This window comes from Streptomyces sp. NPDC042102, from assembly GCF_055582305.1.
This window is the reverse complement of record NZ_JBVJDL010000001.1, coordinates 1,125,314-1,355,999: the sequence shown is the minus strand read 5'-3', so window position 1 is coordinate 1,355,999 and position 230,686 is coordinate 1,125,314. Positions and strand designations below refer to the sequence as shown.

164 protein-coding genes and 4 pseudogenes (2 of these 168 cut by a window edge) are annotated in these 230,686 nt (G+C 73.6%); 87 read left to right on the top strand and 81 right to left on the bottom strand.

Annotation, left to right across the window (positions count from 1 at the left end):
• Positions 1–2,040, top strand: the 3' portion of a protein-coding gene (locus ACZ6KO_RS05485; RefSeq protein ID WP_469300297.1) for a HelD family protein. It extends 288 nt beyond the left edge of the window; the window shows 2,040 of its 2,328 coding nt (coding positions 289–2,328); its start codon lies beyond the left edge, outside the window; the stop codon is at positions 2,038–2,040.
• A 161-nt stretch (positions 2,041–2,201) separates the two neighbouring features.
• The gene (locus tag ACZ6KO_RS05480; RefSeq protein ID WP_469301563.1) at positions 2,202–3,749 is read left to right on the top strand and encodes an alpha/beta hydrolase; all 1,548 of its coding nucleotides are present in this window, start codon (positions 2,202–2,204) and stop codon (positions 3,747–3,749) included.
• 94 nt (positions 3,750–3,843) lie between these two features.
• On the opposite strand, the gene ACZ6KO_RS05475 is transcribed toward ACZ6KO_RS05480, so the two are convergent.
• Together ACZ6KO_RS05475 and ACZ6KO_RS05470 are read right to left on the bottom strand one after the other, a co-directional pair.
• Positions 3,844–4,224, bottom strand: coding sequence for a hypothetical protein (locus ACZ6KO_RS05475; RefSeq protein WP_469300295.1), 381 nt, complete (start codon positions 4,222–4,224; stop codon positions 3,844–3,846).
• A gap of 47 nt (positions 4,225–4,271) precedes the next feature.
• Positions 4,272–5,129: a caspase family protein gene (locus tag ACZ6KO_RS05470; RefSeq protein ID WP_469300291.1), complete on the bottom strand. Its 858-nt coding sequence runs from the start codon at positions 5,127–5,129 to the stop codon at positions 4,272–4,274.
• Positions 5,130–5,274: 145 nt separating this feature from the next.
• On the opposite strand from ACZ6KO_RS05470, the gene ACZ6KO_RS05465 reads away from it, so the two are divergent.
• The 10 genes from ACZ6KO_RS05465 (at position 5,275) to ACZ6KO_RS05420 (ending at position 22,698) form a co-directional block, all read left to right on the top strand.
• Positions 5,275–6,165 carry a DNA/RNA non-specific endonuclease gene (locus ACZ6KO_RS05465; RefSeq protein WP_469300289.1) on the top strand — a complete coding sequence of 297 codons (891 nt, stop codon included), beginning with the start codon at positions 5,275–5,277 and terminating at the stop codon, positions 6,163–6,165.
• Between the two features lie 2 nt (positions 6,166–6,167).
• Positions 6,168–7,136 (top strand): alpha/beta hydrolase family protein, encoded by a 969-nt coding sequence (locus ACZ6KO_RS05460; protein ID WP_469300287.1) that lies wholly within the window; start codon positions 6,168–6,170, stop codon positions 7,134–7,136.
• A 63-nt stretch (positions 7,137–7,199) separates the two neighbouring features.
• Positions 7,200–11,417 carry an AAA family ATPase gene (locus ACZ6KO_RS05455; RefSeq protein WP_469300284.1) on the top strand — a complete coding sequence of 1,406 codons (4,218 nt, stop codon included), beginning with the start codon at positions 7,200–7,202 and terminating at the stop codon, positions 11,415–11,417.
• Positions 11,418–11,423: 6 nt separating this feature from the next.
• Positions 11,424–12,584, top strand: a complete 1,161-nt coding sequence (locus tag ACZ6KO_RS05450; protein WP_469300281.1) for a trypsin-like peptidase domain-containing protein — start codon at positions 11,424–11,426, stop codon at positions 12,582–12,584.
• A gap of 1 nt (position 12,585) precedes the next feature.
• Complete coding sequence (locus ACZ6KO_RS05445) at positions 12,586–13,653, top strand: trypsin-like serine peptidase (protein WP_469300279.1); 1,068 nt, start codon at positions 12,586–12,588, stop codon at positions 13,651–13,653.
• A 437-nt stretch (positions 13,654–14,090) separates the two neighbouring features.
• Positions 14,091–16,112, top strand: coding sequence for an RICIN domain-containing protein (locus ACZ6KO_RS05440; RefSeq protein WP_469300277.1), 2,022 nt, complete (start codon positions 14,091–14,093; stop codon positions 16,110–16,112).
• A gap of 212 nt (positions 16,113–16,324) precedes the next feature.
• On the top strand, positions 16,325–16,927 hold the full coding sequence (locus ACZ6KO_RS05435; RefSeq protein ID WP_469300273.1) for a hypothetical protein: 603 nt from the start codon (positions 16,325–16,327) through the stop codon (positions 16,925–16,927).
• A gap of 156 nt (positions 16,928–17,083) precedes the next feature.
• Positions 17,084–17,449, top strand: coding sequence for a hypothetical protein (locus tag ACZ6KO_RS05430; protein ID WP_469300269.1), 366 nt, complete (start codon positions 17,084–17,086; stop codon positions 17,447–17,449).
• A 142-nt stretch (positions 17,450–17,591) separates the two neighbouring features.
• On the top strand, positions 17,592–21,623 hold the full coding sequence (locus tag ACZ6KO_RS05425) for an nSTAND1 domain-containing NTPase (protein WP_469300266.1): 4,032 nt from the start codon (positions 17,592–17,594) through the stop codon (positions 21,621–21,623).
• A 196-nt stretch (positions 21,624–21,819) separates the two neighbouring features.
• The gene (locus ACZ6KO_RS05420) at positions 21,820–22,698 is read left to right on the top strand and encodes a C40 family peptidase (protein WP_469300263.1); all 879 of its coding nucleotides are present in this window, start codon (positions 21,820–21,822) and stop codon (positions 22,696–22,698) included.
• Positions 22,699–22,728: 30 nt separating this feature from the next.
• On the opposite strand, the gene fusA is transcribed toward ACZ6KO_RS05420, so the two are convergent.
• The 3 genes from fusA to ACZ6KO_RS05405 all read right to left on the bottom strand — a co-directional run bounded on the left by fusA (position 22,729) and on the right by ACZ6KO_RS05405 (position 26,742).
• Complete coding sequence (fusA, locus tag ACZ6KO_RS05415; RefSeq protein WP_469300260.1) at positions 22,729–24,867, bottom strand: elongation factor G; 2,139 nt, start codon at positions 24,865–24,867, stop codon at positions 22,729–22,731.
• Between the two features lie 415 nt (positions 24,868–25,282).
• A complete protein-coding gene (locus ACZ6KO_RS05410; protein ID WP_469300258.1) occupies positions 25,283–26,008 on the bottom strand; it encodes a DUF4360 domain-containing protein in 726 nt (241 codons plus the stop codon).
• Between the two features lie 89 nt (positions 26,009–26,097).
• A complete protein-coding gene (locus ACZ6KO_RS05405; protein WP_469300256.1) occupies positions 26,098–26,742 on the bottom strand; it encodes a DUF4360 domain-containing protein in 645 nt (214 codons plus the stop codon).
• Between the two features lie 329 nt (positions 26,743–27,071).
• On the opposite strand from ACZ6KO_RS05405, the gene ACZ6KO_RS05400 reads away from it, so the two are divergent.
• Positions 27,072–27,422, top strand: a complete 351-nt coding sequence (locus tag ACZ6KO_RS05400) for a hypothetical protein (RefSeq protein WP_469300253.1) — start codon at positions 27,072–27,074, stop codon at positions 27,420–27,422.
• Here ACZ6KO_RS05400 and ACZ6KO_RS05395 read toward each other — a convergent pair.
• The 3 genes from ACZ6KO_RS05395 to ACZ6KO_RS05385 form a co-directional block, all read right to left on the bottom strand.
• Positions 27,412–29,478, bottom strand: coding sequence for a SpoIIE family protein phosphatase (locus ACZ6KO_RS05395; RefSeq protein ID WP_469300250.1), 2,067 nt, complete (start codon positions 29,476–29,478; stop codon positions 27,412–27,414). The two genes, ACZ6KO_RS05400 and ACZ6KO_RS05395, sit on opposite strands and share 11 nt — an antisense overlap.
• Positions 29,479–29,579: 101 nt before the next feature.
• A complete protein-coding gene (locus tag ACZ6KO_RS05390) occupies positions 29,580–30,857 on the bottom strand; it encodes an Nramp family divalent metal transporter (protein ID WP_469300248.1) in 1,278 nt (425 codons plus the stop codon).
• A 615-nt stretch (positions 30,858–31,472) separates the two neighbouring features.
• The gene (locus tag ACZ6KO_RS05385) at positions 31,473–32,564 is read right to left on the bottom strand and encodes an amidase domain-containing protein (RefSeq protein ID WP_469300243.1); all 1,092 of its coding nucleotides are present in this window, start codon (positions 32,562–32,564) and stop codon (positions 31,473–31,475) included.
• A 425-nt stretch (positions 32,565–32,989) separates the two neighbouring features.
• Here ACZ6KO_RS05385 and ACZ6KO_RS05380 point away from each other — a divergent pair, with 425 nt between their 5' ends.
• On the top strand, positions 32,990–34,987 hold the full coding sequence (locus ACZ6KO_RS05380; RefSeq protein ID WP_469300240.1) for a transglycosylase domain-containing protein: 1,998 nt from the start codon (positions 32,990–32,992) through the stop codon (positions 34,985–34,987).
• 22 nt (positions 34,988–35,009) lie between these two features.
• On the opposite strand, the gene ACZ6KO_RS05375 is transcribed toward ACZ6KO_RS05380, so the two are convergent.
• Entirely contained in the window at positions 35,010–36,272 is a 1,263-nt protein-coding gene (locus ACZ6KO_RS05375) for a polysaccharide deacetylase family protein (RefSeq protein WP_469300238.1), read from the bottom strand.
• Positions 36,273–36,583: 311 nt separating this feature from the next.
• Positions 36,584–37,432 (bottom strand): CAP domain-containing protein, encoded by an 849-nt coding sequence (locus tag ACZ6KO_RS05370; protein WP_469300236.1) that lies wholly within the window; start codon positions 37,430–37,432, stop codon positions 36,584–36,586.
• Between the two features lie 586 nt (positions 37,433–38,018).
• Between ACZ6KO_RS05370 and ACZ6KO_RS05365 the strand changes: the two genes are divergently transcribed.
• Entirely contained in the window at positions 38,019–38,792 is a 774-nt protein-coding gene (locus ACZ6KO_RS05365; protein ID WP_469301560.1) for an NPP1 family protein, read from the top strand.
• A gap of 34 nt (positions 38,793–38,826) precedes the next feature.
• On the opposite strand, the gene ACZ6KO_RS05360 is transcribed toward ACZ6KO_RS05365, so the two are convergent.
• Genes ACZ6KO_RS05360 through ACZ6KO_RS05350 form a run of 3 tightly spaced genes read right to left on the bottom strand, consistent with a single transcriptional unit; the run spans position 38,827 to position 45,979 of the window.
• A complete protein-coding gene (locus ACZ6KO_RS05360) occupies positions 38,827–39,780 on the bottom strand; it encodes an ABC transporter ATP-binding protein (protein ID WP_469300234.1) in 954 nt (317 codons plus the stop codon).
• Positions 39,777–42,659, bottom strand: a complete 2,883-nt coding sequence (locus tag ACZ6KO_RS05355; RefSeq protein WP_469300231.1) for a hypothetical protein — start codon at positions 42,657–42,659, stop codon at positions 39,777–39,779. The genes ACZ6KO_RS05360 and ACZ6KO_RS05355 overlap by 4 nt, the downstream gene beginning before the upstream one ends.
• The gene (locus ACZ6KO_RS05350) at positions 42,656–45,979 is read right to left on the bottom strand and encodes an FtsX-like permease family protein (RefSeq protein ID WP_469300228.1); all 3,324 of its coding nucleotides are present in this window, start codon (positions 45,977–45,979) and stop codon (positions 42,656–42,658) included. The genes ACZ6KO_RS05355 and ACZ6KO_RS05350 overlap by 4 nt, the downstream gene beginning before the upstream one ends.
• A 184-nt stretch (positions 45,980–46,163) precedes the next feature.
• On the opposite strand from ACZ6KO_RS05350, the gene ACZ6KO_RS05345 reads away from it, so the two are divergent.
• The 6 genes from ACZ6KO_RS05345 to ACZ6KO_RS05320 all read left to right on the top strand — a co-directional run bounded on the left by ACZ6KO_RS05345 (position 46,164) and on the right by ACZ6KO_RS05320 (position 53,027).
• Complete coding sequence (locus tag ACZ6KO_RS05345) at positions 46,164–46,937, top strand: ABC transporter ATP-binding protein (RefSeq protein WP_469300225.1); 774 nt, start codon at positions 46,164–46,166, stop codon at positions 46,935–46,937.
• A 105-nt stretch (positions 46,938–47,042) separates the two neighbouring features.
• Positions 47,043–48,161, top strand: coding sequence for an amidinotransferase (locus ACZ6KO_RS05340; protein WP_469300221.1), 1,119 nt, complete (start codon positions 47,043–47,045; stop codon positions 48,159–48,161).
• Positions 48,162–48,265: 104 nt separating this feature from the next.
• Positions 48,266–49,942, top strand: coding sequence for an NAD(P)/FAD-dependent oxidoreductase (locus ACZ6KO_RS05335; protein ID WP_469300219.1), 1,677 nt, complete (start codon positions 48,266–48,268; stop codon positions 49,940–49,942).
• Positions 49,939–51,444 carry an ATP-binding protein gene (locus ACZ6KO_RS05330; protein WP_469300217.1) on the top strand — a complete coding sequence of 502 codons (1,506 nt, stop codon included), beginning with the start codon at positions 49,939–49,941 and terminating at the stop codon, positions 51,442–51,444. The genes ACZ6KO_RS05335 and ACZ6KO_RS05330 overlap by 4 nt, the downstream gene beginning before the upstream one ends.
• A 26-nt stretch (positions 51,445–51,470) precedes the next feature.
• A complete protein-coding gene (locus ACZ6KO_RS05325; protein WP_469301558.1) occupies positions 51,471–51,824 on the top strand; it encodes a UBP-type zinc finger domain-containing protein in 354 nt (117 codons plus the stop codon).
• A 108-nt stretch (positions 51,825–51,932) separates the two neighbouring features.
• Positions 51,933–53,027 (top strand): polyprenyl synthetase family protein, encoded by a 1,095-nt coding sequence (locus ACZ6KO_RS05320; RefSeq protein WP_469300212.1) that lies wholly within the window; start codon positions 51,933–51,935, stop codon positions 53,025–53,027.
• A 56-nt stretch (positions 53,028–53,083) separates the two neighbouring features.
• Here the strand turns inward: ACZ6KO_RS05320 and ACZ6KO_RS05315 are convergent, their stop codons facing one another.
• Positions 53,084–53,296 carry a hypothetical protein gene (locus tag ACZ6KO_RS05315; protein WP_401443335.1) on the bottom strand — a complete coding sequence of 71 codons (213 nt, stop codon included), beginning with the start codon at positions 53,294–53,296 and terminating at the stop codon, positions 53,084–53,086.
• Positions 53,297–53,461: 165 nt separating this feature from the next.
• Here ACZ6KO_RS05315 and ACZ6KO_RS05310 point away from each other — a divergent pair, with 165 nt between their 5' ends.
• Positions 53,462–54,913, top strand: coding sequence for an amidase (locus ACZ6KO_RS05310; RefSeq protein WP_469300208.1), 1,452 nt, complete (start codon positions 53,462–53,464; stop codon positions 54,911–54,913).
• A 40-nt stretch (positions 54,914–54,953) separates the two neighbouring features.
• Here ACZ6KO_RS05310 and ACZ6KO_RS05305 read toward each other — a convergent pair whose 3' ends face one another.
• The 3 genes from ACZ6KO_RS05305 to ACZ6KO_RS05295 form a co-directional block, all read right to left on the bottom strand.
• Positions 54,954–55,754, bottom strand: a complete 801-nt coding sequence (locus tag ACZ6KO_RS05305; protein WP_469300206.1) for a VOC family protein — start codon at positions 55,752–55,754, stop codon at positions 54,954–54,956.
• Between the two features lie 144 nt (positions 55,755–55,898).
• Complete coding sequence (locus ACZ6KO_RS05300) at positions 55,899–61,946, bottom strand: coiled-coil domain-containing protein (RefSeq protein ID WP_469300202.1); 6,048 nt, start codon at positions 61,944–61,946, stop codon at positions 55,899–55,901.
• A gap of 173 nt (positions 61,947–62,119) precedes the next feature.
• Positions 62,120–64,372, bottom strand: a complete 2,253-nt coding sequence (locus tag ACZ6KO_RS05295; RefSeq protein ID WP_469300198.1) for a hypothetical protein — start codon at positions 64,370–64,372, stop codon at positions 62,120–62,122.
• 329 nt (positions 64,373–64,701) lie between these two features.
• Here ACZ6KO_RS05295 and ACZ6KO_RS05290 point away from each other — a divergent pair, with 329 nt between their 5' ends.
• The 5 genes from ACZ6KO_RS05290 to ACZ6KO_RS05270 all read left to right on the top strand — a co-directional run bounded on the left by ACZ6KO_RS05290 (position 64,702) and on the right by ACZ6KO_RS05270 (position 69,603).
• Entirely contained in the window at positions 64,702–65,148 is a 447-nt protein-coding gene (locus tag ACZ6KO_RS05290; RefSeq protein WP_469300194.1) for a DUF6153 family protein, read from the top strand.
• Between the two features lie 126 nt (positions 65,149–65,274).
• A complete protein-coding gene (locus tag ACZ6KO_RS05285) occupies positions 65,275–65,916 on the top strand; it encodes a DUF305 domain-containing protein (protein WP_469300192.1) in 642 nt (213 codons plus the stop codon).
• 216 nt (positions 65,917–66,132) lie between these two features.
• On the top strand, positions 66,133–66,561 hold the full coding sequence (locus ACZ6KO_RS05280; RefSeq protein ID WP_469300190.1) for a hypothetical protein: 429 nt from the start codon (positions 66,133–66,135) through the stop codon (positions 66,559–66,561).
• Between the two features lie 616 nt (positions 66,562–67,177).
• Entirely contained in the window at positions 67,178–68,302 is a 1,125-nt protein-coding gene (locus ACZ6KO_RS05275) for a PLP-dependent cysteine synthase family protein (protein WP_469300188.1), read from the top strand.
• Positions 68,299–69,603, top strand: coding sequence for an MFS transporter (locus ACZ6KO_RS05270; protein ID WP_469300186.1), 1,305 nt, complete (start codon positions 68,299–68,301; stop codon positions 69,601–69,603). Before ACZ6KO_RS05275 ends, ACZ6KO_RS05270 begins: the two co-directional genes overlap by 4 nt.
• 103 nt (positions 69,604–69,706) lie before the next feature.
• On the opposite strand, the gene ACZ6KO_RS05265 is transcribed toward ACZ6KO_RS05270, so the two are convergent.
• The 7 genes from ACZ6KO_RS05265 to ACZ6KO_RS05235 all read right to left on the bottom strand — a co-directional run bounded on the left by ACZ6KO_RS05265 (position 69,707) and on the right by ACZ6KO_RS05235 (position 78,322).
• Entirely contained in the window at positions 69,707–71,608 is a 1,902-nt protein-coding gene (locus ACZ6KO_RS05265; RefSeq protein WP_469300183.1) for a hypothetical protein, read from the bottom strand.
• A 109-nt stretch (positions 71,609–71,717) separates the two neighbouring features.
• The gene (locus tag ACZ6KO_RS05260) at positions 71,718–72,299 is read right to left on the bottom strand and encodes a GAF domain-containing protein (protein WP_469300180.1); all 582 of its coding nucleotides are present in this window, start codon (positions 72,297–72,299) and stop codon (positions 71,718–71,720) included.
• Between the two features lie 25 nt (positions 72,300–72,324).
• On the bottom strand, positions 72,325–73,158 hold the full coding sequence (locus ACZ6KO_RS05255; protein ID WP_469300178.1) for a S8 family peptidase: 834 nt from the start codon (positions 73,156–73,158) through the stop codon (positions 72,325–72,327).
• On the bottom strand, positions 73,155–76,298 hold the full coding sequence (locus tag ACZ6KO_RS05250; protein ID WP_469300176.1) for an ATP-binding protein: 3,144 nt from the start codon (positions 76,296–76,298) through the stop codon (positions 73,155–73,157). The genes ACZ6KO_RS05255 and ACZ6KO_RS05250 overlap by 4 nt, the downstream gene beginning before the upstream one ends.
• 40 nt (positions 76,299–76,338) lie before the next feature.
• The gene (locus ACZ6KO_RS05245) at positions 76,339–76,581 is read right to left on the bottom strand and encodes an aroma-sacti cluster domain-containing protein (protein ID WP_469300174.1); all 243 of its coding nucleotides are present in this window, start codon (positions 76,579–76,581) and stop codon (positions 76,339–76,341) included.
• Complete coding sequence (locus ACZ6KO_RS05240; protein ID WP_469300173.1) at positions 76,578–77,240, bottom strand: hypothetical protein; 663 nt, start codon at positions 77,238–77,240, stop codon at positions 76,578–76,580. Before ACZ6KO_RS05240 ends, ACZ6KO_RS05245 begins: the two co-directional genes overlap by 4 nt.
• Positions 77,237–78,322, bottom strand: a complete 1,086-nt coding sequence (locus tag ACZ6KO_RS05235) for a radical SAM protein (protein WP_469300170.1) — start codon at positions 78,320–78,322, stop codon at positions 77,237–77,239. Before ACZ6KO_RS05235 ends, ACZ6KO_RS05240 begins: the two co-directional genes overlap by 4 nt.
• A 543-nt stretch (positions 78,323–78,865) precedes the next feature.
• On the opposite strand from ACZ6KO_RS05235, the gene ACZ6KO_RS05230 reads away from it, so the two are divergent.
• Genes ACZ6KO_RS05230 through ACZ6KO_RS05205 form a run of 6 tightly spaced genes read left to right on the top strand, consistent with a single transcriptional unit; the run spans position 78,866 to position 86,872 of the window.
• Positions 78,866–80,089 (top strand): glycosyltransferase, encoded by a 1,224-nt coding sequence (locus ACZ6KO_RS05230; protein WP_469300166.1) that lies wholly within the window; start codon positions 78,866–78,868, stop codon positions 80,087–80,089.
• The gene (locus ACZ6KO_RS05225; protein ID WP_469300164.1) at positions 80,061–81,023 is read left to right on the top strand and encodes a DUF6895 family protein; all 963 of its coding nucleotides are present in this window, start codon (positions 80,061–80,063) and stop codon (positions 81,021–81,023) included. Before ACZ6KO_RS05230 ends, ACZ6KO_RS05225 begins: the two co-directional genes overlap by 29 nt.
• 14 nt (positions 81,024–81,037) lie before the next feature.
• On the top strand, positions 81,038–82,261 hold the full coding sequence (locus ACZ6KO_RS05220; protein ID WP_469301554.1) for a radical SAM protein: 1,224 nt from the start codon (positions 81,038–81,040) through the stop codon (positions 82,259–82,261).
• Positions 82,262–82,263: 2 nt separating this feature from the next.
• Positions 82,264–83,193, top strand: a complete 930-nt coding sequence (locus ACZ6KO_RS05215) for a DUF6895 family protein (protein ID WP_469300162.1) — start codon at positions 82,264–82,266, stop codon at positions 83,191–83,193.
• Positions 83,190–84,713 carry an MFS transporter gene (locus tag ACZ6KO_RS05210; RefSeq protein WP_469300158.1) on the top strand — a complete coding sequence of 508 codons (1,524 nt, stop codon included), beginning with the start codon at positions 83,190–83,192 and terminating at the stop codon, positions 84,711–84,713. Before ACZ6KO_RS05215 ends, ACZ6KO_RS05210 begins: the two co-directional genes overlap by 4 nt.
• 11 nt (positions 84,714–84,724) lie before the next feature.
• Complete coding sequence (locus ACZ6KO_RS05205) at positions 84,725–86,872, top strand: prolyl oligopeptidase family serine peptidase (RefSeq protein WP_469300154.1); 2,148 nt, start codon at positions 84,725–84,727, stop codon at positions 86,870–86,872.
• A 130-nt stretch (positions 86,873–87,002) separates the two neighbouring features.
• Here the strand turns inward: ACZ6KO_RS05205 and ACZ6KO_RS05200 are convergent, their stop codons facing one another.
• From ACZ6KO_RS05200 to ACZ6KO_RS05185, 4 genes are all read right to left on the bottom strand, one after another.
• The gene (locus ACZ6KO_RS05200) at positions 87,003–88,805 is read right to left on the bottom strand and encodes an AfsR/SARP family transcriptional regulator (protein WP_469300151.1); all 1,803 of its coding nucleotides are present in this window, start codon (positions 88,803–88,805) and stop codon (positions 87,003–87,005) included.
• A gap of 413 nt (positions 88,806–89,218) precedes the next feature.
• Positions 89,219–92,182 carry a helix-turn-helix transcriptional regulator gene (locus ACZ6KO_RS05195; protein ID WP_469300149.1) on the bottom strand — a complete coding sequence of 988 codons (2,964 nt, stop codon included), beginning with the start codon at positions 92,180–92,182 and terminating at the stop codon, positions 89,219–89,221.
• A gap of 119 nt (positions 92,183–92,301) precedes the next feature.
• Positions 92,302–92,502: a hypothetical protein gene (locus tag ACZ6KO_RS05190; RefSeq protein WP_469300147.1), complete on the bottom strand. Its 201-nt coding sequence runs from the start codon at positions 92,500–92,502 to the stop codon at positions 92,302–92,304.
• A gap of 146 nt (positions 92,503–92,648) precedes the next feature.
• On the bottom strand, positions 92,649–95,804 hold the full coding sequence (locus ACZ6KO_RS05185; protein WP_469300145.1) for a type 2 lanthipeptide synthetase LanM family protein: 3,156 nt from the start codon (positions 95,802–95,804) through the stop codon (positions 92,649–92,651).
• A gap of 186 nt (positions 95,805–95,990) precedes the next feature.
• Here ACZ6KO_RS05185 and lanKC point away from each other — a divergent pair, with 186 nt between their 5' ends.
• Both lanKC and ACZ6KO_RS05175 read left to right on the top strand, forming a co-directional pair.
• Positions 95,991–98,621, top strand: coding sequence for a class III lanthionine synthetase LanKC (gene lanKC / locus ACZ6KO_RS05180; RefSeq protein WP_469300143.1), 2,631 nt, complete (start codon positions 95,991–95,993; stop codon positions 98,619–98,621).
• A gap of 361 nt (positions 98,622–98,982) precedes the next feature.
• Complete coding sequence (locus tag ACZ6KO_RS05175) at positions 98,983–100,284, top strand: AI-2E family transporter (RefSeq protein WP_469300141.1); 1,302 nt, start codon at positions 98,983–98,985, stop codon at positions 100,282–100,284.
• Between the two features lie 48 nt (positions 100,285–100,332).
• On the opposite strand, the gene ACZ6KO_RS05170 is transcribed toward ACZ6KO_RS05175, so the two are convergent.
• From ACZ6KO_RS05170 to ACZ6KO_RS05150, 5 genes are all read right to left on the bottom strand, one after another.
• A complete protein-coding gene (locus ACZ6KO_RS05170) occupies positions 100,333–100,656 on the bottom strand; it encodes a plasmid stabilization protein (RefSeq protein WP_469300138.1) in 324 nt (107 codons plus the stop codon).
• Positions 100,657–100,696: 40 nt separating this feature from the next.
• Positions 100,697–101,722 (bottom strand): NAD-dependent epimerase/dehydratase family protein, encoded by a 1,026-nt coding sequence (locus tag ACZ6KO_RS05165; RefSeq protein WP_469300135.1) that lies wholly within the window; start codon positions 101,720–101,722, stop codon positions 100,697–100,699.
• Positions 101,719–102,324 carry a hypothetical protein gene (locus tag ACZ6KO_RS05160; protein WP_469300133.1) on the bottom strand — a complete coding sequence of 202 codons (606 nt, stop codon included), beginning with the start codon at positions 102,322–102,324 and terminating at the stop codon, positions 101,719–101,721. The genes ACZ6KO_RS05165 and ACZ6KO_RS05160 overlap by 4 nt, the downstream gene beginning before the upstream one ends.
• 248 nt (positions 102,325–102,572) lie before the next feature.
• Positions 102,573–103,253 carry an HAD family hydrolase gene (locus ACZ6KO_RS05155; RefSeq protein ID WP_469300131.1) on the bottom strand — a complete coding sequence of 227 codons (681 nt, stop codon included), beginning with the start codon at positions 103,251–103,253 and terminating at the stop codon, positions 102,573–102,575.
• Positions 103,254–103,344: 91 nt separating this feature from the next.
• Positions 103,345–103,827, bottom strand: a complete 483-nt coding sequence (locus tag ACZ6KO_RS05150) for a hemerythrin domain-containing protein (protein WP_469300128.1) — start codon at positions 103,825–103,827, stop codon at positions 103,345–103,347.
• A 221-nt stretch (positions 103,828–104,048) separates the two neighbouring features.
• Here ACZ6KO_RS05150 and ACZ6KO_RS05145 point away from each other — a divergent pair, with 221 nt between their 5' ends.
• On the top strand, positions 104,049–104,204 hold the full coding sequence (locus ACZ6KO_RS05145) for a DUF6131 family protein (RefSeq protein ID WP_469300124.1): 156 nt from the start codon (positions 104,049–104,051) through the stop codon (positions 104,202–104,204).
• Positions 104,205–104,288: 84 nt separating this feature from the next.
• Positions 104,289–104,639, top strand: a pseudogene (locus ACZ6KO_RS05140) (ATP-binding protein); the annotation flags it as partial.
• 169 nt (positions 104,640–104,808) lie between these two features.
• Here ACZ6KO_RS05140 and ACZ6KO_RS05135 read toward each other — a convergent pair.
• Positions 104,809–106,926: a PP2C family protein-serine/threonine phosphatase gene (locus ACZ6KO_RS05135; RefSeq protein ID WP_469300122.1), complete on the bottom strand. Its 2,118-nt coding sequence runs from the start codon at positions 106,924–106,926 to the stop codon at positions 104,809–104,811.
• 495 nt (positions 106,927–107,421) lie between these two features.
• Here ACZ6KO_RS05135 and ACZ6KO_RS05130 point away from each other — a divergent pair, with 495 nt between their 5' ends.
• Both ACZ6KO_RS05130 and ACZ6KO_RS05125 read left to right on the top strand, forming a co-directional pair.
• On the top strand, positions 107,422–107,649 hold the full coding sequence (locus ACZ6KO_RS05130; RefSeq protein ID WP_469300120.1) for a CbtB domain-containing protein: 228 nt from the start codon (positions 107,422–107,424) through the stop codon (positions 107,647–107,649).
• 14 nt (positions 107,650–107,663) lie between these two features.
• Complete coding sequence (locus ACZ6KO_RS05125; RefSeq protein WP_469300118.1) at positions 107,664–108,488, top strand: CbtA family protein; 825 nt, start codon at positions 107,664–107,666, stop codon at positions 108,486–108,488.
• 155 nt (positions 108,489–108,643) lie between these two features.
• On the opposite strand, the gene ACZ6KO_RS05120 is transcribed toward ACZ6KO_RS05125, so the two are convergent.
• From ACZ6KO_RS05120 to ACZ6KO_RS05110, 3 genes are all read right to left on the bottom strand, one after another.
• Entirely contained in the window at positions 108,644–108,961 is a 318-nt protein-coding gene (locus ACZ6KO_RS05120; RefSeq protein WP_469300116.1) for a chorismate mutase family protein, read from the bottom strand.
• Between the two features lie 265 nt (positions 108,962–109,226).
• Complete coding sequence (locus tag ACZ6KO_RS05115) at positions 109,227–111,434, bottom strand: salicylate synthase (RefSeq protein WP_469301551.1); 2,208 nt, start codon at positions 111,432–111,434, stop codon at positions 109,227–109,229.
• An 82-nt stretch (positions 111,435–111,516) separates the two neighbouring features.
• Positions 111,517–115,032 carry a non-ribosomal peptide synthetase gene (locus ACZ6KO_RS05110; RefSeq protein WP_469300111.1) on the bottom strand — a complete coding sequence of 1,172 codons (3,516 nt, stop codon included), beginning with the start codon at positions 115,030–115,032 and terminating at the stop codon, positions 111,517–111,519.
• A 297-nt stretch (positions 115,033–115,329) separates the two neighbouring features.
• On the opposite strand from ACZ6KO_RS05110, the gene ACZ6KO_RS05105 reads away from it, so the two are divergent.
• Positions 115,330–117,000: a (2,3-dihydroxybenzoyl)adenylate synthase gene (locus ACZ6KO_RS05105; protein ID WP_469300109.1), complete on the top strand. Its 1,671-nt coding sequence runs from the start codon at positions 115,330–115,332 to the stop codon at positions 116,998–117,000.
• Positions 117,001–117,059: 59 nt separating this feature from the next.
• On the opposite strand, the gene ACZ6KO_RS05100 is transcribed toward ACZ6KO_RS05105, so the two are convergent.
• From ACZ6KO_RS05100 to ACZ6KO_RS05080, 5 genes are all read right to left on the bottom strand, one after another.
• Positions 117,060–118,121 carry an ABC transporter substrate-binding protein gene (locus ACZ6KO_RS05100; protein WP_469300107.1) on the bottom strand — a complete coding sequence of 354 codons (1,062 nt, stop codon included), beginning with the start codon at positions 118,119–118,121 and terminating at the stop codon, positions 117,060–117,062.
• A gap of 76 nt (positions 118,122–118,197) precedes the next feature.
• On the bottom strand, positions 118,198–119,034 hold the full coding sequence (locus tag ACZ6KO_RS05095; protein ID WP_469300105.1) for an ABC transporter ATP-binding protein: 837 nt from the start codon (positions 119,032–119,034) through the stop codon (positions 118,198–118,200).
• A 1-nt stretch (position 119,035) separates the two neighbouring features.
• The gene (locus ACZ6KO_RS05090; protein WP_469300102.1) at positions 119,036–120,124 is read right to left on the bottom strand and encodes a FecCD family ABC transporter permease; all 1,089 of its coding nucleotides are present in this window, start codon (positions 120,122–120,124) and stop codon (positions 119,036–119,038) included.
• 3 nt (positions 120,125–120,127) lie between these two features.
• Complete coding sequence (locus ACZ6KO_RS05085; protein WP_469300099.1) at positions 120,128–121,105, bottom strand: FecCD family ABC transporter permease; 978 nt, start codon at positions 121,103–121,105, stop codon at positions 120,128–120,130.
• A gap of 154 nt (positions 121,106–121,259) precedes the next feature.
• Positions 121,260–122,627 carry an MFS transporter gene (locus ACZ6KO_RS05080; protein WP_469300097.1) on the bottom strand — a complete coding sequence of 456 codons (1,368 nt, stop codon included), beginning with the start codon at positions 122,625–122,627 and terminating at the stop codon, positions 121,260–121,262.
• Between the two features lie 187 nt (positions 122,628–122,814).
• Between ACZ6KO_RS05080 and ACZ6KO_RS05075 the strand changes: the two genes are divergently transcribed.
• Both ACZ6KO_RS05075 and ACZ6KO_RS05070 read left to right on the top strand, forming a co-directional pair.
• Positions 122,815–130,701, top strand: a complete 7,887-nt coding sequence (locus ACZ6KO_RS05075; RefSeq protein ID WP_469300092.1) for an amino acid adenylation domain-containing protein — start codon at positions 122,815–122,817, stop codon at positions 130,699–130,701.
• Entirely contained in the window at positions 130,698–137,732 is a 7,035-nt protein-coding gene (locus tag ACZ6KO_RS05070) for an amino acid adenylation domain-containing protein (protein ID WP_469300090.1), read from the top strand. The genes ACZ6KO_RS05075 and ACZ6KO_RS05070 overlap by 4 nt, the downstream gene beginning before the upstream one ends.
• A 114-nt stretch (positions 137,733–137,846) precedes the next feature.
• Here the strand turns inward: ACZ6KO_RS05070 and ACZ6KO_RS05065 are convergent, their stop codons facing one another.
• Positions 137,847–139,205 carry a lysine N(6)-hydroxylase/L-ornithine N(5)-oxygenase family protein gene (locus ACZ6KO_RS05065; protein WP_469300088.1) on the bottom strand — a complete coding sequence of 453 codons (1,359 nt, stop codon included), beginning with the start codon at positions 139,203–139,205 and terminating at the stop codon, positions 137,847–137,849.
• 392 nt (positions 139,206–139,597) lie between these two features.
• Here ACZ6KO_RS05065 and ACZ6KO_RS05060 point away from each other — a divergent pair, with 392 nt between their 5' ends.
• Together ACZ6KO_RS05060 and ACZ6KO_RS05055 are read left to right on the top strand one after the other, a co-directional pair.
• Positions 139,598–140,446 (top strand): 2OG-Fe(II) oxygenase, encoded by an 849-nt coding sequence (locus ACZ6KO_RS05060; RefSeq protein ID WP_469300084.1) that lies wholly within the window; start codon positions 139,598–139,600, stop codon positions 140,444–140,446.
• 1,399 nt (positions 140,447–141,845) lie between these two features.
• A complete protein-coding gene (locus ACZ6KO_RS05055) occupies positions 141,846–142,574 on the top strand; it encodes a DUF1775 domain-containing protein (protein WP_469300081.1) in 729 nt (242 codons plus the stop codon).
• Between the two features lie 26 nt (positions 142,575–142,600).
• Here the strand turns inward: ACZ6KO_RS05055 and ACZ6KO_RS05050 are convergent, their stop codons facing one another.
• Positions 142,601–144,535: a copper resistance CopC/CopD family protein gene (locus ACZ6KO_RS05050; protein WP_469300078.1), complete on the bottom strand. Its 1,935-nt coding sequence runs from the start codon at positions 144,533–144,535 to the stop codon at positions 142,601–142,603.
• Positions 144,536–145,224: 689 nt separating this feature from the next.
• Here ACZ6KO_RS05050 and ACZ6KO_RS05045 point away from each other — a divergent pair.
• From ACZ6KO_RS05045 to ACZ6KO_RS05035, 3 genes are all read left to right on the top strand, one after another.
• Positions 145,225–146,784 (top strand): alanine/glycine:cation symporter family protein, encoded by a 1,560-nt coding sequence (locus ACZ6KO_RS05045; RefSeq protein ID WP_469300076.1) that lies wholly within the window; start codon positions 145,225–145,227, stop codon positions 146,782–146,784.
• A 132-nt stretch (positions 146,785–146,916) separates the two neighbouring features.
• Positions 146,917–148,233 (top strand): Na+/H+ antiporter NhaA, encoded by a 1,317-nt coding sequence (gene nhaA, locus ACZ6KO_RS05040; RefSeq protein WP_469300072.1) that lies wholly within the window; start codon positions 146,917–146,919, stop codon positions 148,231–148,233.
• 18 nt (positions 148,234–148,251) lie between these two features.
• On the top strand, positions 148,252–148,515 hold the full coding sequence (locus tag ACZ6KO_RS05035) for a hypothetical protein (RefSeq protein ID WP_469300069.1): 264 nt from the start codon (positions 148,252–148,254) through the stop codon (positions 148,513–148,515).
• Between the two features lie 9 nt (positions 148,516–148,524).
• Here the strand turns inward: ACZ6KO_RS05035 and ACZ6KO_RS05030 are convergent, their stop codons facing one another.
• Positions 148,525–149,268, bottom strand: coding sequence for a PucR family transcriptional regulator (locus tag ACZ6KO_RS05030; RefSeq protein ID WP_469300066.1), 744 nt, complete (start codon positions 149,266–149,268; stop codon positions 148,525–148,527).
• A gap of 284 nt (positions 149,269–149,552) precedes the next feature.
• Here ACZ6KO_RS05030 and ACZ6KO_RS05025 point away from each other — a divergent pair, with 284 nt between their 5' ends.
• Entirely contained in the window at positions 149,553–150,851 is a 1,299-nt protein-coding gene (locus tag ACZ6KO_RS05025) for an ArsB/NhaD family transporter (protein WP_469300064.1), read from the top strand.
• A gap of 51 nt (positions 150,852–150,902) precedes the next feature.
• Here ACZ6KO_RS05025 and ACZ6KO_RS05020 read toward each other — a convergent pair whose 3' ends face one another.
• The gene (locus ACZ6KO_RS05020) at positions 150,903–151,364 is read right to left on the bottom strand and encodes a CBS domain-containing protein (protein WP_469300059.1); all 462 of its coding nucleotides are present in this window, start codon (positions 151,362–151,364) and stop codon (positions 150,903–150,905) included.
• Positions 151,365–151,486: 122 nt separating this feature from the next.
• Between ACZ6KO_RS05020 and ACZ6KO_RS05015 the strand changes: the two are divergent.
• From ACZ6KO_RS05015 to ACZ6KO_RS05005, 3 genes and pseudogenes are all read left to right on the top strand, one after another.
• Positions 151,487–151,763, top strand: a pseudogene (locus tag ACZ6KO_RS05015) (hypothetical protein); the annotation flags it as partial.
• A 352-nt stretch (positions 151,764–152,115) separates the two neighbouring features.
• On the top strand, positions 152,116–152,997 hold the full coding sequence (locus ACZ6KO_RS05010) for a GNAT family N-acetyltransferase (protein ID WP_469300056.1): 882 nt from the start codon (positions 152,116–152,118) through the stop codon (positions 152,995–152,997).
• 136 nt (positions 152,998–153,133) lie between these two features.
• Positions 153,134–153,532: a VOC family protein gene (locus ACZ6KO_RS05005; RefSeq protein WP_469300054.1), complete on the top strand. Its 399-nt coding sequence runs from the start codon at positions 153,134–153,136 to the stop codon at positions 153,530–153,532.
• On the opposite strand, the gene ACZ6KO_RS05000 is transcribed toward ACZ6KO_RS05005, so the two are convergent.
• Positions 153,466–154,089, bottom strand: coding sequence for a helix-turn-helix domain-containing protein (locus tag ACZ6KO_RS05000; RefSeq protein WP_469300052.1), 624 nt, complete (start codon positions 154,087–154,089; stop codon positions 153,466–153,468). The two genes, ACZ6KO_RS05005 and ACZ6KO_RS05000, sit on opposite strands and share 67 nt — an antisense overlap.
• Before the next feature lie 99 nt (positions 154,090–154,188).
• Here ACZ6KO_RS05000 and ACZ6KO_RS04995 point away from each other — a divergent pair, with 99 nt between their 5' ends.
• Positions 154,189–154,833, top strand: coding sequence for a DUF1707 SHOCT-like domain-containing protein (locus ACZ6KO_RS04995; protein ID WP_469300050.1), 645 nt, complete (start codon positions 154,189–154,191; stop codon positions 154,831–154,833).
• Between the two features lie 43 nt (positions 154,834–154,876).
• Entirely contained in the window at positions 154,877–155,650 is a 774-nt protein-coding gene (locus ACZ6KO_RS04990; protein WP_469300047.1) for an alpha/beta fold hydrolase, read from the top strand.
• 254 nt (positions 155,651–155,904) lie between these two features.
• Here the strand turns inward: ACZ6KO_RS04990 and ACZ6KO_RS04985 are convergent, their stop codons facing one another.
• A complete protein-coding gene (locus tag ACZ6KO_RS04985) occupies positions 155,905–156,504 on the bottom strand; it encodes a pyridoxamine 5'-phosphate oxidase family protein (protein ID WP_469300045.1) in 600 nt (199 codons plus the stop codon).
• Positions 156,505–156,539: 35 nt separating this feature from the next.
• Complete coding sequence (locus ACZ6KO_RS04980) at positions 156,540–157,805, bottom strand: globin domain-containing protein (RefSeq protein ID WP_469300043.1); 1,266 nt, start codon at positions 157,803–157,805, stop codon at positions 156,540–156,542.
• A 621-nt stretch (positions 157,806–158,426) separates the two neighbouring features.
• Here ACZ6KO_RS04980 and ACZ6KO_RS04975 point away from each other — a divergent pair.
• The 4 genes from ACZ6KO_RS04975 to ACZ6KO_RS04960 all read left to right on the top strand — a co-directional run bounded on the left by ACZ6KO_RS04975 (position 158,427) and on the right by ACZ6KO_RS04960 (position 164,672).
• Positions 158,427–158,666, top strand: a complete 240-nt coding sequence (locus ACZ6KO_RS04975; protein WP_469300041.1) for a hypothetical protein — start codon at positions 158,427–158,429, stop codon at positions 158,664–158,666.
• 99 nt (positions 158,667–158,765) lie between these two features.
• Positions 158,766–159,572: a hypothetical protein gene (locus ACZ6KO_RS04970; protein WP_469300039.1), complete on the top strand. Its 807-nt coding sequence runs from the start codon at positions 158,766–158,768 to the stop codon at positions 159,570–159,572.
• Positions 159,573–159,700: 128 nt separating this feature from the next.
• Positions 159,701–161,818, top strand: coding sequence for an NHLP family bacteriocin export ABC transporter peptidase/permease/ATPase subunit (locus ACZ6KO_RS04965; RefSeq protein WP_469301547.1), 2,118 nt, complete (start codon positions 159,701–159,703; stop codon positions 161,816–161,818).
• A 1-nt stretch (position 161,819) separates the two neighbouring features.
• Complete coding sequence (locus ACZ6KO_RS04960) at positions 161,820–164,672, top strand: NHLP bacteriocin export ABC transporter permease/ATPase subunit (protein ID WP_469300037.1); 2,853 nt, start codon at positions 161,820–161,822, stop codon at positions 164,670–164,672.
• Positions 164,673–164,719: 47 nt separating this feature from the next.
• Here the strand turns inward: ACZ6KO_RS04960 and ACZ6KO_RS04955 are convergent, their stop codons facing one another.
• Positions 164,720–165,685, bottom strand: coding sequence for a pirin family protein (locus ACZ6KO_RS04955; protein WP_469300035.1), 966 nt, complete (start codon positions 165,683–165,685; stop codon positions 164,720–164,722).
• A 74-nt stretch (positions 165,686–165,759) separates the two neighbouring features.
• Here ACZ6KO_RS04955 and ACZ6KO_RS04950 point away from each other — a divergent pair, with 74 nt between their 5' ends.
• Positions 165,760–166,113: a tetratricopeptide repeat protein gene (locus tag ACZ6KO_RS04950; protein WP_469300032.1), complete on the top strand. Its 354-nt coding sequence runs from the start codon at positions 165,760–165,762 to the stop codon at positions 166,111–166,113.
• A 66-nt stretch (positions 166,114–166,179) separates the two neighbouring features.
• Complete coding sequence (locus ACZ6KO_RS04945; RefSeq protein ID WP_469301544.1) at positions 166,180–167,430, top strand: methyltransferase; 1,251 nt, start codon at positions 166,180–166,182, stop codon at positions 167,428–167,430.
• Here ACZ6KO_RS04945 and ACZ6KO_RS04940 read toward each other — a convergent pair.
• From ACZ6KO_RS04940 to ACZ6KO_RS04930, 3 genes are read right to left on the bottom strand one after another with little or no spacing between them, the layout of a single operon-like run.
• Positions 167,379–169,925, bottom strand: coding sequence for a bifunctional serine/threonine-protein kinase/ABC transporter substrate-binding protein (locus ACZ6KO_RS04940; protein WP_469300030.1), 2,547 nt, complete (start codon positions 169,923–169,925; stop codon positions 167,379–167,381). The genes ACZ6KO_RS04945 and ACZ6KO_RS04940 overlap by 52 nt on opposite strands.
• 3 nt (positions 169,926–169,928) lie before the next feature.
• Positions 169,929–172,208 (bottom strand): bifunctional serine/threonine-protein kinase/ABC transporter substrate-binding protein, encoded by a 2,280-nt coding sequence (locus ACZ6KO_RS04935; RefSeq protein ID WP_469300027.1) that lies wholly within the window; start codon positions 172,206–172,208, stop codon positions 169,929–169,931.
• Positions 172,208–173,053 (bottom strand): hypothetical protein, encoded by an 846-nt coding sequence (locus ACZ6KO_RS04930; RefSeq protein WP_469300025.1) that lies wholly within the window; start codon positions 173,051–173,053, stop codon positions 172,208–172,210. The genes ACZ6KO_RS04935 and ACZ6KO_RS04930 overlap by 1 nt, the downstream gene beginning before the upstream one ends.
• Before the next feature lie 133 nt (positions 173,054–173,186).
• Between ACZ6KO_RS04930 and ACZ6KO_RS04925 the strand changes: the two genes are divergently transcribed.
• From ACZ6KO_RS04925 to ACZ6KO_RS04910, 4 genes are all read left to right on the top strand, one after another.
• Entirely contained in the window at positions 173,187–173,975 is a 789-nt protein-coding gene (locus tag ACZ6KO_RS04925) for a MerR family transcriptional regulator (protein ID WP_469300023.1), read from the top strand.
• 109 nt (positions 173,976–174,084) lie between these two features.
• Positions 174,085–174,717 (top strand): DUF6230 family protein, encoded by a 633-nt coding sequence (locus ACZ6KO_RS04920; RefSeq protein ID WP_469300020.1) that lies wholly within the window; start codon positions 174,085–174,087, stop codon positions 174,715–174,717.
• Positions 174,708–175,211, top strand: a complete 504-nt coding sequence (locus ACZ6KO_RS04915; protein WP_469300017.1) for a DUF6114 domain-containing protein — start codon at positions 174,708–174,710, stop codon at positions 175,209–175,211. Before ACZ6KO_RS04920 ends, ACZ6KO_RS04915 begins: the two co-directional genes overlap by 10 nt.
• The gene (locus ACZ6KO_RS04910; RefSeq protein ID WP_469300015.1) at positions 175,208–175,888 is read left to right on the top strand and encodes a hypothetical protein; all 681 of its coding nucleotides are present in this window, start codon (positions 175,208–175,210) and stop codon (positions 175,886–175,888) included. Before ACZ6KO_RS04915 ends, ACZ6KO_RS04910 begins: the two co-directional genes overlap by 4 nt.
• A 124-nt stretch (positions 175,889–176,012) precedes the next feature.
• Here ACZ6KO_RS04910 and ACZ6KO_RS04905 read toward each other — a convergent pair whose 3' ends face one another.
• Entirely contained in the window at positions 176,013–176,795 is a 783-nt protein-coding gene (locus ACZ6KO_RS04905) for a metallophosphoesterase (RefSeq protein WP_469300013.1), read from the bottom strand.
• A 95-nt stretch (positions 176,796–176,890) separates the two neighbouring features.
• Between ACZ6KO_RS04905 and ACZ6KO_RS04900 the strand changes: the two genes are divergently transcribed.
• The 3 genes from ACZ6KO_RS04900 (at position 176,891) to ACZ6KO_RS04890 (ending at position 179,152) form a co-directional block, all read left to right on the top strand.
• Positions 176,891–177,982, top strand: a complete 1,092-nt coding sequence (locus ACZ6KO_RS04900) for an IS630 family transposase (RefSeq protein WP_469300011.1) — start codon at positions 176,891–176,893, stop codon at positions 177,980–177,982.
• 205 nt (positions 177,983–178,187) lie between these two features.
• Positions 178,188–178,775, top strand: a complete 588-nt coding sequence (locus tag ACZ6KO_RS04895; RefSeq protein WP_469300009.1) for a TetR/AcrR family transcriptional regulator — start codon at positions 178,188–178,190, stop codon at positions 178,773–178,775.
• Positions 178,772–179,152, top strand: a complete 381-nt coding sequence (locus ACZ6KO_RS04890; RefSeq protein WP_469300005.1) for a hypothetical protein — start codon at positions 178,772–178,774, stop codon at positions 179,150–179,152. The genes ACZ6KO_RS04895 and ACZ6KO_RS04890 overlap by 4 nt, the downstream gene beginning before the upstream one ends.
• Positions 179,153–179,189: 37 nt before the next feature.
• Here the strand turns inward: ACZ6KO_RS04890 and ACZ6KO_RS04885 are convergent, their stop codons facing one another.
• From ACZ6KO_RS04885 to ACZ6KO_RS04855, 7 genes are all read right to left on the bottom strand, one after another.
• Positions 179,190–180,881 carry a hypothetical protein gene (locus ACZ6KO_RS04885; RefSeq protein ID WP_469300003.1) on the bottom strand — a complete coding sequence of 564 codons (1,692 nt, stop codon included), beginning with the start codon at positions 180,879–180,881 and terminating at the stop codon, positions 179,190–179,192.
• Positions 180,882–180,977: 96 nt separating this feature from the next.
• The gene (locus ACZ6KO_RS04880) at positions 180,978–181,529 is read right to left on the bottom strand and encodes a hypothetical protein (protein ID WP_469300001.1); all 552 of its coding nucleotides are present in this window, start codon (positions 181,527–181,529) and stop codon (positions 180,978–180,980) included.
• Between the two features lie 187 nt (positions 181,530–181,716).
• Positions 181,717–183,147 (bottom strand): dihydrolipoyl dehydrogenase family protein, encoded by a 1,431-nt coding sequence (locus tag ACZ6KO_RS04875; protein ID WP_469299999.1) that lies wholly within the window; start codon positions 183,145–183,147, stop codon positions 181,717–181,719.
• A 98-nt stretch (positions 183,148–183,245) separates the two neighbouring features.
• Positions 183,246–183,665, bottom strand: a complete 420-nt coding sequence (gene trxA, locus ACZ6KO_RS04870; RefSeq protein WP_469299997.1) for a thioredoxin — start codon at positions 183,663–183,665, stop codon at positions 183,246–183,248.
• 107 nt (positions 183,666–183,772) lie between these two features.
• Positions 183,773–185,212 (bottom strand): aldehyde dehydrogenase family protein, encoded by a 1,440-nt coding sequence (locus ACZ6KO_RS04865; protein ID WP_469299994.1) that lies wholly within the window; start codon positions 185,210–185,212, stop codon positions 183,773–183,775.
• Positions 185,213–185,473: 261 nt separating this feature from the next.
• On the bottom strand, positions 185,474–186,658 hold the full coding sequence (locus tag ACZ6KO_RS04860; protein WP_469299992.1) for a thiolase family protein: 1,185 nt from the start codon (positions 186,656–186,658) through the stop codon (positions 185,474–185,476).
• A gap of 213 nt (positions 186,659–186,871) precedes the next feature.
• Positions 186,872–187,921, bottom strand: a complete 1,050-nt coding sequence (locus tag ACZ6KO_RS04855) for a LacI family DNA-binding transcriptional regulator (protein WP_469299990.1) — start codon at positions 187,919–187,921, stop codon at positions 186,872–186,874.
• 254 nt (positions 187,922–188,175) lie between these two features.
• Here ACZ6KO_RS04855 and ACZ6KO_RS04850 point away from each other — a divergent pair, with 254 nt between their 5' ends.
• The 3 genes from ACZ6KO_RS04850 (at position 188,176) to ACZ6KO_RS04840 (ending at position 191,717) form a co-directional block, all read left to right on the top strand.
• The gene (locus ACZ6KO_RS04850) at positions 188,176–189,435 is read left to right on the top strand and encodes an MFS transporter (protein WP_469299987.1); all 1,260 of its coding nucleotides are present in this window, start codon (positions 188,176–188,178) and stop codon (positions 189,433–189,435) included.
• A 99-nt stretch (positions 189,436–189,534) separates the two neighbouring features.
• Entirely contained in the window at positions 189,535–190,230 is a 696-nt protein-coding gene (locus tag ACZ6KO_RS04845) for an alpha/beta fold hydrolase (RefSeq protein ID WP_469299985.1), read from the top strand.
• A 56-nt stretch (positions 190,231–190,286) separates the two neighbouring features.
• Positions 190,287–191,717 carry an amidase gene (locus tag ACZ6KO_RS04840; protein ID WP_469299983.1) on the top strand — a complete coding sequence of 477 codons (1,431 nt, stop codon included), beginning with the start codon at positions 190,287–190,289 and terminating at the stop codon, positions 191,715–191,717.
• 3 nt (positions 191,718–191,720) lie between these two features.
• Here the strand turns inward: ACZ6KO_RS04840 and ACZ6KO_RS04835 are convergent, their stop codons facing one another.
• The gene (locus ACZ6KO_RS04835; RefSeq protein ID WP_469299980.1) at positions 191,721–193,760 is read right to left on the bottom strand and encodes a hypothetical protein; all 2,040 of its coding nucleotides are present in this window, start codon (positions 193,758–193,760) and stop codon (positions 191,721–191,723) included.
• A 72-nt stretch (positions 193,761–193,832) separates the two neighbouring features.
• On the opposite strand from ACZ6KO_RS04835, the gene ACZ6KO_RS04830 reads away from it, so the two are divergent.
• A complete protein-coding gene (locus ACZ6KO_RS04830; RefSeq protein ID WP_469299977.1) occupies positions 193,833–194,291 on the top strand; it encodes a type II toxin-antitoxin system PemK/MazF family toxin in 459 nt (152 codons plus the stop codon).
• Between the two features lie 100 nt (positions 194,292–194,391).
• On the opposite strand, the gene ACZ6KO_RS04825 is transcribed toward ACZ6KO_RS04830, so the two are convergent.
• A complete protein-coding gene (locus ACZ6KO_RS04825) occupies positions 194,392–195,207 on the bottom strand; it encodes a TIGR02452 family protein (protein ID WP_469299974.1) in 816 nt (271 codons plus the stop codon).
• A gap of 200 nt (positions 195,208–195,407) precedes the next feature.
• Here ACZ6KO_RS04825 and egtA point away from each other — a divergent pair, with 200 nt between their 5' ends.
• Genes egtA through egtD form a run of 4 tightly spaced genes read left to right on the top strand, consistent with a single transcriptional unit; the run spans position 195,408 to position 199,757 of the window.
• Complete coding sequence (gene egtA, locus ACZ6KO_RS04820; RefSeq protein ID WP_469299972.1) at positions 195,408–196,691, top strand: ergothioneine biosynthesis glutamate--cysteine ligase EgtA; 1,284 nt, start codon at positions 195,408–195,410, stop codon at positions 196,689–196,691.
• Entirely contained in the window at positions 196,688–198,007 is a 1,320-nt protein-coding gene (egtB, locus tag ACZ6KO_RS04815; protein WP_469299969.1) for an ergothioneine biosynthesis protein EgtB, read from the top strand. The genes egtA and egtB overlap by 4 nt, the downstream gene beginning before the upstream one ends.
• Positions 198,007–198,768 (top strand): ergothioneine biosynthesis protein EgtC, encoded by a 762-nt coding sequence (egtC, locus tag ACZ6KO_RS04810; RefSeq protein WP_469299967.1) that lies wholly within the window; start codon positions 198,007–198,009, stop codon positions 198,766–198,768. The genes egtB and egtC overlap by 1 nt, the downstream gene beginning before the upstream one ends.
• A complete protein-coding gene (egtD, locus tag ACZ6KO_RS04805) occupies positions 198,765–199,757 on the top strand; it encodes an L-histidine N(alpha)-methyltransferase (RefSeq protein ID WP_469299965.1) in 993 nt (330 codons plus the stop codon). Before egtC ends, egtD begins: the two co-directional genes overlap by 4 nt.
• Positions 199,758–200,038: 281 nt before the next feature.
• Here the strand turns inward: egtD and ACZ6KO_RS04800 are convergent.
• The 3 genes and pseudogenes from ACZ6KO_RS04800 to ACZ6KO_RS04790 form a co-directional block, all read right to left on the bottom strand.
• Positions 200,039–200,566 (bottom strand): annotated as a pseudogene (locus ACZ6KO_RS04800) (lysophospholipid acyltransferase family protein); the annotation flags it as partial.
• Complete coding sequence (locus ACZ6KO_RS04795; RefSeq protein WP_469299963.1) at positions 200,563–201,336, bottom strand: GNAT family N-acetyltransferase; 774 nt, start codon at positions 201,334–201,336, stop codon at positions 200,563–200,565. The gene ACZ6KO_RS04795 and the pseudogene ACZ6KO_RS04800, both read right to left, overlap by 4 nt.
• Before the next feature lie 256 nt (positions 201,337–201,592).
• The gene (locus ACZ6KO_RS04790) at positions 201,593–202,855 is read right to left on the bottom strand and encodes an extracellular solute-binding protein (RefSeq protein ID WP_469299960.1); all 1,263 of its coding nucleotides are present in this window, start codon (positions 202,853–202,855) and stop codon (positions 201,593–201,595) included.
• Between the two features lie 200 nt (positions 202,856–203,055).
• Here ACZ6KO_RS04790 and ACZ6KO_RS04785 point away from each other — a divergent pair, with 200 nt between their 5' ends.
• Positions 203,056–203,271, top strand: coding sequence for a dodecin (locus ACZ6KO_RS04785; RefSeq protein WP_401442917.1), 216 nt, complete (start codon positions 203,056–203,058; stop codon positions 203,269–203,271).
• A gap of 18 nt (positions 203,272–203,289) precedes the next feature.
• Here the strand turns inward: ACZ6KO_RS04785 and ACZ6KO_RS04780 are convergent, their stop codons facing one another.
• Complete coding sequence (locus ACZ6KO_RS04780; RefSeq protein ID WP_469299958.1) at positions 203,290–203,784, bottom strand: phosphatase domain-containing protein; 495 nt, start codon at positions 203,782–203,784, stop codon at positions 203,290–203,292.
• 53 nt (positions 203,785–203,837) lie between these two features.
• Between ACZ6KO_RS04780 and ACZ6KO_RS04775 the strand changes: the two genes are divergently transcribed.
• A complete protein-coding gene (locus tag ACZ6KO_RS04775) occupies positions 203,838–204,866 on the top strand; it encodes an MsnO8 family LLM class oxidoreductase (RefSeq protein ID WP_469299956.1) in 1,029 nt (342 codons plus the stop codon).
• Between the two features lie 40 nt (positions 204,867–204,906).
• Here the strand turns inward: ACZ6KO_RS04775 and ACZ6KO_RS04770 are convergent, their stop codons facing one another.
• Positions 204,907–205,557, bottom strand: coding sequence for an endonuclease (locus ACZ6KO_RS04770; protein ID WP_469299954.1), 651 nt, complete (start codon positions 205,555–205,557; stop codon positions 204,907–204,909).
• Between the two features lie 92 nt (positions 205,558–205,649).
• Here ACZ6KO_RS04770 and ACZ6KO_RS04765 point away from each other — a divergent pair, with 92 nt between their 5' ends.
• Positions 205,650–208,034, top strand: a complete 2,385-nt coding sequence (locus tag ACZ6KO_RS04765; protein ID WP_469299952.1) for an excinuclease ABC subunit UvrA — start codon at positions 205,650–205,652, stop codon at positions 208,032–208,034.
• A 14-nt stretch (positions 208,035–208,048) separates the two neighbouring features.
• Here ACZ6KO_RS04765 and ACZ6KO_RS04760 read toward each other — a convergent pair whose 3' ends face one another.
• From ACZ6KO_RS04760 to ACZ6KO_RS04745, 4 genes are all read right to left on the bottom strand, one after another.
• The gene (locus ACZ6KO_RS04760) at positions 208,049–208,690 is read right to left on the bottom strand and encodes a hypothetical protein (protein ID WP_469299950.1); all 642 of its coding nucleotides are present in this window, start codon (positions 208,688–208,690) and stop codon (positions 208,049–208,051) included.
• A 75-nt stretch (positions 208,691–208,765) separates the two neighbouring features.
• The gene (locus ACZ6KO_RS04755; protein ID WP_469299949.1) at positions 208,766–209,512 is read right to left on the bottom strand and encodes a succinate dehydrogenase/fumarate reductase iron-sulfur subunit; all 747 of its coding nucleotides are present in this window, start codon (positions 209,510–209,512) and stop codon (positions 208,766–208,768) included.
• Positions 209,509–211,458, bottom strand: a complete 1,950-nt coding sequence (locus ACZ6KO_RS04750) for a fumarate reductase/succinate dehydrogenase flavoprotein subunit (RefSeq protein ID WP_469299947.1) — start codon at positions 211,456–211,458, stop codon at positions 209,509–209,511. Before ACZ6KO_RS04750 ends, ACZ6KO_RS04755 begins: the two co-directional genes overlap by 4 nt.
• Before the next feature lie 2 nt (positions 211,459–211,460).
• Positions 211,461–212,165, bottom strand: a complete 705-nt coding sequence (locus ACZ6KO_RS04745) for a succinate dehydrogenase (protein WP_469299945.1) — start codon at positions 212,163–212,165, stop codon at positions 211,461–211,463.
• A 95-nt stretch (positions 212,166–212,260) separates the two neighbouring features.
• Between ACZ6KO_RS04745 and ACZ6KO_RS04740 the strand changes: the two genes are divergently transcribed.
• Positions 212,261–213,139, top strand: coding sequence for a LysR family transcriptional regulator (locus ACZ6KO_RS04740; RefSeq protein WP_401442620.1), 879 nt, complete (start codon positions 212,261–212,263; stop codon positions 213,137–213,139).
• 148 nt (positions 213,140–213,287) lie between these two features.
• On the opposite strand, the gene ACZ6KO_RS04735 is transcribed toward ACZ6KO_RS04740, so the two are convergent.
• Positions 213,288–214,052, bottom strand: coding sequence for an SDR family oxidoreductase (locus ACZ6KO_RS04735; RefSeq protein WP_469299942.1), 765 nt, complete (start codon positions 214,050–214,052; stop codon positions 213,288–213,290).
• Between the two features lie 95 nt (positions 214,053–214,147).
• Here ACZ6KO_RS04735 and ACZ6KO_RS04730 point away from each other — a divergent pair, with 95 nt between their 5' ends.
• Complete coding sequence (locus tag ACZ6KO_RS04730) at positions 214,148–215,095, top strand: AraC family transcriptional regulator (RefSeq protein ID WP_469299940.1); 948 nt, start codon at positions 214,148–214,150, stop codon at positions 215,093–215,095.
• Positions 215,096–215,338: 243 nt separating this feature from the next.
• Positions 215,339–215,738, top strand: a pseudogene (locus ACZ6KO_RS04725) (IS701 family transposase); the annotation flags it as partial.
• On the opposite strand, the gene ACZ6KO_RS04720 reads toward ACZ6KO_RS04725, so the two are convergent.
• Together ACZ6KO_RS04720 and ACZ6KO_RS04715 are read right to left on the bottom strand one after the other, a co-directional pair.
• Positions 215,735–216,490 (bottom strand): ASCH domain-containing protein, encoded by a 756-nt coding sequence (locus ACZ6KO_RS04720; RefSeq protein ID WP_469299938.1) that lies wholly within the window; start codon positions 216,488–216,490, stop codon positions 215,735–215,737. The pseudogene ACZ6KO_RS04725 and the gene ACZ6KO_RS04720 overlap by 4 nt on opposite strands.
• Positions 216,491–216,796: 306 nt before the next feature.
• Positions 216,797–217,894, bottom strand: coding sequence for a DUF2867 domain-containing protein (locus tag ACZ6KO_RS04715; RefSeq protein ID WP_469299936.1), 1,098 nt, complete (start codon positions 217,892–217,894; stop codon positions 216,797–216,799).
• A gap of 104 nt (positions 217,895–217,998) precedes the next feature.
• On the opposite strand from ACZ6KO_RS04715, the gene ACZ6KO_RS04710 reads away from it, so the two are divergent.
• Complete coding sequence (locus ACZ6KO_RS04710) at positions 217,999–218,601, top strand: TetR/AcrR family transcriptional regulator (protein ID WP_469299934.1); 603 nt, start codon at positions 217,999–218,001, stop codon at positions 218,599–218,601.
• Between the two features lie 177 nt (positions 218,602–218,778).
• On the opposite strand, the gene ACZ6KO_RS04705 is transcribed toward ACZ6KO_RS04710, so the two are convergent.
• Positions 218,779–219,429, bottom strand: a complete 651-nt coding sequence (locus ACZ6KO_RS04705; RefSeq protein ID WP_469299932.1) for a TetR/AcrR family transcriptional regulator — start codon at positions 219,427–219,429, stop codon at positions 218,779–218,781.
• A 133-nt stretch (positions 219,430–219,562) separates the two neighbouring features.
• Here ACZ6KO_RS04705 and ACZ6KO_RS04700 point away from each other — a divergent pair, with 133 nt between their 5' ends.
• Entirely contained in the window at positions 219,563–220,645 is a 1,083-nt protein-coding gene (locus ACZ6KO_RS04700; RefSeq protein ID WP_469299930.1) for an FAD-dependent monooxygenase, read from the top strand.
• 69 nt (positions 220,646–220,714) lie between these two features.
• On the opposite strand, the gene ACZ6KO_RS04695 is transcribed toward ACZ6KO_RS04700, so the two are convergent.
• Together ACZ6KO_RS04695 and ACZ6KO_RS04690 are read right to left on the bottom strand one after the other, a co-directional pair.
• Entirely contained in the window at positions 220,715–222,847 is a 2,133-nt protein-coding gene (locus tag ACZ6KO_RS04695; RefSeq protein WP_469301543.1) for a putative bifunctional diguanylate cyclase/phosphodiesterase, read from the bottom strand.
• An 80-nt stretch (positions 222,848–222,927) separates the two neighbouring features.
• Positions 222,928–223,749, bottom strand: a complete 822-nt coding sequence (locus ACZ6KO_RS04690; RefSeq protein ID WP_469299928.1) for an SAM-dependent methyltransferase — start codon at positions 223,747–223,749, stop codon at positions 222,928–222,930.
• A gap of 856 nt (positions 223,750–224,605) precedes the next feature.
• On the opposite strand from ACZ6KO_RS04690, the gene ACZ6KO_RS04685 reads away from it, so the two are divergent.
• From ACZ6KO_RS04685 to ACZ6KO_RS04675, 3 genes are all read left to right on the top strand, one after another.
• On the top strand, positions 224,606–224,731 hold the full coding sequence (locus ACZ6KO_RS04685; protein WP_401442605.1) for a hypothetical protein: 126 nt from the start codon (positions 224,606–224,608) through the stop codon (positions 224,729–224,731).
• A gap of 55 nt (positions 224,732–224,786) precedes the next feature.
• Positions 224,787–225,557, top strand: a complete 771-nt coding sequence (locus ACZ6KO_RS04680) for a bestrophin-like domain (RefSeq protein WP_469299926.1) — start codon at positions 224,787–224,789, stop codon at positions 225,555–225,557.
• A gap of 230 nt (positions 225,558–225,787) precedes the next feature.
• Positions 225,788–226,438, top strand: a complete 651-nt coding sequence (locus ACZ6KO_RS04675) for a hypothetical protein (RefSeq protein WP_469299924.1) — start codon at positions 225,788–225,790, stop codon at positions 226,436–226,438.
• A 161-nt stretch (positions 226,439–226,599) separates the two neighbouring features.
• Here the strand turns inward: ACZ6KO_RS04675 and ACZ6KO_RS04670 are convergent, their stop codons facing one another.
• Positions 226,600–227,124 (bottom strand): hypothetical protein, encoded by a 525-nt coding sequence (locus ACZ6KO_RS04670; protein ID WP_469299922.1) that lies wholly within the window; start codon positions 227,122–227,124, stop codon positions 226,600–226,602.
• A 459-nt stretch (positions 227,125–227,583) separates the two neighbouring features.
• On the opposite strand from ACZ6KO_RS04670, the gene ACZ6KO_RS04665 reads away from it, so the two are divergent.
• Positions 227,584–228,249, top strand: coding sequence for a class F sortase (locus ACZ6KO_RS04665; protein ID WP_469299920.1), 666 nt, complete (start codon positions 227,584–227,586; stop codon positions 228,247–228,249).
• 93 nt (positions 228,250–228,342) lie between these two features.
• Here the strand turns inward: ACZ6KO_RS04665 and ACZ6KO_RS04660 are convergent, their stop codons facing one another.
• Positions 228,343–229,272: a polysaccharide deacetylase family protein gene (locus tag ACZ6KO_RS04660; RefSeq protein WP_469299918.1), complete on the bottom strand. Its 930-nt coding sequence runs from the start codon at positions 229,270–229,272 to the stop codon at positions 228,343–228,345.
• A 123-nt stretch (positions 229,273–229,395) separates the two neighbouring features.
• Here ACZ6KO_RS04660 and ACZ6KO_RS04655 point away from each other — a divergent pair, with 123 nt between their 5' ends.
• The gene (locus ACZ6KO_RS04655; RefSeq protein ID WP_469299916.1) at positions 229,396–229,821 is read left to right on the top strand and encodes a secondary thiamine-phosphate synthase enzyme YjbQ; all 426 of its coding nucleotides are present in this window, start codon (positions 229,396–229,398) and stop codon (positions 229,819–229,821) included.
• 22 nt (positions 229,822–229,843) lie between these two features.
• Here the strand turns inward: ACZ6KO_RS04655 and lysX are convergent, their stop codons facing one another.
• Positions 229,844–230,686, bottom strand: the final stretch of a protein-coding gene (gene lysX / locus ACZ6KO_RS04650; RefSeq protein ID WP_469299914.1) for a bifunctional lysylphosphatidylglycerol synthetase/lysine--tRNA ligase LysX. 2,460 nt of this gene lie beyond the right edge of the window; only the last 843 of its 3,303 coding nucleotides appear in the window; its start codon lies off the right edge, out of view; the stop codon is at positions 229,844–229,846.

The window sequence follows — 230,686 nt, the reverse complement described above, 5'->3', positions numbered from 1 at the left end:
ACTCCCCTGGTCGTCGACTGGCGCGCCGAAGTCGCCCGGCCGTTCTACCTCGCGACCGGTCACCACCCCATGGGACTGCGCCGGCGCCGCCACATCACCACCCGGGGCCGGCAGGTCACCGCCCTGCACGACGAGATCCTCGACCTCACCGACCCCGAGCGCACCGGTCACGAGGGGGCCGACGCGGACGCCGTGCTGCTCGCCGCGCTCGACGCCGCCCGCACCGGCCGGATGCACGACATCGTGGAGACGATCCAGGCCGAGCAGGACCGCATCATCCGCTCCCCGCACCGCGGAGTGCTGGTCGTCGAGGGCGGACCCGGCACCGGCAAGACGGCCGTCGCCCTGCACCGCGCCGCGTACTTGCTGTACGCGCACCGCGAGCAGCTCGCCCGGCGCGGCGTACTGATCGTCGGCCCGGGCCCCGCCTTCCTCCGCTACATCGGCGAGGTGCTCCCCGCCCTCGGTGAGACCGGGGTGCTGCTCGCCAGCCCCGGCGAGCTGTTCCCCGGCGTGCGCGCCACCGGCGCCGACCGGCCCGGCGCGGCCGCCGTCAAGGGCCGGGCCGTCATGGCCGACGTACTCGCGCGGGTCGTCCGCGACCGCCAGACGCTGCCCGAGACCGTCCCGGCGGGCAGCGGCGAGGAGAGCGACGTGGTGCCCGAGGCCGCGCTGGAGATCGACCACGACGACTACGGCATCCTGCTGCTGGACCGGACCATGGCCCACGAGGCCCGGGACCGGGCCCGCTCCACCGGGCTGCCGCACAACCTGGCGCGCCCGTACTTCGCCTTCCGGATCATCGACGCGCTCACCGAACAGCTCGCCGACCGGCTCGGCGCGGACCCCTTCGGCGGGCCCAACCTGCTGGGCCCGGACGACATCGCCCAGCTCGGCAAGGAGATCGCGACCAGCGGCCCGGTGCACGAGGCGATCGACACGCTGTGGCCCTCGCTCACCCCCCAGCGGCTGATCGCCGACTTCCTGGCCGAGCCCACCCATCTGTCCGGGGCGGACGCGGCGCTGATCCGGCGGAGCGGCGGCGACTGGACCCCGGCCGACGTCCCGCTGCTGGACGAGGCCGCCGAGCTGCTCGGCGTGGACGAGACCGCGCAGCGCGCCGCGGCGGAGCGGGAGCGTCTGGAGCGGGTCGCGTACGCGCAGGGCGTGCTGGACCTGTCGGCGGGTTCGGAGAGCTACGAGTTCGAGGACCAGGAGAACGAGTACCTCGCCGCCCACGACATCATCGACGCCGAGCGCATGGCGGAGCGGCACGAGGAGGAGGACCACCGCAGTGCGGCCGAACGCGCCGCAGCCGACCGGACCTGGGCGTTCGGGCACGTCATCGTCGACGAGGCGCAGGAGCTGTCGGCCATGGCATGGCGGCTGTTGATGCGGCGCTGCCCGACCCGGTCGATGACGCTGGTGGGCGATCCGGCCCAGACCGCCGACGAGGCGGGCTGCGGGTCGTGGGCCCGGATGCTCCAGCCGTACGTCGGGGACCGCTGGGAGATGGTGCGGCTCGGTGTCAACTACCGCACGCCCGCCGAGGTCATGGACGTGGCGGCCGCCGTACTGCGGGCCCGGCACCCGGGGTTCGAGCCGCCGGCGTCGGTGCGGTCCACGGGGGTGCGGCCCTGGGTGCGGGCGACCGGCGACCTCACGCGTGCGGTCGGGGCGGCCGTCGAGCAGGGGACGCCGGCCGAGGGGCGGCTCGCGGTGATCGCGCCGCGCGCGCTGCACGAGGCGCTGGCCGCGGTCCTGCCCGGGGTACGGGCGGGGACGGAGCCGGACCTGACCCGGGCCGTCGCCCTGCTGGAGCCGCGGCAGGCCAAGGGTCTGGAGTTCGACACGGTGGTCGTCGTGGAACCGGCGGACTTCCGGTCGAGCGATCTGTACGTCGCCCTGACCCGCGCCACGCAGACGCTGGGCATCGTGCACTCCGGCCGGCTCCCGGAGGGACTGAAGGGGGCGGAGGGGCTGGAGGTACGGGAGGGTCCGGACGGTCCCAGGGCCGCCGCCTCCGATGTGACCGGATAAGGCCCAACCTCCCAACCAGCTCTCATTTCAAGACAGTTGTCTCCTTTCGCCCTCGTTCCTGAGGTGTAGGACACCCCCACCCTGATGATGATTCGCGGAGCCGTTCCGTGTCCCAGGGTGGGGATGTCCTGACATCAGCGAAAGGAACGGCTTTCGTGCGCATGCGTCGATGGGCGCCGATGCTCGCCGCGGGCATCATCGCCACGGTCTTACCCGCTCTGACGCCCGCCCAGGCGTCGGCCGCACCGGCACCGCAAGCCCCGCAGCAGACGCCTCTCTGGCAGCGCTGCGACTCCGAGGAACTCGCCGCGCTGGAGTGCGCGACGCTGAAGGTCCCACTCGACTACAAGAAGCCCAAGGGCCAGCAGATCGACCTGGCGGTCTCCCGGCTGAAGGCGGCCGATCCGGCCAAGCGCCGCGGCGTGATGCTCTTCAACCCCGGCGGCCCGGGCGGCAGCGGCCTGGACCTGCCGGTCCTGATGGACCAGGCCCTGCCGAAGGAGGTGCGCGAACAGTACGACCTCATCGGCTTCGACCCGCGCGGGGTCGGCCGCAGCAGCCCGGTCACCTGCGGTCTGACCGAGGCCGACGCGCGATTCGACCGCCCCTACAAGCCGGAGACGTTCGACGCCGACGTGGCGTGGGCGCGTGGCGTGGCACAGAAGTGCAAGGAGCGGGTCGGCTCCGTGCTGCCGCACATCACCACGCGCAACACGGCCCGGGACATGGACGCCATCCGGGCCGCGCTGGGCGAGCGGAAGATCTCGTACGTGGGCTACTCGTACGGGACGTACCTGGGCGCGGTGTACACGGAGATGTTCCCCCAGCGCACCGACCGCTTCGTGCTGGACAGCGGGGTGGACCCGGAACGCGCCTGGCGGGGCATGATCCAGGTGTGGGCCGAGGGCGCCGAGCCGGCCTTCCAGCGGTTCACGCAGTGGACGGCGGAGCGGGCCGGCGAGTTCCACCTCGGCGACACGCCGGCCGCGGTGTCCCGGACCTTCTGGGACCTCGTGGCACGGGCCGACCGCGACCCGATCGAGGTCGAAGGGCAGAAGTTGACCGGTGACGACATCCGCGGCTGGCGGCCGATCTTCTTCTATCCCCGGGAGGCCGCGCAGTTCGTGGCCGTCCTGAAGGCGGCCGCCGAGGGCCGGCCCGCACCGACGGCTCTGCCGGACGCGTCCCGGTTCACGCGCGCGGGCCTGGCGGCTCCGGCGGAGGACAACAGCACGGCGGTCTTCTGGTCCGTGGTGTGCGGTGACACCGCCGCGTGGCCGCGCGACCCGGAGCAGTACCGCCGCGACGCGGTCCGCGACAAGGCCCGCTATCCGCTGTACGGCGACTTCGCCTCGAACATCAAGCCGTGCGCCTTCTGGGACGCGCCGGCGGAGAAGGTGACGGCCGTCAACAACCGGACGCCGGTGATGACGGTGCAGAACGAGTGGGACTCCCAGACCCCGCTCGTCAGCGGCCAGGGGCTGCACCGCGCGCTGAAGGGCTCGCGGATGGTCCTGGTGGAGGGCGGTGAGGGGCACGGGGTGTACGCCCTCGACCCCACGTCCTGCGCCAACGCCCCGGTCAGCGCGTACCTGGCGACCGGCAGGCTGCCGTACGAGGACATCACCTGTCGTACGGAGCAGGCCCCGCGGCGCGAGGCGGCCCCGAAGCCGGTCCCGTCCTCGCCCATCCCGCCCGGCCGCTTCTGACCCGGGCCCGCTGAAGGGGCGTCCCGCCGGCCCGCGTGGCCGGCGGGACGCCCGCGACCGCCGGGCCCCCGGCGACCGCCGGTCGCGAGCGCGGTCAGTTCGCGATGCGGGAGAGGGCTGCCGCGTTGTCGCGCCGGGCCTGGTCGCGGCTGGCGGGAGGCACGCACACCAGGTCCCGCGGCCCGGCCTCCCGCCAGACGAAGCCCGGCTTGCAGGTCTCGGGCCCGTAGGCGCCGCCGGGCAGCCGGCGCGAGGGGCCGAGCTGGTTCTCGCGGGCCGTCTGGTCCCGGATCCCGGGGGTCACACAGACCAGGTCGCCCTCGTACGCGGCCCGGGGGACGTACCCCTGCACGCAGGTGACGGGGGCGTGCGCGTGGGCCGGAGCGGTCACGGTGGTGAGCAGGCCGCCGGCCAGGGCCAGCGCGAGGGCGGTTGCGGCGCACCGCCGCCCGGATCGGGACGAGTGGGTCGTCATGGATCCTCCTTCGGCGCGGAAGGCGTCCCCGACCCTTCGAGCGTACGTCAGATGGTGAAGGGCTTCTGGCCGAGGAAGTCGGGGCCGGGCGCGCCCGTGGTGTAGAAGTTCGGGCTCTGGTTGGGCGGCATGATGCGCTGGATGCCGCGGTGGAAGTCGCGGTAGCCGCCCTGGAAGCCGGCGTTGTTCCACACCTTGAGCAGTTTCTCGGTGAACAGGCCGTTGACGCTGCCGTCGGAGGCGACCTGGTTGTCCTGGCAGGCGCCGATCAGGACCGCGTCCGGTGCCCGGCCGCCGTTGCCCCTGACCGCCGCGAGCTCGCGCTGGAGCTCCTGGTACACGTCGCGGTGCCGCTCGTAGAGCTCCTGCTGCTTCCACTCCGGCACCATCCGGGACGCGGCCTCGACCTGCCCGGGGTCGCGGGTCTGGAACTGCGACTCCAGCGCCTGCGGGGTCAGCATCTCCCGGACGGACTCGATGGCGGTGCCGCTGTGGCAGCAGTCCAGGAGCGCGACGACCCGCACGCCCTCGGCCAGCTTCTGGAACTCGCGGTACAACTCGTCGTCGAGGAACTGGCGGTCGAAGAAGACCAGGGTCTCGTCCCGCCGGTCGGCCTCGGTGTCGCCGCCCACGGTGTTGGGCACCTGGCCGCCGTGGCCCGAGTAGGTGAAGAACAGGATGTCGCCCTTCTTCAGCCGTCCGGCGGCCTTGCGCAGCTCACCGGTGATGTTCGCCACCGTGCCCTGATCGGTCAGGATCACCGTCTCCTCGAACCCGCTGCCCCGGGCCAGGGCCGCCATGTCGCGGGCGTCGTTCTCGCAGGCCACGAGCTTGCCGTCCCAGCCGTCGTACCGGTCGGGGTCGACTCTGTTGAGGCCGATGTGGAGGGAGAGGCCAGTGGGCACGGGAACTCCTTGGGGCGGGGAGGGAGGGGATGTCGCGGGCATGGGTTCCCGTACCGACCGCCGTCCGAATCAGGAGTGGCCGCTGTTCGGGTGGCGGGGACCCACGGCGCCGTGAAAGATCCCTTCCGCGCGGTACGTCAATGTTATGAACGCAATTGAGACACCATCGGATCCGAAGGCGACCTCCGCGAACCGCCGTGCCGATCTGTCCGACCGTGCGGGCTACGACCCCGACTTCCTGGGCACCACCGTGCCGCTCCCGATGCCCGCCTCCCCCGGCGTCGAGACCGTCGTCCTGCCGTACACGCACTTCACCGTCGTCCTGCGCCCCGACCGGCGGCTGGCCGCCTCCACCGCCGTCTGCATCGACGGCGCGAAGATCCTCGAGGACGTGCCCCGCGACGACAAGTGGGTGTTCGACCCACGGGTGCCCGAGGCGCAGCAGTGCGGCAACGACGTCTACCGCGACAACTCCCTGGACCGCGGCCATCTGGTGCGCCGTCTGGACCCGGTCTGGGGTGCCGCACCCGAGGCGAACCGTGCCAACGTGGACACCTTCCACTTCACCAACGCGGCCCCGCAGGCCGACGTGTTCAACCAGGGCAAGCAGCTGTGGCAGGGGCTGGAGAACTACCTGCTCGACCACGCCGCCGAGTTCGACCGCAGGCTGACCGTGATGACCGGCCCGGTCCTGCAGGACTCCGACCCGCCCTACCGGGGCATGCAGGTGCCGCTGCGGTTCTGGAAGGTCGCCGCCTTCCTCCAGGGCGGATCGCTCGCCTCGACGGCCTACATCCTCGACCAGAGCCCGGACCTCACGCGCGACTACGAGCGCGCGATGGCCGGCGCCCGGCCCGGGGACCCACCGCCGCTCGGGGCCTTCCGCACCTTCCAGGTGCCGGTCGCGGACATCGTCGAACTCACCGGGCTGGACTTCGGTCCGCTGCCCGGCGCCGACCTCATGCCCGTCACCCGCGCGCCCGCCGAGCGCTGGAAGCACCTGGAGACCTTCGAGGACATGATCGTCCGGAACTGACGGTGGCTGCCACGATCCTCTACGTCCACGGCAACGGGAACAAGGTCCGCAAGGAGCTGCTCAAGTCCCGCTGGGACCACGCGCTCTTCGGCCAGGACATGGGCGTGGCGTCGCGGGTGGCCTACTGGGCCCCGCTGCGCCACCCCGTGCCGCTGCCCGACGACCGCCCCGAGGAGCTCCCCGCCGCGCGGCTCCTCCAGGAGCTCCCGCAGGCCGACGGCGCGGCGGCCGGACCGGAGGGCGCGCACGAGTTCATCGAGCGCACCCTCCGGGAGGCCGCCGGGCGGCCCGAGACGGAGGGCAGGGGCGGGTACGACGACGGCGAAGGGCGGGATGCGGGGCCCGCCCCCGGCGAGACCGCGCTGGCGGCCTGGCTGACGAGGATGACCTACGCGGCGGCGACCCTCGGCCGCGACGAGGACGAGGACGCCCGCGGCGCCAGGGAACTGCTGCCGCTTCCCGCCGCCCTGCGCGTGCCGGTCTTCAAGGAGCTGGTCCGGCGCACGTTCGTGGACGTCCACGCGTACTTCTTCGGCGGGATCGGGCCGGCCGTCCGGGACACCGTACGCGCCGAGCTCGCCGAGGCCGGTGACGGGCCGCTCGTCGTGGTCGGCCACAGTCTGGGCTCGGTCGTCGCCTACGAGGTGCTGCGCGAGGAGGGGCGCCCCGTCAGCCTGTTCGTCAGCCTCGGTTCACCGCTGGGGATCACCGAGGTCCAGGACCTGCTCGCCCGGCCGCCCGCCGTCCCGGCCGGTGTGGCGGCCTGGCGCAACGTGTCCGACCTGCGCGACGTGGTGGCGCTGGACCACTGGCTGCGGCCCGACTACGCGCCGGCCGAACTCGTGAGCGACCACCTGGTCGACAACCGCAGCAAGAGCCATCACGGCATTCGTGAATACCTGGGCAGCGCACCCGTCCGGGTGCCGGTGCGCGCGCTGTTCGGCCGCGTTGCAGCCGACCGGCGGCGGTGAAACGATGACAGGTGTCAGGCAGTCCGTCTCCCCGTTCCGCTGCGGCGGCTGTGCAGGTGCGCTATGTCGCTCACCGATACCGAATGGGACCTCGTCACCCAATGGGTGCGGGACCACCTCTTCCTCACCGGTGCACCTCGTCAGACACTCGTACAAATCGGCTTCACCCCCGAATTCGTCGGCACCATCGCCTTCGGCGAGACCGCCAGCTCCTACGCCCTGGCCACCGTCCAGGCGGTGCGCGAGGCGGGTATCCCCGCCCAGCTGCTGCTGCTCCAGGGCCTGACCCGGCAGGACACGCTCGCCTCGCTCCCCGAGGGCCAGGTCGCCGGGCACATCAGGACCGAGCTGGAGGACGCCGCCCGGCTCGTGGCCTCCTCGCGCGACCCCTTCCTCGCCAGCGTCCTGAAGAACGGCTCCGAGGTGTTCCTCGACCGCGCGGACCTGCGCAAACGCATCCAGGAGTTCCACGAGGACCCCGACAAGACGGTGCTGCTGGTCGACGGTGAGCCGGACAGCGGGCGGTCCTACACCTACACGTTCCTGCGCCACCTCGGGCTGCACTGCACGTTCCATCCGGTCCGGGTGTCCCTGAACCAGGCCTCCACCGGCGTGGACATCGTCCGCCGCCTCGCCGGTTTCCTCGCGGACTCCGCCGGCATCCCCCCGTTGAATCCGACACAGTTGAACGATCCACTGCCGTCGATCGACGACGCCGTCCACGACATCGTCCGGCGGGCGACCGCCGCCCGGGAGCGCTTCTGGCTGGTGATCGACGACTGCGACCGGGCCGATCTGAACTCCGACGTGTGGGACTGCATCGGCAAGCTCGCCCAGGCCATCTACGATCACACCCCGGTCCGCCGGGACGCCGCACCGCGCCTGGTGCTGCTCGGCTATTCGGCTTCGATGCGCCAACTCCCCTACGAGATCCGCAAGAACGAGGTCCGCGACACGGCCCGGCAGGCCGACGCCGACGACATGCGGCTGTTCTTCGAGCAGTTCTTCGCGGAACCGGCGGCGCCCGAGCAGCCGCCCCCGGACCCGGCCCGGGTCACCGCCCTGGTGGAGGCGGCCCTGCCGGCCGTCCTGGAGGCGGCGCGGGCGCCCGGGCCCGACAGCTACATGCGCAAGCTCTGTACGGCCGCGGAGGACACCATCCGCGTCTACCGCTCCCTCGCCCCCGGGCAGAACTTCGCCGCGCTGCTGCGGGAGCGGCTGTGCGCCACGGCCGCCGCGCCCGGCCCGCCGCCGGTGTCCGCGCTGCGCACCGCCTACCGCGCCGCCGCCTGCCTGCTCACCCGGTTCGACCCGGCCCTGCTGCGGCTGCCCGGCGACGTACGGCCCACCGGCGGGGCAGGCCTGGAACTGGTGGACGACTGCCGGGCCGTCAGCCCGGAGTCGGGCACCGTCTGGGTGCTCAAGCCGTCGGTCCGCGATATCGCGCTGAGCGGTCTCTCCGGGCCGCAGGAGGCCCGCCAGGCCCTGCTGGCCAACCTCGACCAGATACCGCCCGGCCCCGGCCCCGAGCGCACGGCGCTGGCGTACCTCAGCGGGACGCCCCCGGACCTGCCGCGGCAGAACGCGGACGAGCTGCCGCACACCTTGCAGGCCGTGCTGTGGCTCGCCCGGGTGCCGGGCATCACGCACATCCCGCAGGTCGCGGACGTCCAGCGGCTGCTGGAGCGGGCCCGGCTGCTCCAGCCCCTGGAACGCCTGGTGCGGGGCTCCTTCCAGGGCCGCGCCGAGGAACTCGACGAGCTGCGCGCGTACATCGGGCTGCCCCCGCACTCCCTGCACGGGCGGCTGCTGCGGATGCGCGAGGGCATCGGTCATGTGATCGGAGCCGACTCCGAACCGGTGCCGCCGCTGCTGGTCCACGGCCCGGGCGGGATCGGCAAGAGCACGCTGCTCGCCAAGTGCCTGCTGGAGAGCCTGCGCGACTTCCCCGGCGGGTTCCCCTTCGCGTACATCGACTTCGAGCGGCCCACCCTGTCGGTGCACGAACCGGCCACCCTGATCGGCGAGATGGCCCGCCAGCTGGGCGTCCAGTACCCCGAGCGGCGCGCCGAGTTCGACGCCCTCGCCCGGGAATGCGAGCAGACCGCCGGAACCCACCGCGCCGAACAGGGCCGGGTCGACGAGCTCTACGAGCTCTCCACCACCCGCGCGACGGTGGGGCGGAGCACCTCGACGGGCGTGCACAGCCTGGCCGCCGCGCGCGAGTACGACCTGGCGCACCGGCTGGCCGGTCTGGTGGTGGGCGTCGTCGGGGAGCGCACGAGCGCGGAACAGCCGCCGTTCGTGCTGGTGATCGACTCCTTCGAGGAGGCCCAGTACAGCGCCTCCCCGGTGCTGGGCCGGATGTGGGCCGTGTGGAGCGCCCTGGCGGAGGTCCACCCGCGGCTGCGGACCGTCGTCGCCGGGCGGGCCCTGACCCCGCACCCGGGCCGGCCGGTGCAGCCGCGCACCCTGGAACTCGGTGACCTCGACCAGGAGGCGGCCGTGGCGCTGCTGGTGTCCTGCGGGGTGGCGGACGAGGGGCTGGCGCGGGAGCTGGCGGCACGGGTGGGCGGGCATCCGCTGAGCCTGAGGCTGGCGGCGCGGGCGGCGTCGCAGGAAGGCCCCGGGGCCGCGTCGCTGACCGAGCTGATCGTCTCGCTCCCCGGCCACCGCCGGCACATCTTCCGCAAGGTCGACCAGATGCTGATCCAGGGGACCTTGTACGAGCGGATCCTCAGCCGGATCGGGCAGGACGACGTGCGCGCCCTGGTGCAAGGGGGGCTGGCGCTGCGGACCATCACGCCCGAGCTGATCCGGGAGGTGCTCGCCGAGCCGTGCGGACTGCCGGTGCCCACCGAGGAGGAGGCCCGGCGGCTGTTCGCGCTGCTGGCCCGGCTGGACCTGGTCGAACCCGACGAGCACGACGCCGTCCGCCACCGCGCCGATCTGCGGGCCATCATGCTGCGGCTGGCCGACCGGGCCCGGATGGACCTGATGCGGGCGGTCGGGCAGCGGGCCGTCGCGTACTACGCCGCGCGGGAGGGGCCGGAGGCACGGGCCGAGGAGATCTACCACCGGCTGCGGCTGAACGAGAACCCGCGCGAGGTGGAGGAGCGCTGGCTGCCGGGCGTGGAGCGCTATCTGGCGGGTGCGGGCCAGGACATGGCCGGGCGTTCGGCCGCGTACCTGGGCGGACGGATGGGCGGGCACACCCCGGACGAGGTGCTGGCGGCGGCCGACCAGGAGGACTGGGAGCGGATCACCGCCCGTGAGGTCGAGGACCTGCTGGCCCAGGGGTTCACGGAGACGGCCGCCGGCCGGCTCTCCGAGGGCCGGCCGTGGACCGCGGGCAGCCCGCTGTACCCGCTGTGGGTGGAGACCCTGGACCGGCTGGGCCGCCGTACGGAGGCCAGGGCGGCCGCCGATGAGGCCGTGGCGCGTGCCGACGAGACCGGTGTCCCGGAACTCCAGCTGGAACTGCTGCAACTGTCGGCGCGGCTGGCCGCGGACGACGGCGACCTGCGCGGGGCCGACGAGGACCTGATGGAGGCCGAGGAGATCGCCACCGGTCTGGGCAAGGACTTCGAGGCGCTGGGCGTGCTGCTGTTCCGGGCGCGGCTGGCCGGTGACCGCGACGCCCCGGGCCCCGAAGGCAGGGGCGGGACCGGAACCGGGAACGCGGACGTGGGAGTGCAGCTCGCCGAGCGGCTGGGGCGGCTGCCGGACGAGGAGCTCCAGCGGCAGCCCGCGCTGGTGCGGGCCGCGGCGGCGGAGGCCGCGCGGACCTCGCCGCGGCTGCTGGAACGGGCGCTGGACGTGGTGGGGCTGCCTCCGGCGGAGGAGGCGGTCCTGGACGCCCTGGCGGAGGCCATCGGACAGGCGGTGGCGCGCCAGCCGGAGCTGCGGGACTCGATGCGCAGCCTGCTGGCCAACGCCGCCGGGCCGCCGGACGGCGAGCCCTCGACCGGGGGCACCCACACCGGGATGACGGGCATGCTGCGCGAGGCGCGCCGGCGCGGCACCCTGGATCGGCTGGCGCGGCGGCTGCTGAACCTGGAGGACCGCAGCGGCGAGCTGGTCACGGGCGTGGCGGCGGCACTGGGCGCGGAGATGACCGCGGGCGTGGCGGCGGGGCCGGCCGGGGGCGCCGTGCCGGTTGCGGGTACGGCGGGGCCGATGGCCGGGGCGGCCGGGGGCGGGGCGGCGGGGCCGGCCACGGAGGCCGGACCCGGATCCGAACACCACCCTGGGGAAAGGAACGGCCACCGAGCGGCCTGATCGACCATGAGCGACCCGTATCTGCCGCTGGAGGACATCGGGCGGCTGCGCGACACCGCGGTGGAGTCGGGTCTGAGCGACCCGATGCTGCGGCGGCTGCTGTTCCAGGGGGTCCTGCCCAAGTACTACGCCTCGCTGCCGTTGATGCCCTCCCCCGGCCACCAGGTCCTGTCGGACCTGAACGAGATGAACCGGGTGGAGCGGCTGGTCGACGGCAGCGTCCCGCTGGCGCTCTGGCTGCGCAACGCCGTGGACCAGCTCACCGAGGCGGCCGCCCGGGACGTGTTCCTGACCGCTCTGGACCAGGTGGTGCGCGACGCGGCCGGCGAGCCCGACGTGGCACCGGACGTGCCGACCGGGGAGACGAAGGAGGAGATCGTCTTCCACGACGACACCGTGCCGTTCGCGTTCCTCGGCGGCGGCGCGCACGCGGGCACGTCCGTGGCCCGGGTGAAGGTGCTGCCGTACCAAGGGGGTGCGCCGATGCAGCCGCTGGCGCTGCCGCACAACGGGACGGGCTGGCTGATCACCCCCGACCTGCTGGTGACCAATCACCATGTGGTCACCGCCCGCAAGCGCGGTACGGGCGAGCGCCCGGTGGTCGACCCGGCCGATCTGGACCTCCAGGCGCGCGGCTCGCGCTCGCGCTTCGACTACGTCGGCGACGACGACGCCGGGGCCGAGGAGATCCCGGCGAGCGCGCTCGTCGCCTCGGACGAGGGGCTCGACTACGCGGTGCTGCGGCTGACCGGGGCGGGGGGCCGGCCGTTCCTGCGGGTGGCGACCGAGCCGCTGCGGGTGGAGAAGGACGTACCGGTCGCGGTCAACATCATCCAGCACCCGGGCGGGGAGCCGAAGCGGATCGCGCTGCGCAACAACCTGGTCTTCGAGGCGGACGAGACGGACGTGCGCTATTTCACCGACACCCGCGGCGGCTCGTCCGGCTCGCCGGTCCTGACCGACGACTGGACGGTGGTGGCCCTGCACCGCGGCACGCGGCGCGTCACGGACGTCAGCTTCCAGGGCAAGGACACGGCGTTCGTCAACGTCGGTACGCAGCTGAGCGCCATCATGCGGCACCTGCGCGAGCACAGCCCACAGGTCCACGACGAGATCGCGGCGGCCCAGGCGGGCCTGGCGCGGCACGCACAACCCCAGGAGGTGTGAGATGCGCGGTGGTTCACCGGTGGCGACCGGGCCCGAGCAGGTCTTCGGCGAGGACCTGCTGGCGGTCGCGGCGCGTGTGCGCGCGGGGCTGGACGCGGAGGTGCTCGAGTCGGACGAGGAACTGCCGCCGGTGGACGCCACGGCGGCGCAGATCGGCCGGGCCGCCCAGGAGGAGCGGGCCAGGGTGCTGCGGGCGGGGGCGCGGGGCCTGGAGAAACTGGCCGAGGGCCGCGGCGCGGACATCGACGAGGACGAGTACTTCGGCGTGGAGGCGATCGTCCTGCTGGAGGGCCGGCCGGCGATCCTGGTCCAGGGCCAGGACTTCGCCGCCCAGTCCGGTGACTGGGCGGTCCTGGACGGGCAGCGGGACCGGATCCGGGAGTCGATCGCCCGGGTCGGCCGGGTGGAGGTGACCGGGCACACCGATCTGGACTGGCTGGGTACGGGCTTCCTGGTCTCCGAGGACGTCGTGATGACCAACCGGCACGTCGCCGCCGAGTTCACCCGTGCCGACGGGCAGGGCGGCTTCGGCTTCCGGGCGGGCATGGGCGCCCGGATCGACACGGCGGAGGAGCTGGGCGCACCGGCGTCGGACCACTCGCTGGAGTTCACGGTGACCGAGGTGATCGGGATCCACCAGGAGGTCGACATGGCGCTGCTGCGGGTCTCGCTGGCCGCGGGCGGCGGCGATCGGCTGCCCTCCGCGCTCCCGGTCGCCGCCGAGGCGCCGCCGGATCTGGTGGGCCGCCCGGTGTACGTGGTGGGCTATCCGGCGGCGGACGGCCGCCGGAACGAACCCGAGGCCATGAGCCGCATCTTCATGGACGTCTACAACGTCAAGCGGCTGCAGCCGGGGATGGCGACGGCTCTGCTGCCGGACGGGGTCACGATGCAGCACGACTGCTCCACCCTGGGCGGCAACAGCGGCTCCCCCGTCTTCGACCTCGCCGACCACCGCGTGATCGGCCTGCATTTCGGCGGGCGGTTCCGGCAGGGCAACTTCGCGGTCCCGCTGTTCCGGATGACGGACGACCCGTTGCTGGCGCGGGCGGAGGTCAACTGGGTCTGAGGCGTGCGGGTCGCCACCACGGACGGGCCGCTTCCTCACCCCCCGTGACAGGGCTCATTCACGAAGTGATCGACGGATGAAAACCGTACTGAATTCCCGTCAACAATCCTCCGCTTCACATCTCGATTGCATAACGACATCCTTAAGAAGGCCTGGACCATTCCCGTGTTACGCGCGTAACTCCCTTGATTTTCAAGCGAGTTGACTGTTCATCAAATCAGACCCGCAGATAACGGAACGGATTCTCCGGCGGGGCTCCCGTTTGTCCGAATTCTCCACCGAGCTGGTCTGGCAGGCTTCCGCGCACCCACTCTCCTGACTGAGGAATTGAGGTGCGCATGTCTAGGCATCGAAGACTGAACGACCGCCAGCGTGAGCGTCGGAAACGGCCTCGCGGACGGCTCATAGGCCTCACCGCCGCCGCGGCCGTGGCGGCGGTGCTCGCGGGAGGATTCGCCTACCAGGCCGGTGGCGGCAACGTCTGGCCGAAGGACACCAAGGTCCAGGCCGCGCCGGCCGCGGAGGTCGCCGAACCGGCCTCCGCCCCGGCCCGCGACGAGGAACCCGAGCCCCTCACCAAGGTCCCGGCCAACGAGCCGGCCCGCGGCATGATCTACGACGGGCTGAAGGTCGCCCCCAAGGGCGACTCCTGCGCCGGTGTGTACAGCACGGACAAGGGCCTCTGCACCCACGGTCCCGACGCCCCGCCGAACGGCGTGGACGTCAGCAAGGACACCGCGCCCGCGGTCAAGACCGTGGCGCCCGCCGCCGATCCGGCCAAGCCCGAGGCGGACCCGGCACCCGCGCAGGGCGGCGAGCGTTCTCAGGACACGCCCGCCGTCGACGCGAAGGCCGGCGGCCTCGCCACTCCCCCGCAGCCCGCGGCCGCCGCCGCGACCGGCACGGCCGCCCCGGACAAGGCGGCCGGCGGATCGAGCGGCGCCGGTGGCACCGCGGCCGCCGGCCCCGCCGGACAGACCGTCCAGTGCGACGGTGACGGCAGCTCGGGCAACCGCGTCCAGGTCGTGTACGTCCACCCGCCCGGCAAGGACCGCTTCTCCGAGTACTTCGCGTCCCTGCGCAAGTGGGCCGCCGACGCCGACGTCATCTACTCCGCGAGCGCGCAGGAGACCGGCGGCGTACGCCACATCCGCTACGTGACGGCCGCGGACTGCACTCCGACGGTCCTCAACATCGAGCTGTCGGCCGCCGCCCTGGCCGAGTTCAGCGCGACCAACCGGGCGCTGGCCGAGAAGGGCCTGGACCGCCGCGACCGCAAGTACATGATCTTCGCGGACGCCCAGGTCTACTGCGGCATCGGCACCTTCAACGGGGACGAGCGGCCGGGTCAGAGCAACCTCAGCAACTTCGGTCCCTCGTACGGCCGTACGGACACCGGCTGCTGGGGCGGTCACACCGCCGCCCACGAGCTCGGGCACAACCTGGGCGCCGTCAACAACAGCGCCCCCAACACCAGCCGGGGCGCGCACTGCACGGACGAGTGGGACGTCATGTGCTACTCGGACAGCCCGTACTACCCGAAGATGCGCGACGTCTGCACCAACCGCGCCGCCGAGAACATCCTCGACTGCAACCACGACGACTACTTCCACACCAGCCCCAAGCCGGGCAGCTACCTGGCCACGCACTGGAACATCGCGGACAACCAGTTCCTGATGCGCACCAAGGGCAGCGGTGGCGGCACCGACCCGGGACCGGGGCCGAGCCCCAAGCCGTCCCCGTCGCCGACCAAGACGGCCAAGCCTGGCGCCGGCCCGAACGTGACGGCCGGCCAGATCCGGCCGGACTCCGTGGTGGTCAGCTGGCCCCAGGTGCAGGGCGCGGCCTGGTACCAGGTGATGTTCAACGGCAAGCACCTGACGTGGGTCCAGGGCACGGTGGTGCGGATCTACAACCTCCAGCCCAACACCTCGTACACGGTGGCGGTCTCGGTGCGTGACGCCTCCGGCCGCGACTCCGGTCCGGGCAAGGCGACGACCTTCCGCACCACGGGGGCGGGCGGCGCCACGACGACGCCGAACACGCGCTACACGCTGGGCAACGGCAGCACCGGGATGTTCGCCGAGCTGTGGGGCGGCCGCACCGCCGACGGCTCCGTCCTGGTCGGCTCGGGCAGCAACGGCTACGCGCACCAGCAGTGGTACTTCGACGACGCGGGCGGCGGCTTCGTCCGCATCCGCTCGATGTCCTCGGGCAAGTGCCTCCAGCCCGGCGGCACCCCGGCCGCCGGCATGTGGGTGCAGCAGCTGCCCTGCGGCTCCGCCGCCGAGCAGCAGTGGAAGCTGACGCCGCGCGACGGAGCGGTGACGGTCACCGAGCGCAGCGGCGCCTTCGCCCTCACCGTGAGCGGCCGCCCGTACTACGGGGCCCGGCTGCTCGACCTGCAGAAGGCCGACGGGCGTACGGCCCAGAGCTGGACGCTCCAGAAGACCGGCTGACGGACACCCGTCGACCGGGTGCACCCCCCACGGGGCAGGCGGGCCGTCACGGGGCGGCCCGCCTGCCCGCATCCCCACCCCACGTCCCCCACGTTCCCCCACGTCCCCCCACCGCACGTCCCCGCTCCCCCCACGGATCCCCACGGACCGGCCGGCTCCGCACGGCCCGGCCGGTCCGTCACCTCCGCCTCCCACCTCCCCGGAGCACCGCCATGCGCATTCGGAACACCGCCCCGGCCGCCGCCCTGGCCGCGGCCTCCCTCGCCCTCTGCCTGGGCGCGTCCGCCCCCGCGTACGCCCACGGCGACACCCTGAAGGTGGTCGTCACCGGGCACCGCGACGGCCATGTCACCACCGACGTCACCTGGGAGAACGACGGGGACGCCATCGAGGAGCGGGTCGCCGCCACCGTCAACGCGGTCAGCTCCGACGGCGCCCGCACGGTCGGCCCGTGGCGGCTGATCCGCGACAGCGCCGGCCCCAAGTCCTGGACCACCGCCGAGACGCTGCCCGAGGGCAAGTGGAAGGTCACCGTCGAGACCGGCTTCCCGGCGCTGGGCCGCGGCGAGCGCGAGGTCACCGTCGACGCCGCCGCCGCGTACGGCCCCGCCGCCGCGCCCAACGCCTCCACGCCCGCCGGGACCGCCTCCCCGGCCCAGCCCCAGGCGAACATCCCGTCGACCGACGCGACGGCGGCCCCGGCCTCCGACGACGCCGACCGGACCACCTGGCTCACGGCCGCGGGCGTCGCCACCGCCGCGGTGGCGGGCGCGGCCGTCGGCATCCTGCTGCGCCGCTCGCGCCGCCGGCGCTGACCGGGCCCCGGTGTTGCCCCCGCCCGGACGGACGGCCTGGTCACGGGTGGTTTCCCGGCCTGGCCCCGGACGGGCGACGGGCAACCCGTCGACCCCGGCGCCCCCCGGCGGCAGGCTGAGGCCGTCAGCTCGACGCATCACCCACCAGGGGGAATCATGCGCAGGATGTTCCGCGGCGTCGCCGCGCTCGCCACGGCGGCCGCCGCCGTACTGGTGTTCAGCGGCACGGCCGACGCCAAGCCGGCCGACGAGTGGGCCGGCTGCCCCTACGGGGCGGTCTGCATCTATCCCCAGGACCAGGACCCGGCGGTCCGGCCCAGCAACATCTACTACAGCTACGGCGCCCACAACCTGAGGAACCAGCACGGGTGGCACTGGGTGCTCAACAACCAGTACGGCGGCGCCACCGTGCGCCTGTGCACGGGCTACAACGGCACGGGCTGCGGTGACCCGATCCACCAGCAGACGGGCGTCTACGCCGACTTGGGGCCGATCAACTCCATCCTCCTGAGCCGCTCGTAACCACCGCCTCCCCAGGATCCGTCCGCGGCCGCCACCGTGCGGCCGCGGACGGATCCGGCGTGCCCGGACGGCGCCGCGCCGCCGTCCGGCGCCCCCGTCTGCCTGTAGCCTGGAGACCTGTCATCTCACGATCCGGGCGCGCATGGCCATGGGGGATGCTTTGGGGGATCCGGACCACGGACCGCACACCGGCCGCCAGAACGCGTTATCCGACGGCGCCGCGCCGTCCTTCCCCGCCCAGCTCCGGCGCCTGCGGGTACGGCGCGGTCTGTCGCTGGCCGATCTGGCCCGGCAGACGCACTACAGCAAGGGCTACCTCAGCAAGATCGAGACCGGCTCGAAACGGGTGACCCTCGATGTGGCCCGCCGCTGCGACCAGGTCCTGCGGGCGGAGGGCGAACTCCTGCGCCTGGTGGAGCAGCCGGGACCGCGCGAGGCCGCGGACGGCCCGGGCGCGGACACCGGGGGCACCGGGGTCACCGCGGGCACCGGGCCGCCGGACGGGGCGTGCCCCTACCGCGGTCTGCCGGCCTTCGGCCCGCAGGACGCGGACTGGTTCTTCGGCCGGGAGCGGGCCACCGCCGCCCTGGTCGAGCGGGTCTTCGAACGCATCGGCGGCGGACCGCTGTTGCTGGTCGCCCCGTCCGGCGCGGGCAAGTCCTCCCTGCTGGGCGCCGGTCTCGTGGCGGCCCTGCGGCGTCCGGGCGGCTTCCCGATGCCGGGCGCCGACACCTGGCCGGTGGTGCGGTTCACCCCCACCGCCCATCCGCTGCAGGAGCTGCTGGACCGCTCCGCCAAGGTACTGGGCAGCGATCTCGGTCTGAGCGTCACGGACGTACGGGAGCGGCCCGGAGCCCTGCTCGACGCGGTCCGGCGGCTGGCGCGGGACCGTCCCGCGGACGGCGCCGAGGACGGGGACGGCGGGCGGGAACAGGGATCCCCGCCCATCCGGCCGGTTCTGATCGTCGATCAGTTCGAGGAGTTGTTCACCCTCTGCGCCGACGAGGACGAACGGCACGCCTTCGTCCGCCTGCTGTGCGCCCTGTCGACGTCCGGTCCGGCGGTGGCCGGGCGGGACCCGGCCGTCGTGGTGCTCGGCGTACGGGCGGACTTCTCCGGCAGCTGCCTGGACCTGCCCGCGCTCGCCCCGGTCTTCGCCGACGGCCTGTTCGTGCTGCCGCCCATGTCGGTGGCGGAGCTGCGCGCGTCGATCACCCGGCCCGCCGAGCGCGCCGGCGTCGCCCTCCAGGCGGGTCTGGTCCCCCTGCTGCTGCGGGACGCCGGGCTCCGCGACGGGGCCGGACCGGACGGCGACGGCGCGGGGGGCGGCACACCGCCCGGCGCGCTGCCGCTGGTGTCCCACGCGCTGCGGGCCACCTGGCAGCAGCGCGAGGGCGCCACGCTGACGGTCGCGGGCTACGAGCGCACGGGCGGTATCCAGGGCGCGCTGGCGCGGACGGCGGAGACCGTGTTCGCACGGCTGTACCCGGCCGAGCAGAAGACGATCCGCCGCATCCTGGTGCGGCTGGTGCACGTCTCCGACGACACCGGGGCGACGCGGCGGCGCATGGGCCGCACCGCCCTGATGGAGCAACTGGCGGGCGCCGACCGGGCCGCGGCCGCCCTCGACGCCTTCGTGGGGGCCCGGCTGATCACGCTGGACAGCGACACCGTCGAGATCACCCACGAGGCCCTGCTGCACGCCTGGCCGCGGCTGCGCGGCTGGATCCACGCCGACCGGGCCGGCCTGCTGATCCATCAGCAACTGGCCCACGCCGCCGGGGAGTGGGAGCGCGAGGGCCGCGATCCGTCCGCCCTGTACCGGGGGACCCGGCTGGAGACCGTACGCGCCTGGGCCGACGAGCTCGACGGCCGCAGCCGCCTCAGCCCGCGCGAGGAGGCGTTCCTGCGGGCCAGCGGAGCCGCCGAGGCCGCCCGGGGCCGGCAGGCCAGGCGTCAGGTCCGGGTGCAGCAGCGGATGCTGGCCACGCTCGTGGTCCTGCTGGCCCTGGCCGTGACGGCGGGCGGACTGGCGTACCAGCAGCGCGGGGCCGCGCTCGGCCAGGAACGGATCGCCCGCTCGCAGGCGCTGGCCGTACGGTCCACCTCGCTGGCCTCCGGCCGGCCGGAGGCCTCGATGCTGCTCGCCGAGGAGGCGTACCGCACCGCGGCGACGACCGAGGCGCGCGGCGCCCTGCTCAGTACGCAGGCCCAGCCCTTCCTCGCGCGGCTCCACGGGCACGCCGGCCCCGTCAACACGGTGGCCTTCGCCCCGGGGAACGAGCTGCTGGCGACGGGCAGTTCGGACGGGACGGTGCTGCTGCGGCGGGTGACCGACCGCAAGACGGCCGCGCGGTTCAGCGTGCCGGGGCGGGTGCGCGCCCTCGCGTTCGGCCCCGACGGACGCACGCTGGCCGCGACCTCCACGGACGGACCGGTCCGGCTGTGGCCGACGGCGGGCGGCGCCACGGCCGACGGCGCGACGACGCTCCCTGCGACCACGACCGGGGCCAGGGCGGTGGCGTTCGCCCCCGACGGGCACACCCTCGCGACCGCCGGCGCCGACGGAGCGGTACGGGTGTGGACCGCCACCGGGGCCACGGCGGAGGAAGGCGCCGCGACCGGGGCCGGGGCCGGGGCCGGCGGGCACCGCGCGGTCGCCGCCCTGACCGGGCACACCGGCCGGGTCAACGCCCTGGCGTACAGCCCGGACGGCCGGACCCTGGTGTCGGTGGGTGCCGACCAGACCGTACGGCTGTGGGACGCCGGGCGCGCACGGCCGCTCGCGGTGCTGGAGGGGCACACCGGTGAGGTGTTGGGGGCCGCGTTCGCCCCGGACGGGCGGACGGTCGCCACCGGCGGCACGGACCGGACCGTACGGCTGTGGGACGTGGCCGGGCAGCGGGCGGCCGCCACCCTGACCGGGCACAGCGACGACGTCAACGCGGTCGTGTACACGCCGGACGGCACGACGGTCGTGAGCGCGGGCGGCGACGGGACGACCCGGCTATGGGACGTGCGTGGCGGCCGGCCGGCCGCGACGCTGGCCGGGCACACCGACTACGTGCTCGGGGTCGCCGTCGACTCCACCGGAACCCGGCTGGCCACGGCCGCGTTCGACCAGTCCGTCGTGCTGTGGGACCTGCGCGGACCGGTGCTGACGTCACGTCCGTTCACCGAGGTGTGGCACGCGGCGTACAGCCCGGACGGGAGACTGCTGGCCACCGCCAACGCCGATCACACGGTCCTGCTGTGGGACGTGGCGGACCGCCGGGTCGTCACGACCTTCAAGGGACACCGCGAGACGGTGTTCTCGGTGGCGTTCGCACCCGACGGGCGCACGCTCGCCTCGGCCGGTTCCGACGGCACCGTACGGCTGTGGGACGTGGCCGGGCGCACCGAGCTCGCCACGTTCGCGGGGCACAGCGGCGACGTGTTCTCGGTGGCGTTCGCACCCGACGGGCGGACCCTGGCCTCGGCCGGCTCCGACCACACGGTCCGGCTGTGGGACGTGGCCGGGCGCGGCGCGCTGGCGACCCTGACCGGCCACACGGACTTTGCCAACGTTGTCATGTTCAGCCCGGACGGTCGGACGCTGGCGAGCGCCGGCGACGATCTGACCGTGCGGCTGTGGGACGTGCCGGCCCGACGCCCGCTGGCCTCGCTCACCGGGCACACCGGAGCCGTACGGGGCGTGGCGTTCAGCCCGGACGGGCGGACGCTGGCGAGCAGCGGCAACGACGGGAGCGTCCGGCTGTGGGACGTGCGCGGCCCGCGCTTCCTGACGGCGCTGAGCGGCCACACCGGGTCGGTACGGGGGATCGCGTTCTCCCCCGACGGCCGGACTCTGGCGAGCAGCGGCAACGACCGCACGGTGCGGCTGTGGGAGGTGGCCGGGCGCCGGATGCGGGCGGAGCTGACGGGTCATACGAACGCGGTGTGGGGCATCGCCTTCTCGCCGGACGGCCGCACCGTGGCCAGCAGCAGCAACGACGGCACCGTACGGCTGTGGAACCCGGACGCCGGGGCCCGGCGGGCCGAGATCTGCCGGCTGCTCGCCGGGATCGGCGCACGGGAGCGGGAGGCGATCGTCCCGGACCTCCCTGCGTTGCGCGACGGCGCGCGAAGGCCCTGCCCGGCGGGGGTTTCCCAGGCGTTTCCCGTTGCCCGCTGAGAGGGGGCCGCGCGGCGGACTCGACGGGCGGCGCCCGTGCCCCGCACGCTGCTGCTCAGCACCCGACGTCCCGTCACCACGGCACGCGCCCGCGCCATCGCGTCGCTGCCGCCGTCGCGCGCCGCGCCGGCACACCGGCACCGCGTTCCGCCGTCTCTCCCCGCTGCCGCCGCCTCCTTGAATCGAGGGTCCCGTCATGTTCCGCCGATCCGGCCTCGCCGGCCCGCTCGTCGCGCTCCTGGCCGCCGTCCTGCTGTGCTCCCCCGCGTCCGCGGCCGCGCCCGCCGCCGCCCCGGACCGTACGGCACCGTCCGCGGACGCCGCGTGCGGCCCGCTGGCCCCGGGCGGCTCCGAGGCCGCCCGGGGCGCCGTCGCGGCCGCCTGCGCCCAGGTGGCCGCCAACGTCTGGTACACCTGGGGCGGCGGCCACGGTGAGCGGCCGGGCCCTACGTACGGGCAGGTGGACCCCACCGATCCGGCCAGCGAGCACGATCCCGAACGGCTGGGCTTCGACTGCTCGGGGCTGGTGCGGTACGCGTACGCCGAGGCCACCGGGGAGGACCTCCTCAACGGGGTGGCCAGTGCGCAGTACTACACGCACCGCGCGGCCGGACGCTTCACGGCGGCCGAGGGCCTGGCGCCGCTGCTCCCCGGCGACCTGCTGGTCTGGGGCACCTCGCAGCACGTGCACCACATCGCCCTCTACCTCGGCGCGGGCAAAATGGTGGAGGCCAGGCAGTCCGGCACCCGTCTGATGGTCAGCGACGTACGGCTGAACGCCGACTACTACGGGGCCGTGCGTGTGGACCCCGGACCGGCGACCGGGCACGTGTTCCGCACCTGGGGCACCGGTGTGTGGACGAAGGCCGAGCCGTCGACGAGGGCCGCGCGCGCGTACGCCTTCCCGGCGCCGACGACGATCCGCGTGCAGTGCCAGAAGCACGCGGAGAAGGTCACCGCCGAGGGCTACACCAACGACGCCTGGTCGTACCTGCCGGACTACCGGGCCTGGGTCACCAACATCTACATCCAGGGGCCCGCGTGGCTGGACGGTGTGCCGGCCTGCACCTTCTGAGGGTGCGGGCCGGCACACCGCCGACCGGCGTCAGCCGGAGCGCACGTCGGCGCCGACCGCCGCCGGCACGGGAGCGTAGCCGGTGGGCCGGGAGGTGAACGTGCCCCGGCCCTGGGTCCGGCCGCGCAGCCGGGAGGCGTACCCGAACAGCTCGGCCAGCGGCACGGACGCCGTGATCACCGTGGTCCCGGTCCGCGTGGCCGACGAGCCCGTGACCCGGCCGCGCCGTGCCGCGAGGTCGCCGAGGACGCCGCCGACGGCCTCGTCGGGGACGGTGACGACGACCTCGGCCACCGGTTCCAGCAGCTCCATCACGCTGGCGCGCAGGGCTTCGCGCAGCGCGAAGCGGCCCGCCGCCCGGAACGCCATCTCCGAGGAGTCCTTGGGGTGCGTGGCCCCGTCGGTCAGGGTGACGCGCAGCCCCGTCACCGGGTGACCGCCGAGGGGGCCCTCGGCGAGCGCGTCCCGGCAGCCGGCCTCCACCGCGCGGACGTACTCCTGCGGTACCCGGCCGCCGACGACGACGGACCGGAAGCCGAAGGAGCCGCCGGCGCCCGCGGCGTCGGCGCCGGTGCCCGTGCCCGCGACCGTGGCCACGCCCGTGCCGGCACCTTCGCCGGAGGCTTCCATCGCCTCCACGTCGATGACGACATGGGCGAACTGACCCGCGCCGCCGTCCTGCTTGACGTGCCGGTACACCAGCCCGGACACCCCGCGCACCACCGTCTCCCGGTAGGTCACGCGCGGGCGGCCGACGCCGACCTCCATCCCGTGGTCGCGGCGGATCTTCTCCACCGCCACCTCCAGGTGCAGCTCGCCCATCCCCGACAGCACGGTCTGCCCGGTCTCCCGGTCGGTGCGCACCACCAGCGACGGGTCCTCCTCGACCAGCCGGGCCAGCGCCGCCGACAGCCGGCCGGTGTCGGCCCCGGTGCGCGCCTCGACCGCCACGGACACCACCGGTGCGGCCACCGTGGGCGGTTCGAGGACCAGCGGGGCCTGCGGCGCGCACAGCGTGGCGCCCGCGCGGGCCCCCTTGAGCCCGACGACGGCGACGATGTCCCCGGCCACGGCCCGGTCCACCTCGGCGTGGCGGTCGGCCTGCACGCGCAGGATCCGGCCGATCCGCTCGGTGCGGCCGGCTCCGGCGTCGAGCACGGTGTCCCCCTTCCGCAGCGTTCCCGAGTAGACCCGCAGGCAGGTCAGCCGTCCCGTGGCCGTCGCGTTCACCTTGAAGGCGAGCGCGGCGAACGGCGCCGCCGGGTCGGCGGCCCGCTCCTGCTCCCGCTCGCCGAGCGTGCCCCGTACGGGCGGCATGTCGGCGGGCGAGGGCAGGTAGGCCGTGACGGCGTCCAGCAGCGGCTCGACGCCGCGGTTGCGGTAGGCCGTTCCGCACAGCACGACCACGCCCTCCCCGGTGCGGGTCAGCTCGCGCAGGGCGGCCGCCAGCGTCGCCGGGGACAGCGCCGAGGTGGCGCAGTACTCGTCCAGGGCGGCCGGGTGCAGCTCGGCCACCTGCTCCTCCAGCATCCTGCGACGCGCCTGTGCCTCCTCCCGCAGGGCGTCGGGCACCGGACCCTCCGTGCCCGTGTCCTCGCCGGCGGCCCAGACCAGGGCGCGCATGCGCACCAGGTCCACGACGCCCGTGAAGCCGTCCTCGCGCCCGATGGGCAGCTGGACCACGAGCGGAACCACGTGGAGGCGGTCCCGGAGGGAGGCCACGGCCAGGTCGAGGTCGGCGCCGACGCGGTCCATCTTGTTGACGAACGCGATGCGCGGGACGCCGTGGCGGTCGGCCTGCCGCCACACCGACTCGCTCTGCGGTTCGACGCCCGCGACGGCGTCGAACACCGCGACGGCGCCGTCGAGCACGCGCAGCGAACGCTCGACCTCGTCGGCGAAGTCGACGTGTCCCGGGGTGTCGATCAGGTTGATCCGGTGCTCGTTCCAGGTACAGCTGACCGCCGCCGCGAAGATGGTGATGCCGCGGTCGCGTTCCTGGGCGTCGAAGTCGGTCACCGTCGTGCCCCGGTGGACCTCGCCGCGTTTGTGGATGGCGCCGGTGGCGTAGAGGACCCGTTCGGTGAGGGTGGTCTTGCCGGCGTCGACGTGGGCGAGGATGCCGAGGTTGCGGACGGCGGTGATGTCGGTGTTCAGGTGGGTGCGCACGGCCCGAGGCCTTTCTGAGTGCTCGTGTATCAGGGCGGCGCGATGTCCCGACGGCGTACGGCGGCGGGGCGGGTGCCCCGGGGCGTGACCGGCCCCGCCCGGCACGCGGCCGGGGCAGGGGCCGGCCACGCCGGGCCGGACAGGGAAGCGGATCCCGCGGTGAGCGGATCCGGAGCAGGTGGATCTGATGCGTGGACGTCAGGTCCTGCTGCCGTCGTCGGGTGGTCCGGTGACGGCCGCGCAGCGGTCACCGGGAAGGCGAGGACACCAGGATCACGTCGTACCGCGACCGGGGAACGAGGACAGTGCTGTGGTGACGCATGGCCTTGGCTCCCCTCGCTCGACATCATGGGCGCCACCGCCGGTCGGCGGCGCGCAGAACCGAGTGTAGGGACCGCGTCCGGAGCCGGTACAGCTATTTATCCGCACGCGGGGTGTCGTGGCGCGGGGTGTCGTGGCGCGGGGCGTCGTGGCGCGGGGTGGGGCACCGCTGCCAGGCGAGGTGGTAGAGCGTACTGACGCTCGCGTCCGTGGAGTCCATCGCCATGAAGCTCGTGGCGGTCTGCGGGTTGGACGTGCCCGCGTGCACGCGCAATTCGGTATTGATGTTGAAGTTGCGCCTTTCTCCGCAGGGCGCCCAGACCAGATCGGCGTACTCCGTCCTGTCGGTCGCCTGCCAGTTGTCGTTGAAGGGACCGTTGAACTGGTGGGTGCGCTGGGAGGTCTGCGGCATTCCCTGGAAGTAGTAGTTCGCCCTTTCCTGACCCCATGCGCCGGGCTGGAGGAAGGCGAATCCGCGGTAGTCGGCCTGGACGATGGCGTAGGTGAATCCCGAGGGGACGTGCACGCGCAGATTGAGCTGGCAGTTCTTGCGGAAGGCGGTCGGCGGGGCGCCGGGACCGACCTGGGCGAGGTACTCGCTGTAGGTGACCGTGAAGGCGGTGTTGTCCGGCGCGACGGCGACCTCCGCGGTGCCCTCGCGGCAGCCGGAGCCGTTCACCGTGGCGAGTTCGATCACGATCTTGTCGGGGGGTGCGGTGATCGGCGGGGTGGGGCCGGCCGCTCCGGCCGGGGTCGCCGTGGCGAGCAGGAGGGCGGCCGCGCCGCCGGTGAGCAGGGTACGGGACAGGGAAGGTGACATCGTTGTCGCTCCTGACCGGGTATGGGGCCTCGCGGTGCTCGGCAGTGCTCGGGCGGTGTTCGGCGGTGCTCGGCGGTGCTCACGCCGCGTCAGACCCCGGGGCACTCCCGCCAGGCGAAGTGGTAGACCGTGCTCACGCTGCCGTCCGTGGAGTCCATGCTCATGAAGCTCAGGGCCTGGGGGTTCGACGTCCCGGCGTACACGCGCAGTTCGGTGTTGACGTTGAGGTTGCGCTCCTCGCCGCAGGGCGCCCACACGAGGTCGGTGTACTCGGTCTGGTCGCTCGCCTGCCAGTTGTCCGTGTAGGGCCCGTTGAACTGGTGGGTGGTGCGGGCCGTCTGGGCCATGCCCTGGAAGTAGTAGTTCGCGCGCTCCTGGCCGAACGCCCCGCGCTGGAGGTGCGCGAAGCCGCGGTAGTCGGCCCGGGCGATGGCGTACGTGAACCCCTGGGGTACGTGGACGCGCAGGGCGAGCTGGCAGTTCTTGCGGAACTCGGTGCCTCCGGCGCCGGCCCCCGCCTGGGCGAGGTAGTCGCTGTAGGTGACGGTGAAGGAGGTGTTGTCGGAGGCGGCGGCGACGTGCGCGGTCCCCTGCGGACACCCCGATCCGTTGACGCCGACGACGTCGACGGTGATTCTTCCGGGCGGTGTGTGCACGGTGTTCGCCTGGGCGGGGAGGGCCAGGGCCGATAACACGGCCGCCGCCGCGCCGACGGCCAGGCTGCGGAAGAGCATTCTCGTTTCTCCATTCGTCCGGGACCGGTTTCCGAGTCGAATGCGACAGGGACAGGGACAGGTGCGGGGCAGGGAAACGGGCATGGCGCAGGCTTAGTCATGGACATGCCATTTCCTTGCCGTGGCCCATGTCAGCACAGCGGCGGCGCCCCGGTAAGGACCCGATACGGACACGCGCGACATTGACCGGAACCGGGCCTTCCTGTGCCGCGGCCGCGGCGCCCCGCGACCGCCCTCATCCGGTCGGCCGAGCAGCGGATGCCGCGCCGGTCCCGCCGGGGGAAGCTGTGCGCAACGACAGCCGCCACCGCACAGACGAGGACCGCGCCATGTCCCTCAGCCGGCGTATCAGCGTCATCTCCGGGGCCGCAGCACTGCTGCTGACCGCCACCGCGTGTTCCGGCCTCGGCCGGAACACGGTCGGCATGCTCACCTTCCGCGCCCACGGCTCACCGATCGAGCTGAGCTACACCAACACCCCGGTCACGGGCTGCCACAAGATCCGCCTCCCGCACGGCGCCGCCCACGTCGAGAACAACACCCTCGTCGACATCGTCCTGTACCGGACCCCGAACTGCCAGAAGACGGACAAGGCCGACGGCATCTACGTCGCCACGACCCTCTCGAACGTGACGGCCCCCGACAGCCTGCCCTGGCGCAGCTTCAGCGTCATCCACTGAGGCGGGCGACGAGCAGGGCGATGTCGTCGTCCGCCGAGGCCGGGACCAGATGGGTGACCAGCGAGTCGCACAAGTGGTCCAGCGAATGCTGGGGTTCGGTCAGCAGCCGGGTCAGTTCGGTGAGGCGCTCGTCGATGTCCCGGCCGCGCGCCTCGACCAGGCCGTCGGTGTACAGGACCAGGATGCTGCCGGGCGGCAGGGTGAGATCGGTGGTCGTGAACGTGGTGCCGCCGACGCCCAGCGGGGTGCCGGGCGGCAGGTCGAGGATGGCGACGGTGCCGTCGGGCGTCACGGTCACCGGCGGCGGGTGCCCGGCGCGGGTGATGCGGCAGTGGCCGGTGTGCGGGTCGACCACGGCGTAGAGGAACGTGGCGATCATCGGGTCGGCGAGGTCGTCCAGGGCCGCCTCCAGCTGGTGCAGCAGGTCCTCGGGGGCCAGGTCGAGCCGGGCGAGGGCGCGCACGCTGGCCGAGAGCCGTCCCATGACCGCCGCGGCCGCGATGCCGTGGCCCATGACGTCCCCGATGAGCAGGGCGGCCTTGCCCCCGGGGAGCTGGAGCACGTCGTACCAGTCGCCGCCGATCTCGTTGACGTCGCTCGCGGGCAGGTAGCGGTGGGCCACCTCGATGCCCTGGGGCGGGGTGATGTGCTGCGGCAGCATGCTGCGCTGGAGGATGACGGCGGTCTCGTGCTCGCGGTGGTACAGCCGGGCGTTGTCGATGCTGACGGCGGCGCGGGCGGCGAGTTCGCCGGCGAGCGTGACGTCCTCCGGCCCGAAGGGCGCCGTGGTGCGGGTGCGGTAGAAGGTGGCGAGGCCGAGGACGAGGTCGCGCGCGACGAGCGGGACCATCATGAAGGAGTGCACCCCGGCGGTCAGGATCTGTGCGGGCCGGGAGGTGTGGCGGGTGGCCGAGGCGATGGCCTGTTCGTCGAGGCGGGCGATCAGGAAGGGGCGCCGGGCGGTGAGCGCCACGGTGTAGGGGGCGGCGACCGGGAAGGTGAGCGTCCTGCCCAGGGGGGCGAGGATGCCGAGGACGGCGGAACCGGCCAGCGGGGCCTTGCCCAGGCGGCGCAGGGCGACGCCGCCGGCCAGCCCCAGGCCGGGCTCGTTGCCCTGGGCGAGGGCGTCCAGGACGTCGACGGTCGCGGCGTCGGCGAGCTGCGGCACGGCGAGGTCAGCCAGCTCCTGCGCGGTGCGCTCCAGCTCCAGGCTGGCGCCGATGCGGGCGCTGGCCTCACTGAGGAGCGCGAGCCTGCGGCGGCCCGCCTCGGCATCGGTGTGGTCGCGCTGCTGTTCGGTGATGTCGAGCAGGGAGGCGATCACTCCGATCGGGCGGTCACCGGGGTCCTCCACGCGGACGTACGAGCAGGACCACACGCGGTCGTGCGCGGGGTCGGCGGGCGTCCGGCCGGTGCGGCGGCGGTCCAGGACCGGCTCCCCGGTGGCCAGGACCTGCCGCATCGCGTCCTCCATCTCCTCCGCGTTGACCTCCGGCAGCAGGTCCGCCAGGCGCCGTCCCACATGGGCGGATTCCGGCAGGCCGTTCATCGCCTCCAGGGCCGGGTTGACCTGGAGGAACCGCAGCTGCGTGTCGAGGATGGCGATCCCGACGGGCGAGCGGGCGAACAGCCCGTCCCAGACGGCGGACGAGCCCCGGATACGGCGTGCCGCGTGGGCGTCGGCGGCGAAGACCAGGACCGCGGAGGCACCCTGGCGGCGGCTGGGCACCGGGCAGGCCCAGATCTCCAGCTCGCGGGGGTTGCCGTCCTGGTGCCAGGCGGTCACCGTGCCCATCACGCCGCGCCCGGCGGCCGCGGTCTCCCACAGGGACCGGCCGAGGCTGCGGTCGGCGCCGGGATGCAGGAGGTCGGAGATGTGCCGGCCGACGATCTGCGGCGGGGCGTACCCCAGCAGCTCCTGCGCCGCGCGGTTCCAGCGCACGATGGTCCCGTCGGCACTGGTGGCCACCTGCGCCACGGTCAGGGAGCCCAGCCAGCCGCCGGCGTCCTGGGCGGCGCCGCTGATCAGTTCCTCGATCGGGATCGGCTCGTCCATCCGGCACCCTCCACACCTCCCATGGTCGCCCAGCCGGCCCCCCGCCGCTCCCCGGCACGCCGCCGCACCGGCCACCGGCCGTCACCGGCCGTCGCCGGCCGTCACCAGGGCAGCTCCCGTACCTGCTGGACGCACAGGACCACGAACAGCAGCCCGGCGGACGCCAGCATCCCGTTGCTCAGCGGGCCGTTGCGCCACGCGGCCGGGGTGCGCGCGGAATTGAGCAGCCACAGCAGGGTGAGGGCCAGGAACGGCATGAAGAAGGCGCCGATCACCCCGTACCCGACGACCAGGGCGAAGGGCTGGTCGAGGAAGAGCAGGCTGATGGGCGGGAAGGTGAGCCAGAGCAGGTAGGCGCGGAAGGGCAGGGACTTCTCGCGGCTCGTGCCGGCGGGGGTGAGGGAGGGGCGGTACTTCGTCACGAAGTCGGCGAACATCAGGCTCACCCCGTGCCAGACGCCGATCAGGGAGGTGAAGGAGGTGGCGAAGAACCCGACGAGGAAGAGTTTGGCGGTGGCCGTCCCGTAGCGGTCCGCCAGGATGCCGGAGAGGTCGAGCAGACCGCGGTCGCCCTTGGCGATCGCCACTCCCGAGGAGTGCAGCAGTTCGGCGCCGACGAACAGCATGGCCACGACGAAGACCCCGGTGGTGAGGTAGGCGACCCGGTTGTCCAGCCGCATCACCTTCATCCAGCCCGCGTCCGTCCAGCCCTTGGCGTTGACCCAGTAGCCGTAGGCGGCCAGCGTGATGGTGCCGCCGACCCCGCCGATCAGGCCCAGCGTGTAGACGAGCGATCCGTCGGGGAGGACGGGCGCGAGGCCGGCGAGCGCGGAGCCGAGGTTCGGGGCGACCCGGACCGCGAGGTAGACGGTGACCACGAACATCACGCCGACCAGCACCGTCATGACCTTCTCGAAGACCGCGTAGCGGTTGAACCAGACGAAGACCAGCCCCACCAGGGCGCACAGCACCGCCCAGACCTTCAGGTCGAGGGTGTCCGGGAAGAGCGCGGCGAGCGGAAGGGCGCTGGAGGACATCGCGGCGGCGCCGTAGACGAAGCCCCAGACGACGACGTACCCGGCGAAGTAGACCGTGGTCCACGGACCCAGGCTGCGCCAGCCGTCGAAGAGGGTGCGCCCGGTGGCGAGGTGCCAGCGGCCGGCGGCCTCGGCGAGCGAGATCTTGACGAGGCAGCCGATCACGGCGGCCCACAGCAGGGTGTAGCCGAACTTGGCGCCCGCGATGAGTGTGGCCACGAGGTCCCCGGCGCCGACGCCGGTCGCGGCGACGACGATCCCGGGGCCGATGTGCCGCCAATGGGCCCTGCGCGGCCGGGGGTTCTCGCTCTCGCCCGTGTCGATCCGGGTGGATTCCGCCATGCGTGGCCGCCTTCCCCTGCGCCGAAACCGTGTCCTCGTCACCCAAGCCTGTGCGGGCAGGGGCGGGAAAGCCGGGATCGCGCCAGTGTGCGGGGCCGGCCGGTCGCCGCCCGCCCGTCACCGGTCGGCAGGTCGGCGCGTCAGCTCGTCAGCTCGCGTACGTCCAGGGGCATCCGCCACGCCTGGCGCCTGCGTACGGCGTCCAGGTCGGCCTGGAGGGGGCCAGGCAGTACCGCGCCACCGAGGGGCGCAGCGCACGCAGCAGCGGCGCGCGGCTGCCGGTGCCGGAACCGTTCGCCCCCACCACGACCCGTCCTCGCACCGTCCTGCCTCTCTCACCCGACGCCGCCGCCCTGCCGTGGCACCCCCTGGAACCACGGCAGGGCCCCGCCATTCTGGTCGCCCGCGGGGGCCGCCGTACCCGTCCTTGACGCGTCCCTGCCGCCCGGAGGCCCCTTCTTGACGTCGTCCTGACGCCTGCCGGTCGCCGCACGTCGGGAGCCCGCCAGGAGCCCGTCAGGGGCGCGTCAGGGCCGGACGGCGGGGCCGGGAACGCGGACGGGCCCCCTCCGCCGGCCGGGACCGCGCCGGTGGAAGGGGCCCGAGGGGCAACCGTCAGGTGCGGTACGCGAAGAAGCGCGCGTTCGGGTTGGACGCGATGATGCTCGCGAGCGACTTACGGTACGTGTTGGTGGAGTGGTACGTGAGGTACGGCATCCCCGCCCTGCTGCGGTAGGTCACCATCATGGAGTGGTCCTTGGACCCGTCCTTGTTGAAGTCCACCTGCAGGACGTCACCGATGTCCATCTGGTACACGTTCGCGAGGTTCGTGGCCTTCTGGTTGGACAGGGTGAACCACGCCCACTCGTTCACGCCGACCCAGGACTGGCTCTGGCCCTTGGCACTGTCGTACCACCAGTTGCGGTAGTCCGTGGAGGAGCCCGGCTGCTGCTTCCAGCCGCCCTCCTTCAGGGCCTGGCTGATGAAGTTGGTGCAGTCGCCGCCGGCGCCGTTGAACTTCCGGTACGCCGGGTTGTACTTGCTCCAGTACTTCTCCGCGTACTTCGCCATGGCGTTGTAGTCGTACGCGCCGCCGGTCAGCACCTTGGGCTTCGACGCCGGGGCGGGGTACTTCGTGGCGGCGGGCGTGCCGTCCGGGTACTGGTTGCCGTCGTCCTTGATGACGTTCGCCTTGGCGGCGACCGGCTCGTTGACGGCGACCGGGCCGGCCTCCTGGGACTTGATCGAGTTGAGCTCCCAGCCACCGCCCTTCTTGCTGCTGAGCGTGAGCTCGTAACGTGTCCGGAAATCGGTGTTCTCGGGCTCGTCCCCGCGCAGCTTCTTGTAGGTGAGCGTGGTGTGCTCGGTGACCTGCACGGTCGCCTTGCCCCCCGTGACCTTGGCGCGGTCCACCGAGACGCGGGTGTCGGCGCCGGTGTAGGCCTCGCCGAGCTCCGCCAGCAGCGTCTTGCGGGAGCGCAGCGACTCGACCGCCGCCTCCTGCTCCTGCTTCAGCTGGGCCGAGAGGCGCGTCTTGGAGTTGGCCCGGCCGGAGCCGTGCCGGACCGACTGGCCGTCCACCAGCGCCTGGGTGCGCTGGGAGAGGACCTCGTCGGCTATGTGGGCAAAGGCGTCGGCGGTGGCGCGGTCCGCGTCACGGGGCCCGGAGGCCGCGGAAGCGGAGTAGGCGAACAGGCTGCCGGTCACGACGGCCACGGTCAGGGCCCCAATGGCGGCGGGCCTGAACCTTCTAGGTATCACTGTGTATCCCCTTGTCACCCGGTATCACACGAACCGGGGGACGGAATCTTCGCACAACTCCGGCGCTGTCTTGTTCCGTTCCTTGCAGGGCGGTCGGACCGGTTCCGGAACCGGTGGTCGGCGCGGCTCCGGACGGTCCGCCCGGAGCCGCGCGGGCCGGGTCCGGCCGCCGCTGGGGCCTCACAGACAATGCCTCTAGGGTGTGGGAAAGCACGGCAGAGGGAGCAAACGGAGTGGGCAGGCGGGAACCGGTCGGAAGAGGCAGACCGCGCGGCAGGCGTGCCAAGCCTGCGGCACGCCGGGGGGTTTGGCGGGGCACAGGCCGGCTCGCCGGCGTACGCGCCCGAATACTTGACCGGATACGTGCCGGTGTGCCCGATTCCCTCGCCCCGGCCCTCGCCACCGCGCGGACGTGGCTGCGGCGCCTGCGCCCCGCGTACCCCCGGCCCGGCCGGGCCGGCTGGCGCCGGTGGGTCCCGTCGGCGCGCCAGTGGCTGGGTGCCTGTCTGTACGCGTTCCTCGCCCTGACGGGCTTCGTCGGGATCGCGTACGCCGTCACGGACATACCCGACGATCTCAACTCCTTCGCCCGCCAGCAGGACAACGTCTACTACTGGGCCGACGGTTCCACGATGGCGCGGACGGGCTGGGTCAGCCGGCAGGAGATGCCGCTGGAGAAGGTGCCCCCGAAGGTCCGGGGCGCCGTGCTCGCGGCGGAGAACGCCAGCTTCTACTCGGACCCCGGGGTCTCCCCCACCGGCGTGCTGCGCGCCGTGAAGGCGGCGGCGACCGGCGGTGAGACCCAGGGCGGGTCCACCATCACCCAGCAGTACGTCAAGAACGCCTACCTGAACCAGGACCGCACCCTCAGCCGCAAGTTCACCGAGCTCCTGCTCGCCATCAAGCTGGACAACCGCGCCTCCAAGGACCAGATCCTCCAGGACTACCTCAACACCAGCTGGTTCGGGCGCGGCACCTACGGCATCCAGCGCGCGTCCCAGGCGTACTACGGCAAGGACGTCTCCCAGCTCAACCCGAGCGAGGGCGCCTTCCTGGCCTCCCTCCTCAAGGGCGCCGGACTCTACGACCCGGCCCTGAGCAAGGAGAACCGGGCGCGGGCCGTCGAACGCTGGAACTGGATCCTGGACCGGATGGTCGTGACCGGGCACCTCTCGGCCGCCGAACGCGCCACGTACACGGCGTTCCCGGAGCCCTCGGGCATGAACCTGGTGGGCATCCCGGGCGCGCAGAACGGCTATCTGGTGGAGATGGCCAAGGCGTACGCGGTCAAGGCCGGCCGCATCAAGGAGTCGGAGTTCGACCTCGGCGGCTACCAGGTCTACACCACGTTCGACAAGGACCGGATGGCCGCGCTGACCGCCGCGGTCCAGGAGGCCCAGAAGGACTTCGACGCCGAGAAGCGGCCCGACACCGACAAGCACGCGAAGATCGGCGCGGCGAGCGTGGCGCCCGACGGGCGGCTGCTGGCCGTGTACGGCGGCCCCGACTACCTCAAGCAGGGCTTCAACGAGGCGAACGCGACGACGATCCCGGCCGGCTCGGTGTTCACGCCGCTCGTGTACGCCGCCGCGCTCGAGGAAGGGGTGCTGCGCACGCGCGGCAAGCCCCGTACGCCCGTGGCGCCCACCACCGTCTACGACGGCAACGACCAGGTGACCGTGCAGACGCCGGAGGGACCGTACTGGGACCGCAGCGGCAAGGTGGTCAAGGGACGCAACGAGGGGGGCCGCAACTGGGGTCAGGTCACCCTGCGCCAGGCCGTGGCCGACTCCGTCAACACCCCGATGCTCCAGCTCGGCCTCGACGTGGGCCTCGACCGCGTGGAGGTGTTCGCGGAGCGCTCGGGGCTGCTCTCCTCCAGCCTGGGGCCGCGGATCCCCACGTTCGCGCTCGGGGAGAACTCCATGCCCAGCGCGATCCGGATGGCCGGCGCCTACCAGACGTTCGCCGCGGACGGGATGCACACCGATCCGTATTCGGTGCGTTCGGTCACGCGCGCGGGCGCCCAGGTGCCGATCACCGCGCCGAAGCCGACGCGGGCGATGTCGGACAAGACGGCGCGCACGGTGACGGACGCGCTGCGGGCCTCGGTCACCGAGGGCTCGGCGAAGGCGGTGAGCAAGGCCCATCCGGGCGCGGCGGGCAAGACCGGGACGACCGCCGCGAACACGGCGGGCTGGTTCGTGGCCGGCACCGAGAAGGAGATCACGGCGGTGGTGGTGTACCGGATGGCGCTGACCGACCTGGTTCCGCTGCCGCTGACGGGGCTGGGCGGCGACGCCCCGAACACCCCCGCGAGCGCGCGGGCGGTGTCCCTGTGGGGCGACTACATCAAGGCGGTGAAGTAGCGGGCCGCGGCGCCGTGGCCCGCTACTTGACGAGCGCCTTCCAGTCCGGCGCCTGGGCCGGGTCGAGCATGCGCAGCTGGGCCAGGACCTTCGGGTCCTGGGCGTCCAGCCAGTCCGCCAGCTCCCGGAAGGACACGCAGCGCACGTCCTGGCGCGGGCAGACGTTCCTCATGACGTCCTCGATGGCCTTCATGTAGATGCCACCGTTCCAGTCCTCGAAGTGGTTGCCGATGAACATGGGGGCCCGGCTGCCGTTGTAGACGCGGTTGAAGCCGTTCATGTACGACATCCGGGTCTGCTCCTGCCACCCGGCGTACTTCGACGGGTCGCCCTTGGTGCTGTCACCGGACTGGTTGTAGAGGAAGTTGAAGTCCATGGAGAGGACCTGGAGCTCCTTGCCCTGCAGGGGGACGAGCTGGAGGGGGAAGTTCCACATGCCGTCCCGCTTGGACGGCCACATCTGGAAGTCCCCGGACGAGCTCGCGTCGTAGCGCCAGCCGTAGTCCTTGATCGCCGTCATGAGGTTCTTCTGGCCCTCCAGGCAGGGCGCACGGCCGCCGACGATCTCCCGGTCGGGGTCGAAGGGGAAGGGCGCCTCCTTGGTGAAGCCGGTGTTGGTCTTCCAGTTCTTGATGAAGGCGTACGTCTGGTCGATCTCGCTCTTCCACTCCTCGACCGACCAGTCACCGCCCCCCTTGGGGCCGCAGAAATGCCCGTTGAAGTGCGACCCGATCTCATGACCGTCGGTCCAGGCGCCGCGCAGCTGGCCGATCGTGGACTTCACGTGCGGGACGGTCGGGTAGGAGATGGCGGCCGCGCCCTGGCCGTGCTGCGGCGGCCGGTAGAGCGACTTCTTGTCCTCCGGCAGCAGGTAGATGCCGGTGAGGAAGAAGGTCATGTGGGCCTTGGACTCCCGGGCCACCTTGCGGAAGTGGGAGAAGAGGCGGTCGTCGCTCTCCAGGGCGCCGTCCCAGGAGAAGACGACGAACTGCGGCGGCTGCTCGCCGGGCTTCAGGCGCTCGGGCTTGAGCTGGCCCGGCTGCGGGCCGGAGTAGGAGGTGGAGCCGTCACCGAGCACCTCGACCTTGCCGTCCCAGTTCGGCTTCGGTCCCTTGCCCGCGCCGGGCTTGCCGGCGGCCGCGCCGCCCGCCGCCGTGGAGGCTCCGAGCCGGGCGTCGTCCTGCGCCTGCGACGAGCCCCCGAAGGTGAAGACGTAGGCGGTGGTGGCGGCCGCGCCGACGGCGACCACGGCGACGCCGGCGCCCAGGCGCTTGCGGTTCTGCACCTTCCTGCGGGCCTTGCGGGCAGCGCGGGACTGCGTCCGTGCGCCCGCAGCACCCTCGGCGCCCCCGGCGCTCGTGACGTCCCCTGCGCCCGTGACGTCCCCCGTGACGTCCCCTGCGCCGCCTGTTCCCGCCATCGCGGTCGTACCCCCCTGATCACCGCAGCAGGGCCGCGCGTGGATGGTTCGTACGAATATAGAACTTGTCGGCACAGCTTCCGCACCCCGGGCACCGGATTCACGCCGGTTCACAGCCGGCTCACAGCCCGGGGGCGGACTCCGCGAGGGGGCGCCGCTGCACGCGGCCGGTGGGATCAGCGGGCCGCGGCGAAGGCCTGCGTCCAGTAGGAGTTCGGCTGGGCGAGGCCGACGCCGATCTCCTTGAACGAGCAGTTGAGGATGTTCTGGCGGTGGCCGGGGCTGTTCATCCAGCCGGTCATGACCTGCTCGGGGGAGCTGTAGCCGTACGCGACGTTCTCGCCGTAGGTCGTCCAGGTGTAGCCGGCGCGGGTGATGCGCTGGCCCGGGTCCGAGCCGTCGGAGCCGGTGTGGGACATGGAGGAGTGCGCGGCCATGTCCTGGCTGTGGCCCAGCGCGGCGGCCGTCAGCTTGGCGTTGATGGTGAGCGCCGAGCAGCCTGCCTTGGCGCGCTCCTTGTTCACGAGGGCGACGACCTCGGCGGCGGGGCCGGAGGCCGGGGCGGCCGGCGGCTGCGTGACGACCGGGGGCGCGGGCCGGGCCGGGGCCGGCCTGGCGGGCCGGTCCGCCGTGGGCGGCTTGGCCTCCGTGGGCGGCTTGGCCTCCGTGGGCGGCTTGGCCGCGGGGGCGGCCGGCCGCGTCTCCTGCGGAGCCGGGGCGTCCTGTCCGGCGGGCTCGGCCGGCGCGGAGGGGGTCGCCGGCGCGCCCGGCGCGGTGGGCTCGCCCGGCGCCGTCGGCGTGGCGGTCGCGTCCGGCGTCTGCGCGTCACCCGCGACGCTCAGGAGGGACGCGGCGGGGAAGGGGGCGCTGTGGGTGGGGCGTACGCGCTGCCGGTCGGCCTGCGCGGCGCCGGACCCCTGGGTGTCCCAGCAGGCCATGGCGGCCGTGGGTATGCCGACCACGCCGAGGGTGACGGCGGCGATCGTCATTTTCTTGTACGGCGTCTTCTTGCGGTGCTTGTGCATGCGTGACCTCACGTGGTTTCTGCGATGCGTCCTGCGCCTTCGGCTGCGGGAGCACCGGGCGCGCCGCCATTCTTAGAAAGCCCGGAACGGGCTCGCAAGTTTCCCCGGGGAGCTGTGCGGCGGCGCCGCGCACCGGGCTTGAAATGGGCGGACGGACGTGCTGACCGTGTGTGCGGCGGCTTGCCGGGGAGAGTCGACGGTCCCTCAGAAGCGCCTGTGACGTGGTACGCCGTGCGGATCGTCCGTTTCCCCGGGACACCCATTCCGTAAGAGTGGGGAATGTCGATTGGATGGGGACAAATCACAACATGTCCGTGAGGCCTGGGCGGACGTGATGCTTCCGTGACCCGCCGACCGGCCGTGATGCATGTCACTGTTTCGCGCGGGAACCGCGCCGCGCGGGACGGGCGGGGCGATCCGTACATCGGACCGGATGCCGGGCCGCGCGTCGGGCCGTACGCCGGGCCGCGCGTCGCGCCGCGCTTCGCGACCGGGTGGCGCGGCGCACGGGCCACTTCAACTCCTCCTGGAATTCACCTCGTTGAAGTTGTCATGCCCCTTGTCGCGCTGTCGTCGTTCCCGAATGATGCTCCCGGTGACCCCTCATCGCATCCGGAGATCGTCCGCCGTCGTCTGCGCCGCCCTCGCCCTGGTGGTCGCCCTCCCCCAGACGGCCTTCGCGGCTCCTCCCCCGGCGCTCCCCGCGAACGCCGAGGCCATGGAGTCGACGTTCCAGCCGGCGTACGACTACGACACGGACGGCTGCTATCCCACGCCCGCCATCGGACCGACCGGAGTCCTCAACGGCGGCCTCAAGCCCAGTGGCGCCCTCAACGGGAGCTGCCGGGACGCCTCGGACCTCGCCAACACCAACGGCTACTCCCGCGCCACCTGCAACAACGGCTGGTGCGCCGTGATGTACGCGCTGTACTTCGAGAAGGACCAGGCCGTCCCGGGCATAGGCCTCGGCGGCCACCGCCACGACTGGGAACACGTGGTGGTGTGGATCCAGGGCGGCGAGGCGAAGTACGTCGCCACCTCCGCCCACGGGAACTTCGTCGTCCACGCCCGCGACCGGATCCGCTGGGACGGCACCCACCCCAAGATCGTCTACCACAAGGACGGCGCGAGCACGCACTGCTTCCGCGCGGCGAACACCAACGACGAACCGCCCGAGAACCACCGCGGCACCTGGCAGTTCCCCGCGCTCGTGGGCTGGTCGGGTTTCCCGGCGACGCTCCGGGACAAGCTCAGCCAGGCCGATTTCGGCAGCGCGCACTTCGGCCTGAAGGACGGTGCCTTCGCCTCCCACCTGGCCAAGGCCAAACCGGCGGGCATCCCCTTCGACCCCTACCGGTAGGGCCGGTCCGGCGGACAGGCCCCAGCCGCGGACCCTAGCCGCGGTCCGGGCGGAGCTCGATGTGGTCCGCGGCCAGGTCCACCGCCACACGGTGCTCCATGCCCAGCGCCTGGAGGAACTTCGGGGGCAGCTGGACGCGCCCGGAGCGGTCCAGGACGACGTACTCGCGCTCGCTGACCGTTTCCCCGCCGTGTTCGTCGGTGACCAGGCGGCGCAGCACCTCGCTGCTGGTGCGGCCGTCGCGGATGGCCACCGTGCGGCGGACCTCGCCCGCCACCATGGGGTCGTGCGTCACGATGACCACCGTGACGCCGAGCTCCTTGTTCACCGTACGGAAGGTCTCGAAGACCGACGCGGCCGTCTCCGAGTCCAGTTCGCCGGTCGGTTCGTCGGCCAGCAGCACCTTGGGGTCGTTCGCCATCGCCACCGCGATCGCGACGCGCTGCTGCTGGCCGCCGGACAGCTGCGCGGGACGCCGGTGCGCGAGGTCGCCGATGCCGAGGGCGTCCAGCACCTCCGTGACCCGGGCGGCGCGGCGGGCTCCCGCGCCGCGCCGGGAGCCGCCCTTCAGCTGCATCGGCAGGGCGACGTTCTGGGCCGCCGTCAGGAAGGGCAGCAGGTTGCGGGCCGTCTGCTGGTAGACGAACCCGACCGCCTCGCGCCGGTAGCGCAGCCGGTCCCGCGCCGACAGGTCCAGCAGGTCGTAGCCGGCGACCGCCGCGCTGCCGGCCGTCGGGACGTCCAGGCCCGCCAGGATGTTCAGGAGGGTGGACTTGCCGCTGCCCGAGGCGCCGACGAGGGCCACCAGGTCGCCCTCGTCGACCGTCAGCTCCAGCCCCTGGAGGGCCTGCACCTCGATGCCGTCCGCGCTGAAGATCCGGACCAGGCGGTCGCAGACGATGGCGGCGTCCCTCCCCGGGGTGCGGGGCCGCGCGGCGGCCGTGGCCCGGCGGCGCAGCTCCTCGTACGTCGGCTGGTCGCTGTTCAACGCTGGTCTCCCGCTCTCAACTCGGTGGTGATCTGCCGTCGCCCGGATGTCGCCGCCTCGACGAGCACGGCCACGGCGACCAGGGCGGCCAGGCCCAGGGCCAGGCTCAGGACGGGCCCGGCCGTCAGCGTCACACCGGTCGGTACGCGCGCCCCGACCAGCGCGGACAGGTCGATCGCCGGGCCCAGGAGCGCGACGGCGCACGCCGCGGTCAGGGCGCCGCCCAGCACCGCGGCCAGGGTCTGCGGCAGGGTCTCGGCGAGGATCAGCGCGACGCCCTGCCGGCGGCGCAGGCCCATGGTGCGCAGCCGGGCCAGCAGCGCCGCGCGTTCGGGCACGGTCCGCATCAGCGTCAGCAGGACGGCCAGCAGCGCGAAGCCGGCCGCCGCGGCCACCGAGGCCCAGAACAGGCGCTGCGCCGAGCGCTGCAGCGGATCGTCGCCCAGTCCGGCGACCACCTCGGCGCTGGTGCGCACCGGATACACCTCGTCGGCGGGCCCCCCGCCGGGCGCCGGACCCTGACCGGCGGCGGCAGCGGCGGCGGGTGACGGAGCCGGGGCCGGCCCCGGGGAGGCGGTCGAAGCCGGCGGGAGCGCGGCCCGCACGAGCGCCCGCAGCCGCTCCCCGCCGGGCGAACCGAGCGCGAACCAGCGGTTGGGGCGGTCGGTGCCGCCGACGGCCGCCGTCGCGGGGCCGGCCGGCAGGACGACGACCGCGGCGTCCGGAGCCGGGTGGGCCGGGGTGCAGTCGATCACGCCGGCGGCCCGGGTCCGCAGCTCACCGCCGTTGCCGGGCCGCAGCACGTACGTCCCCCCGGCGGCCTGCCGGGCCAGGCCCGCGCTGAACAGCGCCGGCACCGGGGCCTGGTCGGATCCCGCGCCGCCCGCGGCCAGCACGGCGGGGTCGAAGGAGCCGCAGCCGAGGGTGCGGGACAGCTCGGCGTACCCGGCCGGCTCGGCGACGACCACGGTGACCTGGGTGGGGCTCTGGGCGGCGCCGACGACGGTGGAGTCGTCGTCGATCCACAGCGGCACCGATGTCCGTACGCCCGGCAGCGCGCCCGCGGCCTTCGCCAGCCCCTCCGGGAGCGGCGCGTTCCCGTACGTCGTGATCGCCGCGTCGCCCCCGACCGTCAGCCGGGCCACGCCCAGCCGGGACGCGTCCACCGAGTGCAGCACGGCGGCCCCGAACCCCCCGGTGGTGAGGGCGAGGAGCAGGGCGGCCATCGGCAGGACGGAGGGACCGGCCCCGCCCCGGGCGGGCGACCCGGCGCCGCGCGAGCCCGGGCCGCGGGCGGCCCGCGCCAGTCCGAGGAAGCCGACCAGTCCGGAGCGGCGGCCCGCCGCGCGGGCGAGCCAGCCGGTGACCACCGGCTGGATCCGGGCCAGCAGCAGCCCCCCGCACAGCGCCAGCAGCAGCGGGGCCGCGACGAGCAGCGGATCCGGGTCGCTGCCGGCGGGTGCCACCCCGCGGCGGCGGACCTCCAGGACCGCGGCGGCCGTGGCGAGCAGCACGAGCAGCTCGGCCAGGGGCCGGCGCCACCGCGCGACCGGGCGCGGCGGGGTCAGCAGGACGACCGCCCGGACCGGGAAGGCCAGCAGGGCGAGCAGGGCGACGGCCGCGGCGGACAGCAGCGTGGGGGCGAGCCGCGGCGTGGGCAGCAGCAGGACGGCGAGCGCCGTCGCGGCCGCGGCCGCCGGGAGCACCGTGACGGCGCCCTCCCCCAGGAGCCGGCCGACGATGCCGGCGCGCGAGCCGCCGCGGGCCAGCAGCAGCCGCAGCTCGGCTTCCCGGCGGTCCCCGGCGAGCGCGCCGGCCAGGCACAGCACGACGAAGGCGACCCCGGCGACGCCGGCGGGTCCGATCGCGGCGAGCGGTGCCGCGGCCCGGATGCGGGCCCGGGCCTGCTCGAGCCGTTCGGGCAGCCACGAGGTGGTGTGCAGCTGGCGGAGGGTCTCGCGGGAGAGCGTGGCGGCGGCGGGCCCGCCGACGTACGAGGCGATGTCCCGCGCCGTGGCGTCGAGCCGGTCGGCCCGCAGCCGGCCGACGTCCACCGGGAGCCGCCAGAAGTCCTCGGCGGTCTGCCCCCAGGTGTCCAGCCGGCCGAGGTCACCGGCCCCGATCAGGGCGTCGACGTCCCAGGAGAGGTTCTCGCCCTGGTAGAACTCGCAGGCGCGGGCCAGGCAGCCCAGCTCGTCCCGCCAGAAGTCCTCGCCCTCGTCGTGGACCGAGAAGAGGCCGACGACCTCGACGGACGGCGTACCGTCGACCACGGACCTGCCGGCGAGGACGGATCCCACGCGGGCGCCGAGGGTCTGGGCGGCCCGCTGCGAGAGGACGACCTGGATCGGCGTGCCGTAGGGGGGCGCGTCGGGGGCGACGGTGGGAGTGTCGCTCGGCCAGCGGCCCTCCACCAGGGTGGTGTGCACCCGCGCCTGCCGGACGTACAGCAGGGACAGCCGGGGCGGGAAGCCGGACGGGCGGGACAGCTCCGGGTTCGTCAGCGGCTGCCGCTTGGTGTTGCGCGTGCCGTGGACCACCGTGCCGGAGTCGACGTGGAAGCTGCCGCCGGTCCGGGCGAGCAGGCTCCGCAGCGTGCTGTCCAGGAGTTCGGTGCTCTCCCCGTTCTTCGGTGTCGGGGCGGTCACCAGCAGGCTGGTCCGGCTCGTGCCGCTGCTCTCCAGGAAGGACCGCAGGGCCTGGTCGGCGCCCCGGTCCTGGGCCCGCGGCAGGGCCGCGGCCAGCACCACGGCGACGAACGCCAGCGCGGCGCCGAGCAGGGTGCCCAGCGGTGCCGCGCGCAGCCGGGTCCGCACCCACGGCGCGGGCCGCGCGGCGGCGGTGGGCCGCGGCGGGGCGGCGGGCGGCGGGGTGGTCACATCTCCTCCACGGGACGCAGCCGGCCGGCGATGTCACGGCCACGCGGACCGCTGAGCACGGCCGACAGCAGGGGTACGGCGACGATGGCGGCGGCCGTCAGCAGGGTCGGCCAGAACGGCATGTCCACCCGTACCGGCGGGAACGGCCGGCCCCCGGCGGGTGTCAGCACGACCAGGGGGGCCAGCAGGTGGACGAGCGCGACCCCGAGCCCGGTGCCGACCGCGGTCCCGATGGCGATCAGTACGCCGCCCTCGGCGGCGGACGCCAGGGCGAGGGACCGGCGCGGGGTGCCGAGCGCGAGCAGGACCGAGAACTCCCGGCCGCGTACGCGCCGTTCGGCGGCGGTGGAGGTGGCGAAGCCGATGGCCGCCAGCACGGCACAGGCGGCGGCGAGGGCGGCCAGCGCGCTCTGCGGGCCGGCGGTCAGGGGGTCGTCGAGCAGGCGGGCGGTGACCTCCTCGCGCAGCTGGACACGCTCGGTCCTGGCCCCCGCGCGCAGTTCGGCCGCGGCGCGGGCCGGGGCCGGGTCGGCGGCCGAGGCGGCGGGCAGCCACCACTCGGTGGGCGGGGCCGCCTGCTGGCCGGCCGTCTCCAGCAGGAACCGGCCGAGGGCGCGCAGGTCGACGGCGAGCCCGGTCCGGCCGACGACGGGAAGGGCGTCCACGGCTGCGGTGATCCTCACGGGCACGGTCGCGCCGTCCAGCGCGACGGGAACGGTCGCGCCCACCGAGGCGCCCAGGGACCGCAGGTAGTCGGTGGTGGCGACGGCCGGGAGGGCCTCGGCGAGCGGCGTGGCGGGCGCCGGGAACAGCACGGTGTTGACGCCCTTCTCGGTGCCCTGTCCGCCGAAGAAGCGCATCCGCAGCACGTCGGTGGAACCGGCCGGTACGGGGGCCGGCTCGGGTGCCCGCAGCGACCGCGGGCCCTGCGGCGGCGACCAGCGCCACCCCCCGCTGGCCGCGGAGCCGGGCGTGCCGCCCGACGCGGAGCCGGGCGCGGAGGTGGGCGGTGCCGTGGTGGCTTCGCCGTGGGGGGTGGGGGAGGCGGCGATCCGGCGGACGGTCAGTTCGCTGCCGTCGCCCGGCGGGCCGCCGTCGCCGCCGTACGACAGGCGGATCCCCGCGAGCGTCAGCGGGGCCGCGGCCGAGCCGACCGGGGCGCCGGTCAGCGCGTCCAGGGAGAAGGGGAGGGTGGCGTCGCCGGCGGTGGGCAGGGTGGCCGAGGGCGTGGCGTACGTCGCGCCGAACCGGTCGCGCAGCAGCAGGCTCACGGCCGCCCAGCTCGTCCCGGCGGACCGTACGGTGACGTCGAGGTCGATCCGGCGGGGCGAGCCGGGCAGGGGGACGCCCGGGCCCGCTGCGGCGGCACCCGCGCCGCCCGCGGCCAGCGGGCCGAACAGCTCCCGCATCCCCCGCCCGCCGCGCAGGTCCGCGCGCAGCGGCACCCGTTCGTCCATCAGGGCGGCGTCCAGGGCGACGAGGTCGGAGGACTTCCCGTCGGGCAGGTTGTGCTGACGGCGGGCCACCGGGATCAGCCGGTCGCCGCCGGGCAGGGCACCGTATCGGCCGCCCTGGCCCATCGGGGACATGCTGCTGGCGGAGATCCGCAGGCCGCCCGAGGTGGCGAAGCCGGCCTGGTCGCACTGGGACGCGGACCAGGCGGTGTGCTGGCCGAGGGCCAGGGTGCCGCTGGAGACGGCGAGGACGAGGAGCAGGACGGGCCCGGTGGCCCGGCCGGGCCGGCGGGCGAGCTGCCAGCCGAACAGGGCCGGCGCCAGGCTCCGGCCGCGGGCCGCCAGCCGTCCCCCGGCCCGCGCCGCGAACGGCAGCAGCCGCAGGACCAGCAGCGTGCCCCCGCACAGGGCCAGCGCCGGCGCGGCGACGAGCACCGGGTCGACGCCGAGCCCGCCGCCGCCGGCGGTGCCGGGCGTGGGGGCGTCCGTGCCGGCGTACCGCGCGAGGCGCTGGTAGCCGAGGACGGCGAGGGCCAGCACCGCCAGGTCCAGGCCGGAGCGGGCGGCGCCCGTCACCAGGGCCTGCCTGCGCCCGACGCGGCGCAGTACGGCGGCGGACGCCCCGCGCAGGAGGGAGGGCAGGGTCGTCAGCAGCACGCAGGCCAGGGCGCAGCCGGCCGCGACCGGCCAGACGAGCCAGGTGTCCGGGATCGCCGGCCGGGCCTGCCCGAGCGGCCCGAACCGGCCGGCCAGGCGCAGCAGGGGCGGGGTGAGCAGGGGTGCCAGGACCGCCGCGGGCAGCGCGAGCAGCAGCGATTCGGCCGCGGTCAGCGCGCCGAGGCGACGGCGCGAGGCGCCGCGCGCGGTGAGCAGGACGCGTTCCGGTTCCTGGCGGACGGTCAGGATGTGGGAGACGAGGAGCAGGGCGGCGCCCGCGAGGACGGCGAGCTGGAGCGCACCCATCAGCAGGGTGGACCGGGCGACGAGGAGGCCGGATTCCGACTCGGCCAGCAGCCGGGGCAGTTCGGTGGCGGCCCGGAGCGAGGTGGTGCGCTCCAGGGCGGCGCCCGCGGGGGCCGCCCTGGTCCGCACGGCCCCGGCCTCGGCGGTGCCGATCGTGCGCAGGTCCGGAGTCAGCAGGGTGAGGCGGTAGTTCTGCAGCAGCCCGCCCGCCGTGAAGGCGCTGTCGTCCACCAGGAGCGGGCCGTACGTGGCGAAGGTGCCGGCCTGGACCTCACGGCCGCCGAGCGGGTCGAGGCGCCAGTACCCGGCGTCCGGGTCGGTGGCCCGGTAGACGCCGGTGACCTGGACGGTCAGTTCGGGTCCGCCGAACCGGTCGGCCAGCCGGACCGGGGCGGGCAGCGCGGACCCGTCCAGGCCGAGCCGGGCGAGCGCCGCGCGCGGCACGGCCACCTGGAGCGGCGCGGCGGGGGCGCCGGATCCGGGCCCGGCCGTGACCGGGGCGGGCCACTGGCCGGCGAGCAGTTCCGCGTGGTCGCGGCCGAGTGCGGCGAGCAGGGTGAGGTCGGCGTCGCGGCCCGAGGCGGCGCCGCCCGGCAGTCCGTACGAACGGCTGTGCGCCACGCTCTGGAAAGCCACCGGGAGCCGCCCGAAGACCTGGTCCGCGTAGGTCCGCACGGCCGCGTCGTCCTTGGCGCGGTCGGCGGCGGGACGGCCGCTGGTGATCACGACGGTGGTCCGGGGCTGTTCCGGCCCGGTCAGGGCCCGCCGGAGTCCCTCCTCCCCCACACCGCGGGCGAACGCCGTCAGCGCGGTCAGGGTGGTCGCGGTGATCAGTACGGTGAACAGCATGGCGACGGCGAGCGGCCATCGCCCGCGCAGTCGGCGCACGACGAAGCCGAGCACGTTCTGTTTTCCTCCCCCGTCCGGGACTCTCGGTACCGGATAGCGGACGATGCTGTCAGATTCGCGCCATGGACGGAAGGGGCTTGCGCGATTGCTGCCACAGATGCGCAAATGCGATCAGAAGGCTGCACCGGCAGGCCGTAGTGGCAGCGGGTGCGACGGACAGGCAACGGGGGTACGGGCGATGAGGGACGACAGGGGACCGGTGGCGGTCCCGGCGCCGCGGGAGGCCGACGGCCTCGCCGCGCCGGACGGCGGCACGCCGATCGTGGTCGTGGACGACGTCCACCACAGCTTCGGCAGCGGACCGCAGGCCGTCCACGCCCTGCGCGGCGTGTCCTTCGAGGTCCGCCGCGGCGAACTGACCGCCCTCAGGGGCCGGTCGGGCTCCGGCAAGACCACGCTGCTCAACCTCGTCGGCGGCCTCGACACCCCGGCCTCCGGCCGGATCACGCTCGACGGCACCGACCTCGCCACGCTCGACGAGCCGGGTCTGCTCGCCCTGCGCCGCGACCGCATCGGCTTCGTCTTCCAGTCCTTCGGCCTGATCCCCGTCCTCACCGCCGCCGAGAACGTCGGCGTACCGATGCGGCTGCGCCGCGTCCCGGCCGCGGAACGCGAGGAGCGCGCCCGGACCCTGCTCGCCCTGGTCGGGCTCGCGGACCACGCCGAGCAGCGCCCGGGCGAACTCTCCGGCGGCCAGCAGCAGCGCGTCGCGGTGGCCCGTGCCCTGGCCAACGACCCCGATCTCATCATCGCGGACGAGCCCACGGGGCAGCTCGACTCGGAGACCGGCCGGTCGATCATGGAGCTGCTGCGCGCGGTGGTGCGCAGCGAGGGCGTCACCATCCTCGTCGCCACCCACGACCCCCATCTGATCGAGCTCGCCGACCGGGTCGTGGAGCTGCGCGACGGTCACGTCGTCGAGCCCGGGAGCGTTCCCCGCGCGGGTTCGTGAGCCGCTGGATAGGGTGAGAGACCGACGCCCGCGAGCGGAGGCGGTACGACCGCGCGCGGAGGCGGAACGACCGCGAAGGCGGACGGCGAGCGAAGGCGGTCGACGATGACGGCAGCGCAGCGGCCCGGTACCCCCGCGACGCCCCTCGTCCCGCCGGTCGGTTCCCACACCGAGTGGGACCCGCTGGAGGAGATCATCGTGGGGCGCCTCGACGGCGCCACGATCCCCTCCCGGCATCCGGTCGTGGCCTGCAACATTCCGGCCTGGGCGGCGCGCCTGCAAGGGCTCGCCGCCGGCCGCCGGTACCCGCGCGCCCTGGTCGAGACGGCGCAGGCCGAACTCGACCGGTTCATCGCCCTGCTCCAGTCCCTGGGCATCACGGTCACGCGGCCGGACCCGGTCGACCACAGCAGGCGCTTCGCCACCCCCGACTGGTCCTCCCGCGGCTTCGGCACCACCTGCCCGCGCGACAGCCTGCTGGTGGTCGGTGACGAGATCATCGAGACCCCGATGGCGTGGCCGTGCCGGTACTTCGAGACGCACGCCTACCGGGGCATCCTCAAGGACTACTTCCGGCGCGGTGCCCGCTGGACCGCGGCGCCGAGGCCGCAGCTGACCGAGCCTTTGTTCGAGGCTGACTTCCGCGTCCCCCGGGACGGCCAGCCCGTACGCAGCATCCTCACGGAGTTCGAGCCGGTCTTCGACGCCGCCGATTTCGTACGGGCGGGGCGCGACCTGTTCGTGACCCGGAGCAACGTCACCAACCGCATGGGCATCGACTGGCTGCGCCGCCATCTGGGACCGGGCTACCGCATCCACGAGGTGGAGAGCCGCTGCCGGACGCCCATGCACATCGACACGACGTTCATGCCGCTCGCGCCCGGCAGGGTGCTGGTCAACCCCGAGTACGTCGACGTCGACCACCTGCCCGAGGCGCTCCGCTCGTGGGAGGTCCTGATCGCCCCCGAGCCCGACCCGGTCGTCGAGCCCCTGCTCAAGCTCACGTCGATGTGCGGCAAATGGCTCAGCATGAACGTCCTCGTGGTCGACGAACGCCGGGTGATCGCGGAGCGCCACCAGACGGGCATGCTCCGGGCCCTCGAGGCGTGGGGCTTCGAGCCGATCCCGTGCGACCTCCAGCACTACGCGCCCTTCGGGGGCTCGTTCCACTGCGCGACCCTCGACGTCCGCCGCCGGGGCACCCTGGAGTCGTACTGTCCCTGACCGGCGCTCCGGGCGCGGCCCGGGGCGATCGCACATACGATGGGCGGGAACCGGCGCGGGAGGCCCGCCGCGGCGCCCGCCCTGAGCACTCGGTGCGGAGACGTATGGCACAGGCCGCCGACCCGGCGCGGACCGTCATCCTGACCGTGGACGACGACCCGGGAGTCTCCCGCGCGATCGCCCGTGACCTGCGGCGCCACTACGGCGCCGGCTACCGGATCGTGCGGGCCGAGTCCGGGGAGTCGGCGCTGGAGGCGCTGCACGAGCTGAAACTGCGGGGCGACCTGGTGGCCGTGATCCTCGCCGACTACCGGATGCCGCAGATGAACGGCATCGAGTTCCTCGAACAGGCGCTCGGGGTGTACCCGGGCGCCCGGCGCGTGCTCCTGACGGCGTACGCCGACACCAACGCGGCCATCGACGCGATCAACATCGTCGACCTCGACCACTACCTGCTCAAGCCCTGGGACCCGCCGGAGGAGAAGCTCTACCCCGTCCTGGACGATCTGCTGACGGCCTGGCGCTCCAGCGACTACCGGCCCGTGCCCGCCACCAAGGTGATCGGGCACCGCTGGTCGGCGCCCTCCTCGCGGGTACGGGAGTTCCTGGCCCGCAACCAGGTGCCCTACCGCTGGTACTCCTCCGACGAACCCGAGGGGCGGCGGCTGCTGGAGGCGGCCGGGGCCGACGGGCACCGGCTGCCCGTGGTCATCACCCCGGAGGGCACGGCGCTGATCGAGCCGGAGCCGCCCGACCTGGCCGCCCACGTCGGACTCGCGACGACGCCGGCCGCCGACTTCTACGACCTCGTCGTGATCGGCGGCGGCCCGGCCGGCCTGGGCGCGGCCGTCTACGGGGCCTCCGAGGGCCTGCGGACCGTGCTGGTCGAGCGGTCGGCGACCGGCGGACAGGCGGGGCAGAGCTCGCGCATCGAGAACTACCTGGGCTTCCCCGACGGGGTCTCGGGCGCACAGCTCACGGACCGCGCCCGCCGCCAGGCCGGCCGGTTCGGCGCCGAGATCCTCACGGCGCGCGAGGTCACCGGGCTGGAGGTGGGCGGCCCGGCGCGCGTGGTCCGCTTCTCCGACGGCTCGGCGGTCGCGGCGCACAGCGTCATCCTCGCGACGGGGGTCTCGTACCGGCAGCTCCCGGCGCCGGGCTGCGACGAGCTGACCGGGCGCGGGGTGTACTACGGCTCCTCGCTCACCGAGGCGTCCTCCTGCGCGGGCGACGACGTGTACGTGGTGGGCGGCGCCAATTCCGCCGGGCAGGCGGCCGTGTACCTGGCGCGGGGTGCGAAGTCGGTGACGCTGCTGGTCCGCGGGGAGTCTCTGGCGGCGTCGATGTCGTACTACCTGGTGCAGCAGATCGACCAGACGCCGAACATCACGGTGCGGACCCGGACGGTCGTCGCGGCCGCCCGGGGCGAGGGGCACCTGGAAGGGCTGACCCTGCGGGACATGGACAGCGGCGCGACCGAACGCGTCGACACCCAGTGGATGTTCGTGTTCATCGGCGCGGCCCCGCTGACCGACTGGCTGGCCGGCACGGTGCTGCGCGACGAGCACGGCTTCATCCTGGCCGGGCCGGACCTCACCCCGGACGGGCGGCCGCCGGCCGACTGGGAACTGGACCGGCCGCCCTACCACCTGGAGACCAGCGTGCCCGGCGTGTTCGTGGCCGGCGACGCGCGCGCCCAGTCCGCGAAGCGCGTCGCGTCGGCCGTCGGCGAAGGGGCCATGGCCGTGATGCTCGTCCACCGGTACCTGGAGCAGTCATGAACGGGCAGGCCGCGCCGTGCAGTCCGCAGGAGATCGGCTCGCTGTTCCTGTTCGAGAAGCTCTCCCCGGAACAGCTCGGGCGGCTGTGCGCCGAGGGGCGGGTGGAACGGTTCGAGGCCGGCCCGGTGTACGCCGAGGGCGATCCGGCCACCTGCTTCTACGTGATGATCGAGGGCACCGTCGTCCTCTCCCGGCGGGTCGGCGGCGACGACGTCGAGGTGAGCCGCACCTCGCAGCGCGGGGTGTACGCGGGCGCCATGCAGGCGTACCTGGGCGACCAGGTGCCGCAGACGTACGTCAACTCGATGCGGGTGACCGAGCCGACGCGGTTCTTCGTGCTGCCCGCCCAGTCGTTCTCGGACCTCATGCGGGACTGGTTCCCGATGGCCGCGCACCTGCTGGAGGGGCTCTTCTTCGGGTCGCGGAACACCCAGCGGGCCATCGGGCAGCGCGAACGGCTGCTGGCGCTGGGCTCGTTGTCCGCCGGTCTCACCCACGAGCTCAACAACCCGGCCGCGGCGGCCGTACGGGCCACCGCGACGCTGCGGGAACGGGTGGGCCGGATGCGGCACAAGCTCGCGATCATCGCCCGGGGGCCGTACTCCCGGGAGGCGCTCGCCGACCTCATCGAGATCCAGGAGCGGACGGCCGAACGCGTCGCTAAGGCGCCGGTGCTGAGCCCGCTGGAGGCCTCCGACCGGGAGGACGAGATCGCCGACTGGCTCGACGGGCACGGCATCGCGGAGGGCTGGCGGATCGCGCCCACCTTCGTGCAGGCCGGGCTGGACACGGACTGGCTGGAGCAGGTCGCGGCGACCGTGGACCCGGACATCCTGCCGGGGGCCGTCGGCTGGCTCAACTACACGGTCGAGACCGAGCTGTTGATGGACGAGATCGACGACTCCACCACCCGGATCTCCCACCTCGTGGACGCGGCCAAGCAGTACGCGCAGCTCGACCGCGCCCCGCACCGGGTCGTCGACGTCCACGAACTCCTCGACAGCACCCTGCTGATGCTGTCCGGCAAGATCGGCCCGCGGGTGCGGGTGGTCAAGGACTACGACCGCTCCCTGCCGCCGGTGCCGGCCTACCCGGCGGAGCTCAACCAGGTGTGGACCAACCTGATCGACAACGCCGTGTTCGCCATCGGGAGCACCGGCGGCGACGGCACGCTGACGGTGCGTACGGCGCGGGAGGGCGACCGGCTGCTGGTGGAGTTCCGGGACACCGGCCCCGGTATCCCGGCGGACATCCGCAGCCGCGTCTTCGACCCCTTCTTCACCACCAAGCCGGTCGGCGAGGGCACCGGCCTCGGCCTCGACATCTCCTGGCGGATCGTGGTCAACAAGCACCACGGCAGCCTCCAGGCCGAGTCGGTCCCGGGCGACACCCGCTTCCAGGTGCTGCTGCCGCTGACGGCCCCCGACCCTGGAACCGATCCCGATCCCGATCCCGGGCCCGGACCCGCGACCGACCCCCCAACCGCCGAGGAGCCGGCATGACCGACGACACCGACGACACCAAGGACATCACGGACATCAAGGGAATCGACCCGGGCGTCCCGCCCGCCGGCACCGGCTGCGCCGAGTGCGACGCGGTGGGCGGCTGGTGGTTCCACCTGCGGCGCTGCGCCCAGTGCGGTCACATCGGCTGCTGCGACTCCTCACCGGCCCAGCACGCCACCGCCCACTGGCGGTCCACCGGCCACCCCCTGGTGCAGACCTTCGAACCGGGCGAGGAGTGGTACTGGAACTACGACACCGACACCCTGTACGAATCCGGCCCCGCGCTGACCCCGCCGGACGCCCACCCGGCGAGCCAGCCGGCCCCCGGCCCGGCCGACCGGGTCCCGCAGGACTGGCCGGAGCGGCTGCACCGGTAGGCCGGCGCCCCCGGACGGCGTCCCGGACGGCGGTGCGTCCGAGCGGAGGTGCGGTCGGAGCGGAGGTGCGGTCGGAGCGGCGCGGAAGGGTCGCCGATACTGATCTTCATGCACCCCCACGTCACCCCCGCCACCCTCGAACGCGTCGCCGGGCACCGGGCCCGCTTCGACCTCCGGTTCGGGCAGTACTTCGACACCCTCGCCGGACGTTTCGACGTCCCGGTGCCGAGCCGGTACGTTCCGCGGTGCGTGGAGCTCCTGCGCGAGTTCTCGATGCGCGGCGGCAAGCGGCTGCGGGTGGTGCTGCTGTACGAGGCGGCCCGGCTGGTCACCACGGACGAGGTGGCGGGGCTCTCGGAGGCCGCCTTGAGCATCGAACTGCTCCAGACCCACGGGCTCGTCCACGACGACATCATCGACGACGCGCCCCTGCGCCGCGGCGGCCCCTCGACGTACTACGCCTACCGCGCCGAGTTCCCCGGCAGCGGCCCCACGGCCCTCGGGCTCGCGGTGCTCGCCGGGGACCTCGCCGCGTTCCTGTCCACCCAGGTCCTGCTGGAGGCCGAGGCCCCCGCCGAACTGCGCCAGGCCCTGCTCGGCGTCCACACCCGCACCGCCGCGGAGACCGTGGCCGGGCAGATCGCCGACCTGGAGCGGGACTCCCACGCGCTGCCCGACGAGGAATTCCTGCACACCGTCACCGACTTCAAGAGCGCGCGGTACTCCGTCCTCGCGCCGCTGACGATGGGCCTGCTGGCCGCGGGCGAGGACCCGCGGCCGCACCGCGCCCGCCTCCACCGGTACGCCAGGCTGGTGGGCATCGGCGAGCAGATGCGCGACGACTACCTGGACCTCTTCGGCCCGTACGGCGACGACCCGGCGGCCGAGGGCAAGTCGACGGGGGCCGACCTCCGCGCCGGCCGCCGCACGTACGCCGTCCGCGCGCTCCTGGCCGCGACGACCGGGGCCGACGCGGCTGCCGTCGAAGCCGCGCTCGGCGACCCCGGCTGCACGGACGCGACCCTCGGCCGGATCCGGGAGATCGCCCGCGCCGCGGGCGTGGACCGGGCCCTCAGGGCGGAGGTCCGCCGGCACGCGGAGGCGGCCGCCGCCGAGGCCGCGTCCTGGGAGCCGTTCTGGCGCGCGGAGGCCGTGGACTTCTTCCGGGGCCTGCCGATGTGGAACGTGGAACGGATGCCCTGAGGCCCGGAACCCGGCCTCCCCGGGCGGACGGCGGCGCACGCGTCCGCCGCGGGGTGTCAGGCCTCGCGGTCCATGACGCGGCGGGCCGCCTCGGCCTCCGCGGCCGGCGGGGACAGTTCGTCGAGCGTGTCGAGCTCGTCGTCCGACTCCAGCTCGCGTTCCCAGGCGGCGGCGAGCCGTTCCCGCTCCTCGGGAGGCCCGTTCTCGACGGCCTCCCGGTGGTGCGGGTCCAGCGCCGCGAGGAATCGTCCGACCGCGTCCGTCGGCATGGGCCGTACTCCTTCTCGCCGGGCGGGAGGGGCGGCGGCCACCGTGCCGCCGCGCCGTCCCAGCATCGCGAACCGGCCCCACCCCGGCCGCCCCGACACGGCGCGCCGTCACCCGGATAGCCTTGCCCCCAGTTACCGGCAGGTAGGCGTGAAGGGGTGGGGTCCATGAGCAAGGACGACGCACGGCGCGGGGAACAGGACCGGGACGACGAGGAGTTGATGTTCCAAGGGGTCGCCCGGCAGGCCGAGCTGGTGCGCGGCGGTACGTACACCTCCCGCGCCCTCGTCGAGGCCGCGCTGCGCCGGACCGCCCGGATCGACCCGGCCCTCGGGGCCTTCCGCGTCGTCCTCGCCGAGCAGGCCCTCGCCGAGGCCGATGTCCGTGACGCGCAAGCGCCGCGCGGCCCCCTCCACGGCGTGCCCGTCGCCGTCAAGGACGAACTGGACGTGGCCGGTCAGGTCACCACGTTCGGCGGCTCCGCCAACCGCAATCCCGTCACCGCCGATTCCGAGGCGGTACGCCGCCTGCGCGCCGCCGGGGCCGTCGTCATCGGCAAGACGGCGATGCCCGAGTTCGGCCAGTGGCCCTTCACCGAGTCCGCCGCCCACGGGCACACCCGCAACCCGTGGGACACCACCCGGACCCCCGGCGGGTCCAGCGGCGGCAGCGCCGCCGCGGTCGCGGCCGGGCTCGTCGGGGCGGCGCTCGGCGGCGACGGCGGCGGGTCCATCCGCATCCCGGCCGCCTGCTGCGGGCTGTTCGGCCTCAAGCCCCAGCGCGGGCGGGTCTCCACGGCCCCGCAGTCCCACCTCTGGCACGCCCTGGGCACCCTGGGGCCGCTGACCCGCACCGTGCGGGACTCCGCGCTGCTCTACGACGTCCTCGCCGGGACCACCGCCACCGACCGCTGGAGCGCCCGGCCCGCGGCCGCCACCGGCTGGCTGGAGGCGCTGGAGACCCCGCCGGGCCGGCTGCGCATCGGCTACAGCGCCACACCCGCCGTGCCCGGGATCCGTCCGCATCCGGAACACGTCGGGGCCCTCCTGGAGACCGTACGGGCGCTGCGCGCTCTGGGCCATGACGTACGGGAGGTCGACCCCCGCTACCCGGACGCGACGCTCGCCTTCGCCGCCCAGTTCTGCGGTGGCGTACGGGCGGAGGCGGACGCCGTCGAACGCCCGGACCTGCTGGAGCGGCGCACCCGGAGCACCCTCGCGCTCGCCCGGCTGGTGCCCGACTCAGCCGTGGAGCGCGGCATCCGGGCGGGCGAGCGGCTGGCGGCGCGCGCCGACCGGATGTTCACCACCATGGACCTGCTGCTGACCCCGGTCGTGGCGGCCCGCCCGCGCCCGGTCGGCGCGCTGGACGGAGCCGGGCTGCTGACGGCGCTGGCGCGGTCGCGCCCGATGGTCGCCTACACCGCCCTGTGGAACGTCACCGGCCACCCGGCGGCCTCGGTCCCCGCGGGCCACGGCACGGACGGGCTGCCGCTGGCCGTGCAGCTGGTGGGCCGCCGCGACGACGAGGTGACCCTGCTGCGGGTGTCGGCGCAGCTGGAGACGGCCCGCCCGTGGGCGGACCGGCGCCCCCAGCTGCCGCCGTACGGGGGCGGATGACCGGCCGGCGGGGCCACGGCCGGTCCGGGGGCGGACCCCTTCAGTCCTGCGACGGGGTCAGGAGGACGAAGTCCGCGTTCGACGGGTCCAGGCAGACCGCCATCCGGCCGACGCCCTCCGCGTCCACGGGGCCCATCTGCACGGTCCCGCCGTTCGCGGTGACCTGGGCGACCGCGGCGTCGCAGTCGGCGACGGCGAAGACGGGGTGCCAGTACGGCCGTCCCTGCGCCGCGGCGAGGTCCTGCGCGGACAGCTCCATGAGGCCGCCGTGCATGCGGTCCTCGGGGAGACCGGCCGGGGTGATGAGGGTGTAGGTGCCCCCGCCGCCGCCCGGCATCTCCATGTCGTTGAACTGCCAGCCGAACAGGCCGCCGTAGAACTCCCGGGCGGCCGCGGCGTCGGTCGTGTACAGCTCGGTCCAGCAGAGCGAGCCCGGCTCGTCCACCAGCTCCACGCCCGTGTCCGTACCCGGCTGCCAGACGGCGAACTGTCCGCCCAGCGGATCGCTGTACTGGGCCATCCGGCCCCACTCGCCGAGGTCGCGCGGCGGCACCCGCACGGTGCCGCCCGCGTCGCGGACGGCCTGCGTCGTGGCGTCCGCGTCGGCGACGCGGTAGTAGATCATCCAGGCGGAGCGGGCGCCCTCCTCGGTGAGCTTGCCGAGTCCGGCGACGCTCTTGCCGTCCTTCCGGAACATCCCGCCCTCCATGTCCTCGCCCTCCCCCATGGACTCGTAGTCCCACCCGAGCACGGCACCGTAGAAGGCGGCGGCGGCCGGGACGTCCGGCGCGCCCAGGTCGAGCCAGCAGGGAGAACCGGGGACGAAATCGGTGGTGATCACGGCAGTGTCCTTTCGCGGGCCAGGTACGTCCTCAGCCTGGCACGGGCCACTGACACCCGCCCCCGGACGCGCGGAGGGCAAGCTGCTCCGGCGTCCGGGGACCGGACGTGACCTGACGGCACGGTCACGCACCGTCGGCCGTCGTCACGTCCGCAGTGCCACGCAGTCGCGCAGGAGCGGCTCCAGCCGCAGCTGGGCTTCCTCACGGTCGAAGACCTGGAGGGCGTCGAGACAGGCGACGATCCAGCGGGCCTCGTCCTCGTCCTCGATCTGGCATGCCACGGCGGTCACCGCACTCTCCAGGTCGAACCAGCCGTCCTTGAACTCCTCGTCCAGACACCGGTATCCGGTCGCGAGCAGCGGGTCCGCGTACACACCGGTCGCCTCGACGAAGGCACACGCCTGCGCCCGGTCCACGCGCAACCCGGCCAGGCGCCGCAGCACCTCCTCCGGGTCGCCGAGCTCACGGTGCAGCTGGTGCGCCCGCCCGACCAGGGAGGGCCAGCCGCTGGTCATCTCATGGAGCCGGTCCAGGCGGTCCTCGGTGTGGAACATCTCGACACGCTGCGCCCAGCCGCGCAGGCTGCGGCGATCGTGCCGGCGCAGCACCACGGGGGCGGCCGACGTACGCTCGGTGCCCGTCAGCAGGCTGCGCCACAGGTCCAGCTGGGTGGTGTCGGTGACGAGGACGACCGCGCGGGTCACGCCCGGGGTGGCGGGCAGCAGGGACTCCGCCAGGTCGACGGCCTCCCGGCAGGTTTCGGCGCGCGCCGGGTAGCGGGCGAAGTCGCTGATGACGACGCGCCGTTCACGCGGGACCCCGCCCGTGAGTTCCTGCTTGTAGACGCTGGACCTGCCCACGGGCGGGAGCTTCCAGTCGGCGATGCGTCCGGCGACCGTGCGCAGGGTGTCACCGACGTCGGTGACACCGGTGGCCGCGGTGCCCAGGACCACCCTCGTCTGGTTGGACCGCTCGCCCAGCAGGTCGTCCAGCTGGGTGATGGTCAGCGGTGCCGGCCGGTTGTCGGGCAGCTCCGGACGCCCCTCCTGCACGATGCTCTCCTGCAGCCGGCAGTCCTCGTCGGCCCGCAGCAGGCGGGCCTCCACCTCGTGCGAGGTGCCGATCATGCGCAGTGCGTTGGGGCCCCGCAGGTGCCAGCCCTGCCCGTCGTGGTTGGGCGCGAGGATGCCGAGTCCCACCATCTCCGACAGATAGGCGCGGAAACCCTCCGTGTCGAGCCGCTCGAAACCCTTGCGCCAGAACGTCTCGCACTCCTCGCGCAGTTCGGCGTCGCTGAGCCGCACCTCCAGGCCGTGGTGGCGGGCGTGGTGGGCCAGCACGTTGGCGATGACGTCGTAGCGGTGATCGAGGCTCAGGGTGTCCTTGAAGGCCGCCGAGATGCCGTCCCGGAGTCCGGTGTCGGACTCCACACCTTCGATGTCGGCGGCCTCCACCGCGTACGGCGGCCCCTCGGCCCCGCGACGGGCACGCTTGCGGTGCATCAGCTCGACCAGCCGGTGGCCGAACATCTGGAGCAGGAAGGGCTGGTAGGAGCAGTAGCCGAGCACCCTGTTGACGAGGTCCACGTCCTGGAACTCGAAGCCGAGCGCCCGCATCGGCTCGACCAGCAGTTCGGCGGCGGACTGCGGAGCGAGCGGGCCGATCACCTTGGGCGTCTGGGCGAGGTGACCGAACGGTCCGTTGCTCGCGAGCTTGGAGAACCGCTGCACGGAGTGCAGTCCGGCGAAGACGACCTTGGCCCGGTCCTTGGTGTCGGAACCGAGGCCCTTGAGCTTCTTGGTCTGGTCGAACCGGGGGGCGTCCGCCTCGAAGAACTGGTCGCACTCGTCGAGCAGGATCAGCACGCGCCGGCGCGAGTCCCCGTCGAGCCAGGCCCGGATGCCGGCCCGCACCCGCTCGGCGACCTGCTGCTTCGACCTGCGGGCCGGGGTACCGCCCAGCACCTGGGCCGCCCTCAGTTCCCGTTCGAGCACGCTCCACAGCGCCTCAGGCCCCAGCGAGCTTCCCTTGCCGATGTTCTCCTGGTCGAGGTTGACGTACACCATCTGGTGGTAGCCGGGGCGCTGCCCCTCGAACCTCTCGCCCGCGTCGCTGAGGAGGGCGGACTTGCCCAGGCCGCGGCCACCGAAGATGACCTGGGTACCGCGCGGGTCGAGAATGCTGACGCGTTCCGCGTCCCGGCCGTAGAACATCTCGCTGCCGATCCGGCCGCGCTTCTCCCGGATGTACGGGTTGACTCCGGAGAACGGCAGCAGGGTCTGCGTGGCCGTGCTGACCTGGCGGTTGCCCTGGGCGGCGAGGTAGGCGAGGGCCGCGTCGTCCACGACCAGCAGCGGCTGCAACGCGGCCGAGCCGACGGCGAGTTCCACCCGGGCTTCGCGGCCCAGGGTGCCGAAGTAGGCGACCAGGAGGCTCGCACCGCTGGTGTCGCGGGCCGCCAGGCTCATGACGACCTTCGCGGGCGGGCGGCCCCAGACCATCAGGACGCGCAGACTGCCGCCGCCCTGCTCCCTGATCTGGGAACCGAACGCGGGTGCCTTCGCCCTGCCGTTGATGTCCACGTCGGTCACCTCGAACAGGCGGTACTCGCGCCGGTGGTGCGACTGCTGGTCCAGTGGCCTGGCGCTCTTGGCGTCGTAGCCGAGGAGCTTGAGGGCCGGGAGCAGCTGACGCCGGGCGGACACCTCGAGCCGCTCCCTCGCCTCCGTCGCGCCCAGCTCCCGCCAGGCGTCGAGGGCGTCGGAGGCCAGGGCCGCCTCGTCGGTGGAGAGCGTGCCGTAGTCGAGGACGGGTACGCCCGGGTGCTTGCCGCCGCCCCGGACGAGGTCGACCAGGTCGCGGTCGATGCCCTTGGGCAGTCCGTCGGGTACGGCCGGGAAGAACTCGGTCAGGTGTGACTCACCCCCCTCGATCTCCGGAACGGGCTCGTCGATCTCCAGGAAGTAGACGAGGTCGGCCGCGGTGGGCAGACCGCCCGTCTCCAGGTGCCGCAGGACCTGGGCGCGCTGGTCGGCGGTGGGCTCCAGCGCGTCCAGCCGGGCCCGGATCCGGTCGGCCGCCTGCTGCCGGAAGGCCGGCAGGTCACTGCGTACGGTCTCCAGGGCCCGCCGTACGTCCATCAGATCGTGCGTGTCGGAGCCGTCGAGCTGGTCACGGGCGTCGGCCAGCAGCTCCTGCAGACGCAGGTCCTGGTCGTCGGCCACGGCGCCGTCGGCCTGCGCGCGGTGCAGCTCGGCGACGAGCTCGTCGTGCTCCGTGCGCAGCGCGGTACGCCTGGCGCTCTCCCTCTCCTCGACCTCCCTGAGCGAGGGCAGGGCGGGCCCTCCCGCCTCCGCCGCGGGCAGCGTTCCGCTCGCCGCCAGCCGGGCGATGGTACGGGCCGCGGTGAACGCGTCCCGGTCGAGCCGCTCGGCGAGCGCTTCCTGCCAGCTGCGGTCGACCGCCACGAGGAGCCGCTCCAGCGACGGCCGCTCGTCACGGGTGTCGCACACCTTCAGCAGCTCCGCGTCGAGCACGGCCTCGGGCGCGAGCACGCCGCCGGGACGCGTGGTTCCGGTGTCACCGGCCAGCAGGGCGAAGAGTTCCTCCATCGAGGCACGGGCGGCCCAGGCCGTCGCGGCGGCGACAGCGCCCGAGCGCCGCGCCAGCTCGGCCAGCTCGGCGAGTACCGCTTCCTTGCCGTCCAGCAACGACTGGCGCAGGGCGGAGATCTCCTTGACCGCCCGGTTGCCGTCGGAGCGGTCCCTGCGGCGTATGCCGTCGACCACGAGACACCACTCCTTGGCGAGACCGGCGGCGCGCTCGATGAGATGCACCAGGTCCTGACGTCCCGAGCCCTGGAGCGGTTTGCCGCTGGGCGACCGGTACTTGCGGTCCATGCGGTCGATCTCGTTGTTGACCTCGGCCAGCTTCGACAGCCGGTCGGCCTGCTCCCGCACCTGCTGCATCGCGTCGCGGTCGTCCCGGACCACGGTCATGAGCAGGGTTCCGAGCAACCCCTCGTCCTGTGCCAGCCACCGCTTGGCGATCTCCGTCGCCCGCGCGAAGCGCAGCCTCTGCGGTGCGAGCAGGGCCCGGCACTGCTCGCGCAGCTCCCGCAGCCGGGCCTCGGCCTCGGACGCGTCGGCGATGACGACGAGCGGAGAGGCGATCATCAGGGTGCCGGTGAGCGCGCGGTCCGCGACCGCGGTCGTCACCTCTCCGAGCCGGTCGGGCAGGCGGGGTACCAGGGCCTTGAGCTGAGCGCCTGCCATGTGGTCGCCGGTGATCAGCGCCGTACGCAGCAGGGCGGGCAGCAGGACCAGTTCGCTGCCCTCGGCGTCACGGCCCTCGTAGCCGCCGTACCGCTGGATCAGGTCCGCGGTCAGCCGGGCTCCCTGGCTGTCACCCGAGGTGAGCAGAGCGGCGGCACCGGCCAGCCGGAGCGCCGCCACCTGCGGAGCGGGGAAGGACGCGGCACGGGCCACATGTTGGGCGAGCCCGAAGCGCCGCTCCACGACCAGCTGGACCAGGGCCCGTTCGGCCGTGTCCTGGTCCTGGTCCTGATCCCGGTCCTCGTTCTGGTCCTCGTTCTGGTCCTCGGCGTCGTGCGCGGCCTCGTCCGCGGTCCCGTCCCGGCTGTCCTCGGTCGCGTGCGCGAGGGGGGCCGCCGACGGCATGTCCGGGGCGGGGGCGGCGGGGGCGGCGGGGGTCGGAGCCGGGACGTCGTCGGTCCCGGCGGAGCGGGGACCGGGAGCGGCGGCCACCGGTTCGGCGGCGGGGTGGCCGGGGGCCGCGCCCGTCCCGGACGCATGCGCGGGCTCGCCGGCCCTCGTACCACCGGCGGACCCGGTGGTGACCGGCGGTTCGCGGTCGGTGCCGGCGGGCTGGGCGGCCACGGGTTCGCCGTGGTCGTCCTCCGGCCGCGTCAGCGTCAGTTCGGAGGCCATGATCACTGCCACCGCGCAGCCGGGCAGCACCCGCACGACCTGCTCCTGCAGGGTGAGGATCTCGGTCGCGGCGTCCGCCTGCCGGGCCAGCCGGATGATCCGCGCCAGGGCCGCGAGCGCGGCGCTCTCGTCCCAGTGCCCCGCCTCCCACAGCGGAGTCTCCAGCAACCGGCGCGCGGCTCCTCGTACGGCCTCGGCGGCGGCCGCGGCGGCGCTGTCCGGCCGGCACGCGACGTTCAGCAGCTCCCGTACGGTCTCCCGGGCCCGGAGGTCACGTTCCCGTGCCGTCCGGTGGCTGCGGGCGGCGCGGGCCATGTCCTCCAGGCGCTCGGGAACCCCCTCGATACCCGATGCGCGGAACACCTCGGCGGCATGGGCGAAGTCGGCGCCCAGGGCGGTGAGCGGGGCCAGGTCGGCGTCCTGCGGGGGCCGCCCGTCGGTGATCGCGTCCGTCACCCTGTCCACGGCCCGCCGGGCGTGGCCGATGGCCGTCTCCAGCTGCCGGCACGCCGCGTCCGGATCCGGCTCCTCCGCGGGGCGAGCCGCCGCGGATGCCGCTTCGAGCGGTGGGCCGGAGGACGGGGCGGGCTCGCGCCCGGGCCCGCCGTCGGTCGTGGGCCGTTCCGCCTCGGCCGGTGTCCCCTCCGCCGTACCGGGCGTGAAGTCGGGGTGGGCCGCCACGAGGGACCGGGCCGCGTCACCGACAGCGCCGTACCCTGCCTGGTCCTGCGCGTCGGCCCGGTCGGCGAACCAGTCCTGGTCCGCCGCCCAGGCCAGGATGTGGGCGTCGGCGACGGAGGCATTGCACCACGCGAACACCGTGGCGTGGACCAGCGTGGCACCCCACCGGGCCACGGGGTCGGGCACCGGCTCGTCGTCCCGGCGGAAGACGAAGGCGTCCACCTGCTTCATCACGGTGAACGTGAGCTCCCTGACCCTGCAGGTGCAGGTGTGCTGCCGGGCATCGCGCCGCAATCGGGCCAGGACGTCCCTGCACAGGGCACTGCCCGCCCGGCGCGGGGCTGCCATGCGGATCCCCAGGCTGCTGAGCAACTCCTGGCGTTCCCTGTGCGGCAGGGAGTTGAAGGCCAGTTCCACCATGCCGACCGTGAGGTCGTTCAGGGCGGCGAGGACCGGGGGCTGCAAGGCGTTGAGGGCGTCGGCGAGCCCTTCGAGGGCATCGGCCGACGTGCCGGCCGGGGACGACGGTGGCCCCGTCACGGCGCGATAGCGGTCTTGCATGTACGCGTACTCCGTATTCGTTGCTGGTCGGTGGAACGAAGGAACGAGAAGAAGCAGAGGAGGAGGAAGGGAGGAAGGGAGGGAGGGACGGGGGCGGGACGGCACCGGGGCGGGGAGGCGTGCGGGCTCAGCAGCCCTGGCGCACGCCCGCCCGTCCGGCAGGCGGGTACGGATCAGTGGCAGCCACGTGTGTGGGCCGTGACGAACGTGTACCCGTAGGGCAGTTCCCAGCCGTCGGCCTTGCCCAGCCCCCGGCAGTACTCCCGGAACGCCGCTCGCTGGACCGCGCTGGGCGAGCATCCCGGCCTCAGGCGGCGCAGATGGCCGGCGACGAACTGGACGGCTCGCAGTTCCTCGCCGCTCGGTTCCGCATCGCCCCAGGGGCGCCTCACCCGGTACCGGGCGGGGCGGTAGCCGATGAGGGGGATCTCCGGTTCACCGTCGCGCGCGGGGTAGTGCGGTTGGCCCCAGGCGTCGCGGCTTCCCACGGCCGGCTCCAGGAGGCGTTCCGCGAGGAGTTCGGCGACCGCCGTTTCCAGGGCGGCGGCCTGTGACCGGGCCGGCCGGCGTCCGTAGGCCGCGTGCGGCAGGACCGACCGGTCCAGCAGGGCATGACCGTCCAGGGTGAGCAGCCCGCAGCGGCGCACGGTCCGCATCACCAGGTGCCGGGGTCCCAGACCCGCGGCCGTGTCTCCGTGGCGATCACTGCCCGGTGCGTCCTCCCTGGTGAGCACGCGCGGGTCGAAGCAGTGGCCGATCACTCGGCCCCCGACCTCCACCGGGTCCTCGAGCGGTGCCGTGGCGGCGCGGATGAGCGTGCCCGCGCGTGGCCAGCGCAGCTCCAGCACCAGGCCGGGGAAGAAGTCGCCGGGCCAGGTGACGCCGGTCAGCCGGCCGGTGCCTGCGTCGAGTTCGGCGGTGACGTCCTGGACCGCCGGGTCCTGCGCGGGGCCTTGGGCACGATGGGCCAGTTCGAGGCGGGACGCGGGGTGTGGGCCGTACGACCGGTGGAGTTCCCGGGCGACGTCCGGGTGCAGGGGGAGCCAGCCGTCGGTGAGGTGGGCCAGCCGCAGGGGCAGCCGCCAGACGATCTCGTCCGCGTCGGTCCGCAGCAGTTCGCTGGGGCCCAGGGCGGCGTCGTCGGCGAGCGGCAGGTCGAGCGGTTCCACCTCCGTGTCCGCGTCGGGTTCCGCGTCCGGCTCCGGCGGCACACGGACCGTGGACGCCCAGCCGCGTCCGGCCGGGTCCAGGGGGTCTCCGGGAGCGTCCGTGTCGGCGGGGTGGTGGGACCTCCATATGCCGCCGCCCTCGAACGCGTCGTCGAGCGTGATCCGCGACCCGTTGTCGAACCGGCCCCGGTCGCTGTCCCGTCGGACGACGTCGGCGAGCGCCACGTTCGCCCGGCACACCGCTCCGGCGTACCCCACTCCCCTGAGCAGTTCCCGCGCTCCGGGGAACGCGCGCAGCCGTGGCCCGATCGCCGTGTACACGCTGACGGGCGAGGTGGAACCGTGGCGCCGCCGTGCCGGCGTGGCGGCGTGTTCCACCGCTGCCGCGAGGGAGCGGAGGTCGTCGCCGCCCAGCGGGCCGGGGTCCCGCCAGGCCCCCGCGAGGGAGGCCCGGGTCATGGCGTAGTGGCCCCAGGTGCGCAGGACATGGCTGGACGCGAGGACGCCGCGCACGGTGTCGAGGAGGCCGAGCAGGCCGGCCCGCAGCCGGTCGTCGTTCGTGCCGCCCACCAGCGCGGCGAGGGAGACCGGCACGAAGGGACTGAGCAGCTGGTCGCGTGCCGTCGTCAGGAGATGGTCGGCGTAGGCCGTCGGGTCGTCGCGCCGGGCGGCCTCCCGGGACGGGTGGCAGGCGGCCACGAGGACGTGCCCGTCCCCGTTGATCCACCGCCGGCGTAACCTCAGGCGCTGGAGCTGGGCCGGAGAGAGGCTCAGGGCCGGGCCGAAGGCGTGGAGATCGGGGACCAGGAGCTCGGTGCGTCGCGGTGCGTGAGCGTTCCCGGGGCTGCCGGGGCCCTCGGCGCCCGCGGGTGCCCCGGACACCCAGGCCGGTACGTCACCGAGGTCGCCCAGCTCAGGGTGTGCGCCCTCCTTGTAGACGATCTCGGCGTAGAGCGGGTCCGAGCCGGTGACGACGCACACCATGGCACCCACCGGGAGTACGGGTGCCGTCCCGCCGGAAGTGATCACGGGGAAGTCCTCGAGGCGTAGCGGGCTGCCGCCGTACCCGTCGCCGCCGAGGTCGTAGCCGAAGTACACGGAGTTGAAGGCGACGGCGGTGTGCACCGGCGCCGGCCGCACCGCGACGACGGCCTCGAGGTAGCGCCGCAGCCCGTCGCGGTCCCGGTCGGGCACGGCCTCGTAACCCCTGGTCATGGCGGGGGTCAGGAGGGCCCGGTCACCGTACGGGTCGGGCACCTCCGTCCCGTCGCAGCACGCCGGTGGGGCCTGCGGCCCCGAACGCCCGCGGACCGCTGTTGACGCATACGAGTCCCCACCCATGACACCTCCGCCGCCCTACAGCTCCGCCCCGGCCGAGTCTGCGGTTGTGCACGCAGCGTATGCCCGCGCGTGGCGGTTCGCGGGTGCTTTCCTCACTTCGCCCGGTTCGCCGGGTGAACCGGGGGGAGCCGGACCGTGACGCGGAGACCGCCGGCGGGGGCCGGGGCGAGGTGTGATCGGGCCGGGCAGGGCCTTCGCTCCGGCCCCGGCCGCCGGCCTCTCGGACGGCCCCGTACGATGCCCCCATGGCCATTGCCGCGCAGCCCACGAGACGCCGCCCCGCCGGGCGCGGCTTCGTGCTGCTCGTCCTGGTCCTGCTCGCCGGGATCCTCGGCATGCACGCCTTGACGCCCGGACCGGCGGCCGCCCCGCACGCGGCGATGGGGCACCCCTCGACCGCGACCGCGGCCACGACCTCGTCCGGTGCCCACGCGTCGACCACGGCACACGCACCGGCCACGGCCGGGCCCGGTGAGGACTGCTCGCACACGGCCGGCGGTTCGCGCCACGTCGACCACGCGGACGCCACGTGCGCCGCGACCGGCGTCTCCTCCGCCTACGCGCCGCCGCCCCTGGTCGCCGGCGCCGTGGTACCCAGCGGCCTCTTCGCATGGCTCGCGGCCGTGCCCGAGGGGGGCGTGAGCGGCCGGGCCCCGCCCGATCTGGCCGAACTGCAACTCCTGCGGATCTAGAGCGACCGCCGCGGTCTGCCCACCGCCCGCGTCGGCGCCGGGGTGGGCCGCGTCCACGGACCGTCTCTCATCCGTACCGCACGCATGCCCGCGTACGCGGCATGCGCAGCAAGGAGTTGCATCCGCATGACCACCAAGCGTTCCCTTTTCCGCCGTACCGCCGCCACCCTCGCCTCCGGGGCGGCCCTGCTCGTCCTCGCCGCCTGCGGCAGCGGCGACGGCGACTCCGCGGGCCACGGCGGCCACAACGGCGGGACCAGCGGCTCGCCGTCCGCTCCGGCTTCCGCGCCCGCCTCGCCGGCTCAGCACAACGCCGCCGACACGGCCTTCGCGAAGGGCATGATCCCCCACCACCGCCAGGCCGTCGAGATGGCCGACCTCGCGCCGTCGCGCGCCGGGTCCACCGAGGTCAAGACGCTGGCCGAGGCCATCAGGAAGGCCCAGGACCCGGAGATCCGGACCCTCTCGGGCTGGCTCACGTCCTGGGGCGAGCAGGTGCCCGCCGAGGGTGCCGTGGACCACGCCGCGCACGGCACGGGCGGAATGATGACCGCGCAGGAGATGGACCAGCTGAAGGGCGCCTCGGGCAAGGCGTTCGACACCGCCTTCATGGAGCTGATGATCAAGCACCACGAGGGGGCGGTGGCCATGGCCAGGACGGAGCAGGCGCAGGGCGCCTTCCCCGGGGCCCGGACCATGGCGGAGGCGATCATCACCTCCCAGTCCGCCGAGATCGAGCTGATGAACAAGCTCCTCGGCAAGAACTGACCGGTCGGCCGACCGGCTGACCGGTCGTTTGACCGGCTGACCCGCTGATCACGGGACCGGGGCGGACATTCGTACGCCGCCCCGGTCCCCACCACGCCCCTTTTCCCGCCCGGCAGCCCGGCCGACTTCACGATGCGCCGTTTTCCCGATTCATTTTCGGCCGAACACCAAAGAATGAGTTGCAATGCGCCGCATGACACACGCTAGGATTACGGCATGATCACAGCGCGGTCACCTATCGGTGTGCTGCGGACCCGCACATTCTCGGGTCCGCTGTGCGCGCTGTGGTCCGTGCTCCTGCTGGTGGGTCTCATTTCCCTGCACAGCACCACCTCCCGGCACCATGCCACCGCTCACACCACCGGCACGGTCGTCGCGGCCGCCGGCTTTTCCGCGACCCCTTCCGCGACTCCTTCCTCGGGCCCTTCCTCGGGCCCGGTCGCCTCGGACAGCACGGCCCACCACGGGGTGCAGTGCGCACCCGAGCGTGCGGCCACCGCCACGGTGCCCCCGTACTCCTGCTGGGGCACCCACGCGGAGCGCGCGTCCACCGGTCCCGTGCACCCCCTGGTCGCCGGCACCGCGGCACCGGGCGGCAGCCAGGTCACCGAACCGGCCACGGCCTCCGTCACGCTCCGGATCTAGAGCGCCGGCCTTTCCCCCTACCCGGCGGTCCGGCCGGTCGTCATCGACGGCGGACCCGATCGCCGAGGGCATTCAGCACGGCCGGAATTCACCGGCTGCTGCCTTCATTCCCTGCGTCGCATGAGGAATAGAGAACGCCTCGTGGAGGAAAAGTGTCGGACCGCGCACACGGAATTTCCGTACGCGTCGGGATTCCCGCCCGAAAACTGATCGCCGGCTGTCTCTTCGCACTCTTCGCTGTTGTCGTATTCGGCTGTCTGGAGCATTCGCCGGCCGGCGTTCACCCCCACGGGCCGTCGGCGCCGCCGACCGTTCATCTCGCGTCCGGATCCGTCGTCGGCCATGGCCACGAAGGGCCGCTCACGGGCGCGTCCTGCGTTCCGGCCACTGCGGTCCCGCGCGCCGACACGGCCGCGCCCCGTACGACGCAAGGCCCCACGGCCGACGGCGTGCTCACCGTCGTACCGGCCCGGCGGCCCGGGCCGGTGGCGGCGTATCCCTGCGGGCCGCCCGGCCCGCGGACCGGCCGCACCACTCTCACGGACCTCTGCCGGTGGCGGATCTAGACCTCGTTCGCTTGCGCGATCCCCCGCCCATCCACGAACGAGAGCAGACGATGTCCTCCCTTCCCACCGAAAGCCCGTCCGTCGCCCGGTCCGCCCTGTCGGGGCTGGTCGGCAACACCCCTGTGCTGCGCGTGACCGAGCCCTTCGCCCCCGACGGCCGGGGCTTCTGGGCCAAGCTCGAAGGCTTCAACCCCGGCGGCATCAAGGACCGGCCCGGCCTCCACATGGTCGAACGCGCCCGCGCCCGCGGGGACCTGAGGCCCGGCGCCCGGATCATCGAATCCACCAGCGGCACCCTGGGGCTCGGCCTCGCGCTGGCCGGCATGGTCTACGGCCATCCCGTCACCCTGGTCACCGACCCCGGCCTGGAGCGGTCGATGACACGGCTGCTGACCGCGTACGGCGCCCAGGTCAACCTGGTGTCCGAGCCGCACCCCACCGGCGGCTGGCAGGAGGCCCGCCGCGAGCGGGTCGGGCACCTGCTGTCCCGGCACCCGGACTCATGGTGCCCGGACCAGTACAACAACCCGGACAACACCACCGCCTACACGCCGCTGGCGCTCGAACTGGCCGCCGGACTGGGGCACATCGACGTCCTGGTGTGCAGCGTCGGCACCGGCGGCCACTCCGCGGGCATCTCGCGGGTCCTGCGGCAGCTCTACCCGGACCTGCGGCTCGTCGGGGTGGACACCATCGGCTCCACGATCTTCGGGCAGCCGGCCAGGCCCCGCCTGATGCGCGGTCTCGGCTCCAGCATCTACCCGCGCAACGTGGCGTACGAGAACTTCGCGGAGGTGCACTGGGTGTCCCCCGCCGAGGCCGTCTGGACGTGCCGGCAGCTCGCCTCGTCCCACTACGCCACCGGGGGATGGAGCGTCGGTGCGGTCGCCCTGGTCGCCGGGTGGCTGGCCCGGACCCTTCCCGCGGACACGCGCATCGCCGCCGTCTTCCCCGACGGCCCGCAGCGCTACCTCGGCACGGTCTACGACGACGACTACTGCGCCGCGCACGGGCTGCTGGACGGCCCGCCCGCGCCCGAACCGGAGGTCGTCGGGCGCGTCGACGAGAAGGAGGTCACCTGCTGGACCCGGTGCACGAGTGTCCTCGACCCGCTGACGCTCCAGGACACGGCCGAGCCGTCGGCCGCCGGCGGGGCGGGGGACGAGCAGCGGTGAAGAGCACCCTCGCACAGGTCCGTTCCTACGAGCGGAGCGTGCAGTTGCTGATGGTGAACCAGTTCACCATCAACCTCGGCTTCTACATGCTGATGCCGTACCTGGCGGCCCACCTGTCCGGAACCCTGGGGCTGGCCGGCTGGATCGTCGGACTCGTCCTCGGCGTACGCAACTTCAGCCAGCAGGGCATGTTCCTGGTCGGCGGCACGCTCGCCGACCGGCTCGGCTACAAACCGCTGATCGTCGCCGGCTGCCTCCTGCGCACCGCCGGCTTCGCCGCCCTCGGGTTCGTGGACTCGCTCCCGGCCCTCCTGGCCGCCTCGGCGGCCACCGGGCTCGCCGGCGCCTTGTTCAACCCGGCCGTGCGCGCCTACCTCGCCGTGGACTCCGGTGACCGGCGCGTGGAGGCCTTCGCCCTGTTCAACGTGTTCTACCAGGCCGGTATCCTGCTCGGCCCGCTGGTGGGCATGGTGCTCACCGGCGTGGACTTCCGGATCACCTGCCTCGTCGCGGCGGGCATCTTCGCCGTGCTGAGCATCGTCCAGATCCGCAGCCTGCCCACCCGCCGGGCGGAGCGGCCGCCGGAGAAGGAACCGGCGGGCCGGGAAGGGGTGCTCGCGCAGTGGCGGGGCATCCTGGCGAACCGGCGGTTCCTGCTGTTCTCCGCCGCCATGACCGGCTCGTACGTGCTGTCCTTCCAGGTCTACCTCGCCCTGCCGCTCGAGGTGCGGCGCCTGGGTGGTGACGGCCCCTTCTCCGCCGCGGTGGTGGCCGGGCTCTTCGCCGCCGCGGGACTGGGCACCATCCTGTTCCAGACCCGGGTGACGGCCTGGTGCAAGGCCAGGATGGCGCCCGGCGAGGCCCTGGCCTGGGGGCTGCTGACCATGGGCGGCGCCTTCGTCCCCCTCCTGGCCGCCGCAGCGGTCCCCGTCCCGGACGCGGGACCCGGGTTGTGGTTCCGCGCCGCGGCACCACCGGTGCTGGCCGCGCTGCTGCTGGCACTCGGCACGATGATCGCGTACCCCTTCGAGATGGACACCATCGTCCGGCTCTCCGGCGACCGGCTCGTCGCCACCCACTACGGGCTCTACAACACCGTCTGCGGCATCGGCATCACCGTGGGCAATCTGCTCACGGGCGCCGCGCTCGACGCCGCCCGGGCGGCCGGGATGTCCGCCATCCCGTGGATCTGCCTCCTGATGCTGGGAGTCGTCTGCGCCGGCGCCCTCTACGGCCTGCACCGCACCGGCCGCCTCGCGGAACCCGCCCGTGAGACCCGGACGGCACCCGCGACCGCCTGACCGGCGCGCTCCGCACGGCCGCCGGCCGTCCGTATCCGGGGATACGGACGGCCGGCGGTCCGTGGCGCCCGCCCACCACCCGCTCGGGGGCAGGTGCCGACTCCTACGGCGCGGTCAGGAGCTCCTCGATCGTGCCGCGTTCGGGGTGGTCCGGGCAGCGTCCCGCCAGCCGTCGGTAGAGCCGCTGCCAGGCCGCTTCGTCCGACACCGGCAGGTGCTCGTGGACCAGGGCCGCAAGGCGCTCCACCGCTTCCGCGATCTGGGCGGGGGCGTCCGGCCGGCAGCGGGCGTCGCCGAGGTGGCGCAGCACGCGCGGGCCCCCGCCCACCCGGCGCAGCAGGTCGTCAGGGGTGATGAGGCCCTTCGTGAGCAGGTCTTCGAGGTATCCGGTCGTCTTGTCGAACGTGCCGGTGTAGTCCAGTCCCGCCCGCAGCACGCTCTTGTCGGCGATCCAGTGCTCGGCGTAGGAGCGGTGGCTGCGGTGGTCGCGGCGTATCGCGTCGATGTGGCGGGCCGCGACATCGGCCGGGGTGCGGGGGCGGTTGACCATCTGGGGCCAGTACCGGAAGGGTTCGCGCGCGTGCTCGGCCTCCAGCTGGTTCCAGTCGGCGTCCGGGAAGAGTTCCATCAGCCGGTCGGCCGCGTCCGCGCCGGCCCGCGGGCCGAGGCCGCGCAGGCGCGAGACGAGCTTGGCCGTGGTCAGCTCCTGGTCCACCCGGGCCCGCAGGGCCGCGAGCGGGTCGGGAGCGGCCAGCGCCTTCTGGCAGATGCGGGTGACCGCGGGGCTGACGACGCCGGTGGCGAGCAGGGCGGACAGCCGGGCCGGGCCCGCGTGCCGCAGCAGGGTGAGGCAGCCCGTCAGCTGCTCGGGCATCTTGAACTTCTGCCGGTGGCTGCCGGCGAACGCCGCTTCGACGAGCTCCGGTTCGAGGGCGTGGAGGCAGTCGGGGAGCGCGTTCCACGGGATGCGGTCGACGTACGGTGCGAGCGCGACCGTCGGGTCGGTGAGGGCTGCGCGGCGCTCCTCGGCGGCGACGTAGAAGTGCAGGTCCAGGACGGCGAGGTGGAGGTCCGGATCGCCGTGTTCCAGGAGCCGCAGCGCGGTGCCCCGGGCCAGGTCGGGGCTGCGGGCGATCACCAGCAGGGCTTCCCGGTCCCCGCGGCGCCGGAGGTGTTCCAGGACCGCTCTGGGGGTGCCGTGGCGCAGGGCGACGACGTACTGGGCCAGCAGGGTGCCGGTGCCGGCCGGCAGTACGGGCATCAGGGCGTCCAGGACGTCGGCGTCGCACCGGCGCAGGACCTCGCCCGCCGGCCACCACCACCGGGCGTCGAACAGCTGGTCCTCGGTCTTCCGGCCCGCCAGGGGGCGGTCGGGCAGCAGGCCGGCCGGGTCGGCCGGGACCGTGTCCCGGGACCGCCGCACCAGCGCGGGCCAGCTGAGCAACGGCTCGGGTCCCGCGGTGCCGGGCCGGCAACGGTCGTCGACGGTGGTGAGCAGTTTGAGCCAGGCGGCCGGGTCCGATCCGAGCGAGGCCTTCAGGTGCGTCCACAGTTCCCGTTCGAAGGCACGGCGCGCCCGCTCGAGGTCGAAACGGATGCGGTACGGCATCGTCCAGCGGGCCGGGTAGGCCCCGACGATGTCCGCGGCGCTGACGGCCCCGGCCTCGTAGGCCGCCACCAGGGCGTCCGCGCCGGCCGGGAAGCGGTCGGGGGAGGCCGCGCCGGCCGTCACGTCCTGCCGCAGTCGCTCCAGCGCCGCCGCCCCGTCGGCGGGCCGCGCCGGGTGGGGGTTACCGCTGTCCGTCGGCAGCTCGCAGCGGTGCCATGCCTCGGTCAGCCACTCGGGGCGGCCGACGGCCCGGGGGTACCGGCTGGGATGCGTACGCCCCAGGAAGCGCACGGCATCGGGGTCGGCGGGCAGCGCGGGGGCGCCCCCTCCCGCGTCCGTCGCCAGGCGGCGCAGGAGGTCGATCGCCGCCACCGCCGCCTGGTGGACGCCTTCCATCGGTGCGTCGTACGGACGGGCTCCCATCGAAGTGCCTCTCCCCCTGCTCGTTCTCCTGGATCGAGCCCCAGTCCATCACGGGGGTCTGACGGTGCGGCGAGCGGGCCGGTCACTCCCCGACGAGGCGGCGGGCTTCCGAGAGCAGGCGCAGGAGTTCGGTGCGCGCGGGGTCGTCCGGGGTGTCCGGGGCCGGCCGGGGCCCGTAGGTGGTCAGGACGTGCAGGGCGACGGCGGCTTGACGGGCGAAGAGGCCCAGCAGGTCGAGCTCGGGCAGGCCGGACCGGGCCTGCGGGGACGGGTCGAGCACCTCCAGGACGCCGAGGACCCGGTCCCCGCGGATGAGAGGGGCGGCCATCAGCGCGTTCGGGACGTAGCCGGTGGACTCGGCGATGTCCCGGTCGAAGGAGGTGTTGTCGTGCAGGTCGTCGACCACCATCGGCTCCCCCGAGGCGGCGACCCACCCGGCGATCCCCCGGCCCGCCGGGAACCGCCGGCCGACCAGGAATTCCTGTCCCTGCCCGGAGACGGCCTCGAAGATGAGCTCGTCCGCCGCGGCGTCCAGGAGCATGATGGAGCTGGCCTGCGCGCCGAAGATGGCGCGCGCGGTGTCCACCACCGACTGCAGGAGCTCCGCCACCGCCGGATCCGGCCGGGGTGCTGCGGATACGACTGGGGCGATCGTCTGAGCCATGGGGCTTCCCTTCCGGCGCCGGTCGTTACCGGCAGCCGTGGACACGGACGTTGGCTGCGGACAGGTACAGGGCGTTCTTCAGCTGGAACGGCGTCAGCCGGCGGCCGCTCGACAGGATCCGCGCGCAGAGCCCCGCGATGAACGGGGTGGCGTAGCTGTTGCCGGAGCTGCGGATCGACGTGCCACCGAGCCACGCCACCTGGACGCCCTGGCCCGGGGCGAAGAACTCCACCGGGGGCTCGGGGTTGTAGAGGTGGAGATCCGGGTCGTCCTCCTGGTGGCTGCCGACCGAGATGACCGAGGAGAAGCGCCAGGGAAAGCTCTCCACACGCGTGTTGTGCGCGGCGGCGACGATCACGGTCTGCTGGAAGTACGCCTCGTCGGCCAGCCGGCGCAGCTCGTTCACGAAGCGGTCGTGGGTGGTGGACAGGCTCAGGTTCACCACGTCGAACCGCTGGCGCACGGCCCACCGGATTCCTTCGAGCAGGACGTCCCCGCTGCCGGAGAACCGGTCGCCGAGCACCCGGATGCTGGACAGCTCGCAGTCCGGCGCGACGCGCCGGATGATCCCGGCGCAGGCGGTGCCGTGACCGCAGGCGTCCCCCTCCTCCGTCTCCTCGACGTGGACCCCGTCGTCGTCCTTGAAGACGCGCCATGACCGGTCGACCGGGCCGACCATGGGGTGGTCCCGTTCGACACCCGAGTCGACCACGCAGACACGTACACCGTGCCCGGTGCCTCCGAGGAGGCCCTGCTCGGGCGGGTCCGGCGGCCCGTCGGCCTCGACGGGCACGTCCGCGGGGCCCCGCCCTCGCAGGGCCCAGGTGAGGGCGGGCGGTGGTTGCTGGGCGGTGGTCATCGTCGTGCTTCCTTTCCGGCTCCGCCGGCTCGTCCGACGGCGCGGCCGTGCCCGGGCGGACGGCTGTGGCAGCGGGAGACCATGGCCTCGGCCTGGCGTACGGCGGGGAGATGGCCCTTGACCGCGAAGCGCCGGCGGGCGCGCCCGGCCGCCGCGGCCGCTTCGGCCGGGCGGCCCAGCGCGAGGGCGGTACGGGCGAGGTCGAGGGCGGCGGTGCCCTGGACGAGGGGCGAGTCGGTGCGGGCGGCGGAGGCGAGCGCCCTGGCGGCCAGCCGGGTGGCGGTCCCGGCCTGGCCCCGCGCGGCGGCGATCCGGGCGCGCAGGCCGTCGAGGTCCGCCGACTCGGCGCGGGGCCGGGCCGGCTGCGCCCGCTCCTCCTCCAGTTCGGCGAGGGTGCCACGGGCGGTACGCCAGTCGCCCAGGTCCAGCCGGATGCGGGCGGCGTCGAGCAGGGCGACGCGCAGCAACGCCGTGGCGCCCAGGTCCCGCGCGGCGGCGACGGCCCGCTCCAGGCTCAGGAGCGCCTCCTCCCGGCGGCCGGTCAGGTCGGCCACGGTCGCGGTGAAGAGCGGCAGGAAGGCGTCGGCCTCGGCGTAGCCCAGCCGTTTCGCGAGGTGCTCCGCCTCCGCGAGGCAGGCCAGGGCCCCGTCACGGTCGTCGTGGAGGGCCAGCACCACCGCCAGGGGGCAGTTGAGCGTCAGCCGGACGGCGCGGCGGCCGGCCCCCTGGTCGGCGAGCAGCTCGCGGCAGCGGGACACCGCGTCCGCGACCGGTTGGGGGCCGCGCCAGAGCGAGACCCCGAACGCGCCGAGGGCGGCGGCCCGCTCCGGCTCGGCGTCGGCGCGTACCGCGTGGTCCAGCGCGCGGGCGAGCAGCCGCTCCGCCGCCCGGTGCCGGCCCTGTTCCTGGGCGCGCTGGGCCAGCCGCAGGCAGGCCCTGGCCTGGCCGAGGTCGTCGCCGGCCGCCGCGAAGACCGGCAGGGTGGCCTCGGCGGCCTGGGCCGGTGACTCCTCCGGTCCCGCGGACCGGCCGGCCGAGGCGAGGGCGAGGCGGGCGTGCGCGGTCTCCACCGCTTCCCCGCCGCCGGCCGGGGCCTCGGCCAGCACCTCCTCGAGCAGCGCTCTGCCTTCGGTGCCGCGCCCCAGGTCCAGGAGCGTCTGGCCGAGCCGCCGGCGGGCCGCCGTTCGTCCCGGCTCGCCCGCCGCGTACCGGGCCGTGGCCCTGGTCAACACGTCGGCCGCCCACACGGGGTCGGCGTGGGCCAGCGCCAGCCGCCCGGCCTCGGCGAGCGCGTCGGCGGCGCGCCGGCGCAGCCCGTCGGTGTGCGCGTCCTGGGCGCCCAGCTCGACCCGGTAGCGGTAGGCCTGTTCCAGATGGCCGCCGACCGCCGCACTGCCCCGCTGCCGGACCGAGTCCAGCCGGGCCGCCCGTTCGTGCTGGTCGGCCCGGTCCTGCTTGGACTGGCTGGCGTAGACGACCTCCTGGATCAGCCCTCCGGCGAACCGGAACGCCCCGCCGTCCGGCCTGATCAGGCGGTGCCGGACCAGCCGGTGCAGCAGGGGCCGGAGCCCGGACCCGGTCCACGCCGGCGCGGGATGTCCGGCGAGCGCCGTCAGCTCGCCGGCGGTGAAGTCGCCGCCCAGCACGGATGCCAGGCCCAGGGCCCGGTGCTCGGGCGGGTCGAGCGCGTCGATCCGGGCGCCGATGAGGGCCTGGAGCGGGAGCGGGACGCTGTCCGCGTCGACGGGGCCGCCCGCGACCAGCAACTGCTCCAGGTGCAGGGGGTTTCCGCCCACCCGGGCCAGGACCCCGGGGCCGAGCGGCTCGTCGTGCGCCGTGCCCCCGGCCAGCTCCGCCGCGAGACGTTGTGCCTCGGCGTCGGTGAGCCCGCCCAGCGGCACGGCGTCCACGGCCAGCTCGGGTCGTACGTCGAACAGCTGGGGGCGGGTGAGCAGGACGATCAGGACGGCCGCGTCGGTGAGGGCCCGCAGCAGCCGGTCGAGGGCGTCGAAGAGCGGCTGCGCGGCCCAGTGGCAGTCGTCGATGACCAGTACGACGGGCTCCGCTTCGGAGAGCCCGGCAAGGACCTTGGCGAGCGCGGCGCAGGTGTCCGCCGGCGACGGGTTGGGCGTCCCGTCCAGGAGCAGGCCCTGGTGGAGCAGATCCAGTTCGGGCGACGGTACGGCCGTGCCGCCGCTCCTGAGCAGGTCGGCCACGGCATCGGCGAGCGGTCCGAGGCTGGGCCGTTCGCCACGGGCCCGGCAGCGCCCGACGCCGTGACGGGGGCCGCCGGCCGTGGCCGTGGCCCGCTCGAGCCACTCCCGTAAGAGTCTGGTCTTGCCCTGGCCCGCCTCCCCGCCGATCACCAGGCGATCGGCCCGGCGGGTCCGGACCACCCGGTCCAGCGTCCCGTCGATCAGGGCGAGTTCGCGGGTGCGGCCGACGAAGGCGAGGTCGAAGCGGCGCAGCGCCTCCGGGTCCGTCGCCTCGTCCAGGCCGAGCAGGCGGTGCGCGGCGACCCGGTCGGCCTTGCCCTTGAGCAGCAGCGGGCCGGTCCGCGTCGTCCGGACGCCCGCTCCGGCGGCCGCCAGGGTGCCCGGTCCGATGAGGATCTCCCCGGCGGCGGCGTTCTGTTCCAGGCGCGCGCCCACGTTGACCACCTCGCCGGAGACCATCGCCTGCCGCAGGGTCGCCGAACCCGTGACCGCCTGGCCGGTGTTGAGGCCGATGCGCATCTCCAGCCGGACGCCGACGCCCTGTTCCAGCTGGTCGTTGAACCGGGCGAGCGCCTCCCGCATGGCCAGGGCGGCGGCGACGGCGCGTCGGGCGTCGTCCTCCCGTACGGTCGGCACGCCGAAGACGGCCATCACGGCGTCCCCGATGAACTTCTCGACGGTGCCGCCCTGTTCCTCGATCCGCAGCCTCATCAGGTCGAACCAGCGCAGCGTCACCGAGCGCAGGGTCTCCGCGTCCAGTGCTCCGGAGAGCGCCGTGGAACCCACCAGATCGCAGAAGAGGACGGTGACCACCTTGCGGCCGGTCGGCCTGGCCGTGACCGGCCCGGGGGCGCACGGGCTGCCGCAGAAGGGGCAGAACCGGGCGTCGGGCGGCAGTTCGCTCCGGCACGAGGCGCAGTGCATGGGTTCCTCCGGTGGACGCGGGACCGCGGCGCGGCCGGGGTCAGAAGAGCGCGCCGCCGGCCACGTCGGCGTGGGCCTGCACCTCGGGAGCCGCCGCGTCGAGCCGCCCCCTGATGTCGACGAGCAGGGCCAGTTCCTCCGGGGCGAGCGCGCGCAGGACCTCGTACTGCTCCTCGCTGAGGGCGTCGAGGTCGAACCCCGCGGCGGCCAGCGCCTCCAGGGTGGGCTCGGACGGGGGTGCACCGGAGGAGGCGTTGTCGTACGGCGTGGTGTCCTCGGTCACGGGTGTCCTCCGGGGTCGGCGGCGAGGGAGAGGAAGAGCCGGGTGAGCAGGTGCGCCGTGTGCAGCGCGCTGACGGAGACGGCGGTCTGCCGGTCCGGGGCCGGCGCGAGTGCGTCGAGCACCCGGTGCAGGTCGGTGAGGTGGCCGCCGTCGAGCTCGGCGTGTTCCCTGAGGGTGCGGAACGCGCCGTCGGGGAGCCCGGTGGCCTCGGCGAGGCGGTCGGCGAGCCGGGGCCCGGGGGCGTTGCCCTCCAGGACCGCGATGTACCCGAGCAGGGTGACGGGGTGCTCGTGCTCGATGCGGTAGTACTGCGCCCCGGCGAGTTCGACGACGGCGGGGGGCGGCACGGCGGCCGGCCCGGCACCGGCGGCGGCGAGGTCGTCGAGCAGCCAGGTGTCGTGGTCGCGCTCTTCCTCGGCGTGGCGGGTGTAGTACGCCGCGAGGTGGCGCGCGGCCGGGTCGTCCAGCTCGGCGCACCGCTCGGCGGCCCGTTCCAGCAACGGCACCGAGGCCCGTACGAGCGGATGCATGGCCGCCAGGTAGCGCAGGTACCGCTGCCGCAGTCCGTCCGGTCGCCACAGGTGCGCGGTCGCGGCTCTCAGGACGGTGGTGGTGGGCGCGAGCTTGGTCCTGAGCGCGAGGGATGCGGAGGCGGTCATGGACGGCTCTCCGCCGGTGCGGGAGGCGACTCCACCAGGTGCGCGTAGCGGGCGCAGCCCAGGCGCCGGACCAGGGCGGCGGGTCCGGCGGCGAGCTGCTGCTGCGCGCCGAGCCGGTCGAGGAGTTCGCCGACCCGGCCGCCGGCGTCGCGGGCCGCGCCCGCGAGGACGTCGGGGCGGTCGGCGAGTGCGTGGCAGCTGCGGCAGTAGCCGGCCGGGGCGGGCGAGGTCCCGTAGCGGGCGTGCATCCGCTGCGGGCCGACGGCGCGCAGCATCCGCAGCACCGGGGAGTCCAGGGAGCGCTCGCGGACGGCCGGCCAGTCGTCGTCGGCGATGTGTCCGAGCCGCAGGTGCCGGGGAACGGGGCGGCGGTCCACCGTCCACTGGTTGCAGCAGGCGGCCACGGTCCCGTCGAAGGCGACGACCGGCCAGGCCGCGAGGGTGCACGGCGTCGCCCGGGAGCCGTCCGGTCCGGCCGGCGTCGCCGGGGCGAGGCCCGCGGCGCGGCCGAGCGGCCGGACCTCGTTGACGAGCAGGGGCACCCGGCCGGCGAAGACACGGCGGACGTCCGCGACGGCGTCCGCCAGGTACGGGTCGTCGGGTCCGGTGCCGGTGAGGTGGATGCTGGCGGGGATCCCGGCGTCGAGCACGGCCCGGAGGGCGCGCAGCATCTCCGCGCGCGGGACCTCGCGTTCGTGGTGGACGTCCAGGCTCGCCGAGAAGTGGTCGAGGGCCGTGATCGCCCGCATGATGCGGTCCGGGACGTGTCCGTCACGGGCGAAGAACATTCCGCTGAGCAGCGCCACGCGGGAGCCCGCGGCGCGGGCGAGACCGGCCAGGCGAGCGGCCAGTTCCGGCAGGAGCAGCGGTTCGCCGCCGGTCAGCATGACCACCTCGGGGCGGTCCTGGGCGCCGAACGAGCCGATGAAGCGCAGCAGGTGTCCGGGGTCGGGCTGCTCGGAGGCCGACATGGAGGAGTCGGTGGAGCAGTGCGCGCAGCTCATGGGGCAGCGGCGGGTGAGCGCGACCAGCAGGCCTCCACAGGGCACCGGGCGCAGGCCGATGAGCTCCGCCAGCTCCACGTCTCCTCCTCCGCAGGTCGTGCCGCGCGCTCGTGCCGCGCGCGGATCCTGTGCCCGGATCGTGCCCGCGCGCGCCCGGCTTCCGGTTCACGAACGCCTGGCGATCGGTTGGTGCGCAGGCCGGAGCGGCCGCACGGCGGGGCGCGGCGCGGCGTACCGCGGGGGGTGCGGCGGGGTCCGGGGGCGTACCGCGCCGGTGTGCTCGGCGTATACCGGCGCCGAACCGGTGGCCAGGCGTTCCCGTACCCGGCGTCCCTAGCTTCCTTCTCGGACGGCGCCACAACGACGCCGCCGACGAAGGAGGACGAACATGTCTGAGAACACGAAGCCGCAGACCGAGACCGAGGACATCGAGGTCGTCGCCCACGGCGAGGACGAGGAGGCCGAGGCCGGCTGCATCATCAACCACTCCGCGGAGATGTGATCTCTCTTCACCGAGGCTGAGCACCGCGCGGGCCCCCCGGCTCTCGGCAGATCCTGCCCGGAGCCGGGGGCCCGCGGCCACCCTGGCACCGGACCGCCACACCGTGGGAGCGGCACATCGTGAAGATCCTCCTCTGCCCGCTCAGTGACGGCGGCTACCTCTATCCGGCGATCGCGGCCGGCCGGGAACTGCGGTGCCGGGGCCATGACGTCAGTGTGCTGGGCCGGTCCGCCGCGGCGACCGTCGCCGCCGATGCCGGCCTGCCCTTCGCGGCGGCCGAGGACTTCGGCGGCCACCGGGCGTTCTCCGTCACGTGGTGGGGGCCGACGGGCGCGGCGCAGTACCGGGCGACCGTACGCGCGGCCAAGGAGTCGGGGGCCGACCTGCTGGTCACCTCCGCGCTGTGCAACGGCGCCCTGCTCGCCGCCGAGACGCTGGACATCCCGGTGGTGGTGGTCGGGCTGTCGGTGCACCTGTGGGACTACCGGGCCGGCGGCGACGACGAGCCGCACCTCGGCCGGACCCGGCAGAGCCGGACGCGGGACTGCCTGCGGCTCTACGCCGACGTCCGGGAGGAGGCCGGTCTGGCGGGGCGTGCCTGCCGGTGGGGGGACGAACCGCTGCTGGGCGACGCGTTGCTGCTGCGCGGGGACCCGGAGCTGGAGTACCCGGGTGCGCGGCTGCCCGAGCGGGTCCGGCACGTGGGACCGCTGCCCTGGGAGCCGACGCCCGACCCCGGGGAGGTCGAGGCGATCGGGGAGCGGCTGGCGCGCAACGGCAAGCCCGTCGTCTACGTCCATCTGGGCCGCTTCTTCGAGGGCAGGAGCCTGTGGCCGCGGCTCAACGAGGCCTTCACCGGCGGCCGGTTCCAGGCCGTGGTCGAGCAGGGCCGCTCGACCGACCCGCGGCCCGCCCCGGATGCCGACGTCCTGCTGGTCCGCAAGCGGTGGATGGGGCCGCTCGTCGACCGCGCCGGCCTCGTGCTGAGCAGCGGTACCTCCGCGCCCGTGCTGGCGGCGCTCCTGCGCGGCCGGCCCCTCGCGCTGTCACCCAACGGTTCCGAGCAGCCCCTGCTCACCGGCGCCTGCCTGCGGGCCGGGGTGGCCGTGTACGTCCCGAACGACCCGTCCGTGGCGGCTGCGGCGCTGCTGGAGTCCGCGTGGCGGGACGACGGTCTGCGGGCTCGCGCCCTGGTGCTCGGCGGCAGGCTGGCCGCGATGGGCGGCGCGGCGCGCGCGGCCGACATCGTCGAGCGGGTGGCCGGCGCGTCCGCCGCTCCCTCGGCCGGGGTGTCCGTTTCCTCGAAGGAGAACCATGAGTACGCGATCAGCCGGCCTCGATGAGGCCGTGACCAGCCTGTCGGTGGGCACCCGGCGGTGGATCGGGCTGCACGCCGCCTACCTCGGCTCCCCGGCCGCACACGCCGAACTGCCGGTGACCCCGCGCGTGAAGGCCCTCCTGCAGCTCGCGATGCTGCGCCGCTACTGGGCGGAGCGCGCGCCCGCGGAGCCCGCCCTGGCCGAGGTGACCGGGGTGGTCGAACACGTCTGGCAGAGCCCCGGCTTCCCCCGGCTCCTCACCCTGGACGGCAGGTACGCACGGCAGTTCGAGCTCATGTACGCGGCCCTGGCGCCTGCCGGGGCCGCCACCGACGTGCCCCAAGCCCTGCTGGAGCGGCTGGCGGCCGGCAGCTACCTGACGCCGGGCCGGAAGCCTCCGTTCCTGCATCTGGAGGCCCGGTTCTACGCCGATCTCGCGGGCGTCCGGCACCGGTTCGCCCCGTACGAGGACCTGTACGAGGCCAGTCCGCTCCCCCGCGCCGCCACGCTGCCCGTGGCGGACCTGGACGGCTGCCAGGTCGCGCACACCGTCTGCTACCTCAGCGACTTCGGCCTGCGCGCTCCCCGCGTTCCCGAGGCGGAACGGGAGCGGGCGCTGCTCGTGGTGGAACGGCTGACGGACCACTGCGTGGGGCTCGGCGACTGGGACGTCGTGGCGAAGCTGCTGCTCGCCCAGTACTGCCTGGGCGCGGATCCGCTGCGCACCCCCTCCGGCGCGGCCGGCCTGCGGATGCTCGGCGCGGCCCAGGCGGCGGACGGAGCGATCCCCGGACGCTCCGCCACCGACCGGGCCCCGGCGGACGCCACGTCCGTCGCGTACTTCCGGAAGTCCTACAAAGTGACCCTCGTCGTGGCGCTGATGACGCTGTTCGTCACCGGCGGCCGGACCGGCGAGCCTGCCCTGACAGCGGCAGCGGCCCAGCGGGAGACCCTGTGAGCATCGACCACGTCATGAGCATCCGCCCGGCCGTACCGTCAGGACCGGCGCAGGCGCCCCCCGCGCCGCTGCCCTCCGGCGCCCGGCTCCTGAAGGGCGAGCGGAACTGGTGGTTCCTGGGCCCGGGCGGGGTGGCCCGGCTCCGTGACCGGCACGTCACCGCCGACGGGGGCCTGCGCCCCGACGCGGAGCGGCGGCTGCACGAGAGCGGCATGTTCACCGTCGGCCGGATCAGCGCCTACTCGCTGACCGTCCTCACCAGCACCCACTGCAACCTGGGCTGCGGGTACTGCTTCCAGAACACCGCCCAGGACGAGGCGGGCGGCAGCCGGCCTCCCCGGATCGGCCGGACCCGCCTCACCTCGCGGACCATCACCGAGATCCTCGGGTTCACCGAGCGGCGGATGGCCGCCGCCGGCCTGGAGAAGCTCAGGATCCTGCTCTTCGGCGGGGAGCCGCTGCTCAACCCGCGCGGCTGTCTGGAACTGCTGGAGCGCGCCGCGGGGATCGCGCCGACCTCGGCCTGGATGATCTCCAACGCGACGCTGCTCACCCCGTCCCTCGCCCGCCGGCTCGCCGATCTGGGGCTGACGTCCGTCCAGGTCACGTTCGACGGCGATCGGGCCGACCACGACCGGATCCGTGTCGGCCGGGCGGACGGCGGCGCCACCTTCGACAAGATCGTCGGCAACATCGCCAAGGCCTCCGAGAACACCCCGCTCCAGTGGACGCTGCGGGTGAACGTCTCCCAGGAGACCTTCCACGGCGTGGACACCCTGATCGACCGGCTCGCCGCCGCGCTCGACCCGGCCCGGTGCACGCTGTACTTCGCCCGGATCGGCGACGTGGGGGTCGGCTACGCCAACAGCCTGCTGCACACGGGCGAGCTGCCGGACGCCTTCGCCCGGTGGCAGCGCCGGTCGCTCGACCTGGGCTTCACCGTGAGCCGCCCCGGCGCCCGCAAGACCTGTGCCACCTGCGGCCACGCCGACGGCCGCTACGGCGCGGTGGTGAGCGCCGACGGCACCCTGGCCAGCTGCTGGGAGACCGCGGGCAAACCCGACTGGGAGGTGGGCACGGTCACCGACGGCTACCGGCCGGGCGCGCAGACCCGCGACCGCTGGATCGGCTGCCAGGACCTCTACCGCTACGACGAGGACGCGCGGACGCTCGCGAGGTTCCGCGACTCCGTCGACACGGCCCTGCTCGACTATCTGCACGAGACGGGGCGCCTGTAGTCATGCCCTCACCCCTGGAGCGGCTCTCCGCCGGCGCACTCGGCTGGCTGGGCGGGAATCTGGACCACTTCGACCCGTTCTCGGCGAGCGCCCGGTCGGCGACCCACGGCAGGGCGAAGGCGGCGCTGGAGCTGGCGCTGCTCTGCCACTGCGCGGCGCGCCTGGCCGACCGTCCGGAGGCGCTGGGCGGGGCGGCGGCGCTGGTCCGCAAGCTCTGGCAGGACCCGGATCTCCCGCGGCTGTTCGCCGACGTCCCGGCGTACGCGTCCACGTACCGGTTGGTCTACGCCGCACTGGCACCCGACGCGATCGACGACACCCAGGTCCGGGCGGCGCTCGCGCGACTCGACCCCGGCTTCCTCGCGCCGCGGGGGAAGTCCCCCTATCAGCGCATCGAGATCCGCCACTACGCGGACAAGGCCGGGGTCCGCCACACCGTCGAGCCGTACGCCGAGCTCCTGCCGCACAGCCCGCTCGTCGCGTTCCGCGCGGCCGGGCCGGGGGACGCGATGGCGCGGGACGGGGCGCCGCTCACCGGCCCGCAGGCGTACGCCGTGACGCACACCGCCTTCTATCTCGGCGACTTCGGCCGGGCCGCCCCCCGGCTGGACCCGGACGCTCTGGCGCACGCCAGGGACCTGGTCGACCGGTTGCTGCGGCACAGCGTCGGGCACGAGCAGTGGGACCTGGCCGCGGAGCTGGTCCTCACGCAGTTCATCCTGGGGAGCGAGCCGCTGGACACGCCCTCGGGCACCGCGGCCGTGAAGTGCCTGGTGCGGGCCCAGCGGCCCGACGGGGCGATCCCGGGCCGGTCGGCGGCGCTCGCGGCGCATCCGTCGGCCTCGGCCGGGGAGTTCTTCGCGAAGGCGTACCACACGACCCTGGTCACCGCCCTCATGGCACTGATCGTCTCGTCGCCGAGGCCGTCATGACACGGCGCCCGGTCCTGATCAACCGCGACTTCACCCGGCTCTGGTTCGGCCAGGCCGTCTCGTCCGTCGGGGACGCCGTCTTCAGCACGACGCTGGTGCTGTGGGTGGCCACCGTACTGGCGAAGGACGAGTCGTGGGCGCCGCTGGCGGTCAGCGGCATCGTGATGGCGTCGAGCGTCGCCGTGCTGGGCATCGGTCCGCTCGCGGGCGTCTTCGTCGACCGCTGGGACAAGCGCGCCACGATGCTGCGCACCGAGGTGCTCCGCGGCGGCCTGGTGGCCGCGCTGACAGCCGTCGCCTTCCTGCCGGCCGGTACCCTCCCGGCCGGTGTCTGGCTCGCTCTGGTCTACGCGACCGTGCTCCTGCTCCACGCGGCCGGCCAGTTCTTCTCCCCGGCGCGCTTCGCGGTCCTCGCGGACCTGGTGACCGGGGACGCCGACCGCGCCCGGGCGGCCGGCATCGGGCAGGCGACCGCCGAGACGGCCTGGATCATCGGGCCGCCGCTCGCCGCGCCGCTGCTGTTCACCGCCGGGCTGCAGTGGGCCCTGGTCTTCAACGGTCTCTCGTACGCCGTGTCCTACGTCGCGATCCGTTCCATCGGGGTACGCGCGCCGGGCGCGGGCTCCGCCGGTCCGGGCGCCGCGCAGCGGTCCGCCGGGCGGCAGGGCGGCGGGCGGCAAAGCGGCGGGCTGCGCGCGGAGTTCGTCGACGGACTGCGCTTCTTCGCGGGCAGCAGGTTCCTGGTGGCACTGCTCCTGCTCGCCGTCATAGGCCAGTTCGGGGTCGGAACGCTGAGCACCCTCAACGTCTTCTTCGCCACCGACAACCTCCACGCGGACGCCCGCCTCTACGGATACCTGGGCATGGCCATGGGTGCGGGCGGGATCGCGGGCGCGCTGTGCGGGGGCCGGGTGGTGCAGTGGCTCGGGGCTCGCAGGACCACCTGGATCGGCCTGCTGGTGAGCGGGGTGCTGCTGGTGGCCTACTCCCGGCAGACCGGCTTCCTGGGCGGGCTCGCCCTGCTCTTCGTCTTCACCGTTCCGCTCACCATGCTGAACACCGCGATGTCACCGCTGCTGCTCGCGGCGGCGCCCCCGGACTACCGGGGCCGGGTGATGGCCGTGTTCTATCCGGTGACGAAGCTGGCGTCGATGCTCTCCGCGGCCCTGTCCGGCTGGCTCGCCGGATCCGTGCTGCGGGACGTCGGGGGCTCGTTCGGCGGGCTCCGGTTCGGGCCCGTCGACACGATCATCGCCGCGTCGGGGGTGATCGTCCTCCTGGCCGGCTTCTTCGCGATGGCCGCCCTGCCCGGCGTACGGGGCACCGAGAAGGCCGCCGGGGAATCCGGCGCCGACACGGCCGGGTCCGGGACGGCGCGCCCGGCGCCGGCCGGGAGGCGGGACACCGAGGTCGTCGCCCATCAGGAGGACAAGGAACGCCCCGCCCGCGCCGGCAACCGGCCCGACGACCCCCGGCCCGACCACTCCCGGCCCAACGACCCCCGGCCCACCGACCGATGAGGGAGGAACGAGTGCCCCCGGAACCGCGCCGCTACCCGCTCGCGGAGCGGCAGGACCTCGTCGAGGAACTGCACGGTCTGCGCGTCCCCGACCCGTACCGCCGGCTGGAGGACGCCGAGTCCCCCGCCACCCTGCGCTGGGGTGCGGAGCAGGAAGCGCTCTACGCGGCGGAACGGGCGTCCTGGGCGGACCTGGAGCGCTGGACGGCGGAGGTGGCGGCGATCGACGCCGTGGACCGCGCCCGGCCGCCCGAGGTCCGCGGCGGCCGGGTCTTCTGGCTGCGGCGGGACGCCGGTCAGGAGCATGCCGTCCTCATGGTGGCGGAGGCCGGGACGGACACGACGGAGCGGGTGCTGCTGGACCCCACTGCCCTCGACCCGTCCGGACGTACCGTGCTCGATGCCTGGGAGCCCTCCGTGGAGGGCGATCTGCTGGCCTTCCAGGTGTCCCGGAACGGCACGGAGGACTCGCTGCTCCAGGTGCTCGACGTGGCCACCGGAAAGTTCGTCGACGGGCCGGTGGACCGGGTGCGGAAGTCGTCGATCGGCTGGCTGCCCGGCGGCGGGGCGTACTACTACGTCAGGAACCTCGACCCTGCGCTGCACCCCGGCGAGGGCCGCTACCACCGCCGGGTGTACCTGCACCGGGTCGGCACGGACCCCGGGTCGGACGCCCTGGTCTTCGGCGAAGGACGGGACAGGACCCAGTTCTACAGCGTGTCCGTGACCGCGGACGGCCGCTGGCTCGCCGTCACCGCCACGCTCGGCACCGGCCGCGGCACCGACCTCTACCTGGCCGACCTGTCGGCGGGGCCGCTCGAGCGCCCGGAGCTGCGCCCCGTCCAGGAGGGCAGGGACGCCGCGACCCGCCTGTACGCGGTGCCCGGCACCGGTCCGCGGGACCTGGTGTGGCTGCGCACCGACCGTGACGCCGCGCGCGGACGCGTCGTCGCGTGCCGGCCGGCCGACCTGCACCTGGGCCCCGGCGCGTGGCGCGAGGTGGTCCCCGAGCGGCCCGACGCGGTGCTGACCCATCTCGTCGTGCTGTCCGGTCCGGAGCTGAAGCACCCGCTCGGCCTGGCCGCCTGGACCCGGAACACGGTGGCCGAGATGACCGTGCACGACCTGGTCGAGGGCCGGCAGGTCGCCACGGTCCCGCTGCCCGGCACCGGCGCGGTCGGCGACTTCTCGGCCGGACCGCCCGGTGGTCACGAGGCCTACTTCGTCTACACCGACTTCGTCACACCGCCGCGGGTGCTCCGCTTCGACGCCCGGACGGGCCGTGCGACGCGCTGGGAGCGCGACGCCCCGGACGCCCCGGACGCCTCGGGCGTCGGCGGTGCGGTCACCCGCCAGGTCGCCTTCCCCTCACGGGACGGCACGACGGTGCGCATGTTCGTGATCTCCCCCACCGGCCGTCCGGACGTGGCGCGTCCGGCGCTGCTCACCGGCTACGGAGGCTTCGGCAAGACGATGTCGCCCCGGTACCGCGCCCAGGTCCTCGCCTGGGTCAGGGCGGGCGGGGTGTTCGCCTGGGCGGGCGTGCGCGGCGGCGGCGAGGAGGGCGAGGCCTGGCATCGGGCGGGCAGCGGGCGGAACAGGCAGAACTCCTTCGACGACTTCGCCGCGGCCGGCGACCGCCTGATCGCGGAGGGCTGGACCGAGCCCGGCCGCCTCGCGATCATGGGCGGCTCCAACGGCGGGCTGCTGGTGGGCGCCGCCCTCACCCAGGAACCGGGGAAGTACGCCGCCGTGGTGTGCATGGCCCCCCTGCTGGACATGGTCCGCTACGAGCGGTCCGGCCTCGGGCCCAGCTGGACGCCCGAGTACGGCAGCGCGCAGGACCCCGCGCTGCTGCCGACGCTGTTCGGCTACTCCCCCTATCACCGGGTCGTACCCGGGACGGCGTACCCGGCGGTGCTGCTGGTCGCCGCGGACGGCGACACCCGGACCGATCCGCTGCACGCCCGCAAGATGTGCGCCGCGCTCCAGCACGCCTCGTGCGGCACCGGTCCGGTGCTGCTGCGGCTGGAGCGCGGCGTCGGTCACGGCGACCGGTCCGCGTCCCGCGCGGTCGCCCTGCAGGCCGAGTGCCTCGCCTTCCTCGCGCGGCACGTGGGGCTCCCGGCCCCGGAAGGACCGGGTCCGGCGACCCCGTGACACGCGGGCTCCGGCCGCTCGACGGGGGCGGCCGGAGCCGGCGGCGGGGATCAGCGCTCCGCGGCCGCACGGTGCGAGGCGGAGGCGGAGGCGGTGGCGGGCGGCCGGGACCTCCCGCCCGCGGCACCGCTCAGCCCGAGGCAGGCACGGGGGCCGCGAGACCCGAGCCGCGCGCGTACAGCCGTATCAGGTGCGGCAGTTCGTACTGCGCCGCGTGCGCGGTGACCTCGCCGCAGGGCGACGTCACCATTCCGGCGTCGATGAGCGCCTCCACCACCCGTACGGCGTGCCGCTCGTCGCATCCGAGGGCCTCGGCCGCCTCGGTCAGGCCGAAGGGGCCCTCCCCCGTGCCCGCGGCCAGCCGTCCGGTGTCGCGGCCCCACTCCTTCGGCAGCGCCTCCCAGCCGTGGGCGAGCCACCGCCGGACGGACACGTCCCCGGAGGTCAGTTCGTCCAGCGCCCCCGCGGGGTCGGTGAGCCGGTCCGCGAACTCCCGCAGCGGCACGTGGCGGAGCACCGCGAGCCGCATCCCGCTCACCCGGACCGCCAGCGGCGACCCGCCGCAGGCGCGCACGATGCGCAGTGCGGCCTCCCGGTCGGCCCGCACCCGGCCCTGGCCGACGAGTCCCGTGAGCAGTTGCAGCGACTCGGCGGCACCGAGCGGAGGGACGCAGACCCGGTGCACGGGTGCCAGACCCCCCAGTTGTCCGCGCGCGGTGAGCAGCACACTGCCCCGTCCGCCGCACGGGAGCAGCGGTCGTACGGCGCGTTCGTCGGGCACGTCGTCCAGGATCACCAGGACGCGGTGCTCCGCCAGCCACTCCCGCCACGCCTCGGGCCCGGACAGCCCGACCTGGCCGGTCCGTTCACCGAGCTCCACGAGCACCGCCGACAGCGGGCGGGTACGGCCGTCCGCGTCGCGCAGGCGGACCCACAGCCGCCCGTCGGCGAACCGGGTGCCGAGCCGGTGGGCGGCGCGCACCGCCAGCGTGGTCTTGCCGGCCCCGGCGGGGCCCGACAGCAGCACGGTGCGGCCGGCCCCGTCCTCCTCCAAGAGGTCGATGAGGTACCGCAGTTCCTCGCCGTGTCCGGTGAAGTCGACGAGGTCGGGCGGCAGAGCGGCCGGCGGCCGGGCGGCCACGGCCGCCCCGGCCCGGTCGTCGCCCGCGAGGACCGTCCGGTACCGGGCCGCCATGGCGGCGCTCGGCTCCAGGCCCAGTTCCCGGGCGAGGAGCTGCCGGTAGTCGTCGTACGCCGCGAGCGCCTCGGCCTGCCGGCCGGACCCGCTCAGCGCGCACATCCAGGCGGACCGGAGCCGCTCCCGCAGCGGATGCCGCTCCACCAGGTCCCGCAACCCCTCGACCACGGCCGGCGCGCCGCCCAGCTCCAGCTCCGCCTCCGCCCAGCTCTCGTACGCCGTCAGATGGCGCAGCTCCAGCCGCTCGGCCTCCTCGGCCAGCCGGGGCGACTGCCGCAGATCGTCGCCCAGCGGTGGCCCCTGCCACAGATCGAGGGCCTGGCGCAGCAGTCGGGCGGCCGGGCGGGAGCCCTCCCCCTCGGCGGCCCGCACCAGGGAGCGGAACCGCAGGAGGTCGAGCTCGTCCTCCGCCACGCGCAGCACGTATCCGCCACCGGTGTGGGTGAGCCGCGGCCGGTCCCGGTCGTCGTCCCCGAGCAGCCCGCGCAAGGCACTCACGTACACCTGGAGGTTCTTGCGGGCGGTGCGCGGGGGCTCCTGCGGCCAGACCGTGTCGGTCAACGCGTCGACGGACAGCGGGCTGTTGGCGGAGCCGAGCAGGGCCGCCAGCACGATGCGCTGCTTCAGCGGGCCGAGGGCCAGTGCCCGGTCGTCCCGGTGGACGGTGAGCGGGCCGAGGACGGAGAACCTGAGCGTGCCGGATGGCGCTGCGGGCTGCGCGAACGGACGCGGCATCGAGCGAACCTCCGTGGGGTGACGGGAGTGGGTCGGTCCACTCGATGGTCCGCGGCCCGTACCCGTCCCACATCGGTGCCGGGCCCGCACAGTCGTGCCGCCCGTGACCGTGTCATGGGGGACCGGGCCCCATGGAGACGGGGACGTCCCCCATGGAGACGGGGGCATCCCCCATCCCGGCCCTCACCGGGCCCCGCGAGCGCGGCCTGCGGACCGGGACGAGCGGATGTCCACGGGACGCGGGACCGGTGACTAGTGCCGTGGCCGGAAAGGTTTGCCGGGTCGCGGTTTCCGGTGCGGTGCATCGCAAGGCGGAGGGCCGCGGCTCGTACTGGACGTACTTGCGTGGTCCGACAACGCGGCGAGGTGCCGTGCTGGGGGCCGTGACACGGTGAACCTTTCCGGTCACGGCACTAGACGTCCGCGTGCTCCGCCGACAGGGCGCACAGGGCCGAGCGGTCCGCGGAGCCGGTCTTGGCCATGAGACTGGCCATGTGCTTCTCCACCGTCCGGGGCGAGATGCACAGGCTCTGGGCGATCTGCTGGTTGCCGGGCCGCTGCGCCAGCAGCACGAACACCTCGTACTCACGCGGCGTGACGCCCGCGGTGCGCAGGCCCGCGGGGATCCGCTCCCGGCCGCCCCGGCGCTGCGGGACACTGAGCCCGGCCTGCCGCAGGGCGGCCCGGCAGGCCCCGGCCACCGGCGGTACGCCCGCCTCGTGGAAGTACTCCTCGGCGGTCCGCAGCCAGGCGACCGGGTCACCCCAGGAGTCGGCGAGCGCCGCCTCGGCGGTCAGTCGCAGGGCGAGGTGCCACGCCTGCGGAAACACCGTCGCCGCCCGGCCGGCCCGCTCCACGGCGCGCCGCGCACCGGCCGCGTCGCCGTCCCGGCCGCGGAGCACCGCGTCCGCCATGCCGAGGAACATCCGGTTCCAGGCCAGCTGCCCGCCCGGCGAGGCCAGCGCCTCCCGGTACGCCCGGGGGCCGGCGTCCTCGCCGTCGAGGACCCGTAACAGGGGGCCGAGCCCGTAGCGGCCGCTGAGGTAGAAGAAGCTCGGGTGTTCCCGCTCCCACGCCAGCGCCGCTTCGAGCTCGGCCTTCGCCCGTTCCCGGTCCTCGCCCATCAGCGCGCCCACGGCCTGGCACAGTCCGCGCTGCAGGGGCACGAGCATGGACTCCTCGCCACCCGCCCGGCGGAACCTCACCAGGGCTCGTTCCTGCTCGCGGAACCGCCCCTGGTGGGCGGCGAGCGTGGCATCGACGAGGAGCAGATAGCGGTGCGTCGACAGGTTCTGGAGGCGGGCGCTGGCTGCCACCGACCGCTCGACGATCCCCCGGGCCCGGTCCCACCGTCCGCCCAGCACGCTCTGCATGGCGAGCAGCCCGTCGACGGACTGGAGCAGGGCCAGCGAACCGAGTTCGTGAGCGGCCGTACGGGCGGACTCCAGACCGGTCGCCTCACCGGTCCGCATGAACGCGTTGGTGCCCAGCCGCACCAGTGCCTCGGCCCGGTACACCGCGAGCCGGTGCTCCTCGGCGACCGCGAGCATCCGTTCCAGGCAGGCGTCGGCCTCGTCGAACCCGCGCTCCCGGGACAGCGTGGCCAGCAGCTGCCATGCCTGGCAGGCCACCACGGGCCGGCCGCGTTGCTCCGCGGTGAGCGCGGCCCACCGGGCGGAACGTTCCGCCTCTTCGAGCCGCTCGCGGCGGTCCTCGCCGCCCCGGTCCACCGGGCCGGGCCCCTCGCCCCGGCCGTCCCGCTCCGGCAGCAGCGCGAGATGGCCCTCGACCACCGCGAGCGCCGCCTCCTGCTCCGGGCGCGGGGCGGCCCCGAGCAGGGCGCGGGCCGCCCGGATCCGGCGACACGCCTCCTCCTGCTGCTCCGCCATGGTCGCGACCCACGCGACCTGCGTGTGCGCCTGGGCCCGTTCCTCCGCGGCGCGTGACCCGGCGGGTGTCGGCGGAAGGTCGTCGAGCAGCGCGGCCGCCTCGTCGAGCCGCCCGGACTCGGCCTGTGCGATCGCCAGTTGCACCGTGATCTCGTCGCGCTCCTCGTCGGCCGCGAGCCCCCGGGCGCGCTCCAGCAGCACGGCGGCCGAGCCCGACGCACCGGCGTCCAGCATCTGCCGGCCGACCTGGGCGAACTGCCGGGACGCCGCCACCTTGTCGCCCGCCGCCAGCCGTAAGGTGGCCACCAACTGGCGCTGATCATCGCCTAGTTCGGCGGCCGACTCCTCGATGGCCGAGGCCGCGCGCCGGGCCAGCGCGGCCTGCTCGGCGGGCGGCAGCGAGGCCCTGAGCGCGTCCGCCGTCAGGACGTGCCGGAAGGTGTAGTGGTCGTGGGCGGCTCCGTCCGGGGCGATGATCCCCACCTCGGAGGCCGACCGGAGGTGGGCGAACAGCGCCCGGTCGTCGAGTCCGGTCACCGCTCTGAGCGCCCCGACGGAGAACCGGCCGCCGAGCGTCGCCGCGACGAGCAGCAACGCGCGCACCGGTTCGTCGAGCCGGTCCAGCCGGCGCGCCCAACTGCGGACCGCCCCCGTCGGTACCGTCGCCTCGCCGTGCTCCGCGAGCTGCCACCCGCCGTCGGCCCTGCTCAGCCGTCCCGTTTCCAGCAGGTCGGCGAGGAGCACCTCCACCAGGTACGGGTTCCCGCACGCCCACTGCGAGAGGTGCCGGTGCGCGGCCGGCGGCACCTCACCCGGTCCGACGTCCAGACACGCGGCCGCCATGTCCCGTACGGCGGCCTCGTCCAGCGGCCCCAGCTCCCTCGGCACCGCGGTGTTGCGCAGCTCGGCGGCGAGCGCGACGTCCAGCGCCGGGCCGGGGTCGGGCCGGAGCGTGCCGACCAGGAGGACCGGCAGCTCCGCCACGTTGTCGACGACGTATTCGACGACCGCGATCGTCTCGGTGTCGGAGTCGTGCAGGTCCTCCAGCAGGATCACGCAGCCCCGCTCGCGGCCGAGCACCGCCAGCAGCCTGAGCAATGCCTCGGCCAGTTCGACCAGCGAGATCGCGTATCCGGGCGCGACCGTGTCGGCCCGCCACTCCGGCACGAGGCCGGCCAACGCGGGCCGGTAGGGGTGGAGTTCCGGGTCGTCCGGAACACCCGCGGCCCGGAACCGTGAGGACAGCGCCTCGGCCAGGGGCCGGAAGGGCACGACGAGCCCGGTGGACGTGGCGCGGCCGCGCAGCACCGGCATGTCCCGGTCGTAGGCGCGCAAGGCGCACTCGCCGGCCAGCCGGGACTTGCCGATCCCCGCCTCGCCGACGAGGAACACCGCCCGTCCGGCGCCCTTCCTGACGCTCTCCAGGGCCTCGTCCAGCAGCCGGATCTCGGCGTCCCGCCCCACGATGACCGACGACGTCGCTCGCATGGGCGCAGGCTACTTGATCCTTTTCATGCACGGCAGAGGGCCGGGGGAACCCCCGGCCTCCGCTCGATCCGTCAAGCGTCATCCCGGTCACATCACCGGGAGACGTGCCCGGCCTCCCCTCAGAACAGCGTGAGGGAGCCGGTGGTGAAGGGCATGTCCACGGAGGCCGCGGTGTCGGAGTCCGAGGTCCTGAGCAGTCGGCTGCGCAGTCCCAGCGTCCCGCCCGTCCCGAACGTCACCTCGCCGACCGGGTGGTCGTGGGCCGCGGTGTCCGCGGCGGCGCTGCCGTCGACGTACCTGACCGAGTTGTTGATCTGCATGGTCGTCGTCCGTTCGTCGTATCCGCAGGGGTGGTGGTGCTGAGCGGTGCGGTGGTGCGGGGGTGCGGTGCAGCAGTGGTGCGGTGTGCGGTCGGGGTGCTCCTGCTCCGTGCCGGAACACCTCGGACGGCGGCTGTACGCGATGCCTAGCCGGACGTCCGCAGGAGGAGCAGGGACGGCACGCGCTCCGGGAACCCCGCCCGGAGGAGTCCGTGCCCGATCCCCGCCAGCCCGGTCAGCAGGCCGGGATGCGCGACCCCGTCCGGGGCGCCGCTGCGGCCGCCGGTCTCCTCGACGGACGCGAGCAGTGCTCCGGTCCGGCGGATCCAGTGCGGGCGCTGCTCCGGTGCCGCGCTGTGGCCCAGGAGTTCGCACAGTCCGGCCTCGCCGTGGCACAGGCTGTCGTCGGGAGCCCGCCCGTCCCGGCCCAGCCCTTCGACGGTCCTGCGGGACCAGGCCGCGAGGTACGGGTCGTCCAGGGCGCCGGGTGCGTCCAGAACCGCGAGCGCGATGCCGGCGCGCCCCCGGCACCAGGCCGAGTCCCGGGCCCCGTCCTCGGGCCCGCCGGCGGGTGGGTGCACGGAGGCTCGCCCGTGACCGGCCGGACCCCGGCCGCCGTCCGGCTCCCCGGCCACGGCCGCCCGCAGCGCGGACAGGCCCGCGAGCCGGTACCGCTCGCTGTCCTCGGCCGCCCCGCCCCCGGACCCGGCGGTGGCCCCGGCCTCGGCGAACCGCAGCAGGGCCCAGCCGACTCCGGCGGCCCCCGTCGTGAAGCCCCGCCCGCCGGCCGTGGGGTCGGCGGCGATCAACCGGTCCGCGCAGGCCCGCGCGTCCCGCCAGATCTCCCGCCCCTCGTCCCCGGCATCGGCCCCGGCATCGGCTCCCGCCCCGGACCCGGCCCGGTGGGCGGCCAGCAGGGCGACCAGCCCGCCCGCGACACCCGCACCCACCCCGTACTCCCCCTCGGACCGTGCCGCCGCGCCCGCCAGCCGCAGCATGGCGGACGCCCAGGTGCCGATCTCCGGATCGTCCAGCAGCCGTGCCGTCTCGGCGAGCGCGTACACGATGCCACCGAGGCCGGAAAACGCCCCCGAACCCACCGCGCGGAGGTCCGCGGGCCGGCCGCGCAGCGCGTCGAGCAGCCCGGGCACCGGCGCCAGGGCCGTACGGGCCACCTCCGCGTAGTGTCCGGCTCCGGTGAGCGCCGCCAGTTGGGCCAGGAACAGGGCCGGTCCGGTGTACCCGCCGGCCAGGTCGGCCGGCATCGGGCCGATCCGCCAGTAGCGGTCGGCCAGGAGCTCCAGGCCGATCCAGTTGCTGCGCGGTCCGTCGCGGTACGCGCGGGAGACCAGCCGGTCCCCGACGGACCGGGCCGCCGACAGCAGCCGCTCCGGCTCCGGGGCGCGCTCCGCGGTACGGGTGCGCCGGTTCCCGGCGGGCCGGTGCACGGGCGCCCTGGAGGCCGTCGCCATCGCGGCCCGCACGATCCACTCCTGGTCCTGGCGGTCGACCGGGTCCAGGGCGGCGAGCCGCGCGGTGACCCGGGCGATCCCCGACAGGTCCGTACGGCCGGCCAGGGGCCGCTCCGGTGTGCCCCACAGGCGGTCCCCGCCCGGACGGGCGGTGAACAGCGGGACGTCCCCCGCCCAGAGCTGGGCGATCTCCTCGTCCACCACGGCGGGCGCGGGGACCGTCCCGAGCACGTCGGTCCGCAGGGTCTCCAGAACCCGCTGCCGCTCGCCCGCGTCCTTCAGCAGATCGGGGTGCGTCGACTCGTCGAGCAGTGTGCTGTACACCCAGGTGGGACGTACCACCACCCGTACTTCGTCCTCGGCGAACGCCTTCAACAAGGCCGTCTCCTGCAACAGTTCCTCCCTGGCCGCGGCGATGGCCGTGTACCCGGCGCGGAATCCGGCGCAGAGCGCCTCGATGTGGGCGGCCGGCTCGACGGGAGCGCCGTCCGCGCGGCGCGGCCGGTTGGCGGACTCACCGAACGTCCCCGCCCTGCGCACCAGGCGCATCCGGTCGGTGCCCGCGTCCGCCCAGTCCGCCCGGACGACGGGCGACACCGCCGCGCTGCCGCCGCCGACCGCGGACACGTCCAGGGCGCTGTCGTCGCCCACCAGCAGTTGGGGCAGCAACCCGACCCGGTACACCGAGCCATGGAGTGCGCGGGCGGCGGGGTCCTCCGTGGCGGTGCCCACCGGCGGCGGGTGGAACAGGGTCTCCACGTCGACCAGTACCGGGTGGGCGCCGGCGGCGATCAGGTTCTCGTGGTGCAGGTCGGTCCCGTCGATCAGGTGCAGCAGCGACAGCAGCGCGCCCTGGCGGCGGTAGAACGTCTCGACCTCCGCGGCGCAGGAGCAGGGCCGCGCGGCGACGAACTCCACCCACCCGTAGTCGCCCCGGTCGAGCAGCCGCAGCGTACGGAGGTCCACGGCGCCGGGCAGCCCGTTGAACCAGGCGACGAGGTCGTTGAAGTGGCCGTGCGCGGAGAGCGGCCGTGGCTTGTACACCAGCCGGGTCCCGTCGGCGAAGCGCAGCAGCATCACGCTGCGCCCGCCCCGGTGCCCGTCGCCGGCGCCCGGCTCGACACCCACGAGCCGCCCCGGTCCCCCGGCGCCCCCCTCCAGGAGACCGGCGGCCAGCCGGTCGTGGTCGTCCGCCAGCCGCTCCAGTGCCTCGGCGACGGCGTCCGCCGCGTCGAGCGCCATCCGCCCCAGGATCCGCGCCAGCACCGGCCGGCCGGCCAGCAGGGCCGCCAGACCGCGCCGGGACGCGACGCGCCCCAGGAAGTCCCGGAACCGGGCCCGCGGGTCGTCCCCGTCGAGCCGCCCGGCGCACCGCGCCTCGTACAGCTCCAGCACCAGTGTCCGTGCCGCTGCCCGGGCCAGCCTGCCGCCGAGGTGCCGCTCCAGGTCGTCCCGAACGGCGGCCATGTCCACGAGCCGGCGCGCCCGCCCCGACACGCCCCGCTCCAGCCGCTCCCCCGCGCAGACGGTGAACGGCCGCAGCACCCACGCGAATCCGCTCAGCCCCGGATGGTCCCGCTCGGGTGCCACGGCCTCCTCGGGCGCGGCGGACAGCGCCTCTTCGGCGAACGCCGCCCAGTCCGGCCGCCCTTCACCCCCGCAGCCGCCGACGAGCCCGGCCCCCCACCACCGCTCGACCGCCGACAGCGGGACCCCGGCCCGCCCCCGCCCCGCCACCATCGCAGCTCCTCGCCCCCGGCCCCACCGCTCCGTGCCACGCCCGATCCTGGTACGGGGGGTGCCTCGCCCGCATGGGGGAGAGTCCCCCATGTTTTCTCGAGCCGGCCTCGAGTCGGCATCGAGCCGGCCTCGAGCCACCCGACATCGAGTACGCGCACTCCGGCGAAACGGTGGGATACCGGCCGTATGCCGCCGCCGAACCGTTTCCATACCCGCCCGTCCTAGCGTCCGGCACGACCGTTGTGGCCGCCCGCCCCCACCCCGTGAGGAGATCCCGTGCTCGAAGGCTTCGGTGAGGCGCTCGCGGACCGGGACTACTACCTGCCGCTGCCCAGCGTGGCCGACCCCGGGCCGCGCTTCGTTCCCGGCGAGGTGCCGCCGGGCGTGCACGGCACCGCCCAGGGCATCTGGACGCTCTGGGGCGGTCCGCGGACCGGGCTCGCCGAGCAGGGCTGGAAGATCCACGTGTCGGCGCGGCTGGACCGGGCGCAGCACGTGCTCGACACGGTCTCCGGGATCTGCTTCTCCGAAGGTGTGCCGTTCAAGCACGTGAGCGCCCGGCTCTTCTTCCTGTTCCTCCATCACAAGCACGCCGGGCGGGCCCAGGCGGGCAAGTTCTGCGCCGTCTACCCGCCGGACCCGGCCACCGCCCGCCGGCTGCTGGAACGCCTGCGCGACGCGCTCGACGGGGAGGAGGGGCCGTACGTCCTCACCGACCGGCGCTTTCGCGACTCGCGGACGGTCCACTACCGGTACGGCTCCTTCGGTGCCCGCAGCCGGCTGCGGGCCGACGGCACCCGGGAGGGGCTGGTCCGCGACGGCTCCGGCCGCGAGGTCGTGGACCTGCGGCTGCCCGCCTTCCACCTGCCCGCGGGGATCGCGGACCCCTTCGTCGAGCACGAGGAGCGGCCGCACGCGGGTCCGATCCTGATCCGCGACTACGAGGTGACCCGCGCGGTGCGCCTGAGCAACGCCGGCGGCGCCTACCTGGCCCGGGACCGGCGGACCGGCCGCACCGTCTTCCTCAAGGAGGCCCGCGCCCACAACGGCCTGGTCTTCGACGGTACCGACGCGCAGGCGCGGCTGCGGCACGAGTTCCGCGTGCTGCGCGAGCTGCACGCGGCAGCCCCCGGGGTGGGGCCGGAGCCGCTGGAGCACTTCACGGAGTGGGAGCACGACTTCCTCGTCACCGAGTACGTCGAGGGGCAGCCGCTGGTGGGCTGGCTGAGCAGGTCCTCCCCGCTGGCCCGCGCCGACCGCACGGACGGGTCCGTCGCCGCGTACTACGAGGCCTGCCGGCGGCTGCTGGCCGCGCTGGACGCCTCGCTGAGGCGGCTGCACGCCGCCGGCTACCGGTTCGGTGACCTCAGCCTGGGCAATGTGCTGGTCACGCCGTCGGGCGGGGTCCGGCTGGTGGACTTCGAGGCGGCCACGGCGCTGACCGCGCCGCCCTGCGCGATGGGCACCCCGGGGTTCACGCCACCGCCCGGCCGGACCGGGGCCGACACCGCCGACACCGATCCACTGCTCCAGGACCGGTACGGCATGTCGGCGGTCGCGCTCGCCTTCCTGGCGCCGTTCCACGAGATCGCCGAACACGCGCCCGCCAACCTCGCACTGCTGCGCCGCGACCTGGCGGACGTGGCTCCGCCGCAGGACCTGTGGCAGCGTGCGACCGCCTTCCACCTGACGGAGGACGGGGCGCGGGACCAGGACGGTCCCGGCCGCCTCCCCTCCCCCGCCGAGCTGGACACCGATCCGCGCGGCTGCCTCACCCGGCTGGCCGCGGAGGTGACCGCGGGGCTGCTGGAGATGGCCGACGCCGACCGGCCGGAGTGGGCCTTCCCGCCCTCGCCCGAGGCGTTCCGGACCAACAACGTGTGCCTGGCGCACGGCACGGCCGGGGTGGTGCACGCCCTGCACCGCGCCGGGGCCGCGGTGCCGGAGGAGATCCGCGAACGGCTGCGCCGCGACGCGCTGGCGCTGCGCGACGCGCTGCCCCCCGGACTGCTCGTCGGCTCGGCCGGCATCGCCCGGGTACTGGCCGGCCTCGGTCTGCTGGACGAGGCCGTCGACCTGCTGCGGGACGCCGACGGCCATCCGCTCACCGCCTCCTGCGGCACGCTGGCCGGCGGGCGGGCCGGCGTCGGCCTGGGCTGGCTCGCCCTGTACCGGCTGACCGGGGAGAACGGCCACCTGGAGCGGGCCGCGGCGGCGGGGGAAAGCCTGCTGCGCACCCCCGACCTGCCGGCCACCCTCGGCGAGCACGATGCCCGTGGCCTGCTGCACGGCCGCTCGGGACCCGCCCTCTTCCTCCACCGCCTGGCCCGCGAGACCGGCGAGGCCCGCTGCCTGGAGGCGGGCCGCCTGCTGCTCCACCAGGAGCTGGACCGGACCTTCGCACTGGACGACGGCGCCCTGTCCGTCTCCGACGACGCCCGGCTCACCCGCGCCATGCCGTACCTGGCCACGGGCGCGGCCGGTGTCGCGGCGGTGCTCACCCGCTACGTCGCCACCGCCCCCGACGAGCGCTGCGCCGCGGCGCTGCCGAGGCTGGTCGCCGGCATCCGGGTCTCGTGCGCCACGAAGGAGGCGGGCCTGTACCGGGGGCTGGCCGGACTGACCTGGTTCCTGACCGGGCACGCCGAGCTCACCGGTACGGACGCCGCCCGCCGGGACGCCGTACGCGCCGCGACCGGCCTGCTGAAGTACGCCGTCCCCCACCGGCGCGGGGTCCGTTTCCTCGGAGCGGGTTCGCAGCGGTTCACCGCCGACCTGTCCAGTGGCGGGGCCGGTGTCCTGCTGGCCCTGCACCGCCTGCTGGCCGGCCCGCTCCTGCCGGAGCCCCGCCCCGCGCGTGCCCTGGTCCCGGCCGCCGCCGGAGGGGACCGGGCGGGCGTCCCCTGAACGCCTGGGCACGGCGGCGGGCAGCCCCGTGCCGAGGTTCGCAGTGACCGACCGACACCACCCCGAGAAGAATGCGGAGAGCATCCATGAGCCAGATCCTCGCGCTCCAGACACTGGACACCGAGCCGGAGGCCCATTCGGCGCCCCCGTGCTTCAGCGTCGCCTGGAGCATCAGCGACTTCCCCTTCCCCGACCCGATGTAACGAGCCGGCACCCGGAAGGGCCGGGACAGGTGGTCCCACCACCGGTCCCGGCCCGGTGCGTTCGGATCCGGCGCCCCGGCCCGACGAACGCCGGCCCGACCGTCTGATCACCGTGAAACGGGGGCAGACGGTCAGGAGGGGCGGAGGAAGGTTCGAGGATGCCGTGGATCCGTGACCTGTCCGAGCGGGCGAAGGCCGGCGTGACCGCGCTCGTTGAGCGGCGTGCGCGGGCTCTGGCCCGCCGCGACGCCGAGGAGGCGCGCGACGCCGAGGAGGCGGCCGAGCGGGACCGGACGGCGCGGGTCCGCCCGGCCCGGGCCCGGGACCGCGCGGCGGGACCCGCCGGCGCGGTGCCCTGGGGCATGCGGGTCGCGGCCGAGATCGCCTGGCGGTTCCTGGTGCTCGCCGCCGCCGTGTGGGTCGTGATGCGGGTGATCGGCTCCGTCCGGCTGGTCGCGCTGGCCTTCGTCGCCGCGCTGCTGATCACCGCACTGCTCCAGCCGACGGTCGCCCGCCTGCACCGCCGGGGACTCCCGAGGGGACTGGCCACCGCCGTCACGGCGCTGTGCGGGTTCCTCGCGCTCGGGCTGACCGGCTGGTTCGTCGTATGGCAGGTGCTCGAGAATCTGGACAGCCTGTCCGAACGGCTTCAGGAAGGCATCGCGGAACTGAAGCGGTGGCTCCTCGACAGCCCGTTCCACGTGACCGAGCAGCAGATCAACGACATCACCGAGCGTCTGAGCGACGCGATCGGCAGCAGCGCCAGCGAGATCACCTCGACCGGCCTCCAGGGCGTGGGCGTCCTGGTGGAGGTCATCACCGGCCTGCTCCTGGCGATGTTCGTCACGCTCTGCCTGCTGTACGACGGCAGGCGGGTCTGGGAGTGGACGCTGCGGCTGGTGCCGGCCGCCGTACGGCCCCGGGTCGCCGGAGCGGGCACGCCGGCCTGGCGCACGCTCACGGCCTACATACGCGGGACGCTGGTCGTCGCGCTGATCGACGCGGTGTTCATCGGGCTCGGGATCTACTTCCTCGGGGTGCCGCTCGCCGTCCCCCTCGCCGTGGTGATCTTCCTGGCCTCGTTCGTACCGCTGATCGGCGCGATCGCCTCCGGGGCGCTCGCCGTCATCGTCGCGCTGGTCACCCGGGGCGTCTTCACCGCGCTGATGTGCCTGCTGGTGGTGCTCCTCGTCCAGCAGATCGAGGGGCACGTCCTACAACCGTTCATCCTGGGGCGGGCGGTCCGGATCCATCCGCTGGCCGTGGCGCTGTCCGTCGCCACCGGCGGGCTCGTCGCCGGTATCGGCGGAGCGGTCGTCGCCGTCCCGCTGGTGGCCGTCGCCAACACGGTGATCGTGCACCTGCGGGCCCACGCGGGCGAGGACGGGGGGCCACCCCCGGAACCGGAGGAGGCGGCCGGGCGGGCCGGGCCACCGGAGCGGCCCGACGGCCCGGAGTGAACCCCGGGACGGCGGACCGGGAGCGCTGTGCGTCAGTGGCGAGAGACATCAGTGGCCGAGAGCCCGCTTGAGTTCCGCCTTGTCCATCTTCGAGCGGCCCTCGATGTTGCGCTGTCTGGCTTCGTTGTAGAGCTGTTCCTTTGTGGGGCCCTGGGAGCCGCTGTGCGAGCGTAGGCCTCCGCGCCTGCCGGAGGACATGTCCTGCAGCGACGACCGGCTTGCGGTCTTCGACTCCCCGGCCCGGGCGCGCTCCTTGTTGACCGTACGGGCGGCGATCTCCTTGGCCCGCTCGGTGGACTCGCCGCGCTGCTCGGCGGACTCCTTGATGTGCTCGTACTGCCGTTCCCGCTTGGGGGACGAACCTCTGGGCATCGGAAACCTCTCTCCTTCCCTCCGGTGGCGTCGGTGGTCCTTACCGGCCCGCGCCGCCGGCTGCCGCCCCGGCGAGCGGCGGGGTGTCGAGTCCGGCCCCGCGGCGGAGGCCTTCGAGGAAGGCCTCCACCGCTTCCGTGGCCGTGCGCGAGGGGACCCAGCCGAGTTCGTCGCGGGCCCGGCCGGCGTCGAGGAGCGGCAGGCGCAGGAAGGCGTCCAGCAGGCCCGGGTCGGCGGGGGCCACGTGCAGGCGCCAGGCCGCGGCCAGGGCGGCGCGGGCCGCTCCGGCAGGCACCGGTACCGTCCGCGCGTCGAGCAGGTGGGCCACGGCCGCGGTGTCCAGCACCGGGTCGGCGACCAGGTTGAACGGCCCGCGGACGGGCCGTACCACCGCGGCCCGGTAGGCCGCGGCGGCGTCATCGGTGTGCAGGGCCTGGAACCGGAGTCCCGCGATGTCCGGCAGCGCGGGGATGAGCCCGGGCCGTACGAGTCGCCGGGGCAGCAGCGGTCCGGCGAAGATCCGGTGCTGCTCGGACGCCGAGGCCGCCTTGAACAGGAAGCCCGGCCGCATCCGCACCACCCGCATGTGCGGGTGGGTCAGTTGGTAGCCGTCGAGATACCGCTCCAGGTAGGCCTTCTCCCGGGTGTAGGCGGCACCGGGCCAGCCGTGGGTGGGCCAGGACTCGTCGACGGGACGGCCGTCGGCCGGGCCCGGCGAGTACGCGCCGATCGAGGAGGCGTGCACCAGGGCGTGGACCCCGGCGGCGGCGCAGGCCTCGAAGACGCGGATGCCGCCGAGCACGTTGGTGCGCCAGGTCTCCACGGGGTCGTGCGTGGGCTGGAACTTCCAGGCCAGGTGCACGACCGCGGCCGTGCCCGCGAACAGCTCGGTCAGGTCGGCCCCGCCGGGGTCGATGTCGGCGGCCGCCCAGCGCACGCCCGGGACGTCGAGCCCGGGAAGGCGGCGGGCGACGCCGAGGACGTCCGTAACCATCGGGTCCGCCGCCAGGGCACGGACCACGCTCGTCCCCGCGTTGCCGGTGGCGCCGGTCACCACGACCCTCATGACGCCCACCCCGCCCTGTGGAACGGGTGGCGCACCCGGTCGTGCCGCGCGGCCCCGGCCTCGTGCAGGGCCGCACGGGCGTCCGGAGCGAAGGTCCGGTCCACGGCCGCCAGCCGCATGCCTTCCAGCTGACGGATCTGGCGCTCGGCCCGGGCCGCCAGCCGGTCGACGGCCGCGGAATCGATGCGGTCGTCGGTACGGGCGACGTTCGCCAGGGTGCGCCACAGGGCGAGCTTGCCCTCCACCCCGAGGCGGAGCGCCTCCAGCTCCAGGACGTCGCTGAGCGGGGAGCGGGAGATCAGCCGGCCGTTGGGTTTGACCCGGCCCACCTTCTCGGCGAGCCGGACCACCACGTTGCGCGCCCTCTTCACGCGCACGTCGAGGGCGACCATGATCTCCACCAGGCTTTCGCGGTCCTCGGCGATCTCGTCCGCCAGCTCCTCCAGACGTGGCCCGGCCGCTGCACCGTGATGGACCCGGGCCATCCGGCGGACCAGGGCGATCCCGCCCGCGGAGCCCGCGTAGTGGTCGTTGAGGTAGATGCCGAGCAGTCGTCGCGGCCCGGGAGGCAACGACCCGGAACGGTCGGATTCGGAGGACATGTCACCAGCTCCCATCGGAACAGGGTGTGCGAGGTCAGGGTCACCGGGCCCCGGGCCACGGCGGCAGCCGCGCGCGTCGGTGCTCGGGGGCCGCTCCGCCCACAGGGGGCGAGGGCCGGCTCCGTCCTCCCGCGCCTTCCCCGATCGGCGGCGGGGAAACGGCGGAGACGGCGAGGGTGGCCCCGCAGGACGAGGAGGAGTGCGGACGTACGGGGGCCCGGGCGGCCCGGTCCGCGCCGACGAGCCCGCTACGTCCCGGCGTCCCTGGACACCCGGGTGAAGGGGCTGCTGTCGAGGTGGTGCAGGAGGTCGGCGGTATGCCGGTACACGGCGCCGGCGCCCGCGTCCTCGAGGTCGCGGCGCGGGATCCCGCCGCTGAGGAGGCCCACCGCCACGACGCCGGCCCGGGTGGCGGCCTTCATGTCCCACACCGTGTCGCCGACGAAGACGGCGTCGTGCGCGGCCGCACCGGCGAGCCCGAGCGCGTGGGCCACCGGGTCCGGCGCGGGTTTGCCCTCCGGGACGTCCTGGGCACTCACGGTCGCGGTGATGGCGTCGTCGGCCGCGACGGCCCGCCGCAGCGCGCCGAGCTCACTGCTCCCGGCGGAGGTCACGAGGACGACCCTCCAGCCCCGTCGGTCGAGCTCGCGCAGCAGGTCGGCGGCCCGGTCCAGGCAGGGCAGCCGTTCGAAGTAGGTGCCGTACAGCGTGTCGTGCGCCGCGCCGAGGGCCTCGTCCTCGCTGGTGTCGCGGTCGTCGCCGAGGAGGTACTGGAGCAGGCCCTCGCTCGGCAGGCCGAGGGCACGGTGGATGTCGTGCATGGCGACGGTGTGGCCGGCTTGCCGCAGCGCCTCCCACCAGCACGTGACGTGCAGGTGGTTGGTGTCGGCGAGGGTCCCGTCGACGTCGAAGAGGGCTGCGCGGTTCATGTGCGCCTCCACCATGGGTCGGGACCGTGACCGCCGTTCGTCGTGGCGTGGCGCCCGGGCGCTCCGGAGCGGGCTCCGCGCGAAGGGGCGCCTACCCGCCGACGATGCTCCGGACGTTCTCGATGCTGCCGCAGCCGGACGCCAGCCGCTTCTCGCGTTCCCGCAGGAACGCGGCGCCCAGCTCGGCCCGGCGCTCGTCGGGGACGCTCTCCCGGGCGCCGTTGAGGATCGTCCGCTCCTCCTCGTCCACGTGGTGGGTCACCGCCTCGACCAGGTCCTCCAGTCGCGCCTCCCACGCGTCGGAGCCGACCTCGTCCACCTCCAGCAGGGCCAGCAACGCCTCGTTGCCCTCGGCGTGTTCCTTCTCCCCGTGCTCCACTTCCTCGTTGTCGACGCCCTTGAACCGCTTGAGCGCACCGTAGACCTCGGCCTCCTCGGCCTCACCGTGCGCGATGAGCAGGGCCGAGAACTGTTCCAGCGCCTTCGCCCGGTCGGCCTCGACGCTCCGCATGCGGCGGAACAGCTCCTCCATGGTGCGGTGGTCCTCGAGGATCACCTCGACCACGTCCGCCATACCCCTCGCCTCCTCGATCCGATGTGCCACGCGCGCCGGCACCGGCACAGGCACAGGCACCGAACGCGTCGGCATACGGCGGCTGCCCCCACCAGGGCCCTTCATGCGGAGCGGATCTGCGCGATCCCCGTTAAAGGAGAGGAAGGAGGGTAGACGCCGTCCGCGGCACCACGTCGGAAAATCTCGTTCCGATGGAATGCGCCGCAGGATAGAGGGACATCATGCTCATCCTCGGAGTCATCTTGTTGATCATCGGCTGGCTGACTGGCATCAGCATCCTCTGGACCATCGGCATCATCCTGATCGTGGTCGGTGCGATCCTGTGGATCCTGGGGTCGGTGGGGCACGCCGTCGGCGGCCGCCGCCACTACTGGTGAGGGTGCGGGGGGCCCGTCCAGTGGGTGACGGGATGGGCCGCTCCGCGTCTCCCACCTGGCTTTCTGCATCAGCGGAGGCGCGTGATGGACGAGCGCCGTTCACCGGAGCGGAGCCGGGTCCTGGTGCTCGGCTCCGACGACGAGCACGTCGTCACCCGGTGCCGGGACTTCGCCCAGCGGGCCCTGACCCATTGGGAATGGCTGCCCGCTCCGGAACCCCACGCCGGGGCGGCCGCCGAGGACGTCCTGCTGCTGGTGTCCGAGCTGGTGACCAACGCCCTTCTGCACGGCGGCGGCCCGAGTTCCGTCCTGCTCCGGCGCACCGGTGACGGCTTGCGCGTCGAGGTGACCGACCGCGGCCCGGCCCTCCCGGTGCTCCAGCCCCGTCCGCATCCCGCCCGGCCCGGCGGGCACGGGCTGCTCATCGTCGACCGGCTGGCGCGGCGCTGGGGTGCGGAGCCCCTGGTCGGCGGCAAGCGGGTCTGGCTGGAGGTCTCCGCACCCCGGAGGGCCGTGGAGGCCCGGGACGAGGCAGCCGCAGCCGCAGCCGCACGGTCGACGACAACGCCCGCCGCGGCGTGGGGCGGTACCGGCTCCACACCTCTCAAGGGTCCGCGGGTACGTGGATGTCCAGGACGCAGATGTCGTCGTCGTGGCGCGTCCGAGCCGCGGCGAGCGTGCGGGCGAGGGTCTCGTCGTGCCCGTCCCGGACGAGGCCGAGGGCGACGGCAGCGAAGCGGGTGAGGCCCTCCTCGATGTCCTCACCGGCGTCCTCGACCAGGCCGTCCGTGTAGAGCAGGAGGTGGTCGCCGGGCACGAGATCGATCACGGCCTCCGCGTACGCCGCATCGAAGGACGCGCCGAGGAGGCAGCCTTCGGGCTGGGAGAGGAACTGCGCCTCGCCGCCGCGGATCAGAAGGGGCGGCAGATGCCCGGCGCGGACCCAGCTCAGGCGCCCGTCGTCGGGCTGGTAGCGGGCCATGACCATGGTCGCGGTGGCGCCGTCCGCGTCCGTGGCGGTGTGGAGCAGCAGGGCGTTGAGACGGTTCAGAACGGCCGGCAGTCTGGAACCCGTCACGGCCATGCCCTTGGCGGTGAACCGGAGCTGCGCCATCGTGCCGACGGCGGGCAGCCCGTGGCCGGCGACGTCTCCGACCACGAAGAGGGCACAGCCGTCGGGGAGTTGAATGGCGCTGTACCAGTCGCCTCCCACGCTCGACACCGTGTCTGAGGGCAGGTAGGCGATCTCGACGCGCAGCCCGGCCAGTTCCAGGGACTGCTCGGGAATGGGCAGCAGGGTCTCTCGGAGCCGGTCGGCGAGGGCCCGTTCGGCCCGGAGCATGCCGCGCTGGACCAGGTTGGCGCGTTCGCTCTCCTGCAGTGCGATTTCGGCGCCGCGCTGGGCGGTGAGGTTCTGGACGAAGCCGTGCACCTCGACCGGTGTGCCGTGCGCGTCCGGTTCGGCCTCGGCGACGATCCTCAGGTGGCGTACGCCGTCCGGGGTGGTGATCCGGAACGGCTGGTCGACGGGCTCCCCGTCGGAGATCAGCCGCTGGACCGCCGCGCGGAGCCTCGGCACGTCGTCGGGCAGCAGCTGGCCCGGGAGTTCCTCCAGGCTGACGGGGCCCAGTGCGGGGTCCCGGCCGAAGACGGTATAGACCTGATCCGACCAGGTGATCCTGCCGGTCGCAAGGTTCCAGCCCGCCCAGCCGAGGTCACCCAGGCGCTGCAGGTCCGCGAGCCTGCGAGCCTCGCGCTCATCGGTGTCGTGGCGAATCCAGGACACCACCAGCCGGTCCCCGAGCCGTGACGCCCGTACCGAGTAGACGGACTCGCGCGGCACTCCCGCGAGCGTCTCCTCATAGGTGAAGGGATCTCCTTCGTAGAGCCTCCCGGTCGCCAGGGCGTCCAGGTATCCGCGCCACAGGTCGCTGCCGGCCACCGTGGGGTACGTTTCAAGGACCCTGCGGCCCACCAGCTCCGCGCCGCGCCGCCCCGCCACGTCGACCGATTCCGCTGCCGCCGCGTCGATCCGGAAGTCCTCCACGGTCCCGTCCGTGGCGCGCAGGGGCGTCAGGAGCACGGCCGGGCACGGCAGGACATCGAGAACCGGCTGGATCGCCGCGACGGTGCCGTTCTCGTCCGTCATGACCGGCCCGGCCGAGCCTGCGCCCCGGGTGCCCAACGCCCCGCCGCAGATCTGGACCGTCCTGCGAAGGATGCTTCGTGTTGCTGCGGCGAACGGGCCCGGGCGGGTCCGGAAGAACCCGATCACGGTGGTCGCCGGGTGCTTCGAGAGCACCGGAATCCACGCCCGGGACGGCCACTGCCCCGGGTGGGCCCCGAGCGGCGGACAGCGCTCGGCGTCAGGAGCCACCAGCCACACCGGCCGTTCCTCCGCCAGGGCCTCCAGCGCCGCGCCCCCGTCGGCGGGCGGTACGTGGCTCCACCGCTCGGCCGAGAACCCGTCGATGCCGGCGTGCCCGATCAGGTCCAGGCTCCCGGCGGCGCCGCGGTAGTAGATCACGACGGCGCCCACGTGCTCGGTGTCGCTCAACGCGCCCCGCACGAGCTCCGCCACCTCGTCCGGAGTGCGCGCCCCCGTCATCGCGGAGCCGGCCTCCGGGTCCTCGGCCCCGGCCCGTAGGCCGGCTGCCACCTTCGCCAGGGCGAGCACCTCGGAGGCAGCGCTGCCGACCGGTCCCACGGCCTCGTCCTCCATACATCGAGCATGCCACCCCCGCGGGGCCGCAGCCGCGCGCCACCGCGATCACCAGGTCCGGAGCGTGCCCGGAGGGTCGGACGTGCCGGTGCGAGCGGCTGCCGGCCGAGGCCGGCCGTACGGCGCCGCACCTCGGCCGGCCGACCCCGCAAGCTCGCCGCGGCGCTGCTCGGCCGACCGTTGGGCGCGCGGCCGGAGGCCCTGTACCTACTCGGACGTCCCACTACAGCGTCCGTCCCGTCTCGCGCCCCGGAACACTCCTTGTGATCAGCGACTCATCCGCTTGGTCCGACAGCACGTCGGGCTGTAGCGTCACGCCGACATCTGCACATAGCGACGACGGCGAGACGGAAGTCCGGTGTGAATCCGGCATGGTCGCGCCACTGTGTGCTGCGACGGCGCCCCTTCCGGGGGTGTCGGCGCGGCGAGTCAGACCCGAGGACCGTCGTCCCGCACCACCACATGGGACGCGTTGTTCCCCGAGGAGGTTCCACCATGGCCGAGGCCGTCGCTTCCGCTGCCATACCCGCCCCCGCTCTCTCGCCGTCGGCTCCGCTGCCCGTCAAGGCCGTCCTGCCCTGGGCGCTGTTCGTCGGCCTGCTGATGCTCGTGGCCCTGTACTTCGTCGGCGCCGAGCAGGGCGCCACCTCCGTGTTCTCCGGCGAGGGCGTGCACGAGTGGGTGCACGACGGCCGTCACCTGCTCGGCTTCCCCTGCCACTGAGAGGCGCGCCCATCATGTACGCCTCCACTGTCAGAGGTCTGCTGGTCCGCGGCATGGTCGCGGGCCTGATCGCCGGCCTGTTCGCCTTCGCCGTCGCCTACGTGGTCGGTGAGCCCCCGGTCCGCGGCTCCATCGCCGTCGAAGAGGCCCTGGCCGCCCAGGAAGCCGCCCCCGCGGCCGGCCACGCCGGTCACGGCGGCGCCCCCGCCGCGGCCGAGGAAGAGGAAGAACTCGTCAGCCGCCCCGTCCAGTCCACCGTCGGCCTCGCCACCGGTGTCCTGGTCTACGGGGTAGCGCTGGGCGGCATCGCCTCCCTCGCGTTCTCCTTCGCCCTCGGCCGCGTCGGCGGCTTCAGCGCCCGGGCCACCGCCGCCCTCACCGCGGCGGGCGCGTTCGCCCTGGTCTACCTGGTGCCGTTCCTGAAGTACCCGGCCACCCCGCCGGCGGTCGGCAACCCGGACACCATCGGGCAGCGCACCACGCTGTTCTTCCTGATGATCCTGCTCAGCGTCCTGCTCGGCGTCGGCGCGATCATCCTCGGGCGTCGGCTGGCACCCCGCCTGGGCAACTGGAACGCCACGCTCACGGCCGGTGTCGCCTTCGTCGTCGCCACCGCGCTGGCCTTCCTGGTCCTCCCGGACAACACCGATGCCGTCAAGCCCGAGTTCCCCGCCGCCCTGCTGTGGGAGTTCCGGGTCGCCTCCCTCGCCGTTCAGGTCGTCCTGTGGGCCGTGTTCGCAGTCGTCTTCGGCGTCCTCGCCCAGCGGCTCCTGGCCCACCGCACCGACCCGGCCGGTGCGCAGGCCACGACCCCGCAGCCGGCGTCGGCCCTCGGCTGACTCCCAGCGCGGTCACTTCGGCCCCGCCACCCCTTCGCACAGGGGCGGCGGGGCCGAAGTCGTCACCCGCCCCTCAGTGGAACAGGACGTCCCCGTGCGGGTTCCCCCTGTTCCCGGTCTCCTCACTCCGCTGCGTCAGCCGCTTCCCGATGATGTCAGCGATCGGCCTGGACCAGCTCCTTCGCGCGCCGGACCTGCGCCGGGATGCTCGGCTTCGGCACTCGAGCCTTGCGGCCGAGTTCCATCAGAAGGAGGGCCAGCGTCGTGCCGCCCGCACCCAACGCCTCGTCATATCGCCACAGGACCAGGTTCTCACGCCTGAGTTCCGTGGCAGGCAAGCCGGCCTGCACCCGCAGGGCAACGAGTTCCGCGTGAGCAGCGGTTCGCCTGCGGACCAGATCGATGACGGCTTCGTCCAGCTCCGCGACTTTTCGGTGCGCCTGTTCGATGGAACCGTCCCGGGGTGTAGGCATCCCAACTCCTTCCGGTGAGAGCTCGGGCGGCTTGCTGAACGATCAAGTCCCGGACCCCATGGGGTCGGCGGTCGGTCACGCCTCCGGCGCCTGACCTTGTATGCAACTCCTGCATCGCAGCCCGCCGTTGCGAATGTTAAGTAAGGCTTGCTTTACTTCCCGTGTTCGCTTTGTATCGGTGACGGAGCGGGCGGGCAAGGCCCGTGGCATCCGGCTGCTGCGCGGCGCCCGGTCTGTCGTGCTTCCTTCCCGGGCCGGTGGCGGTTCAGCGGGCCAGCGCTGCGGACTCCTCGTCCCGGGCGGAGACATCGGGACCACCCTCGACCGGGGCCTGCGCCGCGGGCACGAGGAATCGCGAGACGCTGCGCAGCTTCTCACGGGTTTCCTCCAGCTCGCGCTCCGGAGTCGAGTGCGCGACGATGCCGGCGCCGGCGCGCAGCCAGGTCCGGCCCTCCTGCCGGTAGATGCTCCGCAGGACCAGCGCCGCGTCCACCGTTCCGTCGGCGTCCACGGTCAGCACCGCACCGCTGTAGAGGCCCCGGGGGCCCGGTTCGGCGTGGCGGATGAGGTCGCACCCTTCGGCCTTGGGGATACCGGAAGCGGTGACGGCGGGGAACAGGGCGCCGACCGCGTCCCAGGCGGTACGCCCCTCCGCGAGGGTGCCCGAGAGTCGGGACGCCAGGTGCTGGACGCTGCCGCGCTCCTTGATGGACATGAAGTCGTCCACCGTGACGGAGTCCTCGGTGCAGACCTGGTGGAGCTCCTCGGCAACGAGGCGCACGGAGGCCGCGTGCTCAAAGACCTCCTTCTCGTCCCGGTAGAGCTCGGCCCGACGGCCGCGGTCCCCTTCCGGGTCCCCGTCGAGGGCGCGCGTCCCGGCCAGCGGCTGGGCGACGACGTGCCCGGCGTCGGTGACCGCGGCAACGATCTCGGGGCTGAAGCCCGCGGTCTCCCAGCCGCCCAGGCGTAGCAGGAAGGACCGGGCCGGGTCGTTGCCGCGACGTCCCTCCACGTACGTGGTGGGAAGGTCCACCGGCGAGTCCACGGGCACGGCGCGGGACAGGATGACCTTGGTGAGCTTTCCGGCGCGGATCTCCTCCACGGCGGCCGCGACCGCGGCCTTGTAGGAGTCCGCGTCGTGGTTCTCGATGTCCGCGGCCACGCGCCGGGTGCTGCCGAAGGCACCGCCGAGGGCGGCTGCCGAGCGCACCCGCTGCTCCAGGGCGTCGAGCTCGTCGGCGTCGAGGGCGCGGAGCAGGGCGCTGCCGTCTGCCAGCCGCACTTCGCGCATCGGCACCGCCAGCATGGCGAGGGGGGCGTCGCCGGGGGCGGCGGGCAGCCCGTGCAGGGGATAGCTGAGCTCGAAGGACGCCCAGCCGTAGGCGCGCCAGCCCTGTACGGGGACGGCGGCCAGGGCCTGGTCCAGGGCCTGGAGCACGCCTGTACCGGCCGTGAACACCACCGTGGTGTCCGCGCCACCGGAGTTCTTGACGCTGAGGGTGGTGCGGTCCGTGTGGACGCTGATCGTGCCGTGTTCTCCTTCCGCCCATCCGACGGCGCCCCGGTTCTCGTAGAGAACGTAGGCATCCGCCGAGGTTTCGGACAGCGCAGCCGCGGTGCTCAGCACGTCGCCGGTCAGCGGTATCCGGCGCTCATGGTAGGCAGGGGCCAGGGTCACGACTTCTCTCTCTTTCCCGGAGTCGGTTGGTCCGGTGGGGCGGGGTGTCCCGCGGGAATCGGTGGAACAGGGCGTCGCGGACGTCCGGTTCGGGAAGAGGTCCGCCTCGCCTCGCAGGGTTCGCAGCACGTGGTCGACCACCGTGGTCAGGTGGTCCAGAAGGTAGAAGTGCCCGCCGGGCAGGATGTCCGTGGCAGTGACGCATGACGCGACCTCCGCCCAGCGTGGGGCGTCCCACGCGGGTGTGGCGGGGTCGGAGTCCCCCAGGAGCACGCGCACCGGCGTACTGATCCGGGGCCGGCTCAGGTCCGGCACGTACCGGCCGATGACCTGGAAGTCCGCCCTGCACGGAGGCAGGATCAGTGCGCGGACCTCCGGGTCGTCGAGGAGTTCGTCGGGGGTCCCGCCCAGGCCGCGCAGGTACTCGATGATCTGCGGGTCGTCGTAGTCGGCCACCGGGGACGGGTGCTCGAGCAGCCTGCGGGGGCTGGGGCGGCCCGAGACCACCAGGCACACGGGCCGGGGCCCCGGCAGCTGCAGTTCCAGGCGTCGGGTGACCTCGAAGGCGACGGACGCGCCCATGCTGTGCCCGAAGAACGCGGTGGGCCGGTCCATGCAGCCGGTGACCGCCTGCGCCAGTGCACCGGCCAGGTCGGCCATGTGTGTCACCGCGGGCTCCGCGAGGCGGCGCTCGCGCCCGGGGAGGACCACCGACAGGATTTCCACGTCTCCCGGAACGGCTCGGACCCAATCCCGGTAGAAGGCCGGGGACCCGCCGGCCGGGCCGAAGCACACGATGCGTGCCGCGGCGTCCGGCCGGGGCGTGTACCGGCGGAACCACGGGGAGGCGAGGGCGACTTCGGGCCCGCGTGGATGCTCAGGCACGGTCCGGCCCCGCGGCAGCTGCTCCGCCGCCGTCCTCGGCGGCCAACTGCGCCTCGATCTCCTCGTCGGAGAGACCGTCGATCTCCAGGAAGATCTCGGCCACGGCCTCCAGGCGGCCGGTGTCCTCCTCTCGGGCGGTGAGCGTCCGTGCGAGGTCGGCCACGGTGAGGGAGGAGAGGACGTCGTGGACCGATACGTCGTCGGTGTCGAGGGCCTCGCGGAGCCGCGAGGTGATCCGCGTGGCGAGGACGGAGTCGCCACCGAGCGCGAAGAAGTCGTCCTCGCGGCCCACGGACCCGGCATCGAGTACGCCGGCCCAGACGCGGGCGATCACGTCTTCCAGCGCGGTGTGGGCCACGGCGGAGCCGCCGTCCGTCTTCAGCTGCGCGGCCAGGAGCTCGCGCAGGGCTCGGCGGTCCGTCTTTCCGTTGGCGGTCAACGGCATCTCGCCGAGTACGGCGAGGGTGTCGGGCAGCATGTGGGCGGGCAGGCGCTCGGCAGCGCGTGAGCGGATGTCCGCCGCGTCGGCCTCCCGGGCCCCCGACGCGACGACGGCGCACAGTCTCGGGGTGGGGCCGGTGCGGAGGACGAGGGCGGTGGCCTGGCGGACCGCCGGGTGCTCCGCGAGGGCCGCCTCGACCTCTCCGAGCTCGATGCGGAAACCGCGGATCTTCACCTGGTCGTCGGTGCGTCCGAGGAACTCCAGGGTGCCGTCGGGCCAGTAGCGGGCGCGGTCTCCGGTGCGGTACCAGCGCAGTCCGTCCAGTTCGAGGAAGCGGTCCGCGGTGCGGACCGGATCGCCGCGGTAGCCGTCGGCCACGCCCGTTCCGCCGATCCAGAGCTCGCCGGCGACCCAGTCGGGGCAGTCCCGTCCCCGGGCGTCGACGACCCGGCAGCGGACGTTGCGCAGGGGGGTGCCGTACGGGACGCTCGTCCACCGGGCGGGCACCTGCCCGTCGACGGCCTCCTGGATCGTGGAGTGGATGGCGGTCTCCGTGGTGCCGCCGAGGCCGAGGAAGCGGCAGCCGGGGACCTGGCCGTGGAGCCGGACCGGCAGGTCGACGCCGACCCGGTCACCGCCGAGGAGGACGGCGCGCAGCGTGTCGCCGAGCGGATCCTGTTCGGCCGCGGTGAGCAGCATGTCGAGCAGGCTCGGTACGCAGTTGAGGACGGTGACGGCATGCCGGCGGACCAGGTCCGTCCAGACGCCGGCGTCCTTGCGGCTGGTCTCGTCGACGGTGACGACGGCGCCACCCGCGGACAGGGGGGCGAAGATGTCGAAGACGGACAGGTCGAAGTCGAGGGCGGACAGGGCGAGGGTGCGGTCGCCGGTGCCGAGGGCGAGTCGTTCCACGAGATCGTCGATGGTGTTGGCGGCGGCCCGGTGGGACACCTCGACACCCTTGGGCTCTCCGGTGGAGCCGGAGGTGAACAGGACGTAGGCGACCGCGTCGGGCGCGGCGTACACGGGCTCGGGCAGCGGGTCGGGCCAGGTGACGGCTTCGTCCAGGGCGAGGACGCCGGGGCCGGCGGTGGAGCCCAGGACGGTGGTCACCCCGGCCCGCTCGCGGATGGACTCCGCCCGTGCGGCGGGCTGCTCGATGCCGATCGGCACGTAGTGGGCACCTGCGGCGTGGACGCCGAGGACGGCGACGATCTGCCGGGGACCCTTGGGCAGGCTGATCGCGACGGCGTCGCCCGGCTTGACCCCGCGGTCACGCAGGGCTCCGGCGACGCGCAGCGCCTGGTCCGCGAGCCGGCCGTGGTCGAGGGCCGTGCCGTCGCAGGCGAGGATCGCGGGGGCGGTCGGCCGTTCGGCCGCCCGGGCGAAGAAGGCGTGGTGCAGCGGGCTCCGGGGGGCGGGGCCGTCGGTGCGGTTCGCCTCGGCACGTACGGCGAGCTGGGCGGGGGTGGCGAGCGGGCCGACCGGGACGTCCCAGGCGGTACCTTCCGCGACGCGGCCGAGCAGGTCGGTGAACGCCGTGAACATGGCTTCGGCGGTGCCGTCGGGTAACGCGTCCGAGCGGACGTCCCAGTTCACGAGCAGCCCGTCGTGGAGTTCGGTGATCTGGGCATCGAGCACGACCTGCGGACCCTGGGAGACGATCCACACCGGCTCGCCCAGCACCCGCTCCACGTCGGCTCCGAAGAGTTCACCGAGGTCGAGGGCGCTGGTGAAGACGACCGGCGCCAGGGCCTGCGTTCCCTGGTCCCGGGAGAGGTCGCGCAGGACCTCTACTCCCGAGTACGAGGAGTGGGCGGCCGCCGAGTGCATCCGGTCCTGGGCGTCGCGCGCCCGCTGCGCGAAGCTGCGGATCTCGGTCAGGTCGACGTCCAGCAGGACCGAGCTGGTGAAGTCGCCCACGAGGGCGTCCACGTCGGGGTGGAGCGGACGCCGGTCGAACATGGGGACGTTGAGCAGGAAGCGGGGTTCCCCGCTCCAGGCGCCGAGCACCTCGGCGAAGGCGGTGGCGGCGGCCACCGCGGGTGTGACCGCGTGCTTGCGGGCCTGCTCCGTGAGCCTGGCCCGCTGTAAGGGCGAGAGCCAGTGGTGGAGCCGGGTGACCCTGTTGGCCGGACCGCGTTCCGCCTCGGGGCGGGCCGGCAGGTCGGGCGCTCCCGGGAGTTCGCCCAGGCGGTCGCGCCACCAGGCCACGTCCTGCGGGCGCGGCGGATGGGCTCGGCGTTCGGCGAGGTAGCGGGAGTAGCTGTAGGCGAGTCCGGGCAGTGGCTGGTCGGGGTGCTCGTAGAGGTGGACCAGGTCGGCCAGCATGACCCGGAAGCTGCGCGCGTCGGCGGCCAGCATGTCCACGTCCACGTGGACCCGGGTGCGTCCGCCGGGCAGTCGGGTGAGCCGCACGTCGAAGACCTGACCCGCCGACACTTCCAGCAGCTGGTGGGAGAGTTCGTCGCGGAGCCGGGCCGCCTGCTGCTCGGCCTCCGCCTCACCGGCGTCGCGCAGGTCGAGGACGGGGATACGCGTGCCGCGGGTCCACGGTCCGATGACCTGCCTGCCGTCGTCGAGGATCCTCGCGCGCAGCATCGGGTGCCGGTCGGCAAGGGCGGCCACGGCCGCGCCCAGGCGGTCCGGGTCGACGCCGCTGCCCTCGAACTCGGTGTACAGGTGGGCGGCCACCGCGCCCAGGGTCTGCGCACCACGTCCGATCCAGTAGGCGTGCTGCATGAGGGCGAGCGGGAAGGGCTCCTGCTCATCGGGAAGGCCGGCGGACTCGGCCGGTTCGGCCGGAGCGGCGGTGGTGATCCCGTCGACGGGAGCGGGCTGCGGAGCGGCAGCGGCGAGCAGCACCCCCCAGCCGGCCAGTGTCGGCTGCCGTGCCAGGTCGGCGAATCCCACGTCCATTCCGGCCCGGCGGAAGCGGTCCGCGATCCTCATCAGCTTCAGTGAGTCCAGGCCGAGTTCGATGAGGTTGACCTGGTCACCGACGGGCTCGGCATCCGGGCCGAGCAGCTCGGTGACCACACGGCGGAGATCGTCGATGGACAACATGAAGCGGCATCTTCCTAACGCGTCGTGTGGTGTAGGAGTCGTGGGCCTGGCTCGCCGTCTTCCGGAAGACCAGCCGGAGGCGGCGGGGCCCAGTAGAACCGATGTCAACTGACTTACAGAGCAACAGACATGACCACCCTGAGCACCTTCGCGATGGGAGGTGTGCAACGACGGGACTTAGGTTAACCTAACCAAACATGATTGTGGATGCCGCCAGCAGTTTCGACATCCATGCCCTGACGAGCGGAAACCAGCGAGGTGCGCGCGACGCCCTCCGGCCACGGGAGTCGAGTCATCGTGACCCAGAACGCCACCACGCCCCCCGCGCCCCTGCCTTCGGGACTGACCCCGTGGCCCGAGGAGGACGCAGCCCGCTACGTGGCAGCCGGCCACTGGGACGGGCGCACGCTCGGCACGCTGCTGCGCCACTGGGCGCAGGAGTACGAGGACCGCACGGCGATCGTGGCGGGCGAGGAGCGGCTGAGTTACCGTCAGCTCGACGAGCGTGCCCACCGGATGGCCGCCGGCCTCGCCGATCTCGGCATCCGGCCCGGCGACCGGGTCCTGGTCCAGCTCCCCAACAACGGCGCGTTCCCCGTCCTGTTCTTCGCGCTGGCGCGTCTGGGGGCCATTCCCGCGCTCACGCTCCCGGCCCACCGGATCACCGAGATCGGCCATCTGGCGCGGCTGTCCGGCGCCGTGGCCTACGTGATAGCCGACGAGTACGGGGCCTTCGACTACCGGACGCTGGCCGCCGCTGTTCTGGAGCAGGCTCCCGAACTGCGGCACGTGCTGGTCGCGGGCGACCCCGGGCCGTACACCGGACTCGCGAAGGCGGACGCCGAGCCCCGCGCCTTCGCCGACCCCGACCCAGCGGACGTCGCCCTCCTGCTGGTGTCGGGCGGTACGACGGGGGTTCCCAAGCTGATCCCGAGGACGCACAACGACTACGGGTTCAACGCGCGGGCCAGCGCCGCCGCGTGCGAACTCGATCAGGACACCGTGTACCTCGCGTGCCTGCCGATCGCGCACAACTTCCCCCTGGCCTGTCCCGGCATGCTGGGGACCTTGTCGGTCGGCGGCAAGGTCGTGCTCTCCCCCTCGCCCGCGCCCGGCGACGCCTTCTCGCTGATCGAGTCCGAGCGGGTCACGCACACCGCTCTGGTACCACCGCTGATTCCGCTGTGGATCGACGCGGCGGAGTGGGACCCTGCCGACATCTCCAGTCTCCGCGTCCTGCAGGCCGGCGGATCCAAGCTCTCCGCCGACCTCGCCCGGACCATCCCCGATGCCCTCGGCTGCGCCGTCCAGCAAGTGTTCGGCATGGCCGAGGGGCTCCTGAACTACACCCGTTGCGAGGACGACGCCGAGCTCGTCGCCGTGTCCCAGGGACGCCCGCTCAGCGTGGACGACGAGCTGCGCATCGTGGACGGCGACGGACGGGCGGTCCCGCCCGGTGAGACCGGTGAACTCCTGGTGCGCGGACCGTACACGCTGCGCGGCTACTACCGCGCACCCGAGGTGAACGCCGTCGCCTTCACCCCGGACGGCTTCTACTGCTCCGGGGACCTCGTCCGGCAGCTGCCCTCCGGGCACCTCGTGGTGGAGGGCAGAGTCAAGGACACCATCGACCGCAACGGCGAAACGGTTTCCGCCGAGGAGGTGGAGGCCCATGTGGTCGCCCACCCGCAGGTGCGCCGCTGCGCCGCCGTCGGGATTCCCGACCCGGGCGGCGAGGGAGAGCGCATCTGCGCGGTCGTCGTGCCGGCCGGCGCCGACGGTCCCACGGTGCAGGAGCTGCGCGGGTTCCTGCTGGAGCGTGGTGTCGCCGCGTTCAAGCTGCCGGACCGGGTGGCCACGGTCACCGACCTCCCCCTCACGGCCATCGGGAAGATCGACAAGCGTGCTCTGCGCGCCTTGCTGACCTCTTCCGGAACCTCTTCCGGAACCTCTTGCGACCGGGCCTGAGTCCCGCCGGAAGGCCCCCACCGCGCTCGCGGTGGGGGCCTTCCTCATGGGATCTCCGGTCAGACGACGTCGACGCGGGCCTTGGAGACGGCCGCGGCGAGGTCGTTCAACACCTTGGTGAAGCGCTGGTACGTGAACGGGGTTTCGGTCTGCCAGTCGGTGACCTGGCCGGCCTGAACGGCGGGAGCGGCCTTCCACGTGGGGTAGGCGTCGAGCTGCTGGTGGGTCAGGCCGCCCTCGGGGCGCGCGTCCTCGAGCACGAGGTCGGCCTTGTAGCGGCCGGCCTGCTCCCAGCTGAGGGACTCGAAGCCGGCCTCGGGCTTCTCGGGCTTGACGATGTCGAGGCCGAGCTGCTGGAAGTACTTCACGTCGCCGTGGAAGGCGGGGTCGGCGACGAAGAAGTTCTCCTTGGTGCCGGAGACCACGGCGACCGACAGGCCCTTCTTGGCCTCGGCGGCCTTCTTCACGCCCTCCGCCGCCGCCTCGAACTCGGCCTTCGCCTTCTTGACCGCGGCGCTCTCCGGGTCCGCGCCAAGGGCCGCGGCCAGCTCGCCGAAGCGCTTGACGGCGTCCGGAACCGCCACCCCCATCAGCTGGATGACGGCGATCGGGGCCACCGCCTCGACCTTCTTCATGACGTCTTCGGGGATGTACCAGACCATCGGGCCGTAGGCGATGGTGACGATCAGCTCGGGCTTGAGCGAGATCAGCTTCTCCATCTGGAACTCGCCGAACGCCGTGCCGACCGAGGTGGTCTTCGCGAGGTCGACGTTGCCGATCTGGGGGCTGGGCTTGCCGTCCTCGGTCTTCTGGGGGCCGAAGATGCCGACGGGCTGGATCCCGAAGTCCCAGAGTGCCGCTGCCGGGTGGGACTGGGCGACGATGCGCTCGGGGCGCTTGGCCAGCTCGATCTTCTTGCCGCGGTCATCGGTGAAGCTCCAGGGACCGCTCGGAGCGGGCTTGTCCGAAGAAGCCTTGCCCGAGTCCTTGGGCTTCTCGGAACCGCCGCAGGCGGCCAGCAGCGGCGTGGCGGCGACGATACCGGCGAGGGCCAGGAAACGTCGGCGGTCGGGGCGGATGTCCTGCGCCGAGGAAGCCGGGGCGTTGTTGAAGATGGGCATGGTTGTCCTTCCGGGCGCGGCGAATGCCGCAGGCTCGTGCGGGGTGGTGGTGCGCGGGGAGGGAGTGGAAGGCCGGTCAGCCGGCTGCGGCTGCCGGTTTCGCCTCGCGGGCGATGGCGTGGTGCCTGCCGAAGGGGATGATGTGCGGGCCGCCGCCCGCAGGGTCGTCGATGACCTTGCAGCTGAGCCCGAAGACCTCGGAGACGAGCTCCTCGTCCATGACGTCGGCCGGAGCGCCCTGGGTGACGATCTGCCCCTGTTTCAGGGCGATGACGTGGTCGGCGTAGCGGCAGGCGTGGTTGAGATCGTGGAGCACCAGGACGACGGTGCGGCCCTGGTCCCGGTTCAGGTCGACGACGAGGTCGAGGATGTCGATCTGGTGGGCGAGATCGAGGTGGTTGGTGGGCTCGTCGAGCAGCAGTACGGGGGTGCCCTGGGCCAGGGCCATGGCGATCCAGGCCCGCTGGCGCTGACCGCCGGAGAGTTCGTCCACGCTGCGGTCCGCCTGCTCCGTGAGCCCGGTGGCCTCCAGGGCGTCGTAGACGGCCTGCTCGTCCTCGGGCGACCACTGGCGCCACCAGGACTGGTGCGGGCTACGACCGCGTTTGACGAGGTCGAGAACCGTGATGCCCTCCGGCGCGACGGGGGACTGGGGCAGCATGCCCAGTCGGCGTGCCAGCTCCTTGCCCCGCAGGGAGTGGATGAGCTGACCGTCGAGGTACACCGAGCCGCGCTCTGGCGTGAGCAGGCGTGAGAGTCCGCGAAGAAGCGTGGACTTGCCGCACGCGTTGGCCCCGATGACAGCGGTGACCTTGCCCGCCGGGATGACCACGTCGAGGCCTTCGACAACGCGCCGGCCGCCGTAGGCGAGGGTCAGCCCCTCCGCCACCAGCCCCTGGGGTCGTTCGTCCACTTCAGCCTCCCGATCCGGTGCGGTTGGACCTGCCGAGCAGCCAGAGCAGGCAGGGGGCGCCGAGCACACCGCACACGACGCCCACAGGAAGTTCGGTGCCGTCGAGCAGTTGACGACCGATCACGTCGCCGACGAGGACGACGAGGGAGCCGACCAGGGCGGACGGTACGAGCGCCGGTCCGGGTGCGTGGACCAGCCGCAGCGCGATCTGGGGGGCGACCAGTGCGACGAAGGCGATCGGGCCGGCCGCGGCACTCGCGAACGACACGAGTGCCGCGCCCACCACGAGAAGGGCGATCCGGGCGGTCTGGACCGGCAGCCCGAGGACCCTTGCCGTCTCGTCCCCGAGTTGCAGCCCGTTCAGCCACGGTCCCACCAGCACCACGGCCGGCAGGAGCACGGCCAGGGACACTGCCAGCGGTCCGACGTGGCTCCAGTCGCGGGCGTTGAGGCTGCCGGTGAGCCACATGAGGGCCTGCTGGGCCTGGTACACGCCGGCCTTGAGCAGGAGGTAGCTCGTCGCACTGGTGCACAGGGCGGCGATGCCGATCCCGACCAGGACGATGCGGTACCCGGTGGTGCCGCCCTTCCAGGCCAGCGCGTAGATCACGGCCGTGGCACCCAGCCCTCCGACCAGGGCGAACGTCTGGAGTCCGACTCCGGAACCGACGCCGAACAGCAGGCCCGCGGTCGCCACGGTCCCGGCACCCGCCGAGATGCCGATGACGTCGGGGCTGGCCAGGGGATTGCGGGTGAGGGTCTGGAAGACGGCACCGGCGATACCGAAGGCCGCCCCGCACATCAGCCCCACGAGGGCTCTCGGCAGGCGCAGCTCGTGGACCACCATGTGGGTGGCCGGATCTCCGCCGCCGAGAAGGGCGCCGGCGACCTCGGAGAGTGGGAAGTCCAGCTCACCGTAGGCGACTTCGACGACGAAGGCGAGGCCGACGGCGGCCGCGAGCGCCAGTGAGACCAGAAGGCTGCGCGGGCGGACGATCCAGGAAGCCCGTGTACGGGGCACCCGCAGGACCACGCCACCGGCGGACCGGGTACCGGCGCGCTCGGGTGCCGTTGCGAGGGCGGTGGGCATCTCTCAGAGCTCCGCAAGTCGGCGGCGGCGGACCGACAGGATGAAGAACGGCGCGCCGACCGCCGTGACCACGATGCCGACGTGGAGTTCGTCGGGGCGGGCGATCAACCGCCCGACCAGGTCGGCGGCGATCAGCAGGCAGGGTCCGAGCAGGGCGGAGTAGACGACGATCCAGCGGTGGTCGGGCCCCGTCAAGCGGCGGGCGATGTGCGGGATGACCAGTCCGACGAACGCGATCGGTCCGCAGAGGGCGACCGCACCGCCGGCCAGCAGGGTGACGGCGACCGCACCGCGGATCCGGACCCTGCCGACGTTCTGCCCGAGAGCGGTGGCCAGTCCGTCTCCCAGCGCGAGTTTGTTCAGCGCGGGCGCGGTGAAGGCAGTCAGCAGGGCGCCTGCCCCGAGGAAGGGCAGCACCCCCACGAGCACATCTGCGGGCTGGCCGGTCAGCGAACCGACGGCCCAGAAGCGGAAGTCCCCGAGCGCCGCCGCGTCGAACAGGAGCACCGCATTGACGAGGGACAGGAGCAGGGCGGACACGGCGGCGCCGGCGAGGGCCAGCTTGGCCGGTGTCGCACCGCCCCGGCCCGCCGCGCCGAGGGCGTAGACGAGGGCGATGGTGAGGACCGCGCCGACGAACGCGAACCACACGTAGCCGTGGACGGCCGTGACACCGAGGAGACCCGTACCGACCACGACGCCGAGCGACGCCCCGGCGCTCACTCCGAGAAGGCCGGGGTCCGCAAGAGGATTACGGGTCAGCCCCTGCATCAGCGCCCCGGACATGCCGAGGGCCGCACCGACGACGAGCCCGAACTCGGTTCTGGGAACCCGCATCTGATGGATGATCCCGGACTCCTCGCTCCCGTCCGGATGGAGGAGGAGGTCGAGGAGCCGGTCGGGCGGGATCGACTTGGTGCCGAGTGCCAGGGATGCCGCGCACAGCAGCACCAGGACGAACAGGCACACGGGAACGGCCACGCCATGTGGAGCAGTCCGACGCGAGGCCGCCCCGGGCAGTGGAACGGGCGCCGCGGCGGTCACGCTGCGGGTCCCCCCACGCGCACCGCGCGGCGGGGGAGAATCGGGAAGCACTCGGAAAGGATAGCCATACCTAAGTACGAGCCAGCAAGCGTTATGCAGATGCTGTTGCCCCTCTGTTATCCCCGTGTCCGATCTCGTCGTTTCCGTGATCGTCATCGATCATCTGGTCTGAATCCAGCCAGAGTTGACGGTAGAGCAGGGCGACGACGGCGAGGGTCGCCAGGCACAGCGCTCCGCCGCCCGCGACGGCCGCGGCAGGCCCCACTGCCGAGGAGGCCAGGCCGGCGACGACCCCGCCCAGCGCGGGAGCGGTCATGGCCTGGGCCAGCCACAGGCTGCTGACCCGTCCCTGGAGCGGGTCGGGGGTGTGGGTCATCAACAGCGTCCGGCGCATGATCTCGGAGATCGTGTCCGCGACTCCGCCGAGGGCCAGGAAGACCAGCCCGAGGCCGAGCCAGGGGCTGAGGCCGAAGCCGAGGCAGGCAACTCCCCAGCCGGCCACGGCTGCACAGAGGACTCGCCAGTGGCGGCGCGTCCGGCCGGTCCACCCGGAGGTCAGGGAGGCCAGCGCCGAACCGATCAGCGGCGCAGTGGTGAGCAGGCCCACCAGTTCGGGGCCGCCCCCGAGACGTCGCTCCGCGATCTCGGGGAACAGCGCGTGCGGTGTGGCGAAGACGGCGACGCACAGGTCGATGACGAGGACTGCCGACACGACACGATTGCCGCCGATGAACCCGAAGCCTTCGCGCAGGGCTTCCAGGGCGCCGCCGTCACCGGGGAGGGTGCCGTCCGCCGGGGAACCACCGGACCCTTCGTCCGATTTCGTCGTGTCGTCACCGGAAGTCCCGGCCCCGGCGGGGGGCATGGGAGCCAGCCTCGTCAGCAGCAGAGTGGTGACCGCCGTACCCGCCGCCGCGAGGGCGAACGTCGTGGCGAGTCCGGGGCCCGCGATCAGCACGCCGCCCAGCATGGGGCCGGCGATCGAGCCGAGGGTGGTGGTGACGGTCACCAGGGCCCCTGTCGCCGGGATGTGCTCCTCGCCGACGAGAGCGGGGAGGACTGCCGTGAGCGCGGTCTCCGCGACACCTTCGGTGAAGCCGAAGAGGGCGCCGGTGACGTAGACCACCCACAACGACGGCTGTTCGGCGGCGGCGTTCACGGCGAGCACGGCGAAGGTGACCACCGCCCATCCACTGCCGATCAGGATCAGCCCCTTGCGGTCGCGCCGATCTGCGAGGACGCCGCCGGCCAGGAAACCGAGCAGCAGCCCTGAGGCCAGAACGAGGCTGACCATGCCGACCTGCGCCGAGGAACCGGTCCGTTCGTAGACCTGGACCACCACACCCACGGAGGTGAGCCCTATGCACAGCAAGGCGAGGACGCGGGCCGCCAGAACAAGCCCCAGAGGACCGTCGGCCCGCAGCGGAGAGAGGTCCAGTGCCAGCTCTTTGATACGCAACTCCGGGCCTCCACCTGGGGTTTGCCTCCCGCCGGTGGCACCCGGCAGAGCGGGCCAACGATAGCAAGATAAGGCTATCCTAAGTTAGGGTTCGCCCCATCACTCATGCCTTGAGGGGACGTGAACCTTCGTGTCGGGTGCGAACATCGGCCAGAGCAGCGAATCCATGGACCGGCGCCGAGAGTTGATGAATCGACAGCTCGCCGCGCGCGGCATCGTCCGCCGGAAGGACCAGGGCCCCTCCGAGCCGACCCCGGTAGTGCGCGCCATCGGGCCCTCCCCCCTGTCCGCCGCGCAGCGCCGGATGTGGCTGCTCCACCAGCTGGAGCCGCAGGGCACCTCGTACAACATCAGCGTCGCCGTCCGCCTGTCCGGCGACCTCGACGTGCCGCGGTTCGTCGCGGCGCTGCGGGCCGTGAGCCGGCGTCATCACGTGCTGCGCACCGTCTACCGGGCCGACGAGAACGGGAACCCGCTGCAGGTGGTCCTGCCGGATGCCGTCCTCGACGTCCCGGTCACCGACCTGACCGCCGTGAGCCCCGGCATCCAGGAGGCCGAGCTCGACGCGGCTGCCGCGCGCCTGGCGGCCCTTCCCTTCGATCTCGCCCAGGACACCCCCGTCCGCTTAGAGATCCTGCGGCTGGCCGCCACCGAGCACGTCCTGGTGCTGGTCGCCCACCACATCGCCTGGGACGACGGCAGCTGGCAGGTCCTGCTGCGTGATGTCGCGTCCTCGTACCAGGGCGAGGCCCTGTCCGAGCTGCCCGTCCAGTACGCCGACCTGGCGCTGGCGGAGAGCCGGCGGGCCGCGTGGACCGAGGCCGACCTGGACCACTGGCGTCAGGCCCTGGACGGCACCCCGGCCCCGCTTCCGCTGCCGACCGACTTCCCGCGCAGGGCCGCGCGCGTGGAGGAGGGTGGCCGGCTCGTCCGGACCCTCCCGTCCGCCCTGCGGGACAAGGTGCACGCGCTGTGCCGGGCCGAAGGCGTGAGCCCGTTCATGGCCCTGCTGGCCGCCTTCAACACCCTGCTGCACCGGACGTCGGGGGCACCGGATGTCCTCGTGGGCTCCCCGGCCGTGCTGCGCTCCGGGGGCGGAGCCGAGAACCTCGTCGGCAACTTCGGCAACACACTCGTCCTGCGGACGACGGCCGGCCCCGGCACCACGTTCAAGGCCCTGCTGGCATCCGTTCGGGAGATGTGCCTGGGGGCCTACGCCCACCGAACGGTTCCCTTCGACACCCTGGTGCGCGAGCTTCGGCCCGAACGCACCGTCGGCCACCACGTATTCTTCGACGTGATGTTCTCCCTCCGCAGCGACGTCTGGGAAGGGTTCGACCTGCCCGGCCTCCGGCTGACCGAGCGGGCCGTGCCGGGCAACGCGGCCGCCTTCGATCTGGCGGTGTCCGCCGTCCTGGACACGGCGGGCACGCTCACCCTCGACACCACCTACCGCCGGGACCTGTACTCGGAGGCAACCGTCGAACGGCTCCTGGGCCGCTTCGAACGGCTGCTGTCAGCCGCCGTGACGGCACCCGGCACCCCGATCGGCGACCTGGAGCTCCTCGACGGCGACGAGCTGGAGCAGGTGTCGACCACATGGGGCGCCGACAACCGGCCGCTCCCCTCCCTCACCATCCCCGAGCTGTTCGCCGAGCAGGTGCGCAAGGCGCCCGAGGCCACGGCGCTGATCTGGGAGGCGGAAGGGACGGCAGAGGCCGAAGGGGCCGAGCACCGTCTGACGTACGCCGAGCTGGACGAGCTGTCCGACGCCCTGGCCGGCGAACTCGCCGCCCTGGGCGCCGGCCCCGAGCGGGTGGTCGCCGTCGCCCTGCCCCGCACCGGAGAGTTCCTCGTCACCGCCCTCGCTGTGATGAAGGCAGGTGCGGCCTACCTTCCGGTGGACCCCGAGTACCCGGCGGACCGGATCGCCCTGATGCTGGCGGACGCCCGGCCCACCCTGCTGGTCACCGACACCGCCAACTCCGGCCGCCTGCCCTCCGACCCGTCCGTCCGGGTCCTCGTGGACGACCCCTCCCGGCCCAGCCTGGGCCGCACGGCGGAGCTGCTGCCCTCGACACCGGCGCAGGCCGCCTACCTGATCTACACCTCGGGCTCCACCGGCCGGCCCAAGGGCGTGGTCGTCACCCACCTGGGCATCCCCGGCCTTGTGTCCACCATGGCCGAGGGCCTGGGTGCCGGGCCGGACAGCTGCGTACTGCAGTTCGCCTCGTTCAGCTTCGACACCTCGGTGTGGGAGTGGACGATGGCCCTCCTCACCGGCGGCACGCTGGCCATCGTGCCCACCGGCAAGCGCCTCGGGCCCCCGCTCGCCGACTTCTGCGCGCGGCACGGCGTTTCGCACCTGACCCTGCCCCCCGGTGTGCTGGCGACCCTCCCCGACGAGCACGCGCTTCCGACCGGGGCCACGCTGATGGTCGCCGGCGAGGCCTGTCCGGCCGAGCTGATGCGCCGCTGGTCGGCCACCACCCGTATGTTCAACTCCTACGGCCCCACCGAGACCACGGTCGACGCCACGCTGTGGGCCTGCACCCCGGAACACGACGGGACCGTGGTCCCGATCGGCACCCCCGTGCACAACACCGCGGTCCGTCTCCTGGACGACCGGCTCCACCCCGTGCCCCCGGGCACGCCCGGTGAGCTGTACGTCTCCGGTGACGGTCTGGCCCGCGGCTACCTCGGGCGCCCGGGACTCACCTCGGAGCGATTCGTCGCGGACCCGTTCGGTGCACCCGGCAGCCGCATGTACCGCACGGGCGACCTCGCCCGGTGGACCGCGGACGGCGTCCTGGAGTACCTGGGGCGGGTCGACCACCAGGTCAAGATCCGTGGCTTCCGCATCGAGCCCGGCGAGATCGAGCAGCTCCTGCGCCGTGCCGACGGCATCGCCCAGGCCGCGGTCATCGCCCGCGAGGACACCCCGGGGGACCTCCGGCTCGTCGCCTACGTGGTCGGCGCCGAAGGCGCCCCGGAGCCGCGTGTGGAGAGCCTGCTCGAACAGCTCGCCTCGGTCCTGCCCGCGCACATGGTCCCCGCGGCCATCGTGCCCCTGGAGAAGCTGCCGCTCACCGGCAACAACAAACTCGACCGCCGGGCGCTGCCCGCCCCGGTGTACGGCAGCGGCGCTCACCGGGAGCCGGCCACGGCCGCCGAGGCCACGCTGTGCGCCCTCTTCTCCGACGTGCTGGAGACACCGGCCGGCCCGGACGACGACTTCTTCCTGCTGGGCGGACACTCCATGCTCGCGGCCCGGCTCATGACGCGCATCGAGGCGGAGTTCGGCATCCGGCCGGCCCTGCGCGCCCTGTTCGACACCCGTACTCCCGCGGCGCTCGCCCGACTGCTCGACGGGACCGGGCCGACGGCTTCGGGTCCGCGCCCGGCACTGACCGCCGGAACGGCCGGCGACGGGCCGCTGCTGCCGCTGTCGTTCGCGCAGCAACGCCTGTGGCTCCTGCACCAGCTGGAGGAGCCCGGCCCCGCCTACAACATCCCGGCAGCGCTGCGGATCAGCGGCCCGCTCGACCACGGCGCCCTCGCCGCCGCCGTGGCGGATGTCGCCTCGCGGCACGAAACCCTGCGTACCGTCTTCCGCGCGGACGACGGCAGGCCGTACCAGAGGGTGCTGGAGCCGGAGCACGGTCCGCGCCTGGAGTTACGCCGCCCGGCGCCGGGCACGGTGGACGACGCCCTCGCCGAGGCCGCCGCGCACGTCTTCGACCTGGCCCACGAGCCTCCGCTGCGGGTGCCCCTCTTCTCGTGCGGAGCAGAGGAGCACGTACTGCTCCTCCTGCTCCATCACATCGCCGGCGACGGGCAGTCCCTCCCGGTCCTGGTCGGGGATCTGGCCGCGGCCTACCGGGCCCGGCTGGGCGGCCGGGCCCCGGTGTGGGAGCCGCTCCCCGTCCGGTACGCCGATTTCGCCGTCTGGCAGCGCGAGCTGCTCGGGGACGCCTCCGATCCCGGCAGTCTCACGGCTCTCCAGTCCGCGTACTGGAAGGACGCCCTGGACGGGGCTCCGGAGGAGCTGCGCCTGCCCACGGACCGGCCGCGGCCGGCCGAGTCCACCAACCGTGGCGGCATGGTCCGGTTCAGTGTCGGGGCCGAGCTCGCGCAGCAGGTCCGTACCCTCGCCGCCGACCTGGGGATCACCCCCTTCATGGTCTACCAGGCCGCTGTCGCGGCCCTGCTGACCCGCCTCGGGGCGGGCGAGGACATCCCGGTGGGCACCCCCGTCGCGGGGCGTTCCGAGGAAGAACTGGACGGCGTCGTCGGCTTCTTCGTCAACACGCTGGTCCTGCGCACCGACACCTCCGGCGATCCGTCGTTCGAGACCTTGCTCCACCGCGTCCGCGACACCGCGGTCTCCGCGTTCGAGCACCAGGACCTGCCGTTCGAGCGGCTGGTGGAGATCCTCAACCCGCCTCGCTCCACGGCCCGTCACCCGCTGTTCCAGGTGATGGTGGTGCACCAGCCCGGGACCGCCTCGAAGCTGCCGGTGCCCGGGCTCCGGTCCCGGCCCGAGGTCGTTTCCGCCGGCACCTCCACCTTCGACCTGAGCCTCACCTTCATCGAGGGTTTCGACCCCGATGCCGAGCCCGGCAGCGTCGGCGGCTTCGCCGAGTACAGCGCCGATCTGTTCGACCCGCACACGGTGGAGCGGCTGGCCGGCCGGCTGCTGCGGCTGCTGGCCGCCGCCGTGGCCCGCCCGGACCTCCCGGTCTCGGCGCACGAGGTCCTGACCGCCGCGGAGCGTGACGTGCTGCTCGCCGCGCCGGTGCCCGCCCCTGCCGCTCCCCCGCTGCACGAGGCGTTCGCGGCACGGGTCCGGCGTACGCCGGATGACGTGGCGCTCGTGCTCGGCGGCAGCTCGGGGGCCCCCGAGCGTCTCACCTACGCCGAGCTCGACTCCCGCGTCGACCGGATCGCCGCTCTCGCCGCCGCGCAGGGCGCCGGTCCCGACCGGCTGGTGGCCCTCGCCCTGCCGCGGCACGAGATGGTGCCCGCGCTGCTCGGTGTCCTGCGCTCCGGGGCCGCCTTCCTGCCGCTCGACCCCGACCATCCCGTCGAGCGGCTCGCGCAGACCCTGGACGACGCCCGCCCCGTCTGCCTGCTGACCACCGGAGTCCTCGCCGCGGCGATGCCCGCGGATCCGGGCCTGCCCGTGGTCCTCGTGGACTCGGACGCCCCCGTGCCCGGAACGGGTGCCGCCGCGGCCCAGGCCGGACCTGCCGACATGGCGTACGTCATCTACACGTCCGGCTCGACCGGCCGCCCCAAGGGCGTGGTCGTCACCCACGCCAACCTGGCCAACCTGTACGCGGCCCACACGTCGACCCTGTTCCCGCCGGAGGTCCCCGAGGCCGGCGGCCGGCGGCTGCGGGTGGGGCACATCGCCTCGTTCGCCTTCGACGCCTCCCTGGACCCGGTCGTCCTCATGGTCGGCGGCCACGAGCTGCACGTCCTGGACGAGCTCACGTACCCCGACGCGGAGGCGGTGGCCGCCTACGTCGACCGGGAGCGGATCGACTACCTCGACCTCACGCCCGCGCACCTCCAGCAGCTGATCGAGCACGGCCTGCTCGACGAAGGCCGCCACCGGCCGGTGCTGCTCGGCCCCGGCGCGGACGCCATGCCCGACGCGCTGTGGCGGGAGCTGGGCACGCATCCGGCGGTCACCGCGTACAACTTCTACGGCCCGACCGAGTGCACCGTCGACTCGGTGGTCGCCCCCGTCACGGGCGAGGGCTCCCCGCGCATCGGCCGCCCCGTCCGCGGCGCGACGGCCTACGTCCTCGACGACCGGCTCCGCCCGGTCCCTCCGGGCGTGACCGGCGAGCTCTACCTCGCGGGCGCCGGCCTGGCCCGCGGCTACCTGGGCCGGCCCGCCCTGACCGCCGAGCGGTTCACCGCGGACCCCTACGGCGCGCGCGGGAGCCGTATGTACCGCACGGGCGACCTCGCCCGCTGGACGGGCGACGGAGACCTGGAATGCCTGGGCCGGGCCGACCAGCAGGTGAAGATCCGCGGGTTCCGCATCGAACCCGGCGAGATCGAGGCGGTACTCGGCCGCCACGCGGGCGTGGCCGAGGTCGCGGTGATCGCCCGCGACGACCTGCCCGGCTCCCGCCGCCTGGTCGCGTACGTCGTGCCGTCCGCCGGCCATGAGGCCGACCCCGACAGCTGGCGCGCCCATGCCGCGGCCCTGCTGCCGACCCACATGGTGCCCTCGCTGTGGGTCGCGATGGCCACGCTTCCGCAGTCCGCCAACCGCAAGGTGGACCGGGCCGCGCTGCCGCTTCCCCTCCTGCCCGAGCAGGGCGCGGGCCGGGCCCCGGCCACCGCGGCGGAACAGCTGTTCTGCGACCTGTTCTCCGCCCTGCTGGGCCAGGAACGCACGGACGCCGACAGCAACTTCTTCGAGCTGGGCGGCGACAGCGTCATCTCCCTCCAGCTGGTGAGCCGGGCCCGCGCGGCCGGATGGTCGATCGGCCCCCGGGAGGTGTTCCGGTTCCAGACCCCGGCCGCACTGGCGGCGGCCGCCAAGCCCCTCGACGCCGCACCGGACCGGCCGGCGGACCACGGCACGGGCCGGGTGGCCGAGACCCCGATCACCGCATGGCTCCGCGAGCTCGCGGCATCGGCGGGATCCCGCGTCACCGTCGACGGCTACAGCCAGGGCATGGCGCTGGCCACTCCGTCCGGTCTGTCCCGCGAGGCGCTGACCACCGTCCTGCAGGCCGTGCTGGACGCCCATCCCGCGCTGCGGGCCCGGCTGGTGACCGCCGAGGACGGCAGCTGGGAACTGGACGCCGCGGTCCCGGGCGCCGTACGGGCCGAGAGCGTCCTGCGAATCGCCGAGGGCAGCCTGCGCGACGAGGCCACGGCCGCCCGGGACCGGCTGCACCCCGAGTCCGGGGTCATGCTCCAGGCCGTCTGGGAGCCCGCCCCGGCCGGGGCTCAGGGACGGCTGGTGCTCGTGGTGCACCACCTGGTCGTCGACGGCGTGTCCTGGCGCATCCTGTGCGGTGACCTCGACGCCGCCTGGCGCGGCACGGAGATCGATGCCGAGAGCACCTCGCTGCGCACCTGGAGCACACTCCTGCGGGACTACGCACGGAGCACGCCGACGGTGGCGCAGCTGGACGACTGGCGTACGGCGCTGGACGGCGCCCGGGGGACGGCCCTCGCGGCCGCCCTGGATCCGGCCCGGGACACGGCCGGCTCGGTCGCCCGCCACACCGTGACCGTGGCCGCGCAGGAGACCGAAGCCCTGCTCACCACCGTTCCCGCCGCCTTCCACGCGAACACCGAGGACGTGCTCCTGACGGCCCTGGCATTGGCGGTCGCGGAACAGCGGCGCGGCACGACCGGCTTCCCGGTGGGCGACCGGGCCCTGAGCCTCCAACTCGAAGGCCACGGGCGTGAGGACGTTCCCGGCGCGCAGACGGATTGCTCGCGCACGGTGGGCTGGTTCACCTCCGTCCACCCCGTGCGGATCGACCCCGGCGCCGTCGACCTGGCCGAGGCCCGGGCCGGCGGTCCGGCCGCGGGACGGGCGCTGAAGAGCGTCAAGGAGCAGCTGCGGTCCGCCCCCGACGGTGGGCTCGGGTTCGGGGCCCTGCGCTACCTCAACCCGGAGACGGCCGGCTCACTGGCGGCCCTGCCCGTTCCCGAAGTGGCCTTCAACTACCTGGGCCGGTTCGGCGCGGGGGGCCAGGAGACGGGAGCGTGGCAGCCCGTGGCCGGGGACGACGCCCTCTTCCACGGTGTCGACCCCGCGCTGCCGCTGGCCCACGCCCTGGAGATCGACGCCCATGTGGCTCCCGGTCCCGACGGTGCCCGGCTGACGGCCACGTGGTCGTACGCCCCGGGCGCCCTGCCCGCGGCCCGTGTGGAGGGTCTCGCGGACATGTGGCTCGGGTACCTGCGGGCACTGGCGCGCCACACCACCGCGGCCGACTCGGGCGGCTGGACGCCTTCCGACCTTTCCCTGATCTCGCTCACGCAGGACGAGATCGACGACTTCGAGGCCGACTGGAGGCTTTCGTGACTGCCCGATCCGAGCTGGAGGACATCCTCCCGCTGACCCCGCTCCAAGAGGGCCTGTTGTTCCGGGCGGAGCTCGACAGCACCGGACTCGACGTGTACGCGGGGCACCTGCGGCTCGACCTGCGCGGGCCGGTGGACGGCCCGCGCCTGCGGGATGCCGCTCAGCGCCTGCTGGACCGGCGGCCGGGGCTGCGCGCCGCGTTCCGCCGGAACCGGCAGGGCAAGGCGGCCGCGCTCATACCTTCCGGGGTGGACGTCCCCTGGAGCTTCGACGACCTGTCGGGGCTGTCCGCGGCGGACCGCGAGCGGGAGACCGAGCGGCTGACGCTCCTCGACACGGAGCGGGGGTTCGACCTGGGCCGGCCTCCGCTGATCCGGTTCAGGCTGCTGAAGCTCGGCGGCGGCCTGCACCGGCTGGTGGTCACCAACCACCACATGATCCTCGACGGCTGGTCGCAGCCCCTGCTGGTCCAGGAGCTGTTCGCCCTCTACGCGGGGGCGAGCGGCCCGGCGCTGCCGCCTCCGGTGCCGCCGAGGGTGTACCTCGACTGGCTGGCCTCCCAGGACCGGCAGGCCGCCACCGCTGCCTGGACGGCCTCGCTGCAGGGCTTCGGCAGCCCGACGCTGGTGGCTCCGGGCGCCGGCGACTCGGTCGCCGCCCGCCCGCGGAAGCTCGTCGTCGAACTCTCCGAGGACCTCACGACGGCCATGGCGGCGACCGCGCGCTCCCGCGGCCTGACCCTCGGCACGGTCGTCCAGGGCGCCTGGGCCCTCGCGCTGGCCCGCACGCTGGGGCGCACCGACGTCGCCTTCGGCGGCATCGTGTCCGGCAGGCCGGCTGACCTGCCCGGCGTCGAGTCGACGATCGGCGTGTTCGTCAACACCGTGCCCGTACGGGCCGTACTGCCTCCGGCCGAGACGTTCGCGGCCGCGCTGGCGCGGCTGCAGGCCGAGCAGTCCGACCTGGTCCCGCACCAGCACATGGGCCTGGCGGAGATCCAGCGGGCGGCCGGCGGCCGGGACCTGTTCGACACCCTCGCCGTGGTGGAGAACTACCCGTTCGACCCCGGTTCCATGGCCGAACTCGCCCCCGGGCTGCGGATGACGGACGCGGGCGGCGACGAAGGGGTGCACTACCCCCTCGCCCTGACCGCACTGCCCGGCAGGCGGCTGCGGCTGGAGCTCGGCTACCGTCCCGACGCCCTGGACGAGGAGCGGGTGCGGCAGGTCGCGGACCGGCTGCACAGGGCCTTCGAAGCCTTCACGGCCGCTCCGGACCTCCCCCTCGGGAGGCTCGACCTGCTCGGAGCCGGGGCAGCGGCCGAGCTCACCGCGGCCCCCACCCGACACCCGGTCCCGGACACCACGCTGACGGCGCTGCTGACCGAGCAGTGCGCCCGTACGCCGCAGGCATCCGCCGTCGTGTTCGAGGACGCCGAGCTGACCTACGCCGAACTCGACACCCGTGCCGGGGAGCTGGCCTCCCGGCTGGCCCGGCTCGGCGCCGGTCCCGGCCGGGTGGTGGCGGTGGCCCTGCCGAGGTCCGCCGAGCTGGTCGTGGCCCTGAACGCGGTCCTCCGCTCCGGTGCCGCGTACCTGCCGCTGGACCCCGGCTATCCGGCCGACCGGCTCGCGTTCATGCTCACCGACGCCGCCCCGGTCGCGCTGGTGACCGACACCTCGACCCGCACGCACCTGCCGCACGGCGCGTCCGTCCCCGTGGTGGTCGTGGATGCTTCCGGGGCTCGCGCCGACGGTGACGCCACGACGGCGGCGGTCCGGTCCGCCGCCCCGGGCGATCCGGCCTACGTGATCTACACGTCCGGCTCCACCGGACGCCCCAAGGGCGTGGTGGTCCCGCACTCGGCGATCGTCAACCGCCTCCTGTGGACGCAGGGAGAGTACGGGCTCACCCCTGCCGACCGCGTGCTGCAGAAGACCCCCTCCAGCTTCGACGTCTCGGTGTGGGAGTTCTTCTGGCCGCTGATCACGGGGGCCACCCTGGTGGTGGCCCGTCCGCAGGGGCACCTCGACCCGCAGTACCTCGCCCGGCTGATCCGTCAGCGGGGCATCACCACGGCCCACTTCGTTCCGTCGATGCTGCGCGCCTTCCTCGCCGAACCCGAGGCGGCCGGCTGCACCGGTCTCACCCGCGTGCTGTGCAGCGGCGAGGCCCTCTCCCCCGACCTGGTGGGAGCCTTCCACGAGCTCTACGCCGGCGAGGTGGAGCTGCACAACCTGTACGGCCCGACCGAGGCCGCGGTCGACGTCACGGCCCGGGCATGCCCGCCCGAGGAAGCGGACCGCGACACCGTGCCCATCGGTCGGCCGGTGTGGAACACGTCGGTGTACGTACTGGACGCCGGCCTGCGCCCGGTCCCCCCGGGTGTGCCCGGCGAGCTGTACCTGGCGGGGCCGCAGCTGGCCCACGGCTACCTGGGGCGGCCCGCGCTCACCGCGGAGCGGTTCACGGCCGACCCGTACGGCCCGCCCGGCAGCCGCATGTACCGCACCGGCGACCTGGCACGGCTGGACACCGACGGAGTCGTCGCATACCTGGGCCGCACCGACGACCAGGTCAAGATCCGCGGATTCCGCATCGAGCCCGGTGAGATCGAGGCCGCCCTCGCAGCGCAGCCCGGCGTCCGGGAGGCCGCGGTGGTGGCCCGGCGGGACCTGGGCGCGGGCGGTGACCCCGTGCTCGTCGCCTACGTCGCCGGCACCGCGCCCGAACCGGCGCCGCTGCGCCGCGCGCTCGCGTCCCTGCTGCCCGAGCACTGCGTGCCGGCCGCTTTCGTGCTGCTGGACGCCCTGCCTCTGACGCCGAGCGGCAAGCTCGACCGGCGGGCCCTGCCGGCTCCGGACCTCGGCGCCGCGGCGGGCACCGGGCGACGTCCCCGCACCCCCGCCGAGGAGATGCTCTGCGACCTGTTCGCGGAGGTCCTGGGGGTGCCCGAGGCCGGTATCGACGACAACTTCTTCGACCTGGGCGGGCACTCCCTGCTCGCCACCCGCCTGGCCAGCAGGGTCCGGTCCACCCTCGGGGTGGAACTCGCGCTGCGGACGCTCTTCGACGCTCCCACCGTGGCGGCGCTGGCCCAGCGCCTCACCGGCGGTGATGTGCGGCCGCCGCTCCGTGCGGGGGCTCGTCCCGATCCACTGCCGCTGTCCTTCGCGCAGAGCCGGATGTGGTTCCAGTACTGCCTCGAAGGCCCGCACCCCGCTTACAACATGGCGTTCGCGGCCCGGCTCACCGGCGACCTCGACCCCGGGGCGATGCGGGAGGCCCTCGGCGATCTGACGGACCGGCACGAGACCCTGCGGACGCTGCTCACGGACGGGGACGGCACGCCCCGGCAGGTGATCCTGCCGGCCGGATCGGCACGGCCGGCGATGCCGGTCACCGCCGCCACGGAGACGGAGCTGGGCGGACTGCTGGCCGCTGCCGCCGCGCGACCGTTCCGCATCGACGAAGAGCCGCCCTTCACTGCCGAGTTGTTCGCCGTGGACCAGGAACAGCACGTGCTGCTGCTGGTCCTCCACCACGTCGCCGCCGACGGCTGGTCGGCGCTTCCCCTGCTGCAGGACCTCGCGGACGCCTACCTGGCGCGCACCCGGGACGAACTTCCCGCGTTCGCGCCCCTTCCCGTCGGATACGCGGACCACGCCGTCTGGCAGCGCGGGCTGCTGGGCGAGGAGCACGATCCGGAGAGCCTGCTGAGCAGCCAGGTCGCCTTCTGGCGGAAGGCCCTCGACGGCCTGCCGGAGGAGCTTCCGCTGCCCACCGACCGGCCCCGGGCCGCCTCCCCCAGCCTGCGTGGTGCCACGGTCGAGGCGGAGGTGTCCGCCGATCTGCACTCACGGCTCCGTGCGCTGGCGCGGCGCTGCGATGCCAGTGTCTTCATGGTCCTGCACGCCGCGCTCGGCGTGCTGTTGACCCGGCTCGGTGCCGGCACCGACATCCCCGTCGGCGCGCCCGTCGCCGGCCGGGGGGACGACGCCGTGGACGAGGTGGTCGGGTTCTTCGCCAACACGCTGGTGCTGCGCACCGACACGTCGGGCGACCCCACCTTCCGCGAGCTGGTGGCCAGGGTCCGCGAGACCGATCTGGCCGCCTACGCCCACCAGGACGTCCCCTTCGAGCGACTGGTGGAGCTGCTCAACCCGGCCCGTTCCCTGGCCCGGCACCCGCTGTTCCAGGTCATGCTCAGCCACCAGGCCCGGCCTGCGATGGGCCTGGCCTTCGGCGGACTCTCCGTGGCCCAGGAGCCGGTGGAGATGGGGACCTCCAAGTTCGACCTGGCCTTCGAGATCGTCGAGGAGCACGGCCGGGACGGCATGACCCTGGGCGTGGAGTACAGCACGGACCTCTTCGACCGGGCCACGGCTGCCAATATGACCACCCGGTTCCTGCGGGTCCTGGAGGCGGTCGCCCAGGCCCCGGAGCGGCCCCTCAGCAGTCTGGAACTCCTGGCGGCCGAGGAACGCCACCAGGTGCTCGTCGCCTGGAAGGGCGACCGCGTGCACGCGCCCCTGTCCACGCTGACGGAACTCTTCGAGGCCCAGGTCCGGGCCACGCCGGACGCCACGGCCCTCGTGTGCGGGGACGTCTCGTACTCGTTCGCCGAGCTCGACCGGCGTACCGCCCGCCTGGCCGGCCTGCTGCGGGCCAAGGGCGTCGGACCGGAGCGGATGGTGGCCCTGCTCCTGCCACGTGCGGCGGACACGGTGGTCGCTCTGCTGTCCGTGATGCGGGCGGGCGGCGCCTACGTGCCGATCGACCCCGGCTACCCGGCCGGACGTATCGCGCACATTCTCGGCGACGCCCGGCCCACCCTGCTGATCACCACCGGATCGCTGGCCGCACTCGCCTCGGACGGCGACCCGGTCGAATCCGTCGTCCTGGACTCGCCCGAGATCCAGGAGCGGCTCGCCGATTCGGCGGGCACCCCGGACTCCCGGGACCTGGCGCACCCGCGATCAGGACACCCCGCGTACGTCATCTACACCTCGGGATCCACGGGCCTGCCCAAGGGCGTCGTCGTGGAGCACCGCAGCATCGCGAACCTCTTCTACAGCCATCGCGAACTGCTCTACCGTCCGACGGTCGAGGCGGCCGGGGGCCGGAGCCTCCGTGTGGCCCACGGCTGGTCGTTCGCCTTCGACGCGTCCTGGCAGCCGCAGCTGTGGATGCTGGACGGTCACGCCCTGCACATCGTCACAGAGGACACGCTCCGGGATCCCGACCTGCTCGTCGGGTTCATCGGCGCGCACCGGATCGACTTCGTCGAGGTCACCCCGTCCCACGCCATGCAGTTGGCCGGCGCCGGACTGATCCGGGAGGGGCGCAGCTCCCTGCTCGCGCTCGGCGTGGGCGGAGAGGCCGTACCCTCCCCGCTCTGGCGGGACATGCGCGGTCTGGCGAACACCGCCGGGTTCAATCTCTACGGACCCACCGAGTGCACGGTCGATGCCCTGGCCGCCCGGGTCTCGGACGGGGAGCGCCCGCTGGTGGGCCGGCCGACCGCGAACACGGCGGCGTACGTGCTCGACGGGCGCCTCCAGCCCGTGCCGGCCGGAGTGATCGGTGAGCTGTACCTGTCCGGGGCGGGCCTGGCCCGTGGCTACCTCGACCGGCCGTCGCTCACGGCCGAGAGGTTCGTGGCCGACCCGTTCGGTGCTTCCGGCACGCGCATGTACCGCACGGGCGACCTGGTGCGCTGGATGCCGGACGGGAGGATCGACTACCTCGGCCGCACCGACGACCAGGTCAAGATCCGCGGATTCCGCATCGAGCTCGGCGAGATCACGGCGGCTCTGGCCTCGGACCCGTCGGTGCTGCAGGCCGCCGTGGACGTCCGCGAGGACGACGTGCGGGGCAAGTACGTCGTCGGCTACGTGGTACCGGCGGCGGGCTCCCCGTTCGACCCCGCCGCGCTGCGCAAGCAGCTCACCCGGATGCTGCCCGACTACATGGTGCCGTCGGTCTACGTCGAGCTGGACGCCCTCCCGCTGACCGACCACGGCAAGCTCGACCGGTCTGCCCTGCCGGCACCGCCGGCCGCGTGGGCAAGGGCCGGGCGCGGACCGCGCGACGTCATGGAGGCACAGGTCTGCGAGATCTTCGCCGACCTCCTCGACCTCGCGGAAGCCGGCCCGGAGGACGACTTCTTCGCCCTCGGCGGGCACTCCATGCTCCTGATGCGGCTGCGCGACCGGATCCAGCGGGTCACCGGCCGCCAGGTCGCCGTGGCCGACCTCTTCCGGCACACCACACCGGCGGCACTGGCCGCCCTGCTGCGCGACTGTGCCGGGGCGGTGTCGGGGCTGGACGTGCTCTTCACCCTCCGTCCGGGGCCCGGCGCCGACGCGGAGGCTCCCGCGCCGCTGTGGTGTCCGGCGCCCGCGACCGGACTCGGATGGCGGTACGCGGCCCTCCTCGCCCATGTGCCGGCCGACGTCGCCGTGCACGCCCTCCAGGCACCCAACCTGTCGGGAGGCCCCGCAGCGGCGTCCCTGGACCAGCTGGTCGACGTGCAGCTGGCCGAGCTGACCCGAGTGCAGCCGAGCGGTCCCTACCGGCTGCTCGGCTGGTCGCTGGGCGGCGTCATCGCCCACGCCCTGGCCTGCCGGCTGCAGGAGCGCGGTGAGGAGGTCTCCCTGCTCGCGCTGCTCGACGCCTATCCGGGCGACGAGGACGGCTCGGAATCGGAGACGGAGGCCTCCGCTGCGGCAGCGATCGCCTCCGCCGTCGAGGGGCTCGATCTCACGGAGAAGACGATCGCGGCGATGCGGGCCAACTACCGTGACGCGGACCGGCTGCTGGCCGGCTCCACGCCGGGACGCCACCGGGGGACGCTCCTTCACTTCCGTGCCGCGAACGCCCCGTACGAGGCTGCCGAGTGGGCCGCGTACACGGACGGCGAGGTTGAGGTGCACACGGTGGCCGAGGACCACGACGGGGTCCTCGACACCGCCGCGGTCCGGTCGATCTCGGAGGTACTGCGCCCGTACCTGCGGGCGGGCGAGTAGACGGCCGGGAACGAGCGCTGCCGCCCGCACCCGAGGGTGTGGGCGGCGGCGAAGGCGGCGTCCTTCTCCACCCGGCTCCGCAGCATGCGTCCCGGAATCCCGGCCCAGCCTTCGTCAGCCCCGGACGGAGTCGGTCTCCCGCCCCCGATCGGCCCTCAGCGCCCGCGCGGTGCGGCGGAGCAGCAGGGAATCGCAGATCTCGCCCGAGCGGACGGCAAGGGTCGACAGCAGGGAGGAGGAGATGCCGTGCGTGTGCTCGGTTCCACCCTGGAGGTACACACCGACGTCGACGTGGTCGGCCATGAGCACCCGGTGGTCGCGGTCGACACGGAGCCGGCCTTCCTCGTCGGCGAGGCAGTCCGCGGCGAGTTCACCGAGCAGCCCCCGGGGGTCGACGGGCCGATAGCCGGTCGCCATGACCACGGCATCGCAGTCGAGGACCTGCTGCTCTCCGGTCGTCAGCGAACGGACGACCACACGGACGCCGTCGTCCAGGTGCTCGACACCGACGAGTTCGGTCGTGTTGAGGATGCGCAGGCGCTCGCGCCCGGCGACTCGCTCCTGGTAATGGGTGCGGTAGAGCTGCTCGATGAGGTCGCCGTCGACGACGGAGTAGTTGGTGTTGCGGTGGTAGCCGTAGAGGTCCCGCTTCACCTCGTCCGGCGCCGTGAAGAAGTCGTCGACCGCCGACGGGTCGAAGATCCGGTTCGCGAAGGGGCTGTCGTCCGCCGGGCTGTAGCCGTACCGGGTGAAGACCGCGTTGACCTGGGCGTCGGGGAAGGTGCGGTGCAGGTAGTCGACGGCCTCCGCGGCGGACTGTCCCGCGCCGACGACGACGAAGCGCTGATGCCGGGGCTCCTTGACCTCCGGAGCCCGGAAGAGGAGATCGCGCGTGTGCCACACGTGGTCCCCGGCTTCCACACCGTCGGGCAGCCGCGGAGTGAGACCGGTACCGACTGCGATGTTGAGGGTTCGGACAACCTCTTGCTGCGCGCCCCCGACGGCGTCTTCGGAGAGAACGTCCACGGCCTCGACACGACCGCCGACGGTGCGAACGGGTCGGACCTGGGTGACGCGGCGGCCGTAGCCGACGCTGTCGGTGAACTCGGCGGCGCACCACTCGAAGTAGTCGTGGAACTCGAGCCGGGTGGGGAAGAAGGTCTTCTGGTTGATGAAGTCGGCGAGTCGACCGCGTTCCTGAAGGTACATCAGGAAGGAGAAGCGGCTCGAAGGGTCTCGCATGGTGACCATGTCCTTGAGGAAGGAGACCTGCATGGTCGCCCCTTCGAGCAGCATGCCCCGGTGCCATCCGAAGCGCTCCTGCTGCTCGATGAACCGGACCCGCAGCGCGCGCTGACCGTCTCGCCGGTTCTGGTCGGCGACCGCGATGGCCAGAGCGAGATTGGACGGGCCGAAGCCTATGCCGACCAGGTCCTGGGCTGCCTGACCGCGGTCCTCGCGGCGTCCCGACATGCTGGTCCTTCCCGTTGCGTCCGAGGGGCGTAGCCTGCGGCACGGGATGTACACACCGTCCACGCACTTAGGTTAGGCAGCCCTAACCGTCGCCCTAGTTCACGGGTAGTGTCAAGTGGCAGCGACGGGCATGTGCGGGGGATATTGCGGGCCACCCGCGCAACGGGGCCCGGCCCTGCCTACCGGCCGGCGAGATCGCCCCGCATCGCGAGAAACCTGTTTGTACGCGCGGGAGTTGAAAACCAGCGGTCGGAGGCGACTCATCAGCGCCGGGTCCCACGGTCCGCCCCTGCTCCGTCAGCGGCGAAGCCGGGACGCGTACTGACGTGCACCCCATGCGCCCCTCGACCGCCCCTTCGACGACGTCGGCTCTGCGCGTACGGTTCCGGCCCATGAGCGGACACACGACCGACCCGCACACGCCGACGGAAATGGGCGCCGGGGCCTTGCCTCCCTCCGACCAGTGGTCGCCGGCCCCCGTGATACCCGTGCCGATCTGCCGCTTCGAGAGCTTCCTCGGCGCGCCGCGCGCCGACGCCCTCCTGGCCTACGCGATTTCCCGAGAGGCCGACTTCAAGGCGGGGACCGTCATGGACCCCTTCACAGGACAGGCCTCCCGCAAAGGCCGCAAGTCCCTCGTCCTGCCCGTGGTCAGTTCCGTGTTCAGCGGACACGTCGCCGACTGCCTGCCGCTCGTGCAGGACGTCCTCGCCCATCGGGCCACGCTCACACAGTCGTTGACGGTCCTGACGGCGCACGGCGAGGGGGGCCACTACGGCATCCACACCGATGCCTCACGGGTCCGCGACGTCAGCACCGCCCTCTCCGCCGTCTACTACCTCCACCGCAAGCCCCGTGGCTTCGACGGCGGCCAGCTCAGGCTGTACGACACGCTGCTGCGCGACGGCGAAGCCGCGCCGGCCGAGTCCTACCGCACGATCGAGCCCGAGCACGACACCCTCGTCGTCTTCCCGGCGAGCGCCTTCCACGAAGTCGTCCCCTCGACATGCCCCACCGGAGAGTTCGCCGATCACCGGTTCACGCTCACGACGTGGATCAGCGGCGCGGACTCCACGGCGACCACGACGGAGCCCCTGTCCGGGATCGGCCGGTGGATGGCCCGTGCAGCCGAGGGCACCCGGCCACTCGCCGACGTCATGCCCGATCACGACGGCGGCACCCCGGTCGGACTTCCGGCGCCCTCGCCCGCCACCCGCCTGCGCTTCCCCACACCCTCGTGACACCGTGAACGCGGCCGCCGCGGCCGGCACGCCGACCGTGAGCTGGCCCTGCGCGACCACTGGGACAAGAACCCCGACGAGGCGTGGACCCTCGATCTGGGGCACACCCGGTACTGAGCGCACCGCCCCTGCCCCACCGCCATGCCAGCGGTGGGGCAGAGGTGCGTCTACCCCTGGCTCAGGGGGTGAGGCGGTTCGGCCCACCCTTCCCCCCGGCAGCGACATCGCCCGCGTCACGGCCGCCATGACCGCCAGGGCCAGCTTCGCGTACTGACTTCCCCGTCCCCGCCAGGACCACCCAGTGGCGGCCGCCGGGCCGCGGGCGCTCGCCCGCGGCCTCGGCAGTGCGGCGTCGAGGTGGTGCCAGGGTCACGGCGACACGAAAGCGGTCCCGGACCAAGATCCGGACAATTTCCGGACCAGACCCCGCCGAGGAGCCGCACCCACTCTCGTTTCCGCTCGCGCTCTGGGCGACGAACGTGGCGGTCATGCCCACCAGGGCCACGAGGAGCCCACCCCACCTCAGACCGACGCCCGCCTCCGCCACGCGCTGAGCGACCTGAGTTCCGCGGTGCTGGCGGTCGAAGCGGACAGGACCTGCGCGACCGCGGACGCGGACGACTGCTGCGACTGAACGTCGCAATCAGCGCGTCACGACGGCGTCGAGCCTTCCCGCTTCGGCCTCCTCGACGAGCGAACCGAACTGGTCGGCGCTCATCTCGAGGGCATGCCCATTCGGCAGGACGACGAACAACTGCTCCTCAATTGACAGTTGGGGCTCGTGGGCAGCGGTGACCGGTGGATGATGAGCCGGACATGACCGGAGCCCGTGCAGGGATGCGCTCGCCTCCGCAGCCCGAGCGGCCGAGCGGACGGTGGCCGCGGGCTGCCGTGTTCGTTCTGCTCAGCTCGGTGCTGGCGGCAGGTGCCGCTCAACTCGTCCTGCACCGAGCCCTGTCGGTACGGCAGCCGGGCCACCACGGACATGACGGGGCCCACGGCACCGTGACGCACCTCGTGCCCACGGGACACCACAGCACGTGGTTGCTGACGGCTGCCCACGCTGCGGCCGCCGGTGTCATGGCTCTGCTCATGTACCGCGCGGACCGGGCGCTCAGCCACCTCCCGGAGACGCTGGGCCGCTGGGCCCACGAAGCTGTGACGACCGCCGCTGCGGCGTTCGGTGTCCTCTGCCGGTCACAGCTCCGGCCATACCCTCGAACCCGGCCCCTGCCGCTCGACGGTCGTACCCCACGGCCGCTGCTGAGCACGATGCTCCATGACACGGTGGTCCGCCGGGGCCCTCCTGTCCGGTGTGCAGAAGACGTTCCCCTGATCCCGGCGGGCTGAACGGTCACACCGTGCGGCCCGCTCCACGTACCGAGAGGGTTCCTTCACCATGCACACGTCGCACCAGCACCTCCCGCTCCGCCGCCTCGGCCTCGCCGCCGTCGGCTCGGCGGTGCTCCTGGGCCTCGCGGCCGGACCGGCGGCCGCGCACGCCGAGGTCTCCGCCTCCGACCCGCGCGCCCTCGCCGAGAACGTCACCCTGTCCTTCACCTCCGAGGCGGAGTCGGACACCGGGGGCATCAAGGAGCTGCGCGTGGTCCTCCCCGAGGGGATCGCTCCGGACGCCGTGGCCCTCAAGGAGGCGCCCGAGGACTGGAAGCTGACCGTCACTCCCGACGGGTACAGCGTCGGCGGCGCGGCGCTGGCGACCGGCACGGACGCCGCATACAGCATCACCGTACGCCAGCTGCCGGACGCGAAGTCCCTGGCGTTCAAGACGCTGGAGACCTACAGCGACGGCAAGGTCTCCCGGTGGATCGAGACACCGACGGACGGCCAGAAGGTCGACAACCCCGCCCCGGTCCTCAAGCTGCAACCCGCCGCGCCCGGCGCCAAGCCGATCGCCCCGAGCACGTCGCCCACACCGACCCCGAGCGCCCCGTCCGCCCAGCCGTCCTCCCCCGCTCCGTCCGTGCCAGTCGCATCCCCGGACGCGGCGAAGGCGAGTGCGGCGGATTCGGGGAGCAGCACCGGCGTCATCGTGGCAGTGATCGCGGCCGTCGTCGTGCTCGGCGGTGCGGCCGCCTTCTGGTGGGCACGCCGCAGCCGCCAGGCCTGAACCGTACGGTCGGGGCGGCCGGTGGACTACTGTGCCGGTCGCCTCGGCACCGGAGCGATGTCGACGCTCCCGCGAACGGTGACCTGATCGATCTCGCTCGTACGCACCGTGATGTTCAAGGTCCACTCGCCGGGCATGGGCAGCTGCAGGTCGTAGACGGCCCAGAACCCCTTCTGATTCTTGAGCCTGGCGTCGATCGGCCCGATGCCCAGAGCCTCCTGGGTGAGGGTCAACCGGAGTTCGGGCACGGTGGCGAGACCGCCGTCCGCGCTGAACACCACGGCCTCGACGGTGTTCTCCCCAACCCGTCCCGGTGCCAGAGTGACCTGCACATTGCCCTGGTGACCGGCCTTCCCCATGTCGAACGGCACGGTGGCCACCTTGGCCTGCGGCTCCTGCGCCGCCGCTGCCACCGCCGCCGCGATCTCGCCCGCGGCACGGCTGGGCTGGGTGCCGGTCAGCAAGGTGGAGACGGCCAGGACCACGACGCCGAGTACGGCCTCGACGGCGACCGTCCGGCGCAGCCTGCGCCGATGTACGTCGACGTCGACCTCGGCCACCGGCGACCGGGCGTCGCCGTGCGCCTCGCCCCCATCAGGCCCATCAGGCACGCCGCCCGAGGCTGCCGCCGGGGCTGCCGATGCGCCAACGGTCGCCCTCACCCGCTCGGGCTCGGACTCGGACACGGTGCGCGTCTCGACGGCCGGAGCGGCCTCGTCGAGGAGACGGGCGGTCCAGCGGCGCGAGAGCGACGCCGCCCACAGCACGAGGACCACGACGGCGACCTTCACCACGAGGGTCTTCCCGTACGACGTGGTGGTCAGCGCCTCCCAGGAGCCGACCTGCCGCCACGACTGGTACACCCCGGTACCGACCAGCACGGCAACGGCGGCGAATGCCATGGTGGAGAAGCGGCCGACGACGGCCGCCGGCACCGGACCGCCGCCGGATCCCGCACTCCGAAGGACGATCACCAGGGTGATCAGGCCGCCCAGCCAGACCCCCATGGCCAGCAGGTGCAGCACGGCGACAGGCATGGCGAGCGGCACCTGGATGCCGGCGGAGGCGTGCTCGGCGGCAGCCCAGGTGAACGCCAAAGCCACGGTGAGCGCCACCCCGGTCCAGCGGACACCCCTTCCGAGGCCGCGCGGTTCGCCTCCGTCGCCTCCGCTCCGCAGCCGGACGGCACACCACTTGAGCAGCCCGGCAGCTGCCGCCAGGAGCACCAGCCGGACGATCAACGCAAGCCCGGGCCGCCCGACGGCGGTTCGACCGAGCTGTGACAGGTCGAACACCGAGGCCAGGCCACCGGCCGTCTCGTACGGGCCGCGCAGCATCAAAAGCGCCACGGTCGACACCACCAGCACGATCCACCCCACGGCCAGCACCCTGCGCACCCGGCGCAGCACACCCGCGCCGGGCCGGCACACTGCGACGAACGCGGCAGCGCCGACGAGGAGCGCGAGCCCGCTGTAGGCGACGTAGCGAAGGAATGCGTACAGGCGGCCGACCGCCGATTCGTCCAGCGAACCGTCCGGCACCACTGCGGCAGTATCGGACGGCTTGCCGATCGAGAAGACGAACGCGCCCGAGATGGGGTGGCCGTCGGCGGAAACGACCCGCCAGGCCACCGTGTAGGTGCCCTCGGACAGCTTGTCCGACAACTGCACCCGTGCCGTGTTGCCCTTGCCGTCCGCGTGCTGCGCCGGGGCGGGATTGACCCGCTGGTTCTCCGGGGACAGCACACGCACCGAATCCTCGGAGAAGGTCACGGACTCGGTGAAGGTGAGCGTGACCTGCCGCGGCGCCTCCTTCAGGACGCTGCTGTCGGCGGGATCCGAACCACCGAGGCTCGCGTGCGCGGAAGCCGGGCCCGCCCCGCCGGCGAGCAGGGCGAATACGGCGGCGAGCAGCGCCAGTACGGTCAGCGGAGTCCGGGCGGAAGACGGTACTGGGCGCATGGGCAGGCAGCCTCCGAGGTTGCGTCAGCGGCGGCAGACAGTGCGCGCACGGAGATCTGGACGATAGTGGCGCCGGCGCACGCCCGGCCTTTGTTGAGCAACTTCCGCTAAAGAGCACCGCGGAAGGCCTCAGCGCGGGCAGGCTGGCCACGTGGATGCGCGACGGGCCCCACGGCGCCCAGGCCGTCGCCACCGCCACCCAGTGCCGCAGCACCGAGTCCTCCGTCGGCGCCGGGTCCGAGACCGTCACCCAGCCGCGCACCGAGATCGCTCCCCATGGGCCGGGGAGCTCGCCTCCGAGTGCGCGGCGAGGCGGAGACCCACGCGCGTTCGCTCAGCGGAACCTCAGATCCGGATAACGATCGGATCACCGAACCAGGAGAAATGCCGCAAACGATCAGCTCATATGATCCGCATCACTAAAGACGGCGTAAAGAACGTGCTAGGAATACGCAACTCCGCTCCGGCCCACCCCTCGCCGGAGGTAAGGAACGGCGGCCGTCACCAGGCCGCGGCACCACCTGCAGTGCTTGCTCCACCTGCACGACCAATGTGCGCCTGCCCACAGTCCGAGTTCGCGGACCGGCGGCGCTACGGGTCGCCGATCGGACAACGGCGTTCGCTCACAGCCCGCCTTCTCACACCGGCCCACCGCACGGGACCGGTCTGCGCCATCGAGGTTTTGCCACATGTCACTCGACTCCTTCACCGACTCCGTCGACAAGGCTGTCAGCGGATTCTTCGAGCCCATCGCCAAGTGGCTCGGGGAGGTCGTCTTCTACTCCGTGCCGGTCAACGGCACCCAGCTCCCGCTGATCGTCGCCTGGCTGGTCGTCGCGGGTCTGGTCTTCTCCGCCTGGTTCGGACTGATCCAGATACGCAAGTTCCCGCTCGCGCTCAAGGTGGTCCGCGGAAAGTACGACGAGAAGGGGTCGGCCGGTGAGGTCAACCACTTCCAGGCGCTGACCGCGGCCGTCTCCGGCACCGTCGGTCTCGGCAACATCGCCGGTGTGGCGGTGGCCGTGTCCATCGGTGGTCCCGGTGCCACGTTCTGGATGATCCTGTGCGGTCTTCTGGGCATGGCGACGAAGTTCGTCGAGGTGACGCTCGGCGTGAAGTACCGCGAGGTGCACGCCGACGGTTCCGTCTCCGGCGGCCCGATGCACTACCTGCCCAAGGGCCTCGCCGAGCGCTTCGGCGCCCGCGGCAAGACCCTCGGCAAGGTCCTGGCCATCCTGGCCTCCGCCTTCGTGCTCTTCTTCGGCCTCTTCGGCGGCAACCTCTTCCAGGTGAACCAGTCCTACGCCCAGCTGGTCTCCGTCACCGGCGGTGAGAGCGGCCTGATCGGCGGCTCGGGTGGCGCTCTGTTCTTCGGCATCCTGGTCGCCGCGCTCGTCGGCGTCGTCCTGCTCGGCGGTATCCGCTCCATCGCCACCGTCACCGGCGCGCTCGTCCCGGCCATGGCCGGCATCTACATCGTCGGCTGCCTGGTGGTCATCGCCGTCAACGCCTCCGCGATCCCGTCCGCGATCTCCACGATCATCGAGGGCGCGTTCAACCCGCAGGGCGTCGCGGGCGGTGTCCTCGGCGCGCTGATCATCGGCTTCAAGCGGGCCGCGTTCTCCAACGAGGCCGGTCTCGGCTCCGCCCCGATCGCGCACTCCGCGGTCAAGACCAAGCACCCCGCCAGCGAGGGCCTGGTCGCCCTGCTGGAGCCGTTCATCGACACGGTCATCATCTGCACCATGACCGCGCTGACGATCGTCATCGCCAACCCGGCCAGCTGGGGCGAGGCCCGCAAGGGCGAGTCCATCGGCGGCGTGACCATCACCTCCGACGCCTTCGCGACCGTCCTGCCCTGGTTCCCCTACATCCTGACCATCGCGGTCATGCTGTTCGCCATCTCCACGGTGCTGACCTGGGGCTACTACTGCATGAAGGCCTGGACCCACCTGTTCGGCCGCAGCAAGGCCAGCGAGCTGACCTTCAAGGTCACCTACACCCTGTTCGCGGTCGGCGGCTCGCTGCTGACCCTGCAGACCCTGATCGACATGGCCGACGCGGTGCTCTTCATGCTCGCCGTCATCAACATCATCGGCCTCTACCTGCTCGCCCCCGTCGTCAAGCGCGAGCTGAACTCCTTCCTCGACTTCGTCCGCCGCCGCGACGCCGGCCTCGACACGGACGCTGATGGGGACGCCGACGGGAACGACACCACCGACCAGGAGCCGGTGAAGACCACCGTCTGACCGTGCCCCCGCGGCCCGGCTCCTGAGGGGGTCCGTGCACACCTCGCGCCTTGGTGTGCACGGACCCCCTCGCCATCGTTCCGGCCGGCCGTGGGCGTCCTTCTCCTGCCGACTTTCCCAGAGGTACCCCTCATGACGGCCACGCCGCCCTCCCCGCGCCCCACCTTCCTCGGACTCCCTCCCTGGCGCGAGCGCCGGGCCATCGCCCAAGCCCTCCGCACCGAGACCATCGGCGGCCTGGTCCTGCTGGCCGCCGCCGTCGTCGCCCTGGTCTGGGCGAACAGCCCGTGGAACGGGGCGTACGAGCGGATACGCGACTTCCACTTCGGGATTCCCGCGCTCGGGCTGGACCTGTCGGTCGGGCACTGGACCGCGGACGGGCTGCTGGCGGTCTTCTTCCTCGTCGCCGGCATCGAGCTCAAGCGCGAACTCGTCGTCGGTGAACTCCGCACCCCCGCCACAGCGGCGCTGCCCGTGATCGCCGCGGTCTGCGGCATGGCCGTACCCGCCGCCCTCTCCGCCGCCACCGCGGCCGCCGGCGGGGGCGCCACCGACGGCTGGGCCGTTCCCATGGCCACCGACATCGCCTTCGCGCTGGCCGTGCTCGCCGTGATCTCCACCCACCTGCCCGCCGCGCTCCGGGCCTTCTTGCTCACCCTTGCCGTCGTGGACGACCTCGGCGGCATCCTGATCATCGCTGTCTTCTTCGCCGACGACCTGAACCTCTGGGCCCTGGGCGCCGCCTTCGCCGGGCTGGTCCTCTTCTACGTCCTGCAGCGCCTGCGCGTGCGCGGCTGGTGGTGGTACGTGCCGCTGGGCATCGCTGTCTGGGCGCTCATGTACAACAGCGGCATCCATGCCACCGTCGCCGGCGTCGCCATGGGCCTGATCCTGCGCACCACCCGCGACACGGGCGAGGAAGCCTCGCCGGGCGCCCGTGTCTCGCACCTGGTGCACCCCTTCTCCGCCGGCATCGCGGTCCCGCTCTTCGCCCTGTTCGCGGCCGGTGTCAGCGTTTCGGGCCCGGCGCTGGCGGAGGTGTTCACCAGGCCAGAGCCGCTCGGCGTCCTGATCGGGCTGGTTCTCGGCAAGATCCTCGGTGTCTTCGGCGGCACCTACCTGGCCGTCCGCTTCACCCGGGCCCGGCTCAACCCCGACCTTGAGTGGGCAGACGTCCTCGGCATCTCGGTGCTGGCCGGGATCGGCTTCACCGTGGCCCTCCTGATCGGCGAACTGTCCTTCGCCGGTACGGACGCCGCAGAGCAGATCAAGGCGGCCGTGCTCGTCGCCTCCGTCACCGCGGCCGGGCTCGCCGCCCTCCTGCTGCGCCGCCGGAACACCGTCTACCGTCGTCTGTACGACGAGGAGAACCTCGACGCCGACGGCGACGGCATCCCCGACGTCCACCAGCGCGCCTCCGTCGCGGAGGCCGCGCCGGCCCGGCACTGACGCGGAGAGGACAATACGGTGGCGATCACTTTCCTCTGCATCGCCGTCGTCATGGCGGCCCTGGTGATCAGAACGGCAGTGGCCGAGATCCGCGAGCCGGGAAGCGGGCGGCGTCAGTGGGCCTTCCTGACCGACCGGCGTGCCATGGCCACCGGAGCCTCGGTCGGCCTGGCGCTCGGGGTGCTGGGCTGGGCCGCCGCCGGGCCCGTCGCAGCCGCGTGGGCGGTACTCGCGGGCCTGCTGGTCGCCTTCGTCACCGGCTCCGGGGATGCCGACGCCTGACGCCGTATGTCAGGACGGCTTGGCGGGCCAGCCCAGCAGGCGGGCGCCGATGACGGCGGTCTGGAGGGTGTAGCGGTGCCGTGGGTCGGCGGGGTCGGCCCGGGCGAGGGTGTGGATGCGCTCCAGGCGGTACGTCAGCGCACGCACGCTCAGCGAGAGCCGGCGGGCCGCGTCGGTGGCGACGCAGCCGCTGTCGAAGTAGGCGGTGAGCGTGTCGATGAGGGGTTGTGCGCCGCCGCGGGCCTGCTGGAGCGGGCCGAGGACGCTCTCCACCAGGTCGGCCATGGCCTGGCGGTCCCGTGTGAGGACCGGGTAGACGAGGAGGTCGGCCGCGTGCAGCACCGGGCCTTCGAGCTCCATCCGCTCGGCGAGGTCGAGTGCGTTCAGGGCCTCGTCGTAGGAGTGGACCACGCCTCCGGGGCCGGAATGCGCCCGGCCGATGGCGCCCCTGCCGCCGCCGGTGGCCGCGTACGCCTGCTCGTAGCCCTCGGCGAACGCGTCGACAGACTGCTCGACGGCCGCCAGCAGGTGCCCGACCGCACGTGCCGGAAGCCCGGGCTGAAGCTCCCGGGCGGCTCTGAGATGGGCCCGCACCAGGCCTCGGAGCCCCACTCCCGACTCCGCCGCCCGCTCGCCTTCGGCCCGCCGGACGTCGAGTTCGTCCCGGGTGAGCCGGCGACCCGTGGCGCACGTGTCCAGCAACGTCTCGGCGTACCCCGCCAGGTGCGCCTCGACCGCTCGCTGCTCTGCCATGCCACCCCCGATCCCGACACGCGCCCGTTGACGTGTCCTTGACGCGGACCAAGAGTGACACGCGCCATGCGGCGGCCCGTCATCGCTCCGGCGAAGGCGGGGGCTGCCAGGTGGGTGGCGCTGCGGCTGCGGGTGAGGGCGTCGGGGTGGGCAACATCCGGACCCCCCGAATGCCCGCCAGGAACGTGTCAACATCCCGTAAAGAGCCAGTAAGGTGCCCAGCGGTGTGCCGGGAAGCCTGGTCGGCGAATGCGCGACGACCCTCTTTGCTGATCGGGAGAATCGTGAACGACTGGCAGAGCTGGGCGGCGGTCGCCGTCTTCGCCGGCGCCTACGCTCTGATCATCACCGAGAAGGTCCACCGGGTGGCGGCAGCCCTCGGCGGGGCCGGTCTGATGCTGGCCATCGGGGCCACCGACGACAAGGCCGCCTTCTACTCCGAGCACAGCGGCATCGACTGGAACGTCATCTTCCTGCTGCTCGGCATGATGACGATCGTCGGGGTGCTGAAACGGACCGGCATGTTCGAATACCTCGCCATCTGGTCCGTGAAAAGGGCGAAGGCCCGACCCTTCCGGGTGATGGCCATGCTGATCGTCATCACGGCGGCGGCCTCCGCCCTGCTGGACAACGTCACCACCGTGCTCCTGATCGCCCCGGTGACCCTGCTGGTCTGCGAACGGCTGGCGCTGCCGGTGGCGCCGTTCCTGATCGCGGAGGTCCTGGCCTCCAACATCGGCGGTACGGCGACCCTCGTCGGCGATCCGCCGAACATCATCATCGCCAGCCGGGCCGGCCTCACCTTCAACGACTTCCTCGTCCACCTCGCTCCGCTGTCCGCGCTGCTGGTACTGGTCCTCGTCGCGCTGTGCCGCTGGCTGTTCCGGAAGTCCTTCGTGTACGACGAGGCCCGCGCCGCCGAGATCATGGAGTTGCAGGAGCGCGAGGCCATCGCCGATCCCCGGCTGCTCGTCCAGGGCCTCATCGTCCTCGCCCTGGTCGTCGCCGGATTCGTGCTGCATCCGGTGCTGCACTACGAGCCCAGCGTGGTGGCACTCCTCGGCGCCGGTCTGCTGGTCGCCGTGTCCAGCGCGGAGACCGGGAAGGTACTCGAGGAGGTCGAGTGGCCCACCCTTGCCTTCTTCGCCGGCCTGTTCGTCATGATCGGCGGGCTCATCGAGACCGGTGTCATCGGTGAGGTGTCACAGGCCCTCGCCGGCGCCGTCGGCGGCAACGAACTGGGCGGCACCATGCTCCTGCTCGGTGGCTCCGCCGCGCTGTCGGGCGTCATCGACAACATCCCGTACGTGGCCACGACGGCGCCCGTCATCAGTGATCTCGTCGCCGCGGCGGGCGGGTCCGGGGACCACGTGCTGTGGTGGGCCCTCGCCATCGGCGCCGGCCTCGGCGGCAACGCCACCGCCATCGGTGCCTCCGCCAACGTCGTCGTCCTGGGCATCGCCGAACGCAACCGGACCCCCATCACCTTCTGGCATTTCACCAGGTACGGCCTCGTGGTCACCGCCGTCACCGTGCTGATCGCTGCCGGATACGTCTGGCTGCGCTATTTCGCCCTGGCCTGACCCGTTCGCCCGTCGTACGCGCAACCCGAGGGAGGCGGGCAGCACCGCCCGTCAGGACACGGCGCCCAGCAACCGGTCGAGCAGATGTGCCGCGGTGATCACTCCGTACAGCCGAGTTCCTCCCTGGTCCCGCTCCGCCACGGCGATCAGCGGGCTGCGGACCCTGGCCATCAGCGCCGCCACCTCCAGCGCCGTGGCGTCAGGTGCGACGACCGGCGGCGGCTCCGACTGCTCCGGCAGGCAGTCGCCGACGCTACGGCCCTCCAGCGCCTCGCACAGCCGGTCGGCGTGCCGCTCGTCCACGACGGCCGCCAGCCTCTGATCCTCGATCACGTACTCCGGTACCAGCAGCTTGACCATCTGCGAGGCCGGCAGGATGGCATGCGGAGCACCGGAACGGTCCACGACCAGCAGCGCCGGCAGACGATGCCCGGCCATCAGCCGGGCGGCCTCCAGGGCATCGGTGTCCCGGCCGACCGTCTCGTACCCCACCGCAAGATCACGTGCCCGCACCAGTCCGCTCCTCGCCGTCCGGCAATCGTCGTGTGCCGGTCACAGCCTCCCCCGCCTCGCCGTCCGAGCCAATCCCGGCTCGCGGTCGTTCCCCGCCGAACCCGGCGCTCGGTCCGGATGAGATGACCGGCTTCACGGGGGCGATCGTGCTCGGGTCCACCGGACTCGGGCCGGGGGCGGCAACCGCCGCGGGGGCCTTGGCCGGTACGGGGGCCGGCTGAGCCGGGCCCTGATGGGCGACCGCAGCGGGGCCGCACCGCGCGGGGCCGAACTGGTCGGCTCGGCCGGGACCGTGGTCACCGCCATCCCCGCGGACGGCTACGGCGAGGTCCTGCTACGGCTGGCGGGACAGCCGTGAAGTACGCGGCCACCGCGGCCGGCCCGCTGGAGCGGGGCTCCTACAAGGTGGCCGGGCCCAGCGAGGCCTTCATCATCACCGGGCGGCGCGGCAAGCCTGGGCCTGGGCCTGGGCCTGGGCCTGGGCCGCCAACGACCGCAGCGGCACGGCCGAGTGGGCATACGAGGCAACCGTGCTGGTCGCGGCCATCGACGAGTGGCTGTGACCGCACGTTCGCACCGGTCTTTCGTTAACTCTTTGCCGAGGAACCGATGGGCCGGCTAAGTTCTCCCAGCCGTCCGGTGTTGTCCGGGACCGGCGCTGTCGACGAGGAGGTGTGGAGCACATGCGCAGGAGCGTCCAGGTGTTGAGTCCGCGTACTGACCTTTGCCACTTCCTCACGACGGAGACACCTTGTCGTCTCGCATCACCCCGCTGACCGATCCCGTTCACGGCCCGAACAGCCGACGTCTTGCATGGTTGGCGTCCGACGCCGATTCCATCCCCACCGGAACCGCCTTTCTGCGCCTGTTCAACAGCCCCGAACAGGAGCACCTGGCCGAACTGACCCTCCAGGTCCATCCGGCGGAGCGACGCCGGCACGTCGGCTCGCAGCTCCTCGACGCCGCCGTGGCCGCCGCCCGGGACGACGCCCGCAGCTGCGTCATCGCGCAGGCCGAGGCCGGATCGCCGGGCGACCACTTCCTGCCAGCGCACGGCTTCCGGAAGGTCCTCACGCTGAGGTTCTCCCGCTTGCCGCTGGCCGACGCGGACACCAGCGCCCTCGCCCGCATCATCGAGCGCCCGCACCCCGGCTACCGGCTGACGTCATGGCAGGGAACCGTGCCGGACGACCTCGCCGAGACGTTCGCCGCCTCACGTCGCGCCATGGACGACATGCCCATGGACGACACCGACTACGGCATCGTCGCCTGGGACGTGGACCGGGTCCGGGCCGCGGCGAAGGCCGTCGAACGGCGCGGCGACCACCTGCACACCGTCGCCGCCGTCGACACCTCCGACGACTCGATCGCCGGCTTCACCGAGCTGGTCGTCCCCGGCAACGGGACAGGTGACGCCCAGCACTACGGCACCGGCGTGCTGCCCGAGCACCGCGGACACGGCCTTGGCCGATGGATGAAGGCCGAGTCGATCCGACACGCCCACGGGCGCTACCCGGACCTCGGTGGCCTCCTGACGGACATCGCCGACAGCAACACGCACATGAGACAGATCAACGACAGTCTCGGCTACTCGCCCACGCACACGACACACCAGTACCAACTCGACCTCTAGCAGCGGACGGACGGGCCGGACCTGGACATCACAACGTCCGGCCCGTCCATGCTTTCGAAAAGAGCGGTATGGGGTCGCGCAGGCGGCGTCCGATTCATTCAAGACCGCCACGGCATAACGTGTCTAGGCTGCCGACATGACTCCACGACTCGACATGATCGGCCTCGTCGTCTCCGATATGGCCGCCTCGCTCGCCTTCTACCGCCGGCTCGGCCTGGAGATCCCCGCCGAGGCCGACGGGCAGCCCCACGTCGAGGCCGCCCTGCCCGGCGGGATGCGGATCGGCTGGGACACGGAGGAGACCATGCGCTCCTTCGACCCGTCCTGGACCCCGCCCTCCGGCAGCGCGCGAGCCGGGCTGGCCTTCCTGTGCGACTCCCCTGCCGAGGTGGACGCGCTGTACGCCGAGCTGACCGCCGCGGGACACGCCGGGCACCTGAAGCCCTGGGACGCCTTCTGGGGCCAGCGCTACGCCGTGATCCGCGACCCGGACGGCTGCGAGGTCTCCCTCTTCGCCCCGTCGGAGCCCGTGTAGGCACTCAACGTGGTCCCGGCGAGCGCACGTACCTCGCGGGCGAGATGTGCCTGGTCGGCGTACCCAGCCCTGTACGCGATGTCGGCATGGCGCATCCCGGAGCGGGCCAGGGCCGGGGCGCGCCGCAGCCGCAGGATCCGGCCGAGCGTGCGGGGTCCGTACCCGAAGGCGTCGGGCGGCCCCGCGTCGGCGGCGCGGCGGGTGGCCAGCGCTTCGAGCCCCGCGCGCGGGTCCCCGTACCCGGCGACCAGCCCGGCGAGGCGCCTCACCTCCCGCCACGGCCACAGGTCGGCGAGCTCGACCCGCCGGTCCCGCACGGCCCGCGCCGGTACGCCGAGCAGCGCGGGCGCGGTTCCGGGCGGGAGCCGGATCCCGACGAACGCCCGGCCCGGGACCTCACCGGCGCGATGAGGCCCGGTGTCGGGCCCGGCGACGAGCAGCCGCCCGTCGACCCACAGCACGTCCATGCACCCGTCGGGCAGCACCGTCCCGCCGCCACCCGCGGCCCGCCACAACACGGCCCCGGGGACGGTGACCGAGGCTGTTTCCTCGTACACCGTGTGCGCCGACGACCCCGCGCGCCGTCCGGTTCACCGCTTCCGCAGCCTTCAGGCAGCCCGTTCCGCTCAGCCCGCTGGCTGCCTATCCTTGTGGCCATGACCGCCCAGCCTCCGGAGCCCTCTCCGCGCCCTGCTCCATCAGGAGAGCTCCGCGCTTCTCACAACGACCGGGAAGCAGTGGTGGAGCAACTGCGCGACGCGGCAGCCGAGGGGCGAATCGACCTCGATGAGCTGGATTCGCGCCTGGAGCAGGCGCTGAAATCCAAGACTCACGCCGAGTTGGCCCGCGTGACCGCCGACCTGCCCAGGCTGACCGCCGCTGAGAGCCAGCCTTCGCTGGTGCTCAAGGGCGGCATGTATGGCGCGTCGAGAGGCCCCGGGCGCTGGGAGGTTTCCGAGCACATCACCGCTCATGGAGGCGTGGGGGGTGTGAAGCTCGACTTCACCCGGGTCGAGTGCCGCCTCACCGAAGTCGCGGTGGAGGCGTACGGGGAGACGTCCGGTGTCACGATCGTCATCCCCGACGGCTGGGCCGCGGACACGAGCGGCATGGACCCCGGCCGCGGCGGGTTGAAGGACGAGACCACGCTCAACCGGCTCCCGGGAACTCCGCTGATCCGGCTCACCGGGTCCGGCGGCATGGGGGGAGTAGTCATCCGCCACCCCAACCGCCGTGAACGGCGCAACCTGCACAGCAACCCGCCGCAGGACCAGGCCATTTCCTGTGGATCACCTGGCTGAACACACATTGCACGAGCGGGTGGCCGTCCTCCAGGCTGGGAACATGCGGATCACCAGCAGTGACGGACTGACGATCGGGTTCGAGGCCGTGGGCCGTGGAGATCCCCTGGTGCTGCTGCACGGCTTCTTCGGAGACCGCACCACCTGGCACTCCGCCGGTCACGTCGGCGCTCTTGCCGATGCCTTTCGTCTCGTCCTGATCGACGCCCGCGGGCACGGCGACAGCGGAGCGCCCCACGACGCGGGCAGCTACGAAATCAGCCGTCAGGTCGACGACGTTCTCGCCGTGCTCGACGCGCTCGACATCGACCGGGCGGCCATGTGGGGAGCCTCGATGGGCGGCATTATCGGCCTGCATCTGCTCGCCGGCCACCCGGAGCGGCTGACCTCGCTCGTCGCGGGCGGCGCCCATGCCGGCCCGGTCAACGTCGAGCCGGCTGCCGCGGAGGAGGAAGCCGCGGTGTTCCGCACTGCGGGCACCGCACCGTTCATCGAGTCGCTGGAGCGTCAGGGGTCGCTCCCCGCATGGCTGCGCACCGTGATCCAAGCCGCCGACCCGAATGCCCTGGCGGCATTGACCCTCGCCCTGGACAACCGCGACAGCGTCCTGGACGCGCTTGCTACCTGCACCGTCCCGCTGCTCCTGCTCGCCGGAGATCGAGACCCTCAGCTTCCTGCGATTCAGCGGACAGCCGACCGAATTCGCAGCGCTACCCTGGCGGAACTGCCCGGCTGCGGGCATCTCGACACCTTCCTGCGAACGGATCTCACGTTGCCCGTGGTCCAGGCGTTCCTCACCGGCCAGAAGGCTCCCTGAGCTTCAAGCTTCGATGAGAGGTGGAGCTGCGCACGGAGACCGCCCGCGCCACCGCCCCGCTGCGCCTCCTGCTCGTCCTGACCGACCTCGAGGTCGGACGCTGACGGACGGCCTACTGCACAGACCACCGCCCGCCAGCAGAACGATCGCCCCGAGCCGGGCGGCTGCCGCCGCGGCCCAAGAGCGGCCGCTGGTTCCGCACGTACGACCGGGACGCCCCCGTTCCCACCCGCGGCCCCCGGCGGGGGCAGGCGTCACCGGTTCCCGGATCCGGTGAAGTAGTCCGTGTCCTTGGGGCGCGCGGAGTCGTGGCCGGACGGACGGGGAGCGGGTTCCAGGTGGGGTATGAACTTGGAGCAGTGGATGTATGCCTCTTCGACGCTCAGGTGGACCCAGATCTCGGGACCGCGCCCGGGCGCGGTCCCGGTGGGCAGGCCGGGGTGGCGGGAGCGCAGTCCCGCGTCGGTGTAGAGCCGGGCCACGCCGTTGACGTGGAGACCTATGCGGTGGTGGGTGAAGTCCACGAAGAGCATGCCCAGGTGGGGGTTCTCCGCCATGTTGCCGGCGCTGGCGAACACGCCGTTCCCGCGGAACTCGGGGTAGGCGAGCGTGCGGTCGTCGATGACGTGGACGAACCCCGGCGGCCCGGCGCGGAAGCTGGCGTCGCATTCTCCGTGGGCGTCGGCCGTGGCGAGGAAGACCATCGTCTGACGGCCGATGAACTCCCGCATCTCGGGCGTGAGGTACGGATGGACCTGCTTGCCGTAGAACCGGGCGGCGCGGTCGGCGGTGCCCAGCAGTTCCTGCAGCCGGTGTTCACCTGCCGATCCGAAGGGCGGCGGGGGCAGGGGCACGGGCGTTCTCCTGATGGGACGGGCGAGCGCTCGGCTCAGGGCATGGACAGGACGGGCGTCTCGAACGGGTCGTGATGGATACGGTCGGGCATGGTGCCGCCGAGCGTGAGCGTCTCCTTGGCGGAGACGACCATCGGTACGGGGCCGCTGAGATAGACGTCGTGCTGGTACCACGGCCCGTACTCGGCCAGAACCGCCGGCAGGGACCCCCGGATCCCGGGAATGTACTCGTGGGAGACCGCGCCCCTGATGGTCAGCCAGTGATGGCGCTGCGCCATCCGGAGCATGTCGTCCACCCCGTACAGCTCGGCGCCGGTGCGGGCACCGAGGAACAGGTCCACCTGATGGCGCCCGCCGCGACGGGCCACCTCTTCGACGAGTGCGCGGATCGGGGCGAGGCCGGTGCCGCCGGCCACGAAGATCAGGTCGTTGAAGACGGCGGCATCCAGCACCATGTCGCCCATCGGGGCTCCCAGGTGGACCACGTCGCCCACAGCCGCCCGGTGTACGAGGGCGCTGCTGACCGAGCCGCCGGGCACCGCGCGCACGTGAAAGGTGAGGCTGCCGTCCTCGCGGGGTGCGTTGGCAGGGGAGTAGTACCGCCAGTGCTTCGGCCACCACGGGGTCTCGATGCTCACGTACTGCCCGGCGGAGTACTCGTACGGCATGTGGGGACGCACGGTGATTTCGGCGATGCCGTGTCCGCGCGAGACCCGGTGCACGACCGTTGCCGGCCATACGGCGGGCCGTACCGCCTCGTCCTCCTCTGCCGCACTGATCATGACCTGGGCGACCGCGCCGTACGCCTTGGTCCACGCGGCGGCGATGTCCGCGGTCCACGCGGGGCCGGCGTAGCGGGCCAGGGAGGCGAGGAGGCATTCGCCCACGGCAGGGAAGTGCGCGGCGAGGGTGCCGAACTTGCGGTGATCGCGGCCGAGGTTTCCACAGAAGCGGACCAGGGCTCCGGGGTCGTCGACCAGGTCGACGATGCGCAGGAGTGCGCGCAGCAGGCGGCCTCGCTGGGCGTCCATCCCGGGCGGGAACATCGGACGGACCGCCGGATAGCGGGCAAACAGGATCGCGTAGAAGTAGACGGTCATTTCCGCGGCAAGCGGCTCGACCACGGACGCAGAGGCGCGGATGAGCGCTGCCTCGTGGGCCGACAGGGGCGCCTGCACCTCCACGGCCTCCGGCTCGACGGCGTGGACGGCCTGGTCGGCCTGGACGGCGGGAGCAGGCGCCGGGTCCTCCGGAAACGGGAGCGCGGACGTGCGGCCTGAGCGATTGCTCCGGAATCTCAACGGACCAGAGCTCCTCCATCCGATATGCGAGATGTCGGGGTGTCGAGCGTGGCGGTCATGAGTCCTCGTCGGGGGTCGGGAACGCCGAAACGGATCAAGTGGTTCCGGACGGTACATGACCGTGCGGGTGACTCAGAAGTAACCAAGAGGTACGACGGGCGCCCGGGTCCGCTGTGCCCGCGCACAGCGGAGAAGCGGCGGCGACGACCGCCAGGCCGCGCCGCGCACGCGGCGTGGCCGTCCGTTCCGGAACGTGACCTTCCGAAGATCTCCACATGGTGTGGGTGGGTTGGACGACCTCCCCTCACGGTTCCCCGGAATGCCGTTCGGAGGGCGTGCGCTTGGTGGCGGTTTGCCCGATTGTCTTCCCACGGCGTGCGACGTCGTCCGTATCTGTTACTTGATCACGCGGAGAGGTTGTCGCCATTCGGTGAATGAAGCTGCACGCTCGCCGTCCGACGTGAAGGCCGACCCGTGAAGGAGCGTCAACCCAATTGGCCCGGCCACCCGTTCGCATGCTTCTATCTGCGCACCGCGGCAGTCGAGGAATGCCGGCCCGGCTTCTGGGCCGTCGGGCGGCCGCGGCATTCGAACATTTCAATGAACGAAAGGTGCGCACCCATGCGTAACGACATTGAGACCCGTGAGATGGCCGACGCCGAGCTGGACGCCGTTTCCGGCGGCATCGTCAGCATCGGCGGAGGCCTCGCCGGCGCCGTGACCGGCGACGTCACCACCGTCCTGGGCACCGTGGGCTCCCTCGAGACCGTCCAGGCTGCGCGCGGTCTCGTCGCCAACGCCCCCGGCCTGGTCTCGGGTGTCACCGGCGTTTCGGTGAACACCGGTATCGCCGGTCTCTGAGCCGGATATGCCTTTGGCCCCGGAGCGTCCCCCACGGCTCCGGGGTTCTCGGCTGCCCGTGCGCCCCACCTCATTCGAATGCAGTTGAAGGAACAGTCCGTGCAGTTTCGCCAAAAGGCGCTTTCCAAGCTGCAATCGCCCGAAGAACTCGATGTGCCCGTACGCTTCGCGCGCCCACAAGGCCGGCTCGTACTGGCCGTCACGGTCATCGTCATGGCCGCCGCGAGCGTCTGGGCCCTCACCGGCACCGTGTCCGCCAAGCTGAGCGCACCCGGCATCCTCACCCATGCCGAGGGCAGTTACAGACTGCAGAGTCCGGTCGCGGGACAGGTCACCCAAGTCCTCGCCGATGAGGGCCAGCTCCTGCCCCCCGGGGCGCCGCTGCTCAACGTCCGTACGGACCAGGGCGACCGGCCCGTGCGCGCCGTGGCCGGCGGCCGGGTGACGACACTGGTCGCCAAGACGGGCTCGGTCATCACGACCGGCGCGGACGTGGCGACCATGGAACGCGTGCAGGACCCGGACGACCCGTTGGTGGCCGTACTGTACGTGCCCGCCGGCAGCGGCTCGGCGATCCCGGTCGGCGCCCGGGTCGACCTGACCGTCCAGTCCGTCCCCCGGCAGCGGTTCGGCGTGCTGCGCGGCCGCGTCAAAACGGTCGGCCGCGCCCCCCAGACCGAGGCTCAGATCAGCGGCTTCCTCGGGGACGGAAAGCTCGCCGGACAGTTCGCCCGGCCGGGCAACCCGGTCACGGTACTCGTACAGCTGGAACGTTCCTCCACCACCAGGTCGGGCTACAGGTGGTCCTCCACGGACGGACCCCCGTACGCCGTCGACTCCACGACCCTCGTCACCGGCGCCGTCCACCTCGCCCCGCAGCGCCCCGTCGAGTGGCTGCTGCCGTGACCGCGCCGCGCCGTCGCCGTCCGGAACCGACGGGCAGGAACACCAGACGCCGCAGCTCGCACGGCAGACCCGCGCGCCCCCTCAAGGGCAGGACGCCCCGCGCGGTACGCACCCCCACCGTGCTGCAGATGGAGGCGGTGGAGTGCGGCGCCGCAGCCCTGGCCATGGTGCTGGGCCACTACGGCCGCTTCGTCCCCCTGGAGGAGCTGCGGATCTCCTGCGGCGTCTCCCGTGACGGCTCCCGCGCCGGCAATCTCCTCAAGGCCGCCCGTGGTTACGGCCTGGCGGCCAAGGGCATGCAGATGGACCTGGCCGCGCTCGCCGAGGTGCGCGGTCCGGCCATCCTCTTCTGGGAGTTCAACCACTACGTCGTCTATGACGGCATGGGTCGCCGGTTCGGCCGCAGGGGCGCGTACGTCAACGACCCGGGCAAGGGCCGCCGGTTCGTCCCCATGGACGAGTTCGACACCAGCTTCACCGGCGTCGTGCTCACCTTCGAGCCCGGCGACGGCTTCCGCCGCGCCGGCCGCAAGCCGGGCGTCCTCGGTGCCGTGCCGACCCGCCTGCGCGGCACGTCCGGCACCATGGCCGCCGCCGTGATCGCGAGCCTCCTGCTCGTCGTGGTCGGCTCGGCGACGCCCGCGCTGAGCCGCACGTACATCGACATGTTCCTCATCGGCGACCAGACCTCCCTGCTCGGCGTGCTGTTCGCGTCGATGGCGGTCGCCCTCGTGCTCACCGCGACGCTCACCGCGCTGCAGCAGGCCAACCTGCTGCGCGGGCGGATCATCGCCTCCACCCTGGGCAGCGCCCGCTTCCTGCGGCACCTGCTCAGACTCCCCGTCGCCTTCTACACCCAGCGCAGCCCCGCCGACCTGGTCCAGCGCCTGCAGTCCAACGACACGGTCGCCGAGACCCTCGCCCGCGACCTCGCCGCCGCGGGCGTGGACTCCGTCGTGGTCGTGCTCTACGCGGTGCTGCTGTGGACGTACGACCCGCAGCTCACCCTCCTCGGCGTGGCCGTGGCGCTGCTCAACGTGGCTGCCATGCGGATCGTGATCCACCTGCGGTCCACCGGCACCCAGAAGCTGCGCGCCGAGAGCGCCCGGCTGACGAACACCTCGTACAGCGGTCTCCAGCTCATCGAGACGATGAAGGCCACGGGCGGCGAGAACGGGTTCTTCCGCCGCTGGGCCGGACAGCACGCCCTCACCCTCGACGTGCAGCAACGGCTCGGTGTGCCCAGCGCGTGGCTGGCCGTCGTCGCACCCACGCTGGGCGCGCTCAACAGCGCGCTGATCCTGATGATCGGCGGCCTGCGGGCGGTGGAGGGGCACCTCTCCGTCGGACTGCTCGTCGCCTTCCAGGCCCTGGTGACCAGCTTCACCGCGCCGATCACCCGGCTGAACGGTGTCGCCGGACGGATCCAGGACTTCGCGGCCGACGTCGCCCGCCTCAAGGACGTCGAGAACTTCCCCGTCGACCCGGTCTACTCGCGGCGGGAGCCCGCCGCGAGCACACGCCGGCTGGGGGGCCATGTCGAGCTGGACAACGTCACCTTCGGCTACAGCCCCCTGGACGCCCCGCTGCTCAAGGACTTCTCGCTGACGGTCCGCCCGGGGCAGCAGATTGCCCTCGTCGGAGGCTCCGGCAGCGGCAAATCCACCGTGTCCCGGCTGATAGCGGGCCTGTACGCCCCCTGGGCGGGCGCGATCCGGATCGACGGGATGCGGCTGGCGGACATTCCCCGCGGCGCGCTGGCCGCCTCCGTCTCCTTCGTCGACCAGGACGTCTTCCTCTTCGAAGGCACCGTCCGCGACAACGTCACCCTGTGGGACCCCTCCATCCCCGACGAGGCCGTCGTCGCCGCCCTGGAGGACGCCGCCGTACACGACGTGGTCGCCCGTCGCCCCGGCGGCATCCACAGCCGCGTCGAGCAGGACGGCCGCAACTTCTCCGGCGGCCAGCGCCAGCGCCTGGAGATCGCCCGGGCGCTGGTGCGCCGCCCCGGCATCATGGTTCTCGACGAGGTGACCAGTGCCCTGGACGCGGCGACCGAACAGGTCGTCATCGACAACCTGCGGCGACGTGGCTGCGCCTGTGTGGTCATCGCCCACCGGCTGAGCACGGTCCGCGACAGCGACGAGATCCTCGTACTCGACCGGGGCACCGTCGTGGAACGCGGGCGGCACGAGTACCTGGTCGCGGCGCAGGGCCCGTACGCCGAACTGGTCAAGGAGCGCTGAGGTGACGACCTCGTACCACGCCACGGAAACCGACCCGGTCGTCACGGCCCTGGGCGGCCTCGGCTCACCGGTGGACTGCACGGGCCTGCGCAGCATGTCCCTGGAGGGCCCACTCGTCCTGTGGCTCGTCGTACACGGCGAGCTGGACCTGTTCGCCGTCGACGGCGCGCAGGCCGGGCACTGGCACTTCCTGGGCCGGCTGGAGGCGGGCACCCTGCTGATGGGCCCGCCGGAGGGCCCGGGGCACACGCTGGTCGGCCGCCCCCTGCAGGGGTGCGGGCTGCGCCGCATCGAGCTGCGGGAGCTGTACCGCCAGGAGTACGGCGACCTGGGGGTCCCCCCGGACGGAGTCCGGGGGAGGTACGGGGGGTACGGGTACGCCGAAGCCGGGGGACGGCTCAGCCCGCTGGAGAACGCGTTCGCGCTCGGCATCGGCCGGGGCCTGCGCGTGCTCTACCAGGCACCGCTGGACGGCCGCGCCCCCACCGGGCACGCCGGGGCCGACGACGAGGTCCTGTGGATGCAGATCACCCCGGGCAGCGTGCAGTACGGCGCCGCGTACGAGGCGGAGCCGGTCGGCACCCTCCTCCTCGACGCGGCGATGTGGCAGGGCATGGTCGACCAGCAGTACCGGCTGCTGTACGCCCTGGACGACTGGATCGAACAGCTCGCGCGCGCCCACGAGGACCGTACGGCGGCCGGCATCGAAGCCGGCCTGGCGGCCCGCACCCAGGCGGACCGGGCGCTGCTGTCCTCCATCGGCCGCTCCGGCCGGGCGTCCCACCACGGGGCGAGCGCCGACGCGACCTTCGCCGTGTGCCGGCTGGTCGCCGCCGAGGCCCGTATCACCCTGTCCGAACCGGGTGCGGCCGGCACCGCCCCCGAGCGCATGGACCCCGTCGAACGCATCGCGCTCGCCTCCAGGGTCCGCACCCGGCCCGTCCGGCTGAGCGGGCGGTGGTGGCGGGAGAACAGCGGGCCCCTCGTGGGCCGGTGCACAAACGACGGCACACCGGTCGCCCTGCTGTGGCGGCGCGGCCGGTACGAGGCGGTCGACCCCGCCGGCCGGCGCGAGCGGATCACCGCAAACACCGCGGACGCCTACGAGCCGGGCGCCGTCATGCTCTACCGACCGCTGCCCGAAGGGAAGTCCGGCCTCCCGGCGCTGCTGCGCTTCAGTGTCCGCGGTACCCGAGCAGAGCTGCGCAGCCTCATGCTGGGCGGACTGGTCGCGGTGTTGCTGGGCGCGTTGGTGCCCATCGCCACCGGAACCGTGCTCGGTGAGTACGTGCCCGGGGCCGAGAGCGGACTCATCGTGCAGACCACCGTCGCGCTGATCGCGACCGCCGTCGTCTCGGCCGCCTTCATGCTGCTGCAGAACATCTCCCTGCTGCGCATGGAGGGACGGATCGAGGCCACGCTCCAGCCCGCGGTGTGGGACCGGCTGCTGCGGCTGCCGACGAAGTTCTTCGCGGGCCGCTCCACGGGCGAACTGGCCAGTGCGGCCATGGGCATCAGCGCGATCCGCCGCGTACTGTCCGGCATCGCCCCGGTCTGCGTACAGGCGAGCACGGTCGGCACGGTGAACCTCGTCCTCCTCCTCGTCTACAGCGTGCCGCTGGCCCTGGCGGCGGTCGCCATGCTGCTCGTCATCGCCGCGGTGCTGCTGGGCCTCGGGCTGTGGCAGCTGCGCTACCAGCGCCGGCTGATCACGCTCGGCAACAGCCTCAACAACCGGGCCTTCCAGACCCTGCGCGGGCTGCCCAAGCTGCGCATCGCCGCGGCCGAGAACTTCGCCTACGCCGCCTGGGCGCGGGAATTCGCCCGTACCCGCGAGCTGCAGCAGCGCGCCGGCCGGATCCAGAACCTCATCACGGTGCTGGGCGCGGTCCAACTGCCGCTGTGCACGCTCGTGATGTTCATGCTGCTGGCCGGCCCGGCCCGCGGCACCATGTCCGCCGCCGAGTTCCTCACCTTCAGCACCGCGGTGACGATGCTGCTCTCCTCGCTCACCCAGCTGACCGGTGCGCTCCTCTCGGCCGCCGCCGTGCTGCCGATGTACGAGCAGGTCAAGCCGATCCTGCGGGAGACCCCCGAGGTCCGCGGATCCAGCACCCCACCGGGAGTGCTCGGCGGCGCGCTGGAGGCCAGGCAGCTGTCGTACCGCTACGCCGACGACGGCCCGCTGGTGCTCGACGATGTCAACTTCCGCGTGCACGCGGGTGAGTTCGTCGCGATCGTGGGTGCCAGCGGCTGCGGCAAGTCCACCCTTCTCCGCCTGCTCATCGGCTTCGACCAGCCCGCCGAGGGCAGCGTGCTGTACGACGGCCAGGACCTGGCGGCGCTGGATCAGGCAGCCGTGCGCCGCCAGTGCGGGGTGGTCCTGCAGAACGCCCAGCCCTTCAGCGGGTCGATCTTCGACTGCATCCGTGGTGCGGAGGCCTTCTCGCTCGACGAGGCATGGGAGGCCGCCGCGATGGCGGGCCTGGCCGAGGACATCAAGGCCATGCCCATGGGCATGCACACCATGCTGTCCGACGGCGGCGGCACCGTCTCGGGCGGCCAGCGGCAGCGGCTGGTGATCGCCCAGGCCCTCATCCGCAGGCCCCGCATCCTGTTCCTCGACGAGGCCACCAGCGCGCTGGACAACGAGGCGCAGCGCGTGGTCATCGAATCCACCCGCACCCTGGAGGCCACGCGCATCGTGATCGCCCACCGGCTGTCCACGATCATGGACGCCGACCGGGTGATCGTCATGTCGGACGGGCGGATCGTCCAGCAGGGGCCGCCCGCGGACCTGCTCGCCGACCCGGCCGGCCCGTTCCACGAACTGGTCCGCCGCCAGCTGCGCTGACCCGCCGGGCGGGCGCCGCCACCGCTATTTTTTCCGCCTGTACGCCCTCATCTGACACGACCCCGTGGTTTCAAGTGAGTCGGGGGAATCTCGGGGGCCGGGATCGGGGGGCCGTCGTAGCCTTTGACCTCGCCGAATCGGGTTCCGTTCATCCAGTCCTCACGGGCCTGAACGACCTCTTCATGGCTCCTGGCGACCCAGTTCCAGAACATGACGATCTCCTCCTCGAACGGCTCGCCGCCCAGGAGCATCAGGCCCGCGTCCGAGGTCGCGCGCAGGGGGAGTTCGGTGCGGCCGCAGCCCAGGTAGAGCATCGAGCCCGGCAGGACCGGGACGCCGTCGACGTGGGCCTCGCCGGACATGGACAGGACCGCGTACTCGAAGTCCGGGTCCAGGGGGAGACGGGTTTCCGCGCCCGCCGCCAGGGCCAGGTCCGCGCCGACGATCGGGGTGTACGCCGTACCGGGGGACGTCGCCGTGTCCAGGGTGCCCAGGATGACCGTGGCCGTCAGGCCCGGGGCCGTGACCTGTGGGAGCTCCGCGTGGTGCTGGAAGTGCGGGGCGACGTCGCGGTGGGCGTCGGGCAGGGCCACCCACAGCTGCGCGCCGTGCAGGAAGCGGGCGTGCGGCCGCGGGCTCTCCTCGGAGTGGCTGATGCCGCGGCCGGAGGTCATCAGGCCCAGCTCGCGCGGGCGGATCGTCTGGAGGCTGCCCACGCTGTCGCGGTGCAGGACCTCACCTTCGTGCAGCCAGCTCACCGTCTGCAGGCCCTGGTGGGGGTGGGGAGCGACCTGCATGCCGGGCTCGTCGGCGATGTCGTCCGGGCCGTAGTGGTCGACGAAGCACCAGGCGCCGACCATACGGCGGCCCAGGTTCGGCAGCAGCCTGCGGACCTCGGTGGCCTCGCCGAGCTTGACCTGACGGGGGCTGAGGAGTTCACGGACCGGTTCCGCGACGACGAAGCCGCGTCCGCCGCACGTGGACAGCGCGGGCTGGCGATCGAGATTGCTCATGCGGACAAGTTAGCCCGCCGGAGGGCGGCTCGTTCGGTGGAATGTTTGCGCGGGGGCGGCGTGTTGCAGCGACCATGAACACCCCGACCGCCTATTACGACCACGGAACACCCTCCGAGCGCTGGTCGCGCGCCCAGCTCTTCTTCGACGCGAAGGAGTACGCCCCGGCCGCGCGCATCCTGGACGGCCTGACCGCCGAGGCACCCGAGCAGCTGGCGCCCCGGCTGCTGCTGGCCCGCGCCTACTACCACTCCGCGCAGCTCGGGCGCGCCGAGCGGGAGCTGCGGGCCATCCTGGAGCGCTGGCCCGTCGAGGACTACGCGCAGCTGCTGCTCGGACGCACGCTGGAGCGGCAGGGCCGGAAGGCCGAGGCCGCCCCGCACCTGCGGATCGCCGCCGCGATGGCCGGCGAGTTCCCCGAGGTGTAGCGGGGAGGGGCCGGAGGGCGCGGGGGCGGCGGTGTCACGGGTTAGCCTGGGGGCACGATGAACCGTCTGACCACGCCCTTCGGCTCGTACGAGCTCACCCGCTTCCCCGAGGACCCCCGCGACCGGCTGCGTGCCTGGGACGCCGCCGACGAGTACCTGCTGCGGCACCTGGCCGCCGGTACGGGTGAGCGGGGGCCGGTGGAGCTCGCGGACCGGCAGGTCACGGTGGTCGGGGACCGCTGGGGCGCGCTGGTGACGGCCCTGGCCGCGCACCGGCCCGTGCAGATCACCGACTCCCATCTCGCGCACGAGGCCAGCAGGGCCAACCTGGAGCGGGCCGGGGTGGCGCCGTCGGACGTACGGCTGCTGAGCACGCAGGACGCCCCGCCGGAGCGGATCGACGTCCTGCTGGTACGGGTGCCCAAGAGCCTGGCGCTGCTGGAGGACCAGCTGCACCGGCTGGCGCCGCACGTGCACGCGGACACGGTGGTCGTGGGCACCGGCATGGTCAAGGAGATCCACACCTCCACGCTGAACCTCTTCGAGAAGGTCCTCGGACCGACCCGGACCTCGCTCGCCGAGCGGAAGGCGCGGCTGATCTTCTGTACGCCCCGGGGGGCCGGGGGCGCCGCTCCCGGCGCCAGTCCGTGGCCGCTGACGTACACGCTCGGGCCGGACGCCGGCGCGGGAGCCGCCGAAGGGCTGACCGTCGTCAACCATGCCGGGGTCTTCTGCGCCGACCGCCTCGACATCGGCACCCGGTTCCTGCTGGGGCACCTGCCCACGGGCACCGGCGCGGCCCGCATCGCCGACCTGGGCTGCGGCAACGGCGTCGTCGGTACGGCGGCCGCGCGCGCGAACCCGGGCGCCGAGGTGATCTTCGCCGACGAGTCGTACCAGGCCGTGGCCTCGGCCGAGGCCACCTTCCGCGCCAATGCCGGGGCGGTGGACGCCACGGCGCGGTTCCTCGTCGGGGACGGGCTGGCCGCGCTGACGCCCGGCTCGGTGGACCTCGTCCTGAACAACCCGCCCTTCCACTCGCACCAGGCGACGACCGACACGACCGCGCTGCGCATGTTCGCGCAGGCCCGCCGGGCGCTGCGTGCGGGCGGCGAACTGTGGGTCGTCGGCAACCGGCACCTGGGCTACCACGTGCGGCTGCGCCGGCTGTTCGGCAACTGCCAACTGGTGGCCGGTGACCCGAAGTTCGTCATCCTGCGGGCCGTCAAGCAGGGCGGCGACGGTGGCGGCGCGGCGGCCCGCCGTCAGACGGCGCCGGGGGAATCCGCGCGCACGTCCGGGTACAGGCCCAGGTAGCGGTAGGCCCCGGACAGCACCCGGTAGAGGTGGGCGGTGCGGGGACCGGACAGGACGTGGTCCTCGGCGAAGGCCAGCGGCTTGGAGATGCCCTCGTGGGCGGTACGGAAGATCCGCAGGGCGAGCGCCGGCCGGTCGGTGGCGTGCCCCGCGAGAGCTGTCAGGGCGGTGGCGAGCAGGCCCGTCGCGTCGTACGCCTCCATCGCCCAGGGCCCCGGGTCCTCGCCGTACTCGGCGCGGTGGGCGGCGGTGAACGCGGCCGCCGCCGGCACGACGCGGGCGTCGGCGACGTACGAGGCGAAAACCCAGCCCTCGGCCGCCGCTCCGGCCGCCGTCAGGAACTCGGCGGTCATGGCCGGCTGGACGCCGATGCGCGGGCCGGTGAACGAGGCGGCCGCCAGTGCCCGCGCCAGCTGCGCGGCGCGCGCCGGTGAGGTGCCGGTGAACACGCAGCCCTCGGCCCCGGCCGCCATCAGCTCCCGTACCGTGGCGGCGAAGTCGGCGCCGTCGGCGGGGATCCGGTGGATGGTCGCCGTCCCCTGCGACGGGGGCGTCTCGCGCAGGGCACGGGTGAGCTGCCAGCTCCCCTCGCCGCCCGCGCCGTCCTCCACCAGGGCGGTACGGCTCACCGGCCGCACCCCGGAGAGGTAGTGCAGCACGGGCGGGGCGTACCCGTCCTCGCCGGGGCGGGTGACGCACAGCGTGCGCCAGTCCACCTGGGCGCTGGTCGCACCGGCCACGTTCACGGCCACCTGCGTGAGGGTGGCCGCGGCGCAGGCGGCGGCCACCGCGGGCAACGCTCCTTGCGTGGTGGGCCCGGTCACCGCGAGGACCGCCGGGTCGGCGATCAGCGTCTTGACGACCTCGGTCGCGCGGGTCGCGTCCCCGCCGTCGTCGGCGACGCGCAGGGCCAGCCGGAACGCGGCGTCGGGCCGGGCGTTGTGCCGGGCGACGGCCAGCCGCATGCCCCGTTCGTGGGCCTGGCCGACCGCCCGGCCGGGTCCGGTGAGGTCGGCCTGGAGGGCCAGGGTGCGGGTGGGCAGGTCGCCGGGGGGCGCGGCGGGCGGTGTGGCGCGTTTCCCGGTGCCGCGGGTGGTGTACCAGGTGACGGGCCCGCCCACGGCGAGCAGCCCGGCCGTGCCGAGCAGCAGCTGCCTGCGGCTGACGGGCCGGCCCGCGGCCACGGCGCCGCCGGCGGCGGCCGTGGTGCCTGCGGCGGCAGCAGCTGCGGCGGCCGTATCGGCCTGGGCGGCGGGGCGGTCCGGGGCGGTGTGCTCCGGGGCCGTGTGCGCGGCGGTGGTGAGGTCCAGGGCGCGGGTGGAGCGTACGGCGATCAGCCGGCGCAGCGGGGGCGGCAACCAGGCGCCGCCGTCACGGTCGCCCGCGCCGGCTCCGGCTCCGGCTCCGTCCTCGTCTGCCCACTCACGGACCCCACCGCCGCAGCTGTCGCCCTCGTCCGGGCCACCGGAGCCGCGGACGCCCGCGTCACGGATTTCCGCGTCCTGGATCCCCGCGTCCCGGACCTCCGGGTCGCGGGCGACCGCGACGCGCGGGTCGATGCCGCGCGGATCGATGCCGCGAGGGCCGCCGTCCGGCGCTGCGGCGCCCCGCGGCCCGCTTCCCCTCGACGCGGCCCCGCCAGCACCGCCGTCCCGTGGGCCGGTGGCGCCGGGACCGCCGTCGCCGGGGCCGGTGCCCAGGAGTTCCCGTACCGCGTCGGCCGACGGCCGGGCGGCCGGGTCCTTGGCCAGGCACGCCGTGACGGTCTCCAGCAGCTCCGGTGGCAGGCCGGTCAGTTCGGGTTCGTCGTGGACCGCGCGGAAGACCACCGCGGCCGCGTGGCCACCGCCGAACGGTCCCTGGCCCGTCGCCGCGTACGCCAGCACGCAGCCCAGCGAGAACACGTCGCTCGCCGGGCCCGGTTCGGGGCCGCCGGCCCGCGCCTGTTCCGGCGCGAGGTAGCCGGGGGTGCCCACGATCGCTCCGACGGCCGTCAGGGTCGTGGCGCCCGAGGGGCGGGCGATACCGAAGTCGATCAGCCGGGGGCCGTCGAGGGCGAGCAGGATGTTGCCGGGCTTGACGTCCCGGTGGATCAGCCCGGCGGCGTGCACCTCGTTGAGCGCCTCGGCCAGGCGCGCGCCGAGCACCCGTACCGTCGCGGTGGGCAGCGGACCGTGCAGCCGCACCGCCTCCGCCAGCGAGGGACCGGGGACGAACGGCGAGGCCAGCCAGGGTTCGCGGGCCTCGGGGTCGGCGGCGACCACCGGGACCACCCAGCGCCCGGAGAGCCGGCCGGCCGCCTGCGCCTCGCGCCGGAAGCGGGCGCGGAAGGCCGGCTCGGCCGTGTGGTCCGCCCGGATCACCTTGACCGCCAGCAGCGCGCCCGCCGGGGAGCGGCCCAGGTACACCGTGCCCATGCCACCGGAGCCCAGGCGTCCCAGCAGCCGGTGGCCGCCGATCGTGGCCGGGTCGGCGGGGGTCAGGGGCCGTACCACGGGCTAGCCGACGGGCCGCTGCGGCGCCGGGCCGGCGTACTGGATCCGGCCGCCCTGGACCTGGTGCACGAAGGAGGTGATGCCCTTGACGCGGCGTGCGTCGTCGAAGGCGTACTCCTTCACCAGACCGCGGTAGGTGCCCTGGCCGAGCGCGGTGAGCAGGTCGGCGCGGGCGGGCCGGCGGCCGCCGGCCGATGCGGCGACGAGCCGTTCGATGACGAGCCGGGTCACGTCGTAGGCCTCCGCCGTCCAGACGGCGGGCGCCGCGCCGTACGCCGCCCGGTGCGCGCGGGCCACTTCCGCGACCTCGGCCGCGTCCGGCCCGGTGTACGGCGCGAGGAACAGCCAGCCCTCGGCGGCGGCCCCGGCCCGGTCGACGAACTCCGGGCCCGCGAGGGAGTAGTCGGCCGCGCGCGGACCCCGGAATCCGGCGGTGGCCAGCGCCGCGGCGGCCTGGGCCGCACCCTGCGCGGTGCCGGTGTAGAAGAAGCTGTCGATGCCGGCGCGCAGCATGTCGGCGATGACCGGGGTGAGGTCGTGGTCGCCGCGCGGTACGACGCGCGCGTAGGCGGTCGCCTGACGCACGTAGGTGGCGATGGTCCGGTTCGCGAGGTACGCCGTCTGCCAGCCGTCGGTGTCCCCGTCGCGGTCGCACAGGATGCCGAGCCGGCGGGCGCCCTGCTTGTGGATGAACTGGAGGTTGAGGGGGTCGGCCTGGGCGGCGGTGACGGGGCAGGTCTGGAAGAAGCTGCGCCGGTCGCCGACGCCGTACACGCTCGCCGCGGCCGACACGGTGAGGAGGGCCAGCGAGGCCTCGCCGTAGAGCTCCAGGCAGGGTGCGACGGAGGCGTCGGTGGTGGGGCCGATCACGGCGAGCACGTCGGGGTTGCCGATGAGGCCGGTGGCCGCCTGCGGGGCGCGGTCGGCGCGGCCCGCGTCGTCGGCGGTGGCCACGGTCAGGGTGAAGGGTTTGTCCGCCCGTGCGTTGAAGGCGTCGACGGCCAGGCGTACGCCGCGTTCCTGGGCGGTTCCGGCGTCCTTGCGGGCCCCGGTGAGGTCGCCGTGGACGCCGATCGTCCAGGCGCCGGGGGTCGCGGCGGCCGGGCTTCCCTGCCCTGCGGCGCCCTTGCCGTAGCCGTTGTCGGAGCGGTCGCGCAGGGCGAGCCAGGCCGCGGCGCCGCCGCCCGCCGCGAGCACGGCCGCGCCGGAGGCGAGGGCGAGGACACGGCGGCGGGAGGGGCCGGCGCCGGCGGGGGCCACGGCGGGGGTGTCGGCGCCGGCGGGCCCATCCGGAGAGTCCCCGGCGCCGTCCGGGGAGTCCGCAGCGCCGGCCGGGGAGTCCGCGGGGCCGGCCGCCGGGTCGCCGGGTTCGGCGAGGGTCTCCTCGATGGCGGGCAGGGCCAGCAGTTCGGCGGCGCGCGCGGCGATCGTGGCGACGACCGGATCGGGCAGCCAGTCGGTGCCGTCGCCCGGCGCGTCCTCGGCCAGTTCCTCGTCGAGGTCCCGGGCGGTGGGCCGCAGGTCGGGGTGTTTGGCCAGGCAGGCCCGCAGCGTCGCGGTCAGTGCGGGGTCCTCCTGGAGGCGCTCCCCGAGCACGGGCTCGTCGTGGACGGTGCGGTAGAGCAGGGCGTCGACCGAGCCGGTGCCGAAGGGCGGTTCGCCGGTGGCGGCGTACGCGAGCAGGCAGCCGAGCGAGAAGATGTCGGCGGCGGGCCCGGCCGGGCGGCCCTGGGCCTGTTCGGGCGAGAGGAACCCCGGGGAGCCGATGACGAGGTCGGTCGAGGTCAGGGCGGTGTCCTCGGTGCCCCGGGCGATACCGAAGTCGATCAGCCGGGGTCGGTCCATGCCGAGCAGGACGTTGCCCGGTTTGAGGTCGCGGTGCACCAGGCCCTGCTCGTGCATCACCGTCAGGGCCTTGGCCAGCGCCGCGCCGAGGACGCGGACGGAGCGCAGCGGCAGCGGGCCGTGCGCCGACACGGCCTCCGCGAGGGAGGGGCCGGGGACGAAGGCGGTGGCCAGCCACGGTTCCGCCGCGTCCGGGTCGGATCCGGTGATCCGTACGGCCCAGGGGCTGTCGACGCGGGCGGCGATCTCCGCCTCGCGCCGGAACCGGGCACGGAAGTCGGACTCGCCCGCGTACTCGGCGCGGATGACCTTGACCGCGGCCAGCGCGCCGTCGTCCGTACGGCCGAGGTAGACCACGCCCATGCCGCCGGCGCCGAGCCGGCCGAGCAGCCGGTGGCCGCCGACCCTCGCCGGATCGGACTTCTGCAGCCGCTCCATCACCGCGCCTCCTTGCCGATCGCCTGCCCGGCGCGGATCATCATCCGGCTGGTGCCCTGGACGAGGAGGGCGTTGAGGGACTGCTGGGTGGCTCCGGCTCCCCCCTTGACCGTGACGGCCATGGTGACCGGGCCGAACTGCCCCTGGGACCAGGTGTAGTCGTACGGTCCGCCCTCGGCGGTGAGGATCTCGCCGTACTCGGCGAACGCCTCCTCGGTCCACATGTTGCCCTGCTCGCCCTGGAACAGGGCGGTGCCGATGAGTCCCTTGAGCTGTTCGCGGGCGTTCAGCCGCTGGTCGGGGCAGCGCATGACCTCTTCCATCGACCGGGCGGTCTCCCACCCCGAGTCCGCGCGGTTGCGGTGGACGGTGACGGTGGTGTTGACGCGTACGGTGCCCCGGCCGTCCTTGGCCGGGATGCGGAAGTAGCGGGTGCTGGTGGCCAGGACGTCGTCCGGGAGGCCGCTGGTCTGCCAGGCGCAGTCGGGGCCGAGGACGGGCCAGACGGCCGGGTCGCTCTCGTAGGGGGTGCCGCGGACGACATCCGGGCCGAACACCTCCTGGTCGACCATGATCTGGCCGATCAGAGCGCGGGCCTGGGCGGCCGTCGTGGGCTGCTTGGCCTCGTCGAGTTCGGGGACGAGGTGGCGGGCCGGGCTGCCGGAGGGCGCCGGGGCGGTGCCGGTGGGGGCGGGCGTGCCCGAAGCGCTCGCGCCCGCCGCGGACTTCGTCCCGTCCGCGGCCGGTGTGCCGCCGGACGAGCAGCCGACGAGCAGCAGCAGGCCCGCCAGCGTGCGGCCGCAGGTGTGCGCGAAACTCCGCCTGTACGCGTCGTGTCCCCCCATGGCGCTGATCGTAGCCCCTGCCACAGCGGCGGCAACGGGGATGCTGGAAAAGGGAGTTGACGATCATGGTGGATCGCGCCGCGAGTCTCTCACCAGGCCAGGTGACCAGCGAGTACGTCCTACACTCTGCCGCGTGAACAGCCAGGTGCAGCAGGACGCGAACAACGCCGACAACGCCGGCGACGACGGCGGGCGCTACCGGCGGGAGGAACTGGCCCGCGCGGCGGGGGTGAAGGTGCGCAACCTGCGCTACTACCAGGAGCGCGGACTGCTGCCGCCGCCGCGCCGGGAGGGCCGGATCGCCTGGTACTCCGACGAGCACCTGGGCCGGCTGCGCCTGATCGACGACCTGCTGGGCCGGGGCTACACCGTCAACGGCATCGCCGAACTGCTCCACGCCTGGGAGGAGGGTGGCGGACTGGCGCAACTGCTCGGTCTGGAGCGGGAGATGACCCGGGACTGGGTGCAGGAGGAGCCGGTCACCATGACCATGGCCGAGCTGCGCGAGATGTTCGGGCCGGGCGGTACGTCCGAGGACACCCGGCGCGCGGCCGAGCTGGGATACATACGGGTGGACGGGGACACGGTCACGCACCGCAGCCGCCGGCTGCTGGCCGCGACGCTGACGCTGGTGCGGCAGGGGGTGCCGATGGCGGAGGTCCTGGACGCGGGGGCCTTCGTCCAGGCACAGGCGGCCGCGGTGGCGGACCGGTTCGTCGGGCTGTTCCGGACGTATGTGATCGGGCCCGACGGGCTGGATCGACTTTCGGCCACCCAGCTGCGGCAGATCACGGAGGCGGTGGCGGAGCTGAGGCCGGTGGCGGGCGAGGTCGTGACCGCCGAGTTCGCCCGTGCGATGGCCCGGCGGGTGGACGAGGAGGTCGCCTCACTACTGCACACGGAGCATCGTACGGAGCAGTAGGAGTCGGCCGAAAAGGGGCAGTCGCACAACCTTGCCAACCACCATTGGCACTCTTACATTCAACTCGTCGGTAACAACGGTGCACAGCCGAAATACAAGGGGAAAGTCCATGAAAGGTTCCCAGAACGGCAGTGAAGCAGACTTATCCGGCAGCGGCCGGGTGCGGTGGCGGCGTTTCGCCGTCCTGACCCTTCCGGCCGTCGCCGTCACCGCGGGGCTGGGGGTGGCACTCGCGCAGGGCGCGCTGGCCGCCTCGTTCGCCGTCTCGGGCCAGCAGTTCAAGGTCTCGGCCAAGAGCCTGCAGGGCGAGGGCTTCGCCCAGTACGGCAGCGTCGACGTCAACGCCCGCGAAGAGCTCATCCCGGTGGCCGTCACCGCCATCCGCGAGGCCAAGCTCCACAGCCTCTGCCAGTCCGTGGTCACCACGCTCCCGGTGATCGGTGACATCTCGCTCAACCTCACCGCGGGCGGCAAGACCCCGGTCGAGGCGACCAACCTCTTCGTCGACGCGACCCAGTTGTCGGGCAACGCGGAGTTCAAGAACATCGAGATCGGACGCGACGCGTCCACCCTCGACAAGGGCCCGGCCGACGCCCAGGGCATGCAGGACCTCTTCGCCCAGCAGGCCGACTCCGTCTCCATCACCGATCTCCAGCAGACCGCGTGGGCGACGAACGCCGGCACCTTCAAGCTCTCCGGCCTGGACATGAAGATCAGCAAGGGCAAGAAGGAATGCTTCTAGTCGCCGGATTCCGGCGCTTCCGACGCAGCAGACCGTTCTGGGGCGGACTCTTCGCCATCATCGCCGGGGCCGAGATCTGCGTCCTGCCGCTGGCTCCGCTCAAGATCATGCTCCAGCAGGGGATCGCGGGCCTCCCGTCGGTCCTGCTGGGGCTGGTGATGATCGTGCTCGGGCTCTCCGCCTGGTTCGCCCCGCACTACCGCACCCTCGCCGGAGTCCTCACCACGCTCATCGCCACCGCCGCCCTGGTCCTGTCGAACCTCGGCGGCTTCCTCGTCGGCACCCTGCTCGGGATCCTCGGCGGCGGCCTGATGTTCGCGTGGCAGCCGAACGCCGCACCGCGCGCCCCCGGGCCGGACGCCGGGCCCGACGCCGACCCGGAGCGCACGTCCGAAGCCGCCCCCGCGGCCGTCCCCCGCACGGCCACCGACGCCGTCCCCGACGGCGGCCCCTCCCCCACGCCGTACTCCGATCCCCAAGGAGCACCGTCATGAGCCGCACGCGCACCGCCCTCGCCCTCGGCCTCGCCGCCGCGGGCGCCCTCACCCTCGGTTCGGTCACCGCGACGGCCGCCACCGACGGCGCCACGGCTGCCGCCGGGGCCGCCTTACCGGCGGCCGGCTCGACCACCGTCACGCCGGCCGGCCACGGCTTCAAGGCCACCCTCACCGGCAAGGCCACCTTCAAGGCCGGTTCGGTGACCATCAGCTGCTCGGTGTCCGTGGCCACCGGCACCGTCCCGGCGGCCCCGGGCAACAGCAACCCGGACGGTCCCGTCGCGTCCCCGATCTCGGCGCCGGCGTACAGCTCCTGCACCGCGAGCCTGCCGGGCGTGACGCCGACGGTCACCAGCAGCGGGGCCTGGCAGGTGTCGATGCAGAACGGCTCGCCGATCACCGCCACCATGACCGTCCCGGCGGGCGGGCTGGTGGTCAAGACCTCCGGGCTGGCCAACTGTACGGTCACCGCAGCCCCGACGGCCGCGGCGAACGTCGCGGGCACCTGGGCGAACGGCGCGCCGTCCACCCTGACGTTCACCAACGCCTCCGTCCCGGTCAAGGTCACCGGCGGCTTCGGCTGCCCCACGAGCGCGACCACGTCCGTCTTCAACGCGGTGTACACCGTGTCCGACACCACCGACCCGGCGCAGCAGATCACCGTCACGCCGTGAGCTGAGCACACCGGACCGACCGTACGCGTGGGGCGCTGATCCCGGGGCCGGGCCCGGGATCAGCGCCCCCTCGTGCGTACGGGGGCGGGCCTGCGACCGCCGCGCCGCACGAGGGCGTCCGCCCTCACCCGGCCCGCGGCGGGACGGCCCGCGACGGGACGACCACCCGGTAGTGGGTCGTCAGCCGGCCGTCGTCGCCCAGGACGTGGAAGGCGAGGGCCGGCGGCTCGTCCAGGTGGACGTGGTGGCCGGGGTCGTCCTGGTGCTCCCAGGGCAGCCGGAGGGTGGAGACCACGCCCGGCGCCACGAGCAGCGGGCGCCCGGCGAAGGTGGTGGCGGCCGCTGTGTGGGCATGGCCCGCGAGGAAGGCGGTCAGGTGCGGGTGCCGGGCGGCCAGTTCCGCGAGCCGCTCCTCGCCGAACTGCCGGATCTCGTCCACGTACGGCGTGTGCAGGTCGACCGGCGGGTGGTGGAAGGCCACGAGGACGGGGGTCCCGTGCGGGGTGTCGCCGAGCACCCCGTCCAGCCAGGCCAGGGTCTCGTCCGCCAGGAACCCCGCGTCCTCGCCGGGGACGGAGGAGTCGCACACGGCGAGCACGAAACCGTCCCCGCGCAGCACCTGGTCGACCGGCGCGAGGGAGTGCGGCTCGCCGAGCAGGCCGTCACGGAAGGCCCCGCGGTCGTCGTGGTTGCCGGGGCAGACGACCAGCGGATGCCGCGACCGGAGCAGTTCCCGGGCCTGGACGTACTCCTCGGGCCGCGCGTGGTCTGCGATGTCACCGCTGACCAGCACGGCGTCGAGGTCGTACGGGAGGGCGTCGAGGTAGTCCATGACGGCGCGGGTCCGGTCGGCCGCACGCGGGGCGGTGTCGAGGTGCACGTCGCTGAGGTGGGCGATGATGATCATGCACCCCATGGAACGGCGGCCCGGCCGCGCACGCCATATCCACTTTTGCCTCATTGGCCTAGTGACCTGAGTCAGAGGTTTGCCGTTAGTCGGGCATGAGTCGTCCGGGTCCGAAGATTCCGCCGTTGTCGGTCACTGATGCCCAGCGGGCGGTGCTGGAGGGCTGGTTACGTCGCCGCACGACGGCTCAGGCCTTGGCTCAGCGGTCGCGGATCGTGCTGGAGTGCGCCGAAGGCCACTCGATCATGGAGGTGTCCCGCCGGCTGCGGATCGCTCCGGACACGGTCCGCACCTGGCGGCGCCGCTTCATCGAGCGGGGCCTGGACGGGTTGTGCGACGACCCGCGGCCCGGTGTCCCACGGAAGATCACCGATGCCGACGTCGAGCGGGTCATCGTCAAGACGCTTGAGGAGACACCGAAGAACGCGACCCACTGGTCGACCAGGTCGATGGCCGCGGCCACGGGCATGTCGCAGTCGAGCATCTCGCGGATCTGGCGGGCGTTCGCCCTGGCGCCGCACCGGTCGCAGACGTTCAAGCTGTCCACGGACCCGCTGTTCATCGACAAGGTCCGCGACGTCGTCGGCCTCTACCTCGACCCGCCGGAGAAGGCCCTGGTGCTCTGCGTGGACGAGAAGTCACAGATCCAGGCCCTGGACCGGTCCCAGCCGGTCCTGCCGATGATGCCCGGCGTTCCCGAGCGTCGCAGCCACGACTACGTCCGGGCCGGCACGACCACTCTTTTCGCGGCCCTCGAGGTCGCCACCGGCAAGGTCATCGGCTCCCTCCACCGCCGCCACCGGGCAGCGGAGTTCAAGAAGTTCCTCACCAAGCTCAACAAGGAAGTACCGGATGACCTGCAGGTTCACCTGATCCTGGACAACTACGCGACCCACAAGACACCCGACATCAAGAAGTGGCTGCTGGCCCATCCCCGGTTCCACCTGCACTTCACCCCGACCAGCGCGTCCTGGCTCAACCTGGTCGAGCGGTGGTTCGCCGAGCTCACACAGAAGAAGCTCAAGCGCGGCGTCCACCGCTCCGTCCAGACCCTCGAGCGCGACATCCGGGCCTGGGTGGCCGACTGGAACGAACAGCCCCGGCCGTTCGTCTGGACGAAGACCGCTGACGAGATCCTCGACAAAGTCGCCGCCTACTGCCACCGAATCTCTGACTCAGATCACTAGGCCGTCTCTTCCGGATCTTGCCTGACCCGCGCCGCCCGGCACCGCACCTCGCCGCGTTGTCGAGGCACCCGAGGACGTCCAGTAATCGGGAGCCTCTCCGCCTTGCGATGCACGGCACCGGACGACGCGGGCTTAACCGGCAAGATCCGAAAGAGACGACCTAGGGGTTGTTTATCAAACGGGTCGACCCGTATCGTAAATCGTCATGAGCTCCTCTCCGTCCCCCAGGGGACGTCCCAGGGATCCCCGCTCGCACGAGGCGATCGTCGCCGCGACCGCTGAGCTGGTGACCGAGGTCGGCTACGCCGCGACGTCGATCGGAGCGGTGGCCGCCCGTGCCGGTGTCGGCAAGGACACCGTCTACCGGCGCTGGCGGGGCAAGCCGGAACTGGTCTTCGAGGCCGTGTTCACGACCACCGACCACGCCCCGGTCCCGGACACCGGAACGCTGACCGGGGACCTGACCGCACTGCTGCGGGGCCTGATCGACGAGTTCCGCGCACCCGCCGCGGCAGCGGCGCTCCCGGGGCTGCTCGCCGACTTCGCCGCCGATCCGGTGCTGAAGGCGCGCATCCGCGGCGACTTCCTGGCCCCGTCCAAGGAGCGGCTGCTGATCGTCTTCGAGCGCGCCGTGACGCGCGGAGAGATCGCGGCCGGCACTCCCGTGGACCTGGTCCTGGACACGCTGGCCGGAGCCGTGTTCTTCCACGTCGGCCTGGTCGGGGAAGACCCCGACCCCCGGCTGGCCGACCGGCTGGCCGCTGTCATGGTCAGGGGGATCGAGATCCGATGAACGGCTGGTTTCTCGCGGCGGGCATCACCGCGTCCGGTGTGGCCGCGGTGCACATCGCCGTCGGGCACCGGGACGTGGTCCGCCCGCTGCTGTCCTGCGGACTCGCGGACGAACCCCGACGCGTCCTTCATGCCGTGTGGCACATGGTGAGCGTCGACCTGGTGCTCTCCGCGGTCGCCCTGGTCTACTTGGCGCCGGCGGACGATACGTCAGCGACCGGCCTGGTGGCGTGGTTCGTGGCCGCGCACTTCGTCGCGTACACGGTCGCCTTCCTGGTCGTCACGCTGTCGGTCGGCTGGCCGAGGCCACTGCTCCGGCTGCCGCAGTGGATGCTGCTGCTGCCGGTGGCGGTCCTGACGGTGGCGGGCGCTGTGTAGCGACGGCCCGGGAGATGCACAAGGCCGCCAAGGCCGCTCAGGTGTCGCGGTCCGCGCGGCGACGCCTGACCAGGAGCCAGCCGGTCGCCGTCAGGGCGGCCGACGCCGCGCCGAGGGGCAGCATCGCGGCTCCGGTGGCAGCAAGGGAGGAAGCCGGGCCCGGGGCGGTACCGGCCGTGGTCGCACCGTTCGTGACGGTGCCGGTCGTGGTGGACGTCGTGCCCGTCCCGCCGGCCACCGTCCCGCCGGCCGCCGAGGCGCCGCCGTTCGTGGCCGCGCCGGAGGAGGCCCCCGGGTCCGCGGTCGCGCCGGGGGTGGCGGTGGAGCCCGGGGCGGCCGGGCCGCCGGTCGGACCGCCCGCGGCCGGGGCGGACGGCTGCGCGGTCACCGTGAGCGTCATGGCCGCCGTCCGGGTCGTACCGGCGTCGTTGCGGAACTCCGCACGGTAGCGGTGGCCGTGGTCGGCTGCGGTCGCCGTGAACGTGTAGTCGGTCTCCGTGGCGCCGGCCACGGGCCGCCAGGTCGCCCCCGCGTCGGCGCTGACCTGCCAGGCGACGGTCGGCGGCGGGGCGCCCTCGGCCCGCGCGGTCAGGGTGACCGCGGCGCCGGTGGCCACCGTCCGGTCGGCCGGATCCTGGACGACCTTCGGCGGTACGGCCCGCTCCAGTTTGGTGATCTTCCCCTCGGCCGGGTTGGTCACGAAGACCGTGCCCCCGCCGGGCCGGACGGCCACCGCCGCCGCCCCCGACTGGGCGTGGTTGCCGGGCAGGGACACGGCCGTGGCCACCTCCTTGAGGTCGCCCGTGCGGTACACGGTGAAGGTGCCGTTGTTGTCGCTCCCGGGCTGGTCGGGGTCGCCCGCGTCCTGCCACACCACGTACGCCTCGTGCGTGACCGGATCGAAGGCGGCCGCCCGGGGCAGGTCGGCGCCGTCGATGGTGGCGACGCGGGCGCCGTCGGGGCCGTACACGACGACGGAGTTGTCGATGCCGACCCACACCCGGCCGGTCTCCGGATCCACCTCGGTGAACCCGCCGAAGCCCTCCCCGGCCGGCAGGTCGAACCCGGCCGTGACCGTGAAGGTGTCCGTGTTCACCTTGTACAGGCGGCGGTTGGGGACGTCGGTGAACCAGACGGTCCGGCGGGCGGCGTCCACCGCGAACGTGTCGCCGCCCTCCAGGGTCAGCGACCGTTTCACGACGGCGCCCTTGACCTCCACCTCCGACAGGAGCGGGCCCTGCGCGACCAGGACGGTCGCCGGGTCGGGCCCGGGTGCCGCGTCGGTGACGGCGGCGCCCGGCAGCCAGGCGCCGGCGGCGGCCGCGTCGCCGTCCTTGGCGGTGCCGATCCCGCGCAGCGGGTAGACGAACACGGCGCCGTCGCCGGGCAACGGGCGCACCAGGCGCGTCACGGCCCGGCGGGCGAGCGTGCCGGTGGGCCCGGGGGCCTGGCCGACCGTGGAGCGGACCCTGCCGTCGGCGGGGTCCAGGGCGTGCAGCCCGCTCTCGTTGACGTCCGCCGTGCCCGGCAGATCCTCCGAACCGACGTACAGCGTCCGGGAGTCCGGGTGCAGCAGGAGGTCGCGCGGGCGGCCCGCCGAGGCGAACTCGGCGGTCTGCCGGTAGACGGCAGCGCCCTCGGGCGCCTGCGGCCCCACGCCGCCGGGGTGGGCGGCCGGACCGAGGGCGAGGACGCCCGCGAGGAACGCGGCGGGGTGGGGGGTCGGCACGGGGAACTGCTCCTTGTCGGGAGTGGTCGGCAGCGGTCGAACACGGTCGTCACCGGGACGTGCGGGCAGCGGAAGGGGAAGGCCCTCCGGGGGCTGCTAGTTGAAGGAGATCGGGGCGTGGACGTCGTAGGTGCGCTTGCCCGAGTTGAAGTGGTCGGCGCGGGTGACGACCGCGCACTGCACCGTCTCGCCGCAGATCTGGCCGCCGCCGAGGTCGGCCTTGACGTGGATGGTGACGCTGAAGGTGCCGCCGGGGCCGTACTTGGAGGTGTTGGCCAGGGTCCCGCCGAAGATGTTGTTGATCCAGTGGGAGGCACCGGTGGTGCCGGACTGGTCCGAGCCGCCCAGGCAGGGGGTCGGCTTGCTCGCGCCCTGCGCCCCGTTCACGGCGCACAGGCCGACGTAGATCCCCTGGCCGGGGTTGTAGCCGCTGCCGGTGACGGTGATGTTCTGGCCGGCCGCGGCGGCCGCGCCGGGCGCGGTGAGGCTGAGCCGGTAGGTGGTCCCGCCGTCGGTGACCGTGCGGGTCGCGGTGGCGGCCGAGGCGGAGCCGGCCAGTCCGAGGGCGAGCGCACCGGCGGCCGCGGCGGCGACGGCGGTCCGGGCGGCGGGGCGGACGAGGGAGCGGGACAGGGAGAGAGCACGCATGACGGCAGCACCTTTCCAGTGCGGGATGTCCGGCGCGAGGGCGCGGGAAGATCAAGAACTGAGGTTAGGCTAACCTAACCTCGATCAAGAAAAAAGGGCGGCTTCGCGCCACCCGACGCGAAACCGCCCTCGATCCGGCGGGGCGTCAACTCCCCTCCCCCGCCCAGGTGTTGCCCGATGCCACGGCCTATCCGCGATACGTCTCCAGTAGCCGCAGCCAGACTTCGCTCATCGTCGGAAAGGCCGGGACCGCGTGCCAGAGCCGGTCCACCGGCACCTCGCCCGCCACCGCGACGGTCGCCGCGTGCAGGAGTTCACCGGCTCCCGGGCCGACGAAGGTGGCGCCCAGCAGCACCTCGCGGTCGAGGTCGACCAGCATCCGGGCCCGCCCCGTGTAGCCGTCGGCGTACAGGCCCGCTCCGGTGACCTTGCCCAGGTCGTAGTCGACCGCGCGTACCCGCAGGCCCGCGCGTTCGGCGTCGGCGAGGGTGGGGCCGACCGCCGCGGCCTCCGGGTCGGTGAAGACCACCTGCGGCACGGCCGCGGTGTCGGCGGTCGCCGCGTGCGCGCCCCACCGGCCGGTGTCGAGCGTGCCGGCGCCCGCCGCGCGGGCCGCGACGACCGCACCGGCGATCCGGCCCTGGTACTTGCCCTGATGGGTCATCAGGACACGGTGGTTGACGTCCCCGACGGCGTACAGCCAGTCGTATCCGGTGACCAGGCAGGTGTCGTCCACGGGCAGCCAGCCGCCGGGGGTGAGCCCGACCGTGTCGAGCCCGATGTCGTCCGTGCGCGGCGCTCGCCCGGTGGCCATCAGCAGTTCGTCGCCCTCGACCGTCTCGCCGCCCTCCAGGACGACCGTGACCGGCCCGGTCGAGCCGTCCCGTACGACCGCCTCGACGTCCACACCCGTACGCACGACCGCGCCCGCCGCGCGCAGCGCCTCGGCGACCAGCTCGCCGGCGAAGGGCTCCATGCGGGGCAGCAGGCGGTCACCGCGCACCAGCACGGTGACCTGGGAGCCCAGGGCCTGCCAGGCGGTGGCCATCTCGGCCGCGACCACCGAACCGCCCACGATGACCAGCCGCCCCGGCACGTGCCGGGCGGAGGTGGCCTCCCGGCTGGTCCAGGGGCCGGCGTTCTCGACGCCGGGCAGGTCGGGGACCACGGCCCGGGTACCGGTGGCGACCACGACCGCGTGCCGGGCGGCGAGCACCTGGTGCACGTTCTCGGGACTGGTCACGGCGACCTTGCGGGGGCCGTCGAGCCGGCCGTGCCCGCGGTAGAGGTGGGCGCCGATGGAGTCCAGCCAGTCCTGCTGGCCGTCGTCCTTCCAGTTCCCGGTCCAGTAGTCGCGGTGGGCGAACACGGCCGCGCTGTCCAGCGCCCCCCGCACCGCCTGCGCCAGCCCCGGCACCTGGCGCGCCTCGGACCGGGCCAGCGCCGGGCGCAGCAGCGCCTTGCTCGGCACGCAGGCCCAGTACGAGCACTCGCCGCCGACGAGCTCGCTCTCGACCACGGCGGTGGTCAGCCCGGCGGCGCGGGTCCGGTCGGCGACGTTCTCGCCGGCCGGTCCCGCGCCCAGTACTACGACGTCGTATTCAATGGCTTCCGTCATGCGGTCCAGTGTCACGGCAGCGCCGACGCACCACGCCGCAACCACCGGACCCCGGCGTGCCGGACCGGTCGGCCGGTTCAGCCGACCGGTCAGCCCGTTCAGCCGGTGCCCTCACCGGCCTCCTTCGCGGCGTCGCCGGCCGGGCCGCCCGCCGCGCCCTGCTGCTCGGCGGTGATCTTCGCGCGCACCTCGTCCATGTCCAGGGCGCGCGCCTGCCCGATCAGCTCCTCCAGCATCGGCCCCGGCAGTGCGCCGGGCTGCGAGAAGATGGCCACCTGGTCCCGGATGATCATCAGGGTGGGGATGGACCGGATCTCGAACGCGGCGGCCAGCTCCGCCTGCGCCTCCGTGTCGACCTTCGCGAAGACCAGGTCGGAGTGGGTCTCCGAGGCCTGCTCGAAGACCGGGGCGAACCCCCGGCACGGTCCGCACCACTCCGCCCAGAAGTCGATCAGCACGAAATCGTTCTCGCTGACCGTCTGGTCGAAGTTCTCCTTGGTGAGCTCGACTGTAGCCACGGTGTTCCGGCCTCCTTCAGGCTTGCGTATGACCCGCACAACGACCGGAGGGCCCCAGTCATTCCGCGGGCCGGTGCACCGCTGCCGGGTTTCCTCCCAACGGGCGCTCAGAACGGGTGCGGGGCCGGGGTGCGGCGCAAGGTGGTCCAGCGCAGTTCGGTGAAGGCGTCCAGGTTGGACTCGCCGCCGAAGCGGGCGCCGGTACCGGAGTCCCCGGACCCGCCGAAGGGGGCCACCGCCTCGTCGTTGACGGTCTGGTCGTTGATGTGCACGGTCCCCGTCGGGATCCGCTCGGCCAGCTCCAGGCCGCGCGCCGGGTCGCCGGTGACGATGCCCAGCGAGAGCCCGTACGGGCCGGCCGCGGCCATGGCCACCGCCTCCTGCTCGGTGGTGAAGGAGCGTACGGGCGCGACCGGGCCGAAGACCTCCTCCGCGTACGCCGGGGTGTCGTCGGCGACGCCCGCGAGCACGGTCGGCCGGTAGAAGAGGTCCTCGTGGGTACCGCCGGCGACCAGCTTGGCGCCCTGTTCGGTGCTGGCCTCGACGAGCGCGTGGACCCGGTCGCGCTGGGCCGCGTCGATCAGCGGGCCGAGGTGGACCCGCTCGCGGTGGGGGTCGCCGACCGCGAGCGACTCGGCGCGGGCGGCGAGCCGCTCGACGTACTCGTCGTAGAGGGAGGAGTGCACCAGGTGCCGGCCGGCGGTCATGCAGACCTGGCCCTGGTGGAAGAAGGAGCCGAAGGAGGCCTGGGCGACCGCGGCCTCGACATCGGCGTCGCGCAGCACCAGCAGCGCCGAGTTGCCGCCCAGTTCCAGGTGGGCGCGGGTGAGGTGGCGGCCGGCGAGTTCGGCGACCCGGCGCCCGCTCGCGGTCGACCCGGTGAACGACACGACGCGGACGTGCGGTTCGGCGACCACGGCGGCCCCGATGCGCGCGTCGCCCGGCAGCACGTGCAGCAGGCCGCCGGGCAGCCCGGCGGCGGCGAACAGCGCGGCGAGCGCCAGCCCGCCGGACACGGCGGTGCGGGCGTCGGGCTTGAGCAGCACGGCGTTGCCGAGGGCGAGCGCGGGCGCCACGGAACGCATGGCCAGGATCAGCGGGACGTTGAAGGGCGCGATGACGCCGACGACTCCGGCGGGCACCCGCCGGGTGTACGACAGCCGGGGCGCCTCGCTGGGCAGCACCTGGCCGGTGGGGCGCGAGGCGAGCGCGGCGGCCTCGTAGCACTCCTGGGCGGCGACGTGCAGCTCGAAGTCCGCCTTGCCCGGGATGGACCCCGACTCCCGGACCAGCCAGTCGCGCAGTTCGTCGGCGTGGCGGGCGAACAGGTCACCGGCACGGCGCAGGACGGCCGCGCGCTCGGTGTGGGTGGCGGCAGCCCAGTCACGCTGGGCGGCGTGCGCCCGTACGGCCGCCTCGGCGACGTCGGGTACGGCCGCGAGGTCGAGGGTGGCGAGGATGCGACCGGTCGCGGGCTCGACGACCGGGGCCGTGCCGCCCCTCAGTGTCGGTCCGTCCTGCCAGATGGTGGGGTCGAGAAGCGGCATGGCGCGGGGGCCTCCGGGGCTGGGCTGGGCAGGGGTGAGGATGGGGGGTGGCGGGCGGAGCACGCGCCATGGTGCCAGACCGGATGCGTCAATTCTGTTCAGTTATTGGGCAGTTGCCGGGCGAGCTGACCGGAAATCATCGACCCGCCGCCCGGCCGGCCGGCACGGCCCCGGCCACCGGCAGCGGGCGTCGGTACCGTTCGCGGCCACCGGCCACCCCCGGCCCCGCCCCGGACCCGCGCCCGGCTCGCGGGCGCCTCGTCAGCGTTCCAGGACGAGTGCGATGCCCTGCCCGACGCCGATGCACAGCGCCGCCATGCCCGTGCCCGAGCCCGCCGCCGCGAGCTGGTGCGCGACCGCGCCCGCCAGCCGGGCGCCGGACGCGCCCAGCGGGTGGCCGATCGCGATCGCCCCGCCGCGCGGGTTGACCACGGCCGGGTCCAGCTCGGGCCACGCCGACAGACAGCCCAGCGCCTGGGCGGCGAAGGCCTCGTTGAGTTCGAGGACGTCGAGGTCCCCGAGGCTCCGCCCGGCCTTGGCCAGGGCCCGCTGGACCGCCTCGACGGGACCGAGCCCGAACAGCTGCGGCTCGATGCCGGTGACGGCCGACGCCCGGATACGGGCCAGCGGCTCGCGCCCGGTCGCCCGCAGCCCCTCCTCGTCGACCAGCAGCAGCGCGGCGGCGCCGTCGTTGAGCGGCGAGGCGTTGCCCGCGGTGACCGTGCCGTCCGCACGGAACGCGGGCTTCAGCCGGGCCAGGGCCTCCAGCGACGAGTCCGCACGGATGCACTCGTCGCGCGACAGGTCCACGCCGGGGTAGGGGACGACCTCGCCGTCGTACTGCCCGGTGGCCCAGGCGGCCGCGGCCTTGCGGTGGCTGGCCAGGGCGAACGCGTCCTGCGCGGCGCGGTCGATGCCGTACTTGTCGGCGATCAGTTCCGCGCCCTCCCCCAGCGAGACGGTCCACTCCGCGGACATCCGGGGGTTCGTCATGCGCCAGCCCAGGGTGGTGGACCACATCTGCTGGTGCGCGGCGGGGAAGGTGCGCTCGGGCTTCTGCACCACCCAGGGGGCGCGGGTCATCGACTCGACACCGCCGGCGATGGCGACCGAGGCGTCCCCGAGAGCGATGGCCCGGGCGGCCTGGATCACGGCTTCGAGGCCGGAGCCGCACAGCCGGTTGACGGTGACGCCGGGCACGCCGACGGGCAGGCCGGCGAGCAGGACGGCCATCCGGGCGACGTCCCGGTTGTCCTCACCGGCCCCGTTGGCGTCGCCGAAGACGACGTCGTCGATCCGCTCCGGGTCGAGCGCGGGCGTACGGTCGACCAGCGCGCGGACGACATGGGCGGCCAGGTCGTCCGGGCGGACCCCGGCGAGGGCGCCGCCGAACTTCCCGACGGGCGTGCGGACGGCGTCGACGATGTACACGTCGCGGATGCTCATGGGTTCTCCTGGGCGGATCCGTGCGGGCGCGCCGGTGGGCGCGCCCGCAGTCTCCGTCCCCCGATCACGGCCTGTCAACGCCTGTCGACGCCTGTCGACGCCTGTCAAAGGCCTCCGGCGCCCTCCGGCCCGTCAGCGGCGCGCCGAACCCGGTCCGGCCCGGCCCGAGGCGCTGCCGGGCCCCTTCCGGGCCCCACGGGGCGGCGGCGGCCGTCAGGTCGACTCGCGGGGTATCGCCACCGCCGCCATCAGCCCGGCCCGCTCGGTCGTCTCCGCGGGCTCGCGCACCATACGGTCGACGAGCGTCGCCAGGTGTTCGCCGGTGGGCATCTCGATCTGTACGGTGCTCAGCCGCGGCCGCAGCAGCCGGCCCAGCAGCAGGTCGTCGGCGCCCATGACGGCGACGTCGTCGGGCACCCGCAGGCCCTCGTCCTGGAGGGCGCGCATCAGGAGCATCGCGTACTCGTCGTTGTACGCGAACACGGCGTCGAGCCCGAGCGCGGGCCAGCGCCGGGCCAGCTCGGCGGCCGACCTCTCGGTGTAGGCCAGCGACAGGGGCTCCGCCTCCACCCCCGGCACCGAGCGCGCACCCCGCAGTCGCGGGGCGGAGAAGAGCTCCAGCCCGGCCTCCTCGGGGACGACCACACCGATCCGGCGGTGGCCGCGGTCGAGGAGGTGGGCGGCGGCGCACGCGCCGACCTCGCTCTGGTCCATGACCAGGGCGTGGGCGCCGGGCACGGTGGCCGGGCCGAGGGTGATCACGGCCTTGGCCCCGGCGCGCTTGAGGGTGGCGACGTTGCGCGCCGTGAGCGTGATCTCGCCGAGGGAGATCACCGCGACCGGGCGCAGTTCGGCCCAGGCCCGGGCCGCCTGGTCACCGCCCAGGCCGAGGCTGCCGTACTGGACGACGGTGTAGTCCAGGCGGCGCAGGGCCCACTGGAACTCGTTGAGGAAGGCGCTGTACAGCGGGCCCGTCGGGACGTGGGACGTGGGCAGCAGCACGATGCGGGTGTGGCCGGCGCGCAGGCTGCGGGCGGCCGCGTGGGGCACGTAACCGAGTTCCTCTGCGGCCTCGCGGACCTTGCGGCGGGTGGGCTCGCTGATCCGTACGGCTTCCGCGTTGTTCAGGACGTAGCTGACCGTGGCGCGCGAGACCCCGGCGAGGCGGGCGACGTCGGCGCTGGTCGGGGCGGTTGACGGCGGGGCCGAGGAGGTCGACGCGTGCTGGGCCCGCGGCTTCGGCGACTTCGGTGACTGTGACATTGCGCAGGCATCTTTCCAGACCGGTTGTCGCCGAGGGCTAGCGGTTGGCCGGAAACGAATGCTACACAGTGGTTACGCGAGTAACTGACACGTGTAACCCCAGTGTCACATCCCGCTCGTCCGGGTGTGCCCCCACGCGTCACCTCGCATCCCGCCGTGCCGCCGCCCTGCCGCGCTCCGTCGCACCCCCGCCGTCGCGACGGGGCGGCGCGCACCCCCCTCACCCACCCCGAACCCCTGCCCAGGAGGGCACCGTGGCCCTTTCCTCCCCCGGCACCGGCAGCGGCACCGCCGAGGCCTCTCCCGCCGCGTCCTCGGCGGATGCCCCCGCCCGCGGTCTGCTGCCCCTGCTGCTCGTCGGCAACACCGCCATGTACGCGCTCTACACCGGTGTCGCCGGCGTGCTGCTCGCGCTCCACGTCGAGGATGTCGACCCCGCGAACAAGGTGGCCAACTTCGGCCTGATCGCGGGGGTCTCGGCCATCTTCGCGACGGTGTTCAACCCGGTCGCCGGCGCCCTCTCCGACCGCAGCGGGCGGCGCAACCCGTGGATCCTCGGCGGCGGACTGGCCGCCGTGCCCGCGATGTTCCTGCTCGGCTTCGCCGACACCATCCTGCTGATCACCATCGCCTGGTGCCTGGGGCAGGCCGTGATGAACGTCTACCAGGCCGCCATCACCTCCGTGGTGCCCGACCGGGTCCCGGTGGGCGCACGCGGCAAGGCCTCCGCGGCGGTCGGTCTCGGCCTGCCCTTCGGCTCGACGATCGGCGCGCTGGCGGGCGCCGCGTTCTCCGAGGACTACCGCACCGGATACCTCGTCTTCGGCGCGATCGTGGCGGCCGCCGCCCTGCTGTTCACGGTCTGCTCCCGCGAGGAGCGGCTGCCGGCGCCCGCGCCGGTGCCCGCGCGCGCCCAGCTCGCCGCCTTCGCCGGGGCGCTGGCCCACCACGACTTCCGGTGGGCCTTCATCGGGCGCGCGCTGCTGGTGCTCGGGTACTTCGCGGTGAGCGCGTACCAGCTGTACATCCTCCAGGACCGCACCGTGCTGCCGCCGGGCATGGAACCCGAGGCCGCCGTGGCCGTACTGATGCCGCTGACCAGCGTGGCGATGGTCGTCTCGACCGTGGTGGGCGGCTACCTCTCCGACCGGTTCGACCGGCGCAAGCTGTTCGTCGGGGCGTCCGCGCTGCTGTCGGCGCTGGCGCTGCTGATCCCGGCACTGTCGGCGAGCTGGCCCGCGATGCTGGCGTTCGCCGTGGTCAACGGGCTGGGCTTCGGCTGCTACATGGCCGTGGACACCGCCCTGGTGACGATGGTGCTCCCGAAGGCGGAGGACGCGGCGCGCGACATGGGCGTGCTGAACATCGCCAACGCCGGCCCGCAGATCGTCGCGCCGTTCATCGCCTCGCTGATCGTGTCCGTGAGCGGCGGCTACACCGCGCTGTTCGTGGTGGCGGCGGTGCTGTCGGTGGCGGGCGCGCTGGCGGTCGGGCCGATCAGGACGGTCCGCTGAAGCGCCGCACGCCGTACGCCCGTAGACCGGGAACCCCGCCGAAACCCCGGGAACCAGACCGCAGAAGCCCGGGAACCAAGACCGCAGAAAGGCACGCACGTGCAGCTCCACACCCACACCTGGGGCGAGGGCGACCGTATCGCCCTCCTCGTCCACGGCATGATGGCCGACCACCGCACCTGGCGCCGCGTGGGACCGGCCCTCGCCGCGCGCGGGTACCGGGTGATCGCCGTCGACCTGCGCGGCCACGGCGTCAGCGGGCGCGGCGCGTACCGTCCCGCGCTGTTCGCGGACGACCTCGTCGCAACGCTTCCCGCCGGGGCCGAACTCGCCCTCGGCCACTCACTGGGCGGTCTCGCCCTCTCGCTCGCGGTGGACCGGCTGCGGCCGCGGCGCGCGGTGTTCTCCGATCCCGCCTGGCACCTGGCGAGCCCCGCGGAAGGGTTCGGGCCGGAGCTGTTCGCGCAGTTCAAGGCGGCGTCCGGGGAGCGGATCCGGGAGCTGAACCCGCGCTGGGAGGAAGCGGACGTCGCCATCGAGCTGGCCACGCTGGCCCTGTGGGACGAGACGACCGCAGGGAGCCTGGCGGCGCTCGCCGGAGAGGACCTGCTCCCGGCGGAGCCCGTCGTGCCCTCGCTCGTCCAGGTCGCCGACCCCAGCTTCCTGATCCCGCCGCAGCGGGCGGAGCTCCTGGCGGAGCGCGGCTTCGAGGTCCGGTCGGTCGCCGGGGCCGGGCACACCATCCACCGGGACGACTTCGACGGTTTCATGGCCTCGCTGGAAGGCTGGATCTAGCCAGCTCCGGACCTGCCCGTTACTGTCGGGCTACTGATCGGTAACGGGGAGGTCCGGTGTCAGTTCCGGTAGCGGCGTCCAGGTCCGACGGGCTGGCGCAGACCGCGCGATCGCTCGCCGAAGGCACGGTCTCCTCACGGGAGTTGACCGAGCGGGCCCTGGAGCGGATCGCGGCCTCGCAGCCCGTGCTCAACGCCTTCCGGATCGTACGGGCGCAGGCCGCGCTCGCCGAGGCGGACGCGGCCGACCGGCGACTGGCCGCCGGGGAGCGGCGGCCGCTGCTGGGGGTGCCGCTCGCCGTCAAGGACGACATGGACGTGGCCGGGCTGCCGACCGCGTTCGGCTGCCCGGGGGACTTCCCGCCGAAGATCGCCGACAGTGAGGCCGTACGCCGGCTGCGCGCGGCCGGGGCCGTGATCGTCGGCAAGACGCAGACGCCGGAACTGGGTCAGTGGCCGTTCACCGAGGGCCCCGCCTTCGGCGAGACCCGCAACCCGTGGAACCCCGCGTACACGCCCGGGGGTTCCTCGGGCGGTTCGGCGGCCGCGGTGGCCACCGGGCTGGTGCCGGCGGCCCTGGGTTCGGACGGGGCCGGTTCGGTCCGGATCCCCGCCGCGTGGACGCACCTGGTCGGCATCAAGCCGCAGCGCGGCCGCATCTCCACCTGGCCGGAGCCGGAGTCGTTCCGCGGCCTGACGGTCAACGGCGTGCTGGCCCGTACGGTCGCCGACGCGGCGCTGCTGCTGGACGCGGCGAGCGGTGCGCACCCCGGCGACCTGCACCGTCCGGCGCCGATCGACGCGGTCGCGGCCGCCGGCCGGGCGCCGCGGCGGCTGCGGATCGCGCTCTCCTTCGGGATGGCGTTCACCGCGACGCCCAAGTCCCTGGACCCGGTGGTCCGTTCGGCCGTGGAGCGGCTGGCCGGACGGCTGGAGTCGCTGGGGCACGAGGTGGTGCCCGAGGACCCGCGGTACGGACAGATCGGGCTGACCTTCGTGCCGCGTGCCACCCGGGGGGTGCGCGACTGGCGGGCGCGGGTGCCCGATCCGGCGCTGCTGGATCCGCGCACCCACGAGGCCATGCGCACCGGGCGGCTGCTGGGCGGGCTGCCGCTGCGCGTCGCCCGGCGGGCGGAGGCTCTGCTCCAGCACCGGATCGGGGAGATCTTCGGCCGCTTCGACGCGGTGCTCACGCCGACGACGGCCACCCCGCCGCTGCGCATCGGGGCCCTGGCCGGGCTCGGCGCCCTCGGTACCGACCGGGCGATGATCGCCGCCTGCCCGTACGCGTGGACCTGGAACATCCTGGGCTGGCCGGGCATCAGCGTCCCGGCCGGCTTCACCGCCGACGGCCTCCCCCTGGGCGCCCAGCTCCTGGGCCCGGCGGCTTCCGAACCTCGCCTGATCTCGCTGGCGGCCCAACTGGAGTCGGCGGAAGCCTGGTCCGCCCACTGGCCCCCGGCCCTGCCCGCGCCTGCGCCCGCTTAGAACCTACGTGGGGCACGGGTCGGGGCGCCAGCGGTCGACGGTGTCCCCGGTGAGCGTGAGCCAGGTGCCGTCGGCCAGAGCGACGGGGTCGGGGCAGGACGTGCCCGGGTAGGCGAGTTCGGCGAGGGGGCGCAGGGTCTCGGCGTCGAGGAGGAAGTGGCGGGGCGCGTCGGGCCGGGCGTCGGGGGCGGCGGCCGCCAGGACGTGGCCGGCGTCGAGGAAGCCGGCGCGATGGCCCACGAGCCTCAGTCCGTCGGGGAGTTCGGCCGCCGTCTCCAGGGTGACGTCCGGCGTGCCGCCGTCCGGGGTGTGGCGCGTCAGGCCGGCCCCGCCGATGTCCTGGGTGAGGAAGGCGCCGTTCAGGGCGGTGCCGGCCAGGGGGTCGCTCTCCCCGGCGACCTGTTCGGCGTGCAGGGCGCCGTCCTCGAAGGTGATCCGCAGGGTGTACTGCTCGTCGGGGCCCGCGCCGGCCGCGAGCAGGACGTACGGGGTGCCGCCGAGGGAGTGCTGGAAGGCGTACGAGGCGGAGTACGCGGGCAGGACCGCCTCGGCGAGCGGCCGGCCGGTGCCGAGGTCGAGGGCCAGGCACAGGTCACCGGCGTAGTCGCCGTCCGCGTCCGGGGTGCCGGGCGTGGTGACGAGGAGCACCTGGCCCCCGGGGACCGGGACGCACGCGCCGGAGGCGTTGTGGTCGCTCCACGCCGGGTGGCCGTACCGCCAGCGCACCCGGCCGTCGGCCTCGTACACGGTGACCCGGTCCTCGCCGGCGACCGCGAGGCCGGCACCGGGGACGGGGCTGGCGTAGCCGGCGTACGGCGGCCAACTGCCGTACTCGGTCGGGCGTTCGCCGATCCGCAGGACCCGGGTACGGGCGGTGTCGCGGACCACGAGCCAGTGACTGCCGCCGCTGGTCTGCCAGCCGTCGTGGCGCAGCAGGCAGTCGGCCGCGCCGGGCAGCCGCGTGCGGGAGACGAGGCGCGCGCCGGCCACCGGTATGGCGCGCCGCCAGCGGCGTACGACGGTGCCGCCGCCCGTGCCCGTGAGCCAGGTGCCGTCGCCCAGGGGCAGCGGAGGGCCGTCGTCCGGGGCGGCGTCGGGGTAGGCGAGTTCGGCGAGCGGGCGCAGGGTCTCGGCGTCGAGGAGGACATGCCGGGCCGGGCCCGGGCCGTCCGGGGCTCCGGCGGCCGCCGCGAGGATCCGGTGGCGGTCGAGGAAGCCGGGCCGGCCGGCGAGGAGCAGGCCGTCGGGCAGGAGGTCCGCGGCCGGCGCCTCGACCGGTGTCCACCGGCCGGGGTGGTGGCGCGAGAGGTGGCGGCCCGGGCGGTGGCGCGCGAGCCGGCTCCCGTCGGCGGCGACCTTGAGGAAGTCGTCCCGGGCGAGCCCGGGGCCGGCGAACGGCTCGTCCCAGCGGCCGATGCCGACGGTGTGCAGCGTGCCGTCGTACAGCTCGACGAGCAGGGCGTGGGCGGCGCCCCGGCCGCGCCCCTGCCCCTGCCCCTGCCCCTGCCCCTGGATCACGTTCAGTTGCACCTCGCGGGCCCGCGGCGCGAGGGACTGCTGGAACGCGTACGTCGCGCCGGACCCGGGCAGCGCCACCGAGGCCACCGGCTTCCCCGTGGCCAGGTCCAGCGCCACGCACACCTCGCCGGGGTAGTCCCGGCCGGGCACGGCGGCCGCCGGCACCACCGCGAGCAGGTGCGTGCCGGCCGGGTCGGCCGTACAGGCGCCGACCCCGTCCCAGGCCGGATGCCCGTACGCCCAGCGCTCCCGCCCGTCCGCCTCGTACACGGTGACGGTGTCCGGCCCTCCGACCGCGACCCCGCCGCCGGGCACCGGCGACGCGTACCGGGCGCCGCCCCCGAAGACCCCGTCCCGCCAGGCGACGACGCCCTCCCCCCGGCCCGCCGGCGCCACCCGCCCGACCCGGACCCCGTCCCCCGCGGGGGCCACCACCCAGTACGCACCGCCCCGCACCAGCCACCGGCAGCCCGGGGGCACCTCCTCACTGGCCATCAGCTCCACGAACTGCCGTGCACGTCCCATGGGCCCCATTGTCGGCGAACTGCCGCAGAACGAAACGGGCATGACCCCGGCCCGGGTCCGCACGGCGATAGCGTGGGCCGGGTGACGGCTCTCTTCGACCACACCGATCAGCCCGGCCGTGCCGGGGCCGCTGCCACCACCGAGGCCGATCCGCGTGCGATCGGGCCCGTGCGGACCTCCTACGCGCCCGACCACGACGGGGACCCCGATCCCGGGGAGATCGTCTGGACCTGGGTGCCGTTCGAGGAGAACGACGGGCGCGGCAAGGACCGGCCGGTGCTCGTCGTGGCCCGGGAGCCCGGCGGCACGCTGCTCGCGGTGCAGCTGTCCAGCAAGCGCCACGACCACGACCGCGAGTGGGTGCCGATCGGCACCGGGCCGTGGGACCGCGACGGCCGGGAGTCCTGGGTGGACGTGGACCGGGTGCTGCGGGTCCACGACCGTGGCATGCGGCGCGAGGCGTGCGCCCTGGACCGGGGCCGCTTCCAGCGGGTGGTGCACCGGCTGCGCGAGCGGTACGGCTGGCAGTAGGCCAGCGGCGGGAGGTCGGCCCGCCGGGCGACCGCGCCGCCCGGACCCGGCCTCGTGGCCGGTGTCCTGGGCGTCCGCCGCTCCCCGTCGTGGGCGCGTCCTACAGTTTTTCGAACACGGAATCGAACGCCCGCCGGGTCCGGCCCTCGCGGTCCAGGATGGCGAAGACCACCCGGTCGAAGGCGCCCGCGAACCGGCCCCGCAGCAGGTCGCGGAAGGCCGTGGCCACCTGGGCCGGGTCGTTCTGGAAGACCCCGCACCCCCACGCCCCCAGCACCAGCTGCCGGTGGCCGTGCAGCACCGCCGTCTCCAGGACCCGTTCCGCGCGCCGGGCCAGGGCCGCCGGGATGTCGGCCGCCCGTTCGGGCTCCTGGCGGCGGATGACCCCCGCGTTGGGGGCCGGCGACGTCAGGAAGGTGGCCAGGAAGGGCTCGGGGAGCAGTTCGCCCCGGTCGTCGCGGAAAACCGGTACCCCCGGGGAGTGAATCACCCGGTCGGTGTAGAACGCCGAGCGCAGCGCGCGGTGGGCCTCGTAGTACTCCGGGGCCTCGAGCAGCGTCTCGTAGAGCGCCGAGGCCCGGCACAGCGCCTCCTCCTGGGCCTTGGCCCCGCGCACGTATCCGCCCCCGGGATTGCGGGCCGACGCGAAGTTCAGCACCGCCACGGGGCCGTCCGCCGCGAGCCTGCGCGCCGCGACCGTACTGCTCTCCCCCGTCACCTCGACGGCGGTCCGGCCGCCCCCGCCCACCGGCTGCTCGTCTGGAATGACCTGGTTTGGCCCGTATATCCTGGTTCCCGCCCTGGCATCCGCCACGGCGGCGGCGAGGGAGACCTCCCGCCCCGACCGCGTCCGGTACGCACCGGCCGCCACGATCTCCGCGTTCTCCCGCGCGATGGCGCGCAACCTGCTGCTCATACCGCGATCCTCACGAACCGCGCGGCGGGACCGCAACGCAAATACACGGAAGCCACCGACGGCACGGAATACACCGACGACAACGACGACAGCAAAGACACCGGCGACGTGGATGGCGCGGATCGCATGATTCGCGCGCCCAGAGGGACGGGTAGGCACGGGTGATGCAAGGGCTTTCGACAGGAGACGAGGATCCGGTCATGCCACAGCCTCCGCCTCTCATCCGTTCCCGCAACCGCGCGCTCACCGAGACCGACGCCGAGGACCTGGTGCACGGCATCTGTTTCAAAACGGGCCCGCCCCGCCTCCTCGGCGCCGAACTCGAATGGCTGGTGGTGGACGCCGAGCACCCCGCCCGCCCCCTCCCGCCCGATCTGCTCGTCGCCGCGCACGACGCGGCCCGCGCCCTGCCACTGCGCTCCACCGTCACCGTCGAACCCGGTGGCCAGCTCGAACTCAGCTCCGCCCCCGCCGCCTCGCTGACGCGTTGCGTGGACGACCTCCAGGCCGACCTGGCAGCCGTCCGGGGCGCCCTGCACGGCCTCGGCCTCCTCCTGCACGGCTGCGGCAACGACCCCCGCCGGCCCGCGCGCCGGGTGCTCGACAGCCCGCGCTACCGCGCCATGGAGGCCTACCTCGACCGCACCGGCCCGGCCGGCCGCGCCATGATGCGCTCCTCGGCCTCCGTGCAGGTCTGCGTGGACGCCGGCCACGAGGAGCCGGGCCCGCTGGGGCACGGCCGCCGCTGGCACCTGGCCCATCTGATCGGCGCCGTGCTGGTCTCCGCCTTCGCCAACTCTCCCGCCCACGACGGCCCGTACGCGGGCTGGCGGTGCTCCCGCCAGGCCCAGTGGAGCGATCTCGACCCCCGCCGCGCGCTCGCCCCGCCGCTGGACGCCGCGCCCCGCGCGGGCTGGGTGCGGCACGCCCTCGACACCGAGGTGATGTGCGTACGGGCGGACGGCGACGACCCCTGGACCGTCCCCGACGGCCTCACCTTCCGCGACTGGCTGCGCACGGGCGGGCCCCGCCCGGCCACTGCCGACGACCTCGAGTACCACCTGACCACGCTGTTCCCACCGGTCCGGCCGCGCGGCCACCTGGAGCTGCGCATGATCGACGCGCAGCCGGGCGACGACGGCTGGCTGGTCCCGGTCGCCGTCGCGCACGCGCTCTTCGACGACCAGGAGGCCGCGGAGACCGCGTACCGGGTGGCCAAGGGCCTCGCCGACGCGTACGGCTCCCAGCCCGCCCCCCGCAACCGGCTCTGGCGTTCGGCCGCCCGCCGGGGACCGGCCGACCCGGAGCTGCGCACGGCGGCCGTCACCTGTTTCCGGGCCGCCGGCGAGGCCCTGCCGCGCCTGGGGGCCTCCACCGAAGTCCTGGACACGGTGGCGGCCTTCACCGAGCGCTATGTCCTGCGCGGCCGGTGCCCGGCCGATGACGTCCACGCCCCGACCGCCGGGAAGGAACCGCGCCCGTGACCACCGAAGCCGCCCGCCCGGCCCACCCCGATCTGCGTGAGCGGGTGTTCGACGCCCTGACCGCCGCCCGTGCCCGGACCGCCCTGCTCACCGACGCCGTCGACGAGCGGGACCTGACCGCCCAGCACTCACCCCTGATGTCCCCGCTGGTCTGGGACCTCGCGCACATCGGCAACCAGGAGGAGCTGTGGCTCCTGCGCCGGGTCGCCGGCCGCGAGGCGATGCGCCCGGACATCGACCCCCTCTACGACGCCTTCGAGCACCCGCGCGCCGAGCGGCCCAAGCTGCCGCTGCTCGGCCCGGCCGAGGCCCGGGCGTACGCGGCGGAGGTGCGCGGCCGGGTCACCGACCTGCTGGAGCGCACCCCGCTGGAGGGATCGCCGCTGCTCGACACCGCGTTCGCCTTCGGGATGATCGCGCAGCACGAACAGCAGCACGACGAGACCATGCTGATCACCCATCAGCTGCGAACGGGGCCGGCCGTGCTCACCGCGCCCGATCCGCTGGTCCCGGCCGGGCCGCCGCCGGCCGCCCGTGAAGTCCTCGTCCCGGCGGGCCCGTTCACCATGGGCACCTCCACCGAGCCGTGGGCCCTGGACAACGAGCGGCCCGCGCACCCCCGGACGACGGCGGTCTTCTGGATCGACACCGTCCCGGTCACCTGCGGCGCGTACCGGGCCTTCATCGCCGACGGCGGCTACCACGAACCGCGCTGGTGGGCCCCGGAGGGCTGGGAGCAGATCCGCAAGCACTCCATCGAGGCCCCCCTGTTCTGGCACCGGGAGGGCGAGATCTGGCTGCGGCGGCGGTTCGGCGTGACCGAGCCGGTGCCGGACGGGGAACCGGTGCTGCACGTCAGCTGGTACGAGGCCGACGCCTACGCCCGCTGGGCGGGGCGGCGGCTGCCGACGGAGGCCGAGTGGGAGAAGGCCGCCCGGTACGATCCGGCGACCGGCCTCTCGCGCCGCTACCCGTGGGGCGACGCCGACCCGACGCCGGAGCGGGCCAACCTCGGCCAGCGGCACCTGCGCCCGGCGCCGGCCGGCAGCTACCCCGCCGGGGCCTCCCCGCTGGGGGTGCGCCAGCTGATCGGCGACGTGTGGGAATGGACGGCCAGCGACTTCCTGCCGTATCCGGGCTTTCGCGCCTTCCCCTACCGCGAGTACTCGGAGGTGTTCTTCGGACCGGCCCACAAGGTGCTGCGCGGCGGGTCCTTCGCCGTGGCGCCGGTGGCCTGCCGGGGCACCTTCCGCAACTGGGACCTGCCGGTGCGCCGGCAGATCTTCTCCGGGTTCCGGACCGCGAGGGACGCCTGATGTGCCGTCATCTGGCCTACATAGGCCCGCCGGTGCGCCTGGGCCGGCTGCTCACCGATCCCGAGCACTGCCTGGTGCGGCAGTCCTACGCGCCGCGCCGGCAGCGGCACGGCACCGTCAACGCGGACGGCTTCGGCGTCGGCTGGTACGCCGAGGGCGACCCGGCGCCGGCCCGCTACCGCCGGGCGGGCCCGATCTGGGGCGACGCCTCGTTCGCCGACCTCGCGCGGGTGGTGCGCAGCGAGGCGGTGCTGGCCGCCGTACGCGACGCGACGCGCGCCGGCGCCGACGGGGAGGCGGCGGCCGCACCGTTCGCCGAGGGCCCGTGGCTGTTCAGCCACAACGGCGCGGTGCGCGACTGGCCGGGGTCGGCCGCCGATCTGGCCCTCGGCCTGCCGCCCCGGGAACTGCTCGAACTCGCCGCCCGCACGGACGCGGCCCTGGTGTGGGCCCTGGTGCTGCACCGGCTGCGGGCCGGTGACGACCTCGGTACGGCGCTGGCCGAACCGGTGCGGGAGCTGGCGGCCGCGGCGCCCGACTCCCGGCTCAACCTGCTGCTCACCGACGGCGCGGCGATCGCCGCGACCGCGTGGGGCGATTCCCTGTGGTACCTGGCCGACCCGGGCGGCGGGGGCCGCACGGTCGTCGCGTCGGAGCCGTACGACGACGATCCGCGCTGGCGCGAAGTGCCGGACCGGACCCTGCTGACGGCAACCCGCACCCGTGTCGCCCTCACCCCGCTCAAGGAGAACCACCTGTGAGTGACTTCCAGTTGACCCGGACCCTCGACGACGACGCCGCCGAGAAGGCGCTGCGCGCGGATGTGCTGCACGGCCTGACGCAGACCCCCAAGTCGCTGCCGCCCAAGTGGTTCTACGACGCGCGGGGCAGCGACCTCTTCGAGGAGATCACCCGGCTGCCCGAGTACTACCCGACCCGCGCCGAGCGGGAGATCCTGCTGGAGCGCGCCCAGGAGATCGCGGCGGCCAGCCGGGCGCGGACCCTGGTCGAGCTCGGTTCGGGGTCCTCGGCCAAGACCCGGCACCTGATCGAGGCCATGCCGGCGCTCGACACGTACATCCCGGTGGACGTGAGCGAGAGCGCGCTGGCGGGTGCGGCCGGGGTCCTGCTGGCCTCGCACCCGGGGCTGAGGGTGCACGCGTTGCTGGCGGACTTCACGCGGCCGCTGCATCTGCCCGAGAGCCCCGAGCCGCGGCTGGTGGTGTTCCTGGGCGGCACGATCGGCAACCTGGTGCCGGCCGAGCGCGCGACGTTCCTGGCGGCCGTCCGGGCGATGCTCTCGCCCGGGGACGCCCTGCTGATGGGGACGGACCTGGTCAAGGAGGAGTCGGTCCTGGTGGCGGCGTACGACGACGCCCAGGGGGTGACGGCGGAGTTCAACAAGAACGTGCTCGCCGTCATCGACCGTGAGCTCGACGCCGACTTCCACACGGCGGACTTCGACCACGTGGCGGTGTGGAACCGGGAGCAGGAGTGGATGGAGATGCGGCTGCGGGCCCGGTCGGAACTGACGGTGAAGATCCGGGCCCTGGACCTGGTCGTGCCGTTCGCGGCGGGTGAGGAGATCCTGACGGAGATCTCCGCCAAGTTCCGTCAGGAGGGGGTGCGCAAGGAGCTGGCGGCGGCGGGGCTGGAGCTGACCCAGTGGTGGACCGACGCGGCGGGCCGCTTCGCGCTGTCGCTGTCGGTGGCGGACGGGGAGGTGCGCACCGGTTCCCTCGGCGGATAGGGGACGGCGGGGACGCCCGAGGAGGAGGTGACGGCGTCCTCGGCCGCCGCGGCGAGGTCCCGCCGGTCCGGGTGCCGGCCCGGCGGGATGCGCGGCAGCAGCCGTACCTCGGCCCGCAGGCCGCGGGCCCGGGCGATCCGCCACAGGGAGGCGGGCAGCGGGTCGTCCCCGACGAAGGCGGGCGCCGCGGCGAGCCGGCCGCCGTCGAGGACGTAGCCGAGCTGTACGGGCTGGACGGGGACCTGTGCGTCCAGGGCGGCCTGGAACGCGGCCCGGCGGAACCGTCCCTGGGCCCGGCCGCACCAGGTGCTGCCCTCGGGGAAGACGGTGACGCGGTCCCCGGCGAGCAGGGCGGCGGTGAGGGTCTCGACGGTGGCGGGCAGGGCCCGGATGCGGTCGCGGTCGATGAAGAGCGTGCCGGCCCCGGCGGCGAGGCGGCCCAGCACCGGCCAGCGGCCGATCTCGCCCTTGGCCAGCATCCGCGAGGGCATCGCGGCGGCGACCAGCGCGATGTCGAGCCAGGATATGTGGTTGGCCACGATCAGCCGCCCGCCGTCGGGGCCGGGGCTGCCGTGGAAGGTGACGCGGACGCCGAAGGACCGGACCAGTGCGGTGCACCAGGCGCGGATCACGGCGCGGCGGGGGCGGTCCGGCAGCAGCCGGACCGGCGGGGCGCCCAGGAGCCCGAGCAGGACCAGGGCGGCGACGGCGGCCAGCCGCAGGACGGCGTGCGGTACGGAGGCGGCGCGGCCCTCGTGGCCGGCGCACGCCTGCGGCGTACAGGGAGCGGTGGGCAGCCAGACGCTCATGCGGCCGGGGCGAGCGAGAGGAAGTGGCGCAGGTAGCGGGGGTTGGTGCGGCGCAGCGAGAGCAGGACGTACAGGTCGGCGCAGCCGAACTCGACGTCGAGGGCCGGCTCGCCGCAGACCCAGGCGCCCAGCCGCAGGTAGCCGCGCAGCAGCGGGGGCAGCTCGACCCGGTCGGGGAAGGTGATGCCCTGCGGCTGCCAGGGCTGGTGCGGGGTGACCCGGTACTCCTCGGGGGCGAGGTTGCGGGTGAGGACGGTCTCGCGGGTGGCGGCGGCCAGCACGCCGCCGTCGGCCAGCGGTATCGAGCAGCAGCCGGCCAGCCAGTTGTGCCCGGAGCGGTCCATGTAGCGGGCCAGGCCCGCCCAGATCAGCGCGATGACGGCGCCGTTGCGGTGGGCGGGGTGGACGCAGGAGCGGCCGACCTCGACGAGGTCGGGGCGGATCGGGGCCAGCGCCGAGAGGTCGAACTCGCCCTCGGAGTAGAGCCGGCCGGCGACGGCGGCGCGCTCGGGCGGCAGCAGCCGGTAGGTGCCCACGACCTGCTCGGTCTCCTCCTCGACGACGAGGAGGTGGTCGCAGTACGCGTCGAAGGCGTCGCTGTCCAGACCTGGCTCGGGGCCCTCCAGGCGGGCGCCGAGCTCGCCGGCGAAGACCTGGTGGCGCAGCCGCTGGGCCGCGCGCACCTCGTCCTCGTTGCGGGCGAGCCGTACGGCGTACCGGGCGGGGACGTCGGTGAGCGGCTGGACGGGGGAGAGGGGGGCGATGGTCATGGCGGCTCCTGGTCCGGACGTGAAGGCCGGGTCCGGCGTGCGCCGTCCCGACCCTTACGTTTTTCCGTGACCGGCTGGATTCGACATGACCGACCGGCGGCAGTTGGATGTGCGGCTGCTGAATGACCGGATTCGGCGCCCGGGGACCTTGATCACCGACGTGCGGCCGTCGCCGGCCCGCCCTTGATCCACTCCCGCCCGCTCCGGCCCGTGCCCGGTCCGCCCGTGCCCGGCCCGCCCCCGTCCGCCCCGACGCCTAGCGGTCCGAGCTGAGGACCTTGCTGATCGTCTCCGAGGCGGTCCTGGCGGACTGCCGGGGGTCCTGACCGGTCAGCACGGCCGTCATGAACGGCTTGATCGGGTTCTTGCCCTCGAGGTCGGCCCAGCGGGCCGACTTGGGGGTGGCCCGGCCCTGGGCCGCGCCGGGTGCCATCGCGGCGGCGCCCTCGTTGCCCTGGACGACGTGCGCGAGCGTGGTCTTGTTCGGCACGTAGCTCATCGTACGGGCCAGCTCGGTCTGCCACTTCTCGCTCACCAGGGCGGTGATCACGTCCACGGCGGCGGCGCGGTCGCGGGTCCTGGCCGGGATGATGAGGTCGGAGCCGCCGGTGAACACGGCGCCGGGCTTGTCGGAGGTCTTGCCCGGGATCGGGAAGAAGCCCAGCTTGCCCTTGAGCGCGGGGTTGCGCGCCTCGATCTGGGCGGCCTGCCCGGGCGGCGCGATGATCTGGGCGACCTTGCCGCGGGCGAAGACCTCCGCCTGCGGGGGCGTCTCCTCGTCGGCGCCCTTGGGGCCGTCGCCGAGGTTCTGGAGCTTCTTGTAGAACTCCATGCCGGCCAGGGCCTCGTCGCTGTCGAGGGCGCCGATCCACTGCCCGTTGGTCTCGACGGCGAGTTCGCCGCCCTCGTCCCAGACGAAGCCGGCGAGCACGTACCAGTTCTGGCCGGCGAGGTAGATGCCCTGCTGGTCGCCCTTGTCGAGCTTCTGGGTGGCGGCGAGCCACTCCTGGCGGTTGCGGGGCAGGTCCTTGACGCCGGCGGCGGCGAACAGGTCCTTGTGGTAGATGACGACGCGGTTGGCGGCGTACCAAGGGACGCCGAACTGGGCGCCGCCCACGTTGCCGGGGTCGGACAGACCCCTCAGCCAGTCCCTGCCGCCCCACGTGCGCAGGCCCTCCAGGGTGACTTCGGAGATGCCGCCGGTCTCGATGTACTGGGCGACCTGGGTGTTGCCGACCTCGATGACGTCGGCGCTCTCCTTGCTGCTGCCGGAGAGCACTCCGTTGACCTTCTCGCCGATCCCGGTCCACTCCTGGATCTTCACCTCCAGGTCGACACCGGGGTGTTCGCGCTCGAAGGTGCGGGTGAACGCATCGATGAAGTCGTCCGATGCGCTGCCCTTCATGAGCCACAGGGTCACCTTCCGCGTGCCGCCGTCCGAGCCGGCCAGCATGGTGCAGCCGGTCAGGGCGGTGGCGGCCGCAAGGGCGGTGCACAGGGCGAGGAAGCGCATCTTCACGTGGTCACCTTCTGGGGTCGCTCTCGGAGATGGCTTGAAATTGGCATAGACCAATGGGTGGGTCAAGGGTCTTTCGCGCGGGATTGTTCAGACATGAACGACTTATCGGTACGACTCCCACCGGCGTGTTCCACCGCGCGGACCGGGACGTACTGGGGCACCTTTGTACGAGGCACCAGCCCCCACCCTCGGGAGACCGCATGTCCAACCACACCTACCGGGTGACCGAAATCGTCGGCACCTCGCACCAGGGCCTCGACCAGGCCATCCGCAACGGCATCGCCCGGGCGGGCCAGACCCTGCACAATCTGGACTGGTTCGAGGTCACCCAGGTGCGCGGTCACATCGAGAACGGCGAGATCGCGCACTTCCAGGTGGGCCTCAAGGTCGGCTTCCGCCTCGACGGCGACGCCTGAGAGGCGCCGGCCGACGGCTCAGGTGCGGCCCTCCTGCTCCTGGGCCGCCGTCAGCTCCGGCGCCTCGGCGGCCCAGTCGGCGAGCACCGCCGTGAATCCCTCGGCCCGCGCGGCCCGGACCACCAGCTCGTCGTCGTCCACCAGCATCCGCACGTCGCGGTCCCGGGCGAGCCGCCGCAGCACCTCCAGCTTGGTGGTCCTGGCCGGGCGCCGGTCCCGGTCACCGCGCATCCACACCCGCCCCTCGGGCAGTCCGTGCCGGGTGAGCCACTCCAGGGTGTCCGCCCGGCACCGCTCCGGCCGCCCCGTCAGGTAGACGACCTCGCACTCCCCGGCGCTCTCCAGAGCGAGCGCGGTGCCGCGGGCGAGCGGCGGGTCCGCCGGGGCGGCCCCGAAGAAGCCGTTCCAGTCCCGGGGCCGGCGCTCCAGGAAGTGCTGGCGGTGCGCGGTGTCGGCCAGGGTGTTGTCGATGTCGAAGACCGCCAGCGGCGGCCGGTTCCTGCTCTCGCTCATGCGTGTCAGGGTAGGCGGGGGAATCCCGGCCGCCGTGCCGCGTTGACACCTGTGTGATCCAGCGACTCTCGATACTCGACCGGTCCCGTACCCGGCAGGGATACGACGCTCCCCGGGCCCTGCGGGACACGGTGGACCTGGCCCGCCGCGCCGAGGAGCTCGGCTACCACCGTTTCTGGGTCTCGGAGCACCACAGCGTGCCCGGTGTGGCCGGCTCGGCGCCCACCGTGCTGGCCGCCGCCGTCGCCGCGGCCACCCGGCGGATCCGGGTCGGCACGGGCGGGGTGATGCTGCCCAACCACCAGCCGCTGGTGGTCGCCGAGCAGTTCGGCGTACTGGAGTCGCTCTTCCCCGGCCGGATCGACATGGGGCTGGGCCGCTCCGTCGGCTTCACCGGCGGCATCCGGCGGGCCCTGGGCCGGGACACCGGGGACGCCGACCGGTTCGAGGAGCAGCTGGCCGAGCTGCTGGGCTGGCTGGACGGCACGCAGCGGGCCCATCCGCAGGTGCACGCCCACCCGGCCGAGGGGCTGCGCGTCCCGGCGTTCGTGCTGGCCACCGGCGAGGGCGCGGGCATCGCGGCGCGGGCCGGGCTGCCCCTGGTGGTGGGCGACCTGCGCGGGCGCGGCCGGGTCGCCGGGATCGTGGCGGCCTACCGGGAGGAGTTCCGGCCCTCGACGTGGGCCGACGAGCCGTACGTCGTGGTCTCGGGGACGGTCGCGGTCGCGGCGACGACCGAGGCGGCCCGGCGGATCCTGGTACCGGAGGCGTGGTCGCTGGCGTACTCCCGGACGCACGGCAGCTTCCCGCCGCTGCTGCCGGCCGAGGAGGTCGAACGGCTGGCGATGACCGCGAAGGAGCGGGAGCTGTACGAGGGCGCCCTCGCCGGTCATGTCCACGGCACCGAGGAGGAGGTGGCGGCCGAGCTGGCCCGGGTCGCCGAGGTCACCGGGGCGGACGAACTGCTGGTGACGACCTCCACGTACGACCGGGCGGCGCTGCTGGACTCCTTCACGCGCCTCGCCCGCCTCGTGCGCCTCACGCACCCCGCCGGGCCAGGCGGTCCCGCCCCGCGCCCGTGAGCCCCCGGCCCTGCCGGCCGCCGCCCCGCCAGGTCCGGCCCTACCGGCCGCCGCCGCCCCTGAGCCCGGCCGCGGCATCGGGCCCGGCCAGCTCGACCCGGACCAGCGCGGCCGCCAGCCGGGGCAGCTCGGCGTCGTCGACCAGCCGGGCCAGGCCGCGCGGGGTCCGGGGCAGGCCGAGGCCGGCCGCGCCGTCGCAGGCGCGGGCGTCGAAGGCCGGGCGCAGCTCGGGCCACAGCCCCTGGACCTCACGGCAGAAGATCCCCGCACCGACCGGGCCGATCCGGGGCACCTCGCGCAGCAGCTCCCGCACCCGGTCCGGATCCCCGCCGGCCGCCGCGCGCAGCCGCCGCAGATCGCCGCCGTACCGGTCCAGGAGCAGCTCGGCGCCCCTGCCCAGGGCCGTGGACGTGCTCTCGTCGTAGCGCACGTAGTGGGCGCGGCCCAGTGCATCCACCCGGTCCTGCCAGGAGGACGCCGCCATCGCGCGGGGGGTGCGCAGGCCCGCCGCGAACAGCTCGCGGGCCGCCGCCACCGCGAGGTCGGCGCGGATCCGGACGGAGAACAGCACGCACAGGGTGAGCAGCTGGTAGAGCGGCGCCGGCGTGTCGCGCAGCCGGATCCCGGCCTCCTGCGCATGGGTGCGCCCGTACCCGTCCAGCAGCCGTCCGACCAGCGCCCGCGTGTCCATGACCGCTCTCCTCCGCCCCTCCCCCGTCGTCGTCCCCGGTATCGTCCCGGGCTGCGTCTGCCCGCTCCCGCCCACCCCCTAAACTGGGGCGAATGCACCAGTCGCCACCGCCGCATCCCGCCGTCGATCCCTGGATCCGCGTCCGAGGGGCCCGGGAGCACAATCTGCGCGGGGTCGACGTGGACATCCCGCGCGACGCGCTGACCGTGTTCACCGGTGTCTCCGGGTCGGGCAAGAGCTCGCTCGCCTTCGGCACGCTGTACGCCGAGGCACAGCGCCGGTACTTCGAATCGGTGGCGCCGTACGCCCGCCGGCTGATCCACCAGGTCGGGGCGCCGAAGGTGGACGAGGTCAGCGGGCTGCCGCCGGCGGTGTCGCTGGAGCAGCGGCGCTCGGCGCCGGGGTCACGGTCCTCGGTCGGGACGGTCACCATGCTGTCCAACTCGCTGCGGATGCTGTACTCGCGGGCCGGGACGTACCCGCCGGGCGCGCCGCGCCTGGACTCCGACGCCTTCTCACCCAATACGACGGCCGGGGCGTGCCCTTCGTGCCAGGGGATGGGCCGGACGCACCACACCGCTGAGGAACTCCTGGTGCCCGACCCCGCACTGTCGATCCGTCAGGGGGCCGTCGCCGCCTGGCCCGGGGCCTGGCAGGGCAAGAACCTGCGGGACATCCTCGACGCGCTGGGCCACGACGTGGACCGGCCGTGGCGGGAGCTGCCGGCCGAGGACCGCCGGTGGATCCTGTTCACCGAGGAGCAGCCGGTGGTGACGGTGCATCCGGTACGGGACGCGGACCGGATCCAACGCCCTTACCAGGGCACCTATATGAGCGCGCACCGCTATGTGATGCGCACGTTCGCCGACAGCAGGAGTCCGGCGCTGCGGGCGCGCGCCGAGCGGTTCCTGACGACCGCGCCGTGCCCGGTGTGCGCCGGTCGCCGGCTGCGGGCGGAGGCGCTGGCCGTGACCTTCGCGGGGCACACGATCGCGGAGCTGGCGGCGCTGCCGCTGACCGAGCTGGACGCCGTACTGGAGCGGGCGCCGGGCGGGGCGGAGGCGGCCCGGGTGCTCACCGCGGACCTGCGCTCGCGGATCGCGCCGGTGACCGAGCTGGGCCTGGGGTACCTGAGCCTGGACCGGACCGCGCCGACCCTGTCGGCGGGCGAGCTGCAGCGGCTGCGGCTGGCGACGCAGCTGCGGTCGGGACTGTTCGGGGTGGTCTACGTCCTGGACGAGCCGTCGGCGGGGCTGCACCCGGCCGACACGGAGGCGCTGCTGCGCGTACTGGACCGGCTGAAGGCGGCCGGGAACACGGTGTTCGTGGTCGAGCACCACCTGGACGTGGTGCGGCACGCGGACTGGCTGGTGGACGTCGGCCCGCTGGCCGGGGAGCACGGCGGGCAGGTGCTGCACAGCGGGCCGCCGCGGGCACTGGCCGGACGGGCGGAGTCGGCGACGGCCCGCTTCCTCTTCGGCCGTCCGGCCCGGGCGCGGCGGGCGCCGCGCCCGGCGACGGGCTCGGTCCGGCTGACCGGTGTCACGCGCAACAACCTGCGCGGGCTCGACGCCGAGTTCCCGCTGGGGGTGTTCACGGCGGTGACGGGGGTGTCGGGCTCGGGCAAGTCCACGCTGGTGGGGCAGGCGCTGGCGCGGGAGGTGGGCGAGCGGACCGGGGAGGCGGACTTCCCCGTACGGCGGCTGGTGGAGGTCGACCAGAAACCGATCGGGCGGACCCCGCGGTCCAACCTGGCGACGTACACCGGGCTGTTCGACGTGGTGCGCCGGCTGTTCACGGCGGCCCCGCAGGCGCGGGCGCGCGGCTGGAAGGCGGGCCGGTTCTCGTTCAACGTGGCGGGCGGTCGGTGCGAGACCTGCCAGGGCGAGGGGTTCGTGTCGGTGGAGCTGATGTTCCTGCCCAGCACGTACGCGCCGTGCCCGGCGTGCGCGGGCGCGCGCTACAACGAGGAGACGCTCGAGGTCCGGCACGAGGGTCTGAACATCGCCGAGGTCCTGGGCCTGACGGTGGAGGCGGCGGGCGCGTTCTTCGCCGGTGTCCCGGCGGCGGCCCGCAGCCTGCGGGCGCTGGAGGACATCGGGCTGGGCTACCTGCGGCTGGGCCAGCCCGCGACGGAGCTGTCGGGCGGCGAGGCGCAGCGCATCAAGCTGGCGACGGAGCTGCAGCGGATCCGTCGCGACCACACCCTGTACCTGCTGGACGAGCCGACGACCGGACTGCACCCGGCCGACGTGGAGGTCCTGCTGGGGCGGTTGCACGGGCTGGTGGACGCCGGGCACTCGGTGGTGGTCGTCGAGCACGACATGGACGTGGTCGCGGGCGCCGACTGGGTCATCGACCTGGGGCCGGGCGGTGGCGCCGAGGGCGGCAGGGTGGTGGCCGCCGGTCCCCCGGAGGCGGTGGCCCGCACGGCGGGCAGCCGCACGGCCGGCTACCTGGCGGCGGCGCTGCGCTGATCGCCCGATAGCCGCTACGCGTCGCCGGGCAGCAGGCGCTGCGGGTGTTCCCGGAAGGCCCACCGCCCCTGGCTGCGCGTGAACGTCCACACCAGGTCGTGGCGGTCCGGCCAGCCCGAGGGGACGCCGAGGACGCCGTCCGCGCCGAGGGCGTGGACCAGGCGCGGGATGCCGGCGTGCTCCCAGCAGATCAGGACCGGTGCCACGGCGGCCACGGCGGCGTGCGCGAGGGCCTTCTCCTTGCCCACGGCCAGGTCCGTGCGTACCGGCAGGCGCAGCGCCTCGGCCAGGGCGGCCACCGTCTGGCGGGAGCGGGCGGGGCCGCCGGCCGCGAAGAGCGTGGCGGGCCGGGGCAGGGCGGCGGCGCGGGCGGGCGAGAAGAGCCGGGGCAGGACCTCGGCCCGGCGCCAGCCCCGCAGGGCGAGGGAGCCGGGGTCGTCCTCGCCCTCCTCGTCCGCGCCGACGTCCCCGGCGTACGGGTGCTCCGCGTGCCGGATCACCATGATCAGCGCGTCCTTGACGGCGGTCGCCCGCGGGCCCGGCGCCGGACGGCTCCCGTCCTCGTCGGCGGCGCAGCCGGCGGCCAGCGCCAGCGGGGCGAGGGCGGCGAGCACGGTACGGCGCCGTGGTCCGGGCCCGGCGGGTCCATGGGGCATGGGGTCACTGTCGCCCACGCTCCCGGCCCCGCCGGGGTGCGGCACGTCGTACGAGCCGCTGGTCAGCCGATCGGATCAGCGCCCGACCTTGCGGGTGGCACGCAGCCACTCCTTGTTCATGGCGGCGATCGACGGCAGCGGGATGCCCTTGGGGCAGGCGGTCGCGCATTCGCCGGTCAGGGTGCAGCCGCCGAAGCCCTCGTCGTCCATCTGGGCCACCATGTCCAGGACGCGGGTCTCGCGTTCGGGCGAGCCCTGCGGCAGCACATTGAGGTGGTTGACCTTGGCGGAGGTGAACAGCATCGCCGAGCCGTTGGGACAGGCCGCCACGCACGCGCCGCAGCCGATGCACTCGGCGTGCTCGAAGGCGTAGTCCGCGTCGGCCTTGGGGACGGCGGTGGCGTGCGCCTCGGGCGCCGATCCGGTGGGGGCGGTGATGTAGCCGCCGGCCTGGATGATCCGGTCGAACGCGCCGCGGTCGACGACGAGGTCCTTGACGACGGGGAAGGCGGCGGCCCGCCACGGTTCGACGTCGATGGTGTCGCCGTCGGCGAAGGAGCGCATGTGCAGCTGGCAGGTGGTGGTGCGCTCGGGGCCGTGCGCGTCGCCGTTGATGACGAGGCTGCACGCGCCGCAGATGCCCTCGCGGCAGTCGTGGTCGAAGGCGACGGGTTCCTCGCCGCGCAGGATGAGGTCCTCGTTGAGGGTGTCGAGCATCTCCAGGAAGGACATGTCCTCCGAGATGCCGTCGACCTCGTAGGTGGCCATGGCGCCGGGGGCGTCGGCGTTCCGCTGGCGCCAGACGCGCAGGGTGAGCTTCATGCGTAGCTCCGCTGGGTGGGGTGGACGTACTCGAAGACGAGGTCTTCGCGGTGCAGGACGGGGGCGGTGCCGGTGCCGCGGAACTCCCAGGCCGCGGCGTAGGAGAAGACGTCGTCCCGGCGGGCGGCCTCGCCGTCGGGGGTCTGGGACTCCTCCCGGAAGTGGCCGCCGCAGGATTCGGTGCGGTGCAGCGCGTCGAGGCACATCAGCTCGGCGAGTTCGAGGTAGTCGACGACGCGGTTGGCCTTCTCCAGCGACTGGTTGAACTCGGCGCCGCTGCCGGGGACCTTGATCCGGCGCCAGAACTCCTCGCGGATCTGCGGGATGCGGTCGAGTGCCTTGCGCAGGCCCTCGGCGTTGCGGGCCATCCCGCAGTACTCCCACATCAGTTCGCCGATCTCGCGGTGGAAGGAGTCGGGGGTGCGGTCGCCGTCGCCGGCGAGCAGCCGCTCGATGCGGCCGGTGGTCTCGCGGACGGCGGAGACGGCCTCGGGGTGGGTGGCGTCGACCGCTTCGGCGTGCGGGTTGCGGGCGAGGTAGTCGTTGATGGTGGAGGGCAGGACGAAGTAGCCGTCGGCGAGGCCCTGCATGAGGGCGGAGGCACCGAGGCGGTTGGCGCCGTGGTCGGAGAAGTTGGCCTCGCCGATCGCGAACAGGCCGGGCACGGTGGTCTGGAGGTCGTAGTCGACCCACAGCCCGCCCATCGTGTAGTGCACGGCCGGGTAGATCCGCATGGGGACCTCGTACGGGTCCTCCGCCGTGATCCGCTCGTACATCTCGAACAGGTTGCCGTACTTCTCGGCGACCTTGGCCTTGCCCAGGCGGCGGATGGCGTCGGCGAAGTCCAGGTAGACCCCCTGGCCGGCGGGGCCGATGCCGCGGCCCTCGTCGCAGACGTTCTTGGCGGCGCGGGAGGCGATGTCGCGGGGCACCAGGTTGCCGAAGGAGGGGTAGATGCGCTCCAGGTAGTAGTCGCGCTCGTCCTCGGGGATCCGGGCCGGCGGGCGGGTGTCGCCCTTGGCCCGGGGGACCCAGATCCGGCCGTCGTTGCGCAGGGACTCGCTCATCAGGGTGAGCTTGGACTGGTGGTCGCCGGTGCGCGGGATGCACGTGGGGTGGATCTGGGTGAAGCACGGGTTGCCGAAGTACGCGCCGCGCCGGTGGGCCCGCCAGACGGCGGTGGCGTTGGAGTTCATGGCGTTGGTGGAGAGGTAGAAGACGTTCCCGTAGCCGCCGCTGGCCAGGACCACCGCGTCGGCGAAGTACGTGGAGATCTCCCCCGTGATCAGGTCGCGGGCGACGATGCCGCGGGCGCGGCCGTCGACGACGATCAGGTCGAGCATCTCGGTGCGGGCGTGCATCTCGACGTTGCCGGCGGCTATCTGGCGCGACAGGGCCTGGTAGGCGCCCAGCAGCAGCTGCTGGCCGGTCTGGCCGCGGGCGTAGAAGGTGCGGGAGACCTGGACGCCGCCGAAGGAACGGGTGTCCAGCAGGCCGCCGTACTCGCGGGCGAAGGGGACGCCCTGCGCCACGCACTGGTCGATGATCTCGACGGAGATCTGGGCGAGGCGGTGCACGTTGGACTCGCGGGCCCGGAAGTCGCCGCCCTTGACGGTGTCGTAGAACAGGCGGTGGACGGAGTCGCCGTCGTTGCGGTAGTTCTTGGCCGCGTTGATGCCGCCCTGGGCGGCGATGGAGTGCGCGCGGCGCGGGGAGTCGGAGTAGCAGAACTGGACCACGTGGTAGCCCTGTTCGGCGAGGGTGGCGCCGGCCGCGCCGCCGGCGAGGCCGGTACCGACGACGATGACGGTGTGGCCGCGCCGGTTGGCGGGGTTGACGAGCTTGGCCTCGAAGCGGCGGCGGTCCCAGCGCTCGGCGATGGGGCCCGCGGGGGCCTTGGTGTCGGCGATCGGGTCGCCGGTGGTGTAGTGGGCGTACTGGTTCATGGTCAGCTCACGATTCCGGTCATGACGGCGACGGGGACGGAGACGAAGCCCGCGAAGAGGATCAGGGCCAGCGCGTTGGCCACGGCCTTGAGGGCCTTGTCGCGGCGGGCGTTGCCGGCGCCGAGGGTCTGGGCGGCGCTCCAGAAGCCGTGCCGGACGTGCAGGCCGACGGCCACCATCGCCACGATGTAGATGGTGTTGCCGTACCAGGTGGAGAAGGTCGCGAGGACGTTCTCGTACGGATGCCCTTCCCAGGCCCGCTCGTTGACGGTGAGCGTGGTGAGGTCGAGCACGTGCCAGACGATGAACAGGCCGACGATGATCCCGCCCCAGCGCATGGTGCGGGTGGCGTAGCTGGCCCGGCGGCGCTTGTGGGCGTACTTGACCGGGCGGGCCCTGATGTCGCGGCGGCTGAGCTGGTAGGCGGAGACGGCGTGGGCGACGACCGCGGTGAGCAGGACGATGCGGGCCAGCCACAGCCCCCAGTGACTGTGCAGGAACGGTTCGCCCATGTGCCGCAGCCAGTGGGCGTAGCCGTTGAAGTCCTCGGGGCCGAAGAAGACCTTCAGGTTGCCGAGCATGTGCACGACGAGGTACGCGAGCATGATCAGCCCGGACACCGCCATCACGGTCTTCTTGCCGACGGTGGAGTCCCAGAGCGTGCGCGTGATGGACGGCCGTCGGCCCGTCCGCGTTGCCAGAGCCATGCGGAAAACGGTAGGTACGCAGGTCCTGAAAGGTCCAAGACATGGTGGAGCTCATCTTGATAGGCATGGCCTATGAAGGGCGCTAGCCTGGGGGAATGCAGTTCCAGCAGCTCGTGTACTTCGTGGCCGTCGCCGAGACCCGGCACTTCACCCGGGCCGCGGAGCGGGTGCATGTGGCGCAGCCGTCGCTGTCGCAGCAGATCAAGGCGCTGGAGCGGGAGCTGGGGGCGGAGCTGTTCAGCCGGGCCCGGGGGAACGTGGGGCTGACGGACGCGGGCGAGGCGCTGCTGCCCCTGGCCCGCCGGATCCTGGCGGACGCGGACACGGCGCGGCTGGAGGTGCAGGAGCTGGCGCAGCTGCGGCGGGGCCGGGTGCGGCTGGGGGCGACGCCGAGCGTGTGCACGGGCCTGCTGCCGGACGTCCTGCGCGCCTTCCACACGGCTCATCCCGGGGTGGAGCTGCTGATCGAGGAGAGCGGTTCGCTGGACCTCGTACGGGAGCTGGCGCGCGGGGCGCTGGACCTGGCGCTGATCGCGCTCCCGCTGCCGCCGGCGGCGCCCGCGCTGACCACGGTGGAGCTGCTGACGGAGGACCTGGTGGTGGTGTCCTCGGCGGAGCTGCCACCGCCGGGCGGCGGCGGGCCGCTGAGCATCCGGGGGCTGCGGGACGAGCCGATGGTGATGTTCCGGCACGGCTACGACCTGCGGGAACTGACGGTGGCGGCGTGCCGCGCGGAGGGCTTCGAGCCGGCGTTCACGGTGGAGGGCGGCGAGATGGACGCCGTGCTCGGCTTCGTCCGGGCGGGCCTGGGGCTGGCAGTGGTCCCGGCGATGGTGGTGGACACGGCGGGCCCAGGGCTGCGCGCGACGGCGCTGGCGGGCTCACCGCTGCGCCGCACGATCGCCCTGGCCCACCGCACGGACGTGGCCCCGCCCCGGGCGGCGCGCGAGCTGAAGCGGATCCTGGTGGGCTGAGTCCCCCCGCCATCAATATGCGTGGTCCAGCCGAGGTGAGCCGAAGGGCAGCGGGGTGATCTCGGTTTCCTGAGTGCTCGTCGTCACCTCGCGGCCCAGCCGTCGTTGGCGCATCCGCGGCTCAATACTCCCGTGTGACTTCGTGATCTCACACCAGTGCCGCGCCGCCGTCTATCGCGAGCGTGGTGCCGGTGACGTAGGCGTTGGACAAGACGAAGAGATAGGCCGCCGCGGCTTCCTCGGCAGTACCGACACGCCGCGTGAGCAGCTCGGACCCGGCGCCCTGGAGGAAAGCCTCCGGGTCCGCGACACTGCCGTCCCACAGCTCGGTGCGGATCACACCGGGCTGGATCACGTTGACCCGCAGAGGGGCGAGTTCGACGGCGAGTGCCCGCGACAGGGCCTCGATGCCGCCGGTGATACCTGCCGTGAGCGCGGTTCCGGACAGGGGGCGGATCGCGAGGACGCCGGAGCTGAAAGTGATCGAGCCGCCGTCGCGCAGTCGCGGTGCAGCGTACTTGGCGGAGAGGAACGCGCCCCAAAACCGGCGCTCGAAGACGGCCCTGGCCTCCTGCGGGGTGGTGTCGACCAAAGGCTTGATCAGCAGAGATTCGCCCGCGGTGTAGACGAGGTGGTCGAACTCCCCGACCTGCTCGAAGAACGCGGCGATGGCGTTGCCGTCGGCGACGTCCAGGCGGCGGCCTTCGGCCGGCTCGCCCAACCGCTTCGTCGCGGCGTCCACGCGGTCCTGATTGCTGGAGGCGACCACGACATCCGCGCCGGCCGCCGCGGCCTGTTGGGCTACCGCGAAGCCGATGCCGGAGGTTCCACCGATGATCACGATCTTCTTGCCAGCCAGAGACATGGGATCCGTTCCTTCGTCGATGCAGTGCCGGGATTCGGCAACTGCCACGGCAAGAACGTACGCCTCCACATCGAGACGGTGAATGCCTTGAGATCTCGATTCCTTGTCATATCGTCTCGCCATGCAGGCACTAGAGTGGAGCTATGGACATCCTGAGCGACACCCTCGAAGTCCTGCGCACGGGACGCCCGATGGTGACTCGCACCGACGCGCACGCCCCGTGGGCCCTGAAGTTCCAACCCATCTCAGGAGCCGGATTCCACGTGGTCGTGGAAGGACACTGCCACCTGCTGCCACCGCACGGCCCACCGCTCGCGCTCGGACCCGGCGACATCGTGTTCCTGCAGCGCGGCAGCGGACACACCCTGTGCGACGTGCCGAGCCGCGATCCGGTGGACTTCGTACCGGAGCGCGTGGACCGTTCCTCGCCGATCGGCCAGGTCACCGTGGACGGACCGGGGCCGCACACGGTGCTGGTGTGCGGCGCGTACGCGATCGACGTTGATCGCCCGCATCCGCTGTTCAGCGATCTACCGGAGGTCATCCACCTCCCCGCGGTTCCGGGCCGCCACCCGGTGCTGCGCTCGGCGGTCGATCAGCTGTGCGCCGAGTTCCACGCGCCGCAGCCGGGCTCGGACGCGGTCGTCACGGCGCTCATCGATCTGCTGCTGCTGTACATCCTCCGGTCGTGGTACGCAGACCTGCCGAAGGAGCGGACCCGGGGTTGGACGGCCGCGCTGACCGACCCGGCAGTCGCCCCGGCCCTGAAGGCGATCCACGACGATCCCGGCCATCCCTGGACCGTCGAGTCGCTGGGCACCCGCGCCGGGCTGTCCCGCGCGGCGTTCGCCCGCCGCTTCGCCTCGGTGGTCGGCGAGCCGCCGCTGACCTACCTGACCAACTGGCGGATGGCCACCGCGGCGCGGTTGCTGCACCAGTCGCCGGCCCCGCTGAGCACAATCGCGCAACACACGGGGTACACATCGGAGTTCGCCTTCGCCAAGGCCTTCAAACGACACTTCGGGTCGCCGCCGGGGGCCTACCGCAAGCAGGTCAAGACGGCAGGCGACGAACCACGCGGATACAACTGACGGTGAGGGCCAGGACATCACCGCAGCGGTTTGGGCAGCGGTGGTCGCTGCCGATCCCGGCCTCGCGGTGGCCCCGATGTGGTGGAGCGCCGGGCGGATCGTGTCCAAGAACCCGAGCGTCGACCAGGCCATGGCTCGGATTGCTGTCCGGGACCGAGCGCAAGAACTGCTGGCAGCTGGCGGAGCACGCCGGCCATAGCCGTCCCGGTCCGATGCAGCGGCTGCTGCATCGGCACTGACGTGCACCGCCACCTGCTGATTCGCCGCAATCCCAGCACCGGCGAGCTCGCCTTCTACCTGTGCTGGTCGCCCCGGATCGTGCCGCCGCTCGGAGCTCGTGCGCGTCGCCGGCACTCGCTGGTGCATCGAAGAGTGCTTCCAGGCGGCAGTCGACGACGCGAGGCCGACCAGACGTGCGGATCCGAACCGCCCGGCCCGAAGCGGAGATCCGGTCGACCTGGCCGTCCCGGAGGTCCGCCGCCTGATCGGCGCACTGTTCAGCCCGCCGATCACAGCCCTGAAGGCACTCCTGAACTGTTCGAACTGGCGCAGAAGCCACCAAGCTTCGGCACGTCGCAGCCATGACCGGCAGCGGCTCTCCGCCCCCCAGCGCGTAGACCACGAAGTCACACTGGAGTATTAAGCGGCGCCCTTCTTGTCGTTGGTCTGGAAGGTGATGACGTCGACTTCGTCGGTTCCCGCCAGATCTGGGTAGTGGCCCTTGAGGCCTTCCCGGAGTTCGGCTGCGGTCGTCAGCCCCTCAGCTTGGGCGTCCCGGTCGGTGAGGTCACTGACCAAGCAGTGCCTGATGCCGGTCACCTCTGCCGACAGGACGACTTCCGGGTCGCTTTCGAACACCAGCCGTGCCGGGCCGAGCTGCGCCGGGTCCCGGAAGCGGGTGGTCTTGGTCTTGGCGCCGGAACGGACGACTTCGAGGTAGCGGGGGTTGAACCGAATGATCGGGGGACCGGCCGTCTCGGGGTCCTGGTAGAGCGAGGGGTCGAGTCCGTTCATGCCCGCCTCCGGGGTCCATCGCTGAGCCAGCGGCATCAGGTCGGCGGCGAGCACGGACCTGAGCCCCGCGGGGGTGGGCACGATGACGCGCATGGTGGAGTAGTAGTCCACGAAGACCTGCCGATCGCGCCCGCAGGGGCCGATGACCCCGCGCCCGTGGTTTCCCACGGCGACGATGCAGCGCATCTGGCGGGCGCCCTGGGCCCGCGCAGCTCCCAGAGCCACGAGTTCGGCGCAGGGCCCGCCGGTGAAGTGGTAGAGGTTCACGCCGGCGAACATCCGGTAGTCGGCGGCCATGACCGCGGCGCCCACCGTGTGGATCCCCTCTTCGTCGGGCCCGGCGTCGGTATGCGCGTCTATGGTGCGGCGTGCCAGCTCCACGAGCTCACGCTCGTCATCATCGAGAGCTCGTGCAGATGACGGGACGTACACCTTTTGACCTTCCCTTCCGTCAGCAGTCGCCCAAGATCATTCCACGCCACGCAGGCGGGCTCCACAGGGTTTCGGCTTGCCTTGGCCGGCCCCTTGGAGGAGAACATCGTCAGAGGCCGTCCGCTGGAAGACGAAGCGCGCTGTCGTAGGGACCCACGCCGCCTCCTCCGCCCACCTGGTGGTCCGGCCTGGTCCGGTCCCTCCCGGGGTCGCCGACGGTGTGGCGGGGGGCGCGGGCCTCCGAACGGGGCCCGGCTATCGCCGGGCGGCTCGCAGGGCCGTCTCGGTGTCGCGCAGGAGTCCGGGGGCGAGGCTGCGGTGGACCGCGGCGAGCGGCGGCCACCAGACGCGGCCGAAGGGCCGGCGGTAGTGCAGGAAGGTGGCCAGCGACACGCGTCCCGGGGGTGTGCTGATGAGGAGGTTGCCGGCCAGGAACCAGGAGGCGGCCTCGAGGCGGATCCAGTCCTCACCGCGGTCGGCGATCCGCCATCCGGCGACGGTGTCCGGCGACGGCCCCCGGCCGAGGCGCATGCCGAGCAGGCCGCGCCAGATCAGCCGTTCGCCGGGGGTGGGAACGTCTCCGAACATCGCCCGGGCCCACCGCTCCGGCGTCGCGGTCGCGTCGGTGGCGAGGGTGAACAGGTCGGCGTAGTCGATGGCGGGCAACGAACCGAGCGCGAGGACGGACGGGGGGATCTCGTGCGTTCCGACCGCGCGCGCGACCGCGCGCCCGACCCCACGCTCGGCCTCGCCGGCGGCCGGCGGACGCGGAAGGTCGCGCTCACGCCATGCGCGTTCCCACTGCCGGGTCAGTGCCGGATAGACGATGAGGTGGCGCAGCGGCCTGATGGCGGCCAGGTAGAGCCGTCCGCGCAGGCCATTGGGTTTGACCAGGACCGCCATCCGCAGCTCGTGTTCACCACGGTCGGTCGGCACCCACCCGAGGTGCATGACCGCGTGAACGGTCTTGTTCGCCAGCTCTTCGGCCGATTCGTCGCCCAGGCTGTAGACCGGGGTGAAGGGGCCGCCGTCGGCGACCGCGCCGTCGGTGGCGTCGCGGAGGTCGTGCGGCAGGCGCTCGCGCAGCGAGCGCACCCGCAGCGTGGCGCCCGCCTCGGCTTTGTCCCACCCGAGGAGCGCACCGAGCCTGCGGCGCACGGCGAACAGGAACCGGGACAGCCCCGGCTGCTGCTCGGGCCTGCCGTTCGCGTCGATCGCGGCGCACATCGCGGGGAAGTCGTCCGGGCCGGCACCCGGGGTACGGAAGGCCCACACGTCTTCCAGCCGGAAGTCGCGGGTGAGTTCGTGGATCCGCCACGGCCGGCCGGTGTGCTCTGCGTCAGGGACCTTCATTCCATCACTCCATCGCTGCATCCGATATACGGTGGCGTATAGGACGAGGCTAGGCTGTATATACGGTTGCGTATATACGACCGCGAGGTGAGGCAGGACACACTGTGGGCGCAACCCGCACTCCGCGCGAGAGATGGATCGAGGAGGGGCTCCAGGCGCTGTCCGACGGCGGCCCGGACGCCGTCCGCATCGAAGCGCTGGCCAAACGCCTGGGCGTCACCAAGGGCGGTTTCTACGGCTACTTCGCCGACCGCGAGGCGCTCCTCGAAGCAATGCTGGACACCTGGGAGCGGGAGAGCACCGACGACGTGCTCCAGCGCATCGAGGAGGAGGGCGGCGACCCGAAGACCAAGATCCGCCGCGCGGGCGCGCTCACCCTCTCGGACGACCGCCTGCTCCCCATCGACCTGGCGGTCCGCGACTGGGCGAGACGCGATGCGGCGGTCGCCGAACGGCTGCGGCGGGTCGACAACCAGCGCATGGCCCTGCTCCGGGACATGATCGGCACGTTCTGCTCCGACTCCGACGAGATCGAAGCCCGCAGCCTTCTCGCGTTCTGCGCGGCGATCGGCGCACACTTCCTCGCCGCCGACCACGGCGGCCGCACCCGCGCCCAGGTCCTCGCCCGCGCCGCCGACCTGCTGCTCGACATCACGCACTCGGAGCCCGCGCCGCACGCGCGGGGAGGAGGGGACGGGCGAGGCTGAGGGACGGCCCTGCACCCTCACCCCTCACGGCCCGTCATGACCCCTGATGGCCCCCCATGGGCGGGCCGGCCGTACGCGCTCGTCGCCGCCCCGGCACCGGGCCGCCGCGGCACCGGGCCGCCGCGACTCGGCCGGGCAGGCGGCCGGGCAGGCGACCGGGCGGGCGACCGTACGGATTCAGGACGGGCGTATCGGGAGGACGCCGTCGAGGCCGGTGGCCAGCATGGCGAAGGCACGGTCGGCGTCGGCGAGCGCGTCCGGCAGGGCCTCGGCGGCACTCGCACCGGCGGCCATGCGGGCCCAGTTCGCCAGACCCAGCTCATGGCGGGCCGCCACCAGGTGCACGGCGGACAGGCGCGCGGTGAACGCGGGGACGCCCTCCGCCTCCAGGACCTCGGCGAGCAGCTCCACCTCTCGCTCGGTGTAGTGGGCCACGCGGGCACGCAGGCTGTCGGTGCCGTACAGCAGCCGCATGAAGTCCACGATGTCGGGCAGGTCCGACAGCCCCGTGGCGGGGTCGTGCGCGGCCAGCGCTGCCGTGTAGTGCGCGTGCACGGCGCCGACCGGGGTCAGTCCGGCCGGACGCTCCCGCACCACCCGGGCGGCCTCGTCCTGATGGTCGGCGAACCGGTCCAGGACCAGGTCCTCCTTGCTGGGGAAGTACCGGAACAGGGTCGGCTTCGAGACCTCCGCCGCGGCGGCGACGTCCGCCACCGAGACCGCGTCGAAGCCGTGCTCCAGGAACAGCTCCAGCGCGGTGGCGGCCAGGTGGCGGCGGGTACGCAGTTTCTTGCTCTCCCGCAGGCCCGGGGTGTTCGTCGTCTCCATTGTCTCCAGCGTAGCAGAAATTAGTTCCCCGGTTAATTTTGTGACCGGGTTGCTTTTTCTGGCGGCGGGTGCTCTCCTTGATGCATCGCACCGGGCCGGTGAGGGCCGGCCCGACGAGGAGGGGGAGTCCGTCATGAACGACGTACTGCACGACGCGGTGGACGACGCGGTGGACGACGTGGTGATCGTGGGCGCCGGACCGACCGGCCTGACGCTCGCCTGTGACCTGGCCCTGCGGGGCCTGAGGCCGAGGGTCCTGGACCGCCGCGAGGCGCCGCACCGGGAATCGCGCGGCAAGACGCTGCGACCGGGCGCCCTCGAGGTGTTCGAGCGGTTCGGGGTCGCCGACCGGATCACCGCGATCGGCCGCTCGCACCTGGTCCTGCGCAAGTACTTCGACGGCGCGCACGCCGCGGACACTCCCGTCGAGGGCCTGTGTCTGATCGGCCAGTGGCAGGTGGAGGAGGTGCTGCGCGAGCGGCTGGCCGTGCTGGGTGTCCGGGTCGAGTTCGGGGCCGAGGTCACCGGGATCGGCCAGGACCCGGACGGGGTGAGCACGGCCCTGGCCGACGGCCGCTCGCTGCGGTCCGGGTACCTGGCCGGGTGCGACGGCGGGCGCAGCACGGTGCGCAAGCTGCTGGGCATCCCCTTCGAGGGGCACGGCGGGGGCGAGCAGTCCATGGTGGTCGGCGATGTCCGGGCGCCCGGCCTGAGCCGGGAGTACTGGCACCAGTGGTTCACCTCCGACGGCGACGCCATGCTGCTCTGCCCGATACCGGGCACCGACTCCTTCCAGCTCCAGGCCTCACCCGAGGCCGACGCCGAGGGCCGTCCGCTGCCGCCGTCGCCGGAGGGTTTCCAGCGGCTGTTCGACCGCCATGCCCGGATGCCGGGCATCCGCCTGGCGGACGCCACCTGGCTGTCGACCTGGCGGGCCAACGTCCGGATGGCCGGCCGGATGCGCGAGGGCCGTGCCTTCCTCGCCGGCGACGCGGCGCACGTCCACCCGATAGCCGGCGGCTTCGGCATGAACACCGGCATCGAGGACGCCGCCGCCCTGGGCCGCGCCCTGGGCGGCGAGACCTCCCTGGAGGCCTACGAGGCCGACCGCCTCCCGGCCGCGGCGCACCTGCTGGCCCACACCAGCGCGCGGATGGAGCGCGTGGTGGCGGCGGTGGCGACACCGGGCATGGGCGTCGAGGCCGGGCTGGACTGAAGCGGGCCCGAAGCACGGGCTCCGCCCTGCCGGCCTGGGAGCCCGAACCGCGGGCGCGGCCCTGCCGGCCTAGGAAGGGGAATCCGAGAGGGACAGGGCGTGGATGCGGTCCGCGGCGCCGGGGCGGGCGTAGTACCAGCCCTGAGCCGTGTCGCAGCCGAGGGCGCGCAGCTGGGCGGCCTGGGCCCCGGTCTCCACACCCTCGACCGTGACGGCGAGTTCGAGACTGTGGGCCAGGGCCACGATGCCCTCGACGATCTTCACGTCCACGGGGTCGGCGGGCTGCTGCTGCATACCGCGGGTGAAGGAGCGGTCCAGTTTCAGCACGCTGACGGGCAGGCGGCGCAGGTTGGCCAGGTTGGAGTAGCCGGTGCCGAAGTCGTCGAGAGCGATGTCCACGCCCAGGGCGGCGAGTCGGCGCAGCGGTTCCAGGAGTTCGTCGTCGGCGCCTATCAGCGCGGACTCGGTGACCTCCAGGCACAGGGAGCCCGGTTCGAGACCGGACTTCTCCAGGACCGCCACCGTGTCCGCGACCAGGCCGGGGTGGTGCAGCTGCATCGGGGAGAGGTTGACGTTGATGCGCAGGGGGCCGCCGTGCTCGCGCTGCCAGTTGCGGGCCTGGCGGACCGCCTCCTCCAGCACCCAGCGGCCCAGCGGCACGATCAGGCCGGTCCGCTCGGCGAGCGGGATGAAGCGGTCCGGGCCCAGCACCCCGTACTGCGGGTGGGACCAGCGCACCAGCGCCTCCGCGCCGTAGACGCTGCCGTCGTGCATGTCGACCAGGGGCTGGTACTCGACGAAGAACTCGCCGCGTTCCAGGGCTCCGGGCAGCGCGTTGGTCAGCCCGTGGCGGGTGATCGCGCGGGCGTCGGCCTCGGCGTCGGCGAACTCGAAGCGGTTGCCGCCCGCCGCCTTGGCCCGGTACATGGTGATGTCGGCGCTGCGCAGCACCTCGGCCGCGGTGCGCTCGCCGGCCGGGCCCTCGACGATGCCGATGCTGCCGCGCACGGTCAGCTCGCGGCCCTCCAGGCGGATCGGTGCGGCGAGCGCGCCGAGGATGCGCATCGCCAGCTCGGTCACCTTGTCTTCGGTGTCCGGGCCGGTGGTCAGGGCCACGAACTCGTCGCCGCCGAGCCGGGCGACGACCTCACCGGGGCCCGTCGCGCAGCTCTGCAGCCGGTCGGCGACCTCCACCAGCAGCCGGTCCCCCGCCGAGTGGCCGAGGCTGTCGTTGACCGCCTTGAAGCCGTCGAGGTCCAGGTAGCACAGCCCGAAGCGGGAGCCGGGGTCGACGGGGGCGGCGCTGCCGATGGCCTTCTCCAGCCGTTCGAAGAACAGCGTCCGGTTGGGCAGGCCGGTGAGCGCGTCGTGGGTGGCCTCGTAGCGCAGCCGGAGGTTCAGCAGCCGCCGTTCGGTGGTGTCCTCCATCAGGGCCAGCTGATACTGCGGGCGGCCGTCCGCGTCGCGCAGCAGCGACACCGTCAGGTTGGTCCACAGGACGGTGCCGTCGTGCCGGTAGTACGGCTTCTCGGCCCGGTAGTGCTCACGCTCGCCGCGCACCAGCTCGCCGTACATCCGCCAGACGTTCGGGGCGTCGTCCGGGTGTCCCCACTCGCTGACGTTGCGGCCCCGGACGTGGCCGTCGAGCCCGCCGAACATCTGCAGCAGCGCGTCGTTGACCTCCAGGATGTTGCCCTCGAGGTCGGCGATGCCGATCCCGACGGCGGCGCCCTCGAAGACCGCGCGGAAACGCTCCTCGCTGGCGTGCAGTGCCTCCTGGGCGTCGGTGCGCGCGGTCAGCGTGGAGCGCGCGATGGCCTCCTGCTCCCGCAGGGTGCGATCGCGCAGGGCGCGGGCGAACCCGGCCGCGATGCCGTGCTGGAGGCGGGCACAGCGGGCCCGGTAGTCCTCGGAGTCCTCCGGGCCCGCGCCGTCGGGCCCGCAGTAGAGCACCAGGTAGGAGTCGACCACGCCGAGCGTGCCGGCGAGGGCCTCGGGGTCGGTGCAGTGCACGGCGACGAGTTCGCCGCCGACCCGCTGGCCCACGGCGGGGTCGAACGGCCGGGCGTGCAGGGCCTCGCACAGGGTGCGGGCCAGCGGCACCAGGTGCCGCTCGAACTCGGGCCGGGTCAGCGAGGTGGCGGTGACCGGGAAGATGGCGCGGCTCCAGATGGTCGCGAAGCGCCCGATCCGGTCCTCCAGGTCCGCCGGCGGCGACTCGGCCGCCGGCGCCTGGGCCGCCGGTGCCTTCTGTGGCGTCTGCGCCGTCTGTGCCGGGATTCTCACGCCTTGCGTCCCACTCCTGCGAAGCCGGAGAAAGCGTAGGGATCCTCGGCGGGATCGACGTCGCCCGTGCCGTCCGGCCGCCAGCTCGGCATCGGGACCAGGCCCGGTTCGACCATCTCGAAGCCGTCGAAGAAGCGGGCGATCTCCGTGCCGGTGCGCATGACGAGCGGGTTGCGGATGTCACGGTAGACGCCGACGGCGCCGCCGGCGGTCTCCTGGGAGACCGGGATGCCCTCGTAGGAGGCGTGGGTGAGGATCAGCAGACTCCCGGGGGCCAGCGCGTCGCGCAGCTCGGCGACGGCGGCGTACGGCTCGTCGGCGTCCTCCAGGAAGTGCAGGACCGCCACGAGCAGCAGGGCGACGGGGCGGCTGAAGTCCAGCAGGCGCACGGCCTCGGGGCTGTTCAGCACGGACCGCGGCTTGCGCAGGTCGGCCGCGGCGATCCCGCTGTTGTCGTCACCGGCCAGTACCGCCCGGCTGTGGGCGACGGCGACGGGGTCGTGGTCGACGTAGACCACGCGCGCGCGGTCCGTCTCCGCCTGGGCGATCTCGTGGACGTTGCCGAACGTGGGAATGCCGGAGCCGATGTCGAGGAACTGGGTGACGCCCTCGGCGACGGCGTGCCGCACGGCACGGCGCATGAATGCCCGGTTGGCCTGCATGATCTTGGGCAGTCCGGGGAGGAATTCCATGGCCCTGCGGGCCGCCTGGCGGTCGACCTCGAAATTGTGCGAGCCGCCCAGGTAGTAATCATAGATCCGCGACACGCTCGGCACCGATATGTCGATGCCTGGCGGGGCCCAGGCGGGGCGCTCCATCAAGGTCTCCAAGCCGTAGTCATCTGCGGTCGGACGGGTGTCCGAGCCGAATGTACTGATCATTCCTCAACGGGGCGAGCAAAAGCGGAAATTGGCGATCCGTTCTTCGTCACACACCAAAGGCAGGCGCCCGCCCCGCCGCCCGGTTTGGCCGAAACCGACAAATCCCTTTTGGGATTTGAACGGCACGGGAGCGGAACCGCTGCATCTCTGGCTCAAACCTCTCTCGACACAACATCGCCCGTTCGGGCGAACCGCTGCCGCACGCGGCGTGCGCGAGCGCGCTCCGGCCCATGATCCCCGCGTGAACAGAGCCTGTGCCAGGCACTTACTGGCGTTACCGGTCCTGCTGTGGGCAGCGCTGTCCGCGGTGCCCGCCGTGGCCGATAGCTGCGCCTACGCGACGATCGACTCCGGCGCCGGGGGCAGCTCCACCACCCTGGTGGCCGCCGCCGGAGGCGGCGTCCGGTGGGGCGGCCATGGTGGCGGACGTCACGGCAACCCCCGCCATCAGGAGGGCCGTCACCACGGCGGTCACCGGCCCTGCCCGCCGCCTCCCCCGCCGTGCCCCACGCCCCCGCCGAAGCCGACGCCCAAGCCCACACCGAAGCCGACGCCGCCGGCCCCGAAGCCGACCCCGGCACCGCCGAAACCCACACCCACGCCCCCGCCGCCGAAACCCGCGCCGAAGCCGCCACCGCCGAAGCCGGCGCCCGAACCGCCGCAACCCGCCGCTCCCCCGCCGGCCGCGGCCAGGCCCGCGCCCGCCCCGGCGCCCCGGGTCCACCGGGCCCCGGCACCGCCGCCCCCCGCGCCGGCGGCCACCCCGGCACCGCCCGCCCCGTCGAAGAAGCCGGTGGCCCGTCCCGCGTACCGCGCGGAGCACCGCAAACCGGCGGAACACCACATCTCACCGGTCACCTTCACCCTGCTCACCGCGGCCCCCGCGATCGTGGCCGTCGTCGCGCTGCGCCCGCGCTAGGCCCCTGTTTCTCGGCCGCCCGTTGCCCGCCGCCCACCCGCCCCTTGGAGCTCCCTTGTCGGAATGGCTGGTCCTGACCCTCGCGATGGCCGCGGCCTGCGCCGTGGTGCTCTCCATCGTCTTCCTCCGCCACCGCCGGATCGGTGAGGACGACGACCCCAGCGAGACCCCGGACGTCATCGAGTACATGACGATGATGATCGGCGTGATCTACGCGATCGTGCTGGGCCTGGCCATCGCGGGCGTCTGGGAGGCCCGCGGGGCCGCCCAGGAGTACGTGCGCCAGGAGGCCCAGGCCCTGCACGAGGTGCACGCCCGCGCCCAGGCCTACCCGCCCGAGGTGCGGGCGAAGATCCGCGGCGACGTCGACGCGTACGTGTCGTACGTGGTCACCGAGGAGTGGAAGGCGATGGCCGAGCACGGTGCCGTCACACCGCGGGGCACCGAGCTGCTGGAACGTATCCGCCGGGACGTGACCGACTACGAGCCGCAGACCGACCACGAGGGGCAGGCCTACCAGCCCCTGGTGGACCAGGTGGGCGCCGCCGACGACGCCCGCAGCGCGCGGGCGGGCAGCGCCGGCGACACCATGCCCGGAGTGGTGTGGTTCGGCCTGATCACCGGCGCGCTGGTGACGGTCGGCATGATCTTCGCCCTGCAGATCCGGCGCTCGTTCCGGGAGCTGCTGCTGGCCGGGCTGTTCAGCGCGCTCATCGCGTTCCTGCTGTTCCTGATCTGGGACTTCGACGCGCCCTTCGGCCGGGGCATCGCCGCCACCGCCGAACCCTTCTTCCACCACTTCCCGCAGGCGGCGCCGGGCGACTGAGGGCCGGCGCCGTGCGGCGGCGCGGCACGCCGCCGCACGGCGCCGGCCGGCCGGCCGGTAAACCGGGGACGGGCCCCGCGTCCCCGGTTCGGCCCACACGTATGCCCCATTCGCCCGCTCCTGATCGCGGGTCACCCCCGGCCGCCCTAGCGTGGCCGTGATCGAGGAGCACGACCCCCCACGTGCGGAAACGGTTCCGCAGCTGCCCCTCGGGGATCCGGAGATCAGCCATGGGTGCGATACGTACCTCAGCCACAGCCCTGTTCAGCGCCGGCGCCGCGGGAGGCCTCCTCGTCCTCGGCGCCCTCGGCATGCCCGCCGGCGCGACCGGTATCCCGCCGGGCGCGCCGGTCACGTCGTTCGGCTTCGCCATCACCCCGTCGACGGTGGCTCCGGGCGGCCAGGCGGTGCTCTCGGTCACCGGCTGCAACGCCGCCTACGCCACCGTCTCCTCCGGGGTGTTCGACTCCGTCAGCATCCCGCGCGGCCAGACCGTCCGGGTCACCGTGGACCGCGACGCCCGCCGCGGCGCGCTGTACTCCGTCTCCTTCACCTGCAACGGCGAGACCGGCTCCACCGACCTCACCATCACCGGTGGCAACTCCACCCCCACGACCAGCTCGACCGACGTGGCACGTCCCGTCAACTCCGTCGCCCCGGTCGTGACCGCCCTCGCGACCGGGGCCGTCACCACGGCCGTCCCGCCGGCACCCACGCGTACCGCCACCGCGACGGCCGGTGCGGTGCGCGGTGGTCTGGGCGGCAGTGCGGGTTCCATGGACGCCCGCGAGATCGCCGCGGGCGCGGGCCTGTTCCTCGTCTCGGCCGCGGGGACGGCGTACATGATCAGGCGCCGCTCGCGCGTCCGGGGTCAGCACTAGAGGCGAAGCGGCGGCAGGGCACCGGACCGGCGACGGAGCCGGCGCGGTGTCCGCCGCACCGCCGGTCACCCTCGGATCCCGGCCGGGATCCGGGGGCGACCGGCGGATTCCAGGGCCCTTCGACCGGTTCCGGGGCCCTTCGACCGGGGAGGTCCGTCCGGTCAGGCCCGGCCGCGGGCCGGGCGGCGGCGCATCACGTGGATGCCCGCGCCGATGGCCGCGGTACCGACGAGGCCTCCGCCGATGGCGGTCTCGGCGGCGGACGGGCCGAAGGAGCCGCCGAGGCCGCCCTGCGCACCGTTGCCGTCGAGGACGCGGAACCGGGCCGTGGCGACGAGGGGGCTGTCGTTGCACTTGACCTGGAGCGTCTTGTTGCCCGGGGAGGCGTGGTTGTTGATGCGGACCGTCGCGAAACCGATGGACCCCGGCGAGAGGTCCCGCGGCGGAAAGTTGCCCGGCGAGCTGACGGAACCGCCGCGGCCGCAACCGCTCGCGCTCACCTGCATCGTGGAGCCCTGGTGCACGGCGAACGGATTCACCGAGACGTTGCTGGGACCGCTGCCGCCGTTGCCGCCGAAACCGCCGGTGCCCCCGGTCCCCGGAGGGTCCGCCGCGGCGAGCGGAGCACTGAGTCCGACGGCGGCGAAGGCCGCCGCCGTCACTACGAGAGCGCGAAATGCACGCATGGTGGAACCTCCAGCGGGAAGCGCCCCGGAGCGGTGGCCCGGGATGATCGACGAGAACGCCTCCCATGAGGAACCCTCGGGGCGGCCCGCAACCAGCGCATGTCCGTCTTTGGGCCGCCCGGTTGAGCGACACGCCGGGGCGTGCCCGGCGGCGCTGACGGATCCGCAGGTCACGACCCGTCAGTGATTCATGTGATGAATACCTGGATGGCCGCACCCCTTCCGGGCCCCGCTCCCCCGCCCGGCCCTCCCGCGGCCACGCCCCTCCTCGCCCCCGCCCCGCCCCGGACGCCCGCCGGGCTCGCGGTCGCCGCCGTCCCGGCCGCCCGCGCGCCACCCGTTCGCCCTTCCCCGATCGCCGTCCCGGGCGCGCGGACTTACCGTGCGGGGAGAAGGGCGTACCGGGGTGGGACACAGAACGCGGGTCGGGACCCCCGCGTCGGGAAGGGAAAACAACTGATGCTGAGCGAGGACGAGACGGGGAAGCCACGCAGACGCTCACCATGGGGTGCGATCGCCCTGGTCATGCTCACCGGCCTCGCCATGGTCCGGAACGGGTCGGACGCCGACGACGGGCCCCCGCAGCCCGCCGCCGCGGCCAGGGTCGACGTGCGCGCCGATCAGCTGCCTGCGAATCCGCCCGTGCCGCCGGCGGACATGGAGGTGCTGGACCACTCGTCGGTGCAGCGCATCCGCATCCCCGACATCAACGTCGACGCGCCGGTGATGACGGTCGGGCTGGACGCCCAGGGCTGGATCGACGCGCCCCCGCCGCAGGACCCGAATCTGGCCGGCTGGTACCTCAACGGCATCTCGCCGGGCCAGCGCGGCTCCTCTGTGATCGTGGGGCACGTGGACAACGCGCAGGGCCCGGCGGTCTTCTTCGGCCTGGGCTCGGTCCGCAAGGGCCACCGGATCGAGGTGGAGCGCTACGACGGGCGCACGGCGGTGTTCGAGGTGTACGGCGTGGAGGTGTTCGCCAAGAACGCCTTCCCCGGGTCGCGGGTGTACGGGGACACCGGGCACCCGGAGCTCCGGGTGATCACGTGTGGCGGTGGCTACTCCAAGGGCCGGGGCTACGACGGCAACGTGGTCGTCTTCGCCCGTATGGTGCAGGCCCGCTGAGGCGGCGCCACCGCGGCGCCGCCTCCACGCCGGCCCGGCGGCCTCACTCCTGCCGTCGTCGCCGCCGTCGCCGCCGTCGCCGCGCGCCCAGCGTCACAGCTCCGCGCCGGCCGGCGGCAGGGTCAGCCGGTAGCCCCGTTCCAGCAGCTGCGGAAGGTAGGTCCGCAGGGCGTGGACGCTCTGCGAGCGGTCACCGCCCGCGTCGTGGTTCAGCACGATCACGCCGGGGGCGGCGCCCTTGAGGACCCGCGAGACGATCGTGGTCGTGCCGGGCTCCTTCCAGTCCAGGGTGTCCACCGTCCAGGCCATCGGTTCCATGCCGAGTTCGGCGCCGATCTCGAACGCGGCGCGGTTCCAGGCCCCGAACGGCGCGCGGAACCACGGGGGCGCCTGGCCGGTCGTCTTCTCGACCAGGTCGCTGGTCCGGGCGATCTCGGCGGCGAGGTCGGGCCGGCTGAGCTTGGTGAGCAGCGGATGGGTCCACGTGTGGTTGCCGATGACGTGCCCCTCGGTGACCATCCGGCGTACCAGGTCGGGACGTTCGGCGACCATCTCGCCGCACACGAAGAACATCGCGCGCACCCGGTGGCGCGCGAGGGTGTCCAGGATGTCCGGGGTGTAGCGGGGATCGGGCCCGTCGTCGAAGGTGAGCACCATGCTGCTCGCGTAGGCCGGGGTGGCGGGGAGCTCCAGGATCGGCCGGGTCCGGGGGGCCAGCGACCGGTTCGCGGTCCGGCGCGCGGGCCCCTCGGCGGTCATGGGCTGCAGCCGGTACGCCGTACCGGGCGCTCCCTGGGGCGGCAGGACGGCGGCGGCTCCGGGCGCGCCGGCACCGGCCGCGCCGCCCGCCGGGCCGGGGGCGCCGGGCGGACCGGACGGCCCGCCGGAGGTCGCGAGGGCCCCGGCACGGCCGGGGTTGCCCGCCTCGCCCCCGGTGAGCATGCCCGACGCCGCCGCGATTCCGAGGAAGACGGCGGTGCGCAGGAGCACGCGCCGCCCCACTGTCGGCTCGTCATTTTTCATTACTACTACGTATCAACGAGATCGCCGCGGATGTCGAGAGGCGCGTTCGCCGGCGCGCGCCCCCACCCGGTCGGCGCAGCGGCCTTCCCCGGACGGGATGGGGCGCAGGGCACCATGAGGGGCATGAGCGAGAACTTCCGTACCCGTGTCCTCGACGTCACCACCGGCGCCGGCGAACGGGTCCACGACCTGACCTCCGCCTGCACCGGTTTCCTCGCGGACGTGGCGGCCGGCCGCGACGGGCTGCTGAACGTGTTCGTGCCGCACGCCACGGCCGGCGTGGCCGTCATCGAGACCGGCGCGGGCAGCGACCACGACCTGCTGGCCGCCCTCGCCGACCTGCTGCCCGCCGACGACCGCTGGCAGCACCGTCACGGCAGCCGCGGCCACGGTCGCGACCACGTGCTCCCCGCCCTCGTGGCACCGCACGCGACCCTGCCCGTGATCGGGGGCGAACTGGCCCTCGGGACCTGGCAGTCGGTCTGTCTGGTGGACACCAACCAGGACAATCCCCATCGGCAGGTGCGGCTGTCCTTCCTCGGCCAGTAGCCGGGCCGGTCAGCCGGGCCGGTCAGCCGCGGCGGACCAGCGGGAACGGCAGGGTCTCGCGGATCGTCAGACCGGTGAGGAACATGACCAGGCGGTCCACCCCGATGCCGAGACCGCCGGTGGGCGGCATCGCGTACTCCAGGGCGTCCAGGAAGTCGTTGTCGATCTCCATCGCCTCCGGGTCGCCGCCCGCGGCCAGCAGGGACTGGGCGGTCAGCCGGCGGCGCTGCTCGACCGGGTCGGTCAGCTCCGAGTAGGCGGTGCCCAGCTCCGTGCCGAAGGCGACCAGGTCCCAGCGCTCGGCCAGCCGCGGATCCTTGCGGTGCTGGCGCGTCAGCGGGGAGACGTCGGTGGGGAAGTCCTTGTAGAAGGTGGGCAGGGTCGTGCGCTCCTCCACCAGCCGCTCGTACATCTCCAGCACCACGTCGCCCCGGGTGTCCTCCGGGGCGTGCGGCACCCCGGCCCGGTCGCACAGCCGCCGCAGCACGTGTTCCTCGGTGTCGGCGTCGACCTCCTCGCCGAGCGCCTCGCCGATCGCCCCGTACATCGTCTTGACCGGCCAGATCCCGGAGATGTCGTGGACGAGGAGCTTGCCGTCCGGACCGGCCTTGTGCGCGACCGGCGAGCCGAAGGCGGCGGTGGCCGCGCCCTGGATCAGCTCGCGGGTGAGGTCGAGCATGACGTCGTAGTCGGCGAAGGCCTGGTAGGCCTCCAGCATGGTGAACTCGGGGTTGTGCTTGTAGGAGACGCCCTCGTTGCGGAAGGTGCGTCCCATCTCGAAGACCTTCTCCATGCCGCCCACGCACAGCCGCTTGAGGTAGAGCTCGGGTGCGATCCGCAGGTAGAGGTCCAGGTCGTAGGCGTT

Coding starts and splice junctions, on each gene's coding strand:
- ACZ6KO_RS04855 (WP_469299990.1), bottom strand. CDS start 187,921: ATGTCACAGTCACCGAAGTCGCCGAAGCCGCGGGCCCAGCACGCGTCG.
- ACZ6KO_RS05250 (WP_469300176.1), bottom strand. CDS start 76,298: ATGCACTGCGCCTCGTGCCGGAGCGAACTGCCGCCCGACGCCCGGTTC.
- ACZ6KO_RS05405 (WP_469300256.1), bottom strand. CDS start 26,742: ATGCTCTTCCGCAGCCTGGCCGTCGGCGCGGCGGCGGCCGTGTTATCG.
- ACZ6KO_RS04700 (WP_469299930.1), top strand. CDS start 219,563: ATGAACGACGTACTGCACGACGCGGTGGACGACGCGGTGGACGACGTG.
- ACZ6KO_RS05175 (WP_469300141.1), top strand. CDS start 98,983: ATGCCGTGGATCCGTGACCTGTCCGAGCGGGCGAAGGCCGGCGTGACC.
- ACZ6KO_RS04895 (WP_469300009.1), top strand. CDS start 178,188: ATGAGCTCCTCTCCGTCCCCCAGGGGACGTCCCAGGGATCCCCGCTCG.
- ACZ6KO_RS05215 (WP_469300162.1), top strand. CDS start 82,264: ATGCCCTCACCCCTGGAGCGGCTCTCCGCCGGCGCACTCGGCTGGCTG.
- ACZ6KO_RS05455 (WP_469300284.1), top strand. CDS start 7,200: ATGTCGCTCACCGATACCGAATGGGACCTCGTCACCCAATGGGTGCGG.
- ACZ6KO_RS05425 (WP_469300266.1), top strand. CDS start 17,592: ATGGCCATGGGGGATGCTTTGGGGGATCCGGACCACGGACCGCACACC.
- ACZ6KO_RS04930 (WP_469300025.1), bottom strand. CDS start 173,053: ATGGGGGGACACGACGCGTACAGGCGGAGTTTCGCGCACACCTGCGGC.
- ACZ6KO_RS05225 (WP_469300164.1), top strand. CDS start 80,061: ATGAGTACGCGATCAGCCGGCCTCGATGAGGCCGTGACCAGCCTGTCG.
- ACZ6KO_RS05300 (WP_469300202.1), bottom strand. CDS start 61,946: ATGCAAGACCGCTATCGCGCCGTGACGGGGCCACCGTCGTCCCCGGCC.
- ACZ6KO_RS05280 (WP_469300190.1), top strand. CDS start 66,133: ATGATCACAGCGCGGTCACCTATCGGTGTGCTGCGGACCCGCACATTC.
- ACZ6KO_RS04835 (WP_469299980.1), bottom strand. CDS start 193,760: ATGGGACGTGCACGGCAGTTCGTGGAGCTGATGGCCAGTGAGGAGGTG.
- ACZ6KO_RS05030 (WP_469300066.1), bottom strand. CDS start 149,268: ATGGCAGAGCAGCGAGCGGTCGAGGCGCACCTGGCGGGGTACGCCGAG.
- ACZ6KO_RS04755 (WP_469299949.1), bottom strand. CDS start 209,512: ATGAAGCTCACCCTGCGCGTCTGGCGCCAGCGGAACGCCGACGCCCCC.
- ACZ6KO_RS05160 (WP_469300133.1), bottom strand. CDS start 102,324: ATGTCCTCCGAATCCGACCGTTCCGGGTCGTTGCCTCCCGGGCCGCGA.
- ACZ6KO_RS04795 (WP_469299963.1), bottom strand. CDS start 201,336: ATGACCATCGCCCCCCTCTCCCCCGTCCAGCCGCTCACCGACGTCCCC.
- ACZ6KO_RS04665 (WP_469299920.1), top strand. CDS start 227,584: ATGCTGAGCGAGGACGAGACGGGGAAGCCACGCAGACGCTCACCATGG.
- ACZ6KO_RS04670 (WP_469299922.1), bottom strand. CDS start 227,124: ATGCGTGCATTTCGCGCTCTCGTAGTGACGGCGGCGGCCTTCGCCGCC.
- ACZ6KO_RS04765 (WP_469299952.1), top strand. CDS start 205,650: ATGCACCAGTCGCCACCGCCGCATCCCGCCGTCGATCCCTGGATCCGC.
- ACZ6KO_RS05165 (WP_469300135.1), bottom strand. CDS start 101,722: ATGAGGGTCGTGGTGACCGGCGCCACCGGCAACGCGGGGACGAGCGTG.
- ACZ6KO_RS05220 (WP_469301554.1), top strand. CDS start 81,038: ATGAGCATCCGCCCGGCCGTACCGTCAGGACCGGCGCAGGCGCCCCCC.
- ACZ6KO_RS05110 (WP_469300111.1), bottom strand. CDS start 115,032: ATGTTGTCCATCGACGATCTCCGCCGTGTGGTCACCGAGCTGCTCGGC.
- ACZ6KO_RS04655 (WP_469299916.1), top strand. CDS start 229,396: ATGAGCGAGAACTTCCGTACCCGTGTCCTCGACGTCACCACCGGCGCC.
- ACZ6KO_RS05240 (WP_469300173.1), bottom strand. CDS start 77,240: ATGACCGCCTCCGCATCCCTCGCGCTCAGGACCAAGCTCGCGCCCACC.
- ACZ6KO_RS05345 (WP_469300225.1), top strand. CDS start 46,164: ATGAGGGACGACAGGGGACCGGTGGCGGTCCCGGCGCCGCGGGAGGCC.
- ACZ6KO_RS04965 (WP_469301547.1), top strand. CDS start 159,701: ATGGAGGCGGTGGAGTGCGGCGCCGCAGCCCTGGCCATGGTGCTGGGC.
- ACZ6KO_RS05075 (WP_469300092.1), top strand. CDS start 122,815: ATGAATCGACAGCTCGCCGCGCGCGGCATCGTCCGCCGGAAGGACCAG.
- ACZ6KO_RS05260 (WP_469300180.1), bottom strand. CDS start 72,299: ATGGCTCAGACGATCGCCCCAGTCGTATCCGCAGCACCCCGGCCGGAT.
- ACZ6KO_RS05055 (WP_469300081.1), top strand. CDS start 141,846: ATGCACACGTCGCACCAGCACCTCCCGCTCCGCCGCCTCGGCCTCGCC.
- ACZ6KO_RS05395 (WP_469300250.1), bottom strand. CDS start 29,478: ATGGACGAGCCGATCCCGATCGAGGAACTGATCAGCGGCGCCGCCCAG.
- ACZ6KO_RS05255 (WP_469300178.1), bottom strand. CDS start 73,158: ATGACCACCGCCCAGCAACCACCGCCCGCCCTCACCTGGGCCCTGCGA.
- ACZ6KO_RS05135 (WP_469300122.1), bottom strand. CDS start 106,926: ATGGAGGACGAGGCCGTGGGACCGGTCGGCAGCGCTGCCTCCGAGGTG.
- ACZ6KO_RS05285 (WP_469300192.1), top strand. CDS start 65,275: ATGACCACCAAGCGTTCCCTTTTCCGCCGTACCGCCGCCACCCTCGCC.
- ACZ6KO_RS05390 (WP_469300248.1), bottom strand. CDS start 30,857: ATGGCGGAATCCACCCGGATCGACACGGGCGAGAGCGAGAACCCCCGG.
- ACZ6KO_RS04690 (WP_469299928.1), bottom strand. CDS start 223,749: ATGGAGCGCCCCGCCTGGGCCCCGCCAGGCATCGACATATCGGTGCCG.
- ACZ6KO_RS04880 (WP_469300001.1), bottom strand. CDS start 181,529: ATGCGTGCTCTCTCCCTGTCCCGCTCCCTCGTCCGCCCCGCCGCCCGG.
- ACZ6KO_RS05340 (WP_469300221.1), top strand. CDS start 47,043: ATGACGGCAGCGCAGCGGCCCGGTACCCCCGCGACGCCCCTCGTCCCG.
- ACZ6KO_RS04825 (WP_469299974.1), bottom strand. CDS start 195,207: ATGAGCAGCAGGTTGCGCGCCATCGCGCGGGAGAACGCGGAGATCGTG.
- ACZ6KO_RS04750 (WP_469299947.1), bottom strand. CDS start 211,458: ATGAACCAGTACGCCCACTACACCACCGGCGACCCGATCGCCGACACC.
- ACZ6KO_RS05320 (WP_469300212.1), top strand. CDS start 51,933: ATGCACCCCCACGTCACCCCCGCCACCCTCGAACGCGTCGCCGGGCAC.
- ACZ6KO_RS05410 (WP_469300258.1), bottom strand. CDS start 26,008: ATGTCACCTTCCCTGTCCCGTACCCTGCTCACCGGCGGCGCGGCCGCC.
- ACZ6KO_RS04910 (WP_469300015.1), top strand. CDS start 175,208: ATGAGCCGCACGCGCACCGCCCTCGCCCTCGGCCTCGCCGCCGCGGGC.
- ACZ6KO_RS04770 (WP_469299954.1), bottom strand. CDS start 205,557: ATGGACACGCGGGCGCTGGTCGGACGGCTGCTGGACGGGTACGGGCGC.
- ACZ6KO_RS05155 (WP_469300131.1), bottom strand. CDS start 103,253: ATGAACCGCGCAGCCCTCTTCGACGTCGACGGGACCCTCGCCGACACC.
- ACZ6KO_RS05065 (WP_469300088.1), bottom strand. CDS start 139,205: ATGTCGGGACGCCGCGAGGACCGCGGTCAGGCAGCCCAGGACCTGGTC.
- ACZ6KO_RS05450 (WP_469300281.1), top strand. CDS start 11,424: ATGAGCGACCCGTATCTGCCGCTGGAGGACATCGGGCGGCTGCGCGAC.
- ACZ6KO_RS04780 (WP_469299958.1), bottom strand. CDS start 203,784: ATGAGCGAGAGCAGGAACCGGCCGCCGCTGGCGGTCTTCGACATCGAC.
- ACZ6KO_RS04715 (WP_469299936.1), bottom strand. CDS start 217,894: ATGAAGGTCCCTGACGCAGAGCACACCGGCCGGCCGTGGCGGATCCAC.
- ACZ6KO_RS05005 (WP_469300054.1), top strand. CDS start 153,134: ATGACTCCACGACTCGACATGATCGGCCTCGTCGTCTCCGATATGGCC.
- ACZ6KO_RS04875 (WP_469299999.1), bottom strand. CDS start 183,147: ATGACGGAAGCCATTGAATACGACGTCGTAGTACTGGGCGCGGGACCG.
- ACZ6KO_RS05185 (WP_469300145.1), bottom strand. CDS start 95,804: ATGGGGGACTCTCCCCCATGCGGGCGAGGCACCCCCCGTACCAGGATC.
- ACZ6KO_RS04745 (WP_469299945.1), bottom strand. CDS start 212,165: ATGGCTCTGGCAACGCGGACGGGCCGACGGCCGTCCATCACGCGCACG.
- ACZ6KO_RS04865 (WP_469299994.1), bottom strand. CDS start 185,212: ATGCCGCTTCTCGACCCCACCATCTGGCAGGACGGACCGACACTGAGG.
- ACZ6KO_RS04675 (WP_469299924.1), top strand. CDS start 225,788: ATGGGTGCGATACGTACCTCAGCCACAGCCCTGTTCAGCGCCGGCGCC.
- ACZ6KO_RS05290 (WP_469300194.1), top strand. CDS start 64,702: ATGGCCATTGCCGCGCAGCCCACGAGACGCCGCCCCGCCGGGCGCGGC.
- ACZ6KO_RS05315 (WP_401443335.1), bottom strand. CDS start 53,296: ATGCCGACGGACGCGGTCGGACGATTCCTCGCGGCGCTGGACCCGCAC.
- ACZ6KO_RS05335 (WP_469300219.1), top strand. CDS start 48,266: ATGGCACAGGCCGCCGACCCGGCGCGGACCGTCATCCTGACCGTGGAC.
- ACZ6KO_RS04705 (WP_469299932.1), bottom strand. CDS start 219,429: ATGGAGACGACGAACACCCCGGGCCTGCGGGAGAGCAAGAAACTGCGT.
- ACZ6KO_RS04900 (WP_469300011.1), top strand. CDS start 176,891: ATGAGTCGTCCGGGTCCGAAGATTCCGCCGTTGTCGGTCACTGATGCC.
- ACZ6KO_RS05275 (WP_469300188.1), top strand. CDS start 67,178: ATGTCCTCCCTTCCCACCGAAAGCCCGTCCGTCGCCCGGTCCGCCCTG.
- ACZ6KO_RS04995 (WP_469300050.1), top strand. CDS start 154,189: ATGACCGCCCAGCCTCCGGAGCCCTCTCCGCGCCCTGCTCCATCAGGA.
- ACZ6KO_RS05060 (WP_469300084.1), top strand. CDS start 139,598: ATGAGCGGACACACGACCGACCCGCACACGCCGACGGAAATGGGCGCC.
- ACZ6KO_RS05435 (WP_469300273.1), top strand. CDS start 16,325: ATGCGCATTCGGAACACCGCCCCGGCCGCCGCCCTGGCCGCGGCCTCC.
- ACZ6KO_RS04990 (WP_469300047.1), top strand. CDS start 154,877: ATGCGGATCACCAGCAGTGACGGACTGACGATCGGGTTCGAGGCCGTG.
- ACZ6KO_RS05045 (WP_469300076.1), top strand. CDS start 145,225: ATGTCACTCGACTCCTTCACCGACTCCGTCGACAAGGCTGTCAGCGGA.
- ACZ6KO_RS04955 (WP_469300035.1), bottom strand. CDS start 165,685: ATGAGCAATCTCGATCGCCAGCCCGCGCTGTCCACGTGCGGCGGACGC.
- ACZ6KO_RS05210 (WP_469300158.1), top strand. CDS start 83,190: ATGACACGGCGCCCGGTCCTGATCAACCGCGACTTCACCCGGCTCTGG.
- ACZ6KO_RS05400 (WP_469300253.1), top strand. CDS start 27,072: ATGTCCCTCAGCCGGCGTATCAGCGTCATCTCCGGGGCCGCAGCACTG.
- ACZ6KO_RS04890 (WP_469300005.1), top strand. CDS start 178,772: ATGAACGGCTGGTTTCTCGCGGCGGGCATCACCGCGTCCGGTGTGGCC.
- ACZ6KO_RS05200 (WP_469300151.1), bottom strand. CDS start 88,805: ATGCCGCGTCCGTTCGCGCAGCCCGCAGCGCCATCCGGCACGCTCAGG.
- ACZ6KO_RS05130 (WP_469300120.1), top strand. CDS start 107,422: ATGGCCGAGGCCGTCGCTTCCGCTGCCATACCCGCCCCCGCTCTCTCG.
- ACZ6KO_RS04915 (WP_469300017.1), top strand. CDS start 174,708: ATGCTTCTAGTCGCCGGATTCCGGCGCTTCCGACGCAGCAGACCGTTC.
- nhaA (WP_469300072.1), top strand. CDS start 146,917: ATGACGGCCACGCCGCCCTCCCCGCGCCCCACCTTCCTCGGACTCCCT.
- ACZ6KO_RS04975 (WP_469300041.1), top strand. CDS start 158,427: ATGCGTAACGACATTGAGACCCGTGAGATGGCCGACGCCGAGCTGGAC.
- ACZ6KO_RS04905 (WP_469300013.1), bottom strand. CDS start 176,795: ATGATCATCATCGCCCACCTCAGCGACGTGCACCTCGACACCGCCCCG.
- ACZ6KO_RS05050 (WP_469300078.1), bottom strand. CDS start 144,535: ATGCGCCCAGTACCGTCTTCCGCCCGGACTCCGCTGACCGTACTGGCG.
- egtC (WP_469299967.1), top strand. CDS start 198,007: ATGTGCCGTCATCTGGCCTACATAGGCCCGCCGGTGCGCCTGGGCCGG.
- ACZ6KO_RS04860 (WP_469299992.1), bottom strand. CDS start 186,658: ATGAGCATCCGCGACGTGTACATCGTCGACGCCGTCCGCACGCCCGTC.
- ACZ6KO_RS05265 (WP_469300183.1), bottom strand. CDS start 71,608: ATGGAAGGCGTCCACCAGGCGGCGGTGGCGGCGATCGACCTCCTGCGC.
- ACZ6KO_RS04730 (WP_469299940.1), top strand. CDS start 214,148: ATGGACATCCTGAGCGACACCCTCGAAGTCCTGCGCACGGGACGCCCG.
- ACZ6KO_RS04660 (WP_469299918.1), bottom strand. CDS start 229,272: ATGAAAAATGACGAGCCGACAGTGGGGCGGCGCGTGCTCCTGCGCACC.
- ACZ6KO_RS05195 (WP_469300149.1), bottom strand. CDS start 92,182: ATGCGAGCGACGTCGTCGGTCATCGTGGGGCGGGACGCCGAGATCCGG.
- ACZ6KO_RS05420 (WP_469300263.1), top strand. CDS start 21,820: ATGTTCCGCCGATCCGGCCTCGCCGGCCCGCTCGTCGCGCTCCTGGCC.
- ACZ6KO_RS05190 (WP_469300147.1), bottom strand. CDS start 92,502: ATGCAGATCAACAACTCGGTCAGGTACGTCGACGGCAGCGCCGCCGCG.
- ACZ6KO_RS04760 (WP_469299950.1), bottom strand. CDS start 208,690: ATGCCCCATGGACCCGCCGGGCCCGGACCACGGCGCCGTACCGTGCTC.
- ACZ6KO_RS05310 (WP_469300208.1), top strand. CDS start 53,462: ATGAGCAAGGACGACGCACGGCGCGGGGAACAGGACCGGGACGACGAG.
- ACZ6KO_RS04950 (WP_469300032.1), top strand. CDS start 165,760: ATGAACACCCCGACCGCCTATTACGACCACGGAACACCCTCCGAGCGC.
- ACZ6KO_RS05145 (WP_469300124.1), top strand. CDS start 104,049: ATGCTCATCCTCGGAGTCATCTTGTTGATCATCGGCTGGCTGACTGGC.
- ACZ6KO_RS05330 (WP_469300217.1), top strand. CDS start 49,939: ATGAACGGGCAGGCCGCGCCGTGCAGTCCGCAGGAGATCGGCTCGCTG.
- ACZ6KO_RS04920 (WP_469300020.1), top strand. CDS start 174,085: ATGAAAGGTTCCCAGAACGGCAGTGAAGCAGACTTATCCGGCAGCGGC.
- egtA (WP_469299972.1), top strand. CDS start 195,408: ATGCCACAGCCTCCGCCTCTCATCCGTTCCCGCAACCGCGCGCTCACC.
- ACZ6KO_RS04740 (WP_401442620.1), top strand. CDS start 212,261: ATGCAGTTCCAGCAGCTCGTGTACTTCGTGGCCGTCGCCGAGACCCGG.
- ACZ6KO_RS05445 (WP_469300279.1), top strand. CDS start 12,586: ATGCGCGGTGGTTCACCGGTGGCGACCGGGCCCGAGCAGGTCTTCGGC.
- ACZ6KO_RS04785 (WP_401442917.1), top strand. CDS start 203,056: ATGTCCAACCACACCTACCGGGTGACCGAAATCGTCGGCACCTCGCAC.
- ACZ6KO_RS04935 (WP_469300027.1), bottom strand. CDS start 172,208: ATGGAGCGGCTGCAGAAGTCCGATCCGGCGAGGGTCGGCGGCCACCGG.
- ACZ6KO_RS05090 (WP_469300102.1), bottom strand. CDS start 120,124: ATGCCCACCGCCCTCGCAACGGCACCCGAGCGCGCCGGTACCCGGTCC.
- ACZ6KO_RS05120 (WP_469300116.1), bottom strand. CDS start 108,961: ATGCCTACACCCCGGGACGGTTCCATCGAACAGGCGCACCGAAAAGTC.
- ACZ6KO_RS05480 (WP_469301563.1), top strand. CDS start 2,202: ATGCGTCGATGGGCGCCGATGCTCGCCGCGGGCATCATCGCCACGGTC.
- ACZ6KO_RS05370 (WP_469300236.1), bottom strand. CDS start 37,432: ATGCACAAGCACCGCAAGAAGACGCCGTACAAGAAAATGACGATCGCC.
- ACZ6KO_RS05100 (WP_469300107.1), bottom strand. CDS start 118,121: ATGCCCATCTTCAACAACGCCCCGGCTTCCTCGGCGCAGGACATCCGC.
- ACZ6KO_RS05430 (WP_469300269.1), top strand. CDS start 17,084: ATGCGCAGGATGTTCCGCGGCGTCGCCGCGCTCGCCACGGCGGCCGCC.
- ACZ6KO_RS05365 (WP_469301560.1), top strand. CDS start 38,019: ATGCTCCCGGTGACCCCTCATCGCATCCGGAGATCGTCCGCCGTCGTC.
- ACZ6KO_RS05170 (WP_469300138.1), bottom strand. CDS start 100,656: ATGCCCAGAGGTTCGTCCCCCAAGCGGGAACGGCAGTACGAGCACATC.
- ACZ6KO_RS05125 (WP_469300118.1), top strand. CDS start 107,664: ATGTACGCCTCCACTGTCAGAGGTCTGCTGGTCCGCGGCATGGTCGCG.
- ACZ6KO_RS05465 (WP_469300289.1), top strand. CDS start 5,275: ATGAACGCAATTGAGACACCATCGGATCCGAAGGCGACCTCCGCGAAC.
- ACZ6KO_RS05475 (WP_469300295.1), bottom strand. CDS start 4,224: ATGACGACCCACTCGTCCCGATCCGGGCGGCGGTGCGCCGCAACCGCC.
- ACZ6KO_RS05150 (WP_469300128.1), bottom strand. CDS start 103,827: ATGGCGGACGTGGTCGAGGTGATCCTCGAGGACCACCGCACCATGGAG.